The organism is Polymorphobacter sp. PAMC 29334, from assembly GCF_019431245.1.
In the GTDB taxonomy this organism is placed as follows: domain Bacteria; phylum Pseudomonadota; class Alphaproteobacteria; order Sphingomonadales; family Sphingomonadaceae; genus Polymorphobacter_B; species Polymorphobacter_B megasporae.
Genome location: NZ_CP080243.1, coordinates 1,939,387 through 2,170,072, shown reverse-complemented (window position 1 = coordinate 2,170,072; position 230,686 = coordinate 1,939,387). Strand labels below are relative to the sequence as shown.

The following is a 230,686-nucleotide window of genomic DNA, read 5'->3' as shown; positions in this document are numbered from 1 at the left end:
GCATAATGCAGTTGTTCCGTCCCCAGCCCGGCCCGCCGACCTTCAGCGGCCCGGTCATCGACGGCACGGTGATCACCGACAACGGCGTGGCTTACGCCGCCGGTCGTTTTGCCAAAATCCCGATGGTGATCGGCGCCACGAGCGCCGACATGGGCGGCAAGGACGGCTTCATGATTGCCGGTGCTCGCGACGCCGCCGCTGTGCTCGCGGACAAAGGGGTCCCGGTCTGGGAGTATCGCTTCTCCTACGTCGCCGAGTCAGTCGGCCAGCCAGGCGCGCAGCATGCCACCGATATCCCGTTTTTCTTCGACACCACCGCAATCAAATACGGCGACAAAACCACGCCGAAGGACGTTGCCATGGGCCGGACGATCAGCAGCTATCTTGTCAATTTCGCCAAAACCGGCAACCCGAACGGTGCTGGTCTGCCGAAGTGGCCAAGCTATGCGCGCGCCAGCAACGATCTGATGGACTTTGCCGCTGACGGGACGGCAAAGGCGGAACGCGACTCGTGGAGCACAGAAACCGCGCAGCATCGCAAGTAAGCGGCCATCGCGCCGCGATCCCAATTACCACAGCAGTGATGGGAGAAACGAGCGCCGCGATGCGCTCAAGCCCCTCCCCCATTCGCAGCTGTTAGCGGCGCGCGGTCAAGATCACGTATAAATTCGCTGGCGATCTTCCATCGGCCTCCGACCTTGAGCAACTGCAGCGTCTTCCAGCCCGATGAACTCCCGGCTGCGTCGGTATTGACGAAGACCAGCGAGACCTGCGCCAGCTTGCCGTCTTGCAAAATCTTGACGTCCTTGAACGCCTGCCGGAACGGGGCGCCTTCGAACACGCCCTTTCGGAACGCTTCGTAATTGTGCGTACCGCCCTCGACTGAGCCACGCCGCACTGCGCTGTCCGCATCGGAGAAGGGTATCGCTTTATTGAGCAGCAGTGTCTCGAACAGCGTCTGGTCTTTCGTGCTCACCGCCTTGGTATAGGTGTCGAGCAGGGTCTGGATCGCGCTTCGATCGTCCCCGACGCTCTGGAAACTGGGGTCGCCAAGTTTCGTTTCGGCTGACAGCGTCCCGGTGCATGTCACGGCGAGCAGAGCGACAACCGGCCAGCTCAGAACCTTCGAAACTTGTACCATGGAATTATCCTGCGCATGCATCTGCCGCGAGCGAATTACGCGGTGCCTGTAACGTTCGAAGTCCAGCCGATTTGGGTTACTCGTGGGTCACGCCACCGCGCGTTCAGCGGTCTAAGCCACAAATTCCTTCTTCCCGTTAGATTACGAAACGGATGAGCAAGGCTGACTACGAAATTACGGAGAGCGAATGTACTGCGAGTGCGTCATGATCCGACGCGATCCGAGACTTCGCCTCGCGTCACACGCGTATGGGCATCCTGCTGCCAGCCCCCGCCGAGCGCGCGGAACAGGTCGACCTGCGCGGTAACGACGCGGGCGTCGGACGCGGCCAGTGCCGCCTCGGTGTCGGAGAAGGTGCGCTCGGCATCAATCAGGCTGAGCGAGTCGACGCGGCCTTCGCGGAGCTGGGCGCGGACGATGCGAACCGCGGTCGCCGCCTCGGTCCGCGCATCGGCGAGCGCCTGCCGCCGGTCGAGCTCGTGGGTGAATGCCGACAGCGCGGTCTCGGTCTCCTGCAACGCCTGCAGCACGGTCTTGTCGAAGGTCGCGAGTGCACCCGCAGTGTCGGCGCGGGCGCCGGCGATGCGCGCGCGGGCGGCCTCCTGGTTGAGGAAGTTCCACGACAGCAGCCCGCCGGTGAAGAAGCGGAAGGCGCTGCCGGTCAGCGCGTTGCCGAGCCCGGTGCTGGTCGACCCGGCCGAGCCGCCGAGCGAAATCGTCGGGTAGAGGTCGGCGGTGGCGACGCCGATGCGCGCGGTCTGGGCAGCGAGGCGGCGCTCGGCGGCGCGGACGTCGGGGCGGCGCGCGAGCAGGGCGCGGCCGTCGCCGACGGGGAGCGGGCGGTCGAGGTGCAGGACGGCGGCGGTCGTGCCGATTGTCGCGGGCAGGTCGCGCGGGGTGCGCCCGGTCAGCGTCGCGAGGCTGAACAGCGCCGCCTCGCGCTCGGCTTCCAAGGGCGGCACGGTGGCGCGGACCTGGTCGCGGAGAGTGGCCGCGCGCGAGGTGTCGAGGCGGGTCGCGCGCCCGGCCTCGTAGCGCTTGGCGGTGAGCTGGACGCTCTGGTCGACAAGCTCGACGGTGCGCTTGGCGACCCGGATGCGCTCGGCGAGCGAGCCGAGGTCGGCATAGGCGCGCGCGGTTTCGGCGACGATGGCGACGCGGACGGCGTCGCGGTCGGCATCGGCGGCAGCGACATCGCCGCGCGCCGCTTCGACGCCGCGCGCGATGCGCCCGAACAGGTCGACGTCATAGGCGACGGTGAAGCCGCCATCGACGGTGCTGCCGCTGCGGCTCGTACCCGGCAAGGTCTGGCTGAGGGGGAGGCGCTGGTAGCCGCCCTGGACGTCGAGGCTGGCGGTCGGGAAGCGGTCGCCGCGAACCGCGCGCAGCGCCGATCGCGCCTTGTCGAGGTTCGCGATGGCGACGGCGATGTCCTTGTTCGCCCGCAGCGCGTCGGCGACGAGGCCGTCGAGGACCGGGTCCTGATACAGCCGCCACCAGTCGCCGTCCGGCGCGTCGGTGCTCGAAACCGCGGGCGTGGCGCTGCCGAGGAATGGCGGCGCGGCGCTCGATATCGCTTCCGGGTGGACGTAGGTCGGGCCGACCTTGCACGCGGCGAGCGCGAGCAGGAGCGTAAGACTAAGGGCACGATGCATCGTCATGGTCCTATTCGGCCGGCTGGAGCGCGGCGGTCTCGGTCGGGCGCGGGCTGGGACGCCAGCCCGACAGCGCGCGGCAGACGACGTAGAAGGTCGGGGTGAACACCAACCCGAAGCCGGTGACGCCGATCATCCCGAAGAACACCGCGGTGCCCAGCGCCTGCCGCAACTCGGCTCCGGCCCCGGTCGCGAGCACCAGCGGCAGCGCGCCGAGGATGAAGGCGAACGACGTCATCAGGATCGGGCGGAGCCGGTCGCGGGCGGCACGGACGGCGGCCTCGACCGGGGTCAGGCCGTCGATCTCCTCCGCCTGCCGGGCGAACTCGACGATCAGGATCGCGTTCTTGGCGGCGAGCGCGATCAGCACGACGAAGCCGATCTGGGTCAGGACGTTGTTGTCCATCCCCCGCAGATTGACCCCGACCATCGCCGCCAACAGGCACATCGGCACGATCAGGATGATCGCCAGCGGCAGCGTCAGGCTCTCGTACTGCGCCGCCAGCACGAGGAAGACGAACACCACCGCGAGGCCGAAGACGAGCGCGGCGGTCGACCCGGCGGCCTTCTGCTGGAAGGCGATGCCGGTCCACGATGTCGTATAGTCGGCAGGCAGCGTCGTCGCGGCAAGGTGCTCCATCGCGGCGAGCGACTGGCCCGACGAGAATCCCGGGGCGGTGTCGCCGTCGACCTCGACCGCGGGGAACAGATTGTAGCGCGTGACGCGGTACGGCCCGGTCTTGTCGTGGAAGTTGGCGACCGCGCCGAGCGGGACCATCGCGCCCGAGTTCGAGCGGGTTTTTAGGTTGGCGATGTCAGCGACGGTGTTGCGGAACGGCGCGTCGGCCTGCGCGGTGACGCGGTACGTCCGCCCGAGCAGGTTGAAGTCGTTGACGAACGCCGAGCCGAGATAGACCTGGAGCGCCTCGAACACCCGCGCCGGGGGAACGCCGAGCAGGTCGGCCTTGGCGCGGTTGATGTCGGCGAAGACGCTCGGCGTGCCGGTGTCGAAGAAGCTGTAGACCTGCGCGAGCCCCTTGGAGGCGTTGGCCTTGCCGATCAGCCCGAACGAGACCTTGCCGAGCGCGGCATAGCCGTGGCCGCCGTGGTCCTCGACCATGATCCGATAGCCGCCCGCCGAGCCGATCCCCTGGATCAGCGGCGGCGGGACGACGAGCAGCCGCGCTTCGTCGATGTCGGCGATCTTGGCCTGTGCTTCCGCCATGATGCTCTGGAGGGTGACGCCGAGCCTGGCGCGCTCCTCGAACGACTTGAGCGGGATGTACGCGGCGGCGGAGTTCGGTGCCGAGGTCTGCGACGGACCGTCGAAGCCCGCGAGCATGACCGAGCCGAGGACGCCCTTCAACGGGATGATCCGCGCGGCGACCTTGCGCAGGACGGCGTCGGTCCGCGCGAGCGACGCGCCCGGCGGCAATTGGACGATCATCAGGAAATAGCCCTGGTCCTGCGCCGGGATGAAGCCGGTCGGGGTGGAGGTGAACGCCCCGACGGTCAGCGCGATCAGCGTCGCATAGGCGACGAACATCGACACCGGGCGCTGGACGAGGGCGCGGGTCATCGCCGCATAGCCGTCGCTGAGCTTGTCGAAGCCACGGTTGAAGGCAGCACCGGCGTTGTGGCCGATCCGCCGCCAGCCGTGGAGGCCCGAGGCGTCGGCGTGCTTGCCGCGCAGCAGCAGCGCCGCGAGCGCGGGTGACAGGGTCAGCGAGAGCAACAGCGAAATGACCGTTGCGGTGGTGATGGTGACCGCGAACTGGCGGTAGAACTCGCCCGAGATGCCGGTGAGGAACACCGTCGGCACGAACACCGCGCACAGCACGAGGACGATGGCGACGAGCGCGACCGAGACTTCGTCCATCGAGGTGCGGGCGGCCTCGAGCGGAGACAGCCCGCGCTCGAGGTTGCGCTCGACGTTCTCGACGACGACGATCGCGTCGTCGACGACGATGCCGATCGCGAGTACCAAGCCAAACAGCGACAGGTTGTTGAGGCTGTAGCCGAGCACCGACAGCATCGTGAAGCTGCCGATCAGCGACACCGGGATCGCGACGATCGGGATAATCGCGGCGCGCCAGCTTTGGAGGAAGACGAGGATGACGAGGACGACGAGGAAGATCGCCTCGAGCAGGGTGTGCTTCACCGCGTCGATCGACTGGCTGATGAACGCCGTCGGGTTGTAGATCACGCGGTATTCGAGGCCCTTAGGGAAGCGTGCCGACATCGTCTTCAGCTCGGCGTTGATCCCGTCGGCGGCGGCGAGCGCGTTCGAGCCGGGGCGCTGGAAGACCGCGATGATCAGCGACTCCTGCCCGCTCAAATAGGTGTTCGTGCCGTAGTCCTGCGCGCCGAGCTCGACCCGGGCGACGTCCGACACGCGCGTCTGGCGGCCGCTGGCGTCGGTGCGGATGACGATGTTGGCGAACTGCGCCGGGTCGGTCAGGCGGCCCTGCGTCTCGACGTTGAGCTGGAACGCGTTGCCGCGGTCGTACGGCGGCTGGCCGAGCGTACCGGCCGAAACCTGAACGTTCTGGGCGCGAAGAGCAGCGACGATTTCGCCAGCGGTGAGGTCGAGCGAGGCCGCCTTGCCGGGGTTGATCCATACCCGCATGCCGTAATCGCGCGCGCCGAACAGCCGGACGTCGCCGACCCCGTCGACGCGCGCCAGCCGGTCGCGGACCTGCGTCAGCGCATAGTTGGAGACGTAGCTGCGATCCAATGACTTGTCGGGCGAGATCAGGTTGATGACCATCAGGAAGTCGGGCGAGGTCTTCTGCGTGACGATGCCGAGGCGGCGGACGTCCTCGGGCAGGCGCGGCTCGGCGATGGCGACGCGGTTCTGGACGAGGACCTGCGCGGCGTCGAGGTTGGTGCCGATCTTGAAGGTCACGGTGATAACCAGCCGGCCGTCGCCGGTCGACTGCGACGACTGGTACAGCATGTTGTCGACGCCGTTGATCTCCTGCTCGATCGGCGCGGCGACGGTGTCGGCGACGACCTCGGCGGTCGCTCCGGGGTAGTTCGCCGAGACCGTCACCGTCGGCGGGACGATGTCGGGATATTGCGAGATCGGCAGCCGGAAATACGCTGCCAGCCCGACGATGACGATGACGATGGCCAGCACCGCGGCAAAGATCGGCCGGGTGATGAAGAAGCGCGAGAAGTTCATGTGATCGGGTCCTGGCAGCCGGAGGCTAGCGCGTCGCTGAGAAGGTCGCCTGCGCTGCGATCGGGGCGGCGGAGTCGGGGGTCTGGACGGGCGCGGCGCTGGCGATCGCGACTGCGGTCGCGGTGCGCGGCGTCACCGGCGAGCCGGGGGTGGCGTTCTGCATCCCCTCGACGATGACCCGGTCACCGGGCTTCAATCCGCTGCGCACGATCCGCAGCCCGTCGATGACCGGCCCGAGGACGACGGCGCGGGTCGACACGATGTTGTCCGGGCCGACGATCTGGACGACCTTGCGCGCCTGGTCGGTACCGATCGCGGTGTCGGGGACCAGCAGCGCCGCGCGGGTCGCGCCGCTCGCGAGGCGCATGTTGCCGAACATGCCCGGGGTGAGGAAATAGCCCGGGTTGGCGACGATCGCGCGGCCGCGGATCGTGCCGGCACCGGGGTCGAGGCGGTTGTCGCTGAAGTCGATGCGGCCCTTCCAGCGGTAGCCGCTCTCGTCCTGCAACTGGATTTCGACGCGGTCTTTCGCAGCGTCGCCGTCACGGCGCGCCTTGAGGTACAGCGCTTCCGACCCGTCGAAGCTGAAGTAGATCGGGTCGAGGGCATAGACCGTCGTGAGCAGAGTCGCGCTCGACGCCTCGCCGCCCGCGACCAAATTGCCGATGTCGGCGCGGCGGTCGGAGATGCGGCCGGTGATCGGTGAGCGGACCTCGGTGAACTCGACGTCGAGCGCGCGGGCGGTGACCTGCGCCTGCGTTGCGCCGACGGCGGCCTCGGCGGCGCGGAGGTTGGCGCGGAGCGTGTCGATCTCCTCGGCGGAAACGGCGTCGTCGGCGATCAGGCGGGTGGCGCGGGCGAGCGCGCTCTTGGCCAGCTGGACCGACGATCGCGCGCTGGCTTCCTTGGCGCGGGCCTCGGCGAGCGCGGCGGCGAATGGGCGAGGGTCGATGCGAAACAAGAGCTGGCCCTGCTTAACGATTTCGCCGTCCCTGAAGAAGATGCCGGTCAACGCGCCCGAAACGCGAGGGCGGATCTCGACCGATTTACTCGGCGCGAACCGGCCGATGTAGTCATCCCACTCGTCGACCTGCCGGGTCACCGGCAGCGCGACCGTCACCGCAGGCGGCGGCGGGGCTGCTGCAACCACGGGATCATGCGCGATAAGTTTCGACGCGCCGAGGCCGATCAGCGCGACCGAGGCGAGGGCGACGCCAATTGCGGTTCGTCGGTGCCGGTGCCTGACGATATCGATTGCCCGCGCGAAGTCGGATTGAGCGGCCATCTTCATGCGAGGCGCTCCGCCCGGTCGGCGTAGATCACATCGATGAGGACCTCGAGTTGCCTGCGGTTAAAGCCGGCGGCGTCGAACGCGGCGGCGATGTCGCCGGGAACCCCGCGACCCCAGCGGCGGATCGCCAGTACCGTGCGGCGCAGCGTTTCAAGCCGCGGATTGGCGAGGCTGGGTTCGCGGGCTTCGCCGACGAGCATCGTCAGCAGCCTCTCGATGATCGGCGGACGCGTGACGGGGTAAAGCCGATCGCGCTTGGCGAGGCTCACGACGGTCCATTCGAGCTGCGAAAAGGCCGACACTGCGATCGGCGGGGCAATGTTGCTGGCAACAAAATTCGTCGCCACGCCGTTATCGTCAAATTCCAGAAAGGCCATGTTCATCGTCCTCGCGCTAGGTTCCGGCCTGAAAAGTGACTGACCGGTACGTGCTTGACGTTACGTACCGGTCGGTTACATTGAGATCAAGCGCTTGTTGGGGAATGAGGCGCAACGGAAGGCAAAGAAAAGTGTCAGTGCAAAAAGCCGGTTCGGAGTCAGCGGTGCCGTCGACGCGCCGATCGGCAGCCGACCGGCTGTGCGAAACGGCGACCAACCTCTTCTATACGCGTGGTATTCGCGCGGTCGGCATCGACGAGATCGTTAACGAGACCGGGGTTACCAAGCCTACGCTGTACCGTAGCTACGCGTCGAAGGACGACCTGATCGTGGTTTGCCTCCAGCGGCAGATAGAGGACGGCAACGCGCGTTGGGACGCGATTGCGACGCGCTATGCCGACGAGCCGCTCGCCGAGCTGCGTGCGCATATGGCCGACTTTGCCGACGAGATCGCCGCGCCCGACTATCGCGGCTGTGCGGCGACCAACGCCGCGGTCGAGTTTCCAGACTCGGCACATCCGGCGCGAATGATTACCGACGACTGCAAGGCAGCGACGCGCAAGCGGCTCGGTGATCTGACCCGGCGCCTTTCGTTGAAAAACCCTGACGGGCTTGCTGACGGTCTGATGCTGCTGATCGAAGGTGCGAGCAGTAGCCGCCACACGTCGGGATCGCAGGGCCCCTCCTCCACCCTCGTCGAGACGGCCGAGATGCTGATCGGAGCGCATCTCAACCAAAAGTAAGATCGGGTTGCTCGCGCAGACTGCGCCGGCTCAGCTCGAGGCCGCTAATCCGAGACGTGTCGCTACCGAAGCGCGCACTGCGCCAAGCAATTGCTCTGCCTTGACATCGTCCGGTTCGACCCGCGCGATCGCGACCGCGCCGACCATCTCGGAAATTACCGCAGCGGCGATGAGCTCGACATCGGACACACCCATACGCTCGAGCAATGATGCGACGCCGCCGTTCAGCCGACTGAGTGCGAGCCTGAACCGTGCGCGCGCAGCTTCCGGCAATTGCGGCACCTGACCGGCGAGCACCGGCAACGGGCAGCCGCCTTTAGGGGCATTGCGGTGGCGCATCGACAGATAACGATCGACGAAGCGCGTGAGCGAGACCCGCGGATCGGCGTCGGCAAGATTGGCGAAGAATGCGGCGTAGCGGTCCTCGAACATGTATTCGATCGCCTGGGTCACGAGGTCGTCCTTCGACGCGAAGTGCGCGTAAAAACCACCATGGGTCAGGCCGGCGCGTGCCATGACTTGCGCGACGCCGAGGCGGTCGACACCTTCGCTGCGGATCACCGCGGCGGCCTCCTTGAGGACTCGCTCGCGCGTCTGCGCCTTATGCTCGCTGTCGTATCGCATCCTCGTTACATCGCCCCTGCCGCAGCCGCTGCCAAGGCCGGAGCAGGATCGGCGCGCCAGCCGCCGCCGAGCGCGCGGTACGCTGCAACCGCGGCGCGCGCTTCGTCCCCCCTCACCCTCGCCAACCGGTCGGCAGCGCCGAGCAACTCGCGGTCGGCATCGGTGACGTCGATCAGGCCGACGACGCCGCCCCGGTAAGCGTCCTGTGACTGCGTTCGGGCGGTGGTCAACGTGGCGACTTGCCGCTCGAGGATGGCGCGTTCGACACGCGCCTCGGACAGGCGGCTGAGCGCGGTCTCGACATCCTCTGCGGCGTGGAGGACCGAGCCACGCCATGCAGCCAGCGCCTCGGCCGTGCCGCCACGCGCTTGGGCGACTTCGGCATCGACGCGGCCGAAATCGAACAACCGCCAGCGGAGCCCTGCCCCGACCGATGCTTGCAGTGCATTGCCGCTGAACAACGTTGACGTGCCGAGGCTGGCGACGCCGAGCACGCCCGACAACGAGACATGCGGGTAGTATTCCGCGACCGCCACACCGATGCGCGCCGTGCTCGCCGCTAAACGCCGCTCGGCTGCGACGACATCGGGACGACGCCGCAACAGGTCGGCAGGAGCGGCGCTGCCCGCGGGGACTGGTGCCGCGGGGATCGCGGCGGCGACTGCGAGGGCGGCGCGGTTACTGCCCGGCTGCTCGCCGACGAGCACGTCGATGCGATTGAGCTGCGCCGCGATCCCCGCACGCAGCGGCGCAGCGCTGGCGCGTACCCCATCGAGCGCGGCGCTGGCGCGGTTGAGTTCGCGCTCGGCGGCGATGCCCTGGTCGAAGCGTTGGCGGACGAGATCGACGAGCAAAGCCTCGTTGCTTATCTGCTTGTCTGCGACCGCGAGCCGAGACTGGAGCTCGCGCAGCGTCAGATAAGCGTTGGCGGTCTCGGCCGCGACGGCGACGCCAACCGCGCCGGTACTGGCGACGGCAGCATCGAGATCTGCGCGCGCCGCCTCACGCCCGCGCCGAAGGCCGCCGAACACATCGATCTCCCACGACGCGCGTGCGCCAGCATCGTATTCGGTATAGCTCCGAGCGACGCCGAGCGCGGTGGTAACGCGGCCGACCGGCGTTTCGAGCGATTGGCTGAGCGTGGTCACGCCGCCGTTGGCATCGAAGCTCGGCAGAAGCGCCGCGCCTGCCGCGCGAGACAAGGCGCGTGACTCGTCGATCCGCGCCCGCGCTTGAGCGAGGTCGGTGTTGCCCGAAACAGCCCGCTCGATCAGGCTCACCAGCAACGGATCGCCAAAGCCGCGCCACCAGTCCGCGTCCGCCGTTGTTGCGATCTGCGTTGCCCCGATGAACGCAGGAGTCAGCGCCACCCGTGGCGGCGTGTAGTTCGGGCCGACAGCACAGCCCGAGAGAGCAGTGGCGGCGAGAAGCAGGATCGGGCGCATCGGTCGGCTCCTAATGGGCATCGGCGGGGGAGACCGGCGCGGCGTTCTTCGGCACCTTGCAGAACGGCACCATCACCAGTGCCGCGACGAACATCCACGCCATGACGCGGAAGACGTCGTCGAACGCGGTCGTCAGCGCCTCGCGCGCAACGGTCCGGGCGAAGCTCGCTTGTGCCAGCTGGAGAGCGTGGGCGGCATCGGGAGTTACCGCCGATAGGCGCTGCGCCAACGCGGCGACCGTCTCCTGCGCGCCGCGACTATTCGCGGCGAGCGCCTCGCCGAAGCGCAGCGCCTGAATCCGCGTGTTGTCGCCGAGCCAGGTGTTGACGGTGGCGATGCCGATCGCGCCGCCAAGGTTACGCATCAGGTTGAACAGCCCGGATGCCGAGCGCAGCTCGGGCCCCTGGAACGCCGAGAGCGCCATGTTCACGCTCGGCACGATGCACAGCATGACGAACAGCCCGCGCACAAGCTGCGGCACAAGCAGTTCGTCAAAGCCCCAGTCCGATCCGAGATGCGAGGTCAGCCACAGGCTGAACGCGAAGCCCGACAGCCCGATGGCGATGACGATGCGGCGGTCGATATTGTTCGACGCCCAAGCGGCGAAGATTGTGCTGACCAACTGGCCACAGCCGACGACGAACACGGTAGTACCGATCTGCAGGCTGTTGAAATCGCGGACTCGGCCGAGGAACACCGGCACGAGATAGGTCGACGAATAGATGCCGAACCCGATGACGAGGTTGAAGACGCAGGCGAACGCGAAGGTCCGGTTGCGGAACGGTGAGATCCGCACGATCGGGTTCTTCGAATAGAGCGAGCGCTCGACGAACAGGCAGAACGCAACGAACGAGAACCACGCAGCGAGCAGGATGACGGGGTCGCCGAACCAGTCCTTCCGCGGACCCTCCTCGAGCACATATTCGAGTCCCGCGAGCGCCACCGCCATAGCAATCAGATGCGACCAGTCGATCCGGCCGAACATCGCCCGGTCGCCGCGGTCGACGTCGACGATCAGGACGGTCAGCACGGCCACCGCGATGCCGGGCACGACGTTGATGAAGAAGATCCAGCGCCAGCCGATCGTGTCGGTGATGATCCCGCCCACCGTCGGCCCGAGGGTCGGCGCGAGCACGGAAACCATGCCGAGGATCGCCGGGATCAGCGCGCGCTGCTTGCCCTCAAAGATGGTGAAGCCGACCGCGAACACGCTCGGCACCATCGCGCCGCCGACGAACCCCTGAACGGCGCGGAATACGATCATCGACTCGATATTCCACGCGAAGCCGCAGGCGATGCTGGCGAGCGTGAACAATGCCGCCGATGTCGCGAACAGCCAGCGCGTCGACATCGCTTGCGCGAGGAACGCCGAAAACGGGATCATCACCAGCTCGGCCATCAGATAGGCGGTCTGGACCCAGCTCACCTCGTCGGGCCCTGACGAAAGGCCCGCCTGAATGCCGTTGAGCGACGCCGCGACGATCTGGATGTCGAGGAGCGCCATGAACTGGCCAAAGGCGAGAATGCCGAAGATCAAATACTTGCGCGACAACGGCAACGCGAGCGGATCCGCGGGCGGCGCTCTGGTGATTGTCGCGCTCATTCAGCACAGGCTCTTGTAGGATGACAGCCGTCATATTATGCTCGTCATATGATTGGCGCAAGGGTCCGACGATGGATGCGATGACGACGAGCGGGACGATCGAGGCGACGCCCCGGCGACGGCGCCTGCCGCGCCCGTCGCGCCGGACGATATTGGCATCGGTGGTCGCGATCACGATTGCCGCCGGCGGGGCGCTATGGATCACCGCCGCACCGTCGAGCCAGTCGACCGACGACGCCTATGTCGCTGCCGACGCCACGTCGGTCGCGCCCAAGGTCCGCGGGCTCGTCGCCGCAGTACTGGTCCGCGACAACCAATCTGTCTGCGCCGGCCAGCCGATCATCCGGATTGATCCCGAAGAGTTTGCCGCAAAGGAGGCGCAGGCCCGCGCCGCGATTGCCGATGCCGCCGCCGGAGTTGCCTCAGCCCGCGCCGCGATTATCAGCCTCGACGCCGAGCAGCGCCTCGCATCGTCGGAGACCGTCGCCGCCCGCACCGCCATCCGCTCTGCCGACGCGCAGTCAAGCCGCGCCGGGGCCGACCGCCGCCGCTTCGATGCCCTTGTCGCGAGCGGGGCTGTCGCCCGGCGCGAAGCCGACACCTATGCCGCCGCCGCCGTGACTGCCGAACAGGATGCCGCTCGCGCCCGCGCGTTGCTATCGGTGTCGGACGCCACCGCCGGAGTGACCCGCGCCAAGCGCGCCGGTCTCGAGGCGGCGTTGCAGACCGCCCGTGCCCGCGCAGCCCAAGCCGATGCGGCACTCGACCTGGCCCAGCAGGACAGCCGGCACGCGACGATCCTTGCCCCCATCGACGGCACCGTTGGCAACCGTCAGGTCCGCGTCGGCGATTATGTCCAGCCCGGCACGCGACTTCTGACGCTGGTGCCGCTCCACGATCTGTATGTCACAGCCAACTTCAAGGAGACGCAGACTGCGCAAATTCGCCCCGGCCAACGGGTCACAATCGATGCCGATGCCCTGCCCGGCACCCATCTCTACGGTCGGGTGGAGAGCCTTGCTCCGGGGTCGGGTGCGAGCTTTGCGCTTTTGCCGTTCGAACCTGGCACCGGCAATTTTACCAAGATCGTGCAACGCGTCGGTGTCCGCATCCGCTTCGATCCGAACCAGCCTGGGGCCGGTCTGCTGCGCCCGGGCCTGTCGGTTACGGCGCGGGTGAAACTCGACAGATGAACGCCACTTGCGATGGAGTTGGCTCAGCTTACCGGCGCACCACGACTTGATCGATCGCTCCAAACGGGGCCGAGGCGTCGGGCAGCTTCGCTTCGAGCCGCACGCGGTCGCCGAACTTCATGAACCCGGTGGTCGCGGCACCATCGGCGATCATCTCGATCGCGCGCCGCTCGGAGATGCAACTCGACCCGACCTTGGCATAGCCTTTATTGGCGACGGTGCCCGAGCCGATGATCGTGCCGGCGACAAGGTCGCGTGTCCCGGCCGCATGTGCAACGAGGTCATGGAAGCCGTAATCCATTTCACGACCGTTGGCCCGGCCAAAGGGTTTGCCGTTCCATTCGATCGTCAGGTCGAGCCCGACGCGACCGTCGCGCCAGTCTTCGCCGAGCGCATCGGGGGTCACCGCGAACGGCGCCATCGAGCATGCGGGCTTCGCCTGGACCCAGCCGAAGCCGGTCCGCATCTCGGGCACCGCGAGCGCACGCAGCGACCAGTCGTTTATCTGGACGATCAGCTTGATGTGCGCCATCGCGTCGGCGGCGGAAATCCCCATCGGCACAGCATCGACGACAACGCCGAACTCGCCCTCGAAGTCGATGCCTCCCGCCTCGTCGATGAACGGCACCGGGTCGGTGGGGCCATAAAAGCGGTCGGACATCCCTTGGTACATCAAAGGCTTGTCGGTTACGATCGGCGCGGTGCCGAAGGCGACTTCCATCGTCTCCCCAAATCACATGGCCTCTTCCGGGCCGAACGGCGAACTCGCAGACGCTTGCATATTCGTCGAGTTTTTAGTTTTGATGATTGATCACAAATGGAATTGATGGATGCGCCTCGACCGCTTTGATCTCAATTTGCTCGTCGCCTTCCATTTCCTATCGGCCACGTCTCGGGATTAGCCGCGCTCCAGGGCATGGCATTCCTCGCCGGGGTTTGCGTCTACAGCGGCATCGTCGGCCTCTACGCGCTGCTCGCCCGGTCGTTTCCCCCCGAGCTTCGGGTCACCGGCACCGGCCTCGCGATCGGCATCGGCCGCGCCGGGGCGGTTCTTGGTCCGGTGATCGGCGGGTTCCTCATCGCCGCCGGAACGAGCATCGCGCTCTCGATTGCGATCGTCGGCGCCGGGTCGCTGGTTGCCGCCGCGCTGCTGATCGCTCTTGGGCGGAAGCAGGCTGTTGCTTAGCGCCTTCAGGACGAACTCGCCGTGCAGTCATAGCGAAGCGGCGGCGGACCAGATGCCGCCGCCGCTTCCTCTCAGACGTTCGTCTTAGCTGTCTGCAGTGCCGGGCTCGGCCATCTTGCGGTGCTGTTCGGCAAGAACCGCAGCCGGCGTAACATGCGCCACCGCCGCCTGGATCTTGTTCTTCCAGCCCGACACGATATGCGCCTCGCCCGCCATCACTGCGTCCCAACCATCCTTGGCGACATCTTCGGCGGTGCTCTTGGTGTCGGATGCGCCCACCGAGGTGTCCATCATGCCGGCGCGATCGAAGAACTCGGTCTCGACCGGCCCCGGCATCAGGGTCGTGATGCTCACGCCCTTGCTCTCCTTCAGCTCGTTCCGGATCGCATCGGCAAAGCTGTCGATGAATGCCTTGCTGCCGTTATAGACCGCCTGGAACGCGCCCGGGATGAAGCCGGCAATCGACCCGGTGATCAGGACCTTGCCGTCGTTACGCGCGACCATGTCGCTCAACACATTCTGCAACAGGTAGAGCGTGCCGGTGATGTTGGTATCGATCACGCGGCGCCAGTCGTCGACCTTCTGGTCGAGAAATCCATGACCCAGTCCGCGGCCCGCGTTGGCACACAGCAGGTCGATCGGACCCGTGACTGCGGCGAGCAGCTTGTCGACGCCCTCGATCGTCGCGAGATCGGCCTCAAGGGCGACGACATTGGCTCCGTGCGTACGGATATGCGTCGCCGCTTCCTCGATCTTCGCCTCGTCAGCGACGATCAACAGGTCATAGCTATTCTTCGCGGCGAGTTCGGCAAGTTCGAAACCGATGCCGGTCGATGCTCCGGTGATGACGGCGAATTTACGATCGGACATGCGGATACTCCTTAAGCTGCTGTGGCCATGCCGGGCTTGAGCACGACCTTGGTGACTTCGTTCTGGTTGTCGTGGAACATCTTGTAGCCCTTGGGCGCATCCTCGAGCGCCATCCGGTGGCTGATCAGAAACGTCGTATCGATCTTCTCTTCGAGGATCGCGGTGAGCAGCGCCGGGAGGTAACGCTGGACGTGGGTCTGCCCCGTCTTGAGCGTCAGCCCCTTCTCCATGAAGGCTCCGAGCGGGAACTTGTCGATGAAGCCGCCGTAGACCGCCGGCATCGACACCCGACCACCCTTGCGGCACGCGACGATCGCCTGGCGGATCGAATGCGCGCGGTCGGTCCCGAGCAGCAATGTCTTCTTGATCTGGTCGATGACGTTGTCGACGAAGAAGCCATGGGCCTCAAGCCCGACCGCATCGATCACCGCGTCGGGGCCGATGCCGCCGGTCATCTCGATCAGCGCCTCCGACACCTTGCTGTCCTCGAAGTTGATCGTCTCCGCGCCAAACTTCTTCGCGAGCTCGAGCCGGTGCGGGAAGTGATCGATCGCGATGACGCGATGCGCCCCGAGCAAGAAGGCAGACTGGATTGCAAACAGCCCGACCGGACCGCAACCCCACACGGCGACGGTGTCGCCGGGTTCGATGTCGGCATTTTCCGCCGCCATCCAGCCGGTCGGCAGAATGTCGGACAGGAACAACACTTTGTCGTCCTCGATCCCGTCGGGGATGACGATCGGGCCGGTGTCCGAGTAAGGCACCCGGACATATTCCGCCTGTCCGCCCGCATAGCCGCCGGTCATGTGACTGTAGCCAAAAAGGCCCGACATCGGCTGACCGTAAAGCGTCTCGGCAATGTCCTGATTGTCAGCCGGGTTACCGTTGTCGCACGCCGAGAACTGCTTCTTGCCGCAGTGGTAGCAGGAGCCGCACGCGATCGTGAACGGGACGACGACGCGCTGACCCTTCTTGAGCGTGCTCTTCGAACCGATCTCAACGACTTCACCCATGAATTCATGGCCGAGAATGTCGCCTTTCTGCATCGTCGGAATAAAGCCGTCGTACAAATGGAGATCGGAACCGCAGATCGCGGTCGATGTAACTTTGATGATCGCGTCGCGTGGGTTGAGGATCTCGGGATCGTCGACAGTATCGACACGAACGTCATGCTTGCCGTGCCAAGTCAGTGCGCGCATCGATCTATTCCTTCTCTTTGGCGAGCGCGGCAGCGGTGCGAGCGTTGGTCGACACCTCCCCGGTCTCCATCAACTGCTTCAACCGGCGAAGATCGCGCCGCGCCTGGAGCGCGGGTTCGCGCTGGAACAGCTTGGCGATGAGCTTTCCGATCGTTCCGCCCGGCGGGTCATAGGCGATCATGGCGGTGACGATGGTCCCGCGCGGTCCGGCGTCGCGGAAATCGACCCGGCCGCTATTCGGGATGTTTCCCTTGGACGTCCAGGCGAACGACGACGGCGGCGACTCTTCGGTAATCGTCGAGTCCCATTCGACAATCTCGCCAACTGGGGCTTTGACGACCCAGTGCGACCGCGTTGCGTCGATGACGTCGACGCGTTCGATATTCTCCATGAATTTCGGCAGGTTGGAGAAATCGCGGAAGAACGCAAACAACTCGGCCTGTGGCTTGTTGATTGTTACAGAGCGGGTCGAGACGCTATCGCCAACTGTGAGGTCAAGCGACTCTGCGGCGTCGGTTACGACATCGCTATGCTTCGACGTCAGTGGGGGTGCGTCATCGTGGTTGTGAGTTTGACTGGCCATATCTCGCTCAAAGATCGGAGCGTTAACCGCGCCATTTCCAACGTGTTCCCGGTGCGACGAAACAAACCATCGCCAGGTACGGTATTCGACCAAAGATCGAGTTTGAGGTCTGCGCGACTCTGGTGCCGACAAAAGCGGCTGGAAAACGGCCCGTGACGGAACGGTGGCGCAGACTAACGCGTCAGCGCTGCCTCACCCCAGTCTGCCGAAATCGGCGAGCCACCGGTGCCATCGCTCACCGTGACAAGTTCGACTATTTTGACCCCGGCAACATTGGCTGTGAGCGACTGGGCTCCGTCACCGACACGCATCGGCCGCGAGCGCGCAAGCAAGTGACCGTCCCCGTAGATCGAAAAGGTCACAGACCGCTTTCTATCTGATGTCGAATCGTCGACCCCGATCCGCATAGAGAAACGTGAAAATCCCGCGTTCCGGACTTCGAGCCTCGAATTCGCGAGGACGCCGATCGTGTGGCTCAACGGCTGTCCGGCGACCATCGGCGGCTGATCGTACGGCGTCCGCCCCACCCTCGTCCCGCCCCAGCCGCCGTAGCGTGGGAAATCGCCGCCGTGGTGCGTGCCGAGCCACGGCAATGGCGCGCGGTGGACGAGCGGATCGGGGGTCGGCACCTCGACGCCGTCGACCGCAGGATTCACGCTGCCCGGCTGTTCGGCTAAATACAGACCGCCCGGAAGTTGCCGGGTGCCATGCGCGGTGAAGATCACCGTCTGGCGCGGCGCGAGGTGGACATCACGCTCCTTACGGAACTGCGATGTCGCGCCCGACCACAGATCGGTGAGTTCGACGTCGTCGGCATCGGTGAACGACAGATGTTCGGCGGTCAGCGTCGCATCGACCGGCAGGCCGCTGCGGTTGAACAGCGCCACCGCCTTGCGCCCGTCGCTCAGCGTCTTGACGAAGATCTGCACCTCGTCCGAGTCAAACACGATCGTCGCCTGGTTGCCCGCCAGGTCCTGGTTGACCGCGATCACCCGCGCGTTGCCAAACAGGTGGATCAGTGCCGGTGCCGCATGGCGCAGGTCATAGCCAATGATCAGCGGCGAGTTGACCATCGCCCACAAGGCGAAGTGCGAGCGCGCCTCGGTCAGGTGATTCTCGTCGAAATCGCCGCTGCCGACAAACAGCATATCGGCGTCGTTCCACGAATTGGGGTGTCCGTACAGTTCGCGGCGGCTGACCGTGTCGAGGTTGTGGAGCATCCTGCCCCATGTCGGTGACAAGTCTTCGCTGGTCCGCGAAACGCTGCCGAGATCCTTACCCCAAGCGCGCACATCGGCCGAACCCCAGAGGCATAGCGAATAAACATAATGTCCATCCGGGCGAACCCGCGCGACGGCATCGGCGACGTCCCCGTACAGCAGCCGCACCGCCGCGACGTCGGTCCGGGCTAGCGAGTCGGCGTCGATCAGCGGCGGAAATGCGCGGTACAGTCCCGACTGCACTTTGGGATTGCTCGCCGGCAAGCCGCGGATGCCACAACCGTCGACCTTGATCAGGTCGAAGCCCCATTCCCCGAGGGAGAGCCGGATATCCTGATCGACGTGGCCGTATAGCCCGATCTCACGCTCGATCACGCTGCCTTCGGGCTGGTTCGGCGCGGTCGTATCGAAAACCTGACTGCACGAGTTGCGGCCGATGTCGCTGTAGATTCCCGCCTTAAGCCCCATCGCGTGCAGCTTATCGGTCAACGGGCGGAAGCTCGGATTGCCGTCGGGCATCACCGCCGATGGAAAATTGACGGTCCGGATGATGATGCGACCGTCGGGCTGGCGCCGCTTCAGCCACCAACCGTCATCGATGTCGATATAACGATAGCCCTTCGCGGCAAGCTGCGACCGGACCAGCACGTCGGCCGAGGCGAGGATGTTCTCCTCGGTGATGTCGGTGTGGAAGGCGTTCCACGAACTCCAGCCCATCGGCGGCAGCGGCGCGTCACCGCGCTGGTTGGCGGTCCATTGCCCGGTCGGGTCGAGCGGACCGGCAATCGCCGCTGCCGGGAACACCATCGCCAATGCGACGCCAAGCCGGCAACGAATGCGCGATCTCATCAACGCTTCAACTGCTTGCCGAAGAACGGCAGCACATAATCCTCGAAACGATACGCGACGTTGCTGACGTGGGTGCCGGGGTAAATCTCGAAGCTATTGGCAATGCCGTAGCGGTCGAGCGCCTCGTGCAATTTGCGGGTGTCGTCCTTGAGGCTGTCCTGATCGCCGACGTCGAGCGCAATCGCCCGATACTGGCGCAGGTTGCCGACATATTGATCGACGAACGCGAGCGGGGCGTTCGCTGCCCACCTCGCCAGCACGTCGGGCTGAACGACGCCGTCCTTCACCGGAAGATCGAGGAACAGCGGCGGCTTCGTCGGGTTCGGCGACCAAGCCGCGGCACTCGCCAGTTGCGCCCGCGCGAAGAACGGCAGCTTCGCCGAGTCCGCGAGCGCGGTGACGCCGGCAAGCTGCGCAGCCATCGCCGGGTCGAACTGATCGGCGGTCCGCGCCGACAGGCAGCACGGGCTCATCATGTACAGCGCGCCGAACACGTCGGGGTGCTTCATGCCGATCCGGCTTGTGCCGTAGCCGCCCATCGAATGCCCGGCGAGGCCCCGGGACGCGCGGTCGGGGATCGAGCGATAATGCGCGTCGACATACGCGACCAGATCTCGCGCGATGAACATCTCGAAGTCGCCCGTCGTCACCGAGCTCGAATACATCGACCCATTATGGACGGTCTTGCTGTCGGGGAAAACGACGATCATCTCCGGCACGCCCGTGGCATAGGCGTTGGCGATCGTATCGAGCGCGTGAATTTCGCTGGTCCATTGCTCGGCACCGATCGAATAGCCGTGGAGCGCATACAGCACCGGATAATGCTGCTTCGGGTGCTTGGCGTAGCCCGGCGGCAAGACCACCAGAACTGCACGATCGGGCGAGTCGCCCTCCAGATTTCCCTCGAGCGCACGGCCATGAACGCTGATCCGCTCGGCGGTCAGGTGCGGCGCCCCGGCGACGGCGGGCGGGATGTTCGTGGCGACCTGTGCATGCAGAGCTGGCGTCGCACACGTGAGCGCCGAAGCGGTTGCCCATCGCAGCCCCTGCAAGATCCCTTGCCGCGCATCAATCGATATCATTCGAACATCCTCCCCGCCCCAATCGCCGATTATCGTGCCGACGAAATGAGAGCGCTAACGTAGCAGGCTTGACGGGCGGCGATCAAATTGCGACCGCATGCCCAAACAAAAATAAGTCCGACAATTGGATAGGGGATCACCATGGCGAAGTTGGCATCGAGCTTCCGCGCGGCATTGCTGGCGGGGATCGCCGCAGTGGCATCGCCTGCATCAGCGCAGACCGTACCCGCCGCCGTGTCTGCTACCGCTACCGTCAGCCCGATCCGAGCGCGCGCTGACGAACTCGCTGCGGCGATCGTCGCGCGGATGACGCTCGCCGAAAAGCTGCCGCAGCTGCTCAACGTCGCGCCCGCAATCCCCCGCCTGGACATCCCGGCGTATAACTGGTGGACCGAGTCGCTCCACGGCGGGATCGGTGCAATGCCGACGACAAATTTCCCAGAGCCGATCGGGCTTGCCGCCACCTTCGACGTGCCGCTAGTCCACGACGTCGCCGGCGTCATCAGCGTCGAGGTCCGCGCAATTCACACACTCGGACGCCAGACCGGCAAGCTCGGCCGCATCGGCACCGGGCTCGACACCTGGTCGCCCAACATCAACATCTTCCGCGATCCGCGCTGGGGCCGGGGTCAGGAGACGTATGGCGAGGACCCGTTCCTGACCGCGCGCACCGCGGTCGCCTTCGTCACCGGCATGCAGGGTCCCAATTCGGATCTGCCTGACGTGATCTCGACGCCCAAGCATTTCGCGGTGCACAGCGGGCCCGAGTCGACGCGACACATGGCGAACGTCTTCGTCTCGACGCACGACCTCGAGGACACCTATCTCCCCGCCTTCCGCGCCGCGATCGTCGAGGGCCGCGCCGGGTCGATCATGTGCGCGTACAACCGCATCGACGACCAGCCGGCCTGCGCGAGCGACCTGCTGCTTAAGGATCATCTGCGCGGCGCGTGGGGCTTCACCGGCTATGTCGTGTCGGATTGCGACGCGGTGAAGGACATCGCGGACAACCATAAATACGCCCCCGACCAGGCAACCGCGGTCGCCGCCGCGATGAAGGCCGGGGTCGACAACGAGTGCAACACCCAGACGATCGGCGATATCGGCGGCCTGCCCGATCGCTTCGGCGAGGCGGTGGCACGCAACCTGCTGTCGCCCGCCGACCTCGACCAGACGCTGGTCCGGCTGTTCTCCGCCCGCATCCGCAACGGCGACTTGCCAGGGATCGCACAGGCCCCGGGGGTCATTCCGGTCAGCGCGATCGGCACGGCAGATCATGGCGCGCTCGCGCTCAAGACCGCCGAAAAGAGTCTCGTGCTGCTCAAGAACGACGGCGTCCTGCCGTTGCGCGCCGGTGTCCGGATCGCGGTGATCGGCCCGCTCGGCGACGCGACCCGCGTACTGCGCGGCAATTATTCGTCGCCGCAATCGGCCCCGCCGATCTCTGTCGTCGACGGTTTGCGCTGTGCGGTCGGTGCGTCGTCGGTCACGCTCGTCCCGTTCGGCGAGTCGATCACCGACGGCGACCGGGTGCCCGCCGAGGCGCTGCGTGCGCCCGACGGCAAGCCGGGGTTGCTGGTCCGCTATTTCAATCCGGTCACCCCGCCGACTTTGCCGTTCGCGCCCGGCACCGACCGCGAACAAATGGCGGCGCTGCGCTATCTGGACCGGCCCGTCGTCACCCGCCGCGAGGCCGACGTCGCGAGCCGCGGGCTGCAGCTCGCGACGGTCAACGACTATCACCGCACCGAATGGACTGGCTTCCTCGTGCCGCCCGTGACCGGCAGCTACCGCCTCGGCATCGGCGGCACCGGCCTCGTCGAACTCGACGGCCAGACCTTCCTCGATGTCGCCGAGCACCACGGCCCGCTAGCGACGCTGAAGACGGTGACACTTGAAAAGGGGCATCGCTACAAGTTGCGCGTCGTCTCGACCGCGCGCGGCTTCGGCAATACCGACCTCGTCTGGAAGCTGATCTCAGCCCAGCCCGACGCCGATATCGATGCGGCGGCGCGCTCGGCCGACGTCATCGTCGCGGTGGTCGGCCTGACCTCCGACCTCGAGGCGGAGGAGACCGGCACCGACGTTCCCGGTTTCAAGGGCGGCGACAAGACCTCGCTCGACCTGCCTGCCGAGCAGATGGCGATGCTCGAGCGTGCGCACGCGACCGGCAAGCCGCTGATCGTCGTCGCAATGAACGGCAGCCCGATCAACCTCGCCTGGGCGAAGGACAATGCCGCGGCGATCGTCGAGGCGTGGTATCCGGGGCAATCCGGCGGGCTCGCCGTCGCCAACGTCCTGTCGGGCAAGACCAACCCCGCCGGGCGCCTGCCGCTGACCTTCTACCGCAGCGTCGCCGACCTGCCGCCGTTCGACGATTACACGATGTCGGGGCGGACATATCGCTACTTCATCGGCACCCCGGTTTACCCGTTCGGCTACGGGCTGAGCTACACGACCTTTGCGTATGCCCCGCTCGTCGTGACACCGGCTGCAGGCGGCGCGGAGACCGGACTGCAGGTGACGACCGAGGTCAGCAATACTGGTACGCGCGCCGGCGACGAGGTCGCGCAGCTCTACCTCAACTTCCCCGACCAGCCCGGTGTGCCGCGCGTCGCGCTGCGCGGCTACCAGCGTGTGACGCTCAAGCCTGGCGAGCAACGCACCGTGACGTTCGACCTGTCGCCACGCGACCTGAGCGCGGTGGCGATCGACGGGACACGGCAGGTGATGGCGGGAAAATATCGCGTCACGGTCGGCGCGGGTCAGCCTGATATGGGAGTGCCCGGCCAGTCGGCGGGTTTTACAACGGTGAAATCGGCGCCCTTGCCGCTTTGACCCAACCGCTATTTCGAGACGACGAGCACCTCGAACGATCCCGGTATCGCCTTGGGCCGCTGACCGGCCTCTGCTGGCGCGAAGCGAGCACCGGGTAGGTAGATATCGCCGGTGGCAGGATCCGCCGCGCCGGTGCGCGAGCCCTTCTGCGTCGACACCACGCCGATGCCGCGCGGCACGCCAGCAGTGTCGATCACTGTAAGCCCGCCGTCGCCGCCGGTCGGGACATAGGCGCGGTCACGCGGACCGTCGTAGATCACCGCATCGGGGCGTGATCCGATTGCAATGTCGGCGAGCAACCGGCCCGACTTCGCGTCGACCACCTTGGCATGGCCGTTCGCGCACGCGGAGATGAGATACCCCTGCTTCGTCAGTGCGAGACCGCCCGGCTCCTCGCAGCCGGTGAGGTCGATCGTGCGAACGACCGCGCGGCGCGCGACGTCGATCACCGCCACAGCGCCCTTATCTTCGATGTTGACGTAGAGCATCCCCTTCGCGTCGACCGCCGCAGACTCCAGCGCGCCTGCCACCGCGACCTTACCGACGAGCGCCTTCGTTTTCGGATCGATCACCGCAACGCCGCCGCCGGCATTGTCCATCACCAGCAGCATTCCCGTCGCCGGGTCGTAAGCGGCCGCGTCGGGCTTGGTTCCGGTCTTGATGTCGGCAACGACCGCTCCGGTGCCTGCATCGAACAGCAATGCGCCGCCACTGGTCGTACTCGTCACCATACCGATCGAGGTGCCGGGAACCGTCACCGCGCCGTGCGTCCGCTGCGCCGCTACAAGGTGCGGATTGACCGCTCCAGTCGCAAGATCGATCGTCATCACGCCGTCCGAGCGTGCGACGAGCATCGTCTTGCCGTCGGCGCTGACGTTGACATAGTCCCAGCCGCCATCCGGGGCAGCGACGCGTTTGGTGACCGACATGCCAAGGCTGGCGGCAAGGACCGGCGCCGCAGTCAGGAGCAGCAGCGCAGCTGGAATCAGACTTCGCATCGTCGGCATCCTTTGTCCGCAGCGAGCACGCAATTTCTTATAGTTCGGACGGAAATAAAAGGCCCGGCAGGAGGTCGCGACGAAAGAGACCGGCGAGACGCACGCCAAGCGCCAAGCGACACGATTGCGGACTTCACTTGGGTTCGTCGGCTTGTGAAAAGACTAAGGGAGAGAGCGATCTCAAATATGAGCGCTCCCTCCCTATTTAGTCGATGCAACCGATCACCAACCGATCGGTCTTGATCATTGCGAGCTTACGGGTTCGACACCGACTGCGGAATTCCAGCCGAGTCGAAGTTCGTGAAGCCGAACAGCTTACGGATATCGGGAGTACCATTGCCATTGATGTAGTTATAGTTCTGACTCGGAAAGTCGTCGGCCCAAAGACCGTCGAAGCCCTTAATATTGCGATGGTAGAACTGATATTCAGCAGGAGCGTTCACGCCACCCATGACGGTCTGGACCTGGCCGAAGTGGTACAGATACGGGTTGATGTTACCGACCCGCTTGCCCTGCTTCTGGATGTATAGAGCGAGCGCACCGACGAACTGCGGCGACGAGACCGACGTTCCGATTACGCCGTAGTTACCGCCGCCGAGACCCGACTGGTACGTCGTGATCGCAGAGCTTCGATCCGGACCGCACGGCTGGACGGCGCTGCTCGGGCAACCACCGACCTGCATGCCGACATCGGGCGTCGTGCGGAAGTTCGATCCGGTGTTGATCGGGATCTGATAGCTCGGACGCGGCGAGACGACGCTCTTGCCGCCGCCGGCACCCCAATAGCCGCCGCTGACATTCTGACCGAGGCCATAGATGTCGTATGGGACTTCCGGATCGCCGAAGCCATTCTCGCCGACGTAGGTCGAGTTACGCGACCCGTCGGACACTGTGACCAGATTGCCGCCGCCGACCGCGGTGACATAGACCGACGTCGCCGGTGTCGACACGCCCTTGCCGAACTTGGGCTTGGCGCCGGGGGTGCCGTAGTTCGCCGACGGGCACGCCGGACCACCCTGGTCGCCCGAGCTGGCGACGAAGGTAATGCCTTCAGCGTTACCCTGGCGGAAGATGTCGTCGTACGCCTGGAGGACGAAGGTGTAGTCGGTGCCGCCGTTATACGCAGCGGTGTATTCCGCTTCGCAGCCGCCGAACGACGAGTTCACGACATCGTACAGATTCGAATCAACAATGTACTGATACGCCGCCTGGATATTGCTATCCTGCAGGTTCGGGATGCTGACGATCGTCGCCGTCGCACCCGGCGCACCGCCGAGAACCTGCTGGACATCGAGGCTCGCCTCAAACGAGCCACCACCGCCGACGACGCCGCCGCCGTTGATGTCGATTGTGTTGACCGTCGGAGCCGGCTTCCCGGTCGTCGTGGTGAAGTGCTCGTGGTTGAAGAACGCAGCGAGATCGTTCGGGTAAACCTTGTCCGAGATGACAATCGCGGCGTGCACCCCGGTGCCGTCGAGACGATCACCATTCGGCAGGAAGCTCTGATACGACGGATAGTCGTAGGCCTGCTTCATGTCATTGTACCAATACGGGCCATCCGGACCGTAACGGTTGTCCGGGAGCGCTGCCGTCGTCCGCTTCGAGAATGTTTTCTTGTCGGGCAACCCGGCGAAGGTGATGACCTTCGCGCCGGTCGCGGCAAGCGCGGCGGACATCACAAGCGGGCCGCTGGCGACGACGTGGTTGATCCCATCGGTCGTGACGACGTTCTTGAAACCGGTGCCGAACAAAGCGGTCGCCTGGGCAACGGTGCCGGTGACGTGGAACGAGCGCATCTGCGTCGTCGTCACCTGCAGACCGGCAGCCGTCACCGCCGCCTGGGCGCTCGCCATCGTCGCCGCAGTCGGGCCGAACTGCGCGGCGTATTCGGCCGGCGAAACCCACTTGTGATAGCTTGGCGAGGCGGAATTCTGTTGCGCGGTCAGCAGGCGCTCGAGGTCCGACGGGTTGCGCAACGGCAGGAAGACGTCGAACTCGACCGGCGACGTCGCGCTGGCGACGGAAACTGCGGCACCCTTCTCGATCTGGGTCGATGCCAGTGCTGGCGCCGCACACGCCGCCGTGCACAGCATCAGCGAAACAAATCTACTAATCGACATTATGCTCGTCCCCTGTTTCGATCACCCGGAAGGCGCACCGCCGTTAGCTTTTTCGACACCACGCACGATCAAGATTACCGATCGCTTGGCGACTTACAACTAAGAAAACGAAGCGTTTATGAACCGGCAATAACTTTGGTTGGCGAGCGTCGCTTATTGTCAACTCAGCGCCCGGACGAGGTAAGGCTGCCCGGCCACGCCCGTGAGCTCGACGATGGTCGTCTGAACGAAATGGCCGTTAGCACCATCGCCAACTTCGACGCGGATCGCGAGTGAGTGGCCATATCGTCGCACCTCGCTCGTGGTTAATGCCGGCTGGCGATCGGCCGATGAAACCACCTGCCCGATTGCCTGCGGAGTGGTCGCGCCCGCCGACATGACCGCACGTGCGAGCGGGCCGGCATCTTGCGGATCGAACGCGAGTGTCGTTCCCGCAACGGTGACCGCCGGCGCCAATCGCGCATAGATCGCTGGGGTCATACCGTCGAGCAGGGTCAACTCGTCGATCGCGGTCAGGCCCGCCGGAACCGAGGGGCTGCGGCTCACGCCGCTGCCAACGATCGGATCGCCGCGCAAACGCAGGAAAGCGGCGACAAGTCCGTCGACCTGGGTGATCGGAACACCCGCGAGTTCGAACAGCCGCTTGATCCGGGGCGCCTGGACGAAATTGAGCGGAACCTTCGCCATCTCGTCCTCGACCGTGATCGACATGGTCATGCCGTCGAAGTCGACCACGTGAAGCTCGCTCGACGGCTGCCAGCGCCTTGGAGCTTCGACCAGCCCGAGACCGTGGACGGCGATCGCCGTGCCCGCATTTGCCGCTGCCACGAGGCGGGCATGCTCAACCGCTGCGCTCGCACCCGCGACGGCACCGCGCCCCATGCCGATCCCGTCGAGCGCAAGCAGGGCGAACAGTGCCATCGCAGCGACCGCAGCGACCATCGCATAGCCGCGCTCGGACTCGCCGTGGGCGGCGTCAGGGGATGCCATTGCCGCGGGTCAGCAGCGGGCGCAGCGTTTCGAGCTTGGCGCGCATCTCGTCGGCGAGCGCACGCCCGTCGTCGACGGTGCGGACGACCCGCGGGCGCAGCAGGACGAGCAATTCCGTCCGCGCGACCTGCTTGTTGGTGTTGCCGAACAACAGCCCGCCGATCACCGGGATGTGGCTGAGGAACGGCAGCCCGCCCTTGGTGTCGGTCGTGTTGTTGCTGATCAGCCCACCAAGCGCGACGACCTCGCCGTCCTGCACCGCGATCGAGGTCGCGATCCGCCGGGTCGAAATCGTCGGCGAATTGATCCCGCTGGTCTGCGAGGCGACGACGTCGCTGACTTCCTGCGCGACGTCGAGCAGGACGAGGCCGCTGCTGTTCACCCGCGGCGTGATCTTGAGGATGATGCCGGTGTCGCGATACTCGATCGAATTGACGATCGGCGAGTTGCTGCCGATCGTGCTCGTCGACGAGGCCGTGATGATCGGCACCTGATTGCCGACCTGGAGCGCCGCGGTCTGGTTGTTGAGCACGAGCAGCTTCGGCGACGACACGACGTTGATCTTCGTCAAGTTTTCGAGCGCGTTGAGCGCCGCCATGATCGAGCTGCCGCCGTAGAAGAACGAAAATCCGGGGAAGGTGCGGACGATCGCTCCGGCGGGGTCCTCGGACAGCGTCGAACTGGTCCGGCCGCTGTTGAAGTTCCACTGGACGCCGTAGCGCAGCGCGTTGGTCAGCGTGACCTCGGTGATCGCCGCCTCGATCATCACCTGATACGGCACGACATCGAGCTTGCGCAGCGCGTCCTCGACGACCGCATAGTCGCGCGGCGTGGCGAAGACGACGATCGCGTTGTTGGTCTCGTCGCTGCTGATCCGCGCGCGCAGGTCGTCGGAGTTGATGTCGACGGTGGTATTTGCGGAATTGCCGGACGACGCCGTGCCCCCGGCGAGCGGGTTCTGCGCGGTGCTGCCGGTCCCGTTCTGGCTGCCGAAGCCGCTGCCCGCGCCGCCGCCGTTGCCCGAGCTGTTGTTGCCGAAGCCGCTGCTTCCCACACCCGCCCCGCCGCCCGAATTACCGCCGGGGATGGCGAAGTCGTCGCGCGGGCCGGAGAGTGGATCGCCGCCACGGGGCGCGTCGCTCCTGCCGGAGTTCCCGCCGCGCCCGCCGAACGCATTCGCCAGTACCTTGGCGAGGTCGGCGGAGCGGCCGTTCTGGACGCGATAGACGAACACCCGCCGCTCGCTCGATTCGCCCTCGCGGTCGAGGAGCTCGACGAAGCGCTGGACATCGTCGAGATATTGCCGCTGCGTCGACACCGCGAGGATGCCGTTCAACCGGTCCATCGCCACCAGCCGAACCATGCCCTTGGTCGGCGCACCATTGGCGTTGATCAGCCGGTCGAGCGCGGGGACGATCAGGCGGCTGTCGGTCCGTTGTGGCACGAACAATGCGAACGAGGTGTTGCGCAGCCAGTCGACGTCGAACTGGCGCACGAGGTTGCGAACTGCCGCGCGCTGCCCGCCGGTCCCCGCGACGACGAGGCTGCCGGGAGCCGCCGACGTGATGACGTTGGGCAGAACCGGGTCGATCAGGCGGCGCAACTCGTCCGAAGCGACGAACTTGAGCGGGATCGTCTCCGACGCGAACGCGGCGCTGTCGCCGGCACCGACGACCGGCGCCTGCCCGCGCGCCTGCTCGATCGGAAGGATGACATAGACGCCGTTGCGGGCGATCAGCGCGAGATTGGCGGTCAGCAGCGAGGTTTCGAACAGGCGCAGGACATCGGCGCGTGACACCGGCCGCTGGGTCACCAGCGTCACCGGCGTGTGCAGGTCGGGCGCGACGGTATATTCGAGCCCGAGCATCGACCCGAGAACCGCCTTGGCGACCGCCTGGACGTCGGCGTTGGGAAAGTTGAGGCTGACGTCGCCCGGATGGACCGTCGCCACCGGGTTCGTCACCACGACGGGCGCGCGCTCCTGCCCGGTCAGGATCGTCGACCGCACCGTCGGATCGGGAGCCGTCACTATGACCGGCTGGCCGATTGCCGCGACGGTACCGCCGAGCAGAACCGCGACCATAGTGCCGCCGATCGTTCTACGCACGGTCACTGGTCTGGTCCCTTGGTCGCGGTCGCCCCGACGGCGATCGTCCGGCGTTCGTCACCGCGGACAAGAACGACCGAGTCCGGACGCACCGCATCGAGCGTCCAGCCAACGAGTTGCTGACCCGGCCCAACGGTGTGGATCGTAGCATCGGCACCGCGCAACACCGCCACGGCACGACGGCCGCGGCTGGCGACCCCGAAGAGCGCAAAGCCGTCGATCGTCGCCGCTGCGCTGTCGGCCTGGTCGGCGGCGGCGGCCGCGCCCCGGGTCGGATTAAACAGCGGCCGCGCCTCGATCGCATCGGCCGAGGGCAGCGGCGCGGTGATCGCCACCGGCGGCAGCCAGTGCGCCGCTCCCGACGTCACGGTTTCGATCGCGGGCGGATTGTAAAGCAGTTGCGCGGCGAGCAACGCCGTCAGCGCCACGGCAAGCGCCGCCGGCACCGGGGCAACTTCAAAGTGCGGGAACATGGCGGTAGGCAAGGTCGATCCGGACTTCCATCGGTGCCAGTCTCCCCGCGCCCGACGCCTGGCCCGCATCGATCGATACCGCTTCAATGACGGGCGTGAACTGCCCCAATTCAAATATTCTTAAGGCGGCAACGAGTTGCGTCAAGCTCAGCCTCGCCTCGACACGCAGGCGGCTAGTGTCGGGGGTCGACGGCTGCTCGCGGATCGTGCGGACCTCGCCGCCGGTCGCGTGGATCACGGCGGTCGCGCGCTCAGTGGCAAGCTCGGTGGCCGCACCCGCGTTCGGCGCGACGATCGCATAACGGGTGCGATCAGTGCGCTGGCGGGCTGCGGCGGCGAGCCAGAACGCGCGCGACGCCAGCAACCGGTCGCCGCGTTCGAGGTCGTCGGCAAGCTGCTCGCGCTGGTCGGCGCGATCGGAGAAACCGCTGGCAATCGGCAGGATGACGCCGAACACCGCCAGCAACAGCAGTGCGACGAGGATACCAACGGCGACGAGGCGGCGTTCGCGCGGCGACCACTGGCTCATCGCGGCGCGCCCAAGTCCACCGCAACATCGAAGCGCTGGCCCGCGGCGGAAGACAGCGGGGCGTCGGTGGCGAGGTCGCGGACATGCGCGAACCCCGGCACGCGGCGCAGATCGGCGACGACGTCGACCCCGTCCTGCCGCGCTCCCGAGAGACGCAAGGTGCGTCCGTCCCACGCGTAGCGTTCGACCCACGCGCCATCGGGCAGTGCGCGTGTCACCGCATCGAGGATGTGCAACGGCTCAGCATGGACGCGACGCGCGATCAGCCCCCGACGCGCCTTGTCCTCGGCCTGCACCCGCTCGCGCGCAGCGATCACCGGGCTGAGCAAGGTGCGTTGCGCCTCGACCTGCCCGGCGAGCCGATCGGTTGCGGCGCTATCCAGCTCGATCGCAATGCCGAGGTTGATCAAGGCCAGCACCCCGACCGCGGCCCATAGCCATGTCGCGTCGCGTCGCGGCGGCGCGATCCCGGCGGCGCGCGCAGCGGGCATGAAGTCGAAGTCCATCGCCGCCGCCGCCGCGCCCTCGACCCCGATCGCAAGCGGCTTCAGCCCGGCGGCGGTCGCCTCGCCCAGTGCCAGTGCCGCCATCGTTCGCGGCACGGCGGCAACATACGCCAGCCGTTTGCCGCTCGCGACCGGCGGTGGAAAGGCGACGGCGACGAGCACCTCGTCGGCGCGAAACGGCGTCAGCCGGTCGATGTCAAGCGTCAGCATCCGGCGCAGGTCGGCCTCGGGGAGCGCCGCCGCCGGCACCTCGCGGATCAGCAGCCGGTCGCGCGGCAGGAGCAGCGTCACCTTCTGCCCGCGTGGCGAGGCCGCGACCTCGGCCCCTCGCCGCGCCAGCCGGAAGCCGCCGGGGCGAGCCTCTGCCGTCAGCGCCGGGCCACGCCCCAGATACCGCTTGACGTCCGCGGGCAGCAGCGCGCCGAGTTCGGCGCGCCACCAGTCGACCGCGGCGACGATCGTCCGCCACGCCTCCGCCACCGTGCCGTCCGCCAGCGTCATGACCGGCCCCGGCACTTGCCGGTGTTGGTGTCGAGGACGCACGTCGTGTCGACCGTCGTTGCCGGGCGGACGATCATTTCAGGCCACCGCCGCCGGTCACCGGGCGCGAAGGTCACGTCGATGCGGATGGCTTCGGGCGCGGTCGGACGCGCGCTCCAGTCGTCGGTCCAGTGCGGGACACCGGTGGCGTCGGGTCCGAAATAGGCCAGTCGCAGGTCCGCCACACCCGAAAGCAGCGCCGCCTGCCCGTCACCGAGGACGAGGCCGCCGTTCTCATCGATTTCGAGATGGAAACGGCGTTGCGGCGACGGCCGTTCGGAGATCGGCGGCAAAGCGACAAAGGTCATCGATGCCGGGCCGCCCTCGAAGTCGGCAGCGAGCGCGGCTCCGTCGAAGCGCGTCGCCGGGCGCAGCCGCTCGATCCGATCGCGCAACCCCGACTGCGCCGCCGCGACCGTCTCGCCCGCCACCGTCCGCGCCTCGTTCGACCGCGTCAGCCGCGTCGCCGAAGCGAACCCCGTCGCCATCATCGTCGCCGCCAGCCCGAGCAGCGCAAGGCTGACGAGCATCTCGACCAGCGTGAAACCGCGCTCACTCTTGGTCACCGGACCGTCGCGAGGCGCAGGGTGTCGAGCCGCGCGCGGTCGGCCCGCCCGTCGATGTCGCGAACCCGCGCCGAGACGCGGAGCAAATTGCCCGACGTGCTTGCGGCAGCAGGCTCGGCATCGATCGTGACGGTCCACGCAAATGCGCCGTCGGTGCCGTCGGTCTCGCCCGGTGCGAGCGGGATATCGCTGCCGACCGCCGCCAGCCGCGACTGCGCAATCATGGTCGCGGTGCGCGCGAAATCCGCCGCGCGGAGGCGCAGCGCATTCTCGCCAAGGCTGCGATAGGTGACGCCAAGCACCGCCGCGATGATCGCGACCGCGACCATCGCCTCGATCAATACCGAGCCATCGTCATGGGAGCGGGCACGGTTCACGAGGCGGTGGCGATACCGGCAGCGTCGACCCGCACCGACGCACGCCGGGTCGCGCTCGCGACCGCCAGCGCTCCGCCGGTCGACGAGCCGTCGCCGTAGAACACCACCGACGGGTCGCCGCCGATACGCACCCGCAGCGGCAGGACAACCGGAACGCCGTTCCACGAATAGCCGCGCCCGTCGTCGCTCAGCGACAGCGACACCGGCACGCCACCGCGGACCGCGACCGCGCGTGCCCGGCGCAGGTCGTCGAACAGCGCGCTGCGGCTGCGATCGAATTCGGCGCGCCGGAGCGGCGCGATCATCGCGGGAAACATCAATCCGACGACCAGCCCGAGGATGCCGACGACGACGAGCATCTCGAGCAATGTCTGCCCCGATTCGCCCTCGCCGATAACCGGACTACCAGTTGCCAACATCGCGCGCTTCGCCGGTGCCGCCGGGCGCATTGTCCGACCCGAGCGTCCAGACGTCGGTGTCGCCGTGCTTGCCGGGGACCGCGAACAGATATTTGTGGCCCCACGGATCGACCAGCGCGCTCGGCTTTTTGAGGTATGGCCCGTTCCAGTTCGGCGCGGTCGCGGGCGCGGTCATCAGCGCGTCGAGTCCCTCCTCGGCGGTCGGATAGCGCCCGACGTCGAGCTGGAAATGGTCGAGCGAGGCGGTAATGTTCTCGATCTGGATCTTGGCCGCCTGCGTCCGCGAGCTGCCGAGATAACGGAGCACCTGCGGCCCGACGATCGCCGCGAGCAGCCCCATGATCGCCAGCACGACGAGCAGTTCGAGGAGAGTGAAGCCGCTGTCGGCCCGCCGTGTGCGTGATTTCATGAAGTCAGTGCCAGATCGTTGAAGCCAAGGATCGCCGTCATGATCGACGCGATCACGGTGGCGACGATGGCCCCCATGACGACGGTAATCAACGGCGTAAGAATGGCGATGAGGCGTTCGAGCCGCGCGCGGACCTCGCGGTCGAGGACATCGGCGAGCCGCGCGAGCATCGGGCCGAGCCGCGCGGTCTCCTCGCCGGTGCGGACGAAGCTCAGCGACGCGCGCGGAAATTGCGGCTCGGAAGCGAGCAACGCGGTCAGCCCCCCGCCCTGCTTGAGCCCGAGCGCGACCCGCCCGACCATCGCCGCGAGCGTCGAGTTGGCGACCGAGCGGCGGGAGATCGCCAGCGCCTCGGGCAGCGGTACCCCGCCGTCGACGAGGCTGCCGAGGACGCGGGCGAAGCGCCCGATCTCGACCGACGTCACCAGCCGCCCGATCACCGGTAGCGTCAGAACGACGCGGTCGAGTGCGGCGCGGCTCGCCGGGCGGCGGAGCCAGACCGACACCAGCCACGCGGCGATGACGAGCGCCGCGACGATCGCAAGGCCGTCGTCGCGGACGACATGGCTGATCCCGACCACTACCCGGGTCGTCGGCGGCAAGGCGGCCCCGGCATCGCCGAACAGCCCCTCGAACTGCGGCACGACGAACAGCAGCATCATCAGGATGACCCCGATGGCGATGACGAGGAGCAGCGCCGGGTAGATCATCGCCGCACTCACCGTCCGCCGCAGCGCCTCGGCCCGTTCGAGCGTGTCCCCTAGCTTGGCCAGCGCCTCGTCGAGGCGGCCGTTCGACTCCCCCGCCTCGGCCATCGCTGCCGCCATCGGCGGGAACAGCCGCCCGCTGTCGGCCATCGCGCGCGACAGCGGCACGCCCTCCTTGACCCGGCGATACAGCGCGGCGAACGCCGCCTTCTCCGCCGGGCGCTCGATATTATCGACGCACACCGCGAGCGCGCGGTCGAGCGTCAGCCCCGCACCGAGCAGCACCGCGAGTTCGCCGACTGCGGTGGCGACGGCGCTGCGCGATGCTGCGCTGCTCCGCACCCGCGCTGCCACAGGGGGCGTCCGTACCGCGACGAGTTCGATCGGCGCGAGGCCCGTGCGGCGAAGCTGGTCGATCCCGGCGGCGTGCGAGAGCGCCTCGACTGAGCCCGTCTGGAGCTCACCCCCCGCCGTCGCCGCGCGGTAGCGGAAGCTCGTCATTCTCCGTTCTCGCGGGTGACGCGAAGCACCTCCTCGATCGTCGTCAGCCCGGCGCGCGCCTTGGCAATACCATCGGCGTACATCGACGTCGCAGCGCTCGCGGCGGCGATGTCGCGCGCCTCGGCGCGGGCGAGGACGAGCTTGGCGATGACCGGGTCGATGACGAGAAACTCGACCAGCGCGATTCGCCCGCGATAGCCGGTATGGTCGCACTCGCCGCAGCCGACCGCGCGGTACAGCGTCGTCACATCGCCGACCGGGACCGGCGGATCATACGCTTCGCGACACACCGGGCACAGGCGGCGGACGAGGCGCTGCGCCAGCACAGCGCTCAGCGTCGACGCGATCAGGAACGGCTCGACCCCCATGTCGAGCAGCCGCGTCACCGCGCTCGCGGCGGTATTGGTGTGGAGCGTCGACAGGATCATGTGCCCGGTCAGCGCCGCCTGCACCGCGACCTGCGCGGTCTCGATGTCGCGGATTTCGCCGACCATGATGACGTCGGGGTCCTGCCGCAGAAACGATCGCAGCGCGGTGGCGAAGTCGAGCCCGATCGTCGGGTTAACCTGCATCTGGTTGATCCCCGCGAGCCGGTATTCGATCGGGTCCTCGATCGTCAGGATCTTGCGGCTCGGCGCGTTGAGCTCGCTCAGCGCGGCGTACAGCGTCGTCGTCTTGCCGCTGCCGGTCGGCCCGGTCGACAGGACGATCCCGTTGGGCAGCGCCAAGGTGTCGCGTAACTTGACCAGCACCGCCGGATCGAAGCCGAGCGCCGCGAAATCGAGCGTCAGGTTCGATCGGTCGAGCAGCCGCAGCACCGCGCTCTCGCCGTTGATCGTCGGAGATGTGGCAACGCGCAGGTCGATGTCGTGGCCGCGGACCGCCAGCCGCAGCCGCCCGTCCTGCGGCAACCGCCGCTCGGCGATGTTGAGCCCGGCCATCACCTTGATCCGCGATACCAGTGGCGCGCGCATTGCCGCCGGGAGGGTCTCGACCGTCCGCATCTCGCCGTCGATGCGGAAGCGCACGACGATGCCGTCCTCGGTCGCCTCGAGATGGATGTCCGACGAGCGCTGCTCGACCGCGCCGGTAATCAGCCGGTTGATCGCCCGGATCGCCGGGGCGTCGCTGGCGAGGTCCTTGAGGCGTTCGAGGTCGGCCTCGTCGGCGGCATCGTCGACCGCCGCGGCGGCTGCCGTCGCCGGGCCATAGGCGCGGTCGATCGCCGACTCGATGTCGCTGCTTCGCCCGATAGAGACGCGCACCCGGAGGCCGAGCGCGAGTGCGATCGCCGACACCGGATACGGGTCGAACGGGTCGACGACCGCCACGTTGCAAACGCCGTCGTCGACGCGCAGCACAGCTGCCTTGAACTCACGCAGAAAGCGTTCGGAGACGCGGTCGACAGCGACCGGGAGCCCGGTAAAATCGACCGCGGCGGCGAGCGGCAGCCCGGTTGCCTGTGCCGCAGCCGATGCGAGCGCCGCCTCGGAGACCAGCCCCAACCGGGTCAGGATCGCTGCGAAGCGCTCGCCAGTCTCGGCCTGGACGAGGCGCGCGCGAACCAGCGTCTCGCCGGTAACCAGCCCATGCTGCTCGACCAGCTCGTCGAGCGACATCGGTGCGACCACGGGCGCAGCGAGAACGGCTGAATCGGCGGATGTTTGCAGGGCGGTCGCTGTCATTTGCCGATCGTACCAGCCCCAAAACCTGCGGCCGTTAACCGAAACGACCAGCGCATCATACCAGCGGCCCCATCGGGACGCGACGGATATTGCCCAAAATAATGCATGCGGCAAGATTCCGCTTGCCAGCATAATTAATCATGGGTCATCTCCCATCACCGCGCGGAAAAACGATTAAAGTCGCGACGGGGGTAGATTTCAATTGGAGGGTGTCGATGACCGTTAAACTCGTAACCGCCTGCGGCGCTTTGGCAATGGCAGCGATTTTGGCGGCGACGCCCGCGGCAGCAGCGACGACGTTTGTACTGAACAATACCAATGGCGGCGACGGTTATGTCACCGGTGACTCGACGAATTTCGATCTCTTCGGCTCAGACAATAAGACCGGAGGCAACATCACCGGCTACACCGGACTTGCAACGGCGACGCAGGGCTATAAGGCGACATATACCTACACGACGAACGACCTTGCCGGCTCGTTCTACGATCCCGCCGGATATTACATCAACGGCGCATTTAAGCAGCTCTCGCCAGAGAAGGCCCCGAACGGCACTTCGGTAAGCGGCGTCCTTCGCTTCCGGGTGCACGCAGGTGATACCTACGGCTTCTACGTCGCCTCCGACGGTGAATTTGGTCGCGCCAATATCGCTACGGCGATTGCGTCCGATGTTCCGGAAGCCTCGACGTGGGTCATGCTGGTTGCTGGGTTCGGTATCGTGGGCGCCACGCTCCGCCGCCGTAATGGCGCTGCGCTAACGGCCGCCGCATAAGCGATTACTTGGCGGGGCCAGCGCGTTCGGAAAAGTCTGGCCACGCGACGACAAAGCATCGATAGATCGGCCGGTTCTTCGCCAACGAAGAGCCGGCCGATCGTGTATCGAGCACCACCCTTTGCTAACCGGCGCGTCGCCTGAGCATTGGTCGTCGCGCGTTACATCGATCTTTGCTTTCGCAGCGTGAACAGTTCAGCCGAAGCTCCGCCTGCCCGCCGCGCTGCCGGGCGTCATCGACCTGCGCGGGTCAGCGGTCCTTGGGAAATGCGATCAGTTGCGTCAGCAGACCGGCGCATGCAAAGGCTGCACCGATTACCGAAACAGCGGTCCAACCGCCCCGCTGCCACGCCAGCGTCGCTGCCGCCGATCCAGCGGCTCCACCAACGAACATCGCCCCCATGAAAATCGTGTTTATCCGCGCCCGCGCCTCAGGACGAAGCGCGTAGATGATGTGCTGGTTCGACACGAGCGCGCTCTGCACCCCGAAATCGAGAACGACGACGCCGGCGATCATACCCGCAATCGATGCCCAAAAGCCGAAGATCGCCCAGCCGGTCAGTGTCAGCGCGGCGCCGAGCAGGATCACCGGGCGCGGGCCGCGCCGGTCGGCGATGCGCCCCGCGATCGGGGCAGCCAGCACGCCGACCGCGCCGACGACACCGAACAGCCCGGCGACCTGCGCACCGAGGCCGAAGGGCGGCTGTTGCAACCGCAGCGCGAGGATCGTCCAAAACGCGCTGAACGCGGCGAACAGGCAGCCTTGCGTGATCGCCGCGCGGCGCAGCGAGCCGAACTCGCGCCACAACCCGCCGAGCGAGCGAATCAGCCCGGCGTAGCTGAGGCCGCCGTCGGGCTCGCTCCGCGGCAGCAGCAGCGCCATCATCGCCGCCGCCCCGAGCGCCAGCGGCACGCCGAGCCAGAACATCACCCGCCATCCCGCATGGTCCGCAACGAAGCCCGCGAGCGTCCGGCTGAGCAGGATGCCGCACAACAGCCCCGCCATCACCGTGCCGACCGTCGCGCCGCGACGTTCGGGCGGCGACAGATGCGCGGCGAGCGGCACGATCTGCTGCGCCACTGTCGCCGCGATGCCGACGAAGATCGACGCGATCACGACCGAAGCAGCATTGGGCGCGATCGCCGTCAGCGCCAGCGCGACCGCGAGCGCGATGAACTGGAGCACGATTAGCCGCTTGCGCTCGATCAGGTCACCAAGCGGCACCAGCAGGAACAGGCCAAGGGCATAGCCGATCTGCGTTGCGGTCGGGACGAAGGTGATCGCCGCCCCCGGCAGATCGCGCTCGATCACTCCCAGCATCGGCTGGTTGTAATAGATATTCGCGACCGCCAGACCCGCCGCCGCCGCCATGCCGAAGGTCAAGGCGCGACCGAGCGGCGCGACCGGTGATCGCGAAACCTCGCTCGGTGCAACGGTCTGGACCGTCATACGACTTCGTCGACGCGGCTTTGACTGCGGTTCTCAGTCGGCGTGAGCGACGGCAGGTTCGCGAGGAAATTGCTTAGCTCAGTCCGTCGCAGCTTCTCCTCGGCAAGCTGCGCGTCGACCCCCAGCATCCAGCGCAGCGAGCGACGACCCGGATCGCGGTGAAGCGCGGTCAGTTGGTCGGCGCGCAGATTCACATCGTCGGCATTGTCAGCCAGCCCCGCCTCGACGAGGCTGTCAACTTGACGGCGCAGCGCCACGGCGATCTCGCCGAGCGCGAGTTCGGGATGATATTGGACGCCCCAGAACACACCGCCGTCGTGGCGGATCTCGGCAGCCTGGACGCGTGTGACGCCATTGCTCGCGAGCAGGACCGCGCCTTCCGGCAAGGCCTCGACCTCGTCGCCGTGGATCGCCGCTGCATCCCAGCTCGCTGCCCGGCCCTTGAGCAGCGGGTGATCTCGGCCCGCCTCGGTTGCCGTGATCCGCCGCGCAATTCCCGCCTCCATCCGCTCCGGCATTTCGCGAACCTTGCCCCCGGCGGCCACGACCGCAAGCTGGAGCCCGGCGCACGATCCGAACGACGGCGTTCCCGAGGCGAACACCGACCGCATGAACGCAATTTGGCGGCGCACCTCCGGCGTGTCGTCGTAGACATGGATCGGCGACCCCGTGACAAAAACGGCGTCGAACGTCCGAAGGTCGCTCGCGTCATACTCGACGGCATCGGCATCGGCGGGCGCGACGATCGCGATCGAGCACCCGGGCTGGATCTGCTCGAGCGTGGCGGCGTAGGTTTCACCCGCGCTCTTTCCGGCCGCGCGCCGGCGCTCATCGCGCTCCTCACGGGTCTCGCTCTCGGCGACGAGAAAATTCTGCACGACTGATCCTTGGATTTGGCGCGGCGTGAACGCGTCGAACGCAATTTGGCCCCGCCGCCGAGCGTATGAACGCTCGAGCGCCTGCGACGCAACCGCCCGAATGTCGCAAGTCGCAGCGGCAATTGCAGGTCATCTGTTGTCCCGCACGACGGACTCGCGTCTAATTGGGGCTTAATCGTGTGGAGCCAGACAGATGCGATCGACGGTGATAACCGGACTAGTGGCGGCGATGCTCGCGACGAGTGCCATGGCGGTCCCGCCGGCGCACCCGCAGGCCGAGACACAGGCGCTCGACCTCGCCAAGTCGGCGATCTCGCTCCGCTCGGTGCGCGGGCCGGGTAACAAGACCAACGAGGTCGCCGCGCTCTACAAGAAAGCGCTCGTCGCCGGCGGCTTTCGCGATAGCGACGTCGAGATCACTCCGGTCGATGACACCAGCTACCTGATCGCGACGTGGCCGGGTTCCGACCCCAAGCTCAAGCCGCTCGTCATCTCGGGGCACATGGACGTCGTCGAGGCGATCCCCGCCGACTGGAAGCGCGACCCGTTCACCCCCGTCGTCGAGAACGGCTACCTCTACGGCCGCGGCGCGAGCGACATGAAGCTCGACGGCACCATTGCTATCGCGTCGCTGATCGAACTGCGCCGCGAAGGCTATCGCCCGCGCCGGACGATCGTCATCGAATTCTCCGGCGACGAGGAAACGGTGATGAAGACCTCGGGCATCATCGCCGAGAAACTGTCGAACGCCGACCTCGTCCTCAACATCGACGGCGGCGGTGGCGCGCTCGACGAGACGACCGGCAAACCGCTCTACTGGACGTGGAATGGAGCCGAGAAGACCTATGCTGACTTCGAGCTGACCGTGACCAACCCCGGCGGTCACTCGTCGACGCCCCGCCCCGACAATGCGATCGTCCAGCTATCACAGGCGCTTGTCCGCATCGGTGCGTATCATTTCAAGCCCGAGGTCAGCGACCTGACCCGCGCCTATTTCGTCGAGGCGGCGAAGTACGCGGCCCCGGCGACCGGCGCGGCGATGCGCGCGTTCGCCGCCAATCCTGCCGACCCCGCCGCGATCGCGACGCTGACCGCCGACCCCGAGACCGTCGGCTCGATCGGAACGACGTGCGTCGCGACGATGATCAATGGCGGCCACGCGCTCAACGCACTGCCACAGCGCGCCACGGCGAACATCAACTGCCGCATCTTCCCCGGCCATAAGCCCGCCGACATCATGGCGGAGTTGTCGCGGGTCGCCGCCGAGCCCGTCGTCCAGTTCAAGGACGTCAGCGAGGGGTCGGTCGCCAGCGCCGCCTCGCCGATGCGCGCCGACTTCATCGGCGCGGTGACGCGCGGTCTCAACACGGTCTATCCGGGCGTGCCCGTCTTCCCGAGCCAGGCATCGGGAGCAAGCGACAGCATGTGGTTCCGCTATCACCACGTCGACAGCTACGGTGCTAGTCCATTATTTCTCAAGGGCTCGGACGACTTTGCTCATGGTCTGAACGAGCGCGAGCCGGTCGCGAACATCGCGCCGGCGATCACGTATTATTTGTCGGTGTTCAAGGACCTGTCGAAATGATGCGGCTTGGCTGACGGGCGATGAAGAGCTGCCTCGCCCTCCGCCACCTCGATTTCGAGGACCTCGGCGTGCTCGCCGCCCCGATCGAGGCGCGGGGTTACACGATCCGCTATGTCGACGTGCCGATTGAAGGGCTTCGCCCCGAAGACGCGCTCGACACCGATTTGCTCGTCGTCCTCGGCGGCCCGATGAATGTCGATCAGGTCGATCTCTACCCGTGGCTGGCGAGCGAACGGGCGGCGATCACCCGGCGACTGGCGGCGGGACGCCCGGCCCTCGGTATCTGCCTCGGCGCGCAGCTGATCGCGCAGGCGCTCGGCGCGAGTGTCGGCCGCGCGCCGAAGTTCGAGATCGGTTGGATCCCGATGACGCTGAGCGATGCGGGCCGCGCCTCGCCGATCGCCGTCCTCGAAGGCCTGCCGGTGCTGCACTGGCACGGCTACGCCTTCGATCTTCCCGCCGGAGCCGTCAGCCTCGCATCGACCCCGCTGTGCCCGCAACAGGCGTTCACGATCAGCGACACCGTCCTCGCGCTCCAGTTCCATCCCGAGGTCGACCCGGTCGAGTTCGAGAATTGGCTGGAGGGCAATGCCGAGGACCTGCCGGGGCACGGGATCGGGCCCGAGGCACTGCGGCTCGAAACGGCGAAGCACGGTCCGCCAACTGCGGCGGCGGCACGGGTAATGATCGATACGTGGCTTGGGGGACTCGATAAGTCAGCGGTCTAGCTGATTATGTGATGCTCACGTTAAACCGTCATCCCCGCGAAGGCGGGGACCCATCACCCCAATCGTTCGTGGTGATGGGTCCCCGCCTTCGCGGGGATGACGGCTTATGCAATATCACTCCGCCTTCGCGGTCGCCGCTGAGGTCACCAGCGACATCGAGAATGGTCGCGCGGCGACGCCACTTCCCCACGACTTGTCAGGCACCGGCCCCATGACGAAGTGCAACTCACCCCCCGCCCGAACCTCGGCGTCGGTAATATAGCTCCGTGCCAGCGGCGCTCCATTCAAGGTCACGCTCGCGACGTAGCGGTTCGCCGCCGACACTCCATCGGCGCGGACGACGAAGCGCTTCCCGTCGGGCAGGGTCAGCGTCGCCGCATCGACGAACGGCCGCCCGATGACATATTGGTTCGATCCCGGCGCGACCGGGTAGAAGCCGAGCGCGGTGAACACCAGCCATGCCGACATCTGGCCGAGGTCGTCGTTGCCGGCGAGGCCATCGGGGGTCGGCTTGTATTGCGACGCGACGATCTGCGCGAGCCGCGCCTGCGTCCGCCACGGCGCGCCAGCAAAATCATACAGGTAGGCGACGTGGTGGCTCGGCTCGTTGCCGTGGATATACTGGCCGATCATCCCGGAGATGTCCTCCGAATGGCTATAGTCGACCTTCGAGGTGTCGAAGTCGAACATAGCGTCGAGCTTGGCGACCGCCTTGGCGTCGCCGCCTAGGACCGCGATCAGCCCCGCCTCGTCCTGCGGCACGAACCAGCTATATTGCCACGCATTGCCCTCGGTGTAATCCGAGCCATAGTCGATCGCCGCCGGATCGAACGGCGTGCGGAAGGCACCGGTCGACAGCCGGGCGCGGAGCCACCCGGTCTTGGCATCGAAGCTGTTCCGCCAGTTCGCGGCGCGCTTGTCGAAGCGGTCGGCAATGTCCAACCGCCCCATCGCACGCGCCATCCGCGCGATCGACCAGTCGTCATAGGCATATTCGACCGTCTTCGACGCCGCCTCGGGCTCCTTGTCGATCGGGACATATCCCCGCGCCATATATTCGCCGAGCCCGCCGTACGGCGCATAGGTCGCGCTCGCGACCATCGCATCGAGCGCGGCGTCGGCGTCGAAGCCGCGCAGGCCCTTGAGATAGGCGTCGGCGATCACCGGGGCGGCGTGATAGCCGATCATCGTCCACGTCTCGCGTCCGGCGAACTGCCAGATGGGCAGGATGCCGAACGGGCTAACCTCGCGGCTGGCGACAAGCGAATCAATGACATCGACGGTCGTGCTTGCAGGCTGGATCAGGGTCAGCAGCGGATGCTCGGCGCGGAACGTATCCCACAGCGAGAAGGTCGAGCGGAAGGTGAAGCCCGTCGCCTGGTGGACCTGATCGTCGGGCCCGCGATACCGCCCGTCGGCATCGCTCCACACGCTCGGCGCGAGCAGGGCGTGATACAGCGCGGTATACAGGCTCGTCCGCATCGGTGCCGGGGCATCGATCTGGACGGCACCGAGCGCGGTCGCCCATGCCGCCGTCGTCCGCGCACGGACCGCGTCGAAGTCGCCCGGTTCGGCGAGGTTCGCCACCGCCGCCGCCTCGTCGACCCCCGACAGCGCGACCTTGACCTCGAGCGGTTTCGCCAGCACGCCGAAGTCGAGCCGCGCCTCGAGCGCGCGCCCGAGCTTCTCGGCGACGTCGTCGCTCCCCCGCCCTGGCCCCTGAAAGCCCTTGTACGCGATACTGGCCTCGCGATCGACGAAGGCGTGGCCGGTCAGCGGAGCCGAAAAGCGCATCGCGAAATACAGCTTGCGACCGGGAGCCCAGCCGCGCGTCTCGCGGAACCCAGTCACCGTGCCGTCGGGTCGAAGGTGCAGCCCCGACCACAGGATCTTGCCCGGGTAATTATACAGCGACGATCGCAGGTCGATGACGAGGTGCGCGGGGACGGCGGGGAACGTGTAGCGATGGACGCCGATCCGCGTTCCCGCGGTCAGTTCGGCGCGGACCCCGCTGTCGGCCAGCGTCACCGCATAATAGCCGGGGTGCGCGACCTCCGTCGCGTGGCTGAAACGCGAACGATACCCCGAGTTGGGTTTCTTCGGGTCACCGGGGTCGAGCTTCACCGATGCTCCGACCTCCGGCATGACGAGGATATCGCCGAGGTCGGAATGCCCTGCGCCTGAGAAATGCGTGTGGCTGAACCCCTCGATCGTCGGATCCTCGTAGCGATAGCCGGCGGCGTGGCCGTAGCACGCTCGGATTTCACAACTCGTGTCGGTGTCGGGCGACAATTGGACCATGCCGAACGGCGCGGTCGCCCCGGGGAAGGTGTGGCCCTCGCCGCCGGTCCCGATCATCGGATCGACCGCATCGACTGGCGACGGGACGGGCTGTGCCGCCAGCGCGGCGGGGATCAGCGTCGTGAGAAGGAGCCAGCGCATTGCTCTTGATAGGCGGGCGGCAGGGCCGGGTGCAAAGCGTATCTCAGCCGTCGGGGAACAGCAGCCCGGGTGCCGGCGGCCCGCTCTCCGGTCCGATCAGTCCCGATAACGTCAGGCCCAGCAGCCGGATGCCGAGGTCGACCGGGAGCAGCGCACGCAGCAAATTCGTGCCCACGGCAGCAACCTCGGCGCGGTGAGTGAGCGGCGCTGTGCGGGTCTGTGTGCGGCTGACGATTTTGAAGTCGGCGAACTTGACCTTGAGCGTCAGCGACCGCCCCGTCGCGCCGCTGCGCTCGATCCGCCGCCACGCTGCATCGATCACCGGCTCGAGCGCGGCGATCAGGTCGGCGGCATCGATCAGGTCGCGGTCGAAGGTCCGCTCGGCCCCGACCGACTTCAGCGGGCGGTCGGGTCGCACTGGGCGATCATCCTCGCCATGAGCCGCACGGTGGAAGTAATTGGCGCTGCTGCCGAAATGGCGGGTCAAGGCGTCGAGCGCGAAGTCGCGCAGGTCGGCCCCGGAGACGATGCCGAGCGCCGCCATCTTTGCGGCCGTCACCGGACCGACGCCGTGGAAGCGGTTGACCGGGAGCGCGGCGACGAACGCCGGGCCCTGCGCTGGTTTGATCACGCACAGGCCGTCGGGCTTGTTCTGGTCCGAAGCGAGCTTGGCGATGAACTTGTTGTAGCTCACCCCCGCCGATGCGGTAAGCCCGGTAACCTCACGAATTCGCACACGAATCTCTGCGGCAATAGCGGTTGCCGAGCCGATTCCGCGGGCATCGTCGGTGACGTCGAGATACGCCTCGTCGAGCGACAGCGGTTCGATCAGGTCGGTATAATCGGCGAAGATCGCGCGGATCTGGTTCGACACCTCGCGATAGACGTCGGACCGCGGCAGCACGAAAATCAGCCCCGGACAGCGCCTTAGCGCGGTTACCGAAGCCATCGCCGAACGCACGCCGAAGGTCCGCGCTTCGTAGCTCGCCGCCGCGACGACGCCGCGCGCCTCGGCGCTGCCGACCGCGACCGGCTTCCCGCGCAGCGCCGGATCGTCGCGCTGTTCGACCGAGGCGTAGAACGCATCCATGTCGATGTGGATGATCTTGCGGGTGGTCATTGCCGATCGATGTGCGGTCTCGACTACGCCGGTCCGAGCAAACCAAGCGACGGCCCACTGCCCGCTAGCGCCACCAGCAGCAGCCCACCGACGATGCAGAAGTTCTTGAGAAACTGCCAGAAATGTTCGCGCGCCGGGCTGGCATCGTCGGGGCCGAACAGTCCCGGGAACGCCCAAAACGGGTGGTACATCACCGCCGTCACCGCGCAGAACGCCGCGAGCAGCAGCGCCGCCGGCCGGTCCCACGCATGGCCGACGATCATGATCGGGGTGACGAACTCGATTGCGATCGCCGCCACGACCATCCCCACCGCGACAATCGGCGGACCCGGGATGCGCGCCGACCGTGTCTGCGCCATGCACGCGCGCCAGCGTACGACCTTGTCGACCGCGCTCGGCGGGAACATGCTGACAAGACAGACGCGGGCGACGGTATCGACCACTGTCGCTGAGACAATCATGCACTCTCCGGATCGACGTGGCTGCGATAGCGTTCAACGCGCCGCGGGGCCATGGTTCCGGACCTAGAATGGGAATGCGCGATGAGCAACGACTGGGACGTCATCATCATCGGTTCGGGCCCCGGCGGCGGGACGATGGCGCTCGAACTCGCGGCGACCGGCAAGCGCATCCTGCTCCTCGAACGCGGCGATTATCTCAAGCGCGAGCGCGCCAACTGGTCGAGCCAGGCGGTTTTCGTCGACGGCAAATACCAGTGCCCCGACGTCTGGAGCGACCGCGCAGGGAACGAGTTCCATCCAGGGCTTCACTATGTCGTCGGCGGGAATTCAAAGGTTTACGGCGGTTCGCTCTACCGGCTTCGCGAGCGCGACTTCGGCGCGCTCCAGCATGAAGAGGGCGTTTCGCCCGCGTGGGAGGTCGGCTATGACGTGTTCGAGCCTTATTACACCCGCGCCGAGACGCTGTTCCACGTTCACGGCTTGCGCGGCGCCGACCCGACCGAGCCGTGGGCAAGCGCCCCCTACCCGCACCCGCCGGTCCGCCACGAACCGCGTATCCAGGAGCTCAACGACAGCCTGACGCGGATTGGCCACCATCCCTACCCCCAGCCGTTGGCGATCCTGCTCGACGAGGACGAGCATGGCGCCAAGCCGTACAGCCCGTGCATTCGCTGCGATGCTTTCGACGGCTTTCCGTGCCTGACCAACGGCAAGGCCGACGCGCAGGTCATCGCCGTCGACCCCGCGATCGCCCACGCCAACGTCACGATGCTGACGGGAGCCTATGTCGAGCGCCTCGAAACCGACGCCGCGGGCCGGACCGTTACCGCGGTCCATGTCACCCGCGCCGGCGTGGCAGAAGTGTACCGCGCCGACCTGATCGTCGTGGCCTGCGGGGCTTTGTCGTCGGCGCTGCTGATGCTGCGGTCGGCGTCCGATACCCACCCGAATGGTCTCGCCAACGGCAGCGGCCTCGTCGGGCGCAACTACATGCGTCACAATAATTCGGCGTTCATGGCGGTCAGCCTCGCGCCGAACGACACCGTCTTCCAGAAGACGCTGGCGCTGTCGGACTTCTATTTCGGGGCCGACGACTACGAGTTTCCGCTCGGCGAGATCCAGATGATCGGCAAAAGTCACGGCGATCAGGTCAAGGCCGAAGCGCTGCCCGCGCTGCTGTCGTGGTTCCCCGACCGCCCGTTCGAGGAGCTCGCGCGCCACAGCCTCGACTTCTGGGTGATGACCGAGGACCTGCCGCGCCCCGAGAACCGCATTGCCTACCGCGACGGCAAGGTCGTGCTCGACGTCGTCCCGACCGGTGACAAGCCGCACCGGATGTTGCGCCACAAGCTCGAAGGGCTGTTGTCGAAGATCGATGCGCACCCGCACCTGCTCCCCCGTTCTCTATACCTCGGCAAGGACGTCGCGATCGGCGGGACCGCGCATCAGGCCGGGACGATGGTGTTCGGGTCGGACCCGGCGACGTCGGTGCTCGACCTCGACTGCCGGGCGCACGAGGTCGACAATCTGTATTGTGTCGATGCGGGCTTCTTCCCGTCGATCGGAGCGGTCAACCCGACGCTGACGATCATCGCCAACGCGATGCGCGTGGCGGATCATCTCAAGGCGCGGCTGGGGTAAGATGGACGAGCTTCGCATCGCCGGCATCGGCCTTAACGTCGCTAGCGTCGAGCGCGCGACGGCGTTCTATGCTGCGCTCGGCTTCACGGAGGTCGGCCCAGGCGAAATGGTCTTTGGCCACGCGCGTCTCGAATTAGCGACGGCCACCGGCGCGGCCTACCCCGAACCCCGCGCGGCGAACGATCCGTGGTTCCAGCATTTCGCCGTCGCGGTCGCCGACATCGAGGCTGCCGCCGCTGCGGTCCTCGCCGCCGGAGCGACGCCGATCTCGCGCGGCGGGCCGCAGTTGCTGCCGCCGAACACCGGCTCGGTCACTGCCTACAAGTTTCGCGACCCCGACGGGCATGCGCTCGAACTGTCGTTGATCCCGGGCAGCGGGTGGCTGCGTGACGCCAAGCCGGGCGCAATGTTCCTTGGCGTCGACCACACTGCGATCGCGGTCGCCGACCTCGTCGCAAGCCAGAGCTGGTACGAAGCGCGTGGCTTTCGCGAGACCGGCCGGTCGCGGAATACCGGTCCGGAACAGGACCGGCTTGATGGCCTCGACGGCGTTGTCGTCGACATCGTCGCCCTCGCGCCGGAGCGAAGCGGACCGCATCTCGAACTCTTGTGCTATCAAACGCCGAAACCCGCTCCGCCGCAAAGCATCGGAGATCATGACGTTGCGGCGACCAAAACCATTGCTGCAGGTGGAAAGTCCGAGATCGACCCTGACGGACATCGGATCGTATCGGAGTCGTAATTTACGCGGCGCGGCTCAAGGCCTTAGCGCGGCCTCGATTTGCGCCGCAAGCGATCCAGCGTCGGGCCCGGCGATCACATGCCACGTTAGCGGGCGGGTCAAGACGAGCATCCGCGCGACGAGCGCAGCAGTGGTGGCATCGACCCGCTGATCGTCGCGCACGACGACGACCAGTCTGCTCGATACCGCCTTCACCGTGGCAATATTGGTCGCGCCGCCCAGTGCAGCGATCAATGCGTCGGCCTCTGGGCTTGGCCTGGGCACCGGCGCGTGAGGTTCAACTAGCTTAGGCATGGGCAACAGCGGCCCGGCGTCGACATGCTCGCGCATCTCGCGCGCGAGGCTATCGGCGATCGGGCCGACGACGACCTGAAGGGCGTCCGCCGATGGCCTGATTACGCCGCGTGCGCCGAGCCGCCTGAGCGCTGCCTCGTCGACCGTCGCTTGGTCGCGGACGACCAGCCGCAGCCGCGTCGTGCAGGCATCGATGCTGACGAGATTGCCCTGCCCCCCGAGCGCGGCGAGCATCTGCGCGGCGCGGTCACCCGCAATCGGTGCGGCCATCGGCGCGGCGTCGACCGTGTCGCGGCCGGGCGTCTTGAGGTCGAAGCGGACGATGACCCAGCGGAACAGGGCGTAATAGACCGCCGCGTAGACCAGCCCTACGGGCACGAGGAGCAACGGCCGTGTCGCCTTGCCGAAATTGAGGACATAGTCGAGCAACCCCGCCGAAAAGCCAAAGCCGAGTTTCACCCCAAGCGCGTCCATCACCACCATCGCGACGCCGGTCAGCACCGCGTGGATCACGAACAGCGCGGGGGCGAGGAACATGAAGGTGAATTCGATCGGCTCGGTGACGCCGGTCAGCATCGCGGTCAGCGCGAGCGACAGCAGCAGCCCGCCGACCCCGGCGCGGCGCGCGGGCGAGGCGGCGTGGTACATCGCGAGGCACGCGGCGGGGAGGCCGAAGATCATCACCGGGAAGAAGCCCGCCATGAACGACCCCGCCGCCGGGTCGCCCGCGAAGAAGCGGTTGAGGTCGCCCGTCGCGCCGTGGAAATTGCCGAGGATGAACCAGACGATGTTGTTGAGGATGTGGTGCAGCCCCGTCACCAGCAGCAGCCGGTTGAGCAGGCCGTAGGCGAACAGTCCGGCGGGACCGGCAGCGGCGACGCCGTAGCTCAGCGCGTCGATCGCGTGGTCGAGCAGCGAGAAGCCCGCGCCGAAGATGAGCGCCAGCACGATCCCCGCCAGCCCGCTGACGATCGGCACGAAGCGCCGCCCGCCGAAAAACGCGAGATATTCCGGCAGCTTGATCGCGCCGAAGCGGTTGTAGAACTGCCCGCCGATGACCCCCGACAGGATGCCGAGCGGGACGCTGAGCTTGGCGATCGCGCCCACCCGGAACGCGGCCTCGGCGAGCGGGCGCGCTTTATCGGCCATCCCGGCAACGGCGTCGGGCGGCACCGCAATTAGCGCCTCGGCGCCGTTGGTCGCGACGAGGAAGCAGACGACTCCGGCCAGCCCGGCCGCGCCGTTGCCGTCGCGGGCGAAGCCGACCGCGACGCCGATTGCGAACAACAGCCCGAGGTTCTTGAAGATCGCGTCGCCCGCCGCGGCGACGAAACCGATATCGAGCAGTTCGGGCTGGCCGAGACGCAGCAGGATACCCGCTATCGGCAGCACCGCGATCGGCAGCATCAGCGCGCGGCCGAGCTTCTGGAGCCCGGCGGCGGAAAAGCGCGGGAGTTTCATCGCGACGCCGCGACGAGGGCGCGAACCGCCGCCGCCGAGTCGCACGCCAACGCCGCATGCGCGAGCGCGGTGCATGCTTCACGAGTCAGCGTTCGCACCATCGCCTTGACCTCGGGGACCATCGCCGGGACCGCCGACAACTCGGTAACGCCGAACCCGATCAGGATCGCCGACGCGGCGAGGTCGGAAGCGAGGCCGCCGCACACTCCCACCGGGCGGGCGTGGCGCGCGGCACCCTCGCAGGTCTGCGCGATCAGGCGGAGGATCGCGGGGTGCAGCGCGTCGATGCCGCTCGCGACCGCCGGATTGCCGCGGTCCATCGCCAGGGTATATTGCGCGAGATCGTTGGTGCCGATCGCGAAGAAGTCGGCGTAAGTCGCGAGAAGATCAGCGGTTACTGCTGCCGCTGGAGTCTCGATCATCACGCCGAGCTCGACGCGCCCGAGTCCTCGCTCTGTGGCGAGTGCGTCGACGATGGCACGGACGGCGATGAGCTCGGCGACGCTGGCGATCATCGGCAGCAGGATGCGCGGCTGCGGCCGCACCGCGAGGATCGCGCGCAACTGGTCTTCGAGCATTTGCGGGCGCGCTAACCCGACACGAATGCCGCGCAGGCCGAGCGCGGGGTTCTCCTCGGGCGGCAGCGCGAGATACGGCGCGGGCTTGTCGCCGCCGATGTCGAGGGTGCGGACAATCAGCGGGCGATCGCCGAGCGCATCGACGATGCACTGGTAATGGCGGGTCTGCTCGGCGACGTCGGGCGGCGTCGCGCGGTCGAGGAACAGCAGTTCGGTGCGGAGCAGGCCGCACCCCTCGGCCCCGGCGGCGACCGCGGCATGGGCATCGGCGAGGCTGCCGAGGTTGGCGAACACCTCGATGCGCGCGCCGTCGGCCATGCGGCAATCGTCGGCCGAGGCGGCGCGGGCGCGCGTGCGGGCATCGGCGCGTTGCTCGACGCGGGCGGCGGCGGCGGCGAGCGCCGCTTCCGAAGGGTCGATCGCGAGGCTCGCGGCGTCGGCATCGAGGATCATGCGCGTGCCATCCGCGATGCCGAGGACGCCTTCCCCCGCCGCGACGATCATTGGAATGTTCAAGGACGCGGCGATGATCGCGACATGCGAGGTCGGGCCGCCGTTCGGCAATACGATCCCGGCGAGCCGCGCCGGATCGAGCGCCATCAGTTGCGACGGGAGCAAGTCGACCGCGCACACGATCGCGTTCTCGGGCAGTTCGGGCGGCTTCGCGTCGGCCCCTCTCAGCGCGGCGACGACCTGCGCCTCGAGGTCGCGGAGGTCGTCGGCGCGTCCGGCGATCCGCGCATCGGCGACTCCGCCGAGCGCCGCGATCGCCGGGGCGAGCGCGGCGCGCCACGCTGCCGCAGCGGAGGCCCCCCGGGCGAGCGCGGCACCGGCAGCGGTCGAGACCGCAGGGTCGTCGAGCAGGTCGAGGTGAGCAACCGCGATCGTCGCGATCGTCCCGCCGCCCGCCGCGTGGCTGGTCAGGTTCGCGCGGACGGTGGCGATGGCGTCGGCGAGGCGCTCGGTCTCGACCGCAACCCCCTTGCCGGGCGCGTCGGCGACGATCGCCGCCGACGCCAACCGAAAGGCGACACCGATCGCCAGCCCCGGTGCAGCGCGCACACCGCGGAGCGTGCCGTCCTTGACCGGGACCGGCGCAACGGGAACCGGTACGCGCCGCTCAGGAGCAGCTGCCCCCTCCCCGCGCTCGATCAGCGCTGAGATCGCGGCAACGGCCGCTTCGGCATCGACCCCGGTCGCGCTGATGTCGACCGCCGCGCCGTGAACCAGCCCGAGAGTCATCACCGCGACGCTGCTCCGCGCATCGGCGCGGCGATCGGCGATGCTCAGTTCGGTCGTCGCGGCAAAACCTCGCGCCGCCGTCGCAATCGCCGCTGCCGGGCGCGCGTGGATGCCGTGCGCTGCCGCGACGAGGGCGCGCCGCATTGCCGTCGGGCCGTCGGCGAGGACGGCGACGGACGCGTCGCCGCAGGGGGTGAGGTCCATCAGCCACGCGCCGACCGCGACGGCGCCCGCCTCGCGTCGCGCGCTGATCGTGAACGCGTCGCCGTTGGTGACGACGATCGGCGACAACAGGCTCGTCGCGCGGGCGGCGAGCACGTCGAGGTCGAAGCCGAGCAGGACGTCGCCCGCCGCGACGCGCGCACCATCGGCGACATGGACGGTGAACCCCGCGCCGCCGAGCGCGACGGTGTCGATGCCGACGTGGAGGAGCAGTTCGGCCCCGGCGTCGGTGCGCAGCGTCACCGCATGGCGGGTCGGGGACACCGCGATGATCGTGCCCGCGCACGGCGCGTGGAGCGTCGTCGCGGTCGGGTCGATCGCGACGCCGTCACCGATCAGGCGGTCGGCGAAGACCGCGTCGGGGGCCTCGTCCAGCGGGCCGAGCCAGCCCGCGAGCGGGGCGACGAGCGCGAAGGCGGTCACGTCGGCGGTCATTGGGCCGCCTCGAGCCGCACCCAGCCGAGCACATGCAACGGGTCTGGCGCTCGCCCGGTCATCGCGAAGCACAGGTCGTGAGTTCCCTTCGCTGCGAGCGGAGCGGTCATTGGCGTCACGATCCCCGCGCGAACACTCGCGAGCGGCAGCGTCGCCACCACCGGTCCGGTGCACGAATCGAGCCGAACGACGAGCTCACCGGAAGGCGTCGCTGCCGGCCGCAACGTCACCGTCTTGATGTCGTCGCCGAGCTGGAAATTGAACGGGAGCACCGCGACCCCAGCCGAAATCGCCGTCACCCCGTCGAGATCGGCCGCCGGCCACAGCCAGCACGTGTCCATGATGTCGGCGAGGAACGGGCCGCCGGGGCCGACGAGATTGATGACGACCCGGTCGGTACACGGCCGAAGTTCCTGGCTGATGCGATAGCGGAGCGCCGCCGCCGCCGTGAAGCTGCGCTCTGCGACGCTCGATACGCGCAGCGCGCCTGCATAGGTCGCAGCGCGGACCGTGGTCCCCATCGGCACCGCGATCGGCTCGGCGGCGACGGTCGATGTGGCGGTCGGCTCGCTGCCGTCGGCCGTATAGCGAATGGTGCCGAGCCCGGTCTGGCTGCTCAGCCGCACCCGGACGCTATCGCCGTCGCGCCGTCCGCGGATCGCGACCCCGATCGCGCCCTCGTCGGCGTCGAGCCCCAGTGCGCGGTAGCGAGCGAATTGCGCAGGCAGGCGCGACTCGAAGTTCGCCCAGTCGCGCAACGGCGCGGCGGTCCAGCCGCTCTCCGCGACCGCCGCCGCGCGGGGCAGCGCCATCCGCTCGACGTTCGCTTCGGTCGCCATGTGCTCGGTCCAGATGTTCGCCTGGAGGCCGATGATGTGCGCGCGCTCGGCGTCGGTCAGCGGCACCGTCGCCGACCCCTTCGGCAGCGTCGGATCGCCGGGGTCGTAGGCATAGACGTCGGCGAGCGAGATGACCGTGCCGCGGCCGATCGGATGCGACGTCAACGCGCTCTGGCGGTTGTCAAAATAGAGCGTCGGCGCGGTCGCCATGACGACGTCGTGCCCCGCTCTCGCCGCATTGAGAGCGCCGTCGGCGCCGTGCCACGACAGGACCGTGTCATCGACCGGCAGGCCGCCGCCGTCGAGGATCTCGTCCCAGCCACTCAGTCGCCGCCCGCGCGCATTGAGATACGTGCCGATGCGGCGGACAAACCACGCCTGCAACGCGGTCTCGTCGGCAAGGCCCAATGCGTGCATCCGCGCCTCTGTCGCGGGGTCGGCGTGCCACTGCGTCTTGACCGCCTCGTCGCCGCCGATCGCGATGACCTTGCTCGGGAACAGGTCGACGACCTCGCCGAGGATCGTTGTCAGGAAGGCGAAGGTCGCGTCGTCGGTCCGATAGATCGACGGGAAAACGCCCCAGTCGCCCTGCGCCGCGGCGTCGACCCCGGCGAAACCGACCTTCGGATAGGCGCGGATCGCGGCGAGGGGGTGGCCCGGCATCTCGATCTCGGGGACGATCGTGACGTTGCGCTCGGCGGCATAGGCGACGATCGCGCGGACCTCGGCCTGAGTGTAGAAGCCGCCGTAATGCTTGCCGTCGCGCCCGACGCGATACCCGCCGACTGCAGTCAGCCGGGGGTAATGCTTGATCTCGAGCCGCCAACCCTGATCGTCGGTCAGGTGCCACTGGAGCGTGTTGAGCTTGTGCAGCGCCATCCAGTCGATCATGCGCCGGATGAACGCGGGCGACTGGTAATGCCGCGCACTGTCGAGCAGCAGCCCGCGCCAGGCGAAGCGCGGGGCGTCGACGATCGTCAGCGGCGCGAGGTCGACCGGCCCGGTCGCAAATTGGTTGGCGGCGGTGGCGAGCTGCCACAGGGTGATCGCGCCGTACAACAGCCCGGCATCGGATGCGCCTGTGATCGTCGCGCGATGATCGGCAATGGTCAGGCGGTACGCCTCGCTGCCGCCGGTGACGTCGCCGCGAACGAAGACGATGCTGTCATGTCCGCCCACTGTCGCAGTCTTGCCGCGTCGGGCTTCAAGCAGGGTCGTTAGCCGCGCCGCCGCGCGGGACGCACCGGCGTCGCCCGGGGAGACGACGATTGCGGTCACGGGGTCGATCCGGACCCCGGCACCGGTTCCGGCGACGACCGAAAGCGGGCGCGGAATGACGTCGACTGTCGTTGCGGCGAGCGGCGTCGCCAGCAGCGCGACCAGCGCGGCGGCGGCGCGGCTAAGCATTGGCGACTCCGCCGATCCACGTTTCGAGGACGTTGAGACCATCGTCGAGCAGGACGAAATCGGCGCGCAGCCCGGGCGCGATCCGCCCGGTGTCCTCGTCGAGGCCAAGGAACGCCGCCGGGTTGGCGCTCGCCATGCGCGACGCGTCGCGGAGGTCGAGCCCGAGCAGGTCGACGCAATTCCGCACCGCGGTCGCCATGTCGAGGTCGGACCCCGCGAGCCTTCCCTCGGCGTCGAAACACGCGCCGTCGCGGACCTCGATCGTCTTGCCCTGGAGGTCGAACGCGACGCGGTTGCCGCCGACGCACGGCATCGCGTCGGTGACGAGCATGAAGCGGTCGAGCGGGCGGCTGCGCAGCGCGACCTTGAGGACCGCCGGGTGGACGTGCTTGCCGTCGACGATGATCCCGCAATACGCTCCGCTCAGCAGCGCCGCGCCGACCACGCCCGGAGCGCGGCTCGTCATCGGCGACATCGCGTTGAACAGATGGGTGATGCCGGTGACGCCGGCGCTCAGCGCGGCCTCCATCTCGGCGAAGGTGGCGTTGGTATGCCCCGCGGCGAGCGTCAGCCCCGCGGTGACCAGCGCGCCGATCGCGGCGGTGCCGGCCATTTCAGGGGCGAGCGTGACGAGGACGCGGCCCGCGCCGGGCGCTGTCAGGACGTCGAAGCCGGCGGCATCGAGGCGGCGGAAGTGATCGGCGTCGTGGATGCCGCTACGTTCGTCGCTGAGGAACGGCCCCTCGATGTGCGCGCCGAGGACGCCCGGGACCCCCGCCGCGATCGCCGCGCGCATCGCCGTGAGTGCTTCGGCGACGATGCTGAGGTCGTCGCTGATCAGCGTCGGCAGGAAGCCGGTCGTGCCGGTCCGGCGGTGGGCCGCGCCGATTCGCGCGATCGTCGCGACGCTCGGGTCGGCGTTGAACAGTGCGTCGCCGCCGCCGTTGACCTGCGTGTCGATGAAGCCGGGCAGCAGCATGTTGCCGCCGAGGTCGACCCGCGCGGCGGTGGAGTCGATCTCCCCCGGGCGGCCGATGGCGACGATCCGCCCGCCCTCCACGAGCACTTCGCCGTCGCCGAGCCCGGCGTCGGTCATGATCCGGCCGTTGGTGAAAAGCTGTTCGGTCACAGGGTCTTGGTGACCTTCGCGAGGAAATCGGGGCGGTCGGCGTCGAAGCCGCGGCGGCGCGCGAGGTTGTCGACGAGGCGGTACAGGCTCTGCGCCTGGATGATCGGGCGGAGCAGCGGATGGCAGTCGACGACGGGCAGCGCGATCGTGCCCCGAAGGTCGGCTCCCCCCGCGACGATGACCGGCGCCCCTTGCGCGACGAACGCCGTGACCGCCGCCTCGACCCCGGCGCGACCGGCGTCGTCGGGCATCAGCGCGAACACTGGAAACCCCGGTCCGGCGAGCGTCATCGGGCCGTGGCGCACCTCGGCCGAACTGAAAGCCTCGGCGTGGAGGCCGCAGGTTTCCTTGAATTTGAGCGCCGCCTCTTGCGCGACGCCGAGCGCGGGCCCGCGTGAGACGACATAGAGGTGTTCGGCGGATTCGAGCACCGGCAACGCCGCGCTCCAGTCGCTCGCCCACGCCGCGTCGAGGCGCGCCGGGAGCGTCGCCACCGCATCGGCCAGCGCCGCATCTTCCGCCCATGCGGCAACGAGTTGCGCCATGACCGCGAGCGTCCCAATGAAGGATTTTGTCGCGGCGACGCTGGTTTCGAGACCCGCCGCGACGGGGATAACCACCGCCGCCTGCTTCGCCAGAGGTGACGCCTCGTCGTTGACGATCGCGACGACGAGCGCGCCCGCGGCTTCGGCGGCGGCAGCGGCGGCGAGCAGGTCGGGACTATGCCCCGACTGCGAGACGACGAGGCACAAGGTATCGGCCATCGCCGGACGCGCGCGATAGACCGACGCAATCGACGGCGGCATCGATGCGGTCAGGATTTCGAGCCGCGTTTCGATCAAATAGCGCGCGTAGGTTGCCGCGTTGTCCGAACTCCCCCGCGCGATCGTGACGACCGCACGCGGCGGCGAGGCGCGGAGGCGAGCAGCGAGCGCGGCGACGACGGGTGCATTGCGCTCCAAGGCAGCCGCGACCCACGCAGCGGCCTCAGCCGCTTCGCGGAACATCGCCGTCGTCTTCGTCAAGGTCGGTGCGGACGTCACGGTCATGGCATGCCGATGTTGAGTTCGGCGACGAAGTCGTAGCTGTCGCCGCGGTAATAGGACTGGGTGATTTCGACCGTGATGCCGTCGGCGCGAAACCCGCGGCGCTCGATCAGCAGCCCGGGAGCGCCCGCGTCGAGCGTCAGCAGCCCCGCCTGCTCGGGCGTGAAGAGCACCGCGCGCAGACGCTGCAACGCCCGCACCGGACAATTGCCGGTCGCCTCGAGCGCTTCGTATAGCGACGTCCCGACAGCCTCGACCGATGTCAGGCAGAACGCCGGGACGGTCGATACCTCGAGCGCCATCGGTGCGTCGTCGGCGTAGCGGATGCGGTTGAAGCGATAGACCGGGCTGCCCGGGCCGAGGCCGAGCGTCATCGACTCCTCGGGGGTGACGGTACCTTCGGCGCGCGCCAGCCAGACGCTGCGCGGGATGCGGCCGCGCGAGACCATGTCCTCCGAGAAGGACGAGAGCTTCGAAAAGCTTTTCTCGATCCGCGCCGCGATGAAGGTCCCCGCTCCCTGCCGCCGCGTGACGAGGCCTTCCTCGACCAGCGCGTCGATCGCCTTGCGCACGGTGATCCGCGAGATGCCGAAATCCTGCGCGATGTCGCGCTCGGCGGGCAGCGCCTCGTCGGTCCGCAGGCGCTTGTCGGCGATTGCATCGCGCAGCGCCCGGTGCAGCCGCTGATACAGCGGGCCGTTGGTCTGCCGATCCAGCCTGCCGATAACGTCCATCAGCCCCACGCAATCGTCCCCAAAATCAAAGCCTGCCCCGGTTATGCACACCCGGCCGGACAGTGCATACCACCGAATAATTGGTATTAGAAAGATATGATTTTGGACTTGCGTTTAGTGACAGGATTATGTCAACTTCAGATCAACACTCGGCGAATGGGCAAGGTCCCGGGCATAGACCCGACCAAAGGACCGGCAATGGTTCTACGAATGTATTGAGCGGGCAGACTTTCAAGGGGACACATCATGAGATTGCACCGGCATATTCTGGTCGGCTCGGCGAGCAGCCTGGCGATCATCCTCGGCACCGCGCCGGCGCTTGCCGCCGACGCGCCGATGCCCGACGAGATCGTCGTCACCGGCGTCCGCGCCAGTCTTGAGCGCGCGATCGACCTCAAGCGGACGAGCGACAATCATGTCGAAGCAATCTCAGCCGAAGACATCGGCAAGCTGCCCGACAAGAACGTCGCCGATGCGCTCCAGCGTCTTCCGGGCCTGAACACATCGTCGGCATCAAGCGGCGAAGGCGGCTTCGACGAGAACAACCGCGTCTCGATCCGCGGTACTTCCCCCAGCCTGACGCAGGTCACGATCGATGGTCACTCGGTTGCGACCGGCGACTGGTTCGTCCTCGACCAGTTCTCGACCGTCGGCCGTTCGACCAGCTTCGACCTGCTCCCGTCGGAGATCGTATCGGCGGTCATCGTCAGCAAGACCCAGGACGCGTCGCTGCTCGAAGGCGGCGTCGCCGGGTCGATCGACCTGCGCCTGCGCAGCGGGCTCGACCTCAAGAGCACGTGGACCGTCGAGGCATCGGCGCAGGGGGCGTACAATACCCAGAGCCACGAGACCAAGCCGCAGGTCAACGCGCTGATCGGCTGGCACAACGACGACAACACCCTCGGCGTCATCGTCCAAGGCTTCTACGAGGAGCGCAGCCTGCGCCGCTATGGGCAGGAGACGCTCGGTTATGGCGCGATCACCGCAAGCAACGCGACCGGCGCGGCGATCCCGTCGCTCGTCGGCGTCCAGGCCCCGACGCTGATCGGATCGACGCTGTTCACCCAGCAGCGGCGGCGCGAAGGCGGCGTGGCGACGGTCGACTGGAAGGCGACCGACAAGCTCGAATTCAAGGCGAGCGGATTTTACTCGTACCTCAACGCGAGCAACGTCAACGACAACTACCTCTACTGGGGATCGCGCGAACTCGATCGCAATGTCCCCACCAGCTACACCGTCAAGAACAACACGCTCGTCGCCGCGAGCTTCCCGCTTGTCGCGACCTCGGGTCCGTTCACGGGCCAGCCGATCGAGGGCATCGTCGCCGACAATATCGTCCGGCCAGACGCCAATGCCGCGAGCTGGTTCGCCAATCTCGACGCGACGTACAAGGCGTCCGACCGCCTGACGATCAAGGGCCAGGTCGGCTACACCCGCGGCACCGGCCGCACCCCGTCGTCGCCGTTCTTCGAGGTCGATGCCCCGACCGGCGTATCGTACGGACCATCGGGCAACGGTTTTGCCGTCACCACGGCGAACATCAACCCGGGCAGCCCGGTCGGCGTGTCGAACGACTTCGCAATCAACGAGACGTTCACCTCGACCGACCAGGAAGCCTACGGCAAGCTCGACGCCAATTACGACATCAGCAGCGGCGCATTCCGCTCGATCGATGCCGGGGTTCGCATCGCCGAGCACAAGCGCCAGACCGTCGGCTGGGATCGTGGCTGCACGCTGGGCGCCGACGGCCAATGCTATAGCGCCGGGCTGTTCAACTTCGCCGGGGTCAACCCGACGCTCTACCCGGGCGGGTTCAACGCCAACGCGCTCGGCATTCCCGGACTGCTGATCCCGCTCGCGGGTGACCCGGCGACGATCACCAAGGTCATCAACAACATCGCCGGCGGCGTTCGCGGACCGATCTCGGCGATCGTCCAGCCGCAGAACGAATACTGGCCCGGCGAATTCAAGGTCAAGGAGACCGACGTCGAGGGCTATATCCTGGCCCACATCGGCGGTGAGGGCTGGCGTGGCAACGTCGGCCTCCGCGTCGCCAGCACCAGCGAACGCGCCTTCGTCAACGTCCCCGTGTCGTGCGCCCCGGCGACGGCGACGGTGCCGACGACGTGCGCAGCCAACGTCATCACGACGTCGGCGTACGGCCCGTTCTACATCAACGAGGTCAAGCACAATTACGTCGACTTCCTGCCGAGCATCAACCTGACCTTCGACATCTCGCAGAAAGTCCTGCTCCGCCTCGCCGCCGCCGAGACGATGTCGCGTCCCGACTTCAGCGCGCTCGGCGGGACTGTGTCGCTGACCGATACCAACTTCACCGGCAGCGGCGGCAACCCCAACCTCCGCCCGATCAAGGCAACGGTGTTCGACGGCTCGCTCGAATATTATTACGCCCCCGCGGCGCTCGCGGCGATCAGCGTCTTCCACGACGACCTGCAGTCGTACGTCACCTTCGGCACGAGCGTCGGCAATTACTTCACCCAGCTCGACAACAAGTTCCACGACTATACGATCTCGTCGCCGACCAACACCAGCGGCCAGCTTTCGGGCGTCGAGCTTCAGCTCCAGCAGCCGATCGCGTACGGCTTCGGCTTCCAGGCGAACGGAACCTACGTCAACGGCCACGAGAGCTCGGGCGCGCCGCTCGTCGGCACGTCGAAGTTCACCTACAACGTCGTCGGCTACTACGATAAGGGCCCGCTCAACGTCCGGCTCGCCTACACCTACCGGTCGCATTACTTCGTCGGGCTCGATCGCAGCTCGGCCGAGAACCAGAGCAATTACGGCACGCTCGACGGCTCGGCCAATTTCGCGATTACCAAGAACCTGACGCTGACGGTCGATGCGCTCAACATCACCAACGCCAAGCTGAAGTATTACGCCCAGACCACCGACCAGCCGCGCGCGGTATACGCCAACGGCACGCAGGTGTTCTTCGGCGTCCGCGCGAAGTTCTAAGCGGGCGGATAGCCGAACGCCGCGACCCAGCGGTCGAGGCGCGGCAGCACCGGGGCGAGATCGGCGGAATAGGCCCGCCACCGCCCGACCCCGCGCCGGTTGATCCCGGCGCGGACCTGCCGCGCGCTCGGTGTGCGGACATCGCGGCGGGCGGCGGTCCCGACGAAATCCACCATCGCGGCATGGGCTGCGAGCCCGATAAACGCCGCCACCCGCGCGACCTCGGCGGCGAGATCATCGACGAGCGCTTCGTGCCGAACCTCGAACAGCGGCAGCGACGAGCGTGACCGGTACGCGGCCGCCATCGCCATGACCGCGTCGTAGCACTCGGCGGTCGCATCGAGCGACGTGAAAGCATAGGTCATCGCGTTCATCTGGAAGGCGTTGCGGAAGCAGCTCAGGACGACGTCGCGCGGATCGCGCAACGCGAACAGGATCCTCGCCTCCGGAAATAGCCGCGCGATCAGCGGCAAGGTCAGTGTCCCAGCCGGTGCCTTGTCGACGAAGCTCTTGCCGCGGACATCGACGTCCTCGGCCACGGTCGCCCAGTACCGCGCGCGCCAGCGGTCGGCCTCGACGCCGCTCAGCGCTGCCAGCCGCGAGCAGCCTGCGTCGTCGGCGAGGAATTCGGCATAGTGATCTGCCAGCGTCGGCGCTTCCTCGAGCGCGACGACGTCGGGGTGCCCCGCCAATATCTGTTCGAGCAGCGTCGTCCCCGAGCGCGGGAAGCCGATGAGGAAGACATGCGCGGCGGCCTCGCCCGGGATCGCGGCCACACGCGGCGCGCCGGTCCACGCCGCCGTGGGGGCCGCCCCCCACCACGCGCCGAGCCGCGCCGACTTGGCCGCCTCGCTCTCGCGGCTCGCGGCAAGTTCGGCGTACAGGCGGCGGGCGAGCGCCTTGCCCTCCGCCGCCGCCGCGAACGCCGCCGCAGGATCGTCGAGACCGTCGAGGATCTCACCGAGCAGGAGGAGCGCCTCCGACCGTTGGGCGTCGTTGAGGCCGGGGGTCTCCGCCAGCGCCGCCGCATCGTCGCGCGCCGCCGCGAGATCGCCGGCCGCGAGCGCGAGCCGCGCCGCCGTCCATTGCACATCGAGGCGTGCGCGATCAGGGCCGGTGATCGTCGCCAGCACGGCGGCGGCTTCGGCACTCTCCCCCGCGTCGACGTACAGCGCGATACGGCCGAGCGCAGCGGCGATGCAGCCGGGGTCGAGGCGCAGCGCTTTGTCGTACAACGCCGCCGCAGCGTCGGGTTGGGCGAGACTGCGGTGGACGGCGGCCTTGCCACACAGCAATTCGGCCGACCCCGGCGCGCGCGCGATAGCCTTGTCCCAACTCGTCAGCGCCGCGTCGGGCTGCCGCGCCGCGACCTCGCATTGCGCCAGCCCCTCATAGGCTTCGTAGCGCTCGGGCCGTGCCGCAATGGCGCGGCGAAAGCCGGTGATCGCGGCAGCGAACTGGCCTTGCTGCCCAGCTTGCGAGGCGGCGACTAGCAACGCCAGATACGCTTGATCGCCCGCGTCGCTCATCTGTCCCCTCGAACCACGACGCTTCTCGCGCGAAACCGGTGCCGTGGCAAAGCCTCAGCCGGTCGCCAGGCTCGCAGTGATCGCCTCGCGCTCGGCGTCCGATGCGATCCACCGCTTGGCGAAGCGCCCATGCTCGCCGAACAGCGCGCCGACCACCCCCGCGCGCCCGGCGCTTTGCCAACACGCGGCGAGTGCCCCCGCATCGGGGTCGTCGACCGTGTGCCCCTCGCCGCGGACGTAATCGACCCACGCCGCCAGCGCGCGCAGGATCGATGGACACTCGCCGCCAGCCGCCCGACGCGCCGCGAGCGTCTCGAGCCAACGCTGCGGGATCTTCTGCGACCCATCCATCGCGATCTGCGCGAGGCGATGATTGAGCGCGGGGTTGGCGAAGCGCGCCATCAGCGCGGTCGCATAGCGGCCGAGGTCCTGCCCCGGCGCGGGGACGAAGCTGCCCGCCGCCTCGTCGCGCATCAGCCGCTCGACGAGCGTCGCGATCGCCGGGTCGGCGACCGCCTCGTGGACGAAAACATGACCGCGTGCGAGGCCGAGATAGGCGAGCGCCGAGTGTGCGCCGTTGAGCATCCGCAGCTTGGCGATCTCATACGGCGCGACATCGGTGACGAACTCGGCACCCCCGGCCTCCCAGCGCGGCCGGTCGCCGGCGAAACGGTCCGCGATGATCCATTGGCGGAACGGCTCGGCGATGACGGCGGCTTCGTCGCGGACGCCGAGGCGCGCGGCGATCGCGGTGCGGTCGGCCTCGGTCGGTGCGGGGACGATGCGGTCGACCATCGTCGACGGGCAGGTGCAATTCTCCGCGACCCACTCGGCGAGCGCCGGGTCGCGCGCGGTCAACACGGTCTGCAGCAGGCGTTCGAGCTGCCGCCCATTGCCCGCGAGATTGTCGCACGAGATGAGGGTCAGCCCCCCTGCCCCGGCGTCGCGGCGGCGCGCGAGCCCGTCGGCGAGAAACCCGAAGATGCTGATCGGTTTTCCGCCCGCGAGGTCGGGCAGCGCCGGGTCGAGGCTGCCATCGGACGCGCGCCAATAGCCCTTCTCGGTCACCGTCAGGCTGACGATGCGGGTCGCGGGCGCGGCGATTGCGGCGACCACCGCGCCGGGGTCTTCAGCGGCGACGAGGACACGGCGGACCGCGCCGATCAGGCGGGTGATATCGCCACCGCCGTCGCGCTCGGTGACTGTATAGAGTCCGTCCTGCGGTGCGAGCGCGTCGCGCATCTCGGGCGACCGCAGCGAGACGCCGGTGATCGCCCAGTCGCGGTCGCCCGCGTCCATTGCGTCGTCGGTGTAGACCGCCTGGTGCGCGCGGTGGAACGCGCCGATGCCGAGATGGACGATGCCGCTTTCCTGCGCATCGCGGTCATAGGCCGGGCGCTGGACGTCGGCGGGGAGCACGACTCCCCGGCCCAGCCTCATAATTTATACGCTCGCTTGGCGAGGGTGTAGCTGAGGTCGACCGCAAGTTCGGCTGCCTCCCAGTCCTCGAGCCGGTGCTCGGCGACGAGGCCCGCAAGGAACCCGCAATCGATCCGCCGGGCGACGTCGTGGCGCGCCGGGATCGACATGAAGGCGCGGGTGTCGTCGTTGAAGCCGACGGTGTTGTAGAAGCCCGCGGTCTCGGTGACCTGCTGGCGGAAGCGGCGCATCCCCTCGGGGCTGTCGTGGAACCACCACGCCGGACCGAGCCGCAATGCCGGATAATGCCCGGCAAGCGGGGCAAGTTCGCGCGAATACGACGTCTCGTCGAGGGTGAAGAGGATCAGCGTGAGCCGGGGGTCGTTGCCGTAGCGCGCGAGCAGCGGTCGCAGACCGTGGACATAATCGGTCGCCATCGGAATATCGGCGCCCTTGTCGCGGCCGAACCGCGCGAACAGCGACGGGTTGTGGTTGCGGAACGACCCCGGGTGGAGCTGCATGACGAGGCCGTCGTCGACGCTCATCCCCGCCATAACCGTCAGCATGTGCGCGCGGAACAGCTCGGCGTCGGCGCGGCTGACGGTGTCGGCGGTGACACGGGCGAACAGAGCCGCGGCGTCGGCGGGTGATAGGTCGGCGGTCGCGGCGGTCGGATGACCGTGATCGGTCGACGTCGCTCCCATCGACGCGAAAAACGCTCGCCGCTGGCGGTGCGCAGCGAGATAGCCGTCGTAGCCGAACGCATCCTCGCGGGTCAGGTCGGACAGGCGCGCGAGGTTGGCGCGGAAGCCCTCGAACTCGGGGTCGACGACGGCATCGGGGCGGTAGGCGGTGACGACCCGTCCGCTCCAGCCGCTCTCCTGGATCGCGCGATGGTGGTCGAGGCTGTCGAGCGGCGATTCGGTCGTGGCGATGACCTCGATGCCGAAGCGGTCGAACAAGGCGCGCGGGCGGAAGGCGGGGGTCGCGAGCGCCGCGCCGATCGTGTCGTAATAATGGTCGGCAGTCGCCGCTTCGAACTGGACGTCGAGGCCGAACGCCTCGGCGAAGACCCAGTCGAGCCACAGCCGCGTCGGCGTGCCGCGGAACAGGTGATAGTTCGCCGCGAAGATCGCCCATGCCGCGCACGGATCGACCGACCCGCCGCCGATGCCAAGCGATTCGAGCGCGACGCCCTGGCTGTAAAGCATGCGGAAAACATAGTGATCGGGCTTGAGCAGCAGCTCGGTGGCGTTCTCGAACGCCGCATCGGTGGCGAACCACGCCGGGTCGGTATGGCCGTGCGGGCTGATGATCGGCAAATGCGCGACCTGATCGTAGAGCGCGCGTGCGATTCCGCGCGTTGCCGGGTCGGCGGGCAGCAGGCGATCGGGGTGAAGGATAAGCGGGCGCGTCATTTTAGGATTCCGTCACGGCATAGCGCGCGCGCTTGGTTTCCGCCGCCTGGCGCGCTTCGGCGATCGCACGCTCCTCGGTAGCAAACAACAGGCTGTCGAGCACCGCGCTGAGATGCGCGCGCATCGCCGCCCGCGCCGCCGCGGGATCGTGTGCACGCAGGGCATCGAGCACGGCGGTGTGTTCGTCGACGACCGGCTTGACGTTGGCGGTCCGCGCCTTGGCGTGGAGCAATGCGCTTTCGGGAGAAGTCGAACGTAGCCGCCACAACTCCTCGACGGTGTTGAGGACTGCGGTGTTGCGTGTCGCCCGGGCGATTGCGATGTGAAAGGCACGGTCGGCCTGTTCAGTGCCGCCGGCGCGGCGATTCTCGTCGGCGATCTCGTCGACCAGCGCCTCGAGTTCAGCGATTTCGGCGTCGGTGATCTGCGTTGCGGCGAGCGCCGCCGATTCGCCCTCGAACAGCAGCCGGGCCTCGGTGAGTTCGAACGCGGTGATGTTAAAGCCGGGAATGTCGTCCGCCCCGGGGAGCCGCCGGACATAGGCGCCCGAGCCGACGCGGACTTCGACGAGGCCCTGGACCTCGAGTGCGATGATCGCCTCGCGCACCGTCGGGCGGCTGACGGCATAATCGGCGGCAAGCTCGCGCTCGGCAGGGAGCCGGTCACCGACCTTGTAGGCACCCGATGCCAGCGACGCGAGCAGCTTGCGCGCCAGCTCGCGGTAGAGCCGGTCCGGCTCAGATGTGGCGGGTTGCCGCCCGCGCTTGTCGAGGGTCACGAGAGCCATTAAACAGGCCTTACCAATTTGTCCGAACTTGACAGGCCACACTCGGCACGTCAAGTTCCTGGATAATTACTTGAATGGTCGGCCGGGGGCAATCGAGCGCATGAAGATCACCGACGCCAGGGTCATCGTTACATGCCCGGGGCGCAACTTCGTCACACTCAAGATCGAGACCGATCAGGGCGTCTACGGCATCGGCGACGCCACGCTCAACGGGCGCGAACTCGCCGTGGTGTCGTACCTCCGCGACCATCTTGCGCCGTGCCTCATCGGACGTGATCCGCGGCGGATCGAGGACATCTGGCAATATGGCTATCGCGGTGCCTATTGGCGGCGCGGCCCGGTGACGATGGCGGCGATCGCGGCGGTCGACACGGCGTTGTGGGACATCAAGGCGAAGATGGCGGGGATGCCGCTGTACGACCTGCTCGGCGGCAAAAGTCGCGACGGGGTCATGGTCTACGGCCACGCCAACGGTGCCGATCTCGAGCAGACCGTCGACGAGGTCGGGCGCTACATCGGGATGGGCTACAAGGCGATCCGCGCGCAGTCGGGCGTGCCGGGATTGAAAGATGCGTACGGCGTCGGGCGCGGCACGATGTACTACGAACCCGCCGACGCCGCGCTGCCGACCGAGACGGTCTGGGACACGCGCAAGTCGTTGAATTTCGTCCCCAAGCTGTTCGAGAAATTGCGCGCGACGTACGGCTTCGACCATCACCTGCTCCACGATGGCCACCACCGCTACACGCCGATGGAGGCCGCCAACCTCGGCAAGGCGCTCGAGCCGTACCAGCTGTTCTGGCTCGAAGACTGCACCCCCGCTGAGAATCAGGAGGCGTTCAAGCTGGTCCGCCAGCACACGACGACACCGCTCGCGGTCGGCGAGATCTTCAACACCATCTGGGACTGCAAGGACCTCATCCAGAACCAGCTGATCGATTATATCCGCTGCACCGTTGTCCGCGCCGGCGGCATCACCCACCTGCGCCGCATCGCCGACTTCGCCGCGCTATACCAGGTCCGCACCGGCAGCCACGGCGCGACCGACCTGTCGCCGGTGACGATGGGCGCGGCGCTCCATTTCGACACATGGGTGCCGAACTTTGGCATCCAGGAATACATGCGCCACACGCCCGAGACCGACGAGGTCTTCCCGCACGCCTATTCGTTCGCCGACGGATATCTCCACCCCGGCGATGCAATTGGACACGGCGTTGACATTGATGAAACCATAGCAGCACGCTATCCGTATAAGCCCGCATATCTCCCCGTCGCTCGTCTCGAAGACGGAACACTTTGGAACTGGTAGATGCGAATCTGCGTCGCTGGCGAAGGCATGATCGAAGTCGCGCGGGGCGCGGGCGGCGCGGCGCAGATCGGCTATGGCGGGGACACGCTCAACACCGCGATCCATCTTGCGCGTTGCGGGCGTGACGTCGCTTACGTCACTGCGCTCGGCAGCGACCGTGAAAGCCTCGATCTGCGGCGAGAGTGGAAGAGCGAAGGCCTCGACACCACGCTGATCGCGACAGACCCGGTGCGCGGTCCGGGCCTCTACATGATCCGCACCGACAGCGGCGAGCGCAGCTTCACCTATTGGCGCGAACATAGCGCGGCGCGACAGATGTTCGACCTGCCCGCAAGTGCGGCGATGCTGGCCGCCGCCGAGCGGGCCGACTGGTTCGTCTACTCGCTGATTACGCTCGCGATCCTGCCCAAGCTCGCGCGCGGCCGCCTGTTCGATGTCTGCCGCCGGGTCCGGGCCAACGGCGGCCGCGTGGTGTTCGACGGCAACTACCGCCCGCGACTGTGGCCCGATGTCGCAACCGCGGTGGCGGCGCGCGATGCTGCGCTCGAATGCTGCGATATCGGCCTGCCGACGCTCGACGACGAGCGCGCGCTCGGGGCGCGCGATGCGGCAGATGTCGCGCGTCACTGGATCGCGCGCGGCTGCCGCGAGGTTGTCGTCAAACTTGGTAGCGAAGGCTGTCGCCTCGGTGACGGCAGGATCGTCGCCCCGCCGGTGGTGCTTTCGCCGATCGATACCAGTGGCGCGGGCGACGCCTTCAACGCTGCGTATATCGACGCGCGCATCGACGGCGCCGACCCAACGACCGCAGCGCTGGCAGGGCATCGCCTCGCGGGCTGGATCGTCCTGCAGTCGGGCGCAATCCCGGCACGAACGTCGATAGCGCCGTATCCCGAGAGTCGGATCGGACTGGCTCCGCAATTGGCGTCATTCCGGCAGCCAGCCGGGATGACCAGCTAAGCAGCTACCGCGGCATCACGTCGATCGCCGCGACGACCGCCGGGCCGCCGACGCCGGCAAAATCGAGCGTGAGGTGGCCGTCGCGCACCGTCACCGGGATCGACAGCGCCGCCGCCTTGAGCACTCCCCCCGCCGCCTTCGACGGATTGTAGCCAGTGACGCCCTTGCCGCCGCTCGTCGTGACGGTGAAGCTGCGCGAACCGGCCAGCGCCTCGTTGGGTTCGAAGGTCGCCACCGTCACCGTCCAGCGGCCGTTCGGGATCGGCAGGTCGTAGCCGAACGATCCTTCGCGGTAATAGTCGTACGCCGTCAGGTCGCCCGCGCCGGTGACCACTTTCTTTACCTGTTTGCGAGTGTCGCCGAAGCCGGCACGGACATTCAACTGCTTCGCGGTGCCGCCCGTGAAGAAGGTGTCCGATCCATGACGGACGCCGTCGGGCCCGAGCCGGGCGGCGAGGTCGCCCGCGTCGAGGTGAAAGCCCTTGGCGAGATCGGGTCCGTTCCATGTCACGCTGTCGGTCCGCATCGCCCCGCCGATCTCGGCGGAGACCATGACGGCGTTCGCGCCCGGCTTGAGCGCGACGTTCGGCCAGACGCAGATCCGATCCGGGCACGGCTGCGATCCAATCGCGACGCCATTGACCGTCAACGCGACCTTGTCGGCGTTGCTGTAGACGCGGACGTTCGTCACCGGATAGGCGCGATCGACGTAGCGGCTGCTGGTGATGTGGAGCGTTGGCTCGGACGACCAGTTGGCGCGATAGAAGTAGAACGCGTCCTTCTTGATCTTGCGGTCATAGGTGACCAGCCCCTTGTCGTTGAGGTCGATCGCGTCGCCCTCCTGTCGCAGGTCCGACGAGAAATCGAACAGGTTCCACACCCAGTCGGCGAACAGATATTTGCGGTCCTTGAGCGCTTTCCACGATTCCTCGTGGTACCAGCTCTCGAACTCCTCGGGGTGCGGGCGGCCGAAGGTGCTGACCGGGCCGCCGAGCGGATTGTCGCTGTGCTGCGACAACGCCCCGCCCGCGCCATACTCGCTGACCGACATCGGCACCGTCGGGTGCTTCGCGTGGAAATGGTCGAGCTTCGGACCGAATTCAGCGGGCTTGCCGTAATACCAGCCGTAATAGCGGTTGTAGCCCATCAGGTCGGTCGCCCCGGCGAGCATCTGCTGGCCGGGGGGCGAGCGGTCGCCGCTTTCCTCGCAGCAATCGGCAAAGGTCGTCGGCCGCGACGGATCCTCCGCCTTCGCCAGCGCAGCGAGGTCCTTGAGGAGCCCGAGCGACTGCGGCGCCTTGCTGCTGCGCCCGAAGTTCGCGCCGATATCGACTTCGTTACCAACCGACCACATCATGATCGACGGGTGATTATAGTTCTGCCGGATCAGCTCGGTGAGCTGCTCGCGCGCGTTCGCGGTCAGCGCCGCCGATGCCGCCTCGCCGTCGCCGAACGACACGCCGTTGACGAAGGGGATTTCGGCCCATGCGACCATGCCGGTCTTGTCCGCCGCATCGTCCCATTCCTGCGCGTGCTGGTAATGCGCCATGCGGACGGTGTTCGCCCCCATGTCGGCCATGATCGCCATGTCCTCGGCATGGTCGGCCGGCGACAGCGCCCAGCCCTTGACCGGGCGATCCTGGTGCCGCGCCGCGCCGACGAGCTGCAGATATTTGCCGTTGAGCGAAAAGCCGTCGTTGACGTCGACGTGGAAGGTGCGGATGCCGAGCGGCTGGACGACCTTGTCGATCACCGCCGCGCCGTCGCGCAGTTCGACCCCGACTGTGTACATGTACGGGTCGGCGCGGCCGTTCCACAGGTGCGGCTTGGGCACGTTCAACGACTGGCGCGCATCGCCGGTCGCGGCGAGCGTGACGGGCATCGTCGTCGTCGCGACAGTCGCGCCCGAGGCATCGGCGATCGTCGTGACGACGCTCAGCTTTTGTGCGCGGCCGGCGTTGCGGAGGCGGGTGACGACCTCGACCTCGGCGCGGTCGGGGGTAACCGACGTCGCCTTGGCATAGACGCCCGGCCCGCCGTGATCGAGCAGGTCGATGCTCGCAGGCCCGGCGCTGATCAGCGCGACCTTGCGATACAGCCCGCCGAAGATGAAGAAGTCGCCGCCCAACGGGATAACGTTTTCGGTCGAGCTGCCCGGTGCGGGCTTCGAATTGTCGGCCTTGACGACGATCAGGTTCGGCGCACCCGGCTTGAGCAGCGACGTGACGTCGAAGCGGAAGCGCGAGAACGCGCCCTTGTGCTCGCCCGCGCGGGTGCCGTTGACCCAGACCTCGGCGATGTTGCCGACGCCGTCGAACTGGAGATATTGCCGCCGCCCGGGAGCAGCTGCGGGGGCGGTAAAGCCGAGCCGGTACCAGCCGATACCCTGCGAATTGTTCGTTTCGGGCGAGCGGACGGTGGCGTACTCACCGAGCCGGTTCCACGTGTGCGGCAGGTCGACCGACTGCCATTTGTTGTCGTCGAAGCCGGGAGCAGTGATTCCGGTCGCATCGCCGCCGAAGCGGAAGCGCCAGCCGTGGGCGAGGTCGACCGCCTCGCGGCCCTCGGTCGATACGGCGGTCGCCGCCATGGAAGGCGTTGACAACGGGGCCGTTCCGGCCAGCAATGCAGCCACGACAAGCTGCCGGTAAATCCTCATCGAACGTGCCTTCCCCAAGACTGGTCAGGCCAATATAGACAGGCGATCGAGACTGGTCTACCGCTTCGTTCAGCCTGGGGAGGCGTGATTGATCGCAACGCCGACACCATGACCGTCCGTCGCATCGCGCACCTCCGCTGGTGGATCGTCGCGCTGATCTGCCTCGGCACGATCATCAATTACCTCGCGCGGAACTCGCTCGGCGTCCTCGCGCCGCAGCTCAAGGCCGATTTCGGCTTCACCACGCAGCAATACAGCTACGTCGTCGGCGCGTTCCAGCTCGCCTACACCGTCATGCAGCCGGTGTGCGGCTACATCATCGACCTCGTCGGGCTGCGCCTCGGCTTCGCGCTGTTCGCGGTGGTGTGGTCGGTGTCGAACATGCTCCACGCCTTCGCCGGCGGCTGGCAGAGCCTCGCGGCATTCCGCGGGCTGCTGGGCTTGAGCGAAGCAGCGGCGATCCCGTCGGGGATTAAGGCGATTGCCGAGTGGTTCCCGGCACGGGAGCGATCGGTCGCGGTCGGCTGGTTCAACGCCGGGACGTCGCTCGGCGCGTTGCTCGCCCCGCCGGTCGTCATCGGCATCAGTTATTATTACAACTGGCAGGCGGCGTTCGTCGTTACCGGCGCGCTCGGCCTCGCTTGGGCAGGATTGTGGTACGCCTTCTACCGCTCGCCTGCCGATCATTTCGCCATCACCCCCGACGAACTGACGCTGATCGAGGCCGACCGCCCCCCGGTTGTCGCCCACGCCAAGGTCTCGCCCGCCGCGATCCTGTCGACCGCGCGCTTCTGGGCGATCGCCATCCCGCGCTTCCTCGCCGAACCGGCGTGGCAGACCTTCAGCTTCTGGATCCCGCTCTACCTCGCCACCGAGCGCCATATGGATCTGAAGTCGATCGCGCTGTTCGCGTGGCTGCCGTTCCTCGCCGCCGACATGGGCGGGGTGTTCGGCGGCTATCTGTCGCCGATCCTGATGCGCCGCGGGCTCAAGTTGATCCCGTCGCGCGTCGCAGGCGTCGCGATCGGCGCGGTGCTGATGATCGCGCCGGGGTGCATCGGGTGGGCCACCGGGCCGTATCTCGCGATCGCCTTGTTCTGCGTCGGCGGCTTCGCGCACCAGATGATCTCGGTGATGATCAACACGCTGTCGGCCGACGTCTTCACCCCCGCCGAGGTCGCGACCGCGAACGGCTTCGTTGGCATGGCGGGGTGGACCGGCGGGCTGATCTTCTCGCTGGCGATCGGCCAACTCGCCGATACACTGGGCTATGGTCCGTTGTTCGCCTGCCTCGCCGTGTTCGACATCATCGGCGCGATCGTATTGGTGGTGATGATGAAGCGCCTGACCCTGCCGGTGGCCGCATGAGGCGCGCCACCCTCTCCGCCCCGCCGGAGTTCGTCGTCACCGATTTCGGTCCGGGCCGGATTACGCTGAGTAGCGACACCACGGCGGTCGCGCATATCTTCGTCCTTAAGGACGACATCGTCCGGTTGCTCATGCTCCCCGACGGCGCGGTCAAGAGTGCCCCGAGCTGGGCGATCGCGCCCGGAGCCGACGACATCGCCGAGCCGGGGCGCGACCGGATGGACGTGGGCGGCTTCACGCTGCCGCCGTTCACCGTCGACGAGGACGCCGACACGATTACCGTCGCCACCGCCCAGATCCGCCTGACGATCCAGCGCATCGGGCTGCTGTGCCGCTGGGAGCAGCGCAGCGGCGACGGCTGGCGGACGATGGCGGTCGACCGCCCGACGCAGGCGTACGACTTCGGCTGGTGGGACGGCCGCGTCCACCATTATGCGATGCGCCTCAAGGGCGAGCGCTATTACGGCCTCGGCGAGCGGTCGGGGGCGATGGACCGCGCCGGACGCCGCTTCCGCCTGACCAACATCGACCCGATGGGCTATGACGCGCGCGCCTCGGACCCGCTGTACAAATCGATCGCCTATCTCCTGACGGCGCAGGCCGACGGCGCGTGCCACGGCAGCTTCTACGACAATGTCGCGCGGTCGGAGATCGACCTCGGCGCCGAGCTCGACAATTACCACGGCCCCTACCGGCATTTCGCGGCGGCGGGGGGCGACCTCGACCTGTACATGATCGCCGGGCCCGACCCGCTTGGCGTGACCCGCCGCTTCACCTGGCTGACCGGGCGTCCGGCAATGCCGCCGCGCTGGTCGCTCGGCTATTCGGGGTCGACGATGACCTATACCGACGCGCCCGACGCCGACACGCGGATGATGGAGTTCGTCGACGGGCTCGAGCGCCACGACATCGGCTGCACGTCGTTCCATTTCTCGTCGGGCTACACCTCGATCGGCGACAAGCGCTACGTCTTCCACTGGAACCGCACCAAGTTCCCCGACCCCGCCGGGTTCGCCGCCGCCTATGCCGCCGCTGGCCTGCGCCTCGTCGCCAACATCAAGCCCGCCCTCCTCCGCGACCACCCGAAGTTCGCCGAGGTCGCGGCGGCGGGGCTGCTGGTCTCAGACGCCGACGGCGCGCCGGTCGAGGCGCAGTTCTGGGACGAGGTCGGCAGCTACATCGACTTCACCAACCCCGCCGCCGCCGCATGGTGGCGCGGGCAGGTGACGACGTCGCTCCTCGACAACGGCATCGCCGCGACGTGGAACGACAATAACGAATACGAGCTTTGGGACGACCGCGCGCGCTTCGCCGGCTTCGGCACTCCCTACCCCGCCGCCGCTGCGCTGCCGGTGCAACCGCTGCTGATGACCCGCGCCTCGCGCGCGGCGCAGGTCGCCCACGCCCCCGTCGAGCGCCCCTACGTCGTCATCCGCTCTGGGATGGCCGGGCTTCACCGCTATGCCCAGACATGGTCGGGCGACAACCGCACCAACTGGTCTAGCTTGCGCTACAACATCAAGATGGGACTGGGCCTCGCGCTGTCGGGAGTGTCGAACAGCGGCCACGACATCGGCGGTTTCGCCGGCCCCGCCCCCGACGCCGAGCTGCTGACGCGCTGGGTCCAGGCGGGCGTGCTGATGCCACGCTTCAGCATCCATAGCTGGAACGACGACCGCAGCGTCAACGAGCCGTGGATGCACGCGCAAGCGATCCCCGCGATCGCCCGGCTGATGCGGCTGCGGCAGACCTTGGTCCCGTTCTTCTACGACCTGCTCCACCGCTACCATGCCGACTATGAGCCGATCGTCCGCCCCCTGTGGCTCGATCATCCCGGCGACGCCGGCGCATGGTTCGATGGCGACGACCAGCTCCTCGGCCGCGACGTCCTCGCCGCGCTCGTCGTCGATCCGGGAGCATCGGCCCGCCGCGTCCGCCCGCCGGGGAGCGACGCATGGCTCGACGTCTGGACCGGCGCGGTCCTGCCCGGCGGGGTCGAGACCGAGGTCGCAGCGCCGCTTGACGGCCCGCCCCCGCTGTTCGCCCGTGCCGGATCGGCGATGCTCGTCGACCTCGCCGACGGCGGGTTCCGCCCCGGCCCCCGCGACCTCGGCGTCTGGCTGTTCCCCCCGGTCGGCGACGGCGACTTCGCGTGGTCGGGCTTCGACGACGACGGCTCGAGCTACGCCTATCTCGATGGCGATTGCGACCGCTGGACGATCACCGGCACCGCGACCGGCGACGCGCTCCATCTGTCGGTCACGCGCGGCGGACCCCACCGCGCCGAGCCGCCGGGCTTGACGATCCTGCTCCCCCCCGGCGAAATGCGAACCCTCCACAGCGACGGTCACGTCACGCCCGCCGACCGCGATGGCCGTCGCGGCCTCCGCGTCGTCCCCCGCCAATGAACGAGGCAGCGCCCTTGAACCGCACCCAGCCGACCGAGCGATCCCCCGTCGCCGGGCACGTCCGCTGGACGATCGCGGCGCTCCTCTTCTTTGCGACGACGATCAATTATCTCGACCGGCAGGTGCTGGGCGTCCTCAAGCCGACGCTGACGACCGAACTCCATTGGTCCGAGACCGACTATGCCGACATCGTCTTCTGGTTCCAGGCGGCGTACGCGATCGGCCTGCTCGGCTTTGGCCGGATCATCGACCGGATCGGCACGCGGCGCGGCTATGCCGTCGCGATTGGCGTGTGGAGCGTCGCCGCGATCCTCCACGCCGGGGTCCGCAGCGCCGTCGGCTTCGCCGTCGTCCGCTTCACCCTCGGTCTCGGCGAGGCGGGCAACTTCCCCGCCGGGATCAAGACGATCGCCGAATGGTTCCCCAAGCGCGAGCGCGCGCTCGCCGCCGGGCTGATGAACGCCGGGTCGAACGTCGGCGCGGTCATCACGCCGCTGCTCGTGCCGGTCCTCGTCCTCGCCTTCGGCTGGCGGTCGGCGTTCATCGTCACCGGCGCGATCGGCTTCATCTGGCTCGCCGCGTGGCTGATGATCTACCGCGTGCCCCGCGCGTATAAACGCCTCGGCGCCGCCGAACTCGCGCTGATCGAGAGCGATCCGCCCGAACCCACCGCCCCGGTCCGCTGGAGCGCGCTGTTCCGGCTGCGCGCTACATGGGCGTTCGTCGTCGCCAAATTCCTGACCGATCCGATCTGGTATTTGTTCCTGTTCTGGCTGCCCGACTTCTTCGCCAAGACGTACCACCTCGACCTGACGACCTTCGGGCCGCCGCTCGTGGTCATCTTCGTCCTCGCCGATGTCGGCAGCATCGGCGGCGGCTGGCTGTCGGCAACGCTGATCAAGCGCGGCTTCAGCGTCAACGACGGGCGCAAGATCGCGCTGCTGGTGTCGGCGGTGCTCGTCATCCCCGTCGCCTTCGCCAGCGGCGTCAGCAACCTGTGGCTCGCGGTCGCCATCCTCGGGCTCGCCGCCGCGGCGCATCAGGGCTGGTCGTCGAACCTGTACGCCCTCGTCACCGACACCGTTCCCAAGAGCGCGGTCGCCTCGGTCATCGGCATCGGCAGCGCGGCGGGCGCGATCGGCGGCATGATCATGGCGAAGTCGGTCGGCGCGATCCTCGACAGCATCGGCAGCTATCAACCGATCTTCATCTGGGCGAGTTCGATCTACTTGGTCGCGCTGCTGATCGTCCATCTGCTGCTGCCGCGGCTGCGGGTGGTCGCGCCGGATTAACGCGGGAGGTAGCACCGTTGAGCGTCTGCTATGGGGTATAGCGGTCTAACCGCTTTTAGCGCGGGCTGCGTAAGCAAACATTGCGTCTTTTGATCATCGACACGCAGGCACGGCCTACCCCGATCACGGAAACCCGATTTTGGCGAGCCACGCGGCGAACCGCGGGTCGGCGTGCAGCGGGGCGAGCAGCAGGTCGGTTCTGAAGTCGACCAGGCCGGGATCGGCGAGCGTCCACGCACGGTTGATTGCAGCGAACGCCAGGTCGGGCTCGCCGCGCTGGGCGCGGATTTCGGCGATCTGATACTGCGAATCGTCGCTGTAACGGCGGACCAACTCGGCGAGTGCCCGGTCAGACGCTACGGGGTCACCGAGCCGCGCCGCAGCGATGGCATCGAAGGTCAGGCGATACTGATCACCGTCGGGAAGCGTCGCGGCAACAGCGCGCGCTTCGGCATACCCGCCCTTGGCAATCAGGGCCAGCGCGAGCGACAATTTGGCAGCGGCATTGTCGGGCAATCGCGCGCGGGCTTGGCGCAGCGCTGCGATCGCCTCGTCGACACGCCCAGCGCGGAGCAAGATACTCCCAAACCAGGCTTGTGCATTGGGCCGCAACGGATCGAGCGCGAGGGCACGGCCGAAGAGCGCGGTCGCCTCGTCCCCGCGACCTATCAAAGACTGAAAATCGGCGAAGAGACGCAACACCCCCGCATCGCCCGGCGTGGCGCGGTAAGCGGAAGCATAGGCGGCGGCGGCACCACGCAGATCAAGGCGGTTTTCGAGGACGAAGCCAAGCATCGCGAGCGGCACGCCGAGGCCGGGAGCGAGCGCGATTGCGCGGCGCGCGTCCGCCTCGGCCTCGGCCAGTGTCACGCGCAGCGCGGCACCGCCGAGCGTAGTGCCGGCGATAATCGTCGTTGCTTGCGCATGTGCGGCCCGTGCGAGCGCGTAATTGGGGTCGGCGGCGATCGCGGCATCAAACTCCTTTAGCGACGCCTCAGTCTGCTGCTTGGCTCCATGCGCCTGCCCGCGCAGAAAGGCATCGCGCGCTGCCGGGTTGGTGGTGCCGCCGAGCGTCAGCAGCAGCTTTTCTTCGCGGCCCAGCGCAATCTGCAGCGCGTTCGCCACACTCTCGGCGATGCCAGTCTCGATCGCCAGCGCGTCGCCGATGGCGCGGTCGTACATTTGCGACCATCTGCTGATCCCGGTGGTGCCATCGACCAGATCGGCCTTGACCCGGATCGTGTTCCCGCCACGACGAACGCTGCCCGTGAGAATATTGGCAACGCCGAGTTTGTGTGCCGCGGTCTGCGCGTCATCGCTCCGAACCAGTTCTGACGAGGTTCGCGCCGCGACCTTGAGCCGCACAATTGTCGTCAGTGCGCTGCGCAGTTCCTCGGCTATCCCGTCCGAGAAATACGCTTGCGCCGGATCACCCGACAGGTTGGCGAACGGCAGCACGGCGACGCTGTCCTGCGCCGCGCCCGCTCCGCGGTGGAGCGCCCACCAGCCACTGCCGCCCGCCGCCGCTGCCGCGACCGCCACCCCGCCGCCGATGACGAGCCGCCGGTCGACGCCGGATTTGGCCGCGGCCATCGGCACCGCCGCCGGCCGCGGGCGTGGCGTCCCCGCGATCACCGCCCGCGCCGCCGTTAGCAACGCGACATAGCGCGGGTCGGCGCGGTCGCCCCGCCACCCGATCAGCGGTAGCGCTTGCGTCTCGCCGAAGCCAAGCGGCGGTCGCACATCGTCGAACTTGACCGGTAGATAAGCCCCGCGTTCGAGCGCGCGCGTCGCCTCGTCGCGGACGAACGTCCCCTCTGGCCCAGTCGAACGCGTGCTCCACACCACCAGCACGCACTGCGCGGCGTTAAGCTCGGCCTCGATCGTATCGCGCCACGCAGCGCCCCCGCCGAGATGCGCATCCCACCACAGGCCGACGCCATCGGCCTCGAGTGCCGCGACCAACGGTGCAACGCGCTCCCTGTCCTCCGATTTGTACGACACGAACAGATCAGCCAACGCGCACCTCTGCGACTTCGTTACGGCTGCACCGTAGCGGGCCGTCACGGCGCGGCAAGTGACATTGGTGTGCACGCGGGGCTGGGCGAGCCCATAAGCCAAATCGTCGACCGGTATCGGGAACCCCTGGCGGGGTGATGGCTGTCGGAGCAGCCATAGATTCATAGCCTGAGGCCCAGTCGATTGGAACGGCGGCTGCTTATTCGCTGTCCTACATGGGAAATAGGGGGCTACGCTGACGGGTTCGAGTCGGGCTTCGTCAGCGCCGAGCCGTGTTCTTTCTCATTGTCAGCCGCGACCTTTCTCCTCGCCTCCCCTTTAGGGGAGGAGCCGGGGGTGGGGCAGTCGCCACGAGCACTGAGCTTGTGGCGACTGCCCCACCCCCGGGCCACGCCAAGGGGCGTGCCTCTCGCCCCTCCCCTGAAGGGGAGGGGAGGCGAGCGAACTGCCTCGTTCGTGTGGACTTAGTGGACTTCCGAACCGCTGGCGGGTCGACTTCCAACTGCGAAGCCTGGTGCCCCACACGAAATCGTCGTCATCCCTGCCTCCGCGGGGATGACGGACGTAATTTGGGGATCACGATATCGAGCACCAAATCCCGCCGCCGAGGCGCAAAACCCAGTCGTTGTGTGGACTTGTGTAACCTTTGGCACCCGGACCTGCGACTCAAATACGCAACTCGCTGCCGTGTGGACTTCCCCGCAAACAGCGACTCGCTGGCGTGCAGACTTCCGCCGCAAAGCACTGCGCCCGATGCATACTCGTATCCCGGCCTGCGCGAGGATGACGAGATCTGGTGGGAGCGCCGGTGACCTAGCCGGAAATCCGGTCATTCGAGGCCGAAAACCCGGTCGTTGTGTGGACTTGTGTAACTTTACGACCGCAAAGCCCGCGCAAAACCCGGTCGTTCCGTGGACTTGTGTAACCTTCCACGGCCGCGCGACGTCGCCCGCATCACCCCGCCCGGCCCGGCAATTCAGCCGGACCGGGCGTAACGCATCAGTACGAGTAGGACGCCCGGATGCCGCCGTAGCGGCTGAAGTCGCGCGGGACGAGCGACTGGGTGGCCTGCTGGTTGTTGAAGTTGCCCAGGCTGTTGAACAGGTTCGCGGCATAATGCTTGTCGAACGCGTTGTTAACAAAGGCGAAAACCTCGAGCTGCTTCTTCATCGTGCGGAAGCCGACCGAGAAGTTGGCGATGCCGAAGGCGCGCTGGAGCGTCTGCGGATCCTGGTTGATCGAGTAGTTGACCGCGCTCTGGTAGACGTAATTGCCCTGGATGACGGGACGAACCGGCAGCCCGGCGATCTCGGGCGAATAGTCGAACGTCGCCGTCCCCTTCCACAGTGGCGCCTGTGCCGGGCGGAAGCCGGCGAGGTTCTGCCGCGCCGGAGCGCCGGTGCAGCCCTGCGCAACCGTCTGGCCCGGGTAGCATTGCGCGCCTGGGAAGCTGCGGATCTTGGCGTCGTCGTAGGTGACCGAACCGCTCAGGCTGAGGTCGTCCCAGACCCGCGCCGCGACCTCGACTTCGACACCGCGCGTCCTCACCTTGCCGACGTTGGTCAGGCGGAAGTTCTGCGTTCCATCTGCAAGGAACTCGATGCCCTGCGCCTGGAAGTCGTTGTACGTCGTCGTGAAGACCGTCGCGTTGAAGGTCAGGCGGCGGTCGAAGAACTGGCCGCGGAAGCCCGCCTCGATGCTGTCCGACGTCTCAGGACGGATCGGACCGGCCGCTGCGCGGTTGGCGTTGAAACCGGTCGATAGGTCGAAGGTCTCGCCCTTATGCCCGGTCGTGTAGCTGCCGTAGACCGAGACGTCGCTGGTGAGCTGCTGCTTGACGCCGGCCTTGTAAGTCCACGAGTCGTCGCGTGCACTACCGAGGAAGGTGGCGTTGCCGTTCTGGATGTCGATGAAGCTGTAGTGGATCGTCTCGCGCTGGAAACGCCCGCCGCCGGTGATCGTCGTCCCGGGCAGGATGTCCCAGTCGACCTGGCCGAACGCCGCGAGCTGCTCCGACTTCGACGTCGCCCGCCAGTTGGCCAGCGAGAACAACGGCCCGCGGAAGAAGTTACGCGCGAGGTCGTTGTCGGCATAGAACAGGCCGAGCGTATAACGGAACTTGGCGGAGTTGGGCGCGAGCAGCCGCACTTCCTGCGTAACCTGCTTGGCGACGAACTGCCCGACCTGGCGATTGTCGTAGACCGTCGACGAGGTGTCGTCCTGGTCGAGGTTGTCACGTAGCTTGTAATAGTCGTTCGACGTGATCGACAACAGGCTCTGCCCGCCCGGCAGGGTGTAGCCGATCTTCAGGGCTTCACCCGCACCGTAATATTTGTTCACCGGCAGGAAGTTGAGGTCGACGTTAGTGTTGCTCGGGGTTGCCGTGACACCCGGAAGCACGACCGAGACCGGCTGCGCCGGGTTGCCGCGCAGCAGCGCACCGGGGGCGAGGGCGATGAAGGGCCGCCCGACGGTGGTCGAGCCATCCTCGTAATTGCCGCTGAGCGTGACGTCGACGCCGCTCGGCGAGTTCCACACCAGCTTGCCGCGCAGCGTGAACACCGTCCGCCCGTTGACGTCGGTGCCGTTGGCGAGGTTACGAACGTTGCCGGCGAAGTCGGTGTAGCTGCCGGTGACGCGGTAGCCGGCATCGGGGCTGATCGGGCCCGAGACGCTTGCCCCGCCGCCGAATTCGGAGTCCGACGTCGCGATCGCGTGGGCGTCGAGCGTCAGTTCCTTGGTCGGAGCGCGCGTGACGATATTGATGAGACCGGCGGACGCCGACTTGCCGTACAGGGTCGACTGCGGACCGCGCAGGACTTCGATACGCTCGATGTCGGACAAGTCGGAGAAGGCGCGTGCCTGGATCGAGATCGGCACGTCGTCGACAACGACCGCGACGCTCGGCTCGACACCGATGCCGAAGGCGTAGGTGCCGACGCCGCGGATCGACACCGACGAATTCTGCGGCTGCTCGGCGGGGCGGACGACGAGCGACGGCGCGACGCGGGTCAGGTCGTCGAAGGCGCGAACCGACTGGGCGGCAAGTTGGTTGCCCGACAGCACCTGGACCGCAAGCGGCACGCGCTGGACGTTCTCGGCGCGCTTGTTGGCGGTGACGATGATCTCGCCTTGGGCGGCACCGCCTTCGTCGATCGCTGCAGCCGACCCGGCCTCGGCGGTCTGGGCGACCGCCTGCGGCTCAGCAGGCTGAGCCTGTGCCAGTACAGCGACCGGCATCGCGAGGCTGGCGGCAACGAGTGCGACGCGAGCTGTATCCAAAAGCAGATGCTTCATCCGTTCCCCCAAATATTCCACGGCGCCGGATTATCCGCGCTCGATATTCTTGGGAGGGCTGATACCAACTGGCCTTACCGATTGCAAGAGTTGGTTTGTCAACCACGATGATGGTCTATCTGGCGCTGCCGGGAGCAGGGCGCGGGACCGGCCCGGCGAAGGTAACGAGGCTCTCGGCCCCACTTGCCGACAGCGCCGCGACCCCGAAGAAATGGTCGTCGATGTTGACGTGCGGGAGGACGAGGCTGGTTGTGGCGGCCGGGACATCCTTCGCCTCGGTCCAGGCAAAGCCGTCGGCGCGGCGCCAGCGGATGCGGTAGCCGCTTGCCCCGGGGGACGCTGCCCAGTTGACCGTCGTGTCGTCGCTGACCGCACCCGCGATCGTCGCGGTTGCCGGAGCGGCGGGCGCAGTGGCGAGCTCGCGTAGGGTGGCGACATTGAGCGCCGCGACCTTGGCGAGGTAGGGGAAGTCGACCCCGTCGATCACATCGCCGTACTTGCGGCCGTTCTCGACCCGGATGTCCTGATGCTGGCGGTCATAATTCTCGGTCGCCTCGGTGATGCGGACCGCGGGGTAGCCCGCCTCCATGAACGGCAGCTGGTCGCCGCCACGCCCAAAGCGGTCGGACCGGCGGACGGCGAAGACCCTGAGGCTGCCGGGGTGCGCGGCGGCGACCCGGGCAATCGCCTTGGCCAGCGAGCGCGACGGCGAGTCGTCCTCGGCCCCGATCGCCCGCATCGCCTTGGCAGCGTCGAGGTCGGCAGCGGCGCTCAGCCCCTCGCTGAAGACGCGGACGGTGTCATCGACATGCTCGCCGCCGATGCCGTGGGTGTTGCCGACGATGTCGTTGTTGAGGACCCCGGCGACTTTCCAGCCGCGCGCCTTCGCGGTCCGGGCGAGCAACTGCCCGCCCCATAGGCCCTGCTCCTCGCCCGACAGCACGGCATAGACGATCGTTGCCGCGAACTTCTCCTTGCTGAGGAGCCGCGCCGCCTCGACGACGACCGCGACCCCGCTGGCGTCGTCGTTCGCGCCCGGGGCGTCGCCGGTGGCGTTGGCGCTGTCGCTGATCCGGCTGTCGATATGCCCCTGAACAATGACGACGCGGCCGGGGTCGCTCGTCCCCTTCTGCACCGCGAAGACGTCCTCGACCCTGACCCCGGCAGGGGCCCGCGCGCCGGTGAAGGTGTCGCCGACGGTCTCGACCGCGAGGCAGCCGCCGCAATCCTTGCCGATCGCATCGAGGCGCCCGCGCGCCCAGCGCCGCGCCGCGCCGATGCCGCGCACCGGGTCGGTCGTCGTCGACAGCGTGTGCCGGGTGCCGAAGCCGACGAGCGTCGTGATCGTCGACCGCATCGCTGCCGGATCGGAGGCCAGCGGCGCGGCGCCGAGGGGGACTGCGGCGGCAGTCAGGGCGAGGGCGGCGGTGGCGCGGAGGATGACTTTCATAACCCGCAGCGTGACGTGCGCCGCCCGATTTCGCAATCCCCTGCGGGCGTGTAGACTTGGCCGATGAACGACGAATCGATGATCATCGACCAGCCCGAAGAACCTGCTGCCGACCAGCGGCACCGTGTCGCGCGGATCGTCATGACCTTGGCGTTCCTTGGCTTCGGGCTGTGGATCGCGTCGGGCTTTCTGCGCGCGATCCTGTGGGGCGGGATCATCGCGATTGCCATCGCGCCGCTTTATGCCCGGGCCGAGGCGCGCTGGCCCGGCGGGCGGCGGACGTGGCTGCCCGCGCTGGTGACGCTGGCGATCGCGGTGCTCGTCCTCGCGCCGCTGACGCTCGGCGTGATCCAGGCGACCCACGAGGCGCATCAGGTCGCCGACTGGCTGGCGAAGGCGCGGCACGACGGCATCCCGCAGCCCGCGTGGGTCGCGCGGCTGCCGTTCGGCGCGCAGGCGGTAGCCGACTGGTGGCAGGCGACGTTGTCGACTCCCGACGCTGCGGCGGGGACGCTCGACAAGGTCAACGCCGTCGCCATGCGGCATTCGCGACTGTTCGGGGTCGACGTCCTGCGGCGGACGACGTCGTTCGCCTTCGCGCTACTGACCCTGTTCTTCCTCCTCCGCGACCGCGTCACCGTCGCGGTGCAGGCGATCACCGCCGGGCACCGGCTGTTCGGCGCGTCGGGCGAGCGCGTCGCCGAGCAGATCCTCCGCTCGGTCCGCGGCACGATCAACGGGCTTGTGCTCGTCGGCATCGGCGAGGGCGTGGTGATGGGAGTGGCGTATCTCGTCGCAGGGGTCCCGCACCCCCTCCTGCTCGGGGCGCTGACCGGGGTCGCGGCGGCAATCCCGATGGGCGCGGCGGTCGTCATCATCATTGCCGGGCTGCTGACGATGGCGATCGGCAGCACCGTCGCGGCGATCATTGTCACCGCGGTGGGGCTCGTGTTCGTCCTGATCGTCGATCACACGCTGCGCCCGGCCTTGATCGGCAACACCACCCGCCTGCCCTTCCTGTGGGTGCTGGTCGGGATCCTCGGCGGAGTCGAAAGCCTTGGAATGCTTGGGCTTTTCGTCGGGCCGGCGGTGATGGCGGTGCTGGTGATGCTGTGGCGTGAGTTCGTCGCCCGGGGTCCGGCGCTGCCGGGTCCGCGCCAACCGGACTGAAGGTCAACGGCCAAAGGTCACACGAAGTTCACGGTTTTGGACATCGTTTTGCTGCTTCCCCTCGCCTCTAGGGGAGAGACGGATCGCGTACGCCGGCCCGGGGTTGCGAAAGCCCGAGTCTGAGGAGCTTTTGGCAACTACCCCACCCCCGACCCCTCCCCTGAAGGGGAGGGGAGCAGGAAGGTTGGGCGAGCGCGTTGAAACATCGGCGGCCAACAATGAGAAAGAGCGCGGTGTCGGACCAGCGTGGCTCGACTCGAAGCGCGGACAGTATGCCTTTGATCCGCCTGTAGGACAGCGGGAATTACCCCGATCGTCGAACGCTACCTTCATCAGCAGAATAGTCCGTCATCCCCGCGAAGGCGGGGACCCATCACCCCAAATGTCGTGGTGATGGGTCCCCGCCTTCGCGGGGATGACGTCGGAGTGCGGGACGACGTGGAGTGCAGGATGACGTGGAGTGCGTGATGACGTCGGAGTGCGTGACGACGGCAGAGTGCGTGATGACGGTTCGACCGGAGCAGACGTGAAACGGTTACGCTTCACACAGTAACCGCCCGCCCCAACCCCGCTCAGCCGCCGCGATGCTCGGTTTTCACCCACCGCACCGTCCCCGACGAGGCGCGCATCACCACGCTCTCGGTCGTCACCGTCCCATCACGCAGCGTCTTGACCCCCGCCAGCAGCGAGCCGTCGGTGACCCCCGTCGCGGCGAAGATCACGTCGCCCTTGGCGAGGTCCTCGAGCTTGTAGATCCGGTCGAGGTCGGCGATGCCCCACTTGCGGGCGCGCGCCTTCTCGTCGTCGTTGCGGAAGACCAGCCGCCCCTGGAACTGGCCGCCGACGCAGCGCAGAGCCGCCGCGGCGAGGACGCCTTCGGGCGCGCCGCCGCTGCCGACGTAGATGTCGATGCCGGTGTCGGGGTTGGTCGTCGCGATCACCCCGGCAACGTCGCCGTCGCCGATCAGCATGATGCCGCAGCCGATCGCGCGAAGTTCCTTGATCAGCGCCTCGTGGCGCGGACGGTCGAGGACGCACGCGGTGATGTCGGCGGGCGCGACGCCCTTTGCCGCCGCAAGCGATTCGATGTTCGCCGTCACCGACCGGGCGAGGTCGATCGTGCCGTCGGCGTAGCCCGGGCCGATCGCGATCTTGTCCATGTAGACGTCGGGGGCGTTGAGCAGCCCGCCTTCCTCGGCGATGGCGAGCACCGCGAGCGAGTTCGGGCCGTTCTTGGCGCAGATCGTCGTGCCTTCGAGCGGGTCGAGCGCGATGTCGATCTTGGGGCCATGGCCCTGCGAACGGCCGACCTTCTCGCCGATGAACAGCATCGGGGCTTCGTCGCGCTCGCCCTCGCCGATGACGATCGTGCCGTCGAAGGCGAGTTCGTTCAACCCGTCGCGCATCGCCTCGACCGCGGCGGCGTCGGCGGCGTGCTCGTCGCCGCGCCCGATCTGCGGCAGGCAGGCGATCGCCGCCTTCTCGGTCACCCGGACCATTTCGAGGACGAGGACGCGGTCGAGAACCGAACTGCTGTTAACCGTGGGCATGGAGGCTCCTGAAGGTCGTGCGCCGGGTGGGTAGCCCAATCGGCCTGCGGTGGAAAGCGGGAGGCCAATCCACCGCTAAGTTCAAAATAAGTTCACACTAAAGCACGTGTTTATTCGCATACCTGACTTGCTAGAAATCAAGGATGTGCATCATCATCGGCGGCGCGGTGACGCTGTTCGACGTCGCCATCCGGTCGAGCGCTGCCGCTATTGCCGATTGCCGGACCGCGTGGGTGACCATGACAACGTGGACTTCGCCGCCGGATGGTCCACGCTGAATCAGGCTTTCGATCGACACACCCGCATCGCGCAACGCTGCGGTCAGTTCGGCGAGGACGCCCGGCCGGTCGGCGACCATCACGCGCAGGTAGAAGCGTCCGACGTGTGCGGCTGTGTCGGCGGGGGCGAGCGCCGCGAGGCGTGCGGTCGGCATCGCGAACGCCGGGCCGACCTCGCCGCGCGCGACGTCGATCAGGTCGGCGACGACCGCGCTCGCGGTCGGCCCCTCCCCTGCGCCGCGCCCGGAGAAGAACAGCCGCCCGACGAAATCGCCTTCGGCGACGACGGCATTGAGCGACCCGTCGACGTGCGCGAGCGGGTGGGCGAGCGGGACGAGGCACGGGTGGACGCGCTGGAACAGCTCGCCGTCGACTTCGGTCGCGAGGCCGACGAGCTTGATGCGGAAGCCGAGCGTCGCGGCGTGGTCGATGTCGACCGCGGCGACATGGCGGATGCCCTCGACCGCGACGTGCGCGAAGTCGATCCGTGCGCCGAAGGCGATCGCCGCGAGGATCGATAATTTGTGCGCGGCGTCGATCCCGTCGATGTCGAACGACGGGTCGGCCTCGGCGAAACCGAGCCGCTGCGCGTCGGCGAGGACCGCGGCGAACGACAGTTTCTCCGCCTCCATCCGGCTGAGGATGTAATTGCAGGTGCCGTTGAGGATGCCGTAGACGCGCTCGATCCGGTTCGCCGCAGCCCCCTCGCGCAGGCCCTTGATGACCGGGATACCGCCCGCGACCGCCGCCTCGTACTTGAGCGCCGCGCCGGTATTTTCCGCAAGCTGCGCCAGATCGAGGCCGTGGTGCGCGAGCATCGCCTTGTTCGCGGTGACGAACGCTTTGCCCGCTTTGAGCGTTTCGCGCGCGAGCACCAATGCCGGGCCGTCGCTGCCGCCGATCAACTCGACGACGACGTCGACGTCGTCGCGCTCCGCAAGTTCAGTGGCGTCGTCTACCCACGCGAAGCGCGCGAGATCGACCCCGCGCTCACGGCTGCGGTCACGCGCCGAGACCGCAGTGACGATGATCGGCCGGTTGGCGCGCCGCTCGATCAGCCCGGCGTTGGCATCGAGCAGCTTGACCACCCCCGCCCCGACGGTGCCGAGACCCGCAAGGCCGATGTGCAGCGGCGAAGTCATCGCGACGCCCCCGGCGATACTATGGGCGGATAAGTTGACAGAGTTGACGCTTTCGGCGTGCGAAAAACACACCCGTCGCCGATCCCTGCGGGTCCGTTGCGATCATCCAGATGGCGTATCTCGTTCATCGGGCGACGCTACCCCGCGTCCCGCCCTGTAGGACAGCAAAATCACGCGACAGCGAGACGAAAGGGCGACCCGCGCAACCGCCGCTTTTGCCCGTTCAGGCGGAAAGCGCGACCAGGCGACGGCGTCGCGCAACGATCCCGACCAGACCGAAACCGGCAACGAACAACGCCCAGCTCGCCGGCTCGGGGACAGCTTCGGTCGAGAAGCTGATCGTGTCGAGTTCGTTGACGTTGGTGAAGGTCGCGGTGATCGGACTCGAATCGATAAAACCGATGAAGGTCGTCGAGGCTGGTGCGGCGATAACGAGCGTGCTGCCAACCCCGTTGACCGTATATTCAGTGGCCTGGACCCCGAAAAATGACCCGAGGTGAAGGCCGAGCGCCTTTGTGTTCGATGAGATCGTCAGCAACACGCCATAGCTGGCAGGATACGGCACGGTTTCCGAGGGCGCGCCATAGGCGTCGTGGTAGCTCTGCAACTCGTCCGATGCGAAGGTCACCGGACCGAGCGCATAGGTCGTTCCGCTAAATTCGTTACCGGCGAACCCGAAGACGTAGGTCGCCGTCCTCCCGAGCGCGGCGTCGAACGCGGCCTCGTCGGTATAGATGGTCGGCACCGCCGCGGCAGCGGTCGCGAAAGACAGCGCCGCGCAGACCATCGCAGTTTTGATCGTCATCGAAATCCCCCCTGGCATCCGGATTCCGCATCGCGCCACGATACGGATGTCGTCGCTGCCTTGCGCAGCGACATCGCGGAAAAGGCTATGCAGAGATCGTGCCACTGGCGAAACGACTTATAAGGTCTTGCGATTACTGCGCGGACCAGATGGTGCAATTATGGGATGTAAGAAATTCCGACACTCTCGGCGTAGTTTCGGGGACGTTCGGGGCACGGCGTCTTTGGCTTCTGCCCGCCTGCACCCGCTAGATTGTCGCACCGGCGCGATTACGTCCTTGTGACGCAACTCGCCGACTTTGCACGGGTTTTCGCTCCGCCTTTGGAGACGCTGCGATGACCGACCACGACCCCGTCCGCCGCAACCTGATGCTCGGCGCCGCCGCCGTCGGCGTGGCCGCTGCCACCAGCGCCGCCGCGCAGCGGACCGATACCGACCCGCACGTCCTCAACGGCCAGCCGGTCCCCGAGCCGTCCGCCGAACAGAGCGCGGGTCCGGTCAAGCCGGGACGTGGTTCGGCGCTGGCGGGCAAGGTCGCGGTCGTCACCGGCGCGGCGCGCGGCATCGGGCGCGCGATCGCGGTCGAGTTCGCCGCCAACGGGGCCGACGTTATCGCGGTCGACATCGCCGGTCCGGTATCGAGCGCGTCGAACGCGGTCCCCGCAACCCCGGCCGAACTCGACGAGACGGTGCGGATGATCAAGGCCTATGGCCGGCGCGGCGAAGGCATCCGTGCTGATATCCGCGACATCGCCGCGCTTCGCCGCATCGCCGACAAGGTCGAGCGTGACCACGGCAAGATCGACATCGTCGTCGCCAACGCCGCAATCCAGCGCTGGGTGCCGCTGATGGAGATGCAGGACGCCGACTGGCGCGACGTCATCGACAACAACCTCAACGGTACCGCCAACACGATCCGTGCCTTCGCGCCGAAGATGATCCCCCGCCGCAAGGGCCGGATCATCGTGCTGTCTTCGCTGCAGGGCAAGCACGGGACCAAGGATGCGGCGAGCTATTCAGCATCGAAGTGGGGCATCATCGGGCTGATGAAGTCGGCGGCGCTCGAGCTTGGCGAGTACGGGATCACCGTCAACGCGATCCTGCCCGGCCTCGTCGACACCGCGCTGACGCGCTACGACAAAAGGCTGAGCGAGACGATCGGTGAGACCGGGCGCAAGGCTCCCGACCATCCGTCGCCGCAAGAGGCGTGGGACATTCGCGCGCCGACGGTGCCATTGAAGGTCGGCTGGCTCCAGCCCGACGACATCTCGCCGATGGCGGTATTCCTCGCGTCGGACGCGGCGGCGATGGCGACGGGGGCGAACTTCGAGGTCACCGGCGGCGACAGCGCGAAGGTCGACTAGGGCCTGGTCCCGGCGGGCGCGATGATGCGGAACTCACCGCCCGCGTGCATCAGGCTCATCAGATAGACGATCCCGTCGAAATAGCGTTGCTCGCCCGACGGGATTGGCATCGTCCATAATTGCTCGAGGAACTTGTGCGACACCGGCCCCGGGGTCGCGGCGAGGCTGCCGACGGCGGTCGCAGCGACCATTCCGGGCGAGTGGCGAGTCGACAGCGGCGTCCCGTCGAGCGTGTAGCGGTCGGCGAAACGGTCGATCCCCTGCCCGTCGAGGAATCCCTGGATGCGGTCGCTGAGCACCGGCTCGCGCGGGTCCTTGTGCCACCAGCCGTAGTCGACCGACCAGTTGCTCACCGTCCGCCAGCTATCGTAGCCGAACTGCGCGGGCTTGCCGTCCCAATTGTCGATCGAGCCGCCGTCGAACGCGCTGCGGTCGGGGGCGAGGCCGGTGCGCGGGCCCGTCACGCGGACGAACAGATCGCGGCTGACGTCGGCCGCACGCGCCCAGAAGGCGCGGTCCTCGACCGGACCCCAGCGCGCCCACAGTTCATAGAATGCAGGCAGGTGGTACGACGCGTCGGTGCCGCCGACGTTGGTCTCGGCGACGAAGCGGACCATCGCGCTCGCCTCGTCGACCATCGGCCCGACCGTCACCGGGCGTGGCGGGCGCGCCACCCGTACCGTTAGCGGCGTGCCCGCCGCCGCCGCTTCGGCCGCCTCGCGCCGATTGTTCGGGCTCGGCCACGGCTGGGCGGGCTCGACGAACGGCGGATCGTCGGGGTGGATGCGGAACGGCGGGGTCGCGGTCAGCAGCGGATGGTGGCGCATCCCGCGCAGAATGCGGTCGGCCTCGGCGCGATAGTCGTAGATGCCGGTGCCATTGCCCCAGCGATTGGCGGCGAAATACAGCGCCATCGCGTAATATTCCTCGCCGTCGGGGGCGGCCCCGGTCGAGCGCGGCGAGCCGTCGGTCCCCATCGACCATGCGAAATAGCCGACCGACGGGTTCGCCGGGTCGGTGATCTGCATGTACGTCTTCGACCAGTTCCACAGCGCATCAAACTCGCGCTTATGGTCGAGCTGGACGGCGATCATCATGCCGTAGCTCATCCCCTCGGTACGCGCGTCGTTGTTCGCCCAGTCGGTGATGTAGGCGAGCGGCCCGTTCGCGTTCGCCCCGGTCTCGAAATAGAGCCGCTGCTCCTGCCCGTCGCCGTGGAACAGTTGCGCGAACACACGGTCGATCTTGGCGCGGCTTTCGCCCGGCCGCTTGCCGAGTTGCTCGACGAACAGGTCGCGGGCGCGTCCGGTCGCATAGGCTCCGGCGCCATCGCCCGGAAAGTGCTCGATCGCCGCCGTCGCACGCCCCTGCACCGCGAGCAGCAGCGCTGCCGCGATTAATCCCCGAAATTGCCCAGACAACACCTTCTCTCCGCACCCGTCGCCGGCTCAGCCGGCTTTCGCCGCCGTGTTGACACCCATCGACTGGAGATACCGCTTCACCCCGCGCGCCGCCTGGCGGATGCGGTGCTCGTTCTCGACCAGCGCGATGCGAACGAAGCCTTCGCCCTCCTCGCCGAAGCCGGTGCCGGGGGCGACCGCGACCTGCGCGTGCGTCAGGAGCTGCTTGGTGAATTCGAGGCTGCCGAGATGGCGCAGCGCGGGCGGGATCGGGGTCCAGGCGAACATGCTCGCGCGCGGCACCGGGATGTCCCACCCGGCGCGCCCGAAGCTTTCGATCAGCACGTCGCGGCGGCGGCGATACAGCTCGCGATGCTCGGCGATACAGTCCTGCGGACCGTTGAGCGCCGCGACCGCCGCCGCCTGGATCGGCGTGAACGCCCCGTAATCGAGGTACGACTTGACCCGCGTCAGCGCCGCGATCAGCGTCTTGTTGCCGACCGCAAAGCCGATCCGCCACCCCGCCATCGAATAGGTCTTCGACATCGAGGTGAACTCGACCGCAACGTCCTTCCCCCCCGGCACCTGGAGGATCGACGGCGTCGGCGGCCCATCGAAGTAGATTTCGGCGTAAGCGAGGTCGCTGATCACCCAGATGTTGTGCGCCTTCGCAAACGCGACGACCTGTTCGTAGAAGGCGAGGTCGACCGTCTCGGCGGTCGGGTTCGACGGATAGCCCATCACCAGCACCGTCGGCTTGGGCACGGTGTAGGCCATGGCATGCTCGAGCTTGACGAAGAAATCAGGGCCGGGTGACGCCGGAATACTGCGGATCGTGCAGCCGGCGATGATGAAGCCGAACATGTGGATCGGGTACGACGGGTTCGGCGCGAGGATGACGTCGCCCGGCGCGGTGATCGCCTGCGCGAGGTTCGCCAGTCCCTCCTTCGAGCCGAGTGTGACGACGACCTCGGTCTCGGGGTCGACCTCGACGCCGAAGCGGCGCGCGTAATAGGCCGCTTGTGCCTTGCGCAGTCCGGGGATGCCCTTCGACGCCGAGTAACCATGCGCGTCGGGCTTGGCCGCAACCTCGGCGAGCTTGGCGATGACATGCGCGGGCGGCGGTGAGTCGGGGTTGCCCATGCCGAGGTCGACGATGTCCTCGCCCCGCGCTCGCGCCGCTGCCTTCATCGCGTTGACTTCGGCGAAGACGTACGGCGGCAGGCGGCGGATGCGGTAGAACTCGTCGGTCATGGTCGTCTCCCGGCCCGGCCGTAACCGGGCCGGGGATGAGGGGTTACTTGGGCGTGGCGTCGCTCGCGGGTGCGTCGCTCGTCGTCGTCGTGGTCGTCGTCTTCTTCATCATGTGATGCTTCTTGTGGTGCATCATCGGCTTGTGAGCCATCGGCATCGACTTGGCCGAACCGTCGTCGGCACGGTCACCGACGCCGCCCGACTTCATCGCCTGCTCGGCCGACATCGCCTTGGGATTGTTGGCACCCTGGTCGCACGAGTCGCGAACCGTCGCCGAACACTTGGGCAGCGCGCCTGCCGCCATCTGTGCTGCTGCGGGAGCCGCAACCGCCAGCGTCAAGGCACCGAAAGCGAGTATCGTCTTGATCATAAACATTGCTCCCTCAGCTCCCGGCGTCAGTGTCGCGGAGCAAGCGTTGCTATATACTCGTGAATCGAGCGCGCAAAGCGGCTTGGCAGACAGCCCGCGACGCGCAATCTGGGGAGTGACCATGACGATCGACCAGACCGACCCCCGCCACCTCGCCCGGTGGACTGACGCCCTGACACGCGGCCAGGCGATGATGCAGGCATTCGTCGCGGCGCAGGCGGGCAAGCCGCTCGCCGCCGAGGACCCGCTCGGGCTGGCGGCGACATGGACCGCGATGGCGACCGCCGCTGCCGCCGATCCGGCGAAGCTGATGACGGCGCAGGTGAAGTTCATGACCGACAGCATGGCGCTGTGGACCGCGTTCCTCACCGGTACGCCTGCGGACAGCCCGGTCGCCAAGGTGGCCGACAAGCGCTTCGCCGCCCCGGCGTGGCACGAGCAGCCGGTGTTCGATTTCATCCGCCAGTCGTACCTGCTCGCGTCGGACTTCGTGATGAATGCCACCGGCGACCTCGACGGGCTCGACCCGCACGCCAAGGCAAAGGCGCTGTTCCACACCCGCCAGATCGTCGACGCGATGAGCCCGGCGAACTTCCCGCTGACCAACCCCGAGGTGCTCGCCGCGACCGAGGCGAGCGGCGGCGACAATTTGCTCAAGGGGTTGGAGCATATGCTCGACGACATGCAGCGCGGGCGGATGCGGATGACCGACGAGACGGCGTTCGCGGTCGGGCGCGACGTTGCCGCGACCCCGGGCAAGGTCGTATTCGAGAACCGGTTGTTCCAGCTGATCCAGTACGCCCCGACGACCGCGACGGTGTTCGCGACGCCGCTGGTGGTCTTCCCGCCGTGGATCAACAAGTTCTACATCCTCGACCTGACCCCCGAGAAAAGCTTCATCCGCTGGTCGGTCGAGCAGGGGCTGACGGTGTTCGTCGTGTCGTGGAAGAATGCCGACGCGACCACCGCCGACGTCACGCTCGATTCGTACGTCGCCGAGGGACAGTTGACCGCGATCGCCCGCGTGCTCGACGCAACGGGCGCGGAGAGCGTCAACGTCATCGGCTATTGCGTCGCGGGGACGGTGCTCGCGGCGACGCTGGCGCTGCTCGAGGCGAAGGGCGAGGCGGCGAAGGTGGCGAGCGCGACCTTCTTCACCGCGCAGATCGACTTCGCCGACGCGGGCGACCTCAGCATCTTCGTCGACGAGGCGTCGCTGGCGACAGTCGAGAAGAACAGCGCCGCGACCGGCTATACCGATGGCCGGGCGATGGCGACGACGTTCAACATGCTCCGCTCGAACGACCTGATCTGGGGCTATGTCGTCAACAACTACCTGCTCGGGAAGGACTATTTCCCGTTCGACCTGCTCTACTGGAACAGCGACGCGACCAACGTCCCCGCGTGCTGGCACCTGAGCTATCTCAAGGACATGTACCGCGATAACCTGCTGGTCAAACCCGGCGGGATCAAGGTCGCAGGCGTCCCGATCGACCTGTCGACGGTCACGACGCCGAGCTACATCCAGTCGGGCCGCGACGACCACATCGCCCCGGCGAAGTCGGTCTACAAGATGACGCAGGTCTTCGCCGGCCCGAAGCGCTTCATCCTCGCCGGATCGGGCCACATCGCCGGGGTGGTCAACCCGCCGTCGCTCAAGAAATACCAGTATTGGACCAACGACATGTTGCCGCCGACGCTCGCGGAGTTCGTCGAAGGCGCGGTCGAGACGAAGGGCAGCTGGTGGCCTGATTGGCTGGCGTGGCTGACGCCGAAGTCGGGGGCGCAGGTCGCTGCGCGGGTGCCGGGGGATGGGGCGCTCAAGGTGATCGAGGATGCGCCGGGGCGGTATGTGAAGGAGCGGATCTGAGGGGCGGCGGATCAGGTAGCTGAGGGGGGGGGGCGCAACGCTCCCTCCCTCGTCACCCCGGCGCAGGCCGGGGCCATGTGCGTGCAAGCACCGAAACTCGCGTTGCGCGGATAGGTGGGCCCCGGCCTACTCCGGGGTGACGCGTGGGGCGTTGGCGACCAAGTCTCCACTGGCCCTGCGCCTAAAGCTCGGTCTCAGCCGGCGTCCGCTAGCGCTTACGCTCGCTGTCCGCGAGAAGGCGGCGCAAGCTCCCGACCCCGGCTGAACTGACATCGTCGACACGCCACCCGGCTGTTGTCTTGATCAAGGTCAAATCGACGACTCGCTCAGTCGCACTGATACGAAACTTGCTGACCACATTAGCATTTTTACCGAACACGTGTTTGGTGGTGACCGATAATAATCTCAGCCCGTCAGCATCCTGACAGGCACAGATGGGGTCGAAGTCGAGCTTACCGACCTCGCCGTTGGGGGCTCTTGCGGCCCGGACCAATGCAAGGAGCGACGGCGAGAAAACCTTCCCCGCGCCCCGGCCCAGAGGGTCGGCATCCGGCTTGTCGTAGGCGTGATAGAGCGCCGTGACGAAGGTTGTCGGCGTTGCTTCCGCCGCAAGGACGGGAGCTGCGAGCAACATCGTGGCGGCTAGTAGCGCACGGATCATTGGCGGTAGACCTGCAGCGCGGGACGATGAATTCGATATCCCGGGCCGGCCCAAATATCGTGTTGCTTGAAATCCGAGACCCATTGGGTCCCGTCGTACATAGCGATGTGTCCCGCAGGATCCGTCGTCGAGTAAGACTGTATGACGACGACATCACCCTTGGCTGCTTTATAGCCACTCGCAGCAACCGCCGTCAGGCCCGCTTTCAAGAGATATGGTCCGTAGTCCTTCGCGTATAGCGGATGAGGATCTATCGACAGGCCGCCGGCCACTATTGCGCGACGAACGTAAGCCGCACACTTCCCTTTCGATGCGAGGCCGGCGCTTTTGTCGAGGTGAGCAACGGCTTTATCGATATCCATCACACTCTCCGCAGGGTCATACCAGCGTTACGCTACGCCTTACCGTCTTGGACCCATCCCCGGCATAACCGGAGGGGGCGGGCGCGAGCGGTCGCGGCGCGGCAGCTGCGCCTGGTACGCGATCGCGCAATGTTCGGTGCAATACGGGAAACTTGCCTGCGAGGGCTTGCCGCAGAAGTGGAAGTCGGTTTCGCCCGGGTGGCCGATCGGCCACTTGCAGACCTTCTCGCTCAGGTCGAGCAGGGTCGTCTTCGCCGGCTTGGCCGGGGCGACCGGACGCGCGGGGCGCTTCGGCGCGGCGCGCGGGGCGACGACCGCGGCGATCGCGTCACCGGCGGCGCTCATCACGCCCTCGACTGCCGCGACGACACCGTCGACGAGGTCCTCGACGATCTCACCGGCCTTGACCGGCGACGGGCGCGCTTCCAGCCCGAGGCGGTGCGCCTTGCCGATGACGGCGTTGCGGGTGACGCCCTCGCCGAGCGCCTCGGCGATCTGGCTCGCGGTCATCCCCGATTCCCAGCTGGTGCGGAGCAAAGCGATGCGTTCGTCGGTCCATGACATGGGGCGATTTATTCCTTCCTTGCCCGCGCGAAACGCGGGTGAGCAGTCGGTCCACCTTGCAGCGGATAGGGCCCGCGCGCTAAAGCGAGCCATGCTCGATAAAACCACCTTGCCGGGAGTCGCCCGCGAACCCGGCGTGACCGTAATTCCGGGAGTCAACTGGCAGGGCCTGCAGACCCTCTATCTGAAGGAAGTCCGCCGGTTTTTCAAGGTCCAGCTCCAGACGGTGTGGGCTCCGGCGATCACGACGCTGCTTTTCCTCGTCATTTTCGCGCTCGCACTCGGCCGGGGGCGGACCAATGTGATGGGTGTGCCGTACGCCGACTTCCTCGGCCCCGGGCTGATCGTCATGGGGATGATCCAGAACAGCTTCGCCAACACGTCGTCGTCGCTGCTGATCGCCAAGATCCAGGGGACGATCGTCGACGTTCTGATGCCGCCTTTGTCGTCGAGCGAGCTGCTCGTCGCGTGGGTCGGCGGGGCGGTGACGCGGGCGTGGCTGGTCGGGAGTGCGATCTATGTGATCATGCTCATCGCGCCGGGCGTCGACGTGCCGATCAACAACATTTTCGTCGTGCTCTACTTCGGGACGATGGGCGCGGTGATGCTCGCGCTGCTCGGGATCCTCACCGGCATCTGGGCCGACAAGTTCGACCATGCCGCGGCGGTGACCAACTTCGTCGTCCAGCCGCTGACATTGCTGTCGGGAACATTCTACGCCATCGACCGGGTGTCGCCGGTGATGCGGACGCTGAGCCACGCCAACCCGTTCTTCTACATCATCGACGGCTTCCGCTACGGCTTCCTCGGCGTGTCCGACGGGCTTGCCGCGCAGGGTGCGGTGGTATTGCTGGTGGTCGACGTCGCGCTGTGGATTCTCGCCTTCCGCCTGCTCAAGTCGGGCTGGCGGCTCAAGAACTAACGCAGCAGCGGGCACGGCGGGAGCTGGGCGCGGAAGGCGGTCGGCGCGCTCGGCGGCGGAGCGCCGACGGTGAACGCCCCCGGTACGCCGCCAAACGCCAGCCGCACCGGGTTGCGCAGCCGCTGCTCGACGGGTGCGCGGCTCGCGGCGAAGGCGGCGGCGACGCTCGCCGGGCAGACCGTCGTGATCGTGCCGGTCAGGCGAATCGTCCCCTCCGCCGGAACCCCGCTCGCAGTCATCGCCAGCACCTCACCGCTCGCATCGGCGAGCGTCAGTGAATGCACCTCGACCGTGCCCCCCGCCGCCCAGCCCGCATAATCGCGCAGCCGCGACGTCGCGGTGACCCCGAAGTCGGCGGCAAGCGTCAGCGGTGCCCCCTGCCCGATCCGCACGCCGGTCCCGGAGAGCACGACCTGCGCCTGCTGCGGCGGGGTCGGCGACCAGGCCTCGTTCGACCGTGCACGGGTCTCGCGGAGGTGGACCTCGAAATGATCGGCGGTGACCGGCGCGGCGAACAGCGCGGTGGTAGCCTTCAGACCCTTGAACACGGTCGACAGCCGCGCGATGCCAGTCCCGTTGAGGTGGATGCTCGAAACACTCTGAGTTGCAGAGCCGTGGACATCCGCTCCCACGAGTCCAGTGACGCCCGCGACAAAGAGCGGATGACCAGCGCGAACGATGGTCAGGTCGCGCTGCCAAGGGTTGCGATTAAGCAACGCGCGCTTGGCGCTGAGCACCAGCCCGACGGGACCATCGTCCGGCCGCCGTTCGTCATGCGCGCCGCCAAGCTCGTAAAAGGGGTTCGTGACTTCGGCCTCGAGCCGATACGGAAAACCTCCGATCGCCTGAACGTGATATGGAGAACGACCAAAGCCGGTCACGCCGTCAGGCATGACCGTTGCGATGTCCGTCCGGAATTGATCTTTCCACCCCGACCAATAATGCCAATAAACCGCGCCGCCGAGCGCGAGCGGGACGATCGTCAGCCAAAGGGGAACACGTCTCATGCGCGGTTCAACGCGTTGATCGCAGTGTGGACCCGCGCCTCGATCGCAGGGCGGTCGAGCCCGGCGGGGATCGGGTCGCCGACGACGAAGGTGACGACCCCGGCGTGCTTGACGAAGCCCTTCGGCCAGCAGCGCCCCGAATCACACGCGATCGGGACCAGCGGCAGCTTGAGCGCGCGATAAAGCCCCGCAAGCCCGGCGCGGAGTTCGGGCGCGGTGCCGACCGCGGTCCGCGTGCCCTCGGGGAAGATCAGTACCGGGCGATCGGCCGCCTTCGCCGCGTTCCCGGCCTTTAGCATCGCCCGCAGTGCAGTTGCTGCCCCGGCGCGGTCGACCGGAATAACGCCGTGCGCGCGCGCCGCCGCGCCCCACGCCGGGATGCCGAGAAGCTCGGCTTTGAGTACCACTGCGGGTCGCTTGAACAACCAGAGGATCATGATCGTCTCGTAGTTCGACTGATGCTTGAGCGCGACGAGCGCCGCGTGGTTGGGCACTGTGCCGACGATCCGCCAGCGGATGCCGAGCAGCCAGCGCGTCGTCAGCGCGAACCAGCCCGCCCAGATGCGCGCCACGGTGATCACTGCGGCAGGGGCAATGAAGCCGACGAGCATGGCGGTCACGACGATCGGCACCGAGCCGATGTAGAAAACCAACGCGAAGACGGCGGACCGGAGGACCGCGATCATGCCGCCCCCAGCGCGAGCGCGGCGCGGCGCAGGAGGTATTTGTTGAACTCGCGGGCGATGCCGACCGGACTGCCGCCGGCGACGCCGTCCTCGACGATCCGCACCGACGACGGCAGGTTGAGCGCGAGTTCGAGCCGCGCCCGCCGCATATGCGCCGACGACGTCACCAGCCGCAGCGAGCGAAAGCCGTGGCGCCCGACCCACGCCGTCGTCTCGACCGCATTCGACCTTGTATCGACTGCCTGGTAGCCGAGGTCGACGAGGCCCGCGAAGCGCTTCGCCGGCGCGTCGACCGAGGCCGCGAGCGCCGCACGGCTGACGCCCTCGCCAACGCCTGAAACAAGCATCCGCTTGGCGCTGCCCGCGGCGAGCACCGCTGCCCCGCGCGCCAACCGCCCCGGGCCGCCGGTGAGGACGACGACGGCGTCGGTCGGCTCGTCGATCGGGGCAAGACCGGGGCGCGTCGCGACGAACCAGACGAAGCCGCCGAAGTAGAGCAGCAGGCCAAAGCCGGCGACGCGCGCGACTCCCCCCGCGATCCGCCTCGCCGGGGAGCGGACCGGCGCGGATCGCTTCCGCGGCGTACCGGGGCGTGGCGCGCCCGGCCGCGGCTTGCGGCGCGTCTGGCTCACATCTCGCCGCGCGCGCGGCGGATCGCGAACCACTTGGCGACGTTGCCGTTCTGCTCGGCGAGCGTCGTCGCGAAGACATGCCCGCCCTTGCCGTCGGCGACGAAGTACAGCGCCTTGGTCGGGGCCGGATCGAGCACGGCGGCGATCGACGCGCGCCCGGGGTTGGCGATCGGCCCCTTCGGCAGGCCGGGCTTGAGATAGGTGTTGTAGCCGGTGTCGCGGTTGAGCTCGGACCGCAGGATCCGCCGCCCGAGCGGCTTGCCCTGCGTGATCGGGTAGATCACCGTCGGGTCGGCATCGAGCTTCATTCCCGTCCGCAACCGGTTCGAATAAACCCCGGCGACGAGCCGCCGCTCGGCGGGCACCCCGGTCTCCTTCTCGACGATCGACGCGAGGGTGATCGCCTCGGCGGGTGTCTTGACCACAGTCGCCGGGGTCCGCGCCTTCCACAAGGTCGCCAGTTCGGTCGCCATCGCCGTCTGCATATGCGTGACCGCGGCGGCGCGGGTCGAGCCAACTTGGAAGTCGTAGGTATCGGGCAGGATCGACCCCTCGACTGGAATCTCGACCGGGCCGGTGAGCTTGGCGTTCGCCAGCAGGCGGTCGCGGACCAGCACCGATGGCATCCCCTCGGGGATCGTCACGCGCAGCGCGATGACGTCGCCGCGCTGCATCTGGCGCAGATAATCGCCCCAGCCGATCCCCTCGACGAAGCGATAGGTCCCGGCGCGGATCGGCTCGGGCTTGCCGAACATTCGCGCCAGCAGGCGGAACTGCCCCTCCGACGTGATCACGTCGGCGTCGGTCAGCCGCGAAGCCGCCCCGGTAAGGGTCGTGCCGGCAGGGATGACGACGTCGCGGGTGGTTGTCCCGTGCTTGCCCCAGCTCCACCACGGCGCGACGAACAGCGGCAGTCCGATGACGAGCAGCAGGACCACGAAGGCCTGCGCCGCACGTGTTCCCCGGCTGCTCACCGCGTCATACCGAGCGGAGAACGAGCGTCGCGTTGGTCCCGCCGAAGCCAAAGCTGTTGTTGAGGACCGCGCGGATCCGTCGCGGCTTGGCGACGTGCGGGACGAGGTCGAATCCCTCGCAGCCCGGCGATGGATTGTCGAGGTTGAGCGTCGGCGGCGCAATCTGGTCGCGCATTGCCAGCGCGCAGAAGATGCTTTCGACCGCCCCGGCCCCGCCGAGCAGATGGCCGATCGCCGACTTGGTCGACGAGATGCTGACCGTCTCGATCGCACTGCCGAACGCGCGGCGCACCGCGCCGAGCTCAATCTCGTCGGCCATCGTCGAGGTGCCGTGGGCGTTGATATAGTCGATGTCCGACGGGTTGAGCCCGGCCCGTTTGAGCGCCATCTGCATCGACCGGAACGCCCCCGACCCTTCGGGCTGCGGCGCGGTGACGTGGAACGCGTCGCCGGTCAGGCCGTAGCCGATGACCTCGGCATAGATCGTCGCGCCACGCGCCTTCGCCCGCTCGTATTCCTCGAGGCAGACGATGCCCGCGCCCTCGCCCATGACGAAGCCGTCGCGGTCGATGTCGTACGGGCGGCTGGCGCGGGTCGGCTCGTCGTTGAAGTGGGTCGCCAGCGCCTTCGCCTGGCTGAACCCGGCGATGCCGAGCGGGCAGATCGCCCCCTCCGACCCGCCCGCGAGCATGACGTCGGCGTCGTCGAGCGCGATCAGCCGCGCCGCGTCGCCGATCGCATGCGCGCCGGTCGAGCAGGCCGTGACGACGGCATGGTTCGGGCCCATCAGCCCGTATTTGATGCTGACCTGCCCCGAGATCAGGTTGATCAACCGCCCGTGGACGAAGTGCGGCGAGACCCGGCGCGGGCCCTTCTCGTGGAGGACGATCGATTCCTTCTCGATCCCGGGAAGCCCGCCGATGCCCGAGCCGATCATGCAGCCCGCGCGATAGCGCTCCTCCTCGGTCATGTCGGTCAGCCCGGCATCCTCGAGCGCCTGGCCGGCGGCGTCGATGCCGAAGATGATGAACGGATCGACCTGGCGGAGGACCTTGTGGTCGATCCGCTTGGTCTGGTCGAAGGTATCGCCGGTACCGTCGCCGTGCTTGACCTCCATCGCGATCTGGCACGCGTAGTCTGTCGCGTCGAAGCGCGTGATGCGCCCCGCGCCCGACTTCGACGCGAGGATATTCGCCCAGACGGTCTCTACGTTGGCCCCGAGCGGGGTAACCATGCCGACGCCGGTAATCACGACACGACGCATCGTGTTCCTCCCCAAACTAATATGCCCCTCGTGCTGATCGGCATTCCCGGGGCCTCTACGCAAAACGGCCCTCCGCCACTGCGGAGAGCCGTCGCGCGGGCCACTCTCGGCCTGATCAACCGGTCCTCACGCCTTGGCATGCGTCTCGATGAAGCCGATCGCATCCTTGACGGTCAGGATCTTCTCGGCGGCGTCATCGGGGATCTCAACGCCGAATTCCTCCTCGAACGCCATGACGAGTTCGACCGTGTCGAGGCTGTCGGCCCCGAGATCGTCGATGAAGCTGGCATCCTCGGTAACCTTGTCGGCCTCGACACCAAGATGCTCGACGACGATCTTCTTAACGCGGTCGGCAACATCGGTCATGGGATACCCTCTCCAATTGGCGTGGCGTTCAGCCTTGGCGATTGCGATAGCCGCGCAAGAGCGGGCTGACAAGACTTCCATCACGCGCGTCCGACTTCCCTCTCCCGCTTGCGGGAGAGGGCGAGAGACGCGCCTTCAGGCGCGGCCCGGGGTGAGGGTGTCCATCCAAACGAACACATCGGCCGAGTGAGCCGCCGCCTGACGGTGCCGCCGCTGGCCCGATCGCCGTCATGCAGCTAACGTCCCCCCATGTCCCGCGTCCGTCGCACCATCAGCCCCCACGCTGCGTCACTTCGTGCCGCGTCGACCGACGCCGAAGCCGCCCTTTGGACCGAACTCCGCGACCGCCGTTTCATTGGCTGGAAGTTCCGGCGGCAACACAGCATCGGGCCGTACATCGCCGACTTCGCCTGCATCGCCGCCCGGCTCGTGATCGAACTTGACGGCAGCCAGCATGCCAGTGCGGTGGCGTACGACGAGCAGCGAACGGCGTTGCTCACGGCTGAAGGATGGCATGTCGTTCGCTTCTGGAACGCCGAGGTGTTTACCAAGCTCGATCATGTGCTGGCGACGGTCGAGCACGAGTTGCGCGCCCGGGGCTAGAGACACCCTCACCCCGGGCCGCGCCTACGGGCGCGTCTCTCGCCCTCTCCCGCAAGCGGGAGAGGGAAGTGGGTCAGAGCATTGCCATGCCGCCGTTGACGTGGAGGGTTGCCCCCGTGACGTAGGCGGCTTCGCGGGATGCGAGATACGCGACCGCCGCCGCGACATCGGCCCCAGCCCCCAGCCGCCCGGCCGGAATTCGCGTGGTTAGCGCCGCAGTCTGTGCCTCGCTCAGCGCCTCGGTCATCGGCGACGCGATAAACCCCGGGGCGACGCAATTTACGGTGATGCCGCGGCTCGCAACCTCCTGCGCCAGCGCCTTCGACATCGCGGTCAGCGCGCCCTTCGACGCGGCATAGTTCATCTGTCCAGGGTTGCCGGTGTGGCCGACGACCGATGTGATCGTGACGATGCGGCCGAAGCGCGCTTTCATCATCGGGCGGCAGGAGGCGCGGCACAGGCGGAACGCGGCCTCGACGTTGACCCGCATCACCGTGTCCCACTCGTCGTCTTTCATCCGCATCGCGAGATTGTCGCGGGTGACGCCGGCGTTGTTGACGAGGATGTCGAGCGAGCCCAGTGCCTTGACCGCGTCGGGCACCAGCGCGTCGACCGCCGCCGCGTCGCCGAGGTCGCACGGCAGGACGACCGCGCCGGTGAGCTCGGCAGCGAGCGCCTCGAGCGGCCCGACGCGCGTTCCCGACAGCGCCAGTCGCGCCCCCTGCGCCGCCAAAGCGCGGGCGATCGCCGAGCCGATGCCGCCGCTCGCGCCGGTCACCAGCGCCGTCATGCCCGTAAGGTCGAACATTATGCTTCCCCTAAATGTACCAGATGGGCCACATTGGTGCCGTCCCAGATCGCTGGCCCAAAATCGGAAGTCCACACGAAACGGGGGTCGTTTCGATCCCCCGATCCAAGCACCGCCAACAACTTGCCCGATCGGAAGTCCACACCCCCGTTTTGCCGGACAGGTTAAAGTTTCGAAGCGACCAATTCTATACCCGCCATGTCGGCCGCGCTTTCGGCGGTGGCATCGGGGGTGATCCGCTTGACCATCGGCGTGAGAACCTTCGCGCCGAGCTCGACGAAGTTGGACACGCCCGCAGCCGTCATCATCAAGATGCTCTCGCGCCACCGCACCCGCCCAGTGACCTGCGCGACAAGGCCGCTGCGCACGCTGTCGGGAGCCGCGACGACATCGGCGGTGACGTTCGACACGAGCGGGACGAACGGCGCCGAAAGAGCGACATCGGCGAGCGCGACGCGCATTGCCTCGGCAGCGGGGGCCATCAGCGAGCAGTGGAACGGCGCCGATACCGGCAGCAGGACCGAGTGCCGCGACCCCATCGTCTTGGCGATCGTGATCGCCCGCGCCACCGCCTCGGTGTGTCCCGAGACGACGACCTGCCCGGGAGCATTGTCGTTCGCGACCTCGCAGACCTCGCCTTGGGCGGCTTGGGCTGCGGCTTCGATGCACTTGTCGAGATCGAGCCCGATCAGCACCGCCATCGCACCGACCCCGACCGGCACCGCCGCCTGCATCGCCTGCCCGCGCAACCGCAGCAGCCGCGCGGTGTCGGCGAGGGTAAGTGCACCGGCAGCGCAGAGCGCGCTATATTCGCCGAGGCTGTGCCCGGCGACGAACGCGGCCTTGTCGGCGACGCTTATCCCGCCTTCGGCTTCGAGGACGCGCAACACCGCGATCGACAGCGCCATGATCGCCGGCTGGGCGTTCTCGGTCAGCGTCAATTCGGTCAGCGAACCGTCGAACATCAGCCGCGACAGATGCTGCCCGAGCGCCGAATCGACCTCCTCGAACACCGCCCGCGCGGCCGGACTCGCGGCGGCAAGCGCCTTGCCCATGCCCGCCGACTGGCTCCCCTGCCCCGGAAAAACGAATGCACGCGTCAACGATATTTCCTTTTTTGCGCGGAAGACGGTGCGATTAGGCGGTTGCGGGGGCGGGCGCAATTCCGCGCCATTAGCCTTTGCGCCTTGCGCATGATTGGATAAGGTCGCCCTGCCCGGCACGGGTGGCGATGTTCATCGCCCGTCTACGCGACCGGGTTCAGATTCACGACATAGCGCCGAACCATGAGGGAATGACATGAAGTTGCTGAAACTTTTTTCGACCGTCGCCGCGCTCGCGCTGATGCCAGTGGTTGCCGCCCCCGCGATGGCGGCGGTGTCGAAGGCGGTCGGGACCGCGCTCAACCAGGCGGCGAAGTCGAGCGGCGCGGCTGCGATCAACGCGATCAACACCGCCAAGGCCGCCGCCAAGACCCCCGAGGAGCGTACTAAGGTCGCGCAGATGGCAGCGTACGTTTACACCAAGGCCGGGCAGTACGGTAAGGCCGCCGACGAGCTCCAGGCTGGTGGCGCTGCGACGCCGAAGCAGCTCGCTTCGCTCTATTATAATGCCGGGAATTACACGAAGGCGGTGACCTACGCCAAGCAGGCGGGCGGCGACGACATGCAGGTGCTCATGGCGCAGGCGGCGATCAAGCAGGGTCATTATGCCGAGGCCGTGACGTCGTACAACAAGCTGATCGCGTCGAACGGGCCGAAGCCGCTGTACCTCGAGAACCTCGCCGGCGCGCAGTATAAGTCGGGCGACAAGAAGGGCTATCTCGCGACGACCGAGAAGCTCGTCCGCAGCGATCCGAGCCCCGCGCGGTGGAAGACTCTCCTCGTCGAGCAGCAGAAGAACCAGATGCAGCCCGAGGCGAAGCTCGCGCTGTTCGAGCTGATGGACGCCACCGGCAACCTGACGCGTCCCGAGGATATCCAGGAATACGCCAAGCTCGCGATCGTCAACAACCAGCCCGGCGTCGCGCAGGCGGTCCTGACCAAGGCCGGCGGCACCCTCGGCTCCGACCCGATGACCGCAAAGCTCGCCCAGGCCGCGGCGCAGCGCGCGCAGGCCGCTGGCGCAAACGCCGCCAAGCTCGCCGCCGACCCGGCGACCGCGAACGTCGCGGGCGGCGCATACTTCGGTCTCGGCCAGTATCCGGCGGCGGCGGCAGCCTATGCCAAGTCGGCGGCGGCGGGTGGCCCCTATGTCGACCGCGCTAAGGTCTTCCAGGGAATCTCGCAGCTCAAGGCGGGCAACGCCGCAGCGGCGAAAGCGACCTTCGCCAGCGTCGGCGAGGGCGGCATGAAGGATATCGCCGACCTGTGGAAGCTGTACGCGTCGACAAAGGGCTGACGCGCTTGCGTTTTGCGTGACAGTCCGTCATACGGCGTCACCGACGTGCGGCCGGGGGCAACCCCGGCCGTTCGCCGTTTCAGCAGCCAGCCGGAGAGGCGTCGCACAGCGCGGCGTCGACGATCGGCCATAGGAGAACACCAACACATGCCGATGTACGAGCATGTCTTCCTCGCGCGTCAGGACCTGGCCAATGCCCAGGTCGATGCGATGAGCGAAGCCTTCACCAAGATCATCACCGATCACGACGGTCGCGTTGCGAAGAACGAATATTGGGGCCTCCGCTCCCTCGCCTACCGGATCAAGAAGAACCGCAAGGCGCATTATGTCATGTTCAACATCGACGCCCCCGCGGCGGCGATCACCGAGCTCGAGCGCCAGGTCGGACTGAGCGAGGACATCCTCCGCTTCATGACCGTCCGCGTCGACGAGATGGAAGAAGGCCCGTCGGCGATGATGCGCCGCAACGAGAGCCGCGAGCGCGACCGCGAGAGCCGTGACGGCGACCGTCCGCGCGGCGACCGGCCCGATCGCGGCGATCGCGGCGACCGTCCGCGCAGCGGCGGTTTCGGCGGTGAGCGCAGCGGCGGCGGCGGCTTCGGCGGTGGCGGTGGCGGCGGCGGCGGCGATCGTGGCGGCGGCTTCCGCCCGCGCGCGGCTTAAAGGGAGTATCACACTATGGGTCGTCCCTTTTTCCGCCGTCGCAAGTCGTGCCCCTTCTCGGGTCCGAATGCTCCCGTCATCGATTACAAGGACGTGCGCCTGTTGCAGGGCTTCGTCTCCGAGCGTGGCAAGATCGTGCCGAGCCGGATCACCGCCGTCAGCGGCAAGAAGCAGCGCGAGCTGGCCCAGGCGATCAAGCGCGCCCGCCACATCGGCCTGCTGCCGTTCCTCGTGAAGTAGGGATCAGATACTCATGGATGTGATCCTTCTCGAGCGCGTCGAAAAGCTCGGCAACATCGGCGACGTCGTCAATGTGAAGCCCGGTTTCGCCCGCAACTTCCTTCTCCCCAACAACAAGGCGCTCCGTGCGTCAGAAGCGAACAAGAAGCGCTTCGAGGCGAACCGCGCGCACATTGAGGCCGAGAACGCCGGCCGTCGCGACATCGCGATGGAGGAATCGAAGTCGATCGACGGCAAGTCGATCATCCTCATCCGCCAGGCGTCGAACACCGGCCAGCTTTACGGTTCGGTCGCCACCCGCGACCTCGCCGAAGCACTGACCGCCGATGGCGCGCACGTCACGCGCAACCAGGTCATCCTCGACAAGCCGATCAAGGCGCTCGGCGTCTATTCGGTCAAGATCTCGCTTCACCCCGAGGTTTCGGTCACGGTCACGGTCAACATCGCCCGCTCGCCCGAAGAGGCCGAACTCCAGGCGAAGGGCGTCAACGTCTCGGCCGACATGTTCGAGCGCGACAACGCCGGCTTCACCGAAGCCTTCGACCCGAACGCCGAACCGGGCACCCTGCCGACCGACATGGCGGATGCCCCGGCTGAGGCTCCCACCGAAGACTGATCGGGCAACCGACGACATGAAAAGGCCGCGTTGCCCAACAGCAGCGCGGCCTTTTTTGTAGGTTGCAGATCAGGTCGCTACAGGTCGGTTATACCGTATCAGCCACAGGCCCGCGCTCACTGATGACAAGACTGCGAAGCCGAGCGTGAACCCATCGATCGGCTTGCCCGATGCCAACAGCGCAAACCCCGCCAGCGTCGCCACGATGACGGCGGCCATGACGACCGACAACACTCCCCTGATCAACATTTTGATCGATTGCGACACGCTGGCTACGAATATCAGACGCGCACTAAACCCTAATATTGCGGCAATCACCAAAGCGTAGATCGCCGAGCCGTCTAGACTATCTGTTGCGTCACGTCCCATCGAAGCCAGACGATACGAGTCGAAGAAGATGGTGACGAAGACAAGGCCGACGAGGCCAAAACCAAGACTTGTCGCGTAGGCCTTGTTCACCGGCGATGTCCTCCATTGCCATGGACTGAAACAATCACTTGTGTACCGCGACGCAGGTCACCTGCAAGCGATGGACAAGTTGATGCATCAGAGACTCGTTGTTCAGAATCTCCTCCCGGAAGAACAGTCCAACGCCGGCCATCGCCGCAGGTCGAGGACGCAGCTCAAGGCGGAGCATAGCGGTCAACTGCTCACTGCGGATCTGAGCCTTGAGATTTGCTCGCTCGACAATCTGCATATAACGTTCGGCGCGCTGGGCGTTGGCCGTGCGCCGTGCCAAATTACCAGCAGCGGTACTCGTCGCACGATCGGTCGCAGCCAGCTCGTTGATCTCGCGCATTTCCTTGATGACCTTATACCCGCCGTAGAACAGGTCGGGCAAGGTAACGAGCGTCGCGACGAAACGCAGAGTCTCCGTCTTTTTCTTGTATCTCTCTGCCCCTTCGTTGTCGCCGCCCATCTCCATGGCGAACGCCTTACCGTCGGTGTACAAAAGAACACTGCCTCCAATGGCCCCCGCAACGGCGATCTCGGAAACGCCGCTCGGTATAAGCAAAATAAAGACCGCAATGCCAATGATGTCGATGGCGACACCCGCCGCATCGTCCGCATGATGACGAAGTAAGGTGTTCACACCCTGCGAAATCGCGTTGCCGAGCGCAAGGTTTGCCTGGGTTTCGGCCATGCTTGCCTGATATTGGGCCTCGAAATACTCGTGGAGCCAAGAGCGTAAGGTGGCGCGCCAGCCGGACGGCGGCTTGGGCGGCGGCGGCGGGGACGGAACCCATTCGAACATGGCAACGACGCCGATCCCGTCGCCATCGCGCCGTGGCGCGCGCAAGGGATGAAGCGAACCGCGCGCCGCCCAAGCGATACCAACGCCGTTACCACAAGCCCGGTCGACTAATAAGCCAAGCGATGCTGCCGCATCTTGCGGCCCATTATACGGCCCCCAATCTTCGCTCAGCATCGCCGTCATCATTCATGCCCCAGAACGCCTCGATGCCTCAACTCAGGACGGCACCGAATAGTTTCGGCGCAGCTGAGGAACGAACGACAGCGGCGACGAGTGGCGGCCTCTGGAGCCTACTCCTCGACTTCGTCCATCTCTTCCGCATCCTCGTCGAGATGCGCGTCGATCGCCTCGACGAGCAAATCGAGCTGGTCGTACGTCGCGGTGATCTCGATCGTCTCGCCAGCCTCGTCCTCGATGTGGAGGAGGTAATCGTCGCCCGATTCGGTGATCGTGAAATGCGCCAGAGTGCGTGCCATGCGATGGTCCTTCCGTTGATCCGCAGCACCAAACGAGCCGATCATGTCCCGGGATGCGTGACAAATTGACTGGTGGCGGGCACAGTCCGTCGCGCGCCTGTCATCCCAAGCGGTTACAGCGACGCCAAGGCTGGATGGGGAACAGCAGATGCCACGCGAACATTCCGCCGCCTCGCCGTCGGGGATCAACATCAGCGGCACGATCGGCAACGCGCTGCTGATGCACGCCCGCGAACGTGCGGTGCACTTCTTCATGTTCGTCTTCGCGCTCGATGCGCTGTGCCGCCGCGTCGCGGTGCTCAACCCGGGGGTCACGATCGCCGCGGCCGACGCCTTCAGGGTCGCGGCAACACACCAGGTCGACAGCGGCTTCCGTTCGAAGGACCCGGTCCACTGGGGCTTCGACGAGGATGATCCCCAGGTCGTGCTCAACAGTTCGACGTCGTGCCGCAACACCGACGCCGCGCATTTCTGCAATCTCGGCCTCGAAGCGGTCGCATGGGCGCGGCTCGCGGCGGGGCACGGCGGCGACATCCACGCCTTCGACCTGATCGAGATGGTCAAACGGCTTGCGGGCAATACCAAGCAGATGCCGCAGCGGATCAACATCGGCCCTGATCGGGTGATCGACGTCCTCCACGGCGAGCTTGCGGGAGTGTTCCTCGGCGCCGGAAAGCCGGTGGTGTCGCGCGCCAACCTCAACGCCTATCTGGCCGCGGCGACCGCCGCGATGTCGGACTACAAGGCCGAGCAGCTTCGCCTCAAGCGCCTCGGGTTGGCCGCGTGTTGCGACGTCTATCTCGACGTCTACGCAAATGGCGGCGACGATATCTGGATGACGCTGACCGGCTATGTCTGGGCCGAATGCGGTGCCCGCCGCGACGCGCTTGCCGTCGCCGATTATCTCGACTGGTAGTCGCCGCCGAGGCCTGCCGCCGCTATATCCCGTCGATGGACCTGTTCGCCGCCGACCCTCCCGCCGCTGCACCGGTTGCCGCCGGAGCCAGCCCGCTCGCCGAGCGGCTGCGCCCGCGGACACTCGCCGACGTCGTCGGACAGGAGCATTTGACCGGCCCCGCCGGGGCGATCGGGCGGATGGTCACGGCGGGGAAGCTTGCCTCGCTCGTCCTGTGGGGTCCCCCCGGGACCGGCAAGACGACGATCGCGCGGCTGCTCGCCGACGCGGTCGGCATGCGCTTCGTCGGGATTTCAGCGGTCTTCGCCGGGGTCGCCGACCTCAAGAAATTGTTCGCCGAGGCCAAGACCGCCGCGCGCGCCGGGCAGCAGACCTTGTTGTTCGTCGACGAGATCCACCGTTTCAATCGCTCGCAGCAGGACGGCTTCCTGCCCTATGTCGAGGACGGCACCGTCGTCCTCGTCGGCGCGACGACCGAGAACCCGAGTTTCGAATTGAACGCGGCATTGCTCAGCCGCGCACAGGTGCTGATCGTCCGCCGCCTCGACACCGCCGCGCTCGACACGCTGCTCGCGCGCGCCGAGGCGATCGAGGACAAGGCACTGCCGCTGACCGCCGAGGCGCGTGAGGCGCTGGTCGCGTCGGCCGACGGCGACGGGCGCTTCTTGCTCAACCAGGCCGAGACGTTGTTTTCGATCCACGTCGACGCCCCGCTCGCGCCCGAGGGGTTGCGCGACCTGCTCCACCGCCGCGTCGCGGTCTACGACAAGGATCGCGACGGGCATTATAATTTGATCTCGGCGCTGCATAAGGCGCTGCGCGGGTCCGACCCCGACGCCGCGCTTTATTATCTGTCGCGGATGCTGACCGCGGGCGAGGAGCCGTTGTACCTCCTCCGCCGCATGGTCCGCTTCGCCAGCGAGGACATCGGGCTCGCAGATTCGAACGCGCTGGTCGTGACGCTAGCGGCAAAGGACAGCTACGACTTCCTAGGGAGCCCCGAGGGGGAACTGGCGATCGCGCACGCCTGCCTCTACCTCGCGACCGCGCCGAAATCGAACGCGGCGTATGTCGCGCACAAGGCGGCGATCCGCAGCGCGAAGGAGACCGGGTCTCTCGTGCCGCCGGCGAATATCCTCAACGCGCCGACCAAGCTGATGAAAAACCTCGGTTACGGCAAGGATTATGCCTACGACCACGACGCCGAGGGCGGGTTTTCGGGGTCGAACTATTGGCCCGACGAGATGCGCCCGCAGCGCTTCTACCGCCCGACCGACCGCGGCCACGAAAAGCGCATCGCCGAGCGCCTCGATCACTGGGCGACGCTTCGCCGCGCGCAACCGGCGGCAGCTCCGGGGGTTGACGAGCCAAACGACTGAAAGGCTTGCCCGTGCTCGAGAATGTCCCCGCCGCGATCGGCCATCTGCTTGAGGGCGTCCGCCCCGGGCTCGACAAGACCGTCTATTACGATGCGCGGCTGACGCGGGTCGAACACGCGATCGCGGTCACCAGCCCGGCGTTCGCAGATCATGGCCCCCTCCCCGCGCGCTTCACCGCCGACGGCGAGGGCGTGTCGCCACCGCTGGCGTGGAGCGACGTTCCGGCGGGCGCGGCGGCGGTTCTGATCATCGTCGAAGACGCCGACTCGCCGACCCCCGCTCCGCTCGTCCACATGATCGTGCATCACCTGCCCGGCAGCGACGGCACGCTCGCCGAGGGCGCGGTGTCGAGCGAGCCGCCGTCCGTCGCGACGGGGCGCAATTCGTACCTCAAGACCGGCTGGCTGCCGTGCGACCCGCCGACCGGCCACGGCGAGCACCGCTACGTCTTCCAGGTCTTCGCGCTAGACACCGTTCCCGACCTCGGCGAGCACCCGGGGCGCAGCGCGATCGAGGATGCGCTCGTCGATCACACCATCGCCAAGGGCGTGTTGATCGGGACGTACGAGCGCGCGTGAGTGGCGGGTGCGGGGTGGTTGCGCTATATCAAGGCGCATGAACCCGCGCATCACCTCCAATCCGAACGTGCGCGATGGCAAGCCGTGCATAGCGGGAACGCGCTTTCGGGTCATCGATGCACTTGAATATATGGCCGGAGGCGACTCGATCGACACGCTCGTCGCGGAGTTCTCGTTCTGACGCGCGAGGACTTCGAAGCCGCCGTCGCTTACGCCGCCGAGCATAATATGAAGGCAGAGTACCCATTCCGCGTCGCGGCTATCACAGCGCGGGTAACGAACAACCTGAGCCATATCGAAGCCGAGATTGCTAGCGGCGCACGGCTCGTCGTCGTCGATTGACCTTCGACCGCTTCGTCGCAATCGACTGGACCGGCGCGGTCGGCGAGCGGCACCGGGCAATCGCGGTTGCCATCGCCGACACCGGTACCGCCGCGCCGAAACTGCTCACCCGCGACCGGGCATGGTCGCGCGCCGAGGTGTTCGACCTCATCGCCGGGTTCAGCGCGCGCGACGAGCGCACTCTCATCGGCATCGACGCCTCGTTCGCCCTTCCCTTCACCGACTCCGCCGCCTTCTTCCCCGGCGACCCCTCCCCGCCCGACGCGCGGTCGCTGTGGGCGGAGGTCGCCGCGATCGCCGCTGACGATCCGTTTCACGCCGCGCACGCCTATGTCGCGCACCGCCGCCGCCATTTCTGGACCGGTGTTGCCGACGGCCCGCGCGCCGACCGCGCCCGGCTGCGCGTCGTCGAGCGGCGCAAGGGATCGCCAGCGTCGTGCTTCGTCCTGCTCGGCGCGTCGCAATGCGGCAAGGCGAGCCTGTCGGCGATGCGGCTGCTCGCTAAAACGCCGGTGCCGGTGTGGCCGTTCGACCCGCTCCCCGCGACCGGACCGGTCCTCGCCGAAATCTATTGTGCAGTGTTCGCCGCCGCCGCGGGGGTGCGCGGCAAGATCCGCGACCGGGCGACACTCGACGCCGCGCTCGCCCGGCTCGGCAGCGCACCGACGCAAGACCTTCCCTACACCTTCGCCGACCATATCGGCGACGCTCTCATCTCCGCTGCGGGCATGCGTGCCGCCGCCGTCGACCCCGCAGTCTGGCACCCTGCCGGGCTCGACCAAGTCTGCCACACCGAGGGCTGGACATTCGGCGTGGCGTGAAAGCGCGTGACGCTCTAAAGACGGCGGCAGTATGAACGCGCTCCTTGCCCTGCCCCCGCTCGTCCTCGTCATGTCGGGAGGCGCGATCGGTGCCGCCCTGCGCTACCTCGTCGGCCTCTGGGCGTACCAGAACCTCGGCGCGGGGCTGCCGTTCGGCACCTGGGCGGTCAACATCATCGGCGGGCTGGCGATGGGGCTGCTCGCCGGAAGCTTGAGCCGGACGAACAGCGGCGAGCCGCTGCGGCTACTCCTCGGCGTCGGCGTCCTCGGCGGCTTCACCACCTTCTCGGCGTTCAGCCTCGAAACGTTCAACATGATCGTCCGCGGCGACGGGCTGCTCGCGGCGGCGTACGCCGTATCGTCGGTCGCGGGGAGCGTAGTCGCGCTCTATGCCGGCGTCATGCTGGCACGGGCATGAGCGCCGATCGTAACTTCATCGTCGAACCCGACGACGCCGATATCCGCCTCGACCGCTGGTTCAAGCGGCACATGGCCGATGTCAGCTTCAACGTCGTCTCGCGCTGGGCGCGGACCGGCGTGCTCAAGCTCGACGGCAAGAAGGCCGACCCGGGCGACCGCATCGCCGCTGGGCAGACGATCACGATGCCGCCGCCCGAAGCGGTGCCGGTGTCGACCGCTCCCGGCGAGACCCCGCGCCGTCCGCTGAGTCAGGCCGAGATCGAATACGCGCAGAGCCTCGTCATCCACCGCGACAAGGCGGCGATCGTCATCAACAAGCCCCCGGGGCTGGCGACGCAGGGCGGGACGGGCACGACGACCCACGTCGACGGGCTGCTCGATGCACTGAGCTTCGGCTTTCCCAATCGTCCGAAGCTGGTCCACCGGCTCGACAAGGACACCAGCGGCGTGCTCCTGCTCGCGCGGACGGCGCGCGCAGCGGCATTCTTCTCGAAGGCGTTTTCGGGGCGGACCGCGCGCAAGGTCTATTGGGCGCTCAACATCGGCCTGCCCGAGCCCGATGCGGGCGAGATCGACGCGGCATTGTCGAAGCAGCCCGGCAGCGGCGGCGAGAAGATGCACGTCGACCCCGACGCCGGGCAGAACGCCAAGACGCGCTACCGCGTCCTCGACCACGCCGCGAACCAGGCCGCATGGATCGAATTCCAGCCGCTGACCGGCCGTACCCATCAGATCCGCGTCCACGCCACCGCGATTGGCCACCCGATCGTCGGCGACGCCAAATACGGCGGCAAGGACGCGTTCCTGACCGGCGGCATCAGCCGCAAGATGCACCTCCACGCGCGGCGACTAATCGTCGAGCATCCCGACGGCGGCACCCTCGACATCGCCGCCGACCTGCCGCCGCACATGGTCGACAGCTTTGCGATGCTCGGCTTCGACATGGAGCTCGGCGACGTCCCGCTCGACGAGGTCCGCTATGTCGACACGCCCGAAGGCAAGGCCAAGGCCGACGCCGCCGCCGCCAAGTCACGCCGCAAGGCGCGTAAGGGCGAGCGGCAACGCGGCGGCGAACGGCGCTCGCGCGGCACTTAGCGTGACCCGCCTCGCCGTATTCGACTGCGACGGGACGCTCGTCGACAGTCAGGTCAACATCATCCGGGCGATGACCGAGAGCTTCGCGCGTGTCGGGGTGGCCGCACCCGATCCGCACCGCATCCGCCAGGTCGTCGGGCTCAGCCTGTTCGAGACGATGGCGACGCTGCTCCCCGACGCCGAAGTCGACCTGCAGACCCGCCTCGCCGACGAGTATCGCAACGCCTACCACCGGCTCCGTGCCGAAGGCTCGCTCGTCGTCGAGCCGCTGTATCCCGGCATCCGCGACGGGCTCGTCGAACTCGCCGACCGCGGCTGGCTGCTCGGCGTCGCCACCGGTAAATCGGATCGCGGGCTCGCGCTGATCCTCGCGCACCACGATATCGCGCACCATTTCGTCACCCTCCAGACCGCCGACCGCCACCCGTCGAAGCCGCATCCGGCGATGCTCGAGCTGGCGATGGCGCAGGCCGGAGCCGAGCCTGCCGACACGGTGATGATCGGCGACACCAGCTTCGACATGCTCATGGGGATCGCCGCCGGGGCGCGCGCGATCGGCGTCGACTGGGGCTATCATGCCCCCGATGAACTCACCGCCGCCGGGGCCGAGACCGTCGTCGGCGACATGCCCGCGCTGCTCGCGCTGCTGGCATGAAGCGCTTCTACAAGACCGCGGGCGTGGCGCAGGCCGACGGCGGCTGGACCGTCGCGCTCGATGGCCGTGCGATCCGTACCCCGGCGAAGGCCGCATTCGTCGTGCCGACCCCTGCGCTTGCCGTCGCCGCCGCCGCTGAATGGGCCGCGCAGGGCGAGGTGCTCGACCCGCGCCAGATGCCGCTGACCGGCTTCGCTTATGCCGCGATCGACCGCGTTGCCCCCGACCGCGCCGCCTTCGCCGCCGACCTCGCGCGCTTCGCCGAGACCGAATTGCTCTGCTACCGCGCCGACGAACCGCCGCCGCTCGTCGCGCGGCAGGCGGCGGTTTGGGACCCGCTGCTCGCGTGGGCGGCGGCGCGTTACGACGTCGGCTTCACCGTGACGTCGGGAATCATCCACACCCTCCAGCCGCCCGCGACGATGGCGCGGATCGGTGCCGCGTTCGACGCGCTCGACGCGTTTCGACTCGCGGCGCTGCATCCGATCGTGACGATCTGCGGGTCGGCGCTAATCGGGCTTGCGGTCAGCGAGCACCACCTCACCGCCGCCGAAGCCTTCGCCGCCGGGCAGCTCGACGAGCTGTGGCAGGCCGAAAAATGGGGCATTGACCCGCTCGCCGCCGCGAGCCTTGCGGCGCGGCGTGCGGCGGTCGACACTGCGGTCGATTTTCTTGACCTGATCGAACAGCCGGTGACCATGCAAGAGGGAGCAACATGCTGAAAGCCCTGGTCGAACTCGAACGGCGGCGCGATGCGGCGCGCGCGGGCGGCGGTCCGGCGCGGGTCGCGGCGCAGCACGCCAAGGGCCGCCTGACCGCGCGCGAACGGCTCGACATCCTGCTCGACCCCGGCAGCTTCGAGGAGCTCGACATGTACGTCGAGCACAATTCGACCGATTTCGGCATGGAGAAGCAGAAGATCCCCGGCGACGGCGTCGTCACCGGCAGCGGCACGATCAGCGGGCGGCTGGTGTTCGTCTTCAGCCAAGACTTCACCGTCTTCGGCGGCTCGCTATCCGAACGGCACGCCCAAAAGATCTGCAAGATCATGGACATGGCGATGAAGGTCGGAGCGCCGGTCATCGGCCTCAACGACAGCGGCGGCGCGCGCATCCAGGAGGGCGTCGCCAGCCTCGGCGGCTATGCCGAGGTGTTCCAGCGCAACGTCCTCGCCAGCGGCGTCATCCCGCAGATCAGCCTGATCATGGGGCCATGCGCGGGCGGCGCGGTTTATTCGCCCGCGATGACCGACTTCATCTTCATGGTGAAGGACTCGAGCTACATGTTCGTTACCGGGCCCGACGTGGTCAAGACGGTGACCAACGAAGTCGTGACGCAGGAGGAACTCGGCGGCGCGGTGACGCACACGACGCGCTCGGGGGTCGCCGATCTCGCGCTCGAGGACGACGTCGAGGCGCTGCTGCGCACCCGGACGTTCTTCGACTATCTGCCGCTCGACAATCGCAGCGGCGTGCCGTTCCGCCCGTCGGCCGACGATCCCGACCGGATCGAGCCGAGTCTCGACACGCTCGTCCCGGCGTCCGCCGCGCAGCCGTACGACATGCACGAGCTGATCCGGAAGGTCGCCGACGAAGGCGAGTTCTTCGAGCTCCAGCCCGCGCACGCCGCCAACATCATCATCGGCCTCGCCCGGATCGAGGGGTCGACCGTCGGCATCGTCGCCAACCAGCCGACCGTCCTCGCGGGCTGCCTCGACATCGCGGCGTCGAAGAAGGCGGGACGCTTCGTCCGCTTCTGCGACGCGTTCAACATCCCGCTGGTCACCTTCGTCGACGTCCCCGGCTTCCTCCCCGGCGTCGCGCAGGAGCATAACGGCATCATCAAGAACGGCGCCAAATTGCTGTTCGCTTATGCCGAAGCGACCGTTCCCAAGATCACCGTCATCACCCGCAAGGCGTATGGCGGCGCGTATGACGTGATGGCGTCGAAGCACCTGCGCGGCGACCTCAACTACGCGTGGCCGACCGCCGAGATCGCCGTCATGGGGGCCAAGGGCGCGGTCGAGATCATCTTCCGCGGCAAGTCGAAGGACGAGATCGCCGAGCGCACCGCCGAATATGAAGCGCGCTTCGCCAACCCCTTCGTCGCGGCGAGCATGGGCTTCATCGACGAGGTCATCATGCCGCATTCGACGCGGCGCCGGATCGCGCTGGGGTTGCGCAAGCTGAAGACGAAGAAGCTCGAAAACCCGTGGAAGAAGCACGATAATATTCCACTGTAGAGCGCAGTGGCAGGCAACAGATCGCGCTCATCCCAGCGAAGCATCGAGGCAACGACCGGTGTTGATCGAGCTTTTGCGGGGTCTCGAGTTTGACCTTCGGATTTCCACCTTCACGACGCGCGGAGTCCAGCACTATGCGGCTCCGCAGACTGGTTGCGACTGGGACGGGACGGCGCGTCGCACCTCTCCATCGTTCACCAAGCTGACTGCTATTTGTGAAGCTCGCCGGGACGGCGCGCTACGGCGTGAGGAAGATATACGCCGCCCCGCCGCCGTCCTTCCGCCCGGGAAGAGAAAGCGTAAACAACACGATCTTTCGGTGAAGCGACTTCACCAGCCCGGCGCGGACGGCTTCGGCAGTGTGGCTATCGTTCAGGTAATGCGCACCCCACGCCACGACCCGGCACGACGGATTTAGGACGGCACGCCCGGCGATCGCATCTTTGAGGTAGAGCGGGACGAGGCCGACATCTTGGAGGTAATAGCCATACTCAAAGGCGCCGTGACGCTCGGCCTCGACGGGGCTATTATAGACGCCGTCGGTAATGACATACGCGATCGCCTGGCCCCGGCAGCCGGGTTGCGAGTCGATCCAGCGCGCGCTTTCGCGAAACGGTGTGCGAACCGGCACGAAGCGCGCGCTGACGCCCCCGATCGAGACGAGGGCGAGGACTGCGACCACGATCGATGCCGCGACGCGGCCGACGGTGCCAAGCCGCGCGACGCCGAGGTCGAACAAGAACGCTTCCGCTCCCCAGATGAATGGCGAGCAGACGAGCAGATTACGCGAGGTGAAGTTCGGTGTCAGGATCATCGAACTCGAAATTCCAGCGATGACGACCAAGGGGACCACCAGCAGGCACAGGGATCGCCCGTCGATCGTCACGGGCTGACGCCGGGAACGATCGCGCATGATGACGGCCGCGGCGCTGGCGACGCAGACGAGCACGATCGCAATCATCGGCTTGTTCGAAAGCGAGGCCTGCCAGCTCGTCCGCAATTCGTCCCGGTACCAGCCCGTGGTGTTGCCGATCCAGCTGTGTTCGAGTGAGAACACCGTATGCGCACGAATGACGAAGTGGATATAGGCAAACCAAGCAGCCGTGATCGACCCGCCGATCAGGACGAACACCCAGCGCAGCCGGGGACACAGCACGAATAATGAAGCGAGCGTCGCGAGGGCGACGAACAACATATACGGGTGAACGCAAGACCCTAACGCCATCGACAGCACCAATGCCGCCAGCGTCCAGCCGACGGGCCGACCGTCGCGCTCGCGCGCCGCGAGAGCGAGTGCTGCACCGTAAACCGCAGTGGCAATCAACAGGCAGAGGCCGTACGACCGCGCATTCTGGGTCTGGTTGACCCAGAACCACGACGACACCGCTATCGTCATCGCGACCAGTCGCGCAGGTATCGAGTATGTCTTCCGGGTAACATAATAGAATAAGGGAACCGCGGCGACGCCGAGTATTGCGCTGAATGCCCGAAGGACAACCGGCGAGCGCCCGAATGTCTCGGTGACCAAAAACGCGCTCATGTAATAGAGCGGCGGATGGATGTCGCTTTGGGCGCGGGCGAGTGCTGCGGCGGCGCTGTGGTCGTTGCCGACAACCCAGAACGTAAACAGCTCATCGGCCCACAGGCTGCTCACGTTCAAGCCGATAAACGCGCCGGCCAGACCAACCGCGACGGCGGCAGCGAGCGCGGCGCTCAGGAAGTATTCCGGCCCCGGTATCTTCCCCATCGCCCCGCCCATCAATTATCGCCAAGACAACAGATAGTATTAACAATATCCTAATGCAGACGATGGAAGCGAGTCAAAGGCGTAATGAGTCGCTTGCGCGCTGTTTGCGCCTCAAGCGGGCGCTTGCCCGCCCGCGGCTCGCAGGAGCGCAACGACGCAATTCCTTGACGTCGCCCCCCGTCCCCGGTTGAACAAGATCAACAGGGAGCTCGCTTGGTGTTCAAGAAAATCCTCATCGCCAATCGCGGCGAGATCGCGTGCCGTGTCATCAGGTCGTGCCGCAAGATGGGGATCGCGACGGTCGCGGTGTACTCGGACGCCGACGCGGGGGCGCTCCATGTCGAGATGGCCGACGAAGCAGTGCGGTTGGGGCCGCCGCCTGCCGCCGAAAGCTACCTGCTCGGCGACAAGATCATCGCCGCATGCCTCGCGACCGGGGCCGAGGCGGTCCACCCGGGCTACGGCTTCCTGTCCGAACGCGCGAGCTTCCGCGAGGCGTGCGACGCCGCCGGGGTCGTCTTCATCGGCCCGCCCGCCAAGGCGATCGCGGCGATGGGCGACAAGATCGAATCGAAAAAGCTCGCCAAGGCGGCGGGCGTCTCGGTCGTGCCGGGCTTCGTCGGCGAGATCGACGATACCGACCACGCCGTGCGGATCGCGTCGGAAATCGGCTATCCGGTGATGATGAAGGCGAGTGCCGGCGGCGGCGGCAAGGGCATGCGGCTGGCGTGGAGCGAGACCGACGTCCGCGACGGCTTCGAGGCGACCAAGCGCGAAGGGCTGGCGAGCTTTGGCGACGACCGCGTCTTCATCGAGAAATTCATCGAGCAGCCGCGCCACATCGAAATTCAGCTGCTCGGCGATAGCCAAGGTAATATCGTCTATTTGAACGAGCGCGACTGCTCGATCCAGCGCCGCCACCAGAAGGTCGTCGAGGAGGCTCCCTCCCCGTTCGTCACCCCTGAAATGCGCAAGGCGATGGGCGAGCAGGCGGTCGCGCTGGCGCAGGGCGTCGGCTACACCAGCGCTGGGACGGTCGAATTTATCGCCGGGGCCGATCGCAGCTTCTACTTCCTCGAGATGAACACCCGGCTCCAGGTCGAGCATCCGGTGACCGAGGCGATCACCGGGGTCGACCTCGTCGAGGCGATGATCCGCGTCGCGGCGGGCGAACCGCTCGGCTTCACGCAAGGAGACGTCCGCCTCGACGGCTGGGCGATCGAGACGCGGATCTATGCCGAGGACCCGTACCGCGGCTTCCTGCCGTCGATCGGGCGGCTGGCGACGTACGTGCCGCCCGAGACGTTCGGCGTCCGCGTAGATACGGGCGTCGTCGAGGGCAGTGAGATCAGCCGCTTCTACGACCCGATGATCGCCAAGTTGATTACCCACGGCAAGACCCGCGCCGACGCCATTGCGAAACAAGGCGAAGCCCTCGACCGTTACCTGATCCGCGGGATCGGTCACAATATTGACTTCCTCGCGGCGGTCATGGCGCACCCGCGCTTCCAGGCGGGCGAGGCGGTGACGACCGCATTCATCGCCGAGGAATATCCCGACGGCTTCCACGGCAGCCCGGTAAGCGAAGCGGGAACGACGACGATGATCGCCGCTGCGGCGGTGATGAACGCGGTCCTGACCGAGCGCGCGCAGTTGATCGACGGGCAGTTGAGCGGCCACGGCGCGGTGTTCGGCGAGGACTGGATCGTCGAGTTGGACGGCGAGCGCGTCGCGGTCGGGGTGCTCGCGACCGGCGATGCGTACGAACTGCTGATCGGCACCGGCGACGACGCGCGCGAGATTCGCATCACCACCGACTGGCGCGTCGGCGAACCGCTGTTCGTCGCGCAGGTTCAAGATAGCGACGGCTCGGGCAGGGCGAGGGAGGTGTCGGTCGCAGTCGATCGCCGCCCGGTCGGTTTCCGCCTGACCACCGGCGGCCGCGCTGCAAATGTCCGCGTCCTCACCCCGCGCGCCGCCGAGCTCGCCGCGCACATGCTGGTCAAGGTGCCGCCCGACCTGTCACGCTTCCTGCTGTGCCCGATGCCGGGGCTGGTTGTCTCGCTGACCGTCGCGCCGGGCGACCGGGTCGAGGCGGGCCAGGCGGTCGCGACGATCGAGGCGATGAAGATGGAAAACATCCTCCGCGCGGAGAAGAGCGCGGTGGTCAAGGAGGTGCTGGCGAAAGTCGGGGAGAGCCTTGCGGTCGACGCGGTAATCGTCGAATTCGACGTCTAATTTCCCTCTCCTTTCAGAGGGCAAGTAAAGGCGGATCTTGACTCGCCTCCCGTCTTGCACAATCCTCTAGGCACGCATTGGGGGGTGCCACATGGATTATCTCGAACTGATTCCGAAGCCGGCGGCGGGTGGGGTCAACCAAGGTATTCACGCGCCGTCGGCGGGGTTCCTCGAGCAGTTGCTCGGCATGCCGCGCGACAGTTTCACCGGCGACTGCCAGCCGCCGAACAACCCGACGTTCAAGAAATTGATTGCGACCAAGAACGTCGGGCCGTTCAAGGCGACCGGGCTGATCCCCGCGCTCGACAGCCTCACTGCGGTGTTCACCGACGTCAAGGCGGCCGTCCCTGACCTGTACGCGCTACTGACGAGCAACGGCATGCTGTGCTGCCGCTTCCGCCATATCGGCGGCAAGAACGTGCCGCCGCCGTCGAGTCATAGCTGGGGCACCGCGATCGACTTCCTGCTCGACGGCAAGATCGACATTCAGGGCGACAACAAGGTCTTCCGTGGCCTCGGCATCCTCGCCAAGTTCTTCAACGCGCATCAGTGGATCTGGGGCGCGGCGTTCCCGACCGAGGATTCGATGCACTTCGAGGTATCGCAGGAACTGCTGCTGAAATGGAAGGACAGCGGCACGTTCAGCCCGTGATCGCGCCTTCGTGCTTTAATAGCCATTCCTTGCGCGCAACGCCCCCGGCATAGCCGGTCAACGCGCCGTTCGCGCCGATGACGCGGTGACACGGTACGACGATGCCGATCGGGTTCGCGCCGTTTGCCAGCCCGACCGCGCGCGCTGCCCCGGGCTTGCCTAGCACCGCCGCAAGTGAGCCATAGCCGGTCGTCGTCCCCGCCGGGATCGCGCGCAGCGCCGCCCACACCGACCGCTGGAATTCGCTTCCGCCGGTCGCCACCGGCAGCGCATCGAGTGCGGTTGCGTCCCCGGCGAAATAGGCATCGAGCGCGGCGGTGACGGTGGCGGGGGCATCGCCTTCGACAAGGGCTACCGCGCCGTAGTGGCGGCTCAGCAGCGTCATCATCCGAGCCTCGTAATCGGCGAAGTCGAGCGCGCGGAGGGTGCTGCCTTCAGTGACCAGCAGGATTTCGCCCACCGGTGAGGCGTAGCGCGACAGGGTCAGGTGCATGGCGGTTCCTTTGTGGCGGGCGCGGTATGCGGCGGGGGATTCGCCATGGACGGCGCGGTAGAGTTCGTTGAAGCGGCGGACGCTGCCGAAGCCCGCCGCGAGCGCGACCTGCGCCAGCGGCAGCGGCCCGGCGATCAACTCGTTCGCGGCGGCGAGGCGCTTAGCCTGCGCAACCGCGACCGGCGGCGCGCCGAGGTGCTTGCCGAACAGCCGCCGCACCTGCCGCTCGCCGAGCCCGAGCCGATTACCAAGGACGTCGACTTTTGTCTCGTCGAGCCCACCCGCATCGATTAGCGCGAGCGCACGGCGGACGCTCGCGGCGGTGCCGTCCCATGCCGCGCTGCCGGGAGCAGCGTCGGGACGGCAGCGCTTGCATGCGCGATATCCCGCCGCAACCGCTTCCGCCGTAGTGCGGACGAAGGTCACATTTTTGGGCAACGGGGTGCGGGCCGGGCAGACCGGGCGGCAGAAGATCCCGGTTGTCTCCACGCAGGTGAAAAAGTGCCCGTCGGCAGCGGCATCCCGCGCCACGATCGCAGCGTAACAGGCTTTCATGTCGAGGGCGGCGGCGGTCGTCATCCCCGCTGATTTACGCGCGTTGCCGGGCAAAGTCTGGCGGTTTTCGGACGTGACTACTGTGCCACTCGCGGTTGCGCGGTGGCGGAAACGGTGTCAGCCTGTCTCCAGCACGGGGAACTTCAGTAATGGCCGAAATCGACCAGTTCAGCGCGACGGCGATCACCGGAGAACCGGTGTCGCTCGGCGCCTATGCCGGGCAGGTCCGGCTGATCGTCAATACCGCGAGCAAGTGCGGTTTTACCCCGCAATACACCGGGCTCGAGGCGCTCCACGAGGAGTTCGGGCCGCGCGGTCTCGCCGTCCTCGGCTTCCCGTGCAACCAGTTCGGCGGGCAGGAGCCGGGCGACGCCGCCGAGATCGCCAATTTCTGCGCGCTGACCTACGACGTCGCCTTCCCGATGTTCGCCAAGGTCGAGGTCAACGGTCCCGGCACCCACCCGCTGTTCGCCTATCTCAAGCACGCGGCGAAGGGATTGCTTGGCAGCGAGGCGATCAAGTGGAACTTCACCAAGTTCCTCGTCGACCGCAGTGGCGCAGTCGTCGCCCGCTTCGCCCCGACGACGAAACCCGAGGCACTCCGCGCCGACATCGAGCGATTACTGCAGGCACGCTAAATTTCGCTTGGGGGATACGCCGCAATCGTGTCGTAAGGCCGTCGTGCAAGTGCGTTGGGCAACATTTCTGGCAGCGGTCGCGGCAGCGGGACCAGTCGCCACCGTCGCACTCGGCCAGGAAGTGCCCGCCGAAGACCCCGACATCGTCGTCACGGCATCGCGCAACCAGCCCGGTGCGGTGCTCGGCGACATCAAGCCCGAGATCCAGCTCAGCCCGGCGGACATCCGCAGCTACGGCGTGTCGTCGATCTCCGACCTGCTCGACGAGCTCTCGCCGCAGACGCGGTCGGACCGCGGATCGGGCGGCGCGCCGCTCGTCCTGCTCAACGGGCGGCGCATATCGGGGTTCAACGAGATCAAGGACATCCCGACCGAGGCGATTGCTCGAGTCGATATCCTGCCCGAGGAGGTCGCGCTCAAATACGGCTATCCGGCCGACCAGCGCGTGGTCAACATCGTCCTCCGTCAGCGCTTTCGCGCCAAGACGATCGAGGCCGGCGGCGGCGCGGCGACCGAGGGCGGCGCGGCGAACGAACGCGGATCGGCCGACTATCTGCGCATCCAGAAGAACGGACGCCTCAACGTCGACCTCAAATACAATCACAGCGACGCGCTGACCGAGGCCGATCGCGGCATCGTTGCGGCCACCAGCGGTCCAATCGCGCCGTCGCCGCCGGTTCCCGATCTGACCCAGTTTCGTACGCTGACGCAGGCGAGCAACACCGGCTCGCTCAACGCGGTCTACAATCATGTCTTCGAAGGCGGCATCTCGGCGACTGCCAACTTCCGCGCCGAGCTCGACGACAACAAGGGCCAGAACGGCCTCGCGAGCGTCCTGCTGACGGTGCCGCCCGAGAGCATCTTCGCTGCCGCCGACGGCTCGCAGGTGCTGCGTTACGCGACCGGCCTTGGCGCGCTGGCGGGCGAGACGAAGACGTCGCAGCTCCATGCCGGCGGGACGGTCAACGGCGACGGCACGAGCTGGCACTGGTCGGTCGTCGGCAACTTCGACCGCACCGACACGCGGACGAACACGATCCGCGGCGCCGATAGCAGCGCCTTCCAGGCCGCGGTCACCGGCGGCGGCGACCCGCTCGCTCCATTCGGCGGGCTCGTGTTCCTCCGCGGCGCCGACATCGCGCGCAGCCTCGCGACGAGCGGCAATATCGACGCGCTCGCCTCGGGACCGCTGATCGACCTGCCCGCGGGCAAGGCGACAGTCTCGGTCAAGGTGCTGGGGAGCGCGAGCGGGTTCGACAGCACGTCGGATCGCTCGTCGACGGTGACGACGACGCACTTCAAGCGCGACATCGGCAGTGGGCAGGTCAGCCTCGACGTGCCGGTGACGAGCCGCAAGGAAGGCTTCGGCGACTTCATCGGCGACCTGACGCTCAACGGCAATTTTGCCGCACAATATCTGTCGGACTTCGGCACGCTGACGACGGTCGGCTACGGCCTCAACTGGGAGCCGATCGACGCGCTGACGGTCATCGCCAGCCACACCACCGACCACGCCGCGCCGTCGGCGCAGCAGCTCCAGGGGCCGGTCGTCACCACCCCCAACGTCACGATATTCGATCCCGCGACCGGCACGACCGCGTTCGTCACCCAAATTACCGGCGGCACAGCGGCGCTGCGCTCGAGCCAGCGGCAGGTGACCAAGCTCGAGTCGAATCTCAAGCCGCTGAAAAAGCCCGACCTGACGCTGACCGCAAATTATGTCCGGACGCGGGTCGACAATGCGATCGCGGGCTTCCCGGCGACGAGCGCGGCGATCGAGACGGCGTTTCCCGATCGCTTCATCCGCGATGCCAGCGGCGATCTCGTCCAGATCGACGCGCGCCCGGTGAACTTCGCCAACGAGGCGACCGACACGATGCGGCTCGGTTTCAACCTGTCGATCCCGCTCAAGTCGACGCGGGTCAACCCGTTCGCCGGGCTGCGCCGCGGCGGCGACGGCCCGGGGGGCGGACCGCCGGGCGGCGGGACTCCGGGCGAGCGCGGACCCGGCGGCGGTGGTCGTGGCGGCGGCGGCGGTGGCGGCGGGCGCGGCGGTGGCTTCGGCGGGGCCAACGGCGGACGGCTCCAGTTCGCAGTCTATTACAGCCGGTATTTCCGCGACGACATCGTTATTCGCCCCGGCGTGCCGGTGCTCGACCTGCTCAACGGCGGCGCATTGGGGACGAGCGGCGGGCAGGCCCGCAACGACGTCGATATCCAGGCGGGCTATTCGAAGGACGGGCTCGGCGCGCGGCTATCGGGGAACTGGCATTCGGGAACGCGGGTCGATGCGAGCGCGATCGACCCGAACGGCGGGCTGACCTTCTCGCCGATCGCAACCGCCAACCTCCGTCTGTTCGCGAACATCGGGCAGATGCAAGGGGTGGTTAAGGATCACCCGTGGTTGCGCGGCACGCGGCTGACCTTTGCGGTGACCAACATCTCCGACGCGCGGGTGCGGGTCCGTGATGCAACGGGCGCGACCCCGCTCGCGTATCAGCCGGCGTATCTCGACCCGGTCGGGCGCGCGTTCACGATCAGCTTCCGCAAGCTGTTCTTCACGCCGCCACCGAGACGGGTCCCGCCGCCCGGTTGAGGCGGCGGGACTATTATCAGGCGGTGACTGCGGTCGTGCGGCGGCGCGCGGCGAAGCCGACCATGCCGAAGCCGGTGATCATCAGCACCCAGCTGGCGGGCTCGGGTACCGAAGCGCTGAAGCCGACGCCCGTCGCGTCGAAGAAATACTGGCCGTCGTTGCCGACAAACACGCCGACCTGCTGGCCGGCGGTGAGCAGCGCCTTACCCGATATCGACAGGCTCGGGTTCGACGGCGACAAGGTCGTGACCGTGTATGTCGACGTGCCCGAAACCAGCCCGACAGTCTGCGTGCGGGCGTCGACGTCGGCCTGATACGCGGCCAGCTTGATCGTGTAGATAGCGGTCTTCGGCGCGGTGAACATAATGACCGACAGCTGGTCGGCGGCGCCGGGATGAAGCACGAGGCCCGTCGCCGGGATCAGTGCGGTGCCGGACTGGTGCGCAGCACCATCGCTCGATTGGTAGACGCCGAGATAGTCGCCCGCGGTCAGGCACGTCGTGTTCGCGAACAGGCAGGTGCCGCCGGTCGGATAGGCGGTGAAGACACCCCCGCTGAAGCTGCCGAAGGTGAACGGCCCCGTGGTCGCCGACGTTGCCGTAAACGACGCATTGGCGTCGTAGGTTACGGCGTTGGCGGGGAGTGCCGCAAAGCCGGCAAGGGCAGAAATGACGGCGGTCAGGATAAGCTTCACTCGAATGTCCTCAGATGATTGATACCACCTTCTCAGCACGATCCATGCCAACTCATCGACAGTAGATATTACCAATGACTTAACTGGAAGCATCAGGACGAACGTTACGAAAGTGTAAAGACTACCGACAGTATTTTGGTTAACAATTTCAGCGCTTACGGTGCGCGGCCGCGGCAGCACGGTTGAGTGAAACCGCACGGCGGCCTAAGACCCGCCCATGTCGCATGTCTTCAACGTCACCGCCTCGGTCCTCGGACAGCCGTGGCAGTGGCGTGGCGGAATTGCGCCGGGCAGCGGTGCGGCAGGCGGGATCGACGACCTCATCGAGCAGCTGTTTCGCGCACGCGGCGCGGCGGCGGTCGACCTCGACCGGCTCCGCTCGGCGAAACTGCGCGACTGGCTGCCCGACCCGTCGATCTTCCGCGACATGGACGCCGCCGCCGCGCGCATCGCCGCCGCAATCCGCGCCGCCGAACCGGTCGTGGTCTTCGGCGATTACGACGTCGACGGCGCGACGAGCGCAGCGCTGCTGATCCGGTTGATCCGCGACTGCGGCGGCATCGCCAGCGCCTACATCCCCGACCGGCTGCTCGAAGGTTACGGCCCCTCCCCCGCCGCGATGGTCGCGCTGGCAGGAACTGGCGCGACGCTGATCGTCACCGTCGATTGTGGGACGCAGGGGTTTGACGCGCTCGCTGCCGCCAAAGCCGCCGGGGTCGAGGTGATCGTCGTCGACCACCATCAGGCGTCGACCGCGCTGCCCCCCGCCGTCGCCGTGGTCAACCCGAACCGCCTCGACGAGACCGAGGGCGCGGCGTTTGGCCATCTCGCGGCGGTCGGCATGGCGTTCATCGTCGCGGTCGCGGTGGTGCGGACGTTGCGCGCCGACGGTTGGTTCATCGACCGCACCGCACCCAACCTGCTCGACCTGCTCGATCTCGTCGCGCTCGGCACTGTCGCCGACGTCGTCCCGCTGACCGGACTCAACCGCGCTTTCGTCGCGCAGGGGTTGAAGGTCATGGCCGCGCGGCGCAATCTTGGCCTCGCCGCGCTGTCGGCAGTCGCCGGGATCGAGCGTGCCCCCCTCGCCCGCGATCTCGGCTTTGCGCTCGGGCCGCGGATCAATGCCGGGGGGCGGGTCGGCAAGTCCGACCTCGGCGTCCGGCTGCTGACGACGCTCGACCCCGACGAAGCCGCCACCCTCGCCGCCGAACTCGACCGCCTTAATGTCGAACGCCGCGCGATCGAAGCGACGGTGACCGACGAGGCGGCGCTGCTCACCGACCGCACCGGCAACGCCGCGGTCGCGGTGATCGCCAGCGGCGGCTGGCACCCCGGCGTCATCGGCATCGTCGCCAGTCGCCTCAAGGACAAACTCAAGCGCCCCGTAATCGTCATCGCCCTCGAGGCCGGGCCCGACGGGGGCATGATCGGCAAGGGATCGGGGCGGTCGGTACCCGGGGTCGACCTCGGCGGCGCAATCCTCGCAGCGAAGGACATGGGGCTGCTGATCGCGGGCGGCGGCCACGCGATGGCGGCGGGGCTGACGATCGACGCGAGCCGGATCGACGAGCTGGCGGTATTCCTCGACGAGAGATTGGGCGGCGACGTCGGGCGATCGAGCGGAGGCCGAGCGCTCTTCGTCGACGCCGCGCTCAGCCCGCGTGGGGTGTGCATCGAATTGACCGAAGTCCTCGATGTTGGCGGACCGTACGGCCAGGGCTGGCCTGCACCCCGCGTCGCCAGCGGCCCGTGGCGCGTCGCCAAGGTCGACATCGTCGGCGACAACCACGTCCGCGCGATCCTGACCGGCGGCGACGGCGCGCGGATCAAGGCGATGGCGTTCCGCTCGGGCGACACCCCGCTCGGCCTGGCCCTCGCGAGCGCCGCCGGACGCTGGTGCTTCGTCTCCGGCCGCGTCCAGCGCGACGACTGGGGCCGCACCCCCGCGGCCGAACTCCACCTTGACGATCTGGCATGGGTTGACTAGGCGATACCCCCGCTAACGGCCCCTTCGTCTAGCGGTTAGGACGCGGCCCTTTCACGGCTGAAGCACGGGTTCGATTCCCGTAGGGGTCACCATCTCTGCCCTCGGGCACGGATTTGCAGAAGCTTAGAACGCAAATTCGGCTTTCTTGACGCGCGGTGATCCAGAAGGTTGGGTCTGATGAGGTTGCGCGCGGCGGCGATCTGGCAGTACCGCGATCGAAATACTACTGGTTCTGCATGGCGGTGCCTGAACGGTTGCGCGGACGCATCGGCAGGACCAGTTGAAGTATTCACTCGAGACCACCGATCTGGACGTTGCCGGACAGCGTCACGAGGCCATACCCTATCGCGAGCGAGTAAGCCGGGACGGGTTGGTGCCCGGCCATCAACGACCATAAGGCAATGGCGAATGGGAGGAACAGCAACGTTTCCGGAGCACGGAGAGCCCATTCGATCTTCGAAACCTTAAAGGAACCCAAAGTCATATCGCGAGAGTGGCCATTAAATCCGTTCTAGCTTTCTCTTGAAAATATCGCGCCGCATCCAAAATTTCTAAAAGTGCGCCGCGCCTTCCAAGCTGCTCGTCTGGGCCGAACGAGAAGTCGCAGGCAGGCGCACCGTTCTAACCCAGCCGAGCTCGATCACCGCCGCCGGGCAGAGCGTCGAACCGAGACGTTCAGCCTCGTCTCTGGAAAGTGCCACATTGCGGTCAGGGCGATTATCAATGCCACAAGCATGTAATATGCAGGCGTGAGGGGATCGCCGGTCAGCCGGATGAGGCCGGCGACGGCGAACTGGGTAGACCCGCCGAACGCGGAGATCGCGACGGCGTATATCAACGCAAAGCCGCCGGCCCGGCGCGCACGCGGCAATGCCTCCGCCACCGCGACGAGAATCGTGCCCGTCGAGAGGTCGAGCACGCATGCAAGCACTGTGCTCGCCGCATAAAGCGAGTGTGGCGACGGATGATGCGCCACCCACCAAAAGGCGGGTAGCACGATCAGCGCCAAGGTCGCCGCGGGGATGATCATCACCGGCCGCCGGCCGAACCGGTCGGACAGCCACCCGCTCAGGGGATCGCACAGAACGCCACCCAGCCCGACCAGCATGACAGACGCGAACGCTGAGCGCTGGACGATACCGAGCGTCGAGGAGGCCCATGTGCCGAGATAGACGAGCACGTAGTTTGCGACCGTAGCGCCGGCGAGCATCAGGAGGCCGAGAACGACGACGCGGCGCGTGCCGGCCATTGCGATCGAGGGCGCCAGCGCTTCCTCCATCACCAGCGTCTCGACCAGAGTACGCCTCGCGGCGAGTGCGAACGGCAGGATGGTGAGCCCAATCAACAGTGCCAGCCGCCATCCCCATGCATCGACCGCCGCCGGATCGAGTGTGGTCGACAGGATGACACCGACGAAGCCGGCAACCATGACGGCACCGTCGGAACTCATCGCCTGCAGCGAGACAAAGAGGCCACGGCGGTGGATTGGAGCGCTCTCCAGCAGCAACGCTGTGCTCGGACCAACCTCGCCGCCGAGCGCGAAGCCCTGGAGAAGACGAAACGTGACAGCAAGCACGGGCGCCGCGATTCCGATCGTCGCGTATCCCGGTGTCAGCGCAAGACCACCAACGGAGACGCCGATGAGCGAGAACGACAGCAGCATGGCAGGCTTGCGCCCCACCCGATCTGCCATGCGGCCAATGACAAACGCGCCGAGCGGACGGGTGGCGAAACCGACACCGAACGTGGCCAACGATGCAAGCAGGCTGATGCCAGGACGGTCGAAAGGGAAAAAGGCGCGGCCGATCTGTGCAGCGAAGATCGCGTAAACGACGAAGTCGTAGAACTCGAGCGCGTTACCGGCGCAGATCGCGGCGATCTGCCGGCGGGACAGCCGAAACGTAAAGGTGCCGACAGTCGCGACACCGTCCTTGGTCACTGCCCCTCCTCACTCGAGTTGCGCATGGCCACATCGCTCCTGATAAACGCCATTCGTCGATCAGGCGGCGATCTCCATGCTGGCCGCCGTAGGCGCTCCACGCAAGCGCGGATTGTCGTACGTTGTGGGCAAATCAGGACGCAGATAAAAAAGATTGATGGGAACGGGGGTCGGGCTGGCGATCTAAGACAGCGCCCACCGGCGCTAAATGAACCAAACCCCAATTCATCGCTAAATCGTAATTTGCCTCGGGTGGTGATTAACAATGCGCCCCAACCGCCCGACCAGGAACCTTGCTGCTGTACATGGTCAGATTTCGAGGTGGATTGTGCCGAGTGCGAACCGGCAGCTTTTTGGGCATTCGCCAGAACGGTCTGCAATTTGCTGGAGCGCTAATACTATGGTGTCTTATTAGTCCAAAGGCGGCATGGGCTCTCAGGCGACACGTGCTTTTGTCAACTCACCGCGCTGGATGCGCCGTCACGCTGCGGCAATCCCGATATTTTATCGGTCGGCTACAGAGCAGACTAGGCGTGCCCCGCCTCGGCAGGCTAGCTATTGCTCGTGAACATTTTTTCCCGACTTTCACGGCCTACTGCAACGGCATCCCATCGTGCTCGCTCAAAGGCTCCCGTCCCCGCGTGGGAGGAGCCGATTCCGATCCGCGCCGAGTTGTTCGGGCTCGAACGCCTCGAGGATCACGCGCGCTCATTGGCTCGGGCCCAGCAGACCGAGCCCGGATGGCCACGCCCGCGGCAGCTGCTCGCCCGACTCGAAAACAACGCTACTGTTCTGCAGCGGATCTACGGCGAAACGGTCGACGCGCTCAAGCTAGACCGGCCGATTGCGCCCGCGGCCGAGTGGCTGATCGACAATTATCACACGGTCGAGAAGCAAATCCGCAAGATCCGCGACGATCTTCCGCCCGACTATTATCGGCAGCTGCCGAAATTGGCCGGCGGTCCGCTGGAGGGGCTGCCGCGCGTCTTCGGCATCGCCTGGGCCTATATCGCGCACAGCGACAGCCTGTTCGAAGAAGCGCGGCTCAAACATTTCGTGCAGGCCTATCAAAGGGTCGATGGGCTCACGATCGGCGAGCTATGGGCCCTGGCAATCTCGCTCCAGCTGGTGCTCGTCGAAAATCTTCGCCGGCTTGCCGAGCAGGCCATCGCCGGTGAGCAGGACCGCGTGCGTGCCGATGCCTTCGCCGACACGCTATTCGCCGCGCCGAGCGACGCGATCGCGCTGGGCAGCCTAGTCACGATCGACGGCGCGCAATCTCCGGCGTTCGTCAGCCAGCTCGCGCTGCGCCTGCGCGACATCGACGAGCGCAGCGAACTGGCGCGGCGTTGGCTGACCGCGCGAACTGTTGCCGACGGCTTCAGTCTCGCCGAGATCGACACCATCGCCCAGCACGAATTGATCGCGTCGACCGCATCGATCCGCAATGTGATCATGGCGATGCGTGCCATCGCCGAGACCGACTGGGGCGACCTGGTCGAGGAGCTCAGCCTTGCCGACCGGGTCTTGCGCGAGGGAAGCACCTTCGCGGCGATGGATTTCCCGTCGCGCAATCTCTACCGCAACGCGCTCGAGGAATTGTCGCGCGGCTCGGCCTATTCCGAAGACGCCGTAGCCACCCGGGCCCTGGCGCTCGCCGCGGCGCAGGCCGGCGATAATGCTGCCGACAAGGATCCCGGCTTTTATCTGATCGGTCCGGGACGACCGAAACTCGAGGACGACATCGCCTTCGTCCCGCCGGTCAATACCCGGCTCGCGCGACAGGTGCGGGCCGGTGGCATCAACCTGTACATCGCCATGATCATCGTGCTGGCAGGCATACTCGCCTCGGTGCCGTTGGCGGGTGCCGCGAATTCCTCACCGTGGTGGCTGACGGTACCGTTGGCGTCGGCACTTATGATTCTGTCGCTCGAGACGGCGACCGCCGTCATCAACCGTTACATGGCCGGGTTGCTGCCGCCACGCATCATTCCGTCGCTCGAGCTCGAGCACGGCGTGCCCGCGGCGTTGCGGACGCTGATCGTCGTGCCGATGCTCTCCACCTCGTCAAACCAGGTCACCGCCGCGATCGCCGGGCTGGAGATCCACCATCTGACGACGCGCGAGGACGCGGTATCGTACGCCGTGCTGTCGGACTTTGCCGACGCTGCCACCGCGATGCAGGCCGGTGAAGACGACTCACTCGCCGCCGCTTATAACGCGATCGCGGTGCTTAATGCCCGCTACCCGGTCGCCACCGGCGATCCTAAGTTCATGTTTCTGCATCGCCGCCGGCAGTTCAATCCGGCGGAAGGATGCTGGATGGGCTGGGAGCGGAAGCGCGGTAAGCTACACGAGCTCAATCGCCTGCTCCGTGGTGCGACCGACACATCATATTACGGTCCCGATGGCGGATCACCGAAGTTACCGCTCGACATCCGCTATGTGATCACGCTCGACTCCGATACCCAACTGCCGCTCGGCACGGCGCGCCGCATGATCGGCAAGATGGCGCACCCGCTCAATCGTCCCCGTTTCGACATGACCCTGCGACGAGTGATCGCGGGCTACGGCATCATGCAGCCGCGCGTGACGGTGGCGCTTCCCACCCACCGTGGCCAATCCCGCTTCGAGGCGCTCGCCGGCGGTCCCGCGGGTATCGATCCATACGCTGCGGCTGCGTCGGACCTCTATCAGGATCTCCTTGGCGAGGGGTCGTTCACGGGTAAGGGCATCTACGAGATCGATACATTCATGGCATCGCTCGCCGGCCGGGTGCCGCCAAACGCAATGCTCAGCCACGACCTGTTCGAAGGCATTTATTCCCGCGCCGGGCTGATTTCAGACGTCGAAGTCGTCGAGGATTTCCCCATCCGCTACGATGCTGCGGTCCGCCGCCAGCACCGTTGGGTGCGCGGCGACTGGCAGCTGCTGCCATGGATCTTCGCGCGGGGACGTCCGGCGGCCGATAGCCTGCCGAGTAATGGCCGGGCCAAGATGCTCGACAATTTACGACGCTCGCTGGTCGCTCCGGCAATCGTTGTCGCGCTGATTGGCGGCTGGTTCATGCCAACCGCAGCGGCGATCCGCTGGAGCTTGAGCATCCTGCTGCTGATGGCGCTCCCCCCTCTCCTGCCGCTTCCTTCGCTGCTCATCGCCCCAAGGCGCCGTGACGTGCCGCTGCGGGCGCACATCGAAACATTGGCCAGTGATATCGGCACTGCGTTTGCGCACTTCCTGCTGCAAGTCGTGACCGTCGCCGAACAAGCAGTACGCATGCTTGATGCCATAATCCGCACGCTGATCAGGTTGTTCATTACCCGTCGCCTGTTGCTGGAATGGACCACGGCGGCCAGCGCGAGTGCCTCCCCCGACCCGACCATTGCGCAGATGTATGTTTTCATGCGTCGGTCGCTGCTGCTGACAATCATCTCCTCTGCCGCTGCGATATATGTCCAACCGGCGATCTGGCCGCTGACAGCGGCGCTGGCGTTGGCATGGCTTGCAGCCCCTGCGATCGCCTGGGCGCTGAGCCAGCCCCGCCCGGTGGCGACCGAGCCGCACCTCGACGCAGCGCAGCGCGAGCGGCTCGAAGACATCGCCCGGCAAACGTGGCGCTTCTTCACCACGCTGGTCACGGCCGAGCACCATCATCTGCCGCCCGACAACGTCCAGGAGACGCCGGTGCGCGTTGTCGCCGGGCGCACCTCGCCGACCAATATCGGACTCTATCTGCTCGTCGTGGCGACCGCGCATGACCGCGGCTGGTGCGAGACTGGCGCAGCGCTCGACCGGCTCGACGCGACCTTCTCAACCCTCGGACAGATGGCGCGTTTTCGCGGCCATTTCTACAACTGGTACGACACGCGCGACCTGCGGGTGCTCGAGCCGGCGTATGTTTCGGCGGTCGACAGCGGCAACTTCGCCGGCCACCTGATTGCGCTCGCCAACCTGCTTGCGGGCTGGAAAGATCCGCGCGCCGACCGCCTCGCCGGCGAAGCCCGGGCGATGGCGCTCGCGATGGATTTCGCCTTTCTCGTCGACCCGGACCGCTTGCTGTTGTCGATCGGTTACTCGGTCGCTGACAACCGCCGCGACGAAAGCTGCTACGACTTGCTCGCTTCGGAAGCGCGATTGGCGAGCTTGTTCGCTATTGCAAAGGGCGACATTCCCGCGCGGCACTGGTTCCGGCTCGGTCGCAGCGCCACTCCGGTGGGGGCCGCCTCGGTCCTGATTTCCTGGTCGGGATCGATGTTCGAATACCTGATGCCGTCGCTTCTGCTTCGCGCACCCGACGGCAGCTTGCTCGAAACGTCGAACCGCCTCGTTGTCGAGCGCCAGCGCGACTACGCCCGCAATGCCGGCACGCCGTGGGGCATATCCGAATCCGCCTACAACGCGCGCGACCGCGAGATGACCTATCAATATTCGAACTTCGGCGTGCCGGGGCTTGGGCTAAAGCGCGGACTGTCAGAGAATCTCGTGATTGCGCCGTACGCCACCGGCCTCGCGACGATGGTCGATGCGGCGGCGGCACTCGACAATCTCGCAACGATCGAGGCGCTCGGCGGTCGCGGTGAGCTCGGGTTCTACGAAGCGATCGACTTCACCCCCGAACGCGTTCCGACTGGCGAACGTTTCGCCATAGTCCGCAACTACATGGCGCATCATCAGGGAATGGCGCTGCTGGCGATCGTCAACGTACTCGACGGCGGCAGGCTGCGCGACGCGTTCCATGCCGAGCCGATGATACAAGCGACCGCGCTGCTCCTGTCCGAGCGCCCTCCACGCGGCGTCGGCACCTTTAATGCACGTCCTGAGGAAGCGCGGCTCGCGGCAACCGATCATCCCGTGGAGGCTGGCGCGATACGGACCTACGGCGCGGTAACGGCGGCGCCCCCGGCGGTACACCTGATGACCAATGGCCGTTATTCGGTGATGCTAACCAGTGGCGGCGCAGGTTACAGCCGCTGGCAGGGCCTTTCCATCACCCGCTGGCGCGAGGATCCAGTCGTCGCCAGCCACGGCTCGTGGCTTTATCTCACCGATCGACTTAGCGGCGAGATCTGGTCGGCGACGCTCGCGCCCCGCGGCGGCTCTCCAACCGGCTACACCGCTACATTCGGCGAGGGCCGAGCCGAGTTCCGCCGTCGGGACGGGTCGCTTGCCACGACAACAGAAGTTCTGATCTCGCCCGAGGATGACGCCGAGGTCCGCCGGGTGTCGGTCGTCAATCGTGGCACCCAAACCCGGCATATCGACCTGACCTCGCTGATCGAGCTGACCTTGGGCGAGCAGGCGACCGATCTGGCGCATCCCGCCTTCGCCCGCATGTTCATCGAGACCGAGCAACTCGACGGCCCGGTTCTGATCGCCCACCGCCGTCCGCGCGGAGCCGGCGATCCGGCGATATGGGTCGCACACCTTGCCGTCGTCGGCGGTAACGCGGCCGGACCAGTGACGTGGGAAACCGATCGGGCGGCTTTCGTGGGCCGCGGCCAATCCTCGGTCGATCCGGTCGGCCTGACCCGGCCGCTTGCCGGCCACGCCGGCACGGTCCTCGACCCCGTCCTGGCGCTGCGGTGCCCAATCGTTGTCCCGCCCGGTGAAACGGTCGCTGTCGCGTTCTGGACGATTGCCGCGGCGTCGCGCGAGGCGCTGCTCGACGTGGTCGACCGCCAGCGCGGTGCGAGCGCCTTCGACCGGGCCCAGGTCGGCGCCTGGACGCAGGCGCAGATCGAACGGCGCTTTCTCAAGCTCGACCCGGGAGCCGCCGCCGATTTCCAGCGCCTCGCCGCACATATCGTCAACGCCGGCACGGTCCACGCTCCGCCGCCCGCGCTCGTCGCCGCCGCTGCCGGTCCGCAATCGGCGCTGTGGGTCCACGGCATCTCCGGCGACCGGCCGATCGTCATCATCCGCATCGACGACCCGCGCGACATCGGTTTCGTCGCCGACATGCTGCTCGCCTTCGAATTTCTCCGCGCGCGTGCCCTCTCCTTCGATCTCGTCATCCTCAACGAACGCAAGGCGTCGTACATTCAAGATCTACAGACGGCGATCGACGACGCCGTTCGTGCGGTCCGGTCGCGCTCGGCCCCCGTCATCGGCGGCGGCGAAATCTATACGCTGCGCACCGATCTCATGCTCGAGGCGCAGGTCGCGACATTGCGCGCCCTCGCGCGAGCCGAGTTCGTTGCCTCGCGCGGGTCGCTGCGCCGGCAACTCCAGCGCACCGAACTCGCCTCGGTTACCGCACGGCTCGAGGGCTCGCTGCCCCCGCCGCGCGCACAGCGACCCGGTCGGCCGCGCGATGCGGCGCTACCGCGCGCCGAGACCGTAGAGTTCTGGAACGGTTTCGGCGGTTTTCATGCCGACGGACGCGAATATACGACGATCCTTGCCGACCGGACGACGACCCCCGCGCCGTGGATCAACGTCCTCGCCAACCCGGACTTCGGCTGCCAGGTTTCAGCGGACGGGCTTGGCGCCATCTGGTCGGGAAATGCCCGGGAAAACCAGCTGACGCCGTGGTCGAATGACACTGTCGCCGATCCGCCTGGCGACATGCTCTACCTGCGCGACCTCGACAGCGGTCACCTCTGGTCGCCGACCTTCGCTCCTGCCGGACCCGGCGGCACCCGCATCACCCGCCATGGCTTCGGCTTTTCGCGTTTCCATGCCAACGGCCACGGCATCGAAAGCGACCTGTTGATCCATGTCCCGGTCGACGCGCCGCTGCGCCTCGCCCGACTGACGCTGCACAATCGATCGGGCGAACCGCGCGCACTGTCGGTAACCGGCTATGCTGAATGGGTCCTCGGCGGCGCTCGGTCGAAGACGGCAGCGCACATCGTCACCGAGTTCGATGCGGCCACCGGGGCGCTGTTCGCCCGCAACCCGTTCGATCCCGACACCGGGTCGCGCATCGCCTTCGCCGATCTCGGCGGGTGTCAGACCGGCTGGACCTGCGATCGCGCCGCCTTCATCGGCCGCGGCGGCAGTCTTGCCGCGCCGGATGCGCTGTCGCATGACCGGCCGTTGACGCCCGCATGCGGGGCCGGGCTCGATCCCTGCGCCGTTTTGACGACCGAGGTCACACTACCGCCCGGCGGCTCCTGCGAGGTCGTCTGGACGATCGGCCAAGCCGCCAATCGCGACGCTGCCCGGGAGTTGGTGACGGCATGGCGCGATACCGATCTCGATGGCGAGCTCGAACGAACGACCGAGCAGTGGCGGACGACGCTCGGGACGATCGAGCTTCACAGCCCCGACCGGGCGATGGACATCATGCTCAACGGCTGGCTGCTCTATCAGGTGCTCGGTTGCCGCGTCTGGGGGCGTGCTGGTTTCTACCAGGCAAGCGGGGCCTATGGATTCCGCGATCAGCTTCAGGATGGCGGCGCGCTGCTACTCGCGCGGCCCGAACTCGTGCGGCCCCACCTGCTCCGCGCCGCCGGGCGGCAATTTCGCGAAGGCGACGTACAGCATTGGTGGCTTCCCGAAAGCGGCCGCGGCGTCCGGACCACGATCTCCGACGACCGCGGCTGGTTGGCGATTTCCGTTGCAGACTATGTCGAGACGACCGGCGACAGTGCGGTGCTCGACACCCAGATCCCTTTCCTCACGGGTCGCAAACTTAATCCCGGTGAACACGACGCGTTCTACCTGCCCGAGACCAGCCTCGACCGCGCCTCGCTCTACACGCATTGCGCGCTGGCTCTCGATCAATCCTGCGCCTTGACCGGCGACCTAGGCTTGCCGCTGATGGGCGGCGGCGACTGGAATGACGGGATGAACCGTGTCGGCGAAGGCGGCCGCGGCATGAGCGTCTGGCTCGGCTGGCACTTGATCCACGCGATCCGTCGCTTCGCGCCCTTTGCCGATGCACGCGAACCCGAGCGCGCGGCGCGCTGGCGGGCACATGCAGAAACGGTGCGCGCGGCAATCGAGAGCGTCGCGTGGGACGGCGAATGGTATCGCCGCGCTACCTACGACGACGGCACCTGGCTCGGGTCCGCCGATAGCGACGAATGCACGATCGATTCGATCGCACAGACGTGGTCGGTGATCAGCGAGGCCGGTGAACCGGCACGTTCACAGCAGGCGATGGCCTCGGTCGGACGGCATCTCGTCGATCGCGAAGCGCGGCTGGTCAAGCTGTTCACACCGCCATTCGAACATACGGCGCACGACCCCGGCTATATCCGCAGCTACCCACCCGGTCTGCGCGAGAACGGCGGCCAATATAGTCACGCCGCAATGTGGACGATTCTGGCGATGGCTAGGCTCGGCGACGGGCGAGGCGCAGTCGACCTGTTTAATCTGCTCAACCCGATCAATCACGCGCTGACTGTTGGGCAGGCCGAACGCTACCGGGTCGAGCCGTACGTCGTCGCCGCCGACATTTACTCGGTGGCACCGCACGTCGGGCGCGGCGGCTGGACGTGGTACACAGGCGCCGCGGGTTGGATGTTCCGTGCCGGCGTAGAGGGCATCCTCGGGTTACGCCGACGTGGAACCATGGTCCGACTGAAGCCATGCTTGCCAACCGACTGGGCGAACCTGACTCTCACGGTCCGCCTCGACGACGCCATCTACGAAATCGAGATCGTCCGCGTAGATTCTGGGCAAACGCCGTCATGCAACCTCGACGATTTACCCGTGAGTGTGAAAGATGGATCAATAGACTTGATCATTTCACCAGGTCGCCACGTGGTTTATTGGCTTATTGTTTGAAGCAACGCACCAGCGAATTGTCGCAGAGCCAAGCGATGCACCACCAATGGTCAATTTACTAGTCGCTGCACTGTATTGGTGCTGATAGCCGCTTGGTCGCTATCGGATGCCGTTACCGGAATAACTGTCGTTCGCTGCACAATATACTGCGGCAGTGACAGCCTCAGTTTTCATCCCGGATGCGGTGACGCGTGATTGTGGCCATGATGACGGTGCGGCGCTGGCTCTGCGTGATGATCATTGGTCTCGACGCCGACGATGTTGACCGCGCCGAACCGAACTCCGCGCTCAGCAGTAACCCGGTCGGCGAAGGCCTCAACCTCGGTTGTCAGCCCGCGCAAGAGCACTGTTTCAAGGCTTGAATCGTGATCGAGTACGACGTGTGTGACGGCGATCACCAATGTATGATGGGCATGCTGCAGGTCGAGCAGGCGTGCCGCAAGCGCGCGAGTTCGGTGATCATAGACATAGTTGAGGCTTGCCACACAGGTGCCTGCCGACGTTCGCCGAACATCATCGACCGCACGACGCACTAGATCGCGGACCGCCTCGGACCGGCTTGCGTACGCCCGGTCCCGTACTGCCGCATCGAACCGCGCTGCCAGGTCGTCGTCGATCGAGATCGTTACGCGCTGCATCGTCATCCTTCCCGACGGCTGAGCCGTAATAGCCGGTCGCCTCGCCGCGCACCGATATTAGGGTGTTGGTGCGTCGCCCGAAAGGACGCCTGCGTACATGCTCAACGTATTCACGTTCGAGCAAAACTGCATACGGGGGCGATGATGAACCGCTGGTTGAGTACGACGGCGTTGATGGCAATAGCGATTTCGGGTGCTGCAGCTGCCGAGACGGCATCGAGCGCCGACACTCCGGCAGCCGAGATCATTGTTACCGGTCGCGCGGCAAACCTCATTGGGATCGCCGAGTCATCGTCTGAAGGTACCATCGGCAAAGTCGATCTTGAGGATCGCCCGATTCAGCGGATCGGCGAGTTGCTCGAAGTCATCCCCGGTTTCATCGCCACCCAGCATTCCGGCGGCGGCAAGGCCAACCAGTACTTCCTGCGCGGCTTCAACCTCGACCACGGCACCGACTTCGCTCAGTTTAGTGACGGCGTGCCGGTCAACATGCGGACCCACGCCCATGGCCAGGGCTTCACCGACATCAACTTCATCATCCCCGAGTTCGTCGACGCAATCGACTACGCTAAGGGACCGTACCGCGCCGACGTCGGCGACTTCCTCACCGCCGGCTCCGCGAAGTTCAAGACGATCGACACCGCGGCTCCGTTCGTCACTGGCACAGGCAGTATCGACGGCGATTACCTGCGCCTGCTTGCCGGCGGCTCTGGCAAACTGGGCGTCGGCGATCTCTTCATTGGTGGCGAGTTTCGCTACGACAACGGCCCCTATGACATTCCCGGCAACCTCAAGGCGTTCAACATCCTGACGAAGTGGACCGGGCCGCTCGGAGGCGGCGTGCTACGCGCGAGCTTCGACGCCTACCACGTCGACTTCCGCTCGGCCGAGCAGGTACCCGAACGCGCGATCGATTCTGGTTTGATCGGGCGGCTCGGCTATCTTGACCCTTATCTAGGCGGCAAAACCACCCGCATCGGCGCAAACGTAAACTGGATCCAAGATGGCGCGACGCCGATCACAGCCGTCGCCTACGCGCATTATTATAAGTTTAAGCTGATCTCGAACTTCACCTATTTTCTCGACGATCCCATCCACGGTGACGAGTTCGAGCAGCGGGACAGCCGCTTTGTTCTCGGTGGAAAGGTGGATAAGCGCTTCGCCTTCGATGCCATCGTCCCGGTGGAACTGCTGGTCGGTGCGGACACCCGCAACGACCTGATAGCCCCGGTCGGGCTGTATCATACGGAATTTGGACAGATCCGTTCAACCGTGCGGCAAGACCGCGTCGACGAGGAATCGCTCGGTGCGTTCGCCGAAGCGACGATCCACCCGCTGCCGACCGTTCGCGTCATACTTGGCCTGCGCGGCGACGGCTATGCATTCCAGGTCAATTCGAGCATCGCGGCGAACTCGGGGCACGCGACCGCAGGGATCGTCAGCCCCAAAGCGGCGATCGCCTGGACGCCGATAAAGCAGCTAGAATTCTACGCCAACTACGGAGAGGGTTTTCATTCTAACGATGGCCGCGGCACGACGATCACCATCAATCCGCAGGACGGCTCGCCCGCCGGCAAGGTCGATGCGCTGGTCAAGGCGCGCGGCTACGAAGCCGGCGTCCGCGCTCGCCCGGTCGACGGCCTGACGTTGACCGCAACCTACTGGTCGCTCCACCTCAATTCGGAACTGCAATATGACGGCGATCAGGGCGAAACCAGTCCCAATGGCCCCTCGCAGCGACACGGTTACGAGCTGAGCGCGTTCTACAAGCCCGCCGATTGGCTGACCGTCGATGGCCAGTATACCCGGTCATACGCCCGCTCGACTGACTTGCCGCCGGGTCAGGATCACATCGTCAACGCGCTTGAAAGCGTGATTTCGGCCGGCGTGGTCGGTCATTATCGGAAAGCGTCGGCGGCAATCCGCCTGCGCCACTTCGGGCCGTATCCGATCATCGAAGACAACAGCGTCCGCGCCCGGCCGCTGACAGTAGTCAACGCGCGGCTGGGCTACGACCTGGGGCGGATCACGCTTGCCGCCGACCTGATCAATGCACTCGACGCGCATGACTATGAGATCGAATATTATTACGTCTCACGCCTTATGGGCGAGCCCTTGGCGGGATTCGCCGACCGTCACGTCAAGCCAATCGAGCCGCGTCAGCTGCGCCTGTCGGCGACAGTGCGTTTCTAATCTCGCCATGCATGATTTATTGGGTCGGGGCCGCTAGGTGCCTGACCGCTACTGGGCGACCGGTTGCTGTAAGCGCACCTTTATTCAGTCCCATTCGTCCGCCAAAAAGCCCCAGCATCGGACGCAGCGCGCTGAAACGGCCTCTCAAAGCGGTCGCTTTTCATATTCTCACTCTCGGGTTGGCGGGTCGCTGTGCATGAACAGCTTCAGACCCGATAGCGCAGTGCTAACAGCGAGCCGTTGCGTAACGACAAGGCCGCCTGTTGGTCGGTCGGGGAACACGATGACAGCGGCGACCGGCTGCGCTACTGGCCGCTTGTGTTCGTCATCCGCCGCTGCCTCACACGACGCTACATCGCCGGGTTGATTCTCGCCGTGACGCTGCTGACCAAGCTGTTGGTACCGTCGGGCTACATGATCGCAAGCGACCAAGGTCGGATCACGATCACGATCTGCTCGGGTGTCGCTTCGCAGACGATGACTATGGATATGCCGGTGATGCACGCCAACGTGCCAGGCCACGGCAAGCCGGATCACGGGAAGGCCGAGATGCCGTGCGCCTTCTCGGGCCTGTCCGCTCATGCGCTCGGCGCGGTCGATCCCATCCTGATCGTTGCGCTTATCGCCTTTATCATGGCGATCGGGCTCGCCCCTACCCTTCTGCCGGCACTGTCCAACCACACCTATCTGCGGCCGCCGCCGACAGGACCACCGGCCACTCTTTGACCGACTGACGCGTCCCGATCCCGGGGCACCCAAATCAGCGGCCAGACGCCGAAGCGTCATGGCCGGTCAAAGGTATTGTCATGGTCCGTTACACCCTGCTGGCAGGGGCCGTCATGCCCTGCCTCGTGTTTTCTGCGTCGGTCGCCGCCGACGAGGCAGCGCTGTCGACCTCCGATATCGTGGTCACGGCCACCCGATCCCAAGTCCTGCTCGCTGACGTCCCGGCCAGCGTGAGCATCGTCACCAGCGACCAGATCGAGGGCACGCCGGCGCAAACGATCGACGACGTGCTGCGACGCATCCCCTCGGTCGACCTGCCGATCGCCAGCACCAACGAACAGCATCCGACGAACACCATCGTCTCGATGCGCGGCTTGAGCAGTATTCGTTCGCTCGTCCTGCTCGACGGCATGCCGCTCAACGATGCTTTCTTCGGCTACGTCCAGTGGACCGAGGTGCCGCTGGAGACGATCGACCGCGTGGAGGTCGTCCGCGGCGGCGGTGCCACGCTGTGGGGCAACTACGCCATGGGGGGAGTCATAAACATTCTGACCAAGCCGATCGACAAGACCGAACTCGAGGTGGACGCGGTCGGCGGCAGCCGCGGAACCTACCGGTTGGACGGGCACGCCGCCTATACGGGCAACGGCTTTGGCATCGGCATCGACGCCGGCATCAATCACAGCGATGGCCATGTCGAACAGGTGGAAAGCGCTCGCGGGGCCATCACCGTGCCAACCTCGTTTACGGCGCACACTCTTGCCGCATCGGGAAACGCGGACCTGACACTGAACCTCAGCGCCCGGGCACGGGTCAGCTATTACGAGAACGACCAGAATTTCCTCACCCACCTCAACACCAACGAACAGCGGAACTGGCGCTACACCGGTACGCTAAGCTGGCAGCCAGCAGACATGGGTTCGGTCGACCTGACCGTCTTCCACATCAACGAGCGGTTCGTCACGAACAACACCGGCACGCCCGACGGCGCCGGGCCGAACGACGCGGAATATATCCAGAACAGCCATCACACCCGTGCCAACGACTGGGGTGCGTCGCTTATCTGGACCGAAACTTTTACCGGCTGGCTGCGCTCGCTGTCGGCAGGCGCGGATTATCACGGCATCCGAGGCAGCGACGACGCCGGCATCTTCGACGCCGCCGGCGCGCGCATCCGCACCGACTCTGGCTCAGGCGACCAGCGCTTTCTCGGCGGCTTCGTCCAGGCCGACGTGCGGCCATTCGACCGACTGCAACTGCTTTTCAGCCTTCGCTACCAGGATTTTTACAGTTATCATGGCGTCGATGACACGCCGGGGGGGCTTGGCGGCAATCTCGGCGGGCGCCACGACAGTGATGTCGATCCTCGCTTGTCGATCCGTTACGAACTGCCAGCCGGCTTTGCCTTGCGGGGCGCCGCCTACCGGGCCTTTCGCGCGCCGACCCTCGACAATCTGTACCGGGGCGCGTCCGTTCCGGGCTACATCCTGTACAGCAATGCCGCGTTGAAGCCCGAGACGCTCGAGGGCGCCGAAGCCGGCTTCGACTTCAACCACGGTTCGATCCGCTTCCAGGCAACGGCGTACATCAGCCGCATCTCCGATTTCATCACCTATCGCTATCTCGATCCCGCCACGCTGCCGGCCGGGTTCGACATCGGTGCCCGGCTCATCAACGCCGGCACGGCGCGCAGCCGCGGCGTCGAGGCGGAACTGACGTGGCGTCCCGCGCCGGCGATCGAAGCGACGCTCGCCTATACCTACGCGGACTCGGTCGTCACCCGGAACACCGAGGATCAGGCCAACATCGGCGTCCAGCAGCCAGGGATACCAAAACATCGGATTAGCGTCGGCGTCGACTGGACCGGCCCCTGTGGCATCAAGGTCTCTCCGCGCGTGCACTATGTGTCGCGCACCAACGGCGATCCCGACGCGATCTACCGGACCGACGCGCACTTCGTCGCCGACCTTACCGCCAGCGTCACGCTGAGGCGGGGCCTTGACGGGTTCGTCCAGGTCGAGAACCTGTTCGACAGGCGCTACATCGGCACCAATGACGGCTTCACGGCCGCGCTCTACGGCAAGCCTCTGACGGCGGCGGGCGGCTTCCGGCTCAAGCTCGACTGACCCGACTGATGCCGCCAGCAACAGCAAGCGTCCCGGTCCCGGAGTTTTCAACCCCATCGGTATCGTGGCGCACGAGCGGAGCAGCAGTTTTATCGACTTCGTCCGTCGCAACAAGACAGTCGTCTATGGCGGTCTCACTTCGATATCGCCCCGGGGCTCACCGCTTATCTCCGGTGCGGCTCCGAGCAGACGGAAAAACCCATTTTACCGCCGAAAGTGGTTATGTTGCAGACGTCCAAATACGCATTCTGCGGCAACCCTGCGATCGGCACCGTCGGGTCATAGCGCGCGTTATAAGGGGATGTTTAGCGAGGGTATGACGGGATGAACGACTTCACGGATCAGCCAATTCGAGCTGGATGCGGACCGGTGCATGTCAACCGATTTCGGATTGCTTTTCGTCCACATGCGTTGGGCCCAGGCGCTTCGCCTGGCGCGGGATTGCTCAAAGCACTGCCTAATTACCTCAATCCAGCAAGCGCGACTACGGAATTGGATGAACGGCATCAGTGGAAGGGTCAGCCCACCCTGTGCTTTCACGGCCGCGCCAAGATCCGTGTCCTCGATCGGCCCTTCATTAAGCTTAGCTTGCCCTTCGGGAAGACAGTAACTTTCGCCGTTCCGCCAATGCTGCGACACCTGGAGCTGCCACCAGTTCACGTCGACTATGTAGGCGCCGAGCAAGAAGATGCCACGGGAGTAACGGTCCAGACGCTGACGCGACACTTTCCAAAGTGGCTGGACGCCGCCGCCGCGCTGCTCATGGAGATAGGGATCAAGGCGTTGTCAGAAGCCGAGTTGGCGGCGGGCATCGTCGGCGACGCGATGATGCCCATTCATGGGTCGGTAGCAGGCTTCGGGGTAGCAGCCTCCGAAATTACTGAATTGCTCGCGCCCGCGCTGATCGCCTACGGCACATGGATAAACTGGCATCACTTTTTGGCTGGGCGGCGCTCATTCCGAATCGCGCCTGCTAAGTATTTCAATCATACCGCCGGGCAGGGCATCTGGATCTTCGAGACGGCGGCGGTTGAACGTTATGATCGGCCTGAGTTTCAGATGGCAACTGATTACCTATTGGGGGGAGACAAGGCGGCTCTCGGCCCAATCTGGAAGGATATGTGCCGCAAGATCGCTCCCGCTTTCGGCACAGTGATGCCGATCAATCCGTCGCAGACGTCGGAGGGTCCCGGATACTGGCAACAGCCCGACGGTAATGTAATGGTCAGACAACATGACAGTGACGACCTTGCGAAGGCATCTGCTGATATCCGAAGCGTACTGCCGTTCCATCCGTCGTTATTCGTTTAAGCCAACACACCTGCAGAGCAATCCGAGACGTAGCGCCTCGCTATCGAGATCATAGCGACGTTGGCGACTGTAAAGTGCACCTGCGCTGACCACCTCCTCCGCAAGCTCTAGATTACCGACAATCTCATCGGCAGGACTGGGTACGTGAGTTCGCCACCGAGCCGAAAACCTGATTTGGCTGGGACGGGGCTGGTTGGAGCCTGGCGCCAATACACGCGTGAAGGGGCAGCCGATACGTTGGCCGCCCCCTCGTTTCGCAAAAGCGTTTGATTGCGCGGGTTACGCGGTGGTGGCAACCAATCGCCGGCGCAGGACGCCGCCGACGAGACCGAAGCCGCTGACCATCAGCGCCCAGGTCGCCGGCTCGGGAACCGACGCCGTCAGCGATACACCGTCGAGAAACGAGATCGGCGGAGCACCGCCGGGCGTGCCGACCGCGAGGAACGACAAAAGCTCGTTGGTCGAGCCCGCAACAAAGGTCATCGTCTGCTTCTGCCAGCCGCCCACTGCGCCCTGCGGCAGCGAGTATAGGCTCGACAATTGCGTCGACTCACCCAGCGACACTGACCATTGCTCGGTCGTCGGCCCGGTAAAGCCGACCTGTTGTCCTGCTGCCTGATAGAAGCTGACGGTGTACGATTTGCCCGCGGTCAGACCAGAGATCGACTGGGAGATCACACCCGAATAACTCGGGTCGCCGTCGGCCTCGACGAAATTTCCGCCGACCGGGCTGGTCGTCGGGAACGGGCCGTAGACGCTGAGGTAGCTGCCGTCGTCGGCTGTGCCGGGAAAATCGACGAAGGTCAGGTTGCTGCCGCCGGACCAGCCGGTGACGTGTGACGCGAAATAGCTCTTGCCGCTGACGTCGGTGGACTCGAACGAGCCGTTGACCACGAGATTGGCGGCCGACGCGGTCCCGGCGGCGGCAAGCAGTGTTGTTGCAACGAGTGTATGAGCCAAACGCATTTGTTTCGTATCCCCTGTTAGACGGGCTCTCATGCCCACATTGCCATCAGCAAAAGCCGTGCCAATTTCCTGATAACGGATACAAACGGAATCTTAACGACTTATGAAACAGCGTCCGTCCCGGGACCCGGAATCCACATCCAATCCGAACAGCTAACTGTCGGAATATCTTACAGTCAGGTAAATTATTATCCGGAAAATACGACACGAACTCTGCTATCGAGGTTCTTCGCTTCTCGAAATGCTGGCGGTCAACCTCGTGTCGATCGAATTCGCACCAGCGTGTTTTCATCCGACGCAATCGCGTCCCGTCTCAAGCCTTTTCAGTCGCGCCTCGATCTGATCCGGCTTGAAAACTTAAGTCGTGCCGCCACTGCGTCGCTTGCCGAGATTGGAAGCGATACGTGGGCAGGGCGACCGATGTTGCTCGTCTCAGAGGCGACCAAGACAGAGATACACGTTCCACGGCGCCTTCCTATGGGTTGCCTGTAGCCAGCTAGTAACAGCCTAAACGCCTCCCATTTGCCCTGTAAAAGTCATTGCTATCGGCGCAGCATAAATCTATCGAGGTATGATATACCGTCTCATTGGAGCTTGCTTTATGGATCTTGTTGCGCTGAAGGCCTCCCTGCTGGCTGCTTCGCTGGTGTTGCCAACAATCGCCGCTGCCGAAGATATTGCAGCGGTCGACGGGTCTTCGACAGGTGATATCGTCATCACGGCCAAGCGGCTCGACAACGCACGCGATGCGATCCTACCGAGCCTGGGCGCGAGCAAGTACACGTTCGACCGCGCAGCCATCGTTACGCAGCCGCAGGGACAGGATCGCAGCCTGACTAGTCTGCTTCTCCAGGCACCCGGCGTCGTGCAGGATAGTTACGGCCAGCTGCACGTTCGCAACGAACACGCTAACGTCCAATACCGCATCAACGGCGTCATCGTTCCCGAGAGCATCACCGGCTTCGGCCAGACGATCGATATCAGGCTCGCCGATTCGATCTCGCTGCTGACTGGCACTTTGCCGGCACAATATGGCTATCGGACGTCGGGCGTGATCAATATTACGACGCAGACCGGCGCTTTCGACAATGGCGGTGATGTGGGCTTCTATGGCGGTAGCCGCGGCACGATCGAGCCGAGCGCTTCAATCAAGGGGTCGAGCGGGGGCTTTAATTATTTCGCCAGCGCCAGCTATCTCAAGAACGACCTCGGAATCGAGAACCCGACCTCGACTCGCGACGCGATCCACGATCGCACCGACCAGTTCCGCGGCTTTGCCTATGTCTCTCAGATCCTGTCGGAGACCAGTCGATTGAGCGCCTTTGGTGGTGCCGCGACCAGCCGCTTCCAGATCCCCAACAACCCGGGGCAGGACCCCGCCTTCACGGTCAATCGCGTATCGGACTTCAATTCGTCGTTGCTGAACCAGAACCAGCACGAATATACCTATTACGGCGTGCTGGCGTATCAGTACTCGGCTGACGCCTTATCAGTTCAGGTCGCGCCGTTCGCGCGCTATTCGAGGACAACCTTCACCCCCGATCCATCGAACGGCGACATCATCTTCAATGGTTTCTCCGACCGCTCGCGGCTGTCGAGCCTTGCCTATGGTGTCCAAACCGACGCCAGCTACAAGCTGTCCGACCGTCACACGCTACGCGGCGGCTTCTTTTTCCAGAACGAGCGCACGCGGTCGAGCGTCACGTCCCTGGTGCTATCGACCGATGGCGACGGCAATCAGACGAGCGACGTGCCCTTCCCAGTCACCGTGCCGGATCGGAAGACTGGTCAGCTTTACGGAGTCTACCTCCAGGACGAATGGTCGATCACTCCTCAGCTCACGCTCAATGTCGGGGCGCGATTCGACGCGGTCCACGCCTTCACCACCGAAAACCAGCTCAGCCCGCGGATCAACCTCGTCTATGAGCCGAGCAAGGGAACGACATTCCACGCCGGTTACGCACGAGATTTTACGCCCCCGCCACAGGAACTGATCGGGACATCGACTGTCGCGATCTTCAACGGCACGACCAAACAATCCGAGATCCAGACCGCCGACGCCGTCAAAGCCGAGCGCGAGCACTACTTCGATGCCGGCGTCGTCCACACCGTCCTGCCGGGCCTGACGGTCGGATTGGACGGCTACTACAAGATCAAGCGCAACCTGCTCGACGAAGGGCAGTTTGGCGAAGCGGTCGTGTTGTCGCCATTCAACTACGAGCGCGGCTGGGCATGGGGCATCGAGCTGACGACGGCGTACAAAAATGGACCGCTCTCGCTCTACGGCAATGCCACCCGCGGGCAGGAGAAGGGTCGCAAAATCGTCTCGAGCCAGTTCTTCTTCGCGCCCGACGAGCTGGCCTTTATCGCTACCTATCCGATCAACACCGATCATTCGCAACGATGGACGGCGTCTGGGGGCGCTTCGTACGCGTTTGACGACGGCATCGGTCATCTTACGCCGACCGCCGACTTCATTTATGGAGACGGCCTGCGCGCCGACGACCCGGCGGGCATAGTGCCGAACGGCGGGAAGCTGCCTTCGTACGTCCAGGTCAATTTGGGCATTGAGCAGGTGATCGACGGTCCAGGCGTGCTCAAGGGCCTGTCTGTCCGGTTCGATGTCATCAATGTCGGCGACAAGAGCTACGCGATCCGCGACGGCTCGGGCGTCGGCGTCGGTGCTCCCCAGTTCGGTCAGCGCCGAGGCTTCTTTGGCGGCATTCGCAAGACATTTTGAACAGTCTGGACGATGACGGAGGTGTAGTGGCAATGGCATTACAGTCTCGCCGCCTCCAGTCTTCAAGTGACTGAATTATTGAAGCCGTCGCGATCTCTGATTGCCAGCACCCAATGTCGAGCCCTTTTCTCTCCCACATCTTGGAACCTTCTCAAACAGGGCACGCAATTCGACATCCGCGAGTGTTAAAGCGCTTCCTAAGATTGGACATTCATGCATGCGCTTGTTTCTGGCCAGAATGGTACCGGAAGCGGCCTGGCAGCTTCGGTCGCTAACAGGGCCCACCGGTCGTTCGTCACTCAGCAGAAGTGCGCCTATAAGCGGCGCGAGCGGTTAGAACACCGCTTGTAAATGCCCTGCAAAGACGGCTGCGTCGGGTCGATTGGAGAAGCCCCCGGGACGGATGACATACTGGATGCCGGGGCGAACCAGCAGCCATGACGTCGTCTGGACACCGTAGTTAAATTCCCACATCTGTTCATTCGATTGCACCGCGCTTCCGGCGATCGCTTCAGCACCGGCGCCTGTCGCAACCGGCTCGCATCTCACCATCGAAATGATCGTTTGCCCGGAGTCCTGCCGACGCCCATGGCTGCTCAAGTGGAAGTGGGAACAGCATGATCGACCGCCGAACATTCGTGGCCATCGGCATCGCTGGATTAGCCGAACCCGCTCTCTCCCATCCGCGGGCCAACACTGCGGACCTTTATAACAGGGCGGTCGTGATCGACGGTAATCTCGTGCCGCCGATCGAAGGGGTCGGCGCGCTATCAGCCGAAGCCGTGATCGCCATCCAGAGTTCGGGACTTACCGCCGTGAAGGCGGATGTCGACGGGTCGGACACCTTCGACGGCGCTAACGAGATGATCCGCGACTTCAGATCGGCGATCGCCAGCAATGGTGCGCTTCTAGCACAGATTCAGGAAGTGGCGGACATCCGTCGCTGCAAGGAGTTGGGCAAGCTCGGCATCATCTTCTCCTTCGAAAACGTCGGACAGCTTGATGGCAAGGTCGCCAGCATCGACCATTTCCGCGCGCTTGGCGTGCGGGTCATGCAGCTGAGCTACAATCAGGCGTCGGTATTTGCCTCGGGCGCGATGACGCCGGCAGTCTCCAGCACCGGGCTGACCGAGCTCGGTCGCAGCGCGGTCGATCGGATGAACAAGCTGGGCGTCACGATCGACCTGAGCCATTCTGATGCCAGGACGACGATGGATGTTCTCGCGGCTTCGCGGTCATCTCCGATTATATCGCATGCCGGCTGCGCCGCGGTTAATCCTCATCCACGCAACAAGCCCGACGAACTTTTGCGCGGCGTTGCCGAAAAAGGTGGCGTCGTTGGCATCTATGACCTGCCCTTTCTGGCACCACTCGACCGTCAGCCAACGGTTACCGACTATATCGTCCACCTGCTTCACGCGCTGAATGTGTGCGGCGAGGATCACGTTGGTATCGGTAGCGATGCAATGTTCGCGGGCTTCGACACCTCACCTGAAAATATGCGCGGCTATCTGCATGTCGTCGCCGATCGTAAGGCGCGCGGTATCGGTGCTCCCGGGGAGGAGCGTCCGCCCTTTGTTATCGGGATGAACACGTCGCGTCGTGCGGAGGTGATCGCAGACGCGCTCACAGCTAAGGGTATATCGGCTCGCGTGATCGAAAAGATCTTGGGGAGTAACTGGGTGGCCGCGTTCGAACGGAGCTGGATGCCAGCCTGATGATTGTCCAGGCGCGCTTCATGCCTCTACGGGGATTTAGATGCCTGATCATTTTCGGGAGACCGGACGCGGTAAGCAGAGCTTTGTTCGACTATACGTAGATGCCCAGAGATCCACACTTAACCATCCCACCGCCCTTACCTTTTTCGCCACTTCAGCTATTTGTTAATCTGGTTGGAAGACAGCGTGGGGCGGCCGCATCCGCCGTCGGCAGACTTAAGATACGAGTAAGCCGCCAGCTTGCAGTGCGCAGATGCGTTAGAAAAAGCGTTAATTACAATGACGCCAGCAATGATCAGGCCCATTCCAATTAAAGTAGCAGCATCGAGCTTCTGACCATGAAATATCCATGCAGCGACAGAAATCAGGACGATGCCGACGCCTGATCAGATAGCGTATGCAGTCCCGGTTGGAATCGTCCTAAGTGTCAGCGACAAGAAGTAGAAGGCAATACCATAGCCGATAACAGTGATAAATACCCACGGCATACGAGTGAAACTATACGACTGCTTCATAGCAGTCGTAGCGCAAACTTCCGCGAAAATAGCAATTGCCAGCATGAAATAGTTCATGCACGAACCACTATCACACCAAATGCGGCGGATTTGCGACGATTAATGCGTGAAGCAGAGACTTTCTATTAGGCAAATTGAGCCGCGGCTTTCGGCAGCAGAAGCCCGTAACCTGACACTCAGGGCGCCCTTTCCACCTCCGTCGCGGACAATCTAACGGCCAGTGCCGCAACATTCTTATCGTGCTGGAAACCTGGCCGTCCGCTCCTCACTCCGTCGTCGCTCCCGCGGCTCCCTCCCGGCGACAGCGAGGGGGCCGTAAGCGGTTCATCCGCTTTCGGGCGTCCAACGCAATTAAGCGGACCTTTGTTTAGCCACCTCTGTGCGGCGAGAAGACCTAATTCGAACCATTCAGATGGCTCAAACCGCTACTCGTAGCAGTTCCCTCTTCATCTTCATCTCGCGATGATTGCTATGAGCTTTTCGACTGCCTCCAGTGGTTTCGTCAGGCGGCTACACGCCCGCCCGCCGACACAAGGTACGCAATGGCTCGTCGAAGCAGAAATCCGGCGGACGAGCATGGTGCCAGTACGCGACAAGTCCGACGTCCCGCATCAGATCAAGAAATCCTGGCTGGGGCGCTAAAGAAATGGCGGGTGACAAAAATAGGGTTGCAGTCGGCACCTCCGTGTTTGCCGGCAAACCAATATACGGGATGACCGTCCGGCGCGGATTGGCCAGGAGCCGGTGTGTCAATAAGCTCCGCGCCACGGCGAGCGCGAGATCCGGTCGACCCAACGCGGCGGCTGCTCGAATCGCGCGCTCGGCCTCAGCCTGCCCGTGCGGGGCAAAAGTTACGAGGGTCTGCAACAGACGAGCCGTGTCGTCGCCGCGCCTCTGTAATGCCTTCGCGGTCTTCACCGCGAGCTCGATTTCGTCGGCACTCGTCTGCTTCGGCCAGCCCGACCGGTCAGCCGCCAGCGCCAGCGCCTTTTCGGGTTGCCCATTGAACATCGCGAGGTCGAACCGCGTGAACCAGATCAGTCGATCCCGTGGCCAGATCCGACCTGCCTCCTCTGCAGCCCGATCGGCATCCTCCAGCCGACCGTTTGCAGCGACAAGGTCGATGTATGCAGCCCGCACCCACGGAACCAGTGGCGATGTTGCAATGATCGGACGCATCGCCGCAAGCGCCGCGCGGTTCTGGCCGGTTGCCATCAGAAACTGTACCCGTTGATAGGCAAGCGGACCGAAGTCGGGATATGCTCGTGATCCAGCAGCGCCAAGCGCCGCGTCCTTCGCCGACCATTGGCCAAATGTCGGCTGAACACTCACCAGCGCCGCCGCCGACCGAGCTTCACGCGGATCGAGCCCGAGAGCACGATTCGCGGCGCTCCGCACCCTTGCGACGACCGCGGCGCGCTCCTCTGGAGGTGCCCAGCCGAGGCTGAGGACGTAGCTCATCGCCAGCGACCCCCAGACCGGTGCCGCGCGTGGTGCAAGCACCGTCGCCTGGCGCAGGTAGTCGACGCCCTCTGCCGTCCGATCGGGCGCGTTCTCGAACATCGATGCGAGGCCGCGCGTCTCGAGGTCGGTGACCGCGGCGGGCAGACCCTGATGGACGACAGCTGCGGCTGGTTTGGGGCGATCGGCGTAAAACCACGCGAACGTGCAAACCACCAGGAGCACTGCGGCGCCCATCACCGGCAGCCTTATCCGGCGCCGATGCGCAGCGGGATGTGCCTTTGCGACGGCCTCGGGTATTTTTTGCTGCTCGCAGATCAGGCGGTGGCCGGTGCGGGCGACGGTTTCGATCCTGAAGGCTCCGCCGGCGACCTCCTCCGCGACGCGGCGCAGCTTGCCGATGACGCGATTGACCGCGTCGTCCCCCACGATGCGGCCATCCCAGCAGCTATTGACGAGGTCGTCACGTGGCACGACGCGGCCCTCGGCTTGAGATAGTGCGACCAACACCCGCATCACCTTCGGCTCGACCATGACCGCGCCGGCAGCTCCTACTAGCTCACGCGACGACGGTCGCACCGCGATCGGGCCGAGCGCGAAATCAGCAGAGCGGGCCAGATCGATCATCGCCGTCGGCTTCTCCCTGATGGTCGGCAAAAAGTCGGCAAAAAGTCGCCAAGGCGTCCTATCGCCTCGGCCACCGTCGAGGCAACCGAGAAGCGCGGGCAGCTGCCCCGTGTCACCGGAGAACCCATCGTGAAGATTCCTGTCCTTCTCGCAACCGTAGCCGTGGCGATTGCATCGCCGCTGTCGGCGGGCACCCTGATGTTCAGCGGCAGCTTCGCCAACACGAATGCGCCGGCCGCACCCGGTGGCCGCTGTCCCTCGCTGACGGTCACTATCGGCAACCACAGTCCCTTCTATGCGACCGGCTTGTCGACCCTCGGCGCCTTCACCTCAATCCAGTCCCACTGTCTCGATAGCGGTCCTCCGATCGCTGTGGGCGCAGCCGACACGCCCTACTACGATGGCCGTTTTACCTACAGCTTCACCGGCGGCGGTTCGTTGTTCGGGACCTATTCCGGGGTCCTGTCGAACTCGGGCGTCGCCAGCGTAATCGAGAACGTGCAGAGCTTCCTTGTCACTGGAGGAAGCGGAAAGTTCGCCCACGCGAGGGGGACATTCGTTGGCACGGGCGACATACGTTTCCTGGGCGGCCCACCGACCGCGTCACTCACCATCGGCGAGAGCGTGCTCGCCGTTCCCGAGCCCGCCACTTGGGGAATGTTGATCATTGGTTTCACCGCCACTGGCCTTGCGATCCGCGCCCGGCGTTCGCACGTTCCGTTGCAATCGGCGACTTAAATGCCGGTGCTGCGGGCGGCGTGAGGCACGCCGCCCGCAGAGACTTACAATGAGAGGACTGAAAGTTGGACGCTCGGCGAGTCGCGGCCGCTTTTCAGAAACAGCCGTTCGTTCACCCGTTCCGCATTTCGGATTGAGGTTGATTGCAGACTGGTGGCTTATACACGACCAGATAGCGAAAGTGGACCTCGTCAAAGCTGAAGCTTCGTCGCGAAGATCCAAAGTCCGGCTTTCAATAGGCAATCCATGCGCTGGCGGCGAACTTGGTTCGCCCCACCGGACCGCTGGACGGAAGTGAGACCTAAATGCGGCCACTCATGTAACCCTTGCCGCTTCGCGAAACCGGTCGCTCACTCATATTCCGTTTCGGCTGTCTGCCATGGCCCTCTCACGCATTGGGAGAAGCATCAGGTCCGCCGCTTGCTCGGCGTCCTTCAGGAGCATTTCGCGCAGCGTGCCCAAATGCGCACGCATCGTCAGACCGCGGCCAAGGTCGAGAACTTGGATCGCGCGCGCGGCAACGGGAAGGTCAGGCGGGACTTCTCCTGCGTCGATCGCGTCGCAGAAACGGCGCTCCACGAGCGCTGTTGCAGCGGCCACGGGGGTCCTGCACGAACCGGCGAGCCTCCAAATCGTCCACGAGCGGTGCAATCTTGGCCACAACCTCATCTTCGTTGTCCACGATTGGGGCTCGGCGCTCGCCTTCGACTATGCGAGCAAGCAGTCCGACCGAGTGCAGGGCATCGCCTATATGGAGTCGATCGTGATGCCGCTCGATTGGAGCGACTTCAACGAATCCATGCGGCCTGCGTTCGAGGCAATGCGGTCGTCCGCTGGCGACACGATGGTCCTGCAGCAAAATGCCTTTGTCGAGCAGGTTCTTTTCGGAAGCATTGAGCGTCCGCTGTCCGACGCGGTCAAAGCGGAGTATCGCCGCCCCTTCCTGATCCCGGGCGAGAACCGGCGGCCGAAGTTGAGCTAGCCGCGCCAGTTTCCCATTTCAGGCGAACCGGCGGACGTGGTGGAGGCGGTCATGGCTTATTCGCGATGGTTGGCTAAAAGCCCGGTGCCCAAGCTTGATTTTAATGCAGCGCCCGGCATCCTCGATAGCAATCCGGACCAAGTCGCTTTTTGCTGGACCTTCGCCAACCAGGAGGAAATTCCGGTGGCCGGAACCATTATATTCCTGAGGAGGCCCCGGAGGTCATCGCTCCGGGCGTGGCCGACTTTGTCCGCCGACTTCGCGGTATCGCATAAACATCCCGCCGGCGTTGAGGCCCAGCAGAGTTTGTCATCTGCTGGGCCGGGTCGTGTTCCTAACTACAAAGCCGCGCCTAGTGGCTCGTCGCGTCGGGTCGCACATAGATTACTGCGCCAGCAAGATCGGGCCGTCCGGCGGGCTGGGATATATCTACCCAAGCCTTGCCCTGGTCCACCAACGTCATCCGCCCATCGCCTTCGGGCTTTCCATTTCTGACTAAGTGATAAATGAGGACGCGAGGACCTTGTGCCGAAACCGCCAGGGTTAGAGTTGTTGGCTTGAGACGCCGAATAGCCATAGCCTGTCCATCCATCCGGCCCTCCACCACCTCGTGAAGGGATGGGATTTCCCAGCGGATGCGACCGTCCGGCTGTAGGTGAAAGCGGTAGCCGTCCGCTGCGGCCTCCTTGATCTCCGGGGTATTGCGCGTCGGGCTGAGGATCCAGTCGCCGTTCCAGGGACTCTCGGTCAATACTGGAGGCGGTGGCAGCTCCCGCCCCATAGCCACACCGGCGATTGACGCGATCAAGATCGCGCAGACGGCAAGACGAGAGATCATAAAAGTCCTTTGCAGCGATGTCGGCAGTTTCTCAGTTATAATTCAGAGATGGCGAACTTCCACTGGATGTCTTTCCAAGGAATTTTGCTCTTGAAGATGAGCGGTCGGCGTCTCCGTTACGCCAAACCGCCCAAGTTGTTCGAGATTTGGTAAATCAAGAGCCGACGTACGGCATTACTTGTGTGCGACCACCTGCAGGCGACTAATTTTGGCCTTTAAAAACAGCTCGCCCGCCTTGTCGACGAACTCCTGTCCGGCTTCACCGTTCAGATGGGCTTCGCGGGCAGTTTCGTCTCCGAACGTGTCGAATACCCGATAGACCCCCGGTTCGCCTTCGATCTTTGCGGCGTGCCAAGTCAGGGTGCCAGGCTCGCCTTTCACCAGCGACGCCTCCTTTGCGAGAAATGCCTCGACCTCGGCTTCTTTTCCTGGCTTGGCCTTCATCTCAACGAGTAACGCAAACTTGGCCATTTCATTATTCCTTTTGTTGGGCGTGCGTACGCAATCGTGCGCGCAGTACTAAGTTGGCTTGACATCACCAGCTGAGTTCCTTGGCGTAGCCAACCTCTGGTGCTCCAAGGCACCGAAGTAGAGGCTGAGCAACGGTAAAGAGGCGTCAGGCGGCCCGCTTACGCGCCAGCTGTTCCAGGACCGGAAAGACCGCCGATGGCTCGGGGCGCCGCGTGTAATCGGCGTTCACTTCTGCGTAGACGATCGTTCCGTCCTGCGCGATGACGTATCGCGCAGGCATCGGCAGGGTCCAGCTGTCCTCGCCGTTGAACTGCGCCAGGTCGGCGCCGAGCGTCTTGTGCGCGACACGCGCATAGTCAGGCAATGTCCAGCGAACGTTGAACCTTGCGGCGACCTCACCGCCATGATCGCCCAGAATCGGGAAGCCGAGCCCGTTCTGGCGCTGCGATTTGCGGCTATTGGGCGCCGTCTGCTGCGAAATTGCGACGAGGCTGGCACCACGCGCCTCGATCTCCAAGCGACTTTCTTCAAGCGCGGTCAGGTCATAGTTGCAGAACGGACACCAAATGCCGCGATAGAAGGTGACCACCAGCGGCCCGCTGGCCAAGAGGCTTTTGGAAGAGACCGGGTTGCCGTCCGGGTCAGGGAGGCTGAACTCCGGTGCGACGTCGCCGACCTTCAGTGCGCGAATCGGCGCACCGGACGCGATCAGTTCATCGACTGAGCGATGCAAGGCTTCGACTACCGCCGGGGGTGCGAGGCGAGTATCGAATTCGACCTCGAACGCGTCGAGCTTGCCTTGCAGCGGCAAGCCGGATCGCGCGATCATCGCAAAAGTTTCCTGAAAGTTCATTGAGCTTCTCCCTGCCGGTTCAGCACCATCGCTGGCGTGACGTCCAATTGGGCTATTCTAGATAATTGCAGTAGAGCGCTAAGGGCAATATGATCTATTCCGATATAGAATAGGCGGCGCGGCGATGGATCGATTGCATGCGATGGAAGTATTTGTCCGTGTCGTTGAAACCGGTTCCTTCTCAGCCGCCGCGCGCGACCTGCAGATCGGTCAGCCCAATGTGTCGAAATTAATTGCCGCACTGGAAGATCGTCTCCAGGTGCGGCTTCTGGTCCGTTCGACGCGCCAACTTCACACAACCGAAGCTGGCCAGGCTTTCTACGAACGGGCGCGACGCACTCTCGCGGAAGCCGATGAGGCTGAGACCGCCGCCCGCGGACTAGGCAAGGGGCTCGACGGCCGGCTGCGCGTCAGTGCGCCCGTCACCTTCGCGAGACTGCATGTCATTCCAAAGATCGGCGGTTTCCTCGACGCGCATCCAGATCTTCGGGTCGATTTCGTCCTAGACGATCGCTTTGTTGATTTGATGGGGGAGAACATCGACGTGGCGCTGCGTGGGGGAGAGCTAATGGATTCGAGCCTGACCGCGCGAAAATTGGCCACGTGCGAGCGATTGGTCGTCGCGAGCCCTGCGTACCTCGCGCGGATGGGCACTCCCTCGACGCCAGCTGACCTGCGTGACCACGCCGCGCTGGTCTACACTCGCGGGCTGATCGCGGAGGAATGGCGCTTTCGTCGTGCAGGTGAGGATACGTCAGTGCGTGTACCCACCCGGCTTTCATTCAGTGCGGCCGAGGGTGTTCGGGAGGCAGTAATTGCCGGCTTTGGCCTCGCGATCAGCTCGCGATGGGTGATGCAACCAGAGCTTGCGAACGGGAGCGTGATTCCGGTGCTACCCGATTGGGAGCTTCCCAACGCAGACTTGTGGGCCCTCTTTCCGACTGGGAGACTGCCGACCGCCAAGGCCCGCGCTTTCGTCAGCTGGTTTGAAGCGACCTTCTCGGCGAATTGAGCAGCTTTCACGGTTGAAGAGCTAAGCCTTCTGGTTGCTCGAAGCGAGCCATTCCGGCCCAACCATAAGGCGTTGGCTTGATCGGCCCGGTCGAGGTTCGCCACGCGTTATCGATGGCGAGGACAAGCTCGTTCGTGCCTTTGTGCAGCACCAGTTTTACCTTGGCGTTGTCGGGAGCGAACCGGCCTTCCGGTGTCAGTCTCTTTCCTTCCGGATAATAGAGATTTTCGCCGGCATAGACCTGCCTTCCGTTGAGGAAGAGCCATGCACGAGTGGAAAAACCTAGATCCATGACCCTCTCTCCAGCCGTAGCGGCGTTGATCGTCAGCTTCAGCCAAGCCAGCGTCAGGGCCGGTGTCGCATCGTGGGGCATCGCACGACTGATATTGGCCATGCCATTGGCCTCCGTCTCGAGCGGTCGCCAACCGCTTGATGGAGCGTCCGCTAGGGTGGGAGCACGATCGGCCGGCGCCAAGGTAGGGGGAGCCAGAAGCCAGTGACGGACAAGGCCATGCTGATCGCCTTGAAGCGGTGGCACGGTAGGTTCGCCCCGATCGCCTGGCCGAATGATTAAATTGGCGAACACCGCGGGCCCTTTGACAGCGATGCCGCCGGTCCCGGCCAATCCCTGAAGTCGAGGCACATCGATCGATGGCTCGTTTTCGCGATTGACGAAAAGACGCAAGCGCTCGCCGGTCACTACGATCCGCAAATGATTCCATCCCTTCTCGGAGATCGGCGCACTGCTCTGATACTGTGGATAAATGTTCCATTGCATGCGGCCGTGCGTAATCGGCGCGTACTGGACGCAATCATTCGCCGCGGGACAATCGGGGTCTGCACGCAGGTAAATGAATTCCGCCGTGTCCGCGTCCTGGCGATGAATCTGAATACCCGTATCGGCGAATGCCAGTGGCTTCATGTCGAACTCGACCGTGCCTTCGGAGAACACGGCATCCTTCAGCGTCGCAAACCCGTCGAGGACAGTCATCCGCCCGTTCGGAAACCCCTCCGCACCTTCGAATGTAAACTTTTCGCCCTGCCACAGCTCTGATGTCATGGCGTACGACGTCCGCGATGCCTGCCCCGATACGGCACCTGCCGGTAGCGATGCGGTCAAACATAGAGCGAAGATCAAGCCACTAAGGCTGTCGCGCGACCGCATCATTACCAAACTCCTTTTTACCGTATCTCGGCAGTGGCACGGTAATCTTCGCCAAGACGGACGATTGCAGACATGCGTCGGTGTGCGAGCAACCCCAACCACGATCGCTTCGACCCGTCGTCGCTACCGCTGGCCCTTCACATCTTCAGTTCGGTTTCCTTGACGTCGGCGATCGGTCCGAGGATCGCCGGATCGAAGTCGTTGAGGACGGCCCGATCGGATAGGCGCCTGGGCAGGTCGGGATTCGCCAGAGCACCCCGGCCTATGGTGATGATATCGGCACCTTCGTTCATCGCGGCCGCCGCCCGCGCGATGTCGTGCAGACTGCCGTTGGCAAGGATCACCGCTTTGGGTGCATAGTGCTTGGCGAGCCGCATCAGGGAGGGGCCGTCCTCGGCGAACGCAGGCTGCCATGCCTCGAACTCGGTAACATGGATGAAATCGGCGCCAGCATCGGCGAGGCTGCCGAAGATGATCTCGGCATCGCGCTCGCCGCCCGCCCATTTTTGGTGATAGTCGTTCACCTTGCCCTGAGACAGGCGGACGCCGACCGGCACTCTGGCACCGACCCTTGCACGCACCGCCTTCAACGTTTCGAGGATCAATCGCACACGGTTTTCCGTGCTGCCGCCCCACCGATCGGTCCGGCTGTTAATGTAGTCGGTCAAAAACTGGTCGAGAAGGTATCCGTTGGCGCCATGGATTTCGATCGCCTCAAAGCCAGCTACTTCAATCGCGCGCGCCGCTGACTCGGCAAAGCCGTCGATGGCGTCGGCGATCTGCGCCTCCGTCATCGCGGCCGGCAGACTGTAGCGGTCCTTGCCGTGATAGAACGTCATCTGTTCTCCCTTCGGCTGGACGGATGACGGACCCACGGTGCTGCCGCAAAAGCGGTTGCTTTGGCTGATAGCGCCGGCATGCATAAGTTGGGCGACGGCGAGCGTACCGTGTGCCTTGAGGCCGCTGACGACCGGCTTCCAGGCATTGGCCTGCGCCTCGTTGGTTATGCCGGGCTGATTGACGTAGCCCTGCGAGAATGCCTGATCGGTGTAAATGCCTTCGGTGATGACCGTCCCGAAGCCACCCCGGGCAAAACGCTCGTAGTAGCGCGTCATCCTTTCGGTCGCCCGGCCTTCCTCGGTCGCCGAGATGCGCGTCATCGGCGCGACCGAGAAGCGGTTTGCCACGGTGTGACCTTTTATAACGATCGGCGCAAAAAGCGCGCTAGTGTCAACGTTCATAGTTCAGACCTTCAAATCCGGCGCCTACATCTCGAAAGCTAAGGATCGCTTATGTGTTGAGCTAAGATTTAGCCTTTGCGGTAGGCCATCAAAAGATGTGCTGGGTGATAAGCATTATATCGATTATCGTTATGATGTGGATCTCGAAGACGTAGCTCTTTTTCGCGCGATTGCGGCGGTCGGCAGCCTATCGGCGGCGGCTCGACAGCTGGGCATGACGCCGATGTTCGTCAGCCGCAGGTTGGCCGGCCTTGAAGCCCGGTTGGGCGCGCGACTGTTCCACCGCACGACGCGATCCCTCTCGCTGACGTCCGAAGGAGAGGCCTTCCTGCCTCACGCCGTCACCCTTATCGAGGCTCGGGATCGAGCGCTCGACTCGGTCTCGTCTGGTGCCTTCGGTCTCTTAGGCGTGTTGAAGATTACCGCGCCAAATGTCATCGGCCACTCCCTCGTTTTGCCTGTCGTTGCCGAACTTATCGCCGACAACCCTGCGCTACGCGTCGACCTCACTCTCAGCGATGGCGTCATTGATATTGCCACAGCAGGACTAGACGTGGCCGTTCGCGTGGCGGAGATGAGGCCGTCGGAAATGATCGCGACAAGGGTCGCCGACAATCCGTTCACTCTGGTCGCGTCGCCTAGCTATGTTGCACGCTACGGCCAACCCTCCACGATTGAAGATCTGGCGGGGCATCCCTGCATCAAACTTCACGCGATGGATACGTGGCCATTCACGTGGGACGGTGAGATGCACCGCGTTCGAATTAGCGGCCCATTGTCGGCCAGCACAGTCGACGCGGTACGAGCAGCCTGCATTGCCGGCGTCGGCATCGCCATGCTGACCTACTGGGACGTGCACAAGCAAATCGCGTGCGGAGAATTGCAGCCTATTCACCTCGCCGACGTCGAGCCGCAGGAGGTGGGGATATGGGCCGTTTTCCCGAGCCGCTCGCACATGCCTGCGCGGGTTCGAGCCTTTATCGATGCGTTGCGGGGATCGCTGCTCGCCGAATCGCCCACTCGTTAGGCCACGAGGGTAGTCCTAGATGGGTGACAAGTACCTGCCATAGCTGTTAATCGCCGGTATGACCTTGTTGGTCAGGCAGGTCAGCTACATGCCCGATGCAACAGATTCTCGCATTGTCGCTCTGCTGGCTCGAAAGCCGGTACGCGTCGCGACCATGCCGATCGCGGACAAGACCGCGCGGATCGTCTCGGCGATCATGGTGCGGGAAGAGATGTACCGGGCCGATCACGCCCAGCACTTGCTGCACGGAATAGGGCTGACTTCGACTACGGAAATGAGATCAGTTCCAGGATATTGTGAGAGCGATGCAATATGAAGCCAAACTGGTCAGACCGGGAACCGGGACACCCCACCGCCTGACGAAGGCGTCAAAGCCTGAAAAATAGATCGGCACCCAGTTCAAGGACCCCATCATGGCCGGCAGTTCAACCGACTGCACCAACGGACCGGGCAGAAGACAGCACCCGACCAACGCCAAAATTGCGATTTAGCGCTTGCAACGTGGGAGCCATCCACAGAGGTCGGGCAGCCTTCTCCCCTCTGTGAGAGGAAGTTTACTAATACGGCTGGAAGGCATCTGGCTCGTGGCCCCTGCTCTCTGACTCATTGGCCAGTTGTCGGTGCACAAACAGAAAAACGGCTACGACGCATTGAATCCTTTAAAGAATTTGGTTTGACGGCTGGAGCACGGGTTCGATGCTCATAGGATCACCAGATATCATTCTAGAGTCTGCCGGCGATGAACCGCAATCTCGGGCTTTCACCCTAATTAATCGTCGGAACCGATCGAATTTTCATTGCCAGCCGCCGCCGAGGGCGCGGAACAGGTCGACCTGCCGGTCGATGACGAGGGCGTCGGAAGCGGCGAGGTTTGCTTCGGCCGTGCTCAGCGCGGTCTGGGCGGTCAGCAGCGCGAGAAAATCGGTGCGGCCGAAGCGGTAGAGCCGATTCGCCTGGTCGGCGGCGGTCGCGGCGTCGGCCTCGGCACGCCCGAGCGCGACGCGGCGGTCGCGTTCGCGCGCATAGGCCGACAGCGCGGTCTCGGTCTGGCGTAGCGATTCGAGGACGGTACCGTCGAATTGCGCGAGTTGGGCGTCGGCGGCGGCTCCCGCCTGCGCGATCTGGCTGCGGACGATGCGGCGATTGGGGAAGGTCCAGCTGACCAGCGGCCCGAGGCTGAGTGTGAAGGCATTGCCGACCGAGCCGATCGACCCGACCGGCCCGGCGAGGCCGACCGATCCGCCGAGGCTGACCTGCGGATACAGGTCGGCGGTGACGACGCCGACCTGCGCAGTCGCCGCCGCGAGCGACCGCTCGGCGGCGCGGATATCGGGGCGGCGGCGGAGCAGCGCGGTGCCGTCGCCGATCGGCAGCGGCCGCGTCAGGCTTGGCGGGGTCGTGCACGCCTCGACGTCGCGGGGGTAATCGGCGGGCGCGCGGCCCATCAGCGTCGCCAACCGGTAGAGTGCCGCGGTCCGCGTCGCGAGGATCGACGGGATCGCCGCCTCGCTCTGGTCGGCGGCGGTGCGGGCGCGGGTGACGTCGAACGCGGTGCCACGGCCGCCGCGCTGCAGGCGCCGGACGACGTCGAGGGTCCGGCGCTGGACCGCAAGAACGCGCTGGTTTGCGGCGAGCGTTAGGTTCGCCGAGCACGCGGCGGCGTAGCTGCGCGCGACCTCGGCAGCGACGGTTACCCGGACATTGTCGCGCGCGGCGGTGACCGCCTCGGCATCGTCACGCGAGGCTTCGATCGCCCGGCGGATCTTGCCGGCGAGGTCGAGCGGGTACGCGAGGCTGATCGCGGTATCGTAGAACGCGGTCCCCGGGAGCGAGCCATTGACCCCCGTCGGCGGCGACGCGCGGATCAGCGACGTGCCGCCGCCGACGCTCGTCGCGATACCACGCCCGGCGGTGACTTCGCGGACGACTTCGTCGGCGCGGCGCAAGTTGGCGTCGGCGGCACGCAGGTCGGTGTTGGCGGCCAATGCCTCGGCGACAAAGCCGTCGAGCCGCGCATCGCCATACAGCCGCCACCAATGGTCGGGCAGGTCGGCCTGCGCGAACGCCTTGTCGTGGCCGCTGGCAAACGCGCCATTCGCCGCAGGCCGGTTGATCGCGGCACCTTCGGGGACGGCGTAATTGGGCCCGGTGGTGCAGGCCGGCGCGGCGAGCAGCGCCAGCACCGCGGCGGCACGCCACCTCACCGCGGCGGACCCTGGACGATCGTCACCGTCGCCGTCCGCCCGGCGATCAGCGCCACCCCTGCGGGCACGTCGATCAGCTTGACCCGCACCGGGATGCGCTGGGCGAGGCGTACCCAGTTGAAGGTTGGGTTGACGTCGGGGAGCTGGTTGCTCGTGCTCGTCCGCTGCCCGTCGTTGACACCGGCGGCGATGCTGTCGACGCGGCCGTGGAGCTCGGTCGGGTCGCCCATCAGCCGGACGACGACGGCGTCGCCGATGTGGATGTGGCGCAGCTTGGTCTCCTCGAAATAGCCTTCGACGCGCAACGAGTCGGTGTCGACCAACGCCATCGCCTGCTGGCCGACGCCGATATAGTCGCCCGGATGGAGATCGAGATTGGTCACGGTGCCATGGACCGTCGCCCGGATCGAGGTGCGGTCGAGGTTGAGCTGCGCCGCGACGCGCGCCGATTGCTGCTGGAGCAGGGCGGCGCTTGCGGTCGCAACCCGTGCGACATTCTGTTCGTGGGTTTCGGCGGCGACGAGATCGCCGAGAGCCAGATCGCGCTTCGTCTCGCGCTTCGCCTGGTTGAGCGTCGCGCGCGCGCTCGCGATCGCGGCATCGACCTGCGCCAGCGCGATCGCGAAGCGCGGTCGGTCGACGACGAACAACAGGTCGCCGGGCTTGACGATCTGGTTGTCGTGGACCGCGACCTGCGTCACGAGGCCGGCGACGTCGGGGGTGACGCGGACGACGTCGGCGCGGATATGGCCGTCGCGCGTCCACGGATCGCTCTCGTAGCGCTGCCACAGCCAGATGCCGACGAAGATGGCGAGCGCGACGATGGCGATGGTTGCGGCGAAGCGCGCGATGACGGCGAGCGAGGGTCTCATGTTAGCTTCCCGGTCGGCCGGTCAGGAGCGACAACAGGCCAAGGATCAGAACGAAAATCGCAAGATCGACGATCGGCCGATAGACGATGGCGCGGTAGGCGCTGACGAGGGTCAGCAGCCGCGTCGCAATCCCGGTCAGGACGGTGGCGACGATCGCCAGCACGAGCAGCGCGGGCAGATAGACGCCGGAGATCGAGATTTCGCCGATCATGCCGCCACCGCGACGAACGGGGCCGCGATGAACGGCGCCGCCGACGGGAACAGGTTGCGCCGGAGGCTGGTCATCGCCAGCACCCCGGCGCGGCGGGTCGCGGGCACCGGGTTCGCCGCCAGCCCGGCCAGGCCGCGATCGATGTCGTCGAGCAGCCCGGCTTCGGGGGCCACGGGCATTGCCACGTCGAGGCCGGCGAAATGCGCTCCGACCCCCTTGAGGACCTGCGTGATCAGCCGGGCGTCGCCGTCGCTGCCGTCGATCCGCAATTGCCGCAGGTCGCCGATCGATACCCCGATGCGCAGGTCGACGAGCGTGTCGCGCAGCGGCCGCCCGGGATCGTCGGCGAGCGTCGCGAGGCGCGGCAGCAGCAGTCCGATCCGGTCGAGCATCCGGCTGACCCACACCGCGGCGTCGGGCGCACCTGCGGCGGTGCTCGCCCGGGCGAGCTCGCGCCAGCTCGCCCGGATCAGGCGGCGCGCGCTCGTGTCGGCGCTAATCGTCTGGAACAGGCCGACGGTGACGACGGCGAATAGCGTGCCGGCCAATTGCGCGATCCCGCCATTGAGGAATGAGTCGAAGCTGCCCGAGTAATGATCGTTTAGCCCGACCGTATTGAGAAAGCCAAGAAGCGCGCCGAGCATTAGCAGGCTCGTCGCCGGGCGCGCCAGCAATGTCCCGGCAACCAGCAACGGCGGGGCGAGCACTGCGACGAGGGTGACGAAGTCGGTAACGCGCGGGAATACGCCGAACGCATAAATCGCCGCGGCGACGAGCCCGATCAGCGAGCCGATGAAGAAGATCATGATCACCGGGGCCGGGTTGTCGACGTTGCCGAATAGCGCGCAGCACACCCCCGCGATCAGCACCGCGCCGGCCCCGTCGGCCCAGCCGGTGCCGATCCAGAAGGCGCAGCCGAGCATGATCGTCGCGACGGTGCCCCCTGCCGCCCGTAGCGCCATGCCGCGATCGCGGTGCAACGCGCGGCCCCCGGCGCGGCGCATCAGCTCGGCGAGCGCCGGTGTCACCAGCCGCCGGGTCGGCGCGCGGATCTGGTCGCGCAGGTCGCGGCAGTTGCGGTGGGCGACGATGAGGTCCGACAGGCGGGCAAGGACGCTGAGCCGGAGCGCATCGTGCCACAACAGCGGCTCGGTGATGCCGGGTTCGAGCGCTTTCGCGCGCTCCAGCAGCGCGGCGGCGGTCTCGGCGCGGCGGGCGGCGTCGGGCGGATCGGCCAGCCACGCGCGGACATCCGCGATGAGGTGGACCGCTGCGGGGCGCGGGGCCTTGCCGACGCGGCCGAGCTCGGCGATGCGGTCGTCGACCGCGCTCGCGAGCGGGAGCAGCATCGACAGCTGGTCCTGCAGCGCGCGCAGCGTCCGCACGCGCGGCAGCAGGCGGGCGGTGTCGAACGGCAAATGGATCGCCAGCATGTCGAGCTCGGCAATGTCGATCGCGAGGCGGCGGCGGTCGTGATCGAGCGCAACATTCTCGACGTCGTTCGCGAGGGCATCGCGCGACCAGCGCTCGGCATCGGCGAGGATTTCGTCGATCCGCACGAGCAGGCGCGCGGTTACCGTCTGCGGATAGACGAATCCGTGGACGAGGCTGCTGCACAGGATGCCGAGCGTGATCTCCTGCACCCGCAACGACGCCGTCGTGAAGATCACCACCGGCGCCAGCACCGACGGGAAACCGATGATGCTCGCGGTGTAACCGGCGAGCAGGAACAGATAGGCGCGCGGGGTGCGGTCGAGGAGCGAGATGTAGAGGCAAAGCCCGAGCCACAGCGCCAGCGCCAGCGACAGCAATACCGGCGTATCGACGAGGGTCGGGACGAGCACGACGGCGGCGATCGCCCCCAGCACGGTGCCGACGACGCGAAACAGCGCCTTCGATAGCACTGCCCCGGCGAGCGGTTGCGCGACGATGTACGATGTCGTCACAGCCCAATACGGGTGCGTCAGGCCGATCCGAAGTGCAAGATAATAAGCGAGCATCGCCGCGAAAAAGCATTTGACCGAGAACAGCGCCTCGCCGACGCCGAAGCGTTGCATCAGGTGCCTCCGCGCGGACGGCCGACGATGTTCTCGACATGGCGGGCAACGGTCAGCGCGTTCGCCAATTCGACGTCGGACAGGCCCGCGAGAATGTTGTGGCGCAGGTCGGCCAGCACGCCCTCGATCGTCGTCAACAAGGAGGCCCCTGCGTCGGTCAGCCGGACCCGGCTGACGCGGCGATCGGCAGCGTCGGCGATACGCTCGATCATCCGGGCGGCCGCGAGTTGATCCAAAAGGCGAACGAGTGACGGCCCGGTGATGTCGAGCTCGCGGGCAAGGTCGGTCTGCCGAATATTGTCGCCCAACCGGCCAAGCTGGACGAGGGCCCAGCCACAAGCCGCCGAGACGTCGAGGTTCGCCAAGGCGCGATCCGCCGCCTGTCGCCAACTCCGCCCGAGGGGCAACAACGTCCGCGCATACGCCCCTTCGAGATCGGACCGCTCACCCATAGGTAGCTAACTAATATTATCGCGGCACGTTGCAAGTGGCTTTCGTCCGGACCCTCTCCCCACGATGAGCGTGACGGTCCGGCTGGTGCGTTGAGCGGTCAGCGCACGCCCCGTGCGGCGTGACAAGGCACATCATGCAAACGTACGCTGCAATCGTACGGCGGTGGATGCCGCTTTCTCATGGACGCTGGCGGCTGCGTATGCGCCGCAGCACGCCGCACACGGAATAGTCTGCGAGGTCGTGCACCCTTTCGAGACAAAAGCGTCGCTAGCAGCTCGTCGTCTGCCGCTCGCGGCGTCGCGACGAGGCGACCCGAAGGTAAATACAGCTCGCTACTGCTGCTCAACAACCTCCGGCGCTCGTTCAGATACCGCCGCGAGGGCGGACCGGCGCTCACGAAATTTCATGCGCCGTCCAACGCGTGCTCAGTGGTCGGTTGAATGGATCTCCGCGATATAGCCGCCCGGAAAGCGAACCATCGTCGACACCCGACCGGCCTCGCGGTGCGGTGGGACGAGCGTTTCGACCCCGGCTCTGGTCGCCTTGGCCAACGTCGCCGGCAAATCCGCCACGGCGTAGCCTGTCATGTCGCGGCCAAACGGCCAAGGCAGCGCTCCGTCGGTAACGAGCACCGTAAGATCGCCGAACCCAGACCGTAGGTTGATCCGGCGATAGTGCCCCTCGGGCCTCCCGATCTCGCTGCCCGGGGCCGCCGCGTCATCCGACAAGATGACCGCGTGCGCGAACGCCTGCCAGCGCGTGACGAACAGATCGGCGGCGTCCGCGGTCAGGTATATGCGGTTTTCCGGGATTGTCGCCAGCGGCGCGTAATTTGGCTTCACCGTGTGCCAGTAGAATTGCATCGTGACTCCGCCCGGCCATTGCAGCACGACGTCGCGGCCGATCGGATCGGGAAAGGTCTCGACCAGACGCACCGCCCCGGCGTCGCGGGCGGCGGCTACCGCGGCGTCGATGTCGGTGACAAGATAGCCGGTACGTTCCGCGCCGAACGGATAGGGGATCGGCGTCTTGAAGCCGAAGGCCGAGACTAGGCCGACAGGCGTCATCGCGACTTGCGAGATCGTCTGGCTAGCGGTCGGTGTGACCTGGGATACGCCCTGCTTGCTGGTGGTGCCACCAAAGGTTGCGATGAAACTCGCCATGAAGCGGTCGAAGTCCGCCGGCGCGACATAGACGTGCGTCGAATCATATTGCGGGCCCACCGCGAAATCGGGGCTGGCCGCCGCAGTCCGGGCGGGCGCGGTCATCGAGACAGCGAGTATCGCAGCGGCGATCAGCAGGCGAAGTGCTTTCATCGACTTTCTCCAATAGGAACGTCGGGTGGAACAGCGGCCCCACCCGACGCCGCGTTCAGCCCTGAACGAACGCCAGCAAGTCCGCGTTGATCTGCTCACCGTGCGTGGTCGGCATCCCATGCGGATAGCCGGGATACGTCTTGTACGTCTCGCCCGGCACGAGCTTGGCCGACAAGGCGCCCGAGATTGCGATCGGCACGATCTGATCGTCCTCGCCGTGCAGCACGAGCGTCGGAACGGCGATCGCCTTGAGATCGTCTGTGAAATCGGTTTCGGAGAATGCCGCGATACCATTCACATGGGCGAGGACGCTGCCCATCATCCCTTGCCGCCACCAGTTGCGGCGCACGCCCTCCTTCACCTCGGCGCCTTCGCGGTTGTAGCCATAGAAGGGTATGGTGAAGTCCCAATAATACTGGGCACGGCTGGCTGCGGTTTGGGCGCGAATGTCGTCGAACACCGCCATCGGCACGCCGTTCGGGTTGGTCGGCGTCTGCACCATCTGCGGCGGTACCGCGCTGATCAGTACCGCCTTGGCGACGCGGCCGGGCTTGGCGTGCGCGACATAGCGCGCGACTTCGCCGCCGCCGGTCGAATGGCCGATGTGGATCGCGTTCTTTAGGTCGAGCGCGTCAGTCAGCGCGACGACATCGGCGACATACGTGTCCATGTCGTTGCCACTGGCGGTCTGGGTCGAGCGACCGTGGCCGCGCCGGTCATGCGCGATGACGCGATAGCCCTTGTCGAGGAAGAACATCATCTGCCCGTCCCAATCGTCGCCGCTGAGCGGCCAGCCGTGGTGGAACATGATCGGCTGGGCATCGCGCGGACCCCAATCCTTGTAGAAAATCTCGGTGCCGTCGCTGGTGGTGATCGCGGTCATGGTCGGACTCCTTGGGTCGGGGGTACGCGGTCGGAACTGAGGTCAGGCGGCGTCGACGAGGACAATCTCGGCATCCTCGATCGCGGTGACACGCAGCACGGCTTCGTCGGAAATCGCCGCGCCATCGCGGGCTTCGAGGCGGACGCCGTTGATTTCGACGATGCCGGTGGCCGGAACGAGATAGCCCTGGCGCTCGGAACCCAGTGAATACTCGGCGGTCTCGCCAGCCTTGAGTGTCGCGCCGACGATGCGTGCGTCGGTGCGGATCTTCAATGCATCGTCGTCGCCAGCAATGCCGCTGGCGAGCGTGACGAACTGCCCAGAGCGCTCACCCTTGGGAAAGGGCTTGGCACCCCACGACGGTGCTTCGCCGCGCGTTGCGGGCTCGATCCAGATCTGGAAGATCTTGGTCGTCCCGGGCTCGCGGTTATATTCGGAATGGCGGACGCCCGAGCCGGCGCTCATTACCTGGACGTCGCCCGCCTCGGTGCGGCCGACGTTGCCGAGGCTGTCCTGGTGGGTGATCGCGCCTTCGCGGACATAGGTGACGATCTCCATGTCGGCATGGGCGTGCGGCGGAAAGCCGGTGCCCGGCGCGATCGTGTCGTCGTTCCACACGCGGATCGGGCCCCAGCCCATCCGCTTCGGGTCGTAATAATTGGCGAACGAGAAGTGATGCTTGGCGTCGAGCCAGCCGTGATTGGCGGCACCAAGTTCGGCGAAGGGGCGGCGGTCGATCATTATGCGGTCCTTGTCTAGCGAGAGCCTTGCTGCTCGATAGATGCTAGATGCGCCGCTGCGCCACTTGACGAAACAGCAACGTTTGCATCACACCGTTGCCAATAATGACAAGACGCCTTCCTGACTTCGAAGCATGGGCAATCTTCGCCAAGGTCGCCGAGTGCGGCTCGTTCTCCGGGGCGGCGCACGAACTCGGCCTCGCCAACCCGACCGTGTCAAAGGCGATCGGCCGGCTCGAGGCGCAGCTCGGACTGGCGTTGCTTGCACGAACTTCGCGGCGTTTGTCGCTGACCGAGGCGGGGCGCGGCGCGCTCGAACGGGCATCGCGCATCTTGCGCGAAGGCGAAGCCTTGGAGGACGAAGCGGCCGATCAGGCACATGTCCCGCGTGGACGCGTGCGGATCAGCGCGCCGCTGTCATTCGGCACGGCTTTTCTCGGCGGAATATTGCCCGACTTTCTTGCCGCCTACCCCGAAATCACGCTCGAGTTCGCGCTCAGCGACCGGCGCGTCGATCTCGTCGCGGAAGGGTTCGACGTCGCGCTGCGGATCGCCGCATTGGATGATTCCTCGCTGCTTGCCCGCAGTCTATGTGAGGTGCGGATCCTGCTGGTCGGCGCGCCTTCATATTTCGTGGCGCGCGGGCACCCTACACATCCGCGCGAACTGCAGCATCACGACGCGCTCGCCTATAGCGGCAGCGCGCAGCGCGGCGTGTGGCGTTTCCGTAATCCGCTGTTTGGCGAAGAGACGGTCGAGCCGCCGGTCCGCCTGTGGAGCGACAATGCCGACCTGTTGAACCCGGTGCTGGTCGGCGGACGGGGCATCGCGCTGCAGCCTGAATTTCTAGTCTGGCGCGAGCTTCGCGACGGACAGCTCGAGATCGGCATGCCGGACTGGTCGGCACCCGCCCTCGGACTCCATCTGGTGATGCCACCGAACCCGTTGCGTCCGCAGCGGGTGCAGCTGCTGATCGACTATCTCGCCAAGGCGTTGGCGCACCCGCCATGGGACTCGCAGCCTAAGAGAAGGCTAACCGCGAAGTTTCGAGCATGATTCACATGCCGGTCGTTTACGGTCGGTTTGCCGAACCGGTCATTTGTTCATCTTAGGTGACTGATCGGAAGCCAAACAGGAGTCGATACTGGCTGTCGTGAAATCGAGAAACGACGTTGGCACTGCTGCGACGGAAAGCGTCGGGTGCACCGTTGAAGGAGCAGTAACCAGGAGATTGAAATGACGAAGTTACCTTATGCCGCCGTCCTGACGGCAGCCCTCGCATTGTCCGGCGCGGTGCAGGCCCAGAGCGTCAACCAGCGTGAGGGGCGCCAGCAGGAACGCATCGATCAGGGTGTGGCGAGCGGGCGCCTGACCGCCGGTGAAGCCGTGCGGGATGAGCGCCAGCAGGGACGCATCGATGCGACAGAAGCGCGAATGCGCGGTAACAACGATGGTCACCTCAACGGCAAACAGCGTGCGCGACTGGAGAGCCGTCAGAACCGGGCCAGCACCCACATCTACAACAGCAAGCACAATGGACGGCATTACTGACACAGGTCCGTCGGGGGCCGCTTCGCTGCTCAAGCAAGCAGCAAGCGGCCCTAGCCCGGCCTTTCAAAGCGACTGAGTTGCCCATTTTTCGAAATAATGCGGGTCCAGCGGGCGCGCCTTGATGTACGGCCCAGTATTAGGACACAGTATCGGGTACGCTGTCCTCGACAAGGCTACCTGTCATATAAAGTTCGTTTATCTAAAAACGAGAGTTTATGCGGTACATTTTGGTTGCACGGTAACCCGCGTCAGCCCGCGAGGTAGGGCTTGCGCGGCAACCCCGCGGGAATTGTGACGTCTGGCACCGTATGCGCTGCCGCCTTGGCGAGCCATTCGCTACCGCCGTCACGGCTTCGCGTCGACCAGTCGCCACGTGACGTCACCCGGCCATAGATTGGGCGGTCGCGATCGCCCTGCCCGCCACCGAACATCGCGGCGATGTTGCCGTACGTCGCGGCATCCCGGCCATCGAGGCTCAGCCGGTCATTCAGGTAGCAAGCTGTCGCCCAGGCAGTCTCCGGGTCCGGCGTCATCGTGATGATCCGCTTCGCCCAATACATCCGCAGGTTGTTGTGCATCCAGCCAAAGCGGAGAAACTGGCGCTGGCAGGCATTCCAGCTCTCGTCCCGCGTCTCGCCCCGCAGCATCGCTCCCAGGCTCTCTAAGTCCGGTCGCGGATCGCCAGCGTGTTCAGCAAGCGAAGCGCGCGCCCATCCGGCAACACGGTCATATCGCTCGGGGGCCGCCAGGGCACGCGCTTGGTAATGGAACCACTCGCGCCAGCCGAGCAGCTCGTCGGCGAACTTGGCCTTGTCGCGGGCGCTGGCCTTAGACCGATTGACTGCCCGCATCACTTCCCGCGGGCCCAGCACCCCGAAATGGAGATACGGCGATAGGCCACTTGCGCCGTCCCGCCGCGTCGCATCGTTGCGGGTCGTGGCATAGCCCGGCAGCACGTCCTGCATCAGTCGCTGCAGGCGTGCCTCGGCGGCCGGCCTGCCCGCGGGAAATGCAGTACTCGCGGGAAGGCTGTGGTCGATGTCCAGCCCGGCGACGAACACGCCAATGTTGATATCGTCGAGCATGTCCGGCACGAACGGAAGCGGCCCGTCGAACGGCGCCACCTCTGCGAGCTCGTCACGCGCCTCCTGCCAGACCAGACGTTCCGGTTCGTGACGGCGCAAGAAACTCGACCGGCCGCCAATTCCCTCCCCCACCACTGCGGGCGGAACCAGGCAGGCCGCATCGACGGCATAGACTGGCACGGCGATCCGCGCTGCTACTTGCTTAGCCTGCCAGCGTGCCACGAAGACCGGCTGATCCTCCGCGACCACGGCAACGGCCTCGGCCGCTAACCGGTATACGAGGCCCTTTTCACGATGATCGGCACGGTCAAGGTACTGGACGCAGGCAAGCCCGCGCTCGCGACAGCCGATCGCGAGATCACGGCTGGAACCCAGAATGAAATGGTGCAACCGATCGGAGGCGTACGGGTAATTTTCGCGCACGCCATGATAAACGAGCACCGGCAGACCGTGCGCGTTGCCCAGCCTGATCGCCGCATCGATCGCCGGATTGTCGCGCGCCCGAAGCGCCTGCTGAATCCAGCACAAGATGAAATGTCCGTCGGGAGCGAGCCGGCGATCGTTCAAGGCGCGGACGCGTGGTGCCTCATGCCAGTCAGCGAGGCACGGAGGTAGCATGATCGTCACTGCCTCGAACTATCCGAAACGCCCTTTTGGCGACACCGCCTTCATGGTCGCAGGAGACCTGCTTGTGGACGCTCTCGCTCGCCACCCCCCTCCCCGCTCCTGACGCTAGTTCAGCTTCCAGGCCTCGCAGTCTGGCGCGGTTTTGGCCATTCAAGAGGTGACTGTCTTGAGCTGGCAGGAACCGCTTTGTGAGAGGGCGGCGAGGGCTCGACACGCCCCCGCCACCAATACTCCTCAGACGATGTTTGGCGCCCATGGCTCGATATCTTGACCCCCGAAGATTCGGGCGCGGGGCAAGTCAAAGATAAAGTACGGATTGAGCATCGGCGGTGCGCCCGCTGCGTCGAGACGCGTCTGCTGATCCGCGCTGAAGGCGATGTCGAGAGCAGCAATGTTCACGAGCAGCTGCTCCGGCCGGCTTGCGCCGACGAGGACCGATGCGACGCCGCGACGCGCTGCGACCCAGGCTAGCGCGACCTGCGCCATTGGACGGCCGATCTCCGAGGCAACCGATCGCAAAGCGTCCACCACGTCGAAATTCTTTTTGGTGAACAGCATGCCGCCATAGGGGTTGTCGCCGTTCAGGCGTCCGTCGCTGCCGCCATTGATCGTCGCAACGCCGGCGCGGTTGGGCAGACTGCCGGCCGGTCCGGCATCGGCGATCTTCTCGCGCCCGTATTTGCCGGTCAGCATCCCTGCCCCCAGCGGACTCCAAGCAACCACTCCCAAGCCAAGCGCCTGTCCGGCCGGGATCACGTCGAGTTCGACCCCGCGATCGATCAGCGAATAGGAATATTGGAGGCCGATCGGCTCGGGCAACCCATGTGCCCGGGCTAGCGTCGCGATCTGCGCGGCATACCACGCCGGTGCATTGGAGAAGCCGTAATACAGGATGTCGCCGCGCCGCGCCGCATCGGTCAGCGCGCGCAGCACCTCCTCGGGCGGGGTGGTCCGATCCCAGACATGCGTCCAGTACATGTCGATGAAATCGGTACCTAGTCGGCGCAGCGACCCTTCTATCCCGTCGCGAATATTGCGCGCAGAGTTGCCGCCGGCGAGCGGTGTTCCTTCGGCGCGCGGAAATCCCGACTTGGTCGCGATCACCATCCGGTCGCGATTCCCGCGCTCGGCGATGAAGCGGCCGAGCATCTCCTCGCTCTGTCCGCCCGAATAGACGTCTGCGGTGTCCGCGAAGTTGCCGCCCGCCTCGACATACGCATCGAAGATGCTGCGCGAAGTTGCTTCGTCGGCGCCCCAGCGTCCGGCGCCAAAGGTCATCGTGCCGAGCGCAAGCGGGCTGACCGCTAGGCCCGAGCGTCCGAGCGTCCGATAGGTGGTCAGGATCATTGCTGTAGCTCCGTTGAAAATCCAACCCGAAATATGCGCTTGTCGACGTCAAGATTAGCCATCATCGGCGGCAAGGGCTTGTGAAGGACATGCAGCAATGCGGCGCGGCGACCTCGACGATCTGGCGGCCTTTGCAGCGGTCGCCCGGGCGCGCAGTTTTACCCGCGCCGCGGCAGAGCTCAGCCTGTCGCCGTCAGCGCTCAGCCATGCGATGCGGAGCCTCGAGGCGCGGCTGGGCGTGCGCTTGCTTGCGCGGACCACACGCAGCGTCGCTCCGACTGCTGCCGGCGAGCGCCTGCTGCGCTCGCTCGATCCGGCCTTGGCCGAGGTCGCGCGCGGGCTCTCGGCATTGGCCGATTGGCGCGGCGCGCCGTCGGGCGCGGTGCGGCTGACGACTTTCGGCTATGCGGCGCGCACAGTGCTGGCGCCAGCATTGCCGGGATTCCTGCGCGAGCATGCCGACATTTCGGTCGAGGTGATCGTCGAGGACCGGCTGGTCGACCTCGTGACCGGCGGTTTCGACGCCGGCATCCGGCTGGGCGAGACGGTCGCCAAGGATATGGCGGCGGTCCCGGTCGGCCCGGCCTTGCGCACGCTGGTGGTCGGGACGCCCGATTATTTCGCGACCCGCCCCATCCCCGCGGCGCCCGCCGATCTGGAAGGCCATAATTGCATAAACTATCGGCTTCTCGGCGGTGGCGGACTGCTACCATGGGAGTTCGAACATAATGGCCGTGACGTCAGGTTTCGCCCCGGCGGACAGCTCGTCGTGAACGACGAATTGCTGGCTGCCGCTGCAGTCCGCGCCGGCGCGGGTTTAGGATATATGCTGGAACACGATGTTGCCGATGAGATCGCCGACGGTCGACTGATCCAGGTGCTCGACCCGTGGTGCCCGACATTCCCCGGCTGCTACCTCTATTATCCGAGCCGGCACGTTACCCCGGCGTTGCGCGCGCTAATCGATAAGCTCCGCTGGACGCCTGTCGGCACCTCGTGACTTGGCGACGGGTTCGACCAGAGCCGATCGTTCAGCGCGTCTGCGACGGCTTCCCGACTGCGGACGCCTATTCAGGGATTTAACGACTGATTTGCCGGAATAGTGACAGCGGCGGCATTCGCGTCTCGGCCCTGTCGTTCGCAACCAATGACCGCCCCAACGTTTGGATCAACCATGACCCTGCCCCGTCCCTTGCCCGAGCCCCGCAGCCGGGCCCCCGATATCGTGCGGGTGGCGAGCGGCAATTTCCTCGAGATGTACGACTTCATGGTGTTCGGCTATTTTGCTGCCGCCATCGGTGCGGCGTATTTCCCGAGCGACGATCCGCTTGGCACGCTGCTCAAGTCGCTCGCGACGTTCGGCGTCGGCTTTCTGATGCGGCCCCTCGGGGCGGTCATCCTGGGATCGTTCACCGATCGCTATGGCCGGCGCAAGGGCCTGCTGCTGACGCTGGCGTTGATGAGCATCGGCATCGTCACACTTGCCGTGACCCCGGCGTACGCCACGATCGGCGTGCTTGCCCCCGTCCTGATCCTGTTCGGTCGCTTGCTGCAGGGCTTTTCGGCGGGTGCCGAGCTTGGCAACGTATCGGTCTATCTCGCGGAGATCGCGCCGCCGGGCCACAAGGGCTTTTATGTCTCATGGCAATCAGCGTCGCAGCAGGTCGCCGTCGTTGTCGCGGCGCTGGTCGGGGTTGCGCTGTCGTCGGTATTGGATGCCGCGCAGCTTGCCGCCTGGGGATGGCGCATCCCGCTGGTCCTCGGCTGCGCGGTCGTCCCGTTCATCTTCTTGCTGCGCCGGCATCTGCGCGAGAGTGACGAGTTCGAGCGGCGCGGGGAGAGGCTTACGTCGCGCGAGATCGCCCGGTCGCTGTGGGCCGGACGGGGGGCCGTGCTCGGCGGCGTCGCGCTGGTGCTGATGACGACGGTGAGCTTTTACATGATCACGGCGTATACGCCGACGTTCGGCAAGCTGTTGCATCTGCCGGAGCGCGCCAATCTGTGGGTGACGGCAGGCGTGGGGCTGTCGAACCTCATCTGGCTGCCGCTGATGGGCGCGCTGTCCGACCGGATCGGACGCCGGCCCATCCTTATCGCCTGCACCGTGCTTGCGGTTCTAACCGCCTATCCGGCGATGGCGTGGCTCGTCGATGAGCCCAGCATCGGCAAGTTGATCGCTGTCGAGCTTTGGCTCTCGGCCATCTATGCGAGCTATAATTCGGCGATGGTTGTCTATCTGACCGAGGTCGTACCGGCGTCGGTGCGGGCGTCGGGCTTCAGCCTGGCGTATAGTCTGGCGACGGCGGTCGGCGGGTTTACCCCCTTCATCGTCACGTGGCTGATCGGCCGCACCGGCAACCTCGCCATTCCCGGCGCCTGGTTGACCGGAGCCGCGCTAATCAGCCTGGCGGCCGTGTTGTTTGCGCATCGTCAGCCAATCGTGCCGTCGGCCGACGGGCTTGGAACAAAGGGGCCGGCAGCCAGCTGACTGGCCCGCAATGCAACTCCATCTTCCCACCAATCTCGATCCTCGCCAGCTGCTGCGACCGCGGCGTCGCGGCATCGCCTCGGTCAACAGCGAGATGCGCGATGGCATCGTCCCCGCCGGCAACGGCATCGCGCAGACCGCCGATCACGACGGCGGCGCGCCGCCGGGCGCGAACTATCGCACCGTCGCGCTGATCATCGCGTGCGCGATGTTCATGGAAAACCTCGATGCGACCGTGCTGGCCACGGCCTTGCCCGCGATGGCGCGGGATTTCCACGTCCGCGCCCCCGAGATGAGCATCGCGCTCACCTCCTACCTGCTGGCGCTGGCCGTCTTCATCCCGGCTTCGGGCACGGTCGCCGATCGATACGGCGCAAAGCGCGTGTTCCGTGCCGCAATCGGCCTCTTCATCGCCGGCTCGCTTGCCTGCGGGCTGGCACCGACTCTGCCGCTGCTCGTCGCGGCGCGCTTAGCCCAGGGGATCGGCGGGGCGATGATGCTGCCCGTTGGCCGGCTGGTTCTGCTCCGCTCGGTCGCCAAACGCGACATGGTGTCGGCGATGTCGTGGCTGATCATGCCCGCGCTCATCGGCCCGATCGTCGGCCCGCCGGTCGGCGGCCTGATCGTCACCTATCTCGACTGGCGCTGGATCTTCTGGCTCAACCTGCCCATCGGCATTCTGGGAATTGTGCTTGCCGGCCGGTTCATCGCCGATATCAGCGAGACCGCCCCGCACGGCTTCGACTGGCTCGGCTTCGTCCTGTCGTCGCTGGCGCTCGGGTGTTTGCTGTTCGGTTTCGAGATGGCGAGCCGCTCGGGCGCGGCGGGTCTGGCCGTCCTCATGGTCCTGACGGGCGCCGTCGCGGGCATCCTCTATCTGCTCCACGCGCGACGGACTATCCATCCCATTCTCGACGTGTCGCTCATGCGCGTGCCGACCTTCAGCTTGTCGTTGATCGCCGGCTCGCTGGCCCGGATCACACAGGGCGCGCAGCCCTTCCTGCTGCCGCTGATGATGCAGCTCGCCTTCGGGCTATCGCCCGCGCAGAGCGGTATGATGACGCTGGCCACCGCTATCGGCTCGTTCGGGATGAAGGGGCTGGCCCGTCGCCTCCTGCACCGCTTCGGCTTTCGGTCGAGCCTGATGGCAATGAGCTTTCTGGGAACCGTCGCCTACGCGGCATGCGGCCTGTTCCGGCCCGATTGGCCGTTGCCCGCGGTGTTCGCCGTGCTGGTGGTCTCGGGTTTCCTAATGTCTTTCCAGTTCACCGCCTACAACACGATTGCCTATGACGAGATCGGCAAGGAGCGGATGAGCGCGGCAACAAGCTTCTACGCCACCTTCCAGCAGTTGATGCTTTCACTCGGCATATGCACCGCCGGCACGGCGCTGCACGCCTCGATGGTGTGGCACGCCCGCGCCGCGCCTGGTTTCGCCGATTTCTCCGCAGCCTTCTGGACCGTCACGGCAATTTCGCTGTTGTCGGTCTTCGTCAACGCCCGCTTCGATCGCAGCGCCGGTGCCGAGATGAGTGGTCGTACAACAGCCTGACAGCCGACAGCGGGATGATGGCTTCGTGCCGAGGCATTGCCGCATCTTCACTCAGCGTTGCTGCCCCGGAATCGACCATTCGCGACGGTATTGGCGATCCCCAACGCCAGACATCGATTTATGTACTGCCCCTGCTAAAACGGGGTCGGTAAATGTCTGGTAGCTTTTGGGCGTGGAACGCAGAGCTGCCGTCCGGAAAGTTGTAGATCCGAGGGCTTCCGTCGGCGCTCTGTAGCTTCTGAAAACCCGCCGTTCGTTCATCTCGCACTGGCGTAGACCGAATAACTCATTTGGGACTAACGGTCATCGTCGTCACCGTTGGAGGACCGCTTCGATCCGGAGCCGTCACTACAGGATGGATCGTTTCTCAGCGTCAAAATCGCGTTTTTGGATCGGTCATTTCGGCCGCAAGTGTCTGCCGCATTCGATCGAACCCGATCGACCGGGCCCACGATCGTGAATTTTACGCATCCAGTGTTTTGAATCGTTACGGCTATTGTTTCCGGTCCACTTTGGCGGCACAGCTTTTACGAATTCGGGGAAGGCGACGCAGTCACCATGGTCGATCTGTTCGTTTCCTACAAATCGCAGGATCGCGCACGATTGAAGCCGTTGGTCGATGCGCTCGAGGCCGACGGCATCGCGATCTGGTGGGACGCGCATATCGGTGGCGGCGACGCATGGCGCGAGGCGATCGAGCAGAATCTCAATGCCGCGCGCTGCGTGCTGGTCGTGTGGAGCAAGGGCTCGACCGGTGCCGAGGGCCATTTCGTGCGCGACGAGGCAACGCGGGCGCAGCGCCGCAATGCTTATCTGCCGGTGCTGATCGATCCCGTCGAGCCGCCGCTGGGCTTCGGGGAAATCCAAGCGCTGTCGCTCATCGGCTGGAAAGGCGACCGCGCCGATCCGCAGTACCACGCCTTGCTGACGGCGGTGCGCGCGATCCTCGATGGCAAACGCCTACCAGCATCGGTGAAGCTTGGCGGACGGCCGCGTGCGGGCATGGATCGCAGGCTGGCGCTTGCCGGCGGCGGTTTAGCCGCGCTTCTCGCAGCGGGCGCTGGCGGCTGGGCGCTGTGGCCGCGTGCCGAGGCGAAGGATGCGAGCATCGCGGTGATGCCGTTCGCCAATCTCTCGGGCGACCCCACCCAGGCCTATTTCGCCGACGGCATCGCCGAGGAACTGCGCAGCGCGCTCACGCGCATCCCGCAATTCACCGTGATCGGGCGGAACTCGTCCGAGGCGGCGCGTAATGAGGATACGCGAACGGCGGCGGCCAAGCTGGGGGTCGCCAGCATCCTGACCGGCAGCGTGCGTCGCTCGCCGAGCATGATCCGGATTTCCGCGCAGCTCGTCAGCGGCAAGGACGGCGTGGAACATTGGTCGGAAAGCTATGATCGCGCCCCCGGCGACTCGCTGGAGATTCAGTCGGCGATCGCGCAGAGCGTAGCGCAGGCCTTGCAGATACGACTGCTGCCGCAGGAAAAGGATCTGCTGTCGGTCGGCGGTACGCGCAACGCTAAGGCGCACGATCTCCTCCTTCGGGCTTTCGATGCGACCCGCTCCGACGACACTGACGAAAGCTATACCCGCGCGCTCGCGCTGGTCGACTCCGCGCTCCAGTTGGATGCACATTACGGAGAAGCTCTGGCCCATCGCGCGCGCATGATTGGATTATTGGCACAAAATGCTCCGACTGCGGAAGAGGTCCAGCAAGGCATGCAACGCGCCATAGAAGCAGGACGGATCGCGGTATCGGAGGCACCCAAACTCGCTTCAGCTTACAGTGGCTTGGCCCAAGGATTGAAAGGCGCGCTCGATCTGCGGGAGGCGCGGCGGACCTACGAACAAGGTGTGGCAGTGGGCGGGGGTTCGGAGTCCCTACGCGGGCAGGCGCAACTTTTGAGCGGGGTCGGCGAATTCGACGCTGCGCTTCGCGCCATCGAGCTCGCCACCAAGCTCGATCCTCTCTTCAGGACGAACCTTACAATCCAGGCGAGTGTGCTGTACTACGGCAGGCGATATGCCGAAGCATTGGATGCGGGATTAAAATCCACCGTCCTGTTTCCGAAGATGTTCTACGGAAAGACTGTTGCTGGAGATTCCCTCAACATGCTTGGCCGCTATCGTGAGGCGCTGGTGCAGTACGGACGCTTGCCGAACTTGCACTTCTCTCGGCTGACGGGTGAAGCCATCGCTTTGGCGAAATTGGGAGACTTGCCGGGGTCTGATGCGAGACTTAAGTCGTTGGACGATACCTATAAAGACTCCATTATTTATCAGTTCGCCCAAATCCGTTCGCAACGCGGGGTAGTGGACCTTGCTTGCACCATGCTCGAAAAAGCGTTGGCATTGCGCGATGCGGGCCTGACAGTGATTTTTGCCGATCCCTATTTGGACCCGATCCGCAGGGAGGCCCGCTTCCAGGCTGTCGTAAAGGCACTGGGCCCGACCCGTTGAACGCTGAGTTCCTAATGGTGGGTGATCGCCGTTACAATCCGTCTGACAGGATTTAAGGGTTCGCTTGGTGCATTTACGTCATCCTCCGCGTCCCATGCTCAACCTGTCCGTCGGCATTACCGGTCATCGTCCTCCGCAGTTGGATGCCGCAGCGGTTGCTCACGTCGAGGCGCGACTGGCAGATGTGCTTGGCCAATTGTCAAAAGTGGCGGCCGGTGTCGGAGAGCGACACGCCGACGCGTTCGAACCGGCGCCCTTTATCCCGCGCCTCCTGTCGCCGCTCGCGGAAGGAGCAGACCAGATCGCCGCGCAAACGGCGCTGGAGGCGGGGTATGCCCTCGACGCGATCCTGCCGCTGCCGCACGCGGAGTATCGGAAGGATTTCGCTTGCGAAGCCCTCGTGCAATTCGACCTGTTACTGGAACAGGCTCAGCGCGTACTCGAACTGCCCGCGCAATCTGGCGCGCGTGAAGAAGGGTATGCGCTGGCGGGGCAAGCCACGGTCGCCCATAGCGATCTCGTCATCGCGATATGGGATGGCAGCCCGGCGCGAGGGCGCGGGGGCACTGCCGAGATCGTCGAACTCGCGCTCGAGCGCGGCATTCCGGTCATTCAGATTCCGATCGATCCGAACCAACCGTCCCGCATCTTGTGGGCCGGCTACTCCAGCTTCGTGCATCAATGGGGAACCGCGGCGACACCCAGCCGATCTGCCGATGCGTCGGAAATCGCTTCGCTCGTTAACGAGATCCTCAGGCCGCCCGCCGATCGTGTCGAGGATCGGCACTTCCAGACCTATCTCGCAGAGCCGGAGCGGCGGTTTCGATCGCGCGCGGAATATCCGCTCCTGCTCGCGCTGTTGGGGATCAAGCGGCTACGACGCACCGTATTCCTCAACCCGCGGCATGATGTGGCGGCGCGTGCCGAGTGGAGCGCCTTTTATGCGGCGTGCGGGGAGCGGCAACACGGCATCGGAGTATCGCTCGACGTGATCGAAAGCCGGTTTGGCTGGGCCGATCATCTGGCGCAGCATTTCGCGCAAAGCTACCGGTCCGGGCATGTCCTGAATTTCGTGCTGAGCGCGCTGGCGGTGCTGATCGCGCTGACCGGGCTGGTCTTTCCGAACCTCGAATTCTGGGCGGCCCTGTGCGAGCCGCTCGCCATCATCGGGTTCGTCATCAACACGAGCGTCGGTGCGCGGCGACAATGGCATCGGCGTTGGTTGGAATATCGCCAGCTCGCCGAACGCATCCGTCTGATGCGCAGCCTGAAGCTGCTCGGGGTCGCGGCGCCCCCGCGACTGGGCAAGGAATCCGGCTCCGATCGAAGGTGGATCGAGTGGTATGCAGCAGCGGTCTGGCGCGACTCAGGCTGTCCATCGGGGACAATGACAGACGCGGGTGCGCTCGTGAAAAGCTTGGTCGCAGTCGAGTTTCAGCCCCAGGTCGATTACCACAGCAACACTGCCACCCAGATGCACCGGCTCGACCATCGGCTGCACCAGGTCGGCATCGTGCTGTTCGCGACCTCGCTGCTGAGCTGTCTGTCGGCAGCAATCTGCAACGTGTTCGCGCGCGAGTTTGCCGAGGGCCATGCGCACCTGTTCATCGCCTTTTCGGCCGGCCTCCCGGCTGTGGGTGCCGCCATTTTCGGTATCCGGATGCAAGGCGATTTCGATGCCAGTGCGGAACGGTCGCTCATCACGGCCAAGACGTTGCGGCGCATCATGGACGCCCTCGACAAGCCGCTTTCGGGATTGAGCGTGCAAGCCGATTTGGTCGAGGCGGGAGCGACCGCGATGTATTCCGATCTTGGCGACTGGCACCGGGCCTATGAGCAGCGGCGGCTCGAGTTGCCGTAGGATCGCGCTTAGATTTGACCCCGAGTAGCGTGTCTCTGTGGTCACGAGATAACGCATCGCAACGGCGAACGTCATCCGCTCACTTTGATGCGCGTACCCGCATGGCCGTGCTTAATTCCGGCGATTTACCACCTTTCAATTTTGGTGATGAAACGGAAATGTTTATTGTCTATTCTTAGCGTTGGGCACTTGGTGGTTGGGTTATAAAATGTTGAGGGCAAAACTAATCGCGATGTGCGTATGCCCGGCGGTGCTTGCACCCCCGGCAATTCTCGCGGTGCATCGCCCCGCGCGTCACGCTGTATCGAACTTCCTCCAACACACTGCGCATCGTCTGGACGATCGCATTCCGGCGACGATTCCGACGCCTGCACCGGTCGCGCAGTTTGCGAGCATCCCGTGCGCACCCACACTCGCCGCCGCCGACGCCGGTCCGGTAATTGGAGGCGTAAGCTTGGCCAACCTGTCCCCTTCAGATCCAGCGATCTTCAACGGTGTATCCCGCTCCGATGACCGAGCGACCGGCACGGTCATCATCAACGGGGCGTGAGGCGATGATCGTCGCCGCGTCGTTGCTGCAGACCGACGGACGCAGCAAAGGCGGCTTCAAAGCCAGTGTCGTAAAAGCCATTTATCCTTAATGGCCCTGCAGTCTCAAACTCGCACGGCGAAAGCTATCCACACCCTGCTTATCCGGTAACCAAATACAGCGTCTGCTTGGCCGGACCTAGCTTGACACTGTGCCCCCAGTCGAAAGCCAGAAAATCTTGCTCGATGCCGTCGGCAAAGATCACGCCGCCGTCGTTCATCCGCGAGGTCACCTCGAGCGGCACGCGCTCCAGCTTTCCAGCGCGCAGGGTGGTGCCGGTGGCAATGCTAGGGAACGGCTCGCGGACGAAGAACGCGACGGCGGCTTCTTCAGGGGTCAGCGCCACGACTTCGTGCGTCGCCCCCATGATCGACCGCGCCCAGCCGGTCGCTCCCGTACCCGAGGCGACGATCAAACCGCTCGAGGATTGGTTTTCGGCGCCGTCGGGGGTTGCGATGCGATAGCGCGCCGACTGGTGGCTGTGGTGACCGACGAAGACCTCGTTCAGTGCCAGCAGCCGTTCGCCGGTGTCGAGCCGTGCCTCGACCATTGTCCGCCGCTCGACTGGCGCGGCACCCGCGATGCTGGCGGGCAACAACGCCCCGAGACGTGGCAACGAGATGCGAACGAGCACGCCGTCGTACAGGTCTGGCGCGGGATTCAGCCCAAGCACCGGCTGGCCGTCGAGATACTTGGCGACGTTGGCCACCAGCCCATCCTGTCCGACGACGATGACAACGTCCTCAGGCCCGAACAGGAAGCGGTCGAGGTCACCGCGCTGCACCAGCGCCTGGCGCCAGTTGCCAGGAACGAGCTTGCGGCCCGACTGGAGCACGTCGTGAAACTGGCGATGCCGGTCCTCGAGCAGGTCGATGTCCTGACCGCGCGTGTCGAGGAAAAACTTCGCCTGGCCCCGCGTTGCGTGGCGCGCGAGCAACAGCTCGTAATCGGTCTCACGGGTGACAAAGACTGCGCGCGGGCTGTTGGTCGACATACCGCTGCCTCAGCTTGCCGTTAGCGTCGGCTTATCACGGCGAAATTCACCGAGCACCGTCGCGAGCAGGTCGGGCGTGACATTGAGATGCTCGATCTTGTCGAGCTTGCCCGCCAGTTCGCGCGCCGCAAGGCCGAGCATCACCGACGGCGGGAGGTCGCGGTAGATCGTCATCCGTGCCTGCTCGGCCTCGGCCTGCGCACTCTCGACGGTGCGGATGCGCTCGGCCTCGGCAGCAGCTTCGACCTGCTGTGCCTCGGCGACGCCGGTGGCACGGTTGCGAGCGTTTTCGGCCTCCTGGGTGATCAGCAGCATCTCGCGACGCGCAAGTTCGGTCTTGTTCGCGAGTTCGTTCTCGGCGATGCCGCGCTCCTTCTCAACCGCCATCGCGCGACGCTCGAAGGTCGCCTGGTCGGCCTTTTGCTGGAGAGCCTCGAAGGTCGGAGTTTGCAGCGCGCGTTCAAGCTCGCTCGACGGCGCAAGGTTGGTCAGGCGGACTGCAGTGACCGCGATGCCGATCTCGTTTAGCGCAGGATCAGTGGCAAGCGCCGCCTCGAGCTGGTTACGCAGCGGCTCGGGCCCGGCGTCGAGAAGTGCGCGGACCGGATTCTGCGCCAGATATTGCAACGCCGCCTGGTTGACGAGGCCAGCGAGGCGCGTTTCGATCCGCTGGATCGGCTCGCTCTTGAACGACCCTGTCAGCAATCCGAGGCTGAAGTCGACACGCGCCGCCAGCAGCTCGGGATCGACGATACGCCACGTCAGCGTGCCCTGGATGGCGACCGACTGGAAGTCCTGGCTGCGGCCCTTGACGAACAGCGCCATCTCGCGGTCGTCCATCGGCAGCTCGGCAATGCTCGCGGTCTCGGGGCGGAACCAAAAGACCAGCCCGCGTCCGCTCTGCCGGATCCGGCCATTGCGGTAGCGGATGACGTGGTTGCTGGCGTCGCTGCGCAGCTGGGCGATGAACCCGAGGCTTTTTATCGATGCCATGATTGTCTCCTCGATCGGTCTGGAATCAGTCGGCGACGCGGTGGCGGTACAGCTCGGCGGGACGGAACGAAGCGCCGGTTTCGCGCTCGCCAGTGGCCTGCAGCCAGCCGCGGTCGAGCATGCGGCGGCGAAAGGCGGGCTTGTTCAGCCGGGTGCCGAGGATCGCTTCGTGGACGTCCTGCAGGGCTCGCAACGTGAAGCGCTCGGGCAGTAACGCGAAGGCAACTGCCGAGTAATTGAGTTTGCCACGCAGGCGGAGCATCGCGACGCCGAGCATGTCGGCGTGGTCGTGCACCAGCGACAGGGCCATGCCGTCGGGCGACCGTGCCTCGACGACGCCGCCTTTCTCGCCGGGCCACGGCACGTGCAGCGTCGCCAGCCGCACGTCGGACGCGTCCTTCAGGGCTGCTGCGAACCGCGCTGGCGCGAGCAGTGCGAAATATGCGACGCTAATGATGCGGGTACGCGGATCGCGGTCGACTTCGCCGAAGGTGTACAACTGCTCGACATAGGCGTCGTCCATGCGAGCCTCGTTGGCGAGCAACCGATGCGCCGCCGCGTCGAGGCTCTCGTCGATGCCGACGAAGCCGCCGGGCAGCGCCCAGTCACCCTCGGGCCGTCGCGTCAGTAGCGCCGCGGGAATGCCGTCGACGACGCTCATCAGGATCAGGTCCACGGCAACCGCCGGACGCTCGTACCGCGCCGCCCCAGATTGATCGAAGAACTTGCTTCCGCTCACACACCAGCCATATATCCGTTCCGCATATTACTTATATTTCGAACAGATATATGTCAAGTCTTGGCGATTGGTATGGCGTCGACGTCGATTTGACGGAGAAGCTCGCCTGCATGAATTACTGACGTCTCGGTGAATTTGGGACCGGGTGGAATGCGTATCTCCCCATGGCGACATGCTGTCGTCCCGCCCCTACCGAGACGCTCAATAACGCATTACGAACGGCGTCAACGTCTCCGACCACGGGCGCGCGGCGACTTGGTCAGACCATCAGCCAAGGTCATCCAGCGCCGCCACCGCCTCGTCTGAAAGCGCAAGCGATGCCGCTGCCAGATTCTCACGGAGATGCGTGAGCGACGACGTGCCCGGGATCAGCAGAATGTTGGGCGAGCGCCGCAGCAGCCACGCGAGCGCCACCTGCATCGGCGTCGCGCCCAGACTTGCAGCCACGTCGGACAGCGTCTGTGACTGAAGCGGGCTGAAGCCCCCAAGCGGGAAGAACGGAACGTAAGCGATGCCGTCCGCCGCCAGCGCGTCGATCATGGCATCGTCATCTCGGTGGGCGACGTTATACTGGTTCTGCACGCAGACGATCTCGACGATACCACGCGCCTGCTCGATCTGGTTGGACGTCGCGTTGCTCAAACCGATGTGCTTGATGAGTCCCTGCGCCTGCAGGCTCGCGAGCGCGGCTAGTTGCGGCTCGACTGATCCTTCCTCCGGACCATGCCCGCTCCCCCCACCCATGAGGCGCATGTTGACGACCTCCAATACGTCCAAGCTGAGGTTTCGCAAATTGTCGTGCACGGCCGCCGTAAGCGCCGATGCGTCCTGCGCCGGGTTCCACGAGCCATCAGCGCCACGCACCGCGCCGACCTTCGTCACGATCGTGAGAGCGTCGTTCATAAGGGTGGAGTGCCTCGCGGATAATCTGATTGGTGACGTGCGGGCCATAGAAGTCGCTGGTGTCGATGTGATCGACCCCGTTCGCGACCGCTTCGCGCAGGACCGCGACCGCCGCATCGCGGTCGCGCGGCGGGCCGAATACGCCAGGACCGGCAAGTTGCATGGCACCGTAGCCAAGCCGGTTCACGTCGCGGTTGCCGAGGCGAAAACGCCCTGCCTGATTGATAGTCTGCATCTGTGTCTCCTCTTCCTCCATTGATTAGCTGCTGGTCGATCGTGCGATAATCCATCATCATCCGCACGAGCCGTACGGATGTCCGCACAATGGATGCAGATCTAGGAGATTTGAGCGCATTCCTCGCAGTTTCGACAGCGCGTGGCTTTCGCGACGCGGCGCGGACGAGCGGGATCGGCGCCTCGACGTTGAGCGAGGCCGTTCGACGGCTGGAGACGCGGCTCGGCCTGCGCCTGCTCCACCGCAGCACTCGGAGCGTAACCCTGACCGAAGCGGGCGCGCGGCTGTTCGAGCGGCTGGCGCCGGCGCTGGGAGAGGTCGCTGCGGCGCTCGATGACCTTCGAGGCCTCCGCGACGGATCGACCGGAGTGCTCCGTCTCAACGTGCCCGTCAGCGCAGCGCGTCTGGTGTTGCCGGCGATCCTGCCGGGGTTTCTCGCCGCCCATCCACGCATCAACCTCGAGATCGTCGCGGAGGAAAGCTTCGTCGATGTGCTTGCCGCCGGCTGCGACGCCGGCATTCGCTACGACGAGCGGCTTGAGCAGGACATGATCGCAGTCCCGATTGGTCCACGCGTCCAGCGGATCGCTACCGCCGCCGCTCCCGCATACCTCGATCGCCATGGCCGCCCTGAGCATCCACGTGATCTGCTCGCGCACGCCTGCGTCCTTGGACGGTTCGCGAGCGGCGCTTTGACGGCACCATGGGAATTCGAGCGTGCCGGTGAGATCGTCCGTATCGAGCCGCGCGGGCAGTTGATCGTACAGGTCGGTGGCGCGACCGATCTCGCCGTCGACGCCGCCGTCGCAGGGGTCGGGGTCATATCGGTGTTCGAGGATTGGCTGCGCCCGCATTTCGACAGCGGTGCCTTGGAACCGGTTCTGCCGGACTGGTGGCAGCCGTTCTCGGGCCCGTTCCTCTATTACTCAGGCCGCCGGTTGGTGCCGCCCCCACTGCGGGCGTTCATCGACTTCATCAAGGCATCGCCTGCCTGAGTGTGCTTAGGCTGAATTGGCCGGGCTGGCTGAACAATCGACCCGAATTGGACCGCGCCAGACCATGAATGCGCCAGCCCTGGGGTCCGGCCAGTGGGCGGCGGAAATCCTGAACCAGTGGTCGGAGCCAAGCCGATTGCCCGCCGATTGCGTCATGGGCTAACCAGACTCGACAAGGATGGGGACATATGAAAACGACCGGCTTGAGCGTCCTCTGTTTGGCGGTGCTTGTGGCCGCGTGCGGGCATGAGCCCGAAGCGGACAACACGTCGGCAACGCCCAATTCAACGGTCGCGCAAACCCCGACTGTTGCGTCCGCTCCTGTGGCAACACCGGCACCCGCACCGGCCGATTTCTCGATCGATAACGTGCCGGTCTCGAACGCGCCGCTCGGCAAGTTCCCGTTCTTTGGCTGGCCGGATGATTACGTTCCGCAGAACAAGCCGCAGACGAACGACTTTGCTCACTTCCTGTTCTGGACGGGAAAGAGCTTCAAGGATGTCGAAGGCCAGACCTTCATGGTCACGCTTGTCGCTGCCCAGAACAAACGATTCTCCACTTATGAGCTTAAGAAAAACATGGAGGCGCTTTTCCAGCAGGCCGGAGCCGTCAAGCTATACGAGGACAAGATCCCGACCGCTGCGCTCAAGGCGATACCCGATGCCACGAGGATGGAATTGCTGATGGGTCTTGGCGACGTATGGAACTACCGTTCAGAAACATGGGTTATTCATCGACCGCACGACGCGATCTGGATCCATTATACGACAAACACGTCGGAAGCCTCGATCGCCGTCGTCCAGACCAAGCCGTTCGTCCCAACCGCGGCAATGCTGCCCGCCGATCAGCTCAAAAGCGACCTCGACAAGACCGGCAAGGCCGCCATCCACGTCAACTTCGCGACCGACCAGACGCAAATCCTACCGACCTCGGCGGCGCAGATCTGTGCCGTGGTCGTCCTGCTCAAGGCTGATCCTTCGCTGAAGTTGGCGATCAACGGCTATACCGACGATACCGGCACCGACGAGCACAATGTCACGCTATCGGACGGTCGCGCTAAAGCGGTACAGGCGACGCTGGTCGCCGCGGGTATCACGCCCGATCGGCTCCAGGCGAAGGGGTATGGGCGCATGAGTCCGGTCTCCGGCAATACTGACGAGGCGGGCAAGGCCACCAACCGCCGGCTCGAACTCGTCAAACTGTGATCATCTGATCCAGCCCGGATCGCCGCCAATCACCGACCAATCCATTAAGCAGGGCGTAATTCCGTTCTGGCTTCGGCCGACCTTGGTCTGCGCCAGACAAGACTGGCCATTCGTCGAGCCGACATTAAAAAGTGTTAGCCTACAATTTGGTACCGACTATTTTTGGAACGCTTGTTACCGGAAATCCGATTAACATATTTTCACCACGTTCCAGAACAATCTTAGACCGTGACAGCAAGCGCGCCTACTTAAGCAGAGAATTCAATGACACCACAGCTAACATTCGGACTGTCTTGCCGGATAGACGTCGCTTTTCCCGATTTATCCATATGAATGCTGGCCCTATCGTGCGATTGGGTTTAGCCTGATTACTTGTGGCAGGTTTTAAGGAACGTCCGATGACAGGTCGATACTGCGTCGATGCCGTTCGCCGGGCGTAGTCGGCGGATATGAGAACGGTGCGTTTTGCTTGAACAACGTGAGGCGCACGGACAGTCGAATTCCTGTTCGGCCGACGCAAAGCGTCATATGAGTTCGCTTACGACCGAAGACAGCGGCCGGGCGCTTGCCGCGATATCGCGACCGCTGATCGTCACGAGTGCCGATCTCCCCGACAACCCGATCGTCTATGTCAATTCTGCCTTCACCGACCTGTGCGGGTACACGATGGAGGAGGTTGTCGGGCGCAATTGCCGGTTTCTCAACGGCCCCGACTCCGATCCTGCGGTGCGCGCCGACATCGGTGCGGCGCTCGCGGCGGGCCGAAGCATCCGCCGCGAAATCCTCAATTACCGCAAGGACGGCACGACGTTCTGGAACGACGTCACGATCGATCCCATCCGCGATTCCGCAGGAAAGATCACCGGATACATCGGGATCCAGCAACTAGCGGACGCCGCGCGGCGTGCCTCCGAGGATAAGGCGGACGCCGAGGCGCGGCTCGCCAGTATCGCCGACCGGCTGACGGGATACATCTACCGGCGCGTGATGCGGACCGATGGGTCGATCGAAATCGTCTATTGCAGCCCCTCGATCTACAACGTGCTCGGTATCGAAGGCGGTGAGGCTGCACGCACCTTCTACGATCACGTCCATCCCGACGACCTCGACGCGCTGGTTGCGGCGGTCCGCGACTCGGCCGCACGGATGACGATCTTCCGCGAGGAGTTCAGGCTGATCGCGGCCGACGGTGCCGTCCACTGGCTGCGGAGCGACGCACCGCCGCGGCGCATGGCCAACGGCGATATCATCTGGGATGGCCTTGCCATGGAAATCAGCGCCGAAAAGCGCTGGGAGTCGGAGATCGCCAACCATGCGCTGCGTGATCCGCTGACGGGGCTGCTGACGCGAAATGCGTGGCGGCAGGCGCTTGCCCGGCAGCTCGACAACGATGGCAACCGGCCGAAGCGATGCGCGGTTCTTTGCGTCGGCATCGAAGCCTTTGGCGACATCAGCGACGCGCTCGGACAACATATGGGCGACGAGATCCTGTGCGAGACCGCGCGACGCGTCGCCGAAATCGCGGAAACCGTCGCCGGGGTTACGACCCGCCTCGCGGGCGACGAGTTTGCAATCATGGTGCCTGAATGCATCGACGAGGCGTCGCTGTCGTCGCTCGCCATTTCCGCGACCGAGGCCCTCGCCCGCCCGTTCTACGTCGGCGCGCATCAGATGACGATCGAGACCGGGCTCGGCGCGGCGTTGAGCCCGGACGCCGAACCCGGCGCGCCGGCGGCTGACGACCTCGCCAGCGAATTGATCATGCGCGCCGAACTTGCCCTGCGCTGGTCGAGGCAGGAAGGCCGCAACGCCCATACTCTCTACACGCGGGAACGCGACGACCGCTTCCAGAACCGCGCGCTCCTTGCCCAATCGCTCGAGCAGGCGATCGCCAAGGATGAACTCGAACTGCATTACCAGCCGCTCGTCGATCTCAGGTCGGGTCGGATCGTCTCGGCGGAGGCGCTGGTGCGGTGGAATCATCCGGTTCTCGGCGTCCAGCGCCCCGACCTGTTCATTCCACTCGCCGAGGCGTCGGGGCTGATGATGCCGCTGGGCCGCTGGGTGATCGAGCAGGCGATGCGACAGCGACAGCGGTGGCAGGCCGAAGGTTTGACGACGCCGCCGATCGCGATCAACGTCTCGGGCTCGCAGTTGCTCGACCCCGACTTCATCTCGATCGTCAAAAGCGCGTTACGTTCGACGGGTGCAAACGCGGCCGATTTCGAAATCGAGATGACCGAGGGGCTGCTTATCGAGCCGTCGCCCCTCGTCGTTGCGGCGTTGACCGCGCTGAGAAAGATGGGCTTCACGATCGCCATCGACGACTTCGGCAGTGGCCACGCGACCTTCCGCTATCTGCGTGATTTCAAGGTCGACAAGCTTAAGATCGATCAGATGTTCGTCCGCAAGCTCGTCCTTGGGTCGACCGATGCGCTGATCATCCGGGCGGTCATCTCGCTCGCACGAAGCATGGGAATCGGTTTCGTCACCGAAGGGATCGAAACCGAGACCCAGCGCGCGTTCCTCGCGCGCGAAGGCTGCGAGATCGGACAAGGCTATTTATTCAGCATTCCGCTTGTCGCCGAGGATTTTGCGTGGTTGCTGATGAATGAAGCACGCCTGCCGCTGCGTGCGCCCGATCGTCATCCAACCGCCCAACACACGGGAACGCATCGTCGATGAAAGTTCCGGCATCCACCACCAATGCGCCGCCGGCATCGCACGGCATTGCGATCTCGAAAGCGCCCACCGGCATCGAGGGCTTCGACCAGATCAGTCGCGGCGGCCTGCCGCGGGGCCGGTTGACCGCGATCGTCGGCGCCCCGGGAGCCGGAAAGACCGTGTTTGCGATCCAGACGATGGTCAATCGACTGACCGAGCTTGGCGAGCCGTGCATCTTCGTGACGTTCGAGGAGCCGATCGCGCAGATCAGGGCGAATGTCGCATCGTTCGAGTGGGCCGCCAATCCGCTCGCCGAGCCGCCTGAAACAACGCGGTTTCACCTCGTCGACGCCCGGGTGCCAGAAGATGCGGTGATGACGGGAGCGTTCGACCTCAAGGGGCTGCTTGCGGTTCTGACGGCGCTCACGGAGGAGACCGGGGCGCGCAACATCGTCTTCGACGGCATCGATATGCTGCTCAGCAGCCTGCATGACGAGCAACTCGAGCGGACCGAACTCCTCCGTCTCGACGCGTGGATCCGGAAGATGGAGATTTCCGCCATCGTGACTGTGAAGACCTTCGGCACGCGCGATCGCGAGCAGGTCCGCGCCGATTTTCTGCAATATATGACCGACTGCCTGATCATTCTTGCCGAGATGGTGACCGCGACCGGATCGTCGCGGACGATCCGCATCGGCAAATATCGCGGATCGGGCTTCGCTGCCAATCCCGTGCCGATCGTGATCGGCGCTTCGGGCATCAACGTCATCGCGATCAAGAGCGAGCGCATCGGTTACCCGACGTTTGCCGATCGGGTTTCGACCGGCATCGCGCGGCTCGATGCGCTGTTGAACGGCGGTTACCTGCGCGGCAACAGCGTCTTGATATCGGGCTCGCCCGGAACATCGAAGACCAGTCTTGGCGTCAGCTTCGCCGCTGCGGCGTGTGGGCGTGGCGACCGCGTCCTGCTGGTGAGCTTCGACGAGGGCGCCGAGCAGATCGTCGCCAACATGGTTTCGATCGGCATCGATCTGGCTCCGTTCGTCGATGCCGGCCTGCTCACCGTTGCATCGTTCGTGTCAGCCGGGGTCAGCCCTGAAGAACATCTTATCCAGATCCGCGACATGATGGATGCAGGACGACCTGACTGCCTCGTGATCGACCCGATTTCCGCGTTGATGAAGGCCGACTATCCGTTCTCGGCGATGATCTGCGAAGACTTGCTCAACATGGCCAAGTCGCGCGGAACGACCGTCGTCTGCACCTCGCTGCTCGACCAGGTCAGCGGCAACGTCGAGCTGTCGGCGAGCACGATATCGACGATCGCCGACACGTGGCTGCACGTGTCGTATGTGGCGCGCGACGGCGAGCGCAACCGCGCGGTGACGATCATCAAGTCACGCGGCACCGGTCACTCGAATCAGGTCCGCGAGCTTGTCCTTGGAGCGTCGGGGATCGACCTGGTCGACGTCTATGTCGCCGAGGGCGAGGTGCTGATGGGGAGCGCCCGCGCCCAAAAGGAGGCCGAAGTCGAGCGGCTCCATGTCCTCGACGAGATTGCCGCGGGCCGGCTGCACGTGACGCTCGAACGCGAATTGTCCGAAGCGCGGTCCAAGGTCGAAGCAGCGACGCTCGAACTTGGCTGGAAACAGCGTGAGGCCGACCTGTCGAATGTCGACGAGGCGAGCCGGCTCGAGGTCGGCCGCGCCGCCACACGCGACCGGCTCGACCTCAGGCGCGTCAAGGACGACATTCCGACCGCCGAAGAGATTTTGGGGTCCGCTTCCAGTGGGAACGGCTGAGGTGGACCTCGTCGAAACTCCGTCGAGTGGGGCGGTCCTGCGCTTGCGGCTCTATGTCGCGCGATCGACGCCCAATTCGGTCCGTGCGGAGCATAATCTGTCACTCATCCTCGATGGCCTCGACCTCGGCACCACCCCGCCCGAACTCGAGATTATCGATGTCTTCTCGCAGCCCAGACGGGCAATTACCGACGGCATCATCGTCACCCCGACCTTGATCTGCCAGGCCGCCGACAAGCGACTGTTCCTGATGGGCGACCTGACCGATCACGCGCAGGTCCGACGCGTGCTCATGGATTTGATGACCGCATAGGGACTCGTCGCGGGCGGCAGCGGATACATGGGGTGCATCGCGGGTTGTGCGGGCGCATCACCCCGACAATGCGGCGCCCCATTGGCGTCGGCTGCGCGCAATCGACCCGACAGGAGAGACATGATGGACACCCGCAAGCTCGGCCGCCAGGGCCTTGAAGTCTCCGCGCTCGGCCTAGGATGCATGGGCATGTCCGACTTCTACGGAAGCCGCGACGAGGCGGAGTCGGTGGCGACGATCAACCGCGCGCTCGACCTTGGCGTGACCTTCCTCGACACCGCCGACATGTACGGCGTCGGGGCGAATGAGGAACTCATCGGCCGCGTCGTTCGCCAACGCCGCGAGTGGGTCGTCGTCGCCACCAAGTTCGGCAACGTGCGCGGTGCGGACGGGAGCTTTCGTGGTGTGAATGGAAGTGCGGACTATGTGCGGCAGGCGTGCGATGCCAGTCTCAAGCGCCTCGGTCTCGACGTCATCGACCTGTACTACCAGCACCGCGTCGACCCCAATGTCCCGATCGAGGAGACGGTCGGCGCGATGGCCGACCTCGTAACTGCCGGAAAAGTCCGGTATCTCGGCCTGTCCGAAGCCTCCCCCGCCACGATCCGTCGCGCCCACGCGGTCCACCCGATCACCGCGCTCCAGACCGAATACTCGCTGTGGACGCGCGATCCGGAGGACGACATCCTCCCCACGGTGCGCGAACTCGGTATCGGCTTCGTGCCGTACAGCCCGCTCGGACGCGGCTTCCTCACCGGCCAATTCACCAGCCCCGACGACCTCGCGGCGGACGATAGCCGCCGCAATCATCCGCGGTTTCAGGGCGACGCCTTTGCCAAGAATCTCGATCTCGTCACTGCAGTCGAGGCGATCGCCGCCGACAAGGCCTGCACCCCGGCACAGCTTGCGCTGGCGTGGGTGCTGGCGCAGGGCGACGATATCGTCCCGATCCCCGGCACCAAGCGGCGCACCTATCTCGAGGATAATCTCGGCGCGCTTGAGGTAAAGCTCGACGCTGCCGACCTCCGCCGGATCGACGCGGTGCTGCCTCCCGGCATGGCGACGGGGACGCGTTATCCCGCCGCGTCGATGGCGGCGATCGACCAGTGAGCGCGCCCTCGTTCGCAGCAATCGCGCCGGGTAGTCTCGCGGTCGTCACCGGGGCTGCCAGCGGAATTGGGCTTGCGGCGGCGAAGGCGTTCGCCGCGGCGGGAATGCGCGTCGCGCTGCTCGACCGCGCTGGCGAGACGCTCGACAATGCGACCGCGTCGATCGACGGCGCGGTTGCATTCGCCACCGACGTCGCCGACCGCTCCGCCATCGCCGATCTCGCGCGGACGATCGTCGAGCGTCACGGCCCGGTGTCGGTGCTGATGAACAACGCCGGGGTCGGATCGGGCGGCGATGTCTTTGCCGACCCTGCGGCGTGGGACGAGGTGATCGGGGTCAACCTGATGGGCGTGGTCCACGGCGTCCAGGCGTTCGTGCCGGAGATGCTGGGTCACGGTGGCCCGGGGCTAGTCATCAACACCGGGTCGAAGCAGGGCATCACCCAGCCGCCCGGCAACACCGCGTATAACGTCAGCAAGGCAAGCGTGAAGGCGCTGACCGAGGGGCTCGCGCATTCGCTCCGCGAGCGCGCCGGCGACCGTGTCACGGCGCACCTGTTGATCCCGGGCTTCACCCACACCGGGATGACCCGCGGCCGTCCGGTCGAGAGGCCGGCGGGGGCATGGTCGCCCGAGCAGGTCGTCGACCTAATGCTCGAGCGCGTCGCACGCGGCGACTTCTATATCGTCTGCCCCGACAACGAGACGACGCCGGAGCAGGACGCGAAGCGTATCGCCTGGGCGGCAGGCGACATCATCGAGAACCGCCCTGCCCTGTCGCGCTGGCACCCGGCCTGGAAGGAGCAGTTCGCGGCGTTCCTGAACGACTGAACGCGCGGAGTCCGCTCGTTCTTGCGGGTCAAAGGTCACACGAAGTTCACGGTTTTGAACATCGATTTCGCCTGACTTCCGCCCCGCCTGCGCGCCGCTTTCGTTTGCGCAGGTCGACGGGGCCCAATCCCGGGCTGCGTGACGGCGACCAACAATGAGAAAGAGCGCAGTGCCGGGGCCCGGCGGCCCCGACTCGTAGCGTTAAACTTACTCCCTCCCCGCCCCTGTAGGACAGCGGATTTGCCGGGACGACCTCCCCTAGAACTTATACCCCAGCTCGATCCCGAAGCGGCGGCGCGCGCCCGGCGAGATGAAGGCGCCCCCGAACTCGATCGCCGGGATGACTTCGGCGAGGTACTTCTTGTCGAGCACGTTGTCGGAAAACAGGATCGCCTTCCAGCGGCCGCCCTGGATGCCGGCGCGGACGTCGAACACGCCGAACGCATCGCGGCGTGACCGGACGAAGTTGGCGTTGCCGACGAAGGCGGGCAGCGCCAGCGCTGAGATCGGCAGCAGCCCGCTGAACAAGGTCGGCTCGACCTGGTTCTGGACGGTCGAGAACCACGTCGGCCCGGTCAGGCGGTAGTCGAGGCGGAACAGGCCGTCGATCTTGTCGGTCAGCGGCTCGAGAACCTGCGTCCCCGCATTGATCGTGTACTTCGCGGTGTACGGCGACTCGTTGCCGACGGTGTCGGGCCGCGAGCTGTTCTTCTTGATCTTCGAGTCGGTGTAGTTGAACGCGCCGTCGAGCGTCCAGCCCTTGACGATCGTGACGTTCGCGCTTCCTTCGACTCCGGTCAGGTCAACACGGTCGATGTTCGAGACGACGCGGAGCAAGCCGAACGAGCCGACGAAGAACTCGAAGAACTGCATGTCGTGGACCTGGGTGTAATAACCCGCGAGGTTGTAGGTGAATGGGCCGACGCGGCCCTTGATGCCGGCCTCGAACGCGTCCGACTTTTCCTTGCGATACTGGTCGTCTATCTTGACGTTCGCCCCAAGCGCCTGGACGAAGTTCTGTTGGACGATCGCCGCCGAGCCGGCGTTGTTGAACCCACCCGATTTAAAGCCGACGCCGTAGTTCGCGTACAGGTTTGTCCGTGGCAGGATTTCGTAACGCACGCTGACCTTCGGCTCGAACTGGCGAAAGGTCTTCTGCTGGTCGGGGATCGCGCCGTTGGTCTGGCCGGGATTGATCGGGCTGCCGGTGAACGGATCGGTCGCCAGCGGCACGAGGTTGTGGTCGTGCCGCTCCTCGATATCGTAGCGCAGCGCGACGCTGAGGTCGAAGCGCGGGGTCGGCTTGTAATCGACCGAGCCGAACGCGGCGTAGACGTTGGTCCGCAACTTGTCGTCGAACAGCTGCGACGTCGGATTGGCCGACCCCGGCGCGTTGTACAACTGCTGGATGATCCCGGCCCCGGTATCGCCGCCGAGGCTGACCCCGACATGGCGGTCGACGTGGAGGTAATACGCCCCGGCCTGCCAGCTGAGCGGACCGTCACCCGTCGAGGCAAGACGGATTTCGGTCGAATAATCGGTCTGGTCGCGCCGCTGGAATTGCGTCCCGTCGCACGTCGTCGGCGAATACGCGCCGAAGGTCGAGCCGGTCGCCGGTGCGAAGATGAACGGCACCGGGATCTTGCCGATCGAATCCGGCTGGTTGACGGTGTAGCCGGTCAGCGCCGCAGTCGAGGCGAAGCAGGCGTTGACCGTCGCATTACCCGCGGGCTGCGCCGCCGAGATATAGCGCGCGAAATCGGCCGACGTGCCATCGGCAGTGAGCTTGTTGCTGATGTCGCTGAACTGGCCCCAGACGGTCAGCGCCATGCCGCCGAAATCATGGTCGAGCTTGAGCGATGCCTCGACCGTCTGCTGGTCGTTCGTCGGCCGGATGTTGCTGTAATAGTTGAACGGATGCTTGTTGACGTCCTCATAGAATGCCGCATTCGACGCGGCGAAATTCGGCAGGAGGAAGTCCGAGTTGAAATTGATCGACGCACCGTGGAGCTCGCCGTAACGCGCTTTCGCGTCGAGCGTCGTGCTGTCACCGATCTTGGCGATGACGCGCCCGTCGATCCCGAAGCTGCGCTGGTCGTCGACGGTTTTGCTCTTAAGCAGCGTGTTCGTATAAAATCCATCGGTTGTCGCATACGAGCCCGACAGCACGACGCCGATCTTGTCAGATACCGGTCCCGCGACATAGGCGTTGGCGGTGTAGGTGTTGTCGTTGGCGATGCTCGTCCGCGCTTCGCCTTCGAAGCTGTCGCCGGGCTTGACCGTCTGGATGATGATCGCGCCGGCGGCGGCGTTGCGCCCGTAAAGCGCGCCCTGCGGGCCCTTGAGCACCTCGATCTGGCGCAGCGTCCCGAAATTCTGGTTGAGACCGGCGGTGTTCGTCTTGAGGATGCCATCGACGACGAGCGCGACCGAGCTTTCGGCGTCGCGCGCACCGTTGATGCCGCGAATGTTGATCTGGGTGTCGCCCGCATCGCCGGTCGACGTGACGATCGTCACGCCGGGGGTCAGCTTGACGAAATCGGCGGCGCGCTGGATGTCCTTGGTGGCAATCGTTGCGGCGGAGAACGCGGTGATCGACGCCGGGACGTTGCCGAGCGACTCGTTGACCCGGCGCGCGGTGACGATGATGTCGCCGCCGTCGGCGAGCGCCGTGGTATCGGCGGCGGCAGGCGTCCCGGCGACGACCGACTGCGCTCCTGCCGGGACCGCGAGCAGCGATGCCGTTCCAACCAACAATAAATAGCGGCGCTTGCCCATGTCTCGACCCCTGTTGCGGTGGCAAATGCCGCCGGCTGCCGGCCGCCCGCCGTATCAGCGGTGTCGTGCCGTTTATTCCCTGAAGCAAAGCTATTGTATACATTACGGCAGCGTCAAGCCCCTTGTCATGGCTTTGTCACGGCGCGAAAGAGGGTCATGTCCAAGGCTTCCGAAAATGCCTACCGCTTCATCCGCGGCGAAATCCTGTCGGGCGCGCTCGAACCCGGCGCGCAACTCCGCGAGGAGGCGCTGGCCGCGGCGAGCGGCGTGTCACGGACACCCGTGCGCGAGGCGTTGCAGCGGCTCGAAAGCGAGCGCTTCATCCTCCGCTCGGGGACGCAGCGCAGTTTCGTCGCGACGCTGTCCGAAGACGATATCGCCGAAGGCTTTGCGCTGCGGACGATGCTCGAGGGTCATGCCGCCGAGCGCGCAGCGACGCGGATTACCCCGGCCGAACTCGACGCTCTCGCCCTGCATAACGGCGCAATCGTCGGAACGCTGAGCGGCCAGGCGGTCGATGCCGCGGCGTTCGTCGAACATAACCGCGCGTTCCACGACGTCGTCATCGCCGCCGCCGGATCCGATCGCCTCGCGGCGATGCTGGCGACCGTCGTCGAGCAGCCGATCGTCCTGCGCACCGCCCGGCAATACGACCGCGAGGCGGTCGAGCGATCGCACGCCGAGCATGATGAACTGATCGTCGCCTTCCGCCGCGCCGACGGCGAATGGGCAAAGGCGGTGATGACCGCGCATATCCGCCGGGCTTTCCACACTTATCACGATGCGTTCCGTCGTGGACGCTTGACCCCGCCCGCGTCATCAACATAGGAATGTATACAAACTGGGATAAATCATATGGCTTATCGGCTCGGCATCGACGTCGGCGGCACCTTCACCGACCTGCTGTTGCTCGATGAAGTGACGGGCGCCTTCTGGCGTCACAAGACGCCGTCGACCCCCGCCGATAGCTCGATCGGCATCCTGATCGGGGTGCACGCGATCTGCGCCGAGGCTGGTATCGCCCCCGCTGACGTCGCCACGCTGTTCCACGGCACGACCGTCGCGACCAACGCGGTCCTCGAAGGCAAAGGCGCGCGGGTCGGGCTGGTCGTCACGCGCGGCTACCGCCAGGTGATGCAGATCGCGCGCAGCTTCGTCCCCGGTGGCCTCGCCGGGTGGATCATCTGGCCGAAGCCGGTCCCGCTCGCGGCGCTCGAGGATACCGTCGAAGTCGGCGGCCGCATCGATGGCCGCGGCCGCGAGGTCGAGCCGATGAACGACGCCGAGGTCCGCGCCGAGCTCGAAACGCTGCGCGGTCGTGGCGTCGAGGCGGTGACGGTGTCGCTGATGAACGCGTATCTCGACGGCAGCCACGAAGACCGGATCGGCGCGCTCGCCGCCGAGATTTTGCCCGACACGCCGGTGTCGCTGAGCCACGTCGTTCTCCCCGAGATGCAGGAATACGAGCGCACGCTGACCACCGTCGCCAACGCTGCGGTTCGCCCGGTCGTCGGCCGCTACGTCCGTGCCCTCCGCGCCAAGCTCCGCGATGCGGGCATGACCGGACGCATCGCGCTGCTCCGTTCCGACGGCGGGCTGATGAGTTCGGAAAAGGCTGAGGAGCATCCAGTATCGCTGTTGATGTCGGGCCCGGCGGGGGGCGTCGCCGGGGCGCTGTGGGTCGGGCGCAACGCTGGCTTGAGCAACATCCTGACGCTCGACGTCGGCGGCACCTCGACCGATGTCGCGCTGATCGAGAACCTCGAGCCACGGCGGACGCGCACCACCGAGGTCGGGCATCTGTCGGTCCGCGCCTCGTCGCTCGACGTCAAGACGGTCGGCGCGGGCGGCGGCTCGATCGCCAGCGTCCCCGAACTCACCCGCGCGCTCCGCGTCGGCCCGCAGTCGGCGGGGGCGGTGCCCGGGCCAGCGGCATACGGCAAGGGCGGCGTGTTGCCGACGGTGACCGACGCCAATGTCGTCCTCGGCTACCTCCCCGAGGATCTGCTCGGCGGCAGCTTCCGCCTCGACCGCGCCGCAGCGACGGCGGCGGTGCAGACGGTCGCCGACGCGATGGGCATCGACCTGATGGCCGCCGCGCGCGGGATCATCGACATCGTCAACGAGAATATGTTCGGCGCGCTGCGGATGATCTCGGTCCAGCAGGGCTACGATCCGCGCGACTTCGCGCTGATGGGCTTCGGCGGCGCGGGGCCATTGCATATCAACGCAATCGCCCGGCTGATGGGCAGCTGGCCTGCGGTGTCGCCGGTGTCGCCCGGGGTGCTGTGCGCGCTCGGCGATGCGACGACCCTGATGCGGACCGAATCGGCGCGGTCGTTCGCCCGTCTCGCCCGTGACACCAGCGAGGCCGAACTGATCGCCGCGCTCGACGGGATGGCGACGGCGACGGTCGCCGAACTCGTCGCCGAACTCGTCCCGGCCGACGAGATCACCTCGCTGTACGAGATCGACGTGCGCTATGAGGGCCAGGCGTTCGAGGTGCCGATGACGATCACCCCCGACGTCCTCCGCGCCGACGGCATCGCCGGGCTGCTCGCGCGGTTCGACGAGGAACACCGCCGCCTGTTCACCTTCAACATGGCGAGCCCGCACGAAATCGTGAACCTCCGCGCGGTCGCGCTCGGACGCCCGCTCGACCTGCCGGCGGCGCGGCTGCCGGTCGGCGACGGCTCCCCGGCGGCAGCGAAGGTCCGCGATCACGAGCTGTGGATGGACGGGCGGATGCAGCCCGCGGCGATCTACGACCGCTCCCGACTCCGCGCCGGTGACATCGTCGCCGGTCCCGCGGTCGTCGTCGAGATGGACTCGACGACGCTGATCGAGGCCGGTCACGACGGCACCGTCGACCCCGTCGGCAATATCCTCATCCGCCCGCGCGAAGGGAAATTCTGATGCCCGCGACGATCATCGAGACCAATTCCGCGTCGTTCGCGCCGGTCAAGATCGACCCCGTGACGCTCGACATCGTCGAGAACGCGTTGCGCAACGCGCGTGTCGAGATGGACGCGACACTCGTCCGAACCGCGATGTCGCCCGGCATCCGCGAGCAGGGCGACAGCTTCCCGCTGATCGCCGACCGCGCCGGGCGGATGATCGTCGGCCAATTCGGCAGCTTCATCGGCGGCTTCCTCGACGGCTATGCGGGGACGGTCGAGGACGGCGACATGTTCTTCCTGTCCGACCCGTATTCGGTCGAGGGCGCGATCAGCCACAGCAACGACTGGCTCGTCCTGCTGCCAGTCTACAAGACCGGGCGAATGATCGGCTGGACGGCGATGTTCGGCCACCAGAGCGACATCGGCGGCAAGGTCGCGGGGTCGATGCCGATCGACGCGCATTCGATCTTCGAGGAAGGCGTCCGCATCCCGCCGGTCAAGATCTGGCGCAAGGGCGTCTATAACGAGGACCTGATCACGCTGGTCATGCACCAGACGCGCAAGCCCGACTGGTGCCGCGCCGACCTCAACGCGCTGATCGCCTCGTGCCGGGTCGCGGCGCGGCGAGTGCTCGAACTCAGCGATCGCTTCGGCGACGACCTGTATGTTGCGGCGACCGAGGAACTGCTGGCGCGCAACCACCGCGCGATGAAGGCGCTGATCGCGTCGTCGATCGGTGAGGAGCCGGTCAGCTTCGAGGATTATATCTGCGACGACGGCATGGGTTTCGGTCCGTACCGGATCAAGTGCACGATGCGCCGCGCCGGCGACAAGGTCGTGCTCGACTTCGCCGGAACCGACCCGCAGTCGGATGCGTCGATCAACTTCTATCTCAACGAGAACATGTTCAAGATGTTCTTCGGCATCTACATGATCATGGTCTTCGACCCCGCGATCCTGTTCAACGACGGGTTCTATGACCTGATCGAGGTTCGGATTCCCGAAGGCTCGCTGCTCAAGCCGAAATTCCCGGCGGCGCTGTCGGGGCGGACCCACGCGCTCGGGCGCATCTTCGACATCCTCGGCGGGCTGCTCGGCCAGCGCACCCCCGAATTCCTCAACGCCGCCGGATTCTCGTCATCGCCGCACCTGTTCTATTCGGGCGTCGACGCCGCCGGCGACTGGTTCCAGCTGTTCCAGATCGGCTTCGGCGGCATCCCCGGGCGACCGATGGGCGACGGCCCCGACGGCCATTCGCTGTGGCCGGGCTTCACCAACGTCCCCAACGAGTTCCTCGAGCGCTATTTCCCGCTGCTGATCGACCGCTACGAGACCGAGGCCGACAGTGGCGGCCCGGGGCTTCACCGCGGCGGCAACGGCATCCGCATGACGTACCGCTTCCTCGAGCCCGGCGTCGTCGCGATTCACGACGACCGCTGGTTCGTCCCGCCATGGGGCGTTAACGGCGGGCTGCCGGGGGCACGTGCCCGCAAGATCCTCGAACGCGCCGACGGGACAGAGACCATCGTCGGCAACAAGCTCGAAGACCTGCGCGTCGGTGCGGGTGACCGGCTGCACTTCATCACCTGGGGCGGCGGCGGCTGGGGTGACCCGCTGCTGCGCGACCCAGCGTTGGTCGAGAAGGAGGTCCGTGAGGGCCTCGTTACGATCAACGGCGCGCGCGCTTACGGTGTCGTCATCGGCGATGCGGCGGCGACCGAGGCACTTCGCGCCGAGATGCGCGCCGCCCGCCCCGCCGAGCAGCCGTTGTTCGACCGCGGACCCGACATCGAGACGTTGCGCGCGACGTGCCTTGCCGAGACCGGCCTCCCCGCGCCGCGTGCACCGGTCTGGCGGCCGAGCCGGGCGGCGGCATGACCGCGCCAGCCAACACCGGGGCGCTCGCAGGACTGCGCGTCGTCGAGCTCGGCCAGCTCATCGCCGGGCCGTTCTGCGGGCAATTGCTCGGCGACATGGGCGCCGAGGTTATCAAGGTCGAGCCGCCCGGAGTCGACGGCAAGCGCGGCGGCGACCCGATGCGCGACTGGGGCCGCGGCGACGCCAAATTGTGGTGGGAGGTCGTCAGCCGCAACAAGAAGTCGGTCAGCGCCAACCTGCGCGTCCCCGAGGGGCAGCACCTCGTCCGCCGCCTCGCCGCGACCGCCGACATTTTGATCGAGAACTTCAAGCCCGGCACGCTCGAGAAATGGGGGATCGGCCCCGACGTGCTGATGGCCGACAACCCGCGCCTGATCATCGTCCGCGTCTCGGGCTACGGCCAGACCGGGCCGTACGCCGAACGCGCGGGTTTCGGCGGCATCGGCGAGGCGATGGGCGGGTGGCGCGCGATCGTCGGCGATGCCGACCGCCCGCCGTCGCGAATGGGGGTGTCGATCGGCGACAGCCTCGCCGCGACCTACGGCTGCATGGGCGCGCTCGCCGCGCTCCACGCGCGCGAACGCACCGGCAAGGGCCAGATCGTCGACTCCGCGCTCTACGAAGCAGTGCTCCAAGTCATGGAGAGCCTGATCCCCGAATATCAGGTCGCGGGCACGATCCGCGAGCGGTCGGGGTCGGTCCTGCCGGGCATCGCACCATCGAACGTCTATCCGTGCAAGGACGGCGAATATCTGATCGGCGCCAACCAGGACGCGGTCTTCGCCCGGCTGTGCGCGGCGATGGGCCAGCCCGAGCTCGCCACCGACCCGCGCTTCGTCGATCACGTCGCGCGCGGCAGCCGCCAGGTTGAGCTCGACACGATCATCGCCGAGTGGACGAAAACCCGGACTGTCGCCGAGGTCGAGGCGGCGATGCTCAGGTACAGCGTCCCCGCCGGCACGATCTACCATGCGCCCGACATGCTCGCCGACCCGCACTTCGCGGCGCGCGGTGCGCTGGTCGAGGTCGAGACCGAACGCTGGGGCAAGATCACGATGCAGAACAGCTTCCCCAAGCTCAGCGGGACGCCGTCGACGGTGCGCACGCCCGCCCCGACCCGCGTCGGCGAGAGCAATGCCGAGGTCTATGGCGAGCTCGGGCTGACCGATGGCGACCTCGCCGCGCTCACCGCATCGGGCGCGATCTGATGGCAGACGACTCGCTCAGCGCGTCGTACGCCGCGACGTTCGAGCATCATCTGCCGTTCGGCGCGAAACCCGCGCTCGTCGTCATCGACGTCGCCGTCGCATATCTCGACCCGGCGTCGCCGCTGTACGACGCCGCGTTCGTCGCGGCAGTGCCGGTAATCGCCCGGCTGATCGCAGCGGCGCGCGCGGCGGCGGTGCCGGTGATCTTCACCCGCGTCGTCCACGGTCCGGGCGTGCGCGACGGCGGGCTGTTCTACCGCAAACTCCCCGTGCTGCGGGTCTTCGACCCCGAAACGCCGTGGGGCCAGTTCGCGCCTGACGCCGCGCCGCAGCCCGACGACCTCGTCATCACCAAGCAATATGCCTCGGCGTTCTTCGGCACGTCGCTCGCCTCGACGCTGACCGGCATGGGCATCGACACGCTGTTGATCGCGGGCTTCTCGACGTCGGGGTGCATCCGCGCCTCGGCGCTCGACGCGCTCCAGCACGGCTTCGCCCCGTTCGTCGTCAGCGAGGCGTGTGCCGATCGCCACCCCGGCCCGCACACCGCCAACCTGTTCGATCTCCAGGCGAAATACGCTGAGGTGATCGACTGCGACGCTGCCGTGGCGCTGCTCGCTTAGGCCGCAGCCCGGGCGACGCGCGACGGCAGTTCACGCCCGAGAATACCGGCGAACCAGCGGTTGACCCCGATCATCGCGGACAGGTCGACGCCGGTGCTCACACCGCTGTTGTCGAGCATGTAGAGCAAATCCTCGGTCGCGATGTTGCCGGTCGCCTTGGGTGCGAACGGGCAGCCACCGATGCCGCCGACGCTCGCATCGAGGACGTGCACCCCAGCATTGTACGCCGCCCAGGCGTTGGCGATGCCTGTTCCGCGCGTGTCGTGGAAATGCGCGCGCAGCCGGATCCCCGGGACCGCCGCGGCGACCGCGCCGAACAGGTCGCTGACCTGCGCCGGCACCCCGACCCCGATCGTATCGGCGAGCGCGATCTCGACCGCACCGGCTTCCGCCATCGCTTTCGCGAGGTCGACGATGCGCTGCGCCGGGACATCGCCCTCGAACGGGCAGCCGAACGCCGCCGAGATCGTCACCTGCGGCACCAGACCGGCGCGCTTGGCGGCTGCGAGCATGTCGCGATTGGCGGCGATGCCTTCGACGATCGTCTGCCCCTGGTTGCGGATCCCGAAGGTATCGCTGGCGACGAGGACGCAGCCCGCTTCGTCGACGCCGCGCGCGCCGCCGTCACGCGACGCGATCGCCCGCTCGACGCCGCGCAGGTTGAGGCACAGGCCGATGTAGCTGACATCCTTGCGGTCGGGCAGCGCGGCGATCACCGCGTCGCCGTCGGCCATCTGCGGAACCCGGCGCGGATTGACGAACGACGCGACCTCGATGCGGCGCGCCCCGGCGTCTATTACGCGGTTGATCAGCGCGATCTTGGCGGGGGTGTCGATGACCTCGCGCTCGTTCTGCAGTCCGTCACGAGGGCCGACCTCAACGACCTGAACTGTCGATTTCATTTTATCATCCCGTTATTTGGCGGCTTGGCCGGGGCGCCCGGAGGCGCAGCCATTGCCTATGGTCCAGTGCGTATCGACTGGTGCCACGGCGTGCAACACTCATGCTGCACCGGCACGCAGAACGGCACGGCGGGCAAGGTCCGCGCCGCCCAGCACTTGCGCGCTATGGATCAAGCGCTCCAGCCGCCGTCGATGTTGTATGTCGAGCCGGTCACGAACGCGGCGTCGGGCGAAGCGAGGTATGCGACCAGCGCCGCAACCTCCGCGGGCGTCCCATGACGCCGGATAGCGAGTGGGCTTCGGCTTGCTTCTGCGTTCGGGCCGGCCGCAGGATTGCGTTCGGTATCGATCGGACCGGGCTGGACGAGATTGGCGGTTATCCCGCGTTCGCCAAGGTCACGCGCCAAGCCGCGGGTCATCCCGCCGAGGGCGGATTTGCTCGCGGCGTACAGCGTCCCGCCGGCACCGGGCATACGATCGGCGACGATGCTGCCGATGGTGATGATCCGTCCCCCGGCCGTCATCATCGCTGCGGCTTTCTTGGCGGCGAGGAACGGCGCGCGGACGTTGATCGCGAACGTGCGATCGAAGACGTCGTCGGCATAGGCATCGAGCGGGCCGACAATCGCCGTTCCGGCAACGCTCACGAGGATGTCGAGGCGGCCGAACTCGGCAAACGCCGCATCCATGGCGTCGTTCAGCGACACCGGATCGCTCGCGTCGGCCTGGATCAGCAGGACCGCGCCACCGTGCGCGCGAAGCTCGCTTGCCAGCGCTTCGGCCTCGTCGGCCCGGCTCAGATAGATGATGGCGACCGACGCTCCGTCGGCAACCATCCGGCGGCTGACACCCGCCCCGATGCCCCTCGCCCCGCCGACGACCACGGCGACTTTATCGATTAGCGATGCCATCTAATCTTCCCTTTGGAGCAGGCGGTTTGTCGCCGTGCGCGAAAGCGCGAGGCCGAGACGTTTGACTGGTAAATTACCGCGGACGAGGCGACGGCAGGCAGCTTTGGCCGAATGCAGGCTTATCGTACAGCGGCGACTGCGGGCCCGTCGTCATGCCGATGCGCCCGATCGGCATGCGTGCGTGGCGCGAAGGCGTTCCTCAGGTCCAGTAGAGTATGCGCGCCGCAGGCAGCCGGGCCGGGATCTCGGCCTCGAAGAAGCCGCGCAGCTCGCGCATCGTCGCGGTGTCGTAGACGTGCTTGATCCCGCCGAACTTGGTGCGTTTCTCGGCGCGCCCCGCGGTCCCCATGTCGAGTGCCGAGCCGGGGTACCAGCTGTCGAGGACTGCCTTCGAACCCGCCGTATAGCGATGCGTGATCAGCTCGACGGTCAGGTCCAGCCCCGGCACGCCGTTCAGCGCGGCAGCGATATCGGCGATCAGGTCGCCGTATGCCGCACGCCAGCCGTCGGCGGCGATGATCGGGGCGATGGTCAGACCGACCTTGTAGCCGGCCTCCCCCATCCGCCGCAGCGCCGCGATCCTTGCCCTGACCGTGCTGGTGCCACCCTCGAAGCGCGCATAGCTGGCGGGGTTGAGCGATGCGCGCATCCGGGTCCGGCCGTTGTGCTCGATCGCAAGCAGGGGCTCTACCGCATCGAACTTGCTGGTGAAGCGAAGCTGGACGTCGGCATCCCAAGCGCCGAAATGCGCGACCAGCGCCGACAGCGCGCCCGTCAGATGCTCGATCGCGAGCGGGTCGGTATAGCAGGATGCTTCGTAGGTCGTGCCCTCGTGCGCCCGGGTCCGTGACCGTGATGTCACCTTGCCCTGCCCGAGATAGGCCGGCAGTGCCGCAAAGATCTCAGGCAGGTTCGCATAGGTGCGCGTGATCGGCGGCCCCTTGAGCGAGCCGGCAAGGTAGCAATAGCTGCAATGCGCCGGGCAACCCTCGGCGAGGTCGACCCGCCAGTCGGCCGACGGCGCGATCGGCTGTAGACGCAGTTTCCCGTGCGGCGCGACGACCACTGCGAGAGTGGACTTGGCGGCCGCATAGCTGTCGTCGGCGGGGAGCATCAGGCGGTCGCCGGTGAGCTCGACGATCGGCAGACCGAGGCTGTCGGCGCGTTCGGCGATCGATCGGCCGTGGTCCCACGCCAGCGCACTTCGGGTGATCAGGACACGCTTTGGCCGCCACAGCCGCGGCGTCGGCGCAAGGTCGGGGTCTGAAGCATCGGCCACACCGGTTCAACCTTCGCCGACGCGCGTCGGCCCGCGCCCACAACGTCGCACGCGTGTAGCGATGCCCCGACGGCAATATGACGTGACGTGACCGCGCCTGGTCAACCGACTTTCTTGAACTTGAGCACGAAACTGTCGGCTTCGCCGATCGCCTGGTATTTGGCGCGGTCCTTGTCGCCAAGCGCGTAGGTGGGGGGCAGCGTCCAGACACCGTGCGGGTAATCCGCCGTGTCCCTCGGGTTCGCGCCAATCTCCGAGGTGCCAACGAGACGGAAACCGGCTTTTTCGACCAGCGCGATCGCATAGTCCTGCCGGAGATAGCCAGTGCGCGCCTGGGGGTCTTGCGGCAGCTTGGCGTTTCCGCGGTGATCCTCGATTCCGAGAATGCCGCCCGGCTTGAGCGTGCGGTGGATCGACCGCAGCATCTGCTGCACGTCGAGGTTCATCGACGGATTGATCCAGTTATGAAGGTTCCGGAAGGTCAGCACCACGTCGGCGGTGCCCGGCGACGCGAGCTCGATATGCTTCTGGCCGAACAAAGCATATTCGACCCGGCCATAGGCGGCGGGATTGGCGTCGAGCCGCCCGGCGAACTTCAGGCCGAGCGCGAAGTTCTGCCCCTCAGGCTCGCCATTGGGGACATCTACGGCGAGGGTCAGCTTGCCGTAGTCGTGCAGATACGGCGCCAGCATTTCAGTCCAGTAGCCGCCGCCTGGCCAGATCTCGATGACCGAGGAACTGGGCGTGACGCCGAAAAAGCGCAACTCCTCGACCGGATGGCGGGCACTGTCGCGCGCGACAAAGTCGGGTGATCGGTTGGCGACCCTCGTGGCCTGCTCGAGCGTCATGTTCTCGGCGAGAACCGGCGCGGCAAGAAGCCCGGCCATGGCTGCAGACATGGCGACCCGAGCCAGCCGCCGCCGGACGCTGCGCCTGCTGGGCGTGACCGCTCGCGGAAATGCGGGCGCTTCGATGACGGGGTTTGCAGACATTCAGACGGCTCCTTGTGGCTGGGACGTGACGGACGGACCGGTCCGGCGTTGGCACCGGGAGGGCGAATTGACGACCGACCTCGACAGCACCGCGATAACCGACGCGGACAGCGCGTGAAGGGTCGCAGGACCAGGTCGGGGCCGGATCAAGGAGGCTCGACTGCCCAGCGTCGCAGACACTGCATACGATCGGTCGACGAAGACCGGATTCCGCTCGACCAACCTCGGCTCGCTGGCTGGGGTTCAGGCGGCGTTGCACCTATGTTGGCACGGATGATTGCAGTACCGAACGCATCCAGCGAAGAACCTTCGCGCCGCTGGTCGAGCGCAGTCTTTGCGCTGTCGACCGCGTCCGGTGCGTGGCTGCTCTATCTCGCCGTCGTGATCCTGCGGTGCATCGTCTACGGCTTCAAACATCCGACGATGCTGATCGAACGGCACGCGCTGACCGCGCTCGTCGCGATTGGCATGGCGGCGCTGCTGTACCTTTTGCTCAGCCGGATCGAGAACGCGCCCATGCGACGACGTCTGGCCGCCGCGTTGCTCGGGGCGGCACCGCCCGCGCTCTTACTGTCCTTCATTAACTACAACGTCATGTACGTCTTCGTCCCCCAGGCATTCCGCGACGCCATGGGCGTCGACGTGCATCTCAGCCTGTTGGGTGAAGTGCTGTCGTCCGCGATCGAGAATTACTTCGTCTTCGCTGCCTGGGCCGCGCTTTACACTGCCGTATCGCATGCGGTGCAGACGCAGGACCTGCTGCGCCGCGCGGCGACATCCGAGGCGGCGGCGCGATCCGCCGAACTGCGCGCCCTGCGCTACCAGCTCGACCCGCATTTCCTGTTCAATGCGCTCAACACGGTCTCGGGCCTGATGCTGAGCGGGGACGTGCCGGGCGCGGATCGGACGATCGAGGCCCTGTCCTCGTTCCTGCGCGCGACGCTCGCGATGGACGCCTCGGCGGATATCAGCCTGACCGAGGAGCTCCAGTTGCAGCGGCTTTACCTACAGATCGAGCAGGTGCGCTTTGGTGACCGTCTGGCCGTCGAGGTGTCGGTGCCCGAACTGCTCGGCAACGCGATGGTGCCCGCCCTGCTGTTGCAGCCGATCGTCGAGAACAGCATCCGCCACGCCGTTGCCCGCTCGACCAAGCCCGTCCACATTGCCGTGGCCGCGCAGGTGAACGGCGAAACGCTTGTCATCACCGTTGCAAATGACGGCCCCGACGGACGGGCGACAGGAGGGCATGGCCTCGGTCTCGCCAACGTGGCGTCCCGCCTGGCGCTCCGCTACGACGGCAAGGCCAGGTGTGAGTATCGCCAGTCCAGCGACGGCGGCTTCGTGACGCGGATCACGCTGCCGCTGCGTTTCGGCCAGCCGAGCCGGGCGCTCGCCGCGTGAGCGACGCCGTCCTGCGCACCTTGATCGTCGATGACGAGGCGGTGGCGCGCGAACGGATGAAGCTGCAATGCGCCGGGGTCGACGGGGTCGAGGTGGTGGGCACGGCCGGTGACGGCCACGCCGCGCTCGAGGCCATCGCCGCCCTGTCACCCGACCTCGTGCTGCTCGATATCGCCATGCCGGGCCTGGACGGAATCGCGGTCGCCGAAGCGATCGGCCATTTGGCGAATCGTCCCGCGATCGTGTTCTGCACTGCCTATGATCGACACGCGCTCGAAGCGTTCGAGGTCTCCGCAATCGACTATTTATTGAAGCCGGTCTCGCGCGACCGTCTCAGCCGTGCGGTCGACAAGGCGCGGCTGTTTCGCTCCGGTCCCGCGACGGTCATCGAGCGGCGATGGCTCGATGAGCTGTGGGTGCCGCATCGCGGCGCGATGATCCGGATCGCGACCGACGATCTCGACCGGATCGAGGCCGAGCGCGATTACGTTCGACTTTGGATCGGGGCGGTCAGCTACCTGCTGCTTGATGCCATCACCCGCATCGAGGGCAGGCTGAACCCGGAGACATTCATCCGGCTGCGTCGATCGGTGATCGTTCGCCGCGATTTCATCGCGAGCATTCGCCACGAAGGCGCGGGCGTCTGGAGTGCGCAGTTGGTCAACGGCGCCGCGGTCAGGGTCGGGCCGACCTACCTCGCCGAGCTGAAAGCATCGCTCAAGGCATAGTCGACGCGCCGCGAACGATCGCCGCGGCGCGCCGGAGTGACGTCAGGATGCAGCGGCTTCGGGACTGCGGGGCTCGGCATTGGCCGCAGCGATCAGGCAGTCGGCCTGGGCACGGCCGTGCTTTCGCGCCTTGGCCATTGCGATTTTCGCGCCATTCAAGGGCGTGTAGATTTGATCGCGCGTGCCACCGCTCAGCCTGTTGATCGTAGCGTCGATCCGGCTGCGCAGCGTCGCTGCGCCCAGCGGGTCGCTCAGATTGAGATCACCGTAATGCACGATCGCCTGCGGTGCTTCGACGGCCGCCGAAGGTAGACCGGCGATCGCACCGGACGCGGGGACGACGGCGAGAAAGAGGGCAAGTATAGTCTTCATGCTTCGGCTCCAATCGGGATCACTCGAAAGACGCCAATCAGCATCTCCGTCGCCGGCCTGGGCTTTCTCGTTCGGAGGCGCAGCATCACATCGACGAACCCTTTATTCCGATCTTCCAACCGGTTGATCTGCGGCGTGTCGGCGTCGGCTATAGCAAGGCATTCCCCGTCAGCGGGAAACGTCACTGGTGGCGTAATCGCGCATCGGTCCGGCACACGTCGCAACCGCTCGCCGTACCTTCCGGTCTCCCTGTCGGCTTCACCGGTGACTTTGCGCTGGCTGTTCATCTGGCAGCAAGTTTGGCGAGACCAACCCTAGGGGCGCTGTGCCGTTGGGGTCCTCGTGTCCGCTGCGGCGCATGGCGTGAAGCGACGCAGGACGGGCCGATGTTTCGGGTCGTATCGGCGGGGAGGCGTGGGGGGATTTCATGACCGGTTGTTTAGCCCTTTTCACCGCGCCGAAGTCGCAGGACGTCAGCGCAGGACGAACCGTTTTTGCTGAAGGAGATGCTTGATGAGCGCCATTTCAAAGAGTTCCAGTGTCCTTTTTCTACTGACCGCGTTCACCGCCGCGGTACCGGCGACTTCCATTGCCCAGCAGACCGCGCCAGCGGCTGACCTCGCGGTGAAGATGACAACCTCGCCGCCGTCGAGGGGCCCCGACCTCAAGGGCATCATCTCCGCGCGCAGTGGTGACCAAATCCAGATCTCGGCCGCCGACGGGACCAAGACGGTCGTCGGTATCAACGCTGACACCAAGGTCAAGGCCAGCAAGGGCTTTCTCAGTCTCGGGCGCAGCACGCTTGCCGCGAATTCCCTGCTCAACGGCTTGCCGGTCACGGTCAGAACGATGCATGCCGGCGATGCGCTCGTCGCGGACCAGATCAATCTGCGAAACAACGACTACAAGATCGCCAGCATGATCCGCAACGGCACCGACCAGGGCTTCGACGAGCAGACGGCGTCAACCGGGGCATTACGCGGGCGCGTCGCCGATATCGGCCAGTACAATATCAAGGGCACGACGAACGTGAACTTCGACACCGGCAAGACGGTGCTGTCGGCACAGGGCCGCGCCGATCTTTGTGCCGCCGCCGCCAAGGCGGACAGCATGAAGAACGCCTTCATCCTTGTCGTCGGTTATACGGATTCGACGGGAGGCGAGGATTATAACCAGCGCCTGAGCGAGAAGCGGGCAAACCGCGTCGTCAATTATGTTCAGCAGGCCTGCGGCTGGAAACCATATCGCATGCTAACCCCCACCGGAATGGCGAAGGCCGACCCGCTGGCGAGCAACGACAGCGTCGAAGGCAAGGCACAGAACCGCCGCGTTGCCGTGAACATCCTCGTCAGCAAAGGTCTCGATGGGCTGTAAGCGGCTCGGGGCAGGTCCGCCTGCCCCGTGCCCGTCGGCATAGGGTCGCTGGCCGAGCAGCCGTCGCTTGAGCGTCGGCTTCCACGGTGGCCTATCCGGTCAGTCCCGCGGTGCCCCGCCGGGCGCGAGCGGGCGTTCCTGTGTGCGGAAGAAGTCGAACTTCCGGCTATCTGGCCACGCCGCGACGCCAGCAGTCGTGCCGAGTTCGGCAAGCATCGGCTTGGCCGGATCATAGCGCGGCCATTCGAGCGCCGGGGTCGTCGGGATGCCCGAGCGCGCGAACGCGACCAGCGACGCCGTCATCGCGTGGCTAAAGGCACGGTCGGCTGCCGTCCAGTCGCGGGTGTGGCGGAAGCGGTTGAAGCTATCGAGCGTGCCGAGCCAGAACGGCACCTCCGACGTGTGATACGCCCCCGCCGTCGCCGGATCGAGATCGGAGAAGCTCACCCCCGCCGCGTAGGAATGGCTCCGGGAAAATTCGTAACTGAAGACGGGGCTGTGTCCGTGCGTCGCCTGTGCGGCGGCCCACGCGCCCATGCTCGACGCCATCGTGCTGTCGCGATCGGCGGTCCGCGCGGCGGCGCGCGCCTGTTCGTCGGTCGTTGCCGGATAAAGCGCGAGGAAGTCATCGGCATGCGCGCCAAAGCGCGCCGCTGCCTTCGCCCGATAGTCGGCGAGATCCTTGACCGGCCCGATGCCGCCAAACGATTCGTCGTGGGTGAAGCCAAGGATCAACGGCACGTCATTCTGCGCCGACTTGGCAAAGATATGCTCGATCGTGTCGGGCAGGACATAGCCGTCCTGGTTCGGCCCGACACCCGGCCCGCCGGGGACGCGCGGAACGACGATCCGGTCGGCAGGCATGGCGCGCAAGTCGGCGAGGCTGGCGCCCTTGAGGACGTGCTCGAGCTTGACCCCCTCCTGCTCGGCGGCGGCGAGCGTCGGCATCGGGATGACCCCGCCGATCTGGGCCCCGCTCATGCCGACGGCGCGCTGGAACAGACCCTTGGCAAGCGGGCTCGCCTGGAGGGTCAGGACCGACATCGATCCCGCCGACTGGCCGGCGATGGTGACGTTGTCGGGGTCGCCGCCGAACGCCGCGATGTTGCGCTTGACCCATTTCAACGCGGCGATCTGGTCAAGGAAGCCGTAGTCTCCCGATGTCTTGTGTGGCGATTCAGCCGACAATTCGGGAAGCGCCATGAAGCCCAGCGGGCCGACGCGGTAATTGAAATTGACGAAGACGGCGCCGGCCTCCGCGACCGCTTCGCCGCCGTACAACGCCATGCTCGACGAGCCGATGTAAAACCCGCCGCCGTAGATGAAGACGATCACGGGTGCTTTTTTCAGACCGGGTTTCGCCCAGACGTTCAAGTACAGGCAGTCTTCGCTCGTCACCTCGGCCCCGGAATACTGGTTCGCTTGCAGCCCGCGCTGCTGCTGCATGCACTGCGGCGCGAGGCGATCGGCGTGATAGACCCCGGTCCATGGCGTAACCGGCTGCGGGTCGCGCCAGCGCAGGTCGCGAACCGGCGGTGCCGCATAAGGAATGCCGCTGAAGGCGCGCACGCCCGATGGCAGCTGGGTGCCCTCGATGCGACCGGCGGCAACCGCGACGGTCGGATCAGCCGGACCTGCCGCCCCGGCCGCGGTGACGAGGCTTAGGCACGCCGTGGCAAGCAAGAGTGAAACGCGCATGGCATCCTCCATCGGCCCCGGCGGTCCGCCCGGGGCTGCGGTCGGCGCGGCGTGGTTCAGAGCGCGAAGCGGATACCGCCCTTGAAGGTGCGCCCGAGCAGATCGTAATAGGCACTTCCGGTCGCCGGCAGCGGCGGGTCGCGATCGAACAGGTTGTCGATGTTGAAATAGACGACGATGTTCTTCGACGTCGGCAGCTTGTAGCGCAGCCCGATGTCGAGATAGGCGGCGGCATGGATATGATTGTCGGTAATGCTCGTCGCCAGCGCGGGGTTGTATCCGGCCTGGTCGGGTCCGAACAATCCGTTGTTCTGGTACGACGGCGAGACGTAGCGGACGTTGCCGTTGAACCCGAGCGCGCCGACTTCGTAATCGAGGGTCAGGTTGAGCAGCCACTTCGGCAGCCCCGCCGGTCCGCCGAACGCAGCACCGGTTTGGCCGGCGCGATCGATGCCGTTCGGGAACAGTGTCGAGACGTCAGTCGACGACTTGAAGGTGAGAACATGGGTCGCGAGAAGGTTGAGGTTGACGACCCCGGGCAGTCCCACCTCGGCGAGCGGCTGGCGATAGCTTGCCTGGAGATCGAGGCCGGTCGTCTTGAACTCGGCAACATTCGCCGTCACGCCCTGGACGCCGGTCATCTGCCCGCTGACATTATTATTATTGGCAAAACTGATCAGCGAACAGAATGAATTGCCCGAGTAGACCCCGCCGATGAAGCAGTTGTTGACGACGCCCTGCGTGCTGGTCGACGTGATCGCGTCGCTGATCCGGATGTTATAGTAATCGACCGAGAAATGGACCTTGTTGAAGAAGCTCGGCTGATACGTTGCGCCGATCGTCTGGGTGATCGACTTTTCGGGCTTGAGGTTGGGATTGCCGCCGGTGAAGAAGCCGGCCACATTTGTCGGGCGCGCAACCCCCGGTCGCGGATCGGTCGGCAGCGGCAGCGACGGGGTCTGCGGCGTGTACAGCTCGATCAGGTTCGGCGCGCGGATGTCGCGTGACCGGGTCGTGCGGAACAACAGGCCGCCGACGACTTCCCATGTCAGCCCGGCTTTCCACGTCACGACGCTGCCCGACGTACTGTAATTGGTGAACCGCGCTGCGCCGTTGAAATCTATCTTGCGCGCGAACCACGTATCGCGGGCGAGCGGCACGATCGTCTCGGCATACCCTTCGACGATGTTCTGGCTGACCGTCGGCAGCGCCAGCCCGGCAGTGGTCAGCCATGCCCCGGACTGCGACAGCGGGTCGGACACTAGCCGGACCGACTCCCGGCGATATTCGACACCGCCACCGACCGAAACCGGACCTGCCCAAGTCGAAAACGGTTCGCCCTGAAGGTTCGCCGCGACATCGTGCATGACGGTCTTGCCCGATCCGGTGGCGGTGCCGAGAATGTAGCTGGCGGCGGACGAGGACACGTTCGGGGTGCCAAGGATATTGATCGGGACGCATCCCGCGGCACCGCTGCGGCAGACGATCTGGCCGTTGACCCGCACCGCATCGAGCGCATTACGGAAGTTCGTGTTGTTGAAATCGTTGAAGATCGACACGTGCGACGTGTTCTGGCCGAACAGATACGACGCATCCCATTTCCATGATCCGCCGAAATTCCCCTGCACTCCGGTCTGGACGCGGATGAGCTCGTCGTTGATCTGGCGGACGTTGGGGCCGAACCCCTGCCCCGAATAACCGACCGACAGACCCGCTGCCGGGACCTGCGCAAGCTGGGCGGGGGTCAGCGCCTGCGCGAGATACGGATTGTCCTTGGCGATCGTCAGCGCCGGCCCTGCCCCGGCACCGTCGCGGCGGATCAGGATGATGCACGTCGTCGTCACGTTCGAGTAAAGCGGCGTGACATAAACGGTGACGCGGTCACTCAGGTCGTACGACAGCTTGCCCATCGCGTTGTACCGCGTCTGCGCCGGGTGAAGTTGTTGCGGATTTAGGTTGTTGATGCCCGCCGCAGTATTGGCCGCGAGCGCTGCCGGGGTGAAAAAGTCGAGGCTGGAGGTCAGGTTGCTCAGGCCGGGCGCGAACGCGGTCGTCGTGACGCCGCCGCTTGCGGTCGGCACGAAGGCGAGGCCTTTGAGAGCGCCGTTCGACAGGATCAGCCCGCCGCTCGTCGCCGTGCCGAAGTAATTGCCGTTCGGCCCGAGGACCGTGCTCGGCGTGCCGGTCGGGCGGTTGGTGATGACGACGCCGTTATACTGCGTCCGCCCCCAGTCGCGCACGGTGTTGTAATAACCGGTGCCGCCGTCGTCGTTGTATTCGAAGCCGGCGACGACATGCCCGCGACCGTTGGCGAAGGTCGTACCCGCAGCGAGTGTGACGAACCTGTCCTTGGCGTCGCCGTAGCGGGTTGCGCCGTACTGAGCCGAACCCTTGAGGCCCTCGAAGTGATCGTCGAGCTGGAAGTTGATGACGCCGGCGACGGCATCGGAGCCGTAGGCGGCTGATGCACCGCCGGTGACGACGTCCGAATTACGGATCAGCACGGTCGGAATGACGTTGAGGTCGGTCGACCCTGCCGACGTCGCGAGACCCGGGACGATCGTCTGCGGCAACCGCGCACGATCGAGCAGCACCAGCGTTCGCGTCGGCCCGAGGCCGCGAAGGTCGGCAAGGAACGCGCCCGAATTGCCGAGGCCGCCGGCGTTGGGCGACACGGCCGCGCGGAAAGACGGCACCTTGTTCAGTGCATCGCCGATACTGGTCAGCGCGCGGTCCTGGACGAATTCCTGGCTGACCACCGTCGTCGGCGTCGGCGACGTGAACCCGTCGCGCGAAAGGCGCGACGACGTGATGACAATGTCCTGCGGCTCGGTCGCCGTGTCCGCCGGTGTCGCGGTCGATGCCGACGCGGGGGTCGCGCTGGCGACCGTCGCTTGCTGAGCCGACGCGGAACTGGCGATGAAGATGCCGGACACGGTCAGGAGAAGTGCCGAGTGCAACGACAGTCGCGCCGACGGCATCGCCAAGTCGCGGATGCATGACGTCAATCGTTTTTCGAACATCGGAAATCTCCCCCAAGAGCCGCTTACCGCAGTCAAATTTGGTCTGACCAATCGTTAAACCGATCGCTTAGGGGATGACCAATTGATTTTACCATTGTTCGAGCATCAATTTCATTGATGCAACGTCACGTCGATAACGACTTTGGGAGATTGGATCTTGAACCGCGACGGTTAGCTCTCGCGTAAACGGTTTGCCGGGGTGATGCTAAGGCAGCGAAGGCGGCCTGTGTGCCTAAGTCGGTTGCGCAGTGGCCTGTTCGATCCGGATGATCAGGAACTCCGCCGGCCGGGTTGGGGCGACGCCGACGACGATCCTGACGATACCTTGTTGCACGTCGGCCTGCGAGGTCGTCGTTGCGTCGCACTGGACGAAGAAGGCAGCTCCCGGGGTCGCGCCGCTGAACGCGCCGGCGACGAAGAGGCCCTGCAGGACTACGTTGATCTCCATCCGGATCCGGCTCCATAGCGCGGCATCGTTGGGTTCGAAGACGACCCATTTTAGGCTTTGAGACAGCGACCGCTCGATGAGGTCGACGAGCCGGCGGACGCTGATGTACTTCCAATCACTGCCGAATTCGTCGGCCCCGGCCATTGTCCGCGCCCCCCAGCACAGCGGCCGGTGATTGGGAAAATTGCGCAGGACGTTGATGCCGGCGCTATTCAGCAGGCCATTGGCGGCGTCGTCGACCTTTAGGGAAATTTGAACGCCGGCCAGGGTGGCCTCGATCCCCGCGGGGGCTTTCCAGACCCCGATCGCAGCGTCCGTGCGTGCGATGACCCCGGCGATCGTTCCCGACGGACCGACGATGCGGCTGCGCCCGCCGTCGAGCGGATCCAGCAGTTGCAAGGTCGGCGCGTAGGTCGCACTGCCGAAGCTGCTTCCCGACGAGAAGCCGGCGGCTTTCATCGCGGCTGGCAGATCGCGCAGCTGAACGAGCGTGGTCATCATCGCTGCCGGAATGTCGAACAGGTAGATCGCATGCGAGCAATGCAGAACGCATTCGCGGCGTCGAACACGATCTTGGCGGCGTCGGCCGGCAGATCGATCGTGTCGGGAATGCACAGCAAGTCGAAATCGTCGGACGCGATGGCCGTCAACTGGTCCAGCCAGCCGGGCTCGCGCGCGGCGGGGGTGGCGGAGGGGTCGAGGTCGGCGATCGTCGGCAGCGCACCGTCGACACCGCCGGTCAGCGCGACCCAAATCTCCAAGGGTGTCGACGCCGCATCGCCGCCGGTCGCAGCCGGATACGCCCCCGCGGCGATAGGCGATCCTGCCACGGAGAGCGATATGAGCGACGACCGTCCGTTGACCACTTCGAGGGCGTTGCCGACCGCGCCCGGCGTCAGCGTCAGCCCGCGATAGTCTTCGCGGGTCAATGACACCGTTGTGCCCCCCGCGTCGGCGGTCTCGCTGACGGCGAGGCTGAAGGTTCCGCCCGGATCAATCGCGATGAAGACGCGAAGCGCGTTGCCCGAGCCGCCGGGGTTTGCCGCGGTGACGATCAATTTCGCGTCGGTGTCGCCTTCGACGTTGGCGACAGCCGGTCGCCCGGCATGATCCGGGGCATCGATCGTCTGGGGTGCGGTCATGCCATCCGAGGGCGGATGTATTGGAATTGCCGTCGCGGCAAGTTGGGCATCGGTGACCAGGCGGACGATCCAGGCATCTGCGCCGCCGTTCGCGAAGAATTGATGGACGGCATAGGCCGCCTCGCTCTCCCGGTGCAGGCCGCCGAATTCGGCCTCGAATTGGGCCAAGCCGTCGATCCGGGTGGCGCGCCCCACCGGACCGCGCGGAAACCAGCCGACGAACGCCGCCGTCGATGTCGGCACAGCCGTGACACCGGCCGCGCTGCTCGGCACCTCGGATACATAGACCCCCGGGTATGTGACGGTGACCGGCACGACAGTTCCCCTTGCAGACGTCTGGCATGTCCGACGGGCATGCGGGAGCCGCATCTAACGCCAAGGTGGCGGCTTCTGACCAGACCCTATGGACCGTCCAGCGCGAGGTGGAGCCGCTCGGACGGGGAGAACGTGGCCGAACGCAATCACCGCCGTGCGTGCTCGCAACAGTACGCCATCAGACAATCGGTGCAATTCTAAACAATCTTGAGACAAGATTAATTATCTGTTAATTAGCCCTCGAATCAGCAGCTTGCATCGTGTGAAGCTAGCTTGAAGGGGGATCGTTCCGATGAAGACTTATCTAACTCTGGCACTTGCCGGTAGCATCGTCTCGGCGACCGCCGCCCAGGCGACCAACGTCGTTCACGTCACCCCGGCGAACATGCAGGGCTGGAGCGACGTCACGAGCGAAAGCGGCGGTGGCGGCAACGCCGAAATCACCGGCGACGCATACGACGGCAATGGCTCGGTCGCTGCCCACGGCGACCGTGACCGCTTTGTCCTCGGCGGCGAGTTCGGCCTGTACGGCAATCCGAATACCGACGGTGGCGTGAATAATCTCGGCACGTTGTCGAACTTCACCAACTTGAGCTTCAGCTACAAGGTCGATTCAATGTCGACGAGCTCGATCAATCCGCTTTACGGTCCGGCGCTTCGCATCGTGTTCTGGCAGGGCAATGTCAAAGACGAACTCGTCTTCGAGCAGGCCTATCAGGCCGGCGGTTACGGCGCGGCGGCCGCGAAAGGCACGTGGAACGTCACCAGCGCTGACTCCACCTTCTATCTGAAAAGCACCGGCAACGAGAACAACGAGAAGACGCTGGCGCAATGGGTGTCGAGCAACAATCTCGGCACCGCGACCGTCGGCGGCGTCTATGTCGGTGTCGGCAGCGGCGCCGGATCGGGCGTGTTCGTCCACTACGACGACATCATCGCCGGTGCGAACGAGTATAAGTTCGACCTGTCCGCCGCAGCCGCTGCGGTTCCCGAGCCGGCGACCTGGGCGATGATGATCGGCGGTTTCGGCTTCGTCGGCGCCAGCATGCGCCGCCGCTCGGGCCGCCCTGCCCGCGCTGCCTGACGCGCAGCACCCGCAATGCCGTCGAGCAAGACGGCGTTGCGGGTGGTCGCTGCAGCGCTGACCTGCCGGAGCCGCGGTCTGAGGGCTTTCAGGACAAGGCTTCAGTCAGCTGCCGCTAGCGACGGCCCCGAAACGATGCGCACTCAGCAATCGCGCTAATTGCATCGGGATATCGACGTTCTACCGGGTCAGAATACCGTTTCGCGATCGTGCCAAGCCCGGTCGAACGTTTGCCGGGCCTCGGCAATCTCCTTGGGTCCAGGAAGCACCGTGCCGTCAAAGGCAATGAATCGCGCGTCATCGGCAAAGGTCGCGGCGAACCAGTCGGCATCGCCTGCCTGCCACGCGTCAGTCAGTTCCCCGAACAGCTTTGCGACATCACGCTCGACCGACGAGCCCTCGCGATCGGCTCCATCTTGCTCGGCTAATCGATGCTGTCGAGGGCAAGTCGGATTTTGATCGGGTGGAAACTCGGTCTTCACCGGCTCGGCAACGGCTTGATGTTCACGCAGCTTGCTCGGTGTCGTCCCGAATGCTTTTCGAAAGCTGCGTAACAGGGCGGCCTGATCACGAAAGCCGTAGCGCGCGGCGACTTCGACCAGAGTGCTCTTGTTGAGCGGGTTGCACATCGCGCGATGCACCGCGAGGCGGTCGTCGACCAGGCGGGTCGAGCGACAGAGACCAGCCGCATGACCCAGAATCCCGGTGAGCTACGCCAGACGTCCCATATGTGCGGTTTAGCGCCGAAATCGACATTTATGGCCATTTGGTAAGCTGGCGATTCGTCGCCGGCCTATATATGGCCATTCCAGAGGGCAGTTGAGAGCTGGTTCGAATAAATCGGCTCAAGGGTAGGTTGCAGAATTCCTTTCGTGACGGGGTTCTAAGATTTTCATAGAAATAACGAGGGTTGATGATGACGAGGCGGAGTCTAATCGTAGCGACGTGCGCATGTGTGTTCGGCCTAGGGGCGCCTCAGGCCGTGGACGCAAGCACGGTGCTGACGTTCCAGGTGAACGTAACGTAAGCGATGTGCCGAGGCCCTTCAGGCTTGGAAGTTCCACGGCATGAGCTGATTGAGGTTCTGGCTGGAGTGTCCGCGGGCAAGGCGCTCGAGGGTGTCGGTGAGCCAGGCGAGTGGATCGACGGCGTTGAGCTTGGCGGTCTCGATGAGGCTGGCGATGACGGCCCAGTTGTCGCCGCCGTCGTCGGAGCCGGCGAACAGGGCGTTCTTGCGGTTAAGGGCAATGGGCCTGATGGTCCGCTCGACGGTGTTGCTGTCCATCTCAACGCGGCCGTCTTCGACGAACAGCGTCAGGCCGGTCCGTCGCGAGGTAGCGTAGCGGATCGCTTCGGCCAGCTTGCTCTTGGCGCTGACCAGGGGGAGCCGGGCGGTGAGCAGTCGGAACAGCGCGTCGACGATCGGCTTGCTCTTCTCTTGCCGCAAAGCGCGACGGGCTTCGGCGTCCTTCCCGCGGATCTCGTCCTCGATGGCGTAGAGCGCCTTGATCAGCTGTAGTGCCTCGGTGGCCGTTGGTGAGGCGTCGGCCCTGGCGAGCTCGAAGAACTTGCGGCGCGCATGGGCCCAGCAGAACGCGAGCGCCACGTCATTGCGGCGGCCGAGCTTGTTGTAACCGGCATAGCCATCGACCTGCAGGATGCCGCTGAACCCGGCGAGATGTGCCAGTGGCCGCTCGGACTTGCGGTCGGGCGCGTAGATGAAGGCCACCGCCGGCGGATCGGTGCCGCCCCATGGTCGATCATCGCGGGCATAGGCCCAGATCTGCCCGGTCTTGGTGCGTCGTCGTCCTGGATCGAGCACCGGTGCCGTCGTCTCGTCGGCGAACAGCCTTGGTCCCCGCTTCAGGACAGCAAGCAGGTGATCCCGCAGCGGCGTCAGCCACCAGGCGGCGCGGCCGGTCCAGTCTGCCAATGTCGAACGGTCAAGGTTGACGCCCTGACGGGCGTAGATCTGGGCCTGGCGGTAGAGCGGCAGATGATCGGCGTACTTGGAGACCAGCACCTGCGCGACCAGCGCGTCGGTCGGCAGCCCGCCTTCGACGATCCGCGGCGGTGCCGGCGCCTGCACGACCTGGCCGTCGCAGGCACGGCACGCATAACGCGGACGGCGGGTCACCAGCACCCGGAAAGCTGCCGGCACCACGTCGAGGCGTTCGGCCACATCCTCGCCGATGGCATGGAGATCACCGCCGCAGCAGGCACACTGCTTGCTGTCGACGTCGATCAGTTGCTCGACGCGTTCAAGATGCGCCGGCAGCTGGCCGCGGTTGGTACAGCGCTGCTTCTCGGCGCGCGCGTTGGGTGAACTGATCGTATCCAGCTTCGCTTCCACCTTGGCGAGGGCGATGCCGAGATCCTCGAGCACCAGCTCGAGCTGGTCGTCGTCAAGCTTCTCCGAGCGGGGACCGAACCGGTGACGCATGAAGGCGGCAATGATGCTGTTCAGCCGAGCGATCTCGGCATCGGCTTCAGCCTGGACGACGGCGTTCTGCTCAGCTTCGGCGCTAATGCGCGCGACCTCCGCCGTCGCGTGCTCCACCTTCGCCATGAGCCGCGCCGTCTCGGCGTGGGCGGCGACGATCATGGCGCGGAGCACCTTGGGATCGTCGGGAAGATCAGCTACGGCGAGCATGATAGCGGTAGTGAATCACGCGCGCGCACGCGCGTCGAGGGCTACCGCCGATATGAGTCAATCTACCGCAGGCACAGTGGCTTAGCCGGCGATCTGCGGCACTCTCGTGCGTCTGGCCTGATGCACCCGGCGCCAGTCCAGACCTTCCACGAGTGCGGCGAGCTGGGCGGCGGACAACCGCATCACGCCGTCATGAACAGACGGCCAGCTAAAGGCGCCGGCTTCCAGCTTCTTGGCCATCAGGCACAGGCCGGTGCCGTCCCACCAAACCAGCTTGACCCGGTCGGCCTTCTTGGCCCGAAACACATAGACGACGCCGGAGAAGGGATCGCCGCCGAGCTGGGCCGTCACCAGCGCCGCCAGGCCGTCCATCCCCTTGCGGAAATCTACCGGCCGCGTGGCGACCAGCACGCGGGTGGCACCGCTTGGCCCCGGCGCCGTCAACGGCTGCCCTTCAGCGCATCCAGTACCGCCGCGATCAGGGTCGCATCGGCACCGCGGCCGATCCGCACCGAAATGCCGTCCATGCTCACCTCGATCGGGGCTGGGATACTGCCGCGACGGGCAGACCGACGTCGTCGCGGAGATCTGGCCGCCGATGTTGCGGGTAGCGGCGATGGAACCTCTTCAGGCTCGACGATCGCCGGCACGAACAATGGCGCTTCGGCGGGCTCCACCGGGCGGCGCAGCTGCCGCCGCCACGTGAACAGCTGGCTGGGGCAGATGTCGTTCCGACGCGCCACGTCACAGACGGTGATGCCGTTGCCGGCATAGCTCTCGGCAACGATCTGCGCCTTCTCATCATCGGACCATGGCCGACGCCGCCTCGTGCCGGTGAAAACCTCGATCCGCGCCGCACGACCGCCCATCGAGCCAGCATCGTCACATGACATCATCATAGCATCAGCACCGCCAGCCCCTGGGACAAGCAGGACTCGCGGGTTACGCCGTCATGAGCAAGGCGGGGTCAGCACAGCGCTTACAACGTAACTCGCATCTCGGATTTTGATCGGCACCTCCAGCAGGACGGCACGTATCAAACGAACTCGTCGCAATCCGACTATTTTACCAGCTTCACCCAGCAGATCGTGGTTGCTGATTTCGCTTTCAGGTACAATCAATTCGAGATTCCCGACTTTCTGATCTCCGAAGGTCAGTCCGCCAGCCCGCTGATTTCCATGCTTGGCAATCCCGTCCGCGATAGTCTGCTCCAGGGCATCACCAACCCGCAGAATGGTAGCTTCGCCGAGGCCAGTTTTGGATCGTCGGACAGTCAGTTCGCCTTTAGTCCCACCGGCAGCCACCACGATGGTGCCGACTTTACCTCGGTAGAGCAGTGGACGGTGTCGAACAGTTTCGATCAATCCCAGTCGGGTGCCGAGCAGAAGCTCCAGACCTACTTCAGTTATGGCAATGACTACGACAAAGTCTTGGGCGTGCCGCCTTTCGTCGTCCGTACCCCGGCGCAGTTTCTGACGTCCTTGGCGGGCTTGCAGTTCTCGTTCTCGACCGAATTCACCAGCGACAGCTATCAGTCAGTATTGAACGAGGAGGGTTATTTTACGATCCTCTACGACAACACCTATCAGCACGGGCTGTCAGGCTCGGCGACGCTCGTTTCGATCGCGGCGGCCGTGCCCGAGCCGGCCAGCTGGGCGCTGATGATCGCCGGCTTCGGCCTTGTCGGCGGGGCAATGCGCGCCCGCGCCACCGGCGTCCGCTACACGACCGCCTAGCCTTCGGATCGGCGAGCCGCGGGTTCCCACCTGCGGCTCACCACTGGCCCAACGAACCGAGAGGAGGGCGGTTATCAGGAATTCGCCCCCCCAAGTGGAATAGCCGACTTTGGGGGGGAAGCAGCCGCCACGCGCCTCGACACAAACCGCTGTCCTACACCCCGTCCACTGGACTAGCCTGCCCCCGTCGCCACGGGCGGCGCTTGTTCTTTCTCATTACTGGCCCACGGCAAGTCGACACGTTCACGGAAGAGGTGAAGACGGTTTCAACCGTCCGAAAACGTCAACTCTGTCAACTTAAGCAATGCGGGGCCCCCTGTGTCACGGACGCCCCGGAGCGCGGTTTCGCAACGACAGAAACGTCAACTCTGTCAACTTAACGCCCCAGCGCCCGGTCCAAGCACGAGCCGATCACTATGACGGAAGCCGAGCGGCGCCGCGGTCGTGGGGAACATGGTGCACGTTCCCGCTCAGCGCTGAGTGGCGACGCCACCGCGGCGCGGCCAGGGCTCAAGGCCGCCGTCGGCACGACGCTGAGATCGGCCTTCCGCAGCCCGACTTCGGTTGCTCGTTTATCCCTCGCTTTTGCTTCTCGGAAATCTCGGGCATGCCTCGACGGGGCAAGGCACGAGGCGAGATATGCGACAGCTGATCTGGGCGATGACGGTTACCGCACTCGCGTCGGCAACCTGCTCGCAAGCAGCTCCGGCGCAATCCCCCGTTGCCGCCCAAGCGGACGCTGGGCACGCCGACCTCGTGACGCTCTTCACCGACTGGCGCGCCTTCGTACAACCCGACATTCGCGCCGGCGTCCCCGATTACAGTGCTCCGGCGATGGCGCGGAAGGCTGCAGACCTGCCCCGGTTCCGCGCTCGCCTGAACGCGATCGCGACCACCGGCTGGCCTGCCGCCGACACCAATGATTGGCGGTTGATCGAGGCCGAGATGAACGGCTTCGATTTCTATTTGCGTGTGCTGCAGCCATGGGCGCGCGATCCCGGCTTCTACCAGACCGTGTTCGGTGAGGAGAGCGACGTTCCCGCACACGAAGGGCCGTCAGCCAGCCCGGCGATCGACCTGTTCAAGTTCACTTATCCGCTGTCGCGCGCGGACGATCGCAAGCTGACCGAACTGCTCGGCGGCGTGGCGGCGACGCTGACGGCCGCGCGCGTCAACCTCGCCGCCAGCAACGCCGCCGATCTGTGGCGCTACGGCGACCGCGCCTTCCGCGAGCAGAGCGAGGTGCTCGCCGCGCTCGATCGCGGCGATCTCAAGATGCGGACCTTTTCGGGCGAGCAAGCCGCGTCGCTCGCCGGTGCCAGCCCGGCACTGCGCAAGGCGGTGCGCGACGCGAAGGCCGCCACCGACAGCTTCGCCGACTGGATCGCCGCCGAGGCACCGAAGAAGACCGGCCCCTCCGGCGTCGGCAAGGCGAATTACGACTGGTACGTCGCGCACGTCGATCTATCGCTCAACACCTGGGACCAGCAGGTGACGCTCCTCCAGCGCGAACTCGATCGCGCTCTGACCTCGCTGCGGCTCGAGGAGGTGCGCAACCGCAACCTGCCGCCGATTACGCCGATCGACGACGCGGCAGCCTTCCGCCGGATGGCCGAGGCCAAGACCGCTAAATTCAACGACTTTCTCGTCGCGACCGGCCTCGTCCCGGACCAGCCGTATTTCCGCAAGGCGATGGCAGCGCAGACGAGTAGCTATGCTGCCCCCGGCCCCGACCGCAACTTTTTCGCGAATGTGACTGCGCTCGATCCGTTGCCGCTGCTGTCACATTCGACGCACTGGATCGAGCTGGCCCGCCTGCGCTTCGAGCCGCGCGCGAGCAGGATCCGGCAGACGCCGCCGCTGTTCAATATCTTCTCCGATCGCTCCGAAGGCTTTGCGACCGCGATGGAGGAGATCGTCATGCAGGCGGGGCTGTACGACGACATCCCGCACGGCCGCGAACTCGTCTGGATCATGCTCGCCAATCGCGCCGCGCGCGGGCTCGCCTCGCTGCATGTGCAGGCCAATGAAATCGACCTTGCCGGCGCCGGGCGCTTCCACGCCGAGTGGACACCGCGCCATTGGTCGAACCCGCAGAGCAAGCTCGTCGGTTTCGAGCAGCTCCTCTACCTGCGCCAGCCCGGCTACGGCCCGAGCTACGTCATCGGCAAGATCCAGCTGGATCATCTCTTGGCGCGCGCCTCGCATGAGGCCGAGGTGGAGGGTAAGCCGTTCGTACTGAAGGACGTTTTCGCCCGTATAATGGCAGCTGGCATCCTGCCGCCGACACTTATCGAAGACGAGATGTACGCCCCAATCGAGAAGTAGGTCTGGCGCTCAATCGAACGGCTACTCGGACGGCTTCGTGGCAGCCCAAAGATGGGCCTTCGGTAAGGTGACAGGTCAACCAGAAGCCTGCAACCGGACGATCTGCGGCGATGCCAACTCGGTTCGACCACTTTCGGTCACCGATGACGCGATTTCCATTCGATCGCGACCGAGCCGCTTGGCTTTGAACAGAGCCCGGTCGGCCTCCAGCACCAACGTGCTCATCGGCCTGTCTCCGCCCGCCGACCACGTGTCGATGCCAAACGACATTGTCACGGGGCCAAGCTTGGAGCCCTGATGAAGGACCGTCAGCTCGCGGACGGCCATGCGGAGCGCCTCCACACGTTCCTGGACGAGCGTGGAAGACGCGCCCGGGGCAATTACGGTGAACTCCTCTCCGCCGTAACGGCAGACGATGTCACCCGTCCGAAAGTGCGACTGGATAAGGCCAGCAACTGCGGCCAGCAGGATATCTCCGGCCTCATGGCCATGACCGTCGTTGAACCGTTTGAAATGATCGACGTCGCACATGACGATCGACAGCGGCGCGCCGTTTCGCTCCGCGCGGCCCGATTCAAGCGCCAAGGCTTCTTCCATGTAGCGCCGATTGAACAGCTTGGTCAGCGGATCGCGGATCGATTGCTCGCGCAAGCGTGAGCGCAAATTGTCGTTGACCAGCGCCAGCGCGACACTTTCCATAAGCGCATCCAGACGGAAGCGCTGCTCGCCTTCGATCCGCCCCTCGATATAAATCAGCCCCAACACTTCGCCGCCGGCGAGAATTGGTTCGCAACGGCGCTCGGCCGCACAATACGCGACGTGAGCGCAGACGATGTCTGCGCCCGGATCCTCGATCAGGTGCGTCTTTCCACGCCGCAGCCCCCAGCAATCGCCCGGAGGAAACATCTCCGGCGAGGATTGCAGATCGCCCCAACTCGATATTCGAAAAAGCATATTGCGTGAGTGGTTGTGCACATAGAGAGCCCCAGCAACGCCGGGCAGCAATCGCGGCATAAACGTGCCGAGGACCACGGAAAGTTCGCCGTCAGCCTGGATTGCTTGAAGCCTCTGTGCCATTTCGCTCAGCATCTCGACGGATTGCTGACGCGCTTCCTGCGTGTCGATTGCATTCACCAGCCGAGCCGCCATGTCGTTGTAGGCCGAGGCTAACCGCCTAAACTCGACACTTCGGACGATCGTGGACGCGCGAGCACTCCGGTCGCCCGCGCCAAAGCGCGTCACCACGTCGAGCAAGTTTGCCAGCGGCCGTGATATCCCGGTGCGGATGAGCCATGCGACGCCGCCGATCAGCAGCACCAGAATTGGGAAGCCATAGACGAGCAGCGCCCTCGCCTGTTGAACTTCGTTCCTGGCATTGTACGTTCGAACAGAGAGAAGTCGGCGTTCTTCGTTCCGCATCGCCGCAATCTGCTGGACGATTGTCGACATCAACGCTTTGGCACGGAGGCGGGCGCCGACGTCGGTATTCGTGCCCAGCGGATTCGCCCGCGTCCGTTGCGCCGCGCGCGCCATGAGGTCGACCTTCTCGCCGGCGGCACGCGCGAGTTGGATCGCGCGTTCCTCCTGAACCTAATTATCGCGGACGAGTGAGATCAGCGCGGCAGTCGATGCGCTCACGTCTGCTAATTCGACATCGAAACCCGCGAGATAGCCTGAGTCGCGGGTCAACAGAAATCCGCGCAGACCTGACTCCGCCTTGCTTAGCCGGAGTTCGATGCCGTCGAGGCTCGTGATAACCTCTTGAGTGTGCCCGACCCAGTCGAAGGCATCCTGAGACCGCGAACTGCTTTGCAGGAGAGTAACACCGAAGAACAGCGCTGTGCAAGCTGCTAAAGCAGCAACACCGTAGATGCGCACTCTGAGTGAGCCAAATATGCTCACGCTCACATCTTGCCATCAGACTGGAGAGCATGCCGTCCGGTAGGT

The 230,686-nt window shown here is 65.9% G+C and carries 185 protein-coding genes, 1 tRNA gene and 5 pseudogenes (1 of these 191 cut by a window edge); 78 read left to right on the top strand and 113 right to left on the bottom strand.

The features are described from left to right. A protein-coding gene (locus tag KZX46_RS14005; RefSeq protein WP_219774513.1) for a carboxylesterase/lipase family protein crosses the window boundary here: on the top strand, positions 1–545 show its 3' portion. The gene continues 883 nt to the left of window position 1, outside the view; only the last 545 of its 1,428 coding nucleotides appear in the window; its start codon lies beyond the left edge, outside the window; its stop codon occupies positions 543–545. A gap of 65 nt (positions 546–610) precedes the next feature. On the opposite strand, the gene KZX46_RS14000 is transcribed toward KZX46_RS14005, so the two are convergent. From KZX46_RS14000 to KZX46_RS13980, 5 genes are all read right to left on the bottom strand, one after another. Continuing rightward, a complete protein-coding gene (locus KZX46_RS14000) occupies positions 611–1,141 on the bottom strand; it encodes a nuclear transport factor 2 family protein (protein WP_219774512.1) in 531 nt (176 codons plus the stop codon). A gap of 203 nt (positions 1,142–1,344) precedes the next feature. Next, positions 1,345–2,796, bottom strand: a complete 1,452-nt coding sequence (locus KZX46_RS13995) for an efflux transporter outer membrane subunit (protein WP_219774511.1) — start codon at positions 2,794–2,796, stop codon at positions 1,345–1,347. 10 nt (positions 2,797–2,806) lie between these two features. Then, the gene (locus tag KZX46_RS13990) at positions 2,807–5,983 is read right to left on the bottom strand and encodes an efflux RND transporter permease subunit (RefSeq protein WP_219774510.1); all 3,177 of its coding nucleotides are present in this window, start codon (positions 5,981–5,983) and stop codon (positions 2,807–2,809) included. 25 nt (positions 5,984–6,008) lie between these two features. Next, complete coding sequence (locus KZX46_RS13985) at positions 6,009–7,274, bottom strand: efflux RND transporter periplasmic adaptor subunit (protein ID WP_219774509.1); 1,266 nt, start codon at positions 7,272–7,274, stop codon at positions 6,009–6,011. Next, the gene (locus KZX46_RS13980; protein ID WP_219774508.1) at positions 7,271–7,651 is read right to left on the bottom strand and encodes a hypothetical protein; all 381 of its coding nucleotides are present in this window, start codon (positions 7,649–7,651) and stop codon (positions 7,271–7,273) included. Before KZX46_RS13980 ends, KZX46_RS13985 begins: the two co-directional genes overlap by 4 nt. 50 nt (positions 7,652–7,701) lie before the next feature. Between KZX46_RS13980 and KZX46_RS13975 the strand changes: the two genes are divergently transcribed. Beyond that, positions 7,702–8,394: a TetR/AcrR family transcriptional regulator gene (locus KZX46_RS13975; RefSeq protein ID WP_219774507.1), complete on the top strand. Its 693-nt coding sequence runs from the start codon at positions 7,702–7,704 to the stop codon at positions 8,392–8,394. A gap of 30 nt (positions 8,395–8,424) precedes the next feature. Here the strand turns inward: KZX46_RS13975 and KZX46_RS13970 are convergent, their stop codons facing one another. From KZX46_RS13970 to KZX46_RS13960, 3 genes are read right to left on the bottom strand one after another with little or no spacing between them, the layout of a single operon-like run. Beyond that, positions 8,425–9,018: a TetR/AcrR family transcriptional regulator gene (locus KZX46_RS13970; RefSeq protein WP_219774506.1), complete on the bottom strand. Its 594-nt coding sequence runs from the start codon at positions 9,016–9,018 to the stop codon at positions 8,425–8,427. A gap of 5 nt (positions 9,019–9,023) precedes the next feature. After that, complete coding sequence (locus tag KZX46_RS13965) at positions 9,024–10,463, bottom strand: efflux transporter outer membrane subunit (protein ID WP_226895962.1); 1,440 nt, start codon at positions 10,461–10,463, stop codon at positions 9,024–9,026. A 10-nt stretch (positions 10,464–10,473) separates the two neighbouring features. Next, a complete protein-coding gene (locus KZX46_RS13960; protein WP_219774504.1) occupies positions 10,474–12,066 on the bottom strand; it encodes a DHA2 family efflux MFS transporter permease subunit in 1,593 nt (530 codons plus the stop codon). A 71-nt stretch (positions 12,067–12,137) separates the two neighbouring features. On the opposite strand from KZX46_RS13960, the gene KZX46_RS13955 reads away from it, so the two are divergent. Continuing rightward, positions 12,138–13,259 (top strand): HlyD family secretion protein, encoded by a 1,122-nt coding sequence (locus tag KZX46_RS13955; protein ID WP_216707429.1) that lies wholly within the window; start codon positions 12,138–12,140, stop codon positions 13,257–13,259. 28 nt (positions 13,260–13,287) lie between these two features. Here KZX46_RS13955 and KZX46_RS13950 read toward each other — a convergent pair. Further along, positions 13,288–13,989: pseudogene (locus KZX46_RS13950) on the bottom strand (fumarylacetoacetate hydrolase family protein); the annotation flags it as partial. A gap of 186 nt (positions 13,990–14,175) precedes the next feature. Between KZX46_RS13950 and KZX46_RS13945 the strand changes: the two are divergent. Further along, positions 14,176–14,445: a hypothetical protein gene (locus tag KZX46_RS13945; protein ID WP_219774502.1), complete on the top strand. Its 270-nt coding sequence runs from the start codon at positions 14,176–14,178 to the stop codon at positions 14,443–14,445. Positions 14,446–14,529: 84 nt separating this feature from the next. Here KZX46_RS13945 and KZX46_RS13940 read toward each other — a convergent pair whose 3' ends face one another. The 5 genes from KZX46_RS13940 to KZX46_RS13920 all read right to left on the bottom strand — a co-directional run bounded on the left by KZX46_RS13940 (position 14,530) and on the right by KZX46_RS13920 (position 20,248). Further along, positions 14,530–15,315: an SDR family oxidoreductase gene (locus KZX46_RS13940; protein WP_219774501.1), complete on the bottom strand. Its 786-nt coding sequence runs from the start codon at positions 15,313–15,315 to the stop codon at positions 14,530–14,532. Positions 15,316–15,326: 11 nt separating this feature from the next. Further along, the gene (locus tag KZX46_RS13935) at positions 15,327–16,514 is read right to left on the bottom strand and encodes a zinc-dependent alcohol dehydrogenase (RefSeq protein WP_216707409.1); all 1,188 of its coding nucleotides are present in this window, start codon (positions 16,512–16,514) and stop codon (positions 15,327–15,329) included. 4 nt (positions 16,515–16,518) lie between these two features. Beyond that, entirely contained in the window at positions 16,519–17,097 is a 579-nt protein-coding gene (locus tag KZX46_RS13930) for an SRPBCC family protein (protein ID WP_219774500.1), read from the bottom strand. A 173-nt stretch (positions 17,098–17,270) separates the two neighbouring features. Then, the gene (locus tag KZX46_RS13925; protein WP_219774499.1) at positions 17,271–19,166 is read right to left on the bottom strand and encodes an NPCBM/NEW2 domain-containing protein; all 1,896 of its coding nucleotides are present in this window, start codon (positions 19,164–19,166) and stop codon (positions 17,271–17,273) included. Further along, positions 19,166–20,248 (bottom strand): alpha/beta hydrolase family protein, encoded by a 1,083-nt coding sequence (locus KZX46_RS13920; protein ID WP_219774498.1) that lies wholly within the window; start codon positions 20,246–20,248, stop codon positions 19,166–19,168. The genes KZX46_RS13925 and KZX46_RS13920 overlap by 1 nt, the downstream gene beginning before the upstream one ends. A 141-nt stretch (positions 20,249–20,389) precedes the next feature. Here KZX46_RS13920 and KZX46_RS13915 point away from each other — a divergent pair, with 141 nt between their 5' ends. After that, positions 20,390–23,086, top strand: coding sequence for a glycoside hydrolase family 3 C-terminal domain-containing protein (locus KZX46_RS13915; RefSeq protein WP_219774497.1), 2,697 nt, complete (start codon positions 20,390–20,392; stop codon positions 23,084–23,086). An 8-nt stretch (positions 23,087–23,094) separates the two neighbouring features. Here the strand turns inward: KZX46_RS13915 and KZX46_RS13910 are convergent, their stop codons facing one another. The 13 genes from KZX46_RS13910 to KZX46_RS13850 all read right to left on the bottom strand — a co-directional run bounded on the left by KZX46_RS13910 (position 23,095) and on the right by KZX46_RS13850 (position 36,013). Then, positions 23,095–24,084, bottom strand: a complete 990-nt coding sequence (locus KZX46_RS13910; RefSeq protein ID WP_219774496.1) for a YncE family protein — start codon at positions 24,082–24,084, stop codon at positions 23,095–23,097. A 254-nt stretch (positions 24,085–24,338) separates the two neighbouring features. Further along, positions 24,339–26,204, bottom strand: a complete 1,866-nt coding sequence (locus KZX46_RS13905) for a protease pro-enzyme activation domain-containing protein (RefSeq protein ID WP_219774495.1) — start codon at positions 26,202–26,204, stop codon at positions 24,339–24,341. A gap of 159 nt (positions 26,205–26,363) precedes the next feature. After that, on the bottom strand, positions 26,364–27,194 hold the full coding sequence (locus KZX46_RS13900; RefSeq protein WP_219774494.1) for a type II secretion system protein GspK: 831 nt from the start codon (positions 27,192–27,194) through the stop codon (positions 26,364–26,366). Then, a complete protein-coding gene (gspD, locus tag KZX46_RS13895) occupies positions 27,181–29,307 on the bottom strand; it encodes a type II secretion system secretin GspD (protein WP_219774493.1) in 2,127 nt (708 codons plus the stop codon). The genes KZX46_RS13900 and gspD overlap by 14 nt, the downstream gene beginning before the upstream one ends. Further along, the gene (locus tag KZX46_RS13890; RefSeq protein WP_219774492.1) at positions 29,304–29,774 is read right to left on the bottom strand and encodes a type II secretion system protein N; all 471 of its coding nucleotides are present in this window, start codon (positions 29,772–29,774) and stop codon (positions 29,304–29,306) included. Before KZX46_RS13890 ends, gspD begins: the two co-directional genes overlap by 4 nt. Beyond that, positions 29,758–30,303: a hypothetical protein gene (locus tag KZX46_RS13885; RefSeq protein ID WP_219774491.1), complete on the bottom strand. Its 546-nt coding sequence runs from the start codon at positions 30,301–30,303 to the stop codon at positions 29,758–29,760. Before KZX46_RS13885 ends, KZX46_RS13890 begins: the two co-directional genes overlap by 17 nt. Next, positions 30,300–31,310, bottom strand: coding sequence for a PilN domain-containing protein (locus KZX46_RS13880; protein WP_219774490.1), 1,011 nt, complete (start codon positions 31,308–31,310; stop codon positions 30,300–30,302). The genes KZX46_RS13885 and KZX46_RS13880 overlap by 4 nt, the downstream gene beginning before the upstream one ends. Next, positions 31,307–31,915: a prepilin-type N-terminal cleavage/methylation domain-containing protein gene (locus tag KZX46_RS13875; protein ID WP_219774489.1), complete on the bottom strand. Its 609-nt coding sequence runs from the start codon at positions 31,913–31,915 to the stop codon at positions 31,307–31,309. Before KZX46_RS13875 ends, KZX46_RS13880 begins: the two co-directional genes overlap by 4 nt. Next, the gene (locus KZX46_RS13870; RefSeq protein ID WP_219774488.1) at positions 31,912–32,256 is read right to left on the bottom strand and encodes a hypothetical protein; all 345 of its coding nucleotides are present in this window, start codon (positions 32,254–32,256) and stop codon (positions 31,912–31,914) included. The genes KZX46_RS13875 and KZX46_RS13870 overlap by 4 nt, the downstream gene beginning before the upstream one ends. A gap of 32 nt (positions 32,257–32,288) precedes the next feature. After that, positions 32,289–32,741 carry a hypothetical protein gene (locus tag KZX46_RS13865; protein WP_219774487.1) on the bottom strand — a complete coding sequence of 151 codons (453 nt, stop codon included), beginning with the start codon at positions 32,739–32,741 and terminating at the stop codon, positions 32,289–32,291. Then, a complete protein-coding gene (gene gspG, locus KZX46_RS13860) occupies positions 32,695–33,120 on the bottom strand; it encodes a type II secretion system major pseudopilin GspG (RefSeq protein WP_216707394.1) in 426 nt (141 codons plus the stop codon). Before gspG ends, KZX46_RS13865 begins: the two co-directional genes overlap by 47 nt. Beyond that, positions 33,117–34,328, bottom strand: a complete 1,212-nt coding sequence (locus KZX46_RS13855; RefSeq protein ID WP_219774486.1) for a type II secretion system F family protein — start codon at positions 34,326–34,328, stop codon at positions 33,117–33,119. The genes gspG and KZX46_RS13855 overlap by 4 nt, the downstream gene beginning before the upstream one ends. After that, complete coding sequence (locus tag KZX46_RS13850; protein WP_219774485.1) at positions 34,325–36,013, bottom strand: GspE/PulE family protein; 1,689 nt, start codon at positions 36,011–36,013, stop codon at positions 34,325–34,327. The genes KZX46_RS13855 and KZX46_RS13850 overlap by 4 nt, the downstream gene beginning before the upstream one ends. 215 nt (positions 36,014–36,228) lie before the next feature. Between KZX46_RS13850 and KZX46_RS13845 the strand changes: the two genes are divergently transcribed. Further along, the gene (locus KZX46_RS13845) at positions 36,229–36,783 is read left to right on the top strand and encodes a PEPxxWA-CTERM sorting domain-containing protein (protein WP_219774484.1); all 555 of its coding nucleotides are present in this window, start codon (positions 36,229–36,231) and stop codon (positions 36,781–36,783) included. A gap of 250 nt (positions 36,784–37,033) precedes the next feature. Here KZX46_RS13845 and KZX46_RS13840 read toward each other — a convergent pair whose 3' ends face one another. Continuing rightward, complete coding sequence (locus KZX46_RS13840; protein WP_219774483.1) at positions 37,034–38,233, bottom strand: MFS transporter; 1,200 nt, start codon at positions 38,231–38,233, stop codon at positions 37,034–37,036. Then, entirely contained in the window at positions 38,230–39,111 is an 882-nt protein-coding gene (locus tag KZX46_RS13835; RefSeq protein ID WP_219774482.1) for a type 1 glutamine amidotransferase, read from the bottom strand. Before KZX46_RS13835 ends, KZX46_RS13840 begins: the two co-directional genes overlap by 4 nt. Before the next feature lie 193 nt (positions 39,112–39,304). On the opposite strand from KZX46_RS13835, the gene KZX46_RS13830 reads away from it, so the two are divergent. Both KZX46_RS13830 and KZX46_RS13825 read left to right on the top strand, forming a co-directional pair. Continuing rightward, positions 39,305–40,696, top strand: a complete 1,392-nt coding sequence (locus tag KZX46_RS13830; RefSeq protein ID WP_219774481.1) for a M20/M25/M40 family metallo-hydrolase — start codon at positions 39,305–39,307, stop codon at positions 40,694–40,696. A 20-nt stretch (positions 40,697–40,716) separates the two neighbouring features. Continuing rightward, positions 40,717–41,424 (top strand): glutamine amidotransferase, encoded by a 708-nt coding sequence (locus KZX46_RS13825; protein WP_219774480.1) that lies wholly within the window; start codon positions 40,717–40,719, stop codon positions 41,422–41,424. Between the two features lie 114 nt (positions 41,425–41,538). Here the strand turns inward: KZX46_RS13825 and KZX46_RS13820 are convergent, their stop codons facing one another. The 3 genes from KZX46_RS13820 to KZX46_RS13810 are packed head-to-tail and all read right to left on the bottom strand — an operon-like array spanning position 41,539 to position 45,447. Then, positions 41,539–43,866 (bottom strand): GH92 family glycosyl hydrolase, encoded by a 2,328-nt coding sequence (locus KZX46_RS13820; protein WP_219774479.1) that lies wholly within the window; start codon positions 43,864–43,866, stop codon positions 41,539–41,541. Between the two features lie 43 nt (positions 43,867–43,909). After that, positions 43,910–44,986 (bottom strand): DNA polymerase IV, encoded by a 1,077-nt coding sequence (gene dinB, locus KZX46_RS13815; RefSeq protein ID WP_219774478.1) that lies wholly within the window; start codon positions 44,984–44,986, stop codon positions 43,910–43,912. A 23-nt stretch (positions 44,987–45,009) separates the two neighbouring features. Next, positions 45,010–45,447: a DoxX family protein gene (locus KZX46_RS13810; RefSeq protein ID WP_219774477.1), complete on the bottom strand. Its 438-nt coding sequence runs from the start codon at positions 45,445–45,447 to the stop codon at positions 45,010–45,012. 81 nt (positions 45,448–45,528) lie between these two features. On the opposite strand from KZX46_RS13810, the gene KZX46_RS13805 reads away from it, so the two are divergent. Then, positions 45,529–47,088 carry a GMC oxidoreductase gene (locus KZX46_RS13805; RefSeq protein ID WP_219774476.1) on the top strand — a complete coding sequence of 520 codons (1,560 nt, stop codon included), beginning with the start codon at positions 45,529–45,531 and terminating at the stop codon, positions 47,086–47,088. A 1-nt stretch (position 47,089) separates the two neighbouring features. After that, entirely contained in the window at positions 47,090–47,830 is a 741-nt protein-coding gene (locus tag KZX46_RS13800; protein WP_219774475.1) for a VOC family protein, read from the top strand. A gap of 15 nt (positions 47,831–47,845) precedes the next feature. On the opposite strand, the gene nagE is transcribed toward KZX46_RS13800, so the two are convergent. Genes nagE through KZX46_RS13770 form a run of 6 tightly spaced genes read right to left on the bottom strand, consistent with a single transcriptional unit; the run spans position 47,846 to position 57,217 of the window. Then, positions 47,846–49,585, bottom strand: a complete 1,740-nt coding sequence (gene nagE / locus KZX46_RS13795) for an N-acetylglucosamine-specific PTS transporter subunit IIBC (RefSeq protein ID WP_219774474.1) — start codon at positions 49,583–49,585, stop codon at positions 47,846–47,848. Further along, on the bottom strand, positions 49,582–52,062 hold the full coding sequence (gene ptsP, locus KZX46_RS13790; protein ID WP_219774473.1) for a phosphoenolpyruvate--protein phosphotransferase: 2,481 nt from the start codon (positions 52,060–52,062) through the stop codon (positions 49,582–49,584). Before ptsP ends, nagE begins: the two co-directional genes overlap by 4 nt. After that, a complete protein-coding gene (locus KZX46_RS13785) occupies positions 52,059–54,308 on the bottom strand; it encodes a family 20 glycosylhydrolase (protein ID WP_219774472.1) in 2,250 nt (749 codons plus the stop codon). The genes ptsP and KZX46_RS13785 overlap by 4 nt, the downstream gene beginning before the upstream one ends. Continuing rightward, the gene (gene nagA, locus KZX46_RS13780) at positions 54,301–55,437 is read right to left on the bottom strand and encodes an N-acetylglucosamine-6-phosphate deacetylase (RefSeq protein ID WP_219774471.1); all 1,137 of its coding nucleotides are present in this window, start codon (positions 55,435–55,437) and stop codon (positions 54,301–54,303) included. Before nagA ends, KZX46_RS13785 begins: the two co-directional genes overlap by 8 nt. Beyond that, on the bottom strand, positions 55,434–56,486 hold the full coding sequence (locus KZX46_RS13775; RefSeq protein WP_219774470.1) for an SIS domain-containing protein: 1,053 nt from the start codon (positions 56,484–56,486) through the stop codon (positions 55,434–55,436). Before KZX46_RS13775 ends, nagA begins: the two co-directional genes overlap by 4 nt. Beyond that, complete coding sequence (locus tag KZX46_RS13770; RefSeq protein ID WP_219777012.1) at positions 56,483–57,217, bottom strand: GntR family transcriptional regulator; 735 nt, start codon at positions 57,215–57,217, stop codon at positions 56,483–56,485. Before KZX46_RS13770 ends, KZX46_RS13775 begins: the two co-directional genes overlap by 4 nt. A gap of 246 nt (positions 57,218–57,463) precedes the next feature. Here KZX46_RS13770 and KZX46_RS13765 point away from each other — a divergent pair, with 246 nt between their 5' ends. Continuing rightward, on the top strand, positions 57,464–60,193 hold the full coding sequence (locus tag KZX46_RS13765; RefSeq protein WP_219774469.1) for a TonB-dependent receptor: 2,730 nt from the start codon (positions 57,464–57,466) through the stop codon (positions 60,191–60,193). Here the strand turns inward: KZX46_RS13765 and KZX46_RS13760 are convergent. The 4 genes from KZX46_RS13760 to KZX46_RS13745 are packed head-to-tail and all read right to left on the bottom strand — an operon-like array spanning position 60,190 to position 65,346. Then, entirely contained in the window at positions 60,190–61,722 is a 1,533-nt protein-coding gene (locus KZX46_RS13760) for a sulfotransferase (RefSeq protein ID WP_219774468.1), read from the bottom strand. The genes KZX46_RS13765 and KZX46_RS13760 overlap by 4 nt on opposite strands. Positions 61,723–61,776: 54 nt before the next feature. Next, positions 61,777–63,162, bottom strand: a complete 1,386-nt coding sequence (locus KZX46_RS13755) for a mannitol dehydrogenase family protein (protein WP_219774467.1) — start codon at positions 63,160–63,162, stop codon at positions 61,777–61,779. Then, positions 63,159–64,559, bottom strand: coding sequence for a glucuronate isomerase (uxaC, locus tag KZX46_RS13750; RefSeq protein WP_219774466.1), 1,401 nt, complete (start codon positions 64,557–64,559; stop codon positions 63,159–63,161). The genes KZX46_RS13755 and uxaC overlap by 4 nt, the downstream gene beginning before the upstream one ends. 1 nt (position 64,560) lies before the next feature. Further along, entirely contained in the window at positions 64,561–65,346 is a 786-nt protein-coding gene (locus tag KZX46_RS13745; protein ID WP_219774465.1) for a FadR/GntR family transcriptional regulator, read from the bottom strand. A gap of 100 nt (positions 65,347–65,446) precedes the next feature. Here KZX46_RS13745 and manD point away from each other — a divergent pair, with 100 nt between their 5' ends. Both manD and KZX46_RS13735 read left to right on the top strand, forming a co-directional pair. Beyond that, on the top strand, positions 65,447–66,655 hold the full coding sequence (manD, locus tag KZX46_RS13740; RefSeq protein ID WP_219774464.1) for a D-mannonate dehydratase ManD: 1,209 nt from the start codon (positions 65,447–65,449) through the stop codon (positions 66,653–66,655). Next, a complete protein-coding gene (locus tag KZX46_RS13735) occupies positions 66,656–67,615 on the top strand; it encodes a sugar kinase (RefSeq protein WP_226895961.1) in 960 nt (319 codons plus the stop codon). Between the two features lie 4 nt (positions 67,616–67,619). Here KZX46_RS13735 and KZX46_RS13730 read toward each other — a convergent pair whose 3' ends face one another. Then, entirely contained in the window at positions 67,620–70,274 is a 2,655-nt protein-coding gene (locus tag KZX46_RS13730) for a glycoside hydrolase family 2 TIM barrel-domain containing protein (protein ID WP_219774463.1), read from the bottom strand. A 108-nt stretch (positions 70,275–70,382) separates the two neighbouring features. Between KZX46_RS13730 and KZX46_RS13725 the strand changes: the two genes are divergently transcribed. Genes KZX46_RS13725 through KZX46_RS13715 form a run of 3 tightly spaced genes read left to right on the top strand, consistent with a single transcriptional unit; the run spans position 70,383 to position 75,342 of the window. Further along, on the top strand, positions 70,383–71,642 hold the full coding sequence (locus KZX46_RS13725) for an MFS transporter (RefSeq protein WP_219774462.1): 1,260 nt from the start codon (positions 70,383–70,385) through the stop codon (positions 71,640–71,642). Continuing rightward, on the top strand, positions 71,639–74,050 hold the full coding sequence (locus tag KZX46_RS13720) for a TIM-barrel domain-containing protein (protein ID WP_219774461.1): 2,412 nt from the start codon (positions 71,639–71,641) through the stop codon (positions 74,048–74,050). Before KZX46_RS13725 ends, KZX46_RS13720 begins: the two co-directional genes overlap by 4 nt. Beyond that, complete coding sequence (locus KZX46_RS13715) at positions 74,047–75,342, top strand: MFS transporter (RefSeq protein ID WP_219774460.1); 1,296 nt, start codon at positions 74,047–74,049, stop codon at positions 75,340–75,342. Before KZX46_RS13720 ends, KZX46_RS13715 begins: the two co-directional genes overlap by 4 nt. Positions 75,343–75,465: 123 nt before the next feature. On the opposite strand, the gene KZX46_RS13710 is transcribed toward KZX46_RS13715, so the two are convergent. From KZX46_RS13710 to KZX46_RS13700, 3 genes are all read right to left on the bottom strand, one after another. After that, positions 75,466–77,361 (bottom strand): TIR domain-containing protein, encoded by a 1,896-nt coding sequence (locus KZX46_RS13710; protein WP_219774459.1) that lies wholly within the window; start codon positions 77,359–77,361, stop codon positions 75,466–75,468. Positions 77,362–78,360: 999 nt separating this feature from the next. Beyond that, positions 78,361–80,643, bottom strand: coding sequence for a TonB-dependent receptor (locus tag KZX46_RS13705; RefSeq protein ID WP_226895959.1), 2,283 nt, complete (start codon positions 80,641–80,643; stop codon positions 78,361–78,363). Positions 80,644–80,773: 130 nt separating this feature from the next. Then, positions 80,774–82,108, bottom strand: a complete 1,335-nt coding sequence (locus KZX46_RS13700) for a M28 family peptidase (RefSeq protein ID WP_219774457.1) — start codon at positions 82,106–82,108, stop codon at positions 80,774–80,776. A 63-nt stretch (positions 82,109–82,171) separates the two neighbouring features. Here KZX46_RS13700 and KZX46_RS13695 point away from each other — a divergent pair, with 63 nt between their 5' ends. After that, the gene (locus KZX46_RS13695; RefSeq protein WP_226895958.1) at positions 82,172–83,278 is read left to right on the top strand and encodes an AI-2E family transporter; all 1,107 of its coding nucleotides are present in this window, start codon (positions 82,172–82,174) and stop codon (positions 83,276–83,278) included. A gap of 572 nt (positions 83,279–83,850) precedes the next feature. On the opposite strand, the gene glpX is transcribed toward KZX46_RS13695, so the two are convergent. From glpX to KZX46_RS13680, 3 genes are all read right to left on the bottom strand, one after another. Next, on the bottom strand, positions 83,851–84,828 hold the full coding sequence (gene glpX, locus KZX46_RS13690; protein WP_219774456.1) for a class II fructose-bisphosphatase: 978 nt from the start codon (positions 84,826–84,828) through the stop codon (positions 83,851–83,853). Positions 84,829–84,958: 130 nt separating this feature from the next. Continuing rightward, on the bottom strand, positions 84,959–86,248 hold the full coding sequence (locus tag KZX46_RS13685; RefSeq protein WP_219774455.1) for a homoserine dehydrogenase: 1,290 nt from the start codon (positions 86,246–86,248) through the stop codon (positions 84,959–84,961). Between the two features lie 223 nt (positions 86,249–86,471). Further along, complete coding sequence (locus KZX46_RS13680) at positions 86,472–87,053, bottom strand: PEPxxWA-CTERM sorting domain-containing protein (protein WP_226895957.1); 582 nt, start codon at positions 87,051–87,053, stop codon at positions 86,472–86,474. 335 nt (positions 87,054–87,388) lie between these two features. Here KZX46_RS13680 and KZX46_RS13675 point away from each other — a divergent pair, with 335 nt between their 5' ends. Beyond that, positions 87,389–88,417 (top strand): SDR family NAD(P)-dependent oxidoreductase, encoded by a 1,029-nt coding sequence (locus tag KZX46_RS13675; protein ID WP_219774454.1) that lies wholly within the window; start codon positions 87,389–87,391, stop codon positions 88,415–88,417. Here the strand turns inward: KZX46_RS13675 and KZX46_RS13670 are convergent. From KZX46_RS13670 to KZX46_RS13660, 3 genes are read right to left on the bottom strand one after another with little or no spacing between them, the layout of a single operon-like run. Then, positions 88,414–89,838, bottom strand: coding sequence for a glycosyl hydrolase family 8 (locus KZX46_RS13670; RefSeq protein WP_219774453.1), 1,425 nt, complete (start codon positions 89,836–89,838; stop codon positions 88,414–88,416). The two genes, KZX46_RS13675 and KZX46_RS13670, sit on opposite strands and share 4 nt — an antisense overlap. A 27-nt stretch (positions 89,839–89,865) precedes the next feature. After that, on the bottom strand, positions 89,866–91,071 hold the full coding sequence (locus KZX46_RS13665; protein ID WP_219774452.1) for an LL-diaminopimelate aminotransferase: 1,206 nt from the start codon (positions 91,069–91,071) through the stop codon (positions 89,866–89,868). 43 nt (positions 91,072–91,114) lie between these two features. Next, positions 91,115–91,441 carry a hypothetical protein gene (locus KZX46_RS13660; protein ID WP_216710949.1) on the bottom strand — a complete coding sequence of 109 codons (327 nt, stop codon included), beginning with the start codon at positions 91,439–91,441 and terminating at the stop codon, positions 91,115–91,117. 121 nt (positions 91,442–91,562) lie between these two features. On the opposite strand from KZX46_RS13660, the gene KZX46_RS13655 reads away from it, so the two are divergent. Beyond that, a complete protein-coding gene (locus tag KZX46_RS13655) occupies positions 91,563–93,311 on the top strand; it encodes an alpha/beta hydrolase (protein ID WP_219774451.1) in 1,749 nt (582 codons plus the stop codon). 208 nt (positions 93,312–93,519) lie between these two features. Here KZX46_RS13655 and KZX46_RS13650 read toward each other — a convergent pair whose 3' ends face one another. From KZX46_RS13650 to KZX46_RS13640, 3 genes are read right to left on the bottom strand one after another with little or no spacing between them, the layout of a single operon-like run. Further along, complete coding sequence (locus tag KZX46_RS13650; RefSeq protein ID WP_219774450.1) at positions 93,520–93,972, bottom strand: DUF3828 domain-containing protein; 453 nt, start codon at positions 93,970–93,972, stop codon at positions 93,520–93,522. Next, entirely contained in the window at positions 93,969–94,334 is a 366-nt protein-coding gene (locus KZX46_RS13645; protein ID WP_219774449.1) for a hypothetical protein, read from the bottom strand. Before KZX46_RS13645 ends, KZX46_RS13650 begins: the two co-directional genes overlap by 4 nt. A 39-nt stretch (positions 94,335–94,373) precedes the next feature. Beyond that, the gene (locus KZX46_RS13640; protein WP_219774448.1) at positions 94,374–94,898 is read right to left on the bottom strand and encodes a GcrA family cell cycle regulator; all 525 of its coding nucleotides are present in this window, start codon (positions 94,896–94,898) and stop codon (positions 94,374–94,376) included. Between the two features lie 91 nt (positions 94,899–94,989). Here KZX46_RS13640 and KZX46_RS13635 point away from each other — a divergent pair, with 91 nt between their 5' ends. Further along, on the top strand, positions 94,990–95,820 hold the full coding sequence (locus KZX46_RS13635) for an ABC transporter permease (protein WP_219774447.1): 831 nt from the start codon (positions 94,990–94,992) through the stop codon (positions 95,818–95,820). Here KZX46_RS13635 and KZX46_RS13630 read toward each other — a convergent pair. The 6 genes from KZX46_RS13630 to KZX46_RS13605 form a co-directional block, all read right to left on the bottom strand. Further along, positions 95,817–96,827 carry a DUF2125 domain-containing protein gene (locus KZX46_RS13630; RefSeq protein WP_219774446.1) on the bottom strand — a complete coding sequence of 337 codons (1,011 nt, stop codon included), beginning with the start codon at positions 96,825–96,827 and terminating at the stop codon, positions 95,817–95,819. The two genes, KZX46_RS13635 and KZX46_RS13630, sit on opposite strands and share 4 nt — an antisense overlap. Then, the gene (locus KZX46_RS13625; RefSeq protein ID WP_219774445.1) at positions 96,824–97,513 is read right to left on the bottom strand and encodes a 1-acyl-sn-glycerol-3-phosphate acyltransferase; all 690 of its coding nucleotides are present in this window, start codon (positions 97,511–97,513) and stop codon (positions 96,824–96,826) included. The genes KZX46_RS13630 and KZX46_RS13625 overlap by 4 nt, the downstream gene beginning before the upstream one ends. After that, positions 97,510–98,145: a YdcF family protein gene (locus KZX46_RS13620; protein WP_226895956.1), complete on the bottom strand. Its 636-nt coding sequence runs from the start codon at positions 98,143–98,145 to the stop codon at positions 97,510–97,512. The genes KZX46_RS13625 and KZX46_RS13620 overlap by 4 nt, the downstream gene beginning before the upstream one ends. Then, a complete protein-coding gene (gene mltG, locus KZX46_RS13615) occupies positions 98,142–99,119 on the bottom strand; it encodes an endolytic transglycosylase MltG (protein ID WP_226895955.1) in 978 nt (325 codons plus the stop codon). The genes KZX46_RS13620 and mltG overlap by 4 nt, the downstream gene beginning before the upstream one ends. 4 nt (positions 99,120–99,123) lie before the next feature. Further along, complete coding sequence (gene fabF, locus KZX46_RS13610) at positions 99,124–100,383, bottom strand: beta-ketoacyl-ACP synthase II (RefSeq protein WP_216710942.1); 1,260 nt, start codon at positions 100,381–100,383, stop codon at positions 99,124–99,126. Positions 100,384–100,509: 126 nt separating this feature from the next. Then, positions 100,510–100,749: an acyl carrier protein gene (locus KZX46_RS13605; protein ID WP_174272757.1), complete on the bottom strand. Its 240-nt coding sequence runs from the start codon at positions 100,747–100,749 to the stop codon at positions 100,510–100,512. Between the two features lie 249 nt (positions 100,750–100,998). Here KZX46_RS13605 and KZX46_RS13600 point away from each other — a divergent pair, with 249 nt between their 5' ends. Continuing rightward, the gene (locus KZX46_RS13600; RefSeq protein ID WP_216710941.1) at positions 100,999–101,352 is read left to right on the top strand and encodes an endonuclease domain-containing protein; all 354 of its coding nucleotides are present in this window, start codon (positions 100,999–101,001) and stop codon (positions 101,350–101,352) included. 73 nt (positions 101,353–101,425) lie between these two features. Here the strand turns inward: KZX46_RS13600 and fabG are convergent, their stop codons facing one another. Continuing rightward, entirely contained in the window at positions 101,426–102,160 is a 735-nt protein-coding gene (gene fabG / locus KZX46_RS13595; RefSeq protein ID WP_219774444.1) for a 3-oxoacyl-[acyl-carrier-protein] reductase, read from the bottom strand. 164 nt (positions 102,161–102,324) lie between these two features. Next, positions 102,325–103,215, bottom strand: a complete 891-nt coding sequence (locus tag KZX46_RS13590) for an ACP S-malonyltransferase (protein WP_219777007.1) — start codon at positions 103,213–103,215, stop codon at positions 102,325–102,327. 244 nt (positions 103,216–103,459) lie between these two features. Between KZX46_RS13590 and KZX46_RS13585 the strand changes: the two genes are divergently transcribed. The 4 genes and pseudogenes from KZX46_RS13585 to rplI all read left to right on the top strand — a co-directional run bounded on the left by KZX46_RS13585 (position 103,460) and on the right by rplI (position 106,079). After that, positions 103,460–104,560: a lipopolysaccharide assembly protein LapB gene (locus KZX46_RS13585; RefSeq protein ID WP_216710939.1), complete on the top strand. Its 1,101-nt coding sequence runs from the start codon at positions 103,460–103,462 to the stop codon at positions 104,558–104,560. A gap of 147 nt (positions 104,561–104,707) precedes the next feature. Then, a pseudogene (gene rpsF, locus KZX46_RS13580) lies at positions 104,708–105,118 on the top strand (30S ribosomal protein S6); the annotation flags it as partial. Positions 105,119–105,238: 120 nt separating this feature from the next. Further along, positions 105,239–105,463: a 30S ribosomal protein S18 gene (gene rpsR, locus KZX46_RS13575; protein WP_216710937.1), complete on the top strand. Its 225-nt coding sequence runs from the start codon at positions 105,239–105,241 to the stop codon at positions 105,461–105,463. Positions 105,464–105,476: 13 nt separating this feature from the next. Continuing rightward, positions 105,477–106,079, top strand: coding sequence for a 50S ribosomal protein L9 (gene rplI, locus KZX46_RS13570; RefSeq protein WP_219774442.1), 603 nt, complete (start codon positions 105,477–105,479; stop codon positions 106,077–106,079). Between the two features lie 69 nt (positions 106,080–106,148). Here rplI and KZX46_RS13565 read toward each other — a convergent pair whose 3' ends face one another. The 3 genes from KZX46_RS13565 to KZX46_RS13555 form a co-directional block, all read right to left on the bottom strand. Next, the gene (locus KZX46_RS13565) at positions 106,149–106,538 is read right to left on the bottom strand and encodes a hypothetical protein (RefSeq protein ID WP_219774441.1); all 390 of its coding nucleotides are present in this window, start codon (positions 106,536–106,538) and stop codon (positions 106,149–106,151) included. A 34-nt stretch (positions 106,539–106,572) separates the two neighbouring features. Beyond that, positions 106,573–107,520 (bottom strand): hypothetical protein, encoded by a 948-nt coding sequence (locus tag KZX46_RS13560; protein ID WP_219774440.1) that lies wholly within the window; start codon positions 107,518–107,520, stop codon positions 106,573–106,575. Positions 107,521–107,624: 104 nt separating this feature from the next. Continuing rightward, complete coding sequence (locus KZX46_RS13555; protein ID WP_219774439.1) at positions 107,625–107,810, bottom strand: hypothetical protein; 186 nt, start codon at positions 107,808–107,810, stop codon at positions 107,625–107,627. A 148-nt stretch (positions 107,811–107,958) separates the two neighbouring features. Here KZX46_RS13555 and KZX46_RS13550 point away from each other — a divergent pair, with 148 nt between their 5' ends. From KZX46_RS13550 to KZX46_RS13505, 10 genes are all read left to right on the top strand, one after another. Further along, a complete protein-coding gene (locus tag KZX46_RS13550; protein WP_219774438.1) occupies positions 107,959–108,726 on the top strand; it encodes a hypothetical protein in 768 nt (255 codons plus the stop codon). Between the two features lie 35 nt (positions 108,727–108,761). After that, positions 108,762–110,105 carry a replication-associated recombination protein A gene (locus KZX46_RS13545; protein WP_219774437.1) on the top strand — a complete coding sequence of 448 codons (1,344 nt, stop codon included), beginning with the start codon at positions 108,762–108,764 and terminating at the stop codon, positions 110,103–110,105. 11 nt (positions 110,106–110,116) lie between these two features. Then, positions 110,117–110,683 (top strand): YbhB/YbcL family Raf kinase inhibitor-like protein, encoded by a 567-nt coding sequence (locus KZX46_RS13540; RefSeq protein ID WP_219774436.1) that lies wholly within the window; start codon positions 110,117–110,119, stop codon positions 110,681–110,683. A gap of 37 nt (positions 110,684–110,720) precedes the next feature. Continuing rightward, positions 110,721–110,864 carry a DUF433 domain-containing protein gene (locus KZX46_RS13535; RefSeq protein ID WP_219774435.1) on the top strand — a complete coding sequence of 48 codons (144 nt, stop codon included), beginning with the start codon at positions 110,721–110,723 and terminating at the stop codon, positions 110,862–110,864. Positions 110,865–111,021: 157 nt separating this feature from the next. Beyond that, the gene (locus KZX46_RS13530) at positions 111,022–111,846 is read left to right on the top strand and encodes a hypothetical protein (protein WP_219774434.1); all 825 of its coding nucleotides are present in this window, start codon (positions 111,022–111,024) and stop codon (positions 111,844–111,846) included. A 49-nt stretch (positions 111,847–111,895) separates the two neighbouring features. Beyond that, positions 111,896–112,264, top strand: a complete 369-nt coding sequence (gene crcB, locus KZX46_RS13525; protein WP_219777006.1) for a fluoride efflux transporter CrcB — start codon at positions 111,896–111,898, stop codon at positions 112,262–112,264. Continuing rightward, on the top strand, positions 112,261–113,361 hold the full coding sequence (locus KZX46_RS13520) for an RluA family pseudouridine synthase (protein ID WP_219774433.1): 1,101 nt from the start codon (positions 112,261–112,263) through the stop codon (positions 113,359–113,361). Before crcB ends, KZX46_RS13520 begins: the two co-directional genes overlap by 4 nt. A 1-nt stretch (position 113,362) precedes the next feature. Then, on the top strand, positions 113,363–114,016 hold the full coding sequence (locus tag KZX46_RS13515) for an HAD-IA family hydrolase (protein ID WP_226895953.1): 654 nt from the start codon (positions 113,363–113,365) through the stop codon (positions 114,014–114,016). Beyond that, positions 114,013–114,738 (top strand): ATP12 family chaperone protein, encoded by a 726-nt coding sequence (locus KZX46_RS13510; protein WP_219774431.1) that lies wholly within the window; start codon positions 114,013–114,015, stop codon positions 114,736–114,738. The genes KZX46_RS13515 and KZX46_RS13510 overlap by 4 nt, the downstream gene beginning before the upstream one ends. Then, a complete protein-coding gene (locus tag KZX46_RS13505) occupies positions 114,732–116,258 on the top strand; it encodes an acyl-CoA carboxylase subunit beta (RefSeq protein ID WP_216710924.1) in 1,527 nt (508 codons plus the stop codon). Before KZX46_RS13510 ends, KZX46_RS13505 begins: the two co-directional genes overlap by 7 nt. A gap of 238 nt (positions 116,259–116,496) precedes the next feature. Here the strand turns inward: KZX46_RS13505 and KZX46_RS13500 are convergent, their stop codons facing one another. Continuing rightward, the gene (locus KZX46_RS13500) at positions 116,497–118,005 is read right to left on the bottom strand and encodes a hypothetical protein (protein WP_219774430.1); all 1,509 of its coding nucleotides are present in this window, start codon (positions 118,003–118,005) and stop codon (positions 116,497–116,499) included. Positions 118,006–118,221: 216 nt separating this feature from the next. Between KZX46_RS13500 and KZX46_RS13495 the strand changes: the two genes are divergently transcribed. Further along, on the top strand, positions 118,222–120,243 hold the full coding sequence (locus tag KZX46_RS13495) for an acetyl/propionyl/methylcrotonyl-CoA carboxylase subunit alpha (RefSeq protein ID WP_219774429.1): 2,022 nt from the start codon (positions 118,222–118,224) through the stop codon (positions 120,241–120,243). A gap of 91 nt (positions 120,244–120,334) precedes the next feature. Then, on the top strand, positions 120,335–120,895 hold the full coding sequence (locus KZX46_RS13490; RefSeq protein ID WP_219774428.1) for a M15 family metallopeptidase: 561 nt from the start codon (positions 120,335–120,337) through the stop codon (positions 120,893–120,895). Here KZX46_RS13490 and KZX46_RS13485 read toward each other — a convergent pair. Next, positions 120,885–121,967 carry a bifunctional transcriptional activator/DNA repair enzyme AdaA gene (locus KZX46_RS13485; protein WP_219774427.1) on the bottom strand — a complete coding sequence of 361 codons (1,083 nt, stop codon included), beginning with the start codon at positions 121,965–121,967 and terminating at the stop codon, positions 120,885–120,887. The two genes, KZX46_RS13490 and KZX46_RS13485, sit on opposite strands and share 11 nt — an antisense overlap. 125 nt (positions 121,968–122,092) lie before the next feature. Between KZX46_RS13485 and KZX46_RS13480 the strand changes: the two genes are divergently transcribed. After that, positions 122,093–122,581 carry a glutathione peroxidase gene (locus KZX46_RS13480; protein WP_219774426.1) on the top strand — a complete coding sequence of 163 codons (489 nt, stop codon included), beginning with the start codon at positions 122,093–122,095 and terminating at the stop codon, positions 122,579–122,581. A gap of 49 nt (positions 122,582–122,630) precedes the next feature. After that, complete coding sequence (locus tag KZX46_RS13475) at positions 122,631–125,177, top strand: TonB-dependent receptor (protein ID WP_219774425.1); 2,547 nt, start codon at positions 122,631–122,633, stop codon at positions 125,175–125,177. Between the two features lie 16 nt (positions 125,178–125,193). On the opposite strand, the gene KZX46_RS22940 is transcribed toward KZX46_RS13475, so the two are convergent. Further along, a complete protein-coding gene (locus tag KZX46_RS22940; RefSeq protein ID WP_226895952.1) occupies positions 125,194–125,871 on the bottom strand; it encodes a PEPxxWA-CTERM sorting domain-containing protein in 678 nt (225 codons plus the stop codon). Between the two features lie 217 nt (positions 125,872–126,088). Here KZX46_RS22940 and recJ point away from each other — a divergent pair, with 217 nt between their 5' ends. Continuing rightward, positions 126,089–127,861, top strand: coding sequence for a single-stranded-DNA-specific exonuclease RecJ (gene recJ, locus KZX46_RS13465; RefSeq protein WP_219774424.1), 1,773 nt, complete (start codon positions 126,089–126,091; stop codon positions 127,859–127,861). Positions 127,862–127,878: 17 nt separating this feature from the next. Beyond that, positions 127,879–127,953, top strand: a tRNA-Glu gene (locus KZX46_RS13460). Between the two features lie 548 nt (positions 127,954–128,501). Here the strand turns inward: KZX46_RS13460 and KZX46_RS13455 are convergent. Continuing rightward, positions 128,502–129,800, bottom strand: a complete 1,299-nt coding sequence (locus KZX46_RS13455) for an MFS transporter (protein ID WP_219774423.1) — start codon at positions 129,798–129,800, stop codon at positions 128,502–128,504. Between the two features lie 711 nt (positions 129,801–130,511). On the opposite strand from KZX46_RS13455, the gene KZX46_RS13450 reads away from it, so the two are divergent. Next, positions 130,512–138,539: a GH36-type glycosyl hydrolase domain-containing protein gene (locus KZX46_RS13450; RefSeq protein WP_219774422.1), complete on the top strand. Its 8,028-nt coding sequence runs from the start codon at positions 130,512–130,514 to the stop codon at positions 138,537–138,539. Positions 138,540–138,709: 170 nt separating this feature from the next. On the opposite strand, the gene nikR is transcribed toward KZX46_RS13450, so the two are convergent. Continuing rightward, positions 138,710–139,177, bottom strand: coding sequence for a nickel-responsive transcriptional regulator NikR (gene nikR, locus KZX46_RS13445; RefSeq protein WP_219774421.1), 468 nt, complete (start codon positions 139,175–139,177; stop codon positions 138,710–138,712). A 174-nt stretch (positions 139,178–139,351) separates the two neighbouring features. On the opposite strand from nikR, the gene KZX46_RS13440 reads away from it, so the two are divergent. The 4 genes from KZX46_RS13440 (at position 139,352) to KZX46_RS13425 (ending at position 145,533) form a co-directional block, all read left to right on the top strand. Beyond that, positions 139,352–141,370, top strand: a complete 2,019-nt coding sequence (locus KZX46_RS13440) for a TonB-dependent receptor (RefSeq protein WP_219774420.1) — start codon at positions 139,352–139,354, stop codon at positions 141,368–141,370. A 240-nt stretch (positions 141,371–141,610) separates the two neighbouring features. Beyond that, positions 141,611–142,096, top strand: a complete 486-nt coding sequence (locus tag KZX46_RS13435) for a hypothetical protein (protein WP_219774419.1) — start codon at positions 141,611–141,613, stop codon at positions 142,094–142,096. An 80-nt stretch (positions 142,097–142,176) separates the two neighbouring features. Beyond that, complete coding sequence (locus KZX46_RS13430; RefSeq protein WP_219774418.1) at positions 142,177–144,222, top strand: TonB-dependent receptor; 2,046 nt, start codon at positions 142,177–142,179, stop codon at positions 144,220–144,222. 324 nt (positions 144,223–144,546) lie between these two features. Next, on the top strand, positions 144,547–145,533 hold the full coding sequence (locus tag KZX46_RS13425) for a hypothetical protein (protein ID WP_219774417.1): 987 nt from the start codon (positions 144,547–144,549) through the stop codon (positions 145,531–145,533). A 279-nt stretch (positions 145,534–145,812) separates the two neighbouring features. Here the strand turns inward: KZX46_RS13425 and KZX46_RS13420 are convergent, their stop codons facing one another. Further along, positions 145,813–146,499, bottom strand: coding sequence for a PEPxxWA-CTERM sorting domain-containing protein (locus KZX46_RS13420; protein ID WP_219774416.1), 687 nt, complete (start codon positions 146,497–146,499; stop codon positions 145,813–145,815). Positions 146,500–147,100: 601 nt separating this feature from the next. Here KZX46_RS13420 and KZX46_RS13415 point away from each other — a divergent pair. Next, a complete protein-coding gene (locus KZX46_RS13415; RefSeq protein WP_219774415.1) occupies positions 147,101–149,239 on the top strand; it encodes a TonB-dependent receptor in 2,139 nt (712 codons plus the stop codon). Positions 149,240–149,572: 333 nt separating this feature from the next. On the opposite strand, the gene KZX46_RS23510 is transcribed toward KZX46_RS13415, so the two are convergent. Further along, on the bottom strand, positions 149,573–149,713 hold the full coding sequence (locus tag KZX46_RS23510) for a carbohydrate porin (RefSeq protein WP_370647554.1): 141 nt from the start codon (positions 149,711–149,713) through the stop codon (positions 149,573–149,575). Positions 149,714–149,856: 143 nt separating this feature from the next. On the opposite strand from KZX46_RS23510, the gene KZX46_RS13405 reads away from it, so the two are divergent. Next, complete coding sequence (locus KZX46_RS13405; RefSeq protein ID WP_219774413.1) at positions 149,857–150,957, top strand: dipeptidase; 1,101 nt, start codon at positions 149,857–149,859, stop codon at positions 150,955–150,957. A 245-nt stretch (positions 150,958–151,202) separates the two neighbouring features. Here KZX46_RS13405 and KZX46_RS13400 read toward each other — a convergent pair. The 3 genes and pseudogenes from KZX46_RS13400 to KZX46_RS23505 all read right to left on the bottom strand — a co-directional run. Beyond that, a pseudogene (locus KZX46_RS13400) lies at positions 151,203–151,529 on the bottom strand (multidrug efflux SMR transporter); the annotation flags it as partial. 453 nt (positions 151,530–151,982) lie between these two features. Next, entirely contained in the window at positions 151,983–153,170 is a 1,188-nt protein-coding gene (locus KZX46_RS13395; RefSeq protein ID WP_226896316.1) for a lipopolysaccharide assembly protein LapB, read from the bottom strand. Between the two features lie 141 nt (positions 153,171–153,311). After that, positions 153,312–153,449: pseudogene (locus KZX46_RS23505) on the bottom strand (transcriptional regulator); the annotation flags it as partial. Between the two features lie 240 nt (positions 153,450–153,689). On the opposite strand from KZX46_RS23505, the gene KZX46_RS13390 reads away from it, so the two are divergent. After that, positions 153,690–154,298 carry a PEPxxWA-CTERM sorting domain-containing protein gene (locus tag KZX46_RS13390; RefSeq protein ID WP_219774411.1) on the top strand — a complete coding sequence of 203 codons (609 nt, stop codon included), beginning with the start codon at positions 153,690–153,692 and terminating at the stop codon, positions 154,296–154,298. A gap of 354 nt (positions 154,299–154,652) precedes the next feature. On the opposite strand, the gene KZX46_RS13385 is transcribed toward KZX46_RS13390, so the two are convergent. Continuing rightward, entirely contained in the window at positions 154,653–154,898 is a 246-nt protein-coding gene (locus tag KZX46_RS13385) for a hypothetical protein (protein ID WP_219774410.1), read from the bottom strand. A 133-nt stretch (positions 154,899–155,031) separates the two neighbouring features. Between KZX46_RS13385 and KZX46_RS13380 the strand changes: the two genes are divergently transcribed. Then, entirely contained in the window at positions 155,032–155,280 is a 249-nt protein-coding gene (locus KZX46_RS13380; RefSeq protein WP_219774409.1) for a hypothetical protein, read from the top strand. Positions 155,281–155,632: 352 nt separating this feature from the next. Here KZX46_RS13380 and KZX46_RS13375 read toward each other — a convergent pair whose 3' ends face one another. The 3 genes from KZX46_RS13375 to KZX46_RS13365 all read right to left on the bottom strand — a co-directional run bounded on the left by KZX46_RS13375 (position 155,633) and on the right by KZX46_RS13365 (position 157,442). Next, a complete protein-coding gene (locus KZX46_RS13375) occupies positions 155,633–156,118 on the bottom strand; it encodes a hypothetical protein (RefSeq protein ID WP_219774408.1) in 486 nt (161 codons plus the stop codon). Between the two features lie 174 nt (positions 156,119–156,292). Continuing rightward, positions 156,293–156,589, bottom strand: coding sequence for a putative quinol monooxygenase (locus KZX46_RS13370; RefSeq protein ID WP_219774407.1), 297 nt, complete (start codon positions 156,587–156,589; stop codon positions 156,293–156,295). 145 nt (positions 156,590–156,734) lie between these two features. Then, entirely contained in the window at positions 156,735–157,442 is a 708-nt protein-coding gene (locus KZX46_RS13365; protein ID WP_219774406.1) for a peroxiredoxin-like family protein, read from the bottom strand. Positions 157,443–157,566: 124 nt separating this feature from the next. On the opposite strand from KZX46_RS13365, the gene KZX46_RS13360 reads away from it, so the two are divergent. Then, positions 157,567–158,454: a LysR family transcriptional regulator gene (locus KZX46_RS13360; protein ID WP_226895951.1), complete on the top strand. Its 888-nt coding sequence runs from the start codon at positions 157,567–157,569 to the stop codon at positions 158,452–158,454. Between the two features lie 7 nt (positions 158,455–158,461). On the opposite strand, the gene KZX46_RS13355 is transcribed toward KZX46_RS13360, so the two are convergent. Continuing rightward, entirely contained in the window at positions 158,462–159,622 is a 1,161-nt protein-coding gene (locus tag KZX46_RS13355) for a DUF1080 domain-containing protein (RefSeq protein ID WP_226895950.1), read from the bottom strand. 134 nt (positions 159,623–159,756) lie between these two features. After that, positions 159,757–160,860, bottom strand: coding sequence for an NADH:flavin oxidoreductase (locus KZX46_RS13350; protein WP_219774405.1), 1,104 nt, complete (start codon positions 160,858–160,860; stop codon positions 159,757–159,759). Here KZX46_RS13350 and KZX46_RS13345 point away from each other — a divergent pair. Beyond that, positions 160,847–161,887, top strand: coding sequence for a LysR family transcriptional regulator (locus tag KZX46_RS13345; protein WP_226895949.1), 1,041 nt, complete (start codon positions 160,847–160,849; stop codon positions 161,885–161,887). The two genes, KZX46_RS13350 and KZX46_RS13345, sit on opposite strands and share 14 nt — an antisense overlap. A gap of 58 nt (positions 161,888–161,945) precedes the next feature. Beyond that, entirely contained in the window at positions 161,946–162,203 is a 258-nt protein-coding gene (locus KZX46_RS13340; RefSeq protein WP_219774404.1) for a hypothetical protein, read from the top strand. 478 nt (positions 162,204–162,681) lie between these two features. Here KZX46_RS13340 and KZX46_RS13335 read toward each other — a convergent pair whose 3' ends face one another. The 8 genes from KZX46_RS13335 to KZX46_RS13300 all read right to left on the bottom strand — a co-directional run bounded on the left by KZX46_RS13335 (position 162,682) and on the right by KZX46_RS13300 (position 170,624). Further along, complete coding sequence (locus KZX46_RS13335) at positions 162,682–164,091, bottom strand: efflux transporter outer membrane subunit (protein WP_219774403.1); 1,410 nt, start codon at positions 164,089–164,091, stop codon at positions 162,682–162,684. Next, entirely contained in the window at positions 164,088–164,963 is an 876-nt protein-coding gene (locus tag KZX46_RS13330; RefSeq protein ID WP_219774402.1) for an HlyD family secretion protein, read from the bottom strand. Before KZX46_RS13330 ends, KZX46_RS13335 begins: the two co-directional genes overlap by 4 nt. 1 nt (position 164,964) lies before the next feature. Further along, positions 164,965–165,174, bottom strand: coding sequence for a DUF1656 domain-containing protein (locus KZX46_RS13325; RefSeq protein ID WP_216710672.1), 210 nt, complete (start codon positions 165,172–165,174; stop codon positions 164,965–164,967). Beyond that, positions 165,171–167,231 (bottom strand): FUSC family protein, encoded by a 2,061-nt coding sequence (locus KZX46_RS13320; protein WP_219774401.1) that lies wholly within the window; start codon positions 167,229–167,231, stop codon positions 165,171–165,173. Before KZX46_RS13320 ends, KZX46_RS13325 begins: the two co-directional genes overlap by 4 nt. After that, complete coding sequence (locus tag KZX46_RS13315) at positions 167,231–167,683, bottom strand: MarR family winged helix-turn-helix transcriptional regulator (protein ID WP_216710674.1); 453 nt, start codon at positions 167,681–167,683, stop codon at positions 167,231–167,233. The genes KZX46_RS13320 and KZX46_RS13315 overlap by 1 nt, the downstream gene beginning before the upstream one ends. A gap of 426 nt (positions 167,684–168,109) precedes the next feature. Next, positions 168,110–169,000, bottom strand: coding sequence for a VOC family protein (locus tag KZX46_RS13310; RefSeq protein WP_219774400.1), 891 nt, complete (start codon positions 168,998–169,000; stop codon positions 168,110–168,112). Between the two features lie 55 nt (positions 169,001–169,055). Further along, positions 169,056–169,883: an alpha/beta fold hydrolase gene (locus tag KZX46_RS13305; protein WP_219774399.1), complete on the bottom strand. Its 828-nt coding sequence runs from the start codon at positions 169,881–169,883 to the stop codon at positions 169,056–169,058. A 42-nt stretch (positions 169,884–169,925) separates the two neighbouring features. Then, positions 169,926–170,624 carry a pirin family protein gene (locus tag KZX46_RS13300; RefSeq protein ID WP_219774398.1) on the bottom strand — a complete coding sequence of 233 codons (699 nt, stop codon included), beginning with the start codon at positions 170,622–170,624 and terminating at the stop codon, positions 169,926–169,928. 104 nt (positions 170,625–170,728) lie between these two features. Between KZX46_RS13300 and KZX46_RS13295 the strand changes: the two genes are divergently transcribed. Together KZX46_RS13295 and KZX46_RS13290 are read left to right on the top strand one after the other, a co-directional pair. Continuing rightward, positions 170,729–171,679, top strand: coding sequence for a LysR family transcriptional regulator (locus KZX46_RS13295; RefSeq protein WP_219774397.1), 951 nt, complete (start codon positions 170,729–170,731; stop codon positions 171,677–171,679). Between the two features lie 180 nt (positions 171,680–171,859). Further along, on the top strand, positions 171,860–172,174 hold the full coding sequence (locus KZX46_RS13290; protein WP_219774396.1) for a hypothetical protein: 315 nt from the start codon (positions 171,860–171,862) through the stop codon (positions 172,172–172,174). 248 nt (positions 172,175–172,422) lie between these two features. Here the strand turns inward: KZX46_RS13290 and KZX46_RS13285 are convergent, their stop codons facing one another. Then, on the bottom strand, positions 172,423–173,826 hold the full coding sequence (locus KZX46_RS13285; protein ID WP_226895948.1) for a deoxyribodipyrimidine photo-lyase: 1,404 nt from the start codon (positions 173,824–173,826) through the stop codon (positions 172,423–172,425). Between the two features lie 294 nt (positions 173,827–174,120). Continuing rightward, the gene (locus KZX46_RS13280) at positions 174,121–175,233 is read right to left on the bottom strand and encodes an aldo/keto reductase (protein WP_219774395.1); all 1,113 of its coding nucleotides are present in this window, start codon (positions 175,231–175,233) and stop codon (positions 174,121–174,123) included. 97 nt (positions 175,234–175,330) lie between these two features. On the opposite strand from KZX46_RS13280, the gene KZX46_RS13275 reads away from it, so the two are divergent. The 5 genes from KZX46_RS13275 (at position 175,331) to KZX46_RS13255 (ending at position 183,594) form a co-directional block, all read left to right on the top strand. Next, the gene (locus KZX46_RS13275; RefSeq protein ID WP_219774394.1) at positions 175,331–176,233 is read left to right on the top strand and encodes a LysR substrate-binding domain-containing protein; all 903 of its coding nucleotides are present in this window, start codon (positions 175,331–175,333) and stop codon (positions 176,231–176,233) included. A 174-nt stretch (positions 176,234–176,407) separates the two neighbouring features. Further along, positions 176,408–177,721 (top strand): tricarballylate/proton symporter TcuC, encoded by a 1,314-nt coding sequence (tcuC, locus tag KZX46_RS13270; protein WP_219774393.1) that lies wholly within the window; start codon positions 176,408–176,410, stop codon positions 177,719–177,721. 94 nt (positions 177,722–177,815) lie between these two features. After that, on the top strand, positions 177,816–179,273 hold the full coding sequence (locus KZX46_RS13265) for a DHA2 family efflux MFS transporter permease subunit (RefSeq protein WP_226896284.1): 1,458 nt from the start codon (positions 177,816–177,818) through the stop codon (positions 179,271–179,273). A gap of 558 nt (positions 179,274–179,831) precedes the next feature. Beyond that, positions 179,832–181,733 (top strand): TIR domain-containing protein, encoded by a 1,902-nt coding sequence (locus tag KZX46_RS13260; protein ID WP_219774392.1) that lies wholly within the window; start codon positions 179,832–179,834, stop codon positions 181,731–181,733. A 94-nt stretch (positions 181,734–181,827) separates the two neighbouring features. Next, positions 181,828–183,594 carry a DUF4231 domain-containing protein gene (locus KZX46_RS13255; protein WP_219774391.1) on the top strand — a complete coding sequence of 589 codons (1,767 nt, stop codon included), beginning with the start codon at positions 181,828–181,830 and terminating at the stop codon, positions 183,592–183,594. A gap of 689 nt (positions 183,595–184,283) precedes the next feature. Here KZX46_RS13255 and KZX46_RS13250 read toward each other — a convergent pair. The 4 genes and pseudogenes from KZX46_RS13250 to KZX46_RS13235 all read right to left on the bottom strand — a co-directional run bounded on the left by KZX46_RS13250 (position 184,284) and on the right by KZX46_RS13235 (position 188,047). After that, the gene (locus tag KZX46_RS13250) at positions 184,284–185,177 is read right to left on the bottom strand and encodes a hypothetical protein (RefSeq protein WP_219774390.1); all 894 of its coding nucleotides are present in this window, start codon (positions 185,175–185,177) and stop codon (positions 184,284–184,286) included. Positions 185,178–185,186: 9 nt separating this feature from the next. Continuing rightward, a complete protein-coding gene (locus tag KZX46_RS13245) occupies positions 185,187–186,170 on the bottom strand; it encodes an SPFH domain-containing protein (RefSeq protein WP_219774389.1) in 984 nt (327 codons plus the stop codon). Positions 186,171–186,195: 25 nt separating this feature from the next. After that, positions 186,196–186,909: an NUDIX domain-containing protein gene (locus tag KZX46_RS13240; RefSeq protein ID WP_226895947.1), complete on the bottom strand. Its 714-nt coding sequence runs from the start codon at positions 186,907–186,909 to the stop codon at positions 186,196–186,198. A gap of 267 nt (positions 186,910–187,176) precedes the next feature. Then, positions 187,177–188,047 (bottom strand): annotated as a pseudogene (locus tag KZX46_RS13235) (aldo/keto reductase family oxidoreductase). Positions 188,048–188,136: 89 nt separating this feature from the next. Here KZX46_RS13235 and KZX46_RS13230 point away from each other — a divergent pair. The 7 genes from KZX46_RS13230 to KZX46_RS13200 all read left to right on the top strand — a co-directional run bounded on the left by KZX46_RS13230 (position 188,137) and on the right by KZX46_RS13200 (position 196,966). Further along, complete coding sequence (locus tag KZX46_RS13230; RefSeq protein WP_219774388.1) at positions 188,137–189,042, top strand: LysR family transcriptional regulator; 906 nt, start codon at positions 188,137–188,139, stop codon at positions 189,040–189,042. A gap of 188 nt (positions 189,043–189,230) precedes the next feature. Then, entirely contained in the window at positions 189,231–190,247 is a 1,017-nt protein-coding gene (locus KZX46_RS13225; protein ID WP_219774387.1) for an OmpA family protein, read from the top strand. Positions 190,248–190,775: 528 nt separating this feature from the next. Beyond that, entirely contained in the window at positions 190,776–192,932 is a 2,157-nt protein-coding gene (locus KZX46_RS13220; RefSeq protein ID WP_219774386.1) for a bifunctional diguanylate cyclase/phosphodiesterase, read from the top strand. Then, the gene (gene kaiC / locus KZX46_RS13215) at positions 192,929–194,713 is read left to right on the top strand and encodes a circadian clock protein KaiC (RefSeq protein ID WP_219774385.1); all 1,785 of its coding nucleotides are present in this window, start codon (positions 192,929–192,931) and stop codon (positions 194,711–194,713) included. Before KZX46_RS13220 ends, kaiC begins: the two co-directional genes overlap by 4 nt. Before the next feature lies 1 nt (position 194,714). Next, positions 194,715–195,026, top strand: a complete 312-nt coding sequence (locus KZX46_RS13210; RefSeq protein ID WP_216710693.1) for a circadian clock KaiB family protein — start codon at positions 194,715–194,717, stop codon at positions 195,024–195,026. 123 nt (positions 195,027–195,149) lie between these two features. Continuing rightward, the gene (locus KZX46_RS13205; RefSeq protein WP_219774384.1) at positions 195,150–196,136 is read left to right on the top strand and encodes an aldo/keto reductase; all 987 of its coding nucleotides are present in this window, start codon (positions 195,150–195,152) and stop codon (positions 196,134–196,136) included. Continuing rightward, positions 196,133–196,966 carry an SDR family NAD(P)-dependent oxidoreductase gene (locus KZX46_RS13200; protein ID WP_219774383.1) on the top strand — a complete coding sequence of 278 codons (834 nt, stop codon included), beginning with the start codon at positions 196,133–196,135 and terminating at the stop codon, positions 196,964–196,966. Before KZX46_RS13205 ends, KZX46_RS13200 begins: the two co-directional genes overlap by 4 nt. 258 nt (positions 196,967–197,224) lie before the next feature. On the opposite strand, the gene KZX46_RS13195 is transcribed toward KZX46_RS13200, so the two are convergent. After that, complete coding sequence (locus tag KZX46_RS13195; protein ID WP_219774382.1) at positions 197,225–199,744, bottom strand: TonB-dependent receptor; 2,520 nt, start codon at positions 199,742–199,744, stop codon at positions 197,225–197,227. A 156-nt stretch (positions 199,745–199,900) separates the two neighbouring features. Between KZX46_RS13195 and KZX46_RS13190 the strand changes: the two genes are divergently transcribed. Genes KZX46_RS13190 through KZX46_RS13170 form a run of 5 tightly spaced genes read left to right on the top strand, consistent with a single transcriptional unit; the run spans position 199,901 to position 206,353 of the window. After that, on the top strand, positions 199,901–200,572 hold the full coding sequence (locus KZX46_RS13190; protein ID WP_216710697.1) for a GntR family transcriptional regulator: 672 nt from the start codon (positions 199,901–199,903) through the stop codon (positions 200,570–200,572). A gap of 27 nt (positions 200,573–200,599) precedes the next feature. Beyond that, complete coding sequence (locus tag KZX46_RS13185) at positions 200,600–202,660, top strand: hydantoinase/oxoprolinase family protein (RefSeq protein ID WP_219774381.1); 2,061 nt, start codon at positions 200,600–200,602, stop codon at positions 202,658–202,660. Beyond that, positions 202,660–204,522: a hydantoinase B/oxoprolinase family protein gene (locus KZX46_RS13180; protein ID WP_219774380.1), complete on the top strand. Its 1,863-nt coding sequence runs from the start codon at positions 202,660–202,662 to the stop codon at positions 204,520–204,522. Before KZX46_RS13185 ends, KZX46_RS13180 begins: the two co-directional genes overlap by 1 nt. Next, positions 204,519–205,730, top strand: coding sequence for a CaiB/BaiF CoA-transferase family protein (locus tag KZX46_RS13175; RefSeq protein WP_219774379.1), 1,212 nt, complete (start codon positions 204,519–204,521; stop codon positions 205,728–205,730). Before KZX46_RS13180 ends, KZX46_RS13175 begins: the two co-directional genes overlap by 4 nt. Beyond that, on the top strand, positions 205,730–206,353 hold the full coding sequence (locus KZX46_RS13170) for an isochorismatase family protein (protein ID WP_219774378.1): 624 nt from the start codon (positions 205,730–205,732) through the stop codon (positions 206,351–206,353). The genes KZX46_RS13175 and KZX46_RS13170 overlap by 1 nt, the downstream gene beginning before the upstream one ends. On the opposite strand, the gene KZX46_RS13165 is transcribed toward KZX46_RS13170, so the two are convergent. From KZX46_RS13165 to KZX46_RS13150, 4 genes are all read right to left on the bottom strand, one after another. After that, positions 206,350–207,255, bottom strand: a complete 906-nt coding sequence (locus tag KZX46_RS13165; protein WP_219774377.1) for a hydroxymethylglutaryl-CoA lyase — start codon at positions 207,253–207,255, stop codon at positions 206,350–206,352. The two genes, KZX46_RS13170 and KZX46_RS13165, sit on opposite strands and share 4 nt — an antisense overlap. Positions 207,256–207,425: 170 nt before the next feature. Further along, positions 207,426–208,166, bottom strand: a complete 741-nt coding sequence (locus KZX46_RS13160) for an SDR family oxidoreductase (RefSeq protein WP_219774376.1) — start codon at positions 208,164–208,166, stop codon at positions 207,426–207,428. A 199-nt stretch (positions 208,167–208,365) separates the two neighbouring features. Further along, a complete protein-coding gene (locus tag KZX46_RS13155) occupies positions 208,366–209,445 on the bottom strand; it encodes a radical SAM protein (RefSeq protein ID WP_219774375.1) in 1,080 nt (359 codons plus the stop codon). A gap of 101 nt (positions 209,446–209,546) precedes the next feature. Then, a complete protein-coding gene (locus tag KZX46_RS13150; RefSeq protein WP_219774374.1) occupies positions 209,547–210,437 on the bottom strand; it encodes a class I SAM-dependent methyltransferase in 891 nt (296 codons plus the stop codon). 273 nt (positions 210,438–210,710) lie between these two features. On the opposite strand from KZX46_RS13150, the gene KZX46_RS13145 reads away from it, so the two are divergent. Next, positions 210,711–211,838: a sensor histidine kinase gene (locus KZX46_RS13145; RefSeq protein WP_219774373.1), complete on the top strand. Its 1,128-nt coding sequence runs from the start codon at positions 210,711–210,713 to the stop codon at positions 211,836–211,838. Then, positions 211,835–212,566 carry a LytTR family DNA-binding domain-containing protein gene (locus tag KZX46_RS13140; RefSeq protein ID WP_226895946.1) on the top strand — a complete coding sequence of 244 codons (732 nt, stop codon included), beginning with the start codon at positions 211,835–211,837 and terminating at the stop codon, positions 212,564–212,566. Before KZX46_RS13145 ends, KZX46_RS13140 begins: the two co-directional genes overlap by 4 nt. Before the next feature lie 42 nt (positions 212,567–212,608). Here KZX46_RS13140 and KZX46_RS13135 read toward each other — a convergent pair whose 3' ends face one another. Beyond that, positions 212,609–212,938, bottom strand: coding sequence for a UrcA family protein (locus tag KZX46_RS13135; protein ID WP_219774372.1), 330 nt, complete (start codon positions 212,936–212,938; stop codon positions 212,609–212,611). Next, entirely contained in the window at positions 212,935–213,225 is a 291-nt protein-coding gene (locus tag KZX46_RS13130; RefSeq protein ID WP_219774371.1) for a hypothetical protein, read from the bottom strand. The genes KZX46_RS13135 and KZX46_RS13130 overlap by 4 nt, the downstream gene beginning before the upstream one ends. A 226-nt stretch (positions 213,226–213,451) precedes the next feature. Here KZX46_RS13130 and KZX46_RS13125 point away from each other — a divergent pair, with 226 nt between their 5' ends. Continuing rightward, positions 213,452–214,312, top strand: a complete 861-nt coding sequence (locus KZX46_RS13125; RefSeq protein ID WP_219774370.1) for an OmpA family protein — start codon at positions 213,452–213,454, stop codon at positions 214,310–214,312. 99 nt (positions 214,313–214,411) lie between these two features. On the opposite strand, the gene KZX46_RS13120 is transcribed toward KZX46_RS13125, so the two are convergent. The 4 genes from KZX46_RS13120 to KZX46_RS13105 all read right to left on the bottom strand — a co-directional run bounded on the left by KZX46_RS13120 (position 214,412) and on the right by KZX46_RS13105 (position 220,938). Beyond that, positions 214,412–216,010, bottom strand: a complete 1,599-nt coding sequence (locus KZX46_RS13120; protein ID WP_219774369.1) for a carboxylesterase/lipase family protein — start codon at positions 216,008–216,010, stop codon at positions 214,412–214,414. Between the two features lie 56 nt (positions 216,011–216,066). After that, positions 216,067–219,033 carry a TonB-dependent receptor domain-containing protein gene (locus tag KZX46_RS13115; RefSeq protein ID WP_219774368.1) on the bottom strand — a complete coding sequence of 989 codons (2,967 nt, stop codon included), beginning with the start codon at positions 219,031–219,033 and terminating at the stop codon, positions 216,067–216,069. 232 nt (positions 219,034–219,265) lie between these two features. Continuing rightward, positions 219,266–219,979 carry a phage tail sheath C-terminal domain-containing protein gene (locus KZX46_RS13110; protein WP_219774367.1) on the bottom strand — a complete coding sequence of 238 codons (714 nt, stop codon included), beginning with the start codon at positions 219,977–219,979 and terminating at the stop codon, positions 219,266–219,268. After that, entirely contained in the window at positions 219,979–220,938 is a 960-nt protein-coding gene (locus KZX46_RS13105; RefSeq protein ID WP_219774366.1) for a hypothetical protein, read from the bottom strand. The genes KZX46_RS13110 and KZX46_RS13105 overlap by 1 nt, the downstream gene beginning before the upstream one ends. A 292-nt stretch (positions 220,939–221,230) precedes the next feature. On the opposite strand from KZX46_RS13105, the gene KZX46_RS22930 reads away from it, so the two are divergent. After that, entirely contained in the window at positions 221,231–222,022 is a 792-nt protein-coding gene (locus KZX46_RS22930) for a PEPxxWA-CTERM sorting domain-containing protein (protein ID WP_226895945.1), read from the top strand. Between the two features lie 188 nt (positions 222,023–222,210). Here the strand turns inward: KZX46_RS22930 and KZX46_RS13095 are convergent, their stop codons facing one another. The 4 genes from KZX46_RS13095 to KZX46_RS13080 form a co-directional block, all read right to left on the bottom strand. Beyond that, positions 222,211–222,651, bottom strand: a complete 441-nt coding sequence (locus KZX46_RS13095; RefSeq protein ID WP_219774365.1) for an SgcJ/EcaC family oxidoreductase — start codon at positions 222,649–222,651, stop codon at positions 222,211–222,213. A 416-nt stretch (positions 222,652–223,067) separates the two neighbouring features. Continuing rightward, positions 223,068–224,675, bottom strand: a complete 1,608-nt coding sequence (locus KZX46_RS13090) for an IS66 family transposase (RefSeq protein WP_219774364.1) — start codon at positions 224,673–224,675, stop codon at positions 223,068–223,070. Between the two features lie 81 nt (positions 224,676–224,756). After that, positions 224,757–225,086: an IS66 family insertion sequence element accessory protein TnpB gene (gene tnpB / locus KZX46_RS13085; RefSeq protein WP_226895846.1), complete on the bottom strand. Its 330-nt coding sequence runs from the start codon at positions 225,084–225,086 to the stop codon at positions 224,757–224,759. Positions 225,087–225,115: 29 nt separating this feature from the next. Next, on the bottom strand, positions 225,116–225,574 hold the full coding sequence (locus KZX46_RS13080) for a transposase (RefSeq protein WP_216711671.1): 459 nt from the start codon (positions 225,572–225,574) through the stop codon (positions 225,116–225,118). Between the two features lie 279 nt (positions 225,575–225,853). Here KZX46_RS13080 and KZX46_RS22925 point away from each other — a divergent pair, with 279 nt between their 5' ends. Together KZX46_RS22925 and KZX46_RS13070 are read left to right on the top strand one after the other, a co-directional pair. Beyond that, positions 225,854–226,411: a PEPxxWA-CTERM sorting domain-containing protein gene (locus KZX46_RS22925; RefSeq protein WP_226895944.1), complete on the top strand. Its 558-nt coding sequence runs from the start codon at positions 225,854–225,856 to the stop codon at positions 226,409–226,411. Positions 226,412–227,050: 639 nt separating this feature from the next. Next, positions 227,051–228,739, top strand: a complete 1,689-nt coding sequence (locus KZX46_RS13070) for a DUF885 family protein (RefSeq protein ID WP_219774363.1) — start codon at positions 227,051–227,053, stop codon at positions 228,737–228,739. A gap of 75 nt (positions 228,740–228,814) precedes the next feature. Here the strand turns inward: KZX46_RS13070 and KZX46_RS13065 are convergent, their stop codons facing one another. Both KZX46_RS13065 and KZX46_RS13060 read right to left on the bottom strand, forming a co-directional pair. Further along, the gene (locus KZX46_RS13065; protein WP_219774362.1) at positions 228,815–230,272 is read right to left on the bottom strand and encodes a diguanylate cyclase; all 1,458 of its coding nucleotides are present in this window, start codon (positions 230,270–230,272) and stop codon (positions 228,815–228,817) included. Between the two features lie 57 nt (positions 230,273–230,329). Beyond that, positions 230,330–230,641 carry a CHASE3 domain-containing protein gene (locus KZX46_RS13060; RefSeq protein WP_219774361.1) on the bottom strand — a complete coding sequence of 104 codons (312 nt, stop codon included), beginning with the start codon at positions 230,639–230,641 and terminating at the stop codon, positions 230,330–230,332. Positions 230,642–230,686 lie beyond the last annotated feature (45 nt).

Coding starts and splice junctions, on each gene's coding strand:
- KZX46_RS14000 (WP_219774512.1), bottom strand. CDS start 1,141: ATGGTACAAGTTTCGAAGGTTCTGAGCTGGCCGGTTGTCGCTCTGCTC.
- KZX46_RS13995 (WP_219774511.1), bottom strand. CDS start 2,796: ATGCATCGTGCCCTTAGTCTTACGCTCCTGCTCGCGCTCGCCGCGTGC.
- KZX46_RS13990 (WP_219774510.1), bottom strand. CDS start 5,983: ATGAACTTCTCGCGCTTCTTCATCACCCGGCCGATCTTTGCCGCGGTG.
- KZX46_RS13985 (WP_219774509.1), bottom strand. CDS start 7,274: ATGAAGATGGCCGCTCAATCCGACTTCGCGCGGGCAATCGATATCGTC.
- KZX46_RS13980 (WP_219774508.1), bottom strand. CDS start 7,651: ATGGCCTTTCTGGAATTTGACGATAACGGCGTGGCGACGAATTTTGTT.
- KZX46_RS13970 (WP_219774506.1), bottom strand. CDS start 9,018: ATGCGATACGACAGCGAGCATAAGGCGCAGACGCGCGAGCGAGTCCTC.
- KZX46_RS13965 (WP_226895962.1), bottom strand. CDS start 10,463: ATGCGCCCGATCCTGCTTCTCGCCGCCACTGCTCTCTCGGGCTGTGCT.
- KZX46_RS13960 (WP_219774504.1), bottom strand. CDS start 12,066: ATGAGCGCGACAATCACCAGAGCGCCGCCCGCGGATCCGCTCGCGTTG.
- KZX46_RS13955 (WP_216707429.1), top strand. CDS start 12,138: ATGGATGCGATGACGACGAGCGGGACGATCGAGGCGACGCCCCGGCGA.
- KZX46_RS13945 (WP_219774502.1), top strand. CDS start 14,176: ATGGCATTCCTCGCCGGGGTTTGCGTCTACAGCGGCATCGTCGGCCTC.
- KZX46_RS13940 (WP_219774501.1), bottom strand. CDS start 15,315: ATGTCCGATCGTAAATTCGCCGTCATCACCGGAGCATCGACCGGCATC.
- KZX46_RS13935 (WP_216707409.1), bottom strand. CDS start 16,514: ATGCGCGCACTGACTTGGCACGGCAAGCATGACGTTCGTGTCGATACT.
- KZX46_RS13930 (WP_219774500.1), bottom strand. CDS start 17,097: ATGGCCAGTCAAACTCACAACCACGATGACGCACCCCCACTGACGTCG.
- KZX46_RS13925 (WP_219774499.1), bottom strand. CDS start 19,166: ATGAGATCGCGCATTCGTTGCCGGCTTGGCGTCGCATTGGCGATGGTG.
- KZX46_RS13920 (WP_219774498.1), bottom strand. CDS start 20,248: ATGATATCGATTGATGCGCGGCAAGGGATCTTGCAGGGGCTGCGATGG.
- KZX46_RS13915 (WP_219774497.1), top strand. CDS start 20,390: ATGGCGAAGTTGGCATCGAGCTTCCGCGCGGCATTGCTGGCGGGGATC.
- KZX46_RS13910 (WP_219774496.1), bottom strand. CDS start 24,084: ATGCGAAGTCTGATTCCAGCTGCGCTGCTGCTCCTGACTGCGGCGCCG.
- KZX46_RS13905 (WP_219774495.1), bottom strand. CDS start 26,204: ATGTCGATTAGTAGATTTGTTTCGCTGATGCTGTGCACGGCGGCGTGT.
- KZX46_RS13900 (WP_219774494.1), bottom strand. CDS start 27,194: ATGGCATCCCCTGACGCCGCCCACGGCGAGTCCGAGCGCGGCTATGCG.
- KZX46_RS13890 (WP_219774492.1), bottom strand. CDS start 29,774: ATGTTCCCGCACTTTGAAGTTGCCCCGGTGCCGGCGGCGCTTGCCGTG.
- KZX46_RS13885 (WP_219774491.1), bottom strand. CDS start 30,303: ATGAGCCAGTGGTCGCCGCGCGAACGCCGCCTCGTCGCCGTTGGTATC.
- KZX46_RS13880 (WP_219774490.1), bottom strand. CDS start 31,310: ATGACGCTGGCGGACGGCACGGTGGCGGAGGCGTGGCGGACGATCGTC.
- KZX46_RS13865 (WP_219774487.1), bottom strand. CDS start 32,741: ATGCGCCCGGCGGCACCGGCGAAGCGCGCGATGTTGGCAACTGGTAGT.
- gspG (WP_216707394.1), bottom strand. CDS start 33,120: ATGAAATCACGCACACGGCGGGCCGACAGCGGCTTCACTCTCCTCGAA.
- KZX46_RS13855 (WP_219774486.1), bottom strand. CDS start 34,328: ATGACGAGCTTCCGCTACCGCGCGGCGACGGCGGGGGGTGAGCTCCAG.
- KZX46_RS13850 (WP_219774485.1), bottom strand. CDS start 36,013: ATGACAGCGACCGCCCTGCAAACATCCGCCGATTCAGCCGTTCTCGCT.
- KZX46_RS13845 (WP_219774484.1), top strand. CDS start 36,229: ATGACCGTTAAACTCGTAACCGCCTGCGGCGCTTTGGCAATGGCAGCG.
- KZX46_RS13840 (WP_219774483.1), bottom strand. CDS start 38,233: ATGACGGTCCAGACCGTTGCACCGAGCGAGGTTTCGCGATCACCGGTC.
- KZX46_RS13830 (WP_219774481.1), top strand. CDS start 39,305: ATGCGATCGACGGTGATAACCGGACTAGTGGCGGCGATGCTCGCGACG.
- KZX46_RS13825 (WP_219774480.1), top strand. CDS start 40,717: ATGAAGAGCTGCCTCGCCCTCCGCCACCTCGATTTCGAGGACCTCGGC.
- KZX46_RS13820 (WP_219774479.1), bottom strand. CDS start 43,866: ATGCGCTGGCTCCTTCTCACGACGCTGATCCCCGCCGCGCTGGCGGCA.
- dinB (WP_219774478.1), bottom strand. CDS start 44,986: ATGACCACCCGCAAGATCATCCACATCGACATGGATGCGTTCTACGCC.
- KZX46_RS13810 (WP_219774477.1), bottom strand. CDS start 45,447: ATGATTGTCTCAGCGACAGTGGTCGATACCGTCGCCCGCGTCTGTCTT.
- KZX46_RS13805 (WP_219774476.1), top strand. CDS start 45,529: ATGAGCAACGACTGGGACGTCATCATCATCGGTTCGGGCCCCGGCGGC.
- KZX46_RS13800 (WP_219774475.1), top strand. CDS start 47,090: ATGGACGAGCTTCGCATCGCCGGCATCGGCCTTAACGTCGCTAGCGTC.
- nagE (WP_219774474.1), bottom strand. CDS start 49,585: ATGAAACTCCCGCGCTTTTCCGCCGCCGGGCTCCAGAAGCTCGGCCGC.
- ptsP (WP_219774473.1), bottom strand. CDS start 52,062: ATGACCGCCGACGTGACCGCCTTCGCGCTCGTCGCCCCGCTCGCGGGC.
- KZX46_RS13785 (WP_219774472.1), bottom strand. CDS start 54,308: ATGCTTAGCCGCGCCGCCGCCGCGCTGGTCGCGCTGCTGGCGACGCCG.
- KZX46_RS13775 (WP_219774470.1), bottom strand. CDS start 56,486: ATGACCGTGACGTCCGCACCGACCTTGACGAAGACGACGGCGATGTTC.
- KZX46_RS13770 (WP_219777012.1), bottom strand. CDS start 57,217: ATGGACGTTATCGGCAGGCTGGATCGGCAGACCAACGGCCCGCTGTAT.
- KZX46_RS13765 (WP_219774469.1), top strand. CDS start 57,464: ATGAGATTGCACCGGCATATTCTGGTCGGCTCGGCGAGCAGCCTGGCG.
- KZX46_RS13760 (WP_219774468.1), bottom strand. CDS start 61,722: ATGAGCGACGCGGGCGATCAAGCGTATCTGGCGTTGCTAGTCGCCGCC.
- KZX46_RS13755 (WP_219774467.1), bottom strand. CDS start 63,162: ATGAGGCTGGGCCGGGGAGTCGTGCTCCCCGCCGACGTCCAGCGCCCG.
- uxaC (WP_219774466.1), bottom strand. CDS start 64,559: ATGACGCGCCCGCTTATCCTTCACCCCGATCGCCTGCTGCCCGCCGAC.
- KZX46_RS13745 (WP_219774465.1), bottom strand. CDS start 65,346: ATGGCTCTCGTGACCCTCGACAAGCGCGGGCGGCAACCCGCCACATCT.
- manD (WP_219774464.1), top strand. CDS start 65,447: ATGAAGATCACCGACGCCAGGGTCATCGTTACATGCCCGGGGCGCAAC.
- KZX46_RS13735 (WP_226895961.1), top strand. CDS start 66,656: ATGCGAATCTGCGTCGCTGGCGAAGGCATGATCGAAGTCGCGCGGGGC.
- KZX46_RS13730 (WP_219774463.1), bottom strand. CDS start 70,274: ATGAGGATTTACCGGCAGCTTGTCGTGGCTGCATTGCTGGCCGGAACG.
- KZX46_RS13725 (WP_219774462.1), top strand. CDS start 70,383: ATGACCGTCCGTCGCATCGCGCACCTCCGCTGGTGGATCGTCGCGCTG.
- KZX46_RS13720 (WP_219774461.1), top strand. CDS start 71,639: ATGAGGCGCGCCACCCTCTCCGCCCCGCCGGAGTTCGTCGTCACCGAT.
- KZX46_RS13715 (WP_219774460.1), top strand. CDS start 74,047: ATGAACGAGGCAGCGCCCTTGAACCGCACCCAGCCGACCGAGCGATCC.
- KZX46_RS13700 (WP_219774457.1), bottom strand. CDS start 82,108: ATGAAAGTCATCCTCCGCGCCACCGCCGCCCTCGCCCTGACTGCCGCC.
- KZX46_RS13695 (WP_226895958.1), top strand. CDS start 82,172: ATGAACGACGAATCGATGATCATCGACCAGCCCGAAGAACCTGCTGCC.
- glpX (WP_219774456.1), bottom strand. CDS start 84,828: ATGCCCACGGTTAACAGCAGTTCGGTTCTCGACCGCGTCCTCGTCCTC.
- KZX46_RS13685 (WP_219774455.1), bottom strand. CDS start 86,248: ATGACTTCGCCGCTGCACATCGGCCTTGCGGGTCTCGGCACCGTCGGG.
- KZX46_RS13680 (WP_226895957.1), bottom strand. CDS start 87,053: ATGACGATCAAAACTGCGATGGTCTGCGCGGCGCTGTCTTTCGCGACC.
- KZX46_RS13675 (WP_219774454.1), top strand. CDS start 87,389: ATGACCGACCACGACCCCGTCCGCCGCAACCTGATGCTCGGCGCCGCC.
- KZX46_RS13665 (WP_219774452.1), bottom strand. CDS start 91,071: ATGACCGACGAGTTCTACCGCATCCGCCGCCTGCCGCCGTACGTCTTC.
- KZX46_RS13660 (WP_216710949.1), bottom strand. CDS start 91,441: ATGATCAAGACGATACTCGCTTTCGGTGCCTTGACGCTGGCGGTTGCG.
- KZX46_RS13655 (WP_219774451.1), top strand. CDS start 91,563: ATGACGATCGACCAGACCGACCCCCGCCACCTCGCCCGGTGGACTGAC.
- KZX46_RS13650 (WP_219774450.1), bottom strand. CDS start 93,972: ATGATCCGTGCGCTACTAGCCGCCACGATGTTGCTCGCAGCTCCCGTC.
- KZX46_RS13645 (WP_219774449.1), bottom strand. CDS start 94,334: ATGGATATCGATAAAGCCGTTGCTCACCTCGACAAAAGCGCCGGCCTC.
- KZX46_RS13640 (WP_219774448.1), bottom strand. CDS start 94,898: ATGTCATGGACCGACGAACGCATCGCTTTGCTCCGCACCAGCTGGGAA.
- KZX46_RS13635 (WP_219774447.1), top strand. CDS start 94,990: ATGCTCGATAAAACCACCTTGCCGGGAGTCGCCCGCGAACCCGGCGTG.
- KZX46_RS13630 (WP_219774446.1), bottom strand. CDS start 96,827: ATGAGACGTGTTCCCCTTTGGCTGACGATCGTCCCGCTCGCGCTCGGC.
- KZX46_RS13625 (WP_219774445.1), bottom strand. CDS start 97,513: ATGATCGCGGTCCTCCGGTCCGCCGTCTTCGCGTTGGTTTTCTACATC.
- fabF (WP_216710942.1), bottom strand. CDS start 100,383: ATGCGTCGTGTCGTGATTACCGGCGTCGGCATGGTTACCCCGCTCGGG.
- KZX46_RS13605 (WP_174272757.1), bottom strand. CDS start 100,749: ATGACCGATGTTGCCGACCGCGTTAAGAAGATCGTCGTCGAGCATCTT.
- KZX46_RS13600 (WP_216710941.1), top strand. CDS start 100,999: ATGTCCCGCGTCCGTCGCACCATCAGCCCCCACGCTGCGTCACTTCGT.
- fabG (WP_219774444.1), bottom strand. CDS start 102,160: ATGTTCGACCTTACGGGCATGACGGCGCTGGTGACCGGCGCGAGCGGC.
- KZX46_RS13590 (WP_219777007.1), bottom strand. CDS start 103,215: ATGGGCAAGGCGCTTGCCGCCGCGAGTCCGGCCGCGCGGGCGGTGTTC.
- KZX46_RS13585 (WP_216710939.1), top strand. CDS start 103,460: ATGAAGTTGCTGAAACTTTTTTCGACCGTCGCCGCGCTCGCGCTGATG.
- rpsR (WP_216710937.1), top strand. CDS start 105,239: ATGGGTCGTCCCTTTTTCCGCCGTCGCAAGTCGTGCCCCTTCTCGGGT.
- rplI (WP_219774442.1), top strand. CDS start 105,477: ATGGATGTGATCCTTCTCGAGCGCGTCGAAAAGCTCGGCAACATCGGC.
- KZX46_RS13560 (WP_219774440.1), bottom strand. CDS start 107,520: ATGATGACGGCGATGCTGAGCGAAGATTGGGGGCCGTATAATGGGCCG.
- KZX46_RS13555 (WP_219774439.1), bottom strand. CDS start 107,810: ATGGCACGCACTCTGGCGCATTTCACGATCACCGAATCGGGCGACGAT.
- KZX46_RS13550 (WP_219774438.1), top strand. CDS start 107,959: ATGCCACGCGAACATTCCGCCGCCTCGCCGTCGGGGATCAACATCAGC.
- KZX46_RS13545 (WP_219774437.1), top strand. CDS start 108,762: ATGGACCTGTTCGCCGCCGACCCTCCCGCCGCTGCACCGGTTGCCGCC.
- KZX46_RS13535 (WP_219774435.1), top strand. CDS start 110,721: ATGAACCCGCGCATCACCTCCAATCCGAACGTGCGCGATGGCAAGCCG.
- KZX46_RS13520 (WP_219774433.1), top strand. CDS start 112,261: ATGAGCGCCGATCGTAACTTCATCGTCGAACCCGACGACGCCGATATC.
- KZX46_RS13510 (WP_219774431.1), top strand. CDS start 114,013: ATGAAGCGCTTCTACAAGACCGCGGGCGTGGCGCAGGCCGACGGCGGC.
- KZX46_RS13505 (WP_216710924.1), top strand. CDS start 114,732: ATGCTGAAAGCCCTGGTCGAACTCGAACGGCGGCGCGATGCGGCGCGC.
- KZX46_RS13500 (WP_219774430.1), bottom strand. CDS start 118,005: ATGGGGAAGATACCGGGGCCGGAATACTTCCTGAGCGCCGCGCTCGCT.
- KZX46_RS13490 (WP_219774428.1), top strand. CDS start 120,335: ATGGATTATCTCGAACTGATTCCGAAGCCGGCGGCGGGTGGGGTCAAC.
- KZX46_RS13485 (WP_219774427.1), bottom strand. CDS start 121,967: ATGACGACCGCCGCCGCCCTCGACATGAAAGCCTGTTACGCTGCGATC.
- KZX46_RS13480 (WP_219774426.1), top strand. CDS start 122,093: ATGGCCGAAATCGACCAGTTCAGCGCGACGGCGATCACCGGAGAACCG.
- recJ (WP_219774424.1), top strand. CDS start 126,089: ATGTCGCATGTCTTCAACGTCACCGCCTCGGTCCTCGGACAGCCGTGG.
- nikR (WP_219774421.1), bottom strand. CDS start 139,177: ATGCAGCGCGTAACGATCTCGATCGACGACGACCTGGCAGCGCGGTTC.
- KZX46_RS13440 (WP_219774420.1), top strand. CDS start 139,352: ATGGCAATAGCGATTTCGGGTGCTGCAGCTGCCGAGACGGCATCGAGC.
- KZX46_RS13430 (WP_219774418.1), top strand. CDS start 142,177: ATGGTCCGTTACACCCTGCTGGCAGGGGCCGTCATGCCCTGCCTCGTG.
- KZX46_RS13425 (WP_219774417.1), top strand. CDS start 144,547: ATGAACGACTTCACGGATCAGCCAATTCGAGCTGGATGCGGACCGGTG.
- KZX46_RS13420 (WP_219774416.1), bottom strand. CDS start 146,499: ATGCGTTTGGCTCATACACTCGTTGCAACAACACTGCTTGCCGCCGCC.
- KZX46_RS13415 (WP_219774415.1), top strand. CDS start 147,101: ATGGATCTTGTTGCGCTGAAGGCCTCCCTGCTGGCTGCTTCGCTGGTG.
- KZX46_RS23510 (WP_370647554.1), bottom strand. CDS start 149,713: ATGTGGGAATTTAACTACGGTGTCCAGACGACGTCATGGCTGCTGGTT.
- KZX46_RS13405 (WP_219774413.1), top strand. CDS start 149,857: ATGATCGACCGCCGAACATTCGTGGCCATCGGCATCGCTGGATTAGCC.
- KZX46_RS13395 (WP_226896316.1), bottom strand. CDS start 153,170: ATGGGCGCCGCAGTGCTCCTGGTGGTTTGCACGTTCGCGTGGTTTTAC.
- KZX46_RS13375 (WP_219774408.1), bottom strand. CDS start 156,118: ATGATCTCTCGTCTTGCCGTCTGCGCGATCTTGATCGCGTCAATCGCC.
- KZX46_RS13370 (WP_219774407.1), bottom strand. CDS start 156,589: ATGGCCAAGTTTGCGTTACTCGTTGAGATGAAGGCCAAGCCAGGAAAA.
- KZX46_RS13365 (WP_219774406.1), bottom strand. CDS start 157,442: ATGAACTTTCAGGAAACTTTTGCGATGATCGCGCGATCCGGCTTGCCG.
- KZX46_RS13360 (WP_226895951.1), top strand. CDS start 157,567: ATGGATCGATTGCATGCGATGGAAGTATTTGTCCGTGTCGTTGAAACC.
- KZX46_RS13355 (WP_226895950.1), bottom strand. CDS start 159,622: ATGATGCGGTCGCGCGACAGCCTTAGTGGCTTGATCTTCGCTCTATGT.
- KZX46_RS13350 (WP_219774405.1), bottom strand. CDS start 160,860: ATGAACGTTGACACTAGCGCGCTTTTTGCGCCGATCGTTATAAAAGGT.
- KZX46_RS13340 (WP_219774404.1), top strand. CDS start 161,946: ATGACCTTGTTGGTCAGGCAGGTCAGCTACATGCCCGATGCAACAGAT.
- KZX46_RS13330 (WP_219774402.1), bottom strand. CDS start 164,963: ATGAGACCCTCGCTCGCCGTCATCGCGCGCTTCGCCGCAACCATCGCC.
- KZX46_RS13325 (WP_216710672.1), bottom strand. CDS start 165,174: ATGATCGGCGAAATCTCGATCTCCGGCGTCTATCTGCCCGCGCTGCTC.
- KZX46_RS13320 (WP_219774401.1), bottom strand. CDS start 167,231: ATGCAACGCTTCGGCGTCGGCGAGGCGCTGTTCTCGGTCAAATGCTTT.
- KZX46_RS13315 (WP_216710674.1), bottom strand. CDS start 167,683: ATGGGTGAGCGGTCCGATCTCGAAGGGGCGTATGCGCGGACGTTGTTG.
- KZX46_RS13310 (WP_219774400.1), bottom strand. CDS start 169,000: ATGAAAGCACTTCGCCTGCTGATCGCCGCTGCGATACTCGCTGTCTCG.
- KZX46_RS13305 (WP_219774399.1), bottom strand. CDS start 169,883: ATGACCGCGATCACCACCAGCGACGGCACCGAGATTTTCTACAAGGAT.
- KZX46_RS13300 (WP_219774398.1), bottom strand. CDS start 170,624: ATGATCGACCGCCGCCCCTTCGCCGAACTTGGTGCCGCCAATCACGGC.
- KZX46_RS13295 (WP_219774397.1), top strand. CDS start 170,729: ATGACAAGACGCCTTCCTGACTTCGAAGCATGGGCAATCTTCGCCAAG.
- KZX46_RS13290 (WP_219774396.1), top strand. CDS start 171,860: ATGACGAAGTTACCTTATGCCGCCGTCCTGACGGCAGCCCTCGCATTG.
- KZX46_RS13280 (WP_219774395.1), bottom strand. CDS start 175,233: ATGATCCTGACCACCTATCGGACGCTCGGACGCTCGGGCCTAGCGGTC.
- KZX46_RS13275 (WP_219774394.1), top strand. CDS start 175,331: ATGCGGCGCGGCGACCTCGACGATCTGGCGGCCTTTGCAGCGGTCGCC.
- tcuC (WP_219774393.1), top strand. CDS start 176,408: ATGACCCTGCCCCGTCCCTTGCCCGAGCCCCGCAGCCGGGCCCCCGAT.
- KZX46_RS13265 (WP_226896284.1), top strand. CDS start 177,816: ATGCGCGATGGCATCGTCCCCGCCGGCAACGGCATCGCGCAGACCGCC.
- KZX46_RS13260 (WP_219774392.1), top strand. CDS start 179,832: ATGGTCGATCTGTTCGTTTCCTACAAATCGCAGGATCGCGCACGATTG.
- KZX46_RS13255 (WP_219774391.1), top strand. CDS start 181,828: ATGCTCAACCTGTCCGTCGGCATTACCGGTCATCGTCCTCCGCAGTTG.
- KZX46_RS13250 (WP_219774390.1), bottom strand. CDS start 185,177: ATGTCGACCAACAGCCCGCGCGCAGTCTTTGTCACCCGTGAGACCGAT.
- KZX46_RS13245 (WP_219774389.1), bottom strand. CDS start 186,170: ATGGCATCGATAAAAAGCCTCGGGTTCATCGCCCAGCTGCGCAGCGAC.
- KZX46_RS13230 (WP_219774388.1), top strand. CDS start 188,137: ATGGATGCAGATCTAGGAGATTTGAGCGCATTCCTCGCAGTTTCGACA.
- KZX46_RS13225 (WP_219774387.1), top strand. CDS start 189,231: ATGAAAACGACCGGCTTGAGCGTCCTCTGTTTGGCGGTGCTTGTGGCC.
- KZX46_RS13220 (WP_219774386.1), top strand. CDS start 190,776: ATGAGTTCGCTTACGACCGAAGACAGCGGCCGGGCGCTTGCCGCGATA.
- kaiC (WP_219774385.1), top strand. CDS start 192,929: ATGAAAGTTCCGGCATCCACCACCAATGCGCCGCCGGCATCGCACGGC.
- KZX46_RS13205 (WP_219774384.1), top strand. CDS start 195,150: ATGGACACCCGCAAGCTCGGCCGCCAGGGCCTTGAAGTCTCCGCGCTC.
- KZX46_RS13195 (WP_219774382.1), bottom strand. CDS start 199,744: ATGGGCAAGCGCCGCTATTTATTGTTGGTTGGAACGGCATCGCTGCTC.
- KZX46_RS13190 (WP_216710697.1), top strand. CDS start 199,901: ATGTCCAAGGCTTCCGAAAATGCCTACCGCTTCATCCGCGGCGAAATC.
- KZX46_RS13185 (WP_219774381.1), top strand. CDS start 200,600: ATGGCTTATCGGCTCGGCATCGACGTCGGCGGCACCTTCACCGACCTG.
- KZX46_RS13180 (WP_219774380.1), top strand. CDS start 202,660: ATGCCCGCGACGATCATCGAGACCAATTCCGCGTCGTTCGCGCCGGTC.
- KZX46_RS13175 (WP_219774379.1), top strand. CDS start 204,519: ATGACCGCGCCAGCCAACACCGGGGCGCTCGCAGGACTGCGCGTCGTC.
- KZX46_RS13170 (WP_219774378.1), top strand. CDS start 205,730: ATGGCAGACGACTCGCTCAGCGCGTCGTACGCCGCGACGTTCGAGCAT.
- KZX46_RS13165 (WP_219774377.1), bottom strand. CDS start 207,255: ATGAAATCGACAGTTCAGGTCGTTGAGGTCGGCCCTCGTGACGGACTG.
- KZX46_RS13160 (WP_219774376.1), bottom strand. CDS start 208,166: ATGGCATCGCTAATCGATAAAGTCGCCGTGGTCGTCGGCGGGGCGAGG.
- KZX46_RS13150 (WP_219774374.1), bottom strand. CDS start 210,437: ATGTCTGCAAACCCCGTCATCGAAGCGCCCGCATTTCCGCGAGCGGTC.
- KZX46_RS13145 (WP_219774373.1), top strand. CDS start 210,711: ATGATTGCAGTACCGAACGCATCCAGCGAAGAACCTTCGCGCCGCTGG.
- KZX46_RS13135 (WP_219774372.1), bottom strand. CDS start 212,938: ATGAAGACTATACTTGCCCTCTTTCTCGCCGTCGTCCCCGCGTCCGGT.
- KZX46_RS13130 (WP_219774371.1), bottom strand. CDS start 213,225: ATGAACAGCCAGCGCAAAGTCACCGGTGAAGCCGACAGGGAGACCGGA.
- KZX46_RS13125 (WP_219774370.1), top strand. CDS start 213,452: ATGAGCGCCATTTCAAAGAGTTCCAGTGTCCTTTTTCTACTGACCGCG.
- KZX46_RS13120 (WP_219774369.1), bottom strand. CDS start 216,010: ATGCGCGTTTCACTCTTGCTTGCCACGGCGTGCCTAAGCCTCGTCACC.
- KZX46_RS13115 (WP_219774368.1), bottom strand. CDS start 219,033: ATGTTCGAAAAACGATTGACGTCATGCATCCGCGACTTGGCGATGCCG.
- KZX46_RS13110 (WP_219774367.1), bottom strand. CDS start 219,979: ATGACCACGCTCGTTCAGCTGCGCGATCTGCCAGCCGCGATGAAAGCC.
- KZX46_RS22930 (WP_226895945.1), top strand. CDS start 221,231: ATGAAGACTTATCTAACTCTGGCACTTGCCGGTAGCATCGTCTCGGCG.
- KZX46_RS13095 (WP_219774365.1), bottom strand. CDS start 222,651: ATGTGCAACCCGCTCAACAAGAGCACTCTGGTCGAAGTCGCCGCGCGC.
- KZX46_RS13090 (WP_219774364.1), bottom strand. CDS start 224,675: ATGCTCGCCGTAGCTGATCTTCCCGACGATCCCAAGGTGCTCCGCGCC.
- KZX46_RS13080 (WP_216711671.1), bottom strand. CDS start 225,574: ATGATGATGTCATGTGACGATGCTGGCTCGATGGGCGGTCGTGCGGCG.
- KZX46_RS22925 (WP_226895944.1), top strand. CDS start 225,854: ATGCTTGGCAATCCCGTCCGCGATAGTCTGCTCCAGGGCATCACCAAC.
- KZX46_RS13070 (WP_219774363.1), top strand. CDS start 227,051: ATGCGACAGCTGATCTGGGCGATGACGGTTACCGCACTCGCGTCGGCA.
- KZX46_RS13065 (WP_219774362.1), bottom strand. CDS start 230,272: ATGGCGCGCGCGGCGCAACGGACGCGGGCGAATCCGCTGGGCACGAAT.